Below are 175,939 nucleotides of genomic sequence, written 5' to 3' on the forward strand. Positions count from 1 at the left end.
TGGACCTGTACAACGACAAGTACGCCAAGCCGATTGCCGCGGTCATGAAAGAGCTGGAAGACAAGGGCTATCTGACCCGTGAGCCGATGGATGCCAAGATCAAGTGGACCTGGTTCGAGATCTGGCATCACGAAGGTCGCCGGGCGCGGCACGGTGCGGCCATGATGGGACCTGACTACGCCTGGTGGCATGGCATCTACGAAGTGAGCCAGCACACTTACTTCAAATGGATTCCAGAGCTGAAGGAAGTCGTTCGCAAAAAGGACGGCAACGAAGACTTTGCCAATGCGCTGCTTGACAAGCATTTCAAGCCCATCAGCGGGCATGACTGGTTCTTCAACGGCATGGGCAAGGACGCCATTGAAAAGGTCCGTAAGGGTTATGAAGACCGTTATGGCAAGGGTGCCCTGAAATAAGCTCACTGTTCATCAATTTATCAACGGCTCTTGGACCAAGAGCCGTTTTTTTCGACTTGGATGGATAAAAGCATGATGCGCAAAATTTACCGTTACTTTGTTGGCGTGATGTGCGTGGCACTGCTGGCGTTTGGCAGTTCCGCCTGGGCGCAGGCGTCTGCGCTTGCCCCGCTGTTGAACCAAGGCGACGAACAATGGGCGACGGGAAAAATCGACCTGGCTCAAAAAACTTTCGAGCAAGCCGTCACCCTGCACCCCAGGTCTGTTGCCGCACGCATGAAACTGGGCGGGCTGCAGCTTTCCCGGCAAAACTTCAAAGCCGCCACGGAGACCTACAAGGAGGCGATCAGCCTGGACGCTCACAATGCCAAGGCCTGGTTGGGTCTGGGGTTCTCGTACCTGCATATGGACAGAAATGATTTGTCTCTGGCCGTCTTCAACGAGGCCATTCGTGTGGAGCCGAGCTACAAGGAACGGCTGGCGCCAGTCATGGCCAAGCTGGCTTTGCCTTGAACCGTCCAGAGCAGGGCATTAATGGCGCGCAAGCGCGCCATCTGAACCACCCGGGATAACTGACCGACGCCAATCAGCAGCGGGTGCCACGTGCAGCGCATGGTCCGTGCGCATAATCGGCAAGTGATGAATCGAAACGTCCTTTATGCGCTTGCGGCAGCGGCACTCTTTGGTGCCAGCACGCCCTTTGCCAAGCGCCTCACCGGGGATCTGCCGCCGGTCATGCTGGCAGGACTGCTGTACCTGGGAAGCGGGCTGGGTCTGGCCATGGCTCGCCTCATCCGGGATCGCCGCTTCAAGCCATCCGGACTCTCCCGGGCAGAATGGCCTTGGCTGCTGGGTGCCGTGTTTTTTGGCGGCGTGCTGGGGCCGCTTGCCTTGATGTTCGGCCTGGTTTCGACCCCCGGCGCCAGCGCATCGCTGCTGCTGAACCTTGAGGCTGTACTGACTGCCGTGATTGCCTGGGTGGTGTTCAAGGAAAACGCCGACCGTCGCATTGTGCTGGGCATGGTGGCCATTGTTGCAGGCGGTATTGCGCTGGCATGGCAACCAGGCGCTGATGCGGTGGCAGGTTTTGCCGGGCCTGTCCTTGTTGGTATCGCCTGCCTGTGCTGGGCCATTGACAACAACCTGACGCGCAAGATATCCGCCTCCGACGCCCTTTTTATTGCCAGCGCCAAAGGCCTCATTGCCGGCACCGTCAACACCCTGCTCGCCTTCAGCCTGGGGGTGGCCTTGCCCAACCTGCAGACCCTGCTGTCAACCATGGGAGTGGGGCTGGCCGGTTATGGCATCAGTCTGGTACTTTTTGTGCTGGCACTGCGAGGCCTGGGGACCGCGCGCACGGGCGCCTACTTCTCAACGGCGCCATTCATGGGGGCCGCCGTGGCCTTGTTTGTTTTCTCGGAAACAAGCACACCGGCCTTCTGGGCGGCAGCCTGCCTGATGGGGCTGGGGGTCTGGCTCCATTTGACAGAACAGCACGGGCACGAACATGTCCATGAAGCGATGGCGCATGAGCATCTGCATAGCCACGATGCGCACCATCAGCATAACCATGAATTTGAATGGCGCGGCGCCGGTCAGCACAGCCACCTGCACCAGCACCCGGTGATACGGCACAGTCATCCGCATTACCCCGACATCCACCACCGACACAGCCACTGAAGCGTCGGGTTGACGCATTTGCCGCAAGGTCATCGGCGAACGTGAACAATAGCCCGATTTGGAGGACGAGCAATCTGCTTGTTAACGACATGGACAACCGACATTTTGTTGCCAAGACCCGCTGGCTGAGACCCTTTACGCAATGGGCCACCCGCTTTGCACTGAATTCGCCGCAATGGCTGCCTGCAATGGTCCGTAACGCACCCTTGAAAATCTCATCGCTCGTGCTGCGTTGTTATCACCTGGCATTGCGGTGATTGCATCCTTGGAGTTCAGGCCGACCACCAGGACAGCAGGATGGCCAGCGTCATGGTGTGGTCATAGTGGCCATTGATTGACCAAAGAAACACGCGTCCTGCTGGCGCCGCAGAGCGAGTAATGTGGAGCCGGGGCCAATCTCGATGTCTTCCAACGTGATCAGTGATCCCGCTTCGACATTCCGTACAAGTTGCCGGTTGGCGGCAAGATAAAACGGCACCGGATTGCCGCTGCCAAGCGGTTTGGCCGGATGCAGTTCACCTGCCGTACCATCGATGGTGTGGTGGTGGCCGCCCATGGCCATGACGGTCCCGGCCGACAGCTTCCGCGTCGCACGGGCAACAAGATCCAGTCGGGGGAACGGTGCCTGCGCACCGCTCGAACGGCCGTGAATGGCCGCCTCGAGCACGCTGGTCGCCGCCTCAAGCCCGAGAAGGTGACGCGGCAAATAGACCATCGCTCGCTGACCGTCGCGGGAAACGACATGGCCCTTGGCGGCCAACAGATCCCAGGTCACGCGATCATCGCAGCGGACAATCACGAACACGCCGCCGGCAAAGCTCGCTTCATCTGGTCGGCGCAGGCAGTGGAAAACGTCAAGCACCTGACCGCCAGCCAGAAGCCCGCCCTCTGCCCTCGCTCCCAGGAAGCTCGGCACCTCGGAAACATGCGCAATCGGCGCATGCAAATCGGGGCGATCCGGCATGAATCCTGTGACATTGGCGACGACGAGCAGTTCGCACAAGTCCGGTACGCAGCGCTGCGGCAGCGCAGCGCAGGCTTGCGCCCGCGCTTGAGCAATTTCCATGACCGGGCGCGTACCCAACGCCCAATGCGGTGCAAAACCAGGGACCGAGACCGTCTGGCCATTGCTCGTCATGTTGCCTGCGGCCTGGTCGTGGACAAAGTCGTATTCACTGGATTTGCCGGCAGCAATGATGTCGAAACCCAGCAGTTGGGCCCAAGTGATCAGTCCGATCAGCAGACTCGGCTGGTCCCCGTCGACAGGAGTTACCACCTTGCCGCGCTGCCGGGCGAGGTGTGCGAGATAGGGACCGACGACACTGTCCACCTCCTTCGAGACAAGAACAAGGTGATGACCGGCTTCGATGGCCATGCGGCCGTGCCGCGCGCCCGCCTCGGGGTTTCCTGTCGCTTCGACCACGACATCAATGGCCAAGCCGACCACGGCGGAAAAGTCACCCGCCGCAATGTACTTGCCCTGGTCCCAGGCCCGGCGAGCTTCGTCTGCGTTAAAGCAAAGCGCAACGTCAGCAGCCGGCACACCCAGAGCAGCAAATGCCGCTGCGGCGATATTGGCATCAATATCAACCGCAATGCGGGCACGCATCAACGGTACTCGCATGCCTTGGGCCAGAAAGCTGCGGCCAAAGCCCCCGCTACCTAACACACAGGTTTCGACCGGTCGCTTTGCGCTGGCGTAGTAATCCAGATGGTTCATGTCGTTTCCAGTACCAGGTTAGTGTTCATGGTGAACGCAACAAGCCAGGCCGGCGATCGCAATTTTCATCTTGTACCTGCCTTTCTTGAATACCATTTCGTTCAGGGGGAAACGTGCATTACCTGGTGACCGGCGAGGCCGCAGCGCAAGCAGTTTTCAGACGACGTTCTTGACGCGGTCCCAAGTTCGCGCAAGGTGGTTGACCATCGCGGCCGACAAACGCTGGCCGTCACGCGCCTCAAGCGCACCAATCATGTCTTCGTGGTCGGCCACCGCGGCCGCCCATTGATCGTCGGCCCTGTGGCCCAGATAGCGAATTTGCTTCATGCGCGACTGCAGGATGTCGTGCACCATCGCGAGCGAGTCATTGCCTGAAAGCGAGATCAACGCCGAGTGGATTTGCTGGTTTCGCTTGAAATACTCCAGTCGGTTACGCGCCGAGTAAAACTTCAACATCTCGTCATGGAGTCGTCGAACGTCCTGGATCTGAGCGTCAGAGGCGTTCTGGCAAGTCAATGATCCGGCCATTTCTTCCAGCGTAGCAAGCACGTCAAGCATGTCCCTGACTTCTTTGGCCGTCAGTTTGCGTACTGTCGCGCCACGGTTGGGAATCAACTCAACCAGACCCTCGTTGGCCAGCACCTTCAGCGCTTCCCGCAGTGGCGTGCGCGAGACGCCGAGTTGTTCGCCGACCCGGCCTTCGTGGATACGCACGCCTGAAGGCAGTTGCCCCTCAATGATCATGTCACGCAAACGCGACACCACGACGTTATGCAACGTCGGGCGCTCGATGCGCACCACTTCGGACTCGGGATGTGGGACAAGGTCCGGGTCGCCCATTGTGTTTGATTCAAGGTTCATCGCCGTCAATCCATATCGTTCAAGCAAGACCGGGTATTGAAGCACACGCATCGACAACGCATGTGCGTTGCACGTTCAACCAAACTGTAATCCAAATTCTGCATTCAGAATTCAGAATACTGAATTTAATTGTTGACAAGACTACTTCTTCGGTTGCATCATTAAAAAAAGACAAAGGAGACATAAATGTCGGCCAATCCATTCGCCGCTAACGCAACACGCCCCACCATTGCTCTCGCCATGGGCGATCCCGCAGGGGTGGGCTCGGAGTTAACCGCCAAACTGCTATCCCTCGACGAGGTTCGGGCGGCAGCCAAGATCGTCGTTTTCGGCGACCGGCGAATCCTCGAGGAAGGTGCCAAGATTGCCGGGGTGGCGCTCGATGTCAGCTACGTGGCGCCCGATTCTGAATTTGACGCAACAAGTCGCCCGGTCTTTGTCGACCTGGGGCATCTCTCCCCGTCGGATGTCATGCGCGGTGAAGCCACTGCCGTGGGCGGTGCCTATGCGCTCGAGAACTTCCGTCGTGCGCTCACGATGGCGCACAACGGAAAGGCCGACGCAGTTTGTTTTACGCCGTTCAACAAAAAAGCCATGCGCTATGTTTATCCCGGCTATGACGACGAGATACGGTTTATCTCCGAGGTCATCGGGTTTAGTGGCCACGCGCGCGAATTCAACGTTCTGGAGAATCTGTGGAATGCACGGGTCACCTCCCACATCCCGCTCTCCGAAGTCGCCGCGGCGCTCACCACCGAGGGCATCCTTAGCGAGTTGGCGCTGACCGATCGCACCATGCGCAACGCGGGTTTTGACAATCCGCGCATTGCCATCGCGGCGCTCAATCCGCATGCTGGCGATGGTGGCAATTTCGGCATGGAAGAAATTGATGTGATCGAGCCAGCCGTGCAAGCAGGCATAGAGCGCGGCTTCAATGTCTCGGGGCCGTATCCGGCGGACACCGTCTTCGTGCGCGCCAAGAACGGCGCTTTTGACGCGGTCCTGACCATGTACCACGATCAGGGACAAATCGCGATGAAGCTGATGGGCTTTGATCGCGGCGTGACCTTGATGGGCGGCTTGCCTTTCCCGGTGTGCACACCGGCGCATGGCACCGCCTATGACATCGCAGGGCGCGGTATCGCCAATATCGGCGCCAGCCGCGAGGCAGTTCTCCTGGCTGCGCGCATGGCCTTGAAAAAGCTGGCTGACAGCCGTGTCCATCCATAACCAATTGGTGTTTCAACGAAGTTTTTTTCCACCGAACCTCAACAACACAGAAAGGGTTGCACGACGTCAATGACTGCTTGAAAAATGTTTTTCCACCGAGCTTCAACAATACAGAAAGGGTTACATGATGTTTAATGCCAAGTTGATCACCACGCTGCTGGCAAGCGTCTTGTATGCAACAGCGGCTAGCGCGGCCTGGGTACCGGAAAAACCGGTTGAGTTTGTCGTCGCTTCCGGACCCGGCGGCGGAACCGACATTTTTGCCCGCACGATCCAGTCGATCATCGTCAAGTACAAACTGATGAACGCGCCGATTGTGGTCGTCAACAAAGGCGGTGGTTCCGGCAGCGAGGGCTTTGTTTATGGCTCGGCCAGCCCGGATGATTCGTACAAGCTGACCTTCGGCACCAACAACCAGTACCTGCTGCCACTCGTCGCCAAGATGGGGTATACAGCCGACAGCCTGATCCCGGTCACGGCACTGGCGCTCGACGAATTCCTGATCTGGGTCAACGCCGAATCGCCCTACAAGGACGCCAAGAGCTTCATCGAGGCGGCCAAGAAGCCCGAGGGACTGAAAATGGGTGGCTCACAGTCCAAGGACACCGACCAGACGTTGGCCAGCATGATCAGCGAAGCGACCGGCGCCAAGTTCACCTACATCCCGTTCAAGAGCGGTGGCGAAGCGGCAGTTCAACTGGCGGGCGGTCACATCGACGCCAACCTCAACAACCCAAATGAAAACCTCGGCCAATGGAAAGCCGGCATGGTTCGACCGCTCTGCGTTTTCAGTTCGCAGCGCATGACCGCCGGCCCCAAGGTCACCAAGGACATGGCCTGGTCAGACATTCCACTGTGCAAAGACTCGGGCATACCGATCGCCAACTATCAAATGCCGCGCACCGTCTGGCTGGCAGCCAAAGTGTCGCCCGATGCGGTCGCGTTCTATACGACGATGCTCAAAAAAGTCAGCGAAACGCCTGAGTGGAAAACGTACATCGAGCGCACCTCGCAAAGCGATCGCTTTTTGACCGGCGACGAATTGCGCGCCTACACCAAGCAGGACGCCGAAAAGGCCACCGAGGTCTTCAAGCGCGAGAAGTGGATCGTTCAATAAAGCTGTAACCGGAGGCCCGGAGCTTTTCGGGGCAGGCCATGCCTGCCCCGTTGTCTAATTAATGCGGAGTGTGTCTTATGCGTAACCCGTCCGGGGCCTTGATGACCCGTTTGACGATGGAAATTGCTGTGGCCTGTGCGGCGGCCTTGGCCGGCGCCATTGTCAGCTACGGATCGCTCGAAATCGGAACCGGCTGGGGCGATGCCGGGCCACAACCGGGCTACTTTCCCTTTTACATCGGCCTGTTCATTGTTATCGCCAGTTGCGGCGCACTGATTGAGGCAGTGATTGCACAACGTCACCGCAAGGAAGTTTTCCTGACACGGGAACAAGGCCATCGGATATTGACATTTTTTCTGCCCATGCTCGGTTTCGTCGCGGTGTCGATGGTGCTTGGACTTTATGTCGGTCTTGCCCTCTATCTGTTCGGTGTCATGACGATCCAGGGGGGATACCGAATCGGTAAGGCGCTCACCGTATGTTTGAGCACGATTGTGATTTTTTACGTCGTTTTTGAAAAATGGTTCCAGGTTCCCCTGCTCAAGGGGCCGATTGAAGCCCTGCTGAACATTCACTGACCCTGGCTCGACAAGAAAACTTTCCGCGACAGCGAAATTCTGGAGAAACACTTTGGCGAATTTTGACAACCTGATGGACGGCTTCGTCATCGTTTTCTCCGCCTACCATCTTGGACTCATGGCGGTTGGGGTGCTGCTGGGTATTCTGGTCGGCGTCCTGCCGGGGCTGGGTGCACCGAACGGTGTATCGCTGCTGATACCGCTGACCTTCACCATGGATCCGATATCCGCCATCATCCTGCTCACCAGCATGTACTGGGGCGCACTGTTCGGCGGCTCGACCACATCGATCCTGTTCAACATTCCGGGCGAGCCCTCATCGGTCGCGACGACTTTCGACGGCTACCCGATGGCACAGCAGGGGCATGCCACCAAGGCGCTGACCCTGGCCTTCATATCCGCCGGTATCGGCGCACTCATTGGCGTGACCGTCATTACCATCTTGTCCGGCTGGGTCACCCAATTCGCGCTGAAATTCAGCTCACCGGAGTTTTTTGCTGTCTATTTTCTGACCTTCTGCAGCTTTATCGGCATGGGAGGCGGATCGCCGTTCAAGGCGGTCGTCTCGATGATGCTCGGCTTTGCCTTTGCCACCATCGGCATGGACGGAATGTCCGGCAACATGCGGCTGACATTCGGAATCACCGAACTCATCAAGGGAATCAGCTTCCTGGTCGCCGTGATCGGGCTGTTTGGCCTCGGTGAACTGATGCAGACAATGGAACAAGGCTTGCGCTTCAACGGCATACACGCCCGCATCAAAATCCGCGATGTCTTTCAGGCGATCATCTCGCTGCCGAAATACTGGGTCACGCTGTTGCGCAGCGCACTGGTCGGTTGCTGGATGGGCATCACGCCAGGCGGGCCGACCGCCGCGTCGTTCATGAGCTATGGACTGGCCAAGCGTTTTGCGCGCAACAAGAGCGCCTTCGGCAAGGGCGAACCGGCCGGCGTCATCGCGCCAGAAACGGCAGACCACTCCGCCGGGACCTGTGCCATTTTGCCGATGCTGGCGCTGGGTATTCCCGGATCGGCCACCGCAGCAGTCATGATGGGTGGCTTGATGATCTGGGGTCTGACGCCCGGTCCGATGTTGTTTATCGAACGCCCGGATTTTGTCTGGGGCACCATTGCCAGCATGTATCTGGGCAATGTGATGGCCGTGATCCTGGTGCTCGCCACGGTGCCCCTGTTTGCCGCCATCCTGAGAATTCCGTTTTCGATCATCGGCCCGATGATCGTCGTCGTGTGTTTCATAGGCGCCTACCAGATCAGCGGTGCACGCCTTGATCTCTGGCTGGCGCTGGGTTTCGGCATCGTCGGCTACCTGCTCAAGAAACTCGACTACCCCATCGCACCCATGGTTCTGGCGATGGTGCTCGGTGACAAGACCGAGGATGCCTTCCGCCAGTCGATGATCTTCTCCAAGGGGTCGCTGGGGATCTTCTGGACGAATTCGACGCTGGTCGCGGTGATCATGACACTCGCCCTGCTCTTGCTGATGTGGCCATTCATCGGCAGACTCATCGGCCGTATGCGCAAAACGGTTTGAAATTCCGGAAGTTGATCGCCGACGTCAACACATGTAGGCGTCAGCAAAGTATTGCCGGTACCTGCTGATGCTGCCAATCAACAAGCCAAAGCAAACCAGAATTTTTTTCATCAATGTACTTTCAGCCTGGGCAAGATCACCCGGTCGAAGTCCAGGAAAAATCACACCTGGTCGCAGACCCAAAGGCTTAGACCGCCTTCACCGCCAACACGGGGCATGAAACAGAGAGCAGGATATCTTGTGCCACGCTGCCCATGATGAGTTTACCTACCGCAGAGCGTTTTCTGAGGCCAATGATCAACAAGGAAACGGGCAGTGAGTCAACCATCGCCTCAATTTCGGCGACCGCACTTTGACCTCGGACAAATTGCTTGAATTCGGCATCGAGCCCAGTCGCCGCCAACAATTTCTCGACCCGCTCAACGTCCAGGGTGTCGGCCAGTGCCGCATCGTCCTTGCCGTTGCCTGAACTTGCATTCACAACCATCAGTCGTTCGCCGCGGCTGGTCGCAATTTCAATTCCCTTTTGCAGTGCTGCCTGTCCTTCCGGGCGGGGCGCATAAGCCACAAGTATCGTCATGATCTTCTCACTTCCTGTTAGATGAACACAAAAATGCAGCAGCAGCCAAATTCTTCTCAAAATACCGAATGAAGAGGCGCTGTAGCCAGCGCAACGGATGGTACCCGAACCGACGCCGCTCTGGTCCGTTCGCAAGCGACTCAAAACGTCAATGCCCTGGCCTCACTGGCCGGCCTGAGAAACGGCTGCTTACTGCGGTGCCGCCTTCAGTACCTCGTCCCAATGGTGTTTCGGGATGTGGCCAGCAAAGCGCTCGGTTACCAGGTCCATCACTTCAGCATTGATCTCATGACCAAGAAAAGGGATGACATCTGCGGTCACATCAGCCCTCAGGGCGACCAGTCGCTCGGCTGCCGCCACGCAGTGCGCGTAGTGAATCACGGGGTCTGACTTGCCATGGATGAAGTGCAGTGTTGTTTTCTCTGGCGCGTGGGCAGGTAGCTGGGCATAGCGCCCGGACAGGGCAACCACGCGCGCTGCCAACCCGGCTTGCGCCTGCGCGGCCTCCAGGGCCATGATGGCGCCTTGCGAAAACCCCAGCACGGCGGTGGCACTGGCGGAGACACCGCTGGTTTCCTGCCAATAGCGCAGGTTGTGGATGAAGGCAGGCATCGCGGCAGCCACCCGCTCGGGGCGGTTCTCGTCGGTAATGCCCTGCACCGAGAACCATTGAGCGCCGCCCTGGCTGATGTCGCTTGCATAGGGTGCGTGCACGCTGACGATGAAGGCGTTGGGGAATTGCGCCGCCAGATGCCGCCCCAACGGGACCATGTTCTGCGCGCTTGCACCCACACCATGGTGCAAGACCAGGAGTTGTTGTGCTGTTTGGGTGGGTTGCTGGATGATGATGGCGTCTGACACGGTGGGACCTCGCGAGGTAGAAAAAGTGACACTTTAAGACCAAATAAGGTTCCTGCGGGCGAATAGTTCGCCGCCGATTGCTTTCAATTTGACGGATGACTCCCGCGCGTATTAGCGCTCAGTGCACCTCAACCGGAATGATGGTCCTGTCCACCACCCGACGCAGCACAAAACTGGAGTGCACGCCGGTGACCCCTTCGATACGGGTGATTTTTTTCAGCAGCAAGTCCTGGTAGGCGTCCATGTCGCGCACCATGACCTTGAGTTGGTAGTCGGCAGCCTGACCCGTGATCAACAGACACTCCAGAACCTCTGGAATGTCGCACACCAGGCTCTCGAAGTTTTCGAAGCGCTCGGGCGTGTGCTTGTCCATCGAGATGTGAATCAGCGCCATCAGCGACAGCCCGACCTTTTTGGCATCGACCTGTGCGTGGTAGCCAGAAATCAGGCCACTTTCTTCCAAGACACGCACGCGCCGCAAGCACGGCGACGCCGATAAGCCAATGCGCTCAGCCAAATCCTGGTTGGAAAGACGCCCGTCAAGCTGCAGTTGCTTCAGGATTTCTCTGTCATAACGGTCCAGTGTCAGGGCGGTGTTCATGGCGCGTCGAAAGCTTGTTTTCAGTCAAAAAATAAGAATATTGCGCAAATATACTTTATTTCAGCAGATATCACCTATCAAGGCAACTAATTAGAGAAGAACGCAATCAAATTGTTTGCCGAAAGACATAAGATACCTTCATCGCTCAAACAAAACGAGCGGTTTAGGTTACAGCAACAGCTTCCAGTCTGACCAGCTATCCCCCAGGTCAGATTCCGTGTCAACGGACCTCTTCTACTTCTACCAGGAGTTCAGATTGAGGGGGGTTCTGCCCACAAGGTAGACGGAGCAAAGCACATGGAAGTCCGAAGAAAAAAGGCTTGCGAGGTGATCCCTGGCAAGCCTTTTTTGCGTTTGTGAAGCGTGAACAACGGCAACGTAAGCACAATGCTCTCAAGTGATTTAGAAACAACATAATCACTACGGAAGACACCTGGAATTGATGGTCACCTGGCTCTGGAGACACGAGTCCTGGATCACGCAGTTCGTTAGCCGATTGAACGCGGTGATTTACCTTTGGTGGCTCAGAAAGCCCGGTGTTATGACTCTTTAGACGATTCAGACAATGGCTGTCTAATATGGCTACAAGATGCTGGTTTGCGTCTCAAAGTGACCGTTGTGGCGATACATTTCGGTCTTCTGATAAGAGAAGTCTCATCCCACCTAGAATGACTCCAAGGGAGATAAATTATGTCAATAGCGCCCGTCAAGCGCGAAGTCAAAAAGGTGCCAGTTCATAGGGGTCATCAAACCATTTTGCAGAGCCACTGGCTGGCCAAAAAAGCATTACTGGTATGAGCAAACCTAACTTCAGCGAAGACGACACCAGCGCCAAATTCATCACCCCGGCGTTGTACCAGGCCGGCTGGACTGAACCCGCGATTCGCCGCCAGGTGGCGTTCACGGCGGGTCGCATCATTGTGCGGGGCAAACTGGTCACGCGCGGCAAGGCCAAGCGGGCCGACTATGTGCTGTACATCGGGCACTTTCCCATTGCCTTGATTGAGGCCAAGCACAACTTCAAGGCCGTGGGTGACGGCATGCAGCAGGCGCTGGACTACGCCACCACACTTGACATTCCTTTCGTTTTTTCCAGCAATGGCCACGGCTTTGTGTTGCATGACCGCACTGGCACATCGGTGCAACTGGAAACCACCTTGAAACTGGACGACTTTCCCAGTCCAGCTGCGCTTTGGAACCGTTATCTGGCCTGGAAGGGCCTGACCCCGGCACAGGAACAAGTGGTCAAACAACCGTATTTTGACGATGGCAGCGGCAAAGAGCCACGTTATTACCAGCGCAACGCCGTCAACGCCGCGGTCGAATCCATCGCCAAGGGCCAAAACCGCATCCTGCTGGTGATGGCTACCGGCACTGGCAAGACTTTCACCGCGTTTCAGATCATCTGGCGGCTGTGGAAGGCGGGGCAAAAGAAGCGCATCTTGTATCTTGCCGACCGCAACATCCTCATTGACCAAACCATGGTCAACGACTTTCGCCCTTTTGGCGGTGCCATGGCCAAGCTCAGTGTCAACGCCAAAACCATCGAGCGTGCCGACGGGAGCGATATTGACTTGCCCCTGGCCATGGACCGTGGCCCCGACAATAAACGCCGCATCAACGCCGCTTATGAAATTTACCTGGGGCTGTACCAGGCCATCACCGGCCCCGAAGAGCACCAGAAAATTTTCAAGGAATTCAGTCCTGGTTTCTTCGATTTGATCGTGATTGACGAATGCCACCGTGGTAGCGCTGCCGAAGACTCGGCCTGGCGCGAAATCCTGGAGTATTTCAGCGCCGCCACCCAAATCGGAATGACCGCCACGCCCAAGGAAACCGAGTACGTTTCCAACAGCGAGTATTTTGGCGCCCCGGTGTTCACTTACAGCCTGAAACAAGGCATACGCGATGGCTTTTTGGCCCCCTACAAGGTCATCAAGGTTCATCTGGATGTCGACGTGGAAGGCTACCGCCCCATGCCCGGCGAGGTGGACCAATACGGCCACGAGATTGAAGACCGCCTGTATAACCAGAAAGACTTTGATCACACCCTCATCATTGACAACCGAACCGCCCGCGTCGCCAAGTGGGTCAGTGACTACCTCAAGGCCAGCGGCGACCGGTTCCAGAAGACCATCGTTTTTTGCGTGGACACGCCCCATGCCGCTCGCATGCGCCAGGCCTTCATCAATGAAAACGCCGATCTGGTCAAACAGTTTCCGCGCTATGTGATGCGCATCACGGGCGACGACCCCGAAGGCAAAGAACAGCTCGGCAATTTCATCGACCCCGAGTCCAAAGTGCCGGTCATCGTGACCACGTCGCGCCTGCTTTCCACGGGGGTTGATGCCCAAACCTGCCGCCTGATCGTGCTGGAGCGCGAAGTCGGCAGCATGACCGAGTTCAAGCAAATCGTGGGGCGCGGCACCCGCGTGCATGAGGACACCCACAAGTATTACTTCACCCTGATCGACTTTCGCAAAGCCACCAACCACTTTGCCGACCCCGACTTTGATGGTGAACCGGTGCAGATATATGAACCCGGCGAAGGCGACCCTGTGATGCCGCCCGAGCTACCAGAGGACTTGCCCTGGGGTGCAGAAGACGCGTCACCAGCCACGCCCGCTGAAGACGAAACCGTGGTCGTCGGTTACCCACCACCTGACATCTCGTTGCCGCCAGAAGTTGCAGAACCACGTCCCAAATATTTCATCAAGGGCAAACCGGTCAAGGTGCTGACCGAACGCGTGGAATACCTGGATGAAAACGGCAAACTCGTCACCGAGAGTTTGCGCGACTACAGCCGCAAAGCCATTCGCGCCCACTACGCCAGCCTGGACGCCTTCTTGCGCCGCTGGAAAGGTGAAGAGCGCAAAGAACGGGTCATGGAAGAACTCGCCGAAGAGGGCCTGCCCCTGCAGCCGCTGATGGATGAAGTGGGCAAAGACCTGGATCCGTTTGATCTGATCTGCCACATTGCCTTCGACCAGCCACCCTTGACCCGACGCGAACGGGCCGACCAGGTACGCAAGCGTGACGTGTTCACCCAATACGGCCCGCAAGCCCGCGCTGTTCTGGAAGCGCTGCTGACCAAATACCAGGACGAGGGCGTGGTTGGTGGGCTGGGCAATGTAAAAATTCTCGAAATCCCGCCCTTTAACCAAATGGGCATGCCGTTTCAACTCATCAAACAATTCGGCACCAAAGCCGGGTTTGAGCATGCCGTGCATGAACTGCAAATCGCGCTCTATTCATAAATTAAGTATTCATGTCCGCAAGAAACACCGTTAAATCCATTCAAGACATCATGCGCAAAGACGCCGGTGTTGATGGTGATGCCCAGCGCCTGTCGCAACTGTGCTGGATGTTCTTCCTCAAAATCGTGGATGACCAGGACCAGCAGATGGAGGTCATGCAAGACCACTACACCTCGCCCATACCCGCCGCACTGCAGTGGCGCACCTGGGCCAGCAACCCTGAAGGCATCACCGGTTCGGAGCTGATGGCCTTCATCAACGGCGAGTTGTTCCCGAAGCTCAAAGAGCTGCCAGCCACCGGCAAGTGGGCCAGCCGCGCCCGCGTGGTCAAGGCCGTGTTTGAAGACGCCTACAACTACATGAAAGATGGCCAGCTCATCCGCCAGGTCGTCAACAAGATCAACGAGGTCAACTTCAACGACTTGGCCGAACGCAAACACTTTGGCGACATTTACGAGCAAATGCTCAACGACCTGCAGGCTGCAGGCAACGCCGGCGAGTTTTACACGCCGCGTGCTGTCACCGCCTTCATGGTGGACCGCATCGACCCCAAACCGGGTGAGATCATCATGGACCCGAGCTGTGGCACGGGTGGTTTTTTAACCTGCAGCATCCGCCACATGCGCGACCGCTATGTGAAGACGGTTGAAGATGAAGCCGCATTGCAATCGAGCTTGCGCGCCGTCGAACTCAAGCAACTGCCCCACATGCTGTGTGTGACCAACATGTTGCTGCACGGCGTGGAAGACGCCAGCTTTGTGCGCCACTACAACACCCTGGCCCGGCCCTATGTGAGCTACACCAATGCCGACCGCGTTGACATCATCCTGACCAATCCGCCCTTTGGCGCATCGGTGCAGGACGGCATTGAAAGCAATTTTCCGCAACACTTTCGCACCAAAGAAACAGCAGATTTGTTTCTGGCCCTGATCATTCGTTTGCTCAAGACCAATGGCCGTGCCGCCGTGGTGTTACCCGACGGTTCGCTGTTTGGCGAGGGCGTGAAAACACGGCTGAAAGAGCACCTGATGGCCGAGTGCAACCTGCACACCATCGTGCGACTGCCCAACAGCGTCTTCAAGCCCTACGCCAGCATCGGCACCAACCTGCTGTTCTTTGAGAAAGGCACGCCCACGCAAGACATCTGGTTTTATGAACACCGCGTGCCCGCCACCCAGAAAGCCTATTCCATGACCCGACCCATTCGGCTGGAGCATCTGCAAGGCTGCGTGGACTGGTGGGGTGGCGCAAGCCGTGAGGGTCGTGTAGAAACCGATGTTGCATGGAAGGTCAGCGCTGACGAGGTGAAGGCCCGCGGCTACAACCTCGACTTCAAGAATCCGCACACTGTGGCCGACGACCATGGCGACCCGGCAGAACTGCTGGTGAGTTTGAACGAGGCCGAAGCCAAAGCGGCTGCGCTGCGCGACCAGCTCAAAGCCATCCTGCAAGAGGCCCTGCTGCGATGAACGCCACGCAACTACTGGCCCACTTCGACCGGCTGGCCGAAGCGCCCAATGCAGTGCCACGTCTGCGCCGTTTCATTTTGGATTTGGCGGTGCGGGGGAAGTTGGTGGAACAGGATGCGGGGGATGAGCCGGCGGGGGAATTACTGAAGCGGATTTATGCACATAAGGCCGACTTGGTAAATGAGAGACTACTCAAAGTGCAATCAGCATTTACCGCAGTCCCACTTGCCTTACAGCCCTATCGACTTAAATCAAATTGGATGTGGGCGTTCTTTGGCAGCATTATGATTTCGCGCGACGGCGAACGAATTCCCGTTTCCAAGGAGGAGCGAAACACCCGAGCGAAGACGTATGACTATTACGGCGCGTCGGGGGTGATCGATAAGATTGACGGTTTCCTGTTCGATAAGCCACTGCTGCTGATCGGTGAGGACGGCGCAAATTTGATTAACCGCTCAACGCCCATAGCATTTATCGCACGTGGTCAGTATTGGGTCAATAACCATGCGCATGTGCTCGATGGAATCACGGAGGATTTTCTTAGGTACATCGAGCTATACGTCAATGCCATTGACTTGAAGGCATACGTTACTGGCACAGCGCAGCCGAAAATGAATCAGGCGAAGATGAACAGCATTCCTGTTGCCATCCCGCCGGAGGCCGAACAACACCGCATAGTCGCCAAGGTGGACGAACTCATGGCCCTGTGCGATCAGCTCGAAGCCGCGCAGCAAGAACGCGAACGCCGCCGTGACCGCCTAGCCGCCGCATCCCTGCAGCGCCTGAACCAGCCTGCTGCCGACACCACCCCCGAAGCCCAACGCGAGCACGCCCGCTTCTACCTGCAGCATCTCCCGCGCCTCACCACCCGGCCTGAGCACATAAAGGCAATGCGGCAGACGATTTTGAATCTGGCGGTGCGTGGGGCTCTATCGGACAGTAACGAGTGGTCGTTGTATTCTCAGCCGCTGAAGATAGCAGCGACTCTCCAAAATGGATATGCATTCAAGAGTGAGTGGTTTGCCAAAACTGGAATTCGATTGCTGCGCAACACAAATGTCAGTCACGGCGTTATCCGGTGGGATGAATTGGCATGTCTTCCGATTGAGCAAGCTGAAGAGTTTGAGCGATTCAAGTTGCTTGAAGGTGATGTCGTACTTTCTCTGGACCGCCCGTTCATCGGCACTGGCACGAAAGTAGCGCGTGTGCGGACGAACGATTTACCCTGTTTACTGTTGCAACGAGTTGGACGATTTCAGTTGAATCTCGACTTATTGACTTCGGACTACCTGTTTCTATGGATCGAGTCACCACAGTTCACCGATCAAATTGATCCCGGTAGAAGCAACGGGATCCCGCATATTTCATCTAAGCAAGTAGAGTGTGCTGAGATATTCCTCCCACCCCTCGCCGAACAACACCGCATCGTCGCCAAAGTCGATGAACTCATGGCCCTGTGCGACCAGCTCGAAGCCCAGCTCACCACCACCCAAACCGACAGCCGCCGCTTGCTGGAGGCGGTTTTGGTAGCGGCGCTCGTCCCGGTTTAGTGGTCAAAAATTGAAAAATAATGGCTCCCCATAAAGAATGACTCGCCCATGAACTTAGGCACGACCACGGCAATTGACAGCGCCACCCTTATTCAGCAGATGATCGGGTTGGGTGAAACCCGCCAGCTTGAATTCAAGCGCGTCAGCGGCAAGATGGTCGGAAAGGCGCTGGAAACGGTGTGTGCCTTTGCGAACACCGACGGAGGTACGTTGGTGCTGGGTTTGGCGGACCTGAAGGAGTTCAAGGGAGATGCCCGGATGTTTGGCATTGAAGAAAATCCGGAAGCTGTGGACGAACTACAGCGCAAACTACTGACGGAATTTGTACCAGCCATTGACACGATTCGTCTGCACCGTTTGCCTTGCAAACTGCTTAACGGACCAGCCAAAGGGCAGACCGGTCATCTGCTGTTGGTACAAGTAGGCCGCACCAGTAATGTGCACTCCATCATCAATGGCAGCACTTTCACCCGCTTGGACGCCGGAAATCGGTCCATGAGCGCGGGTGAAAGTACGGACCTGTCATATCGGCGCGGGGTGCGCAGTGCCAGCAGCGAACCCGTTCCCGTGGCGCTTGACAGACTAAAAACCGATGCCTGGCGACGCTTTGCCGAAGCGCGAGGTCCTTTGTCCGGAACCTTCTCAGACCAGCTTTTGCGCATTGGTCTTGCTGAGGAAGTCAATGGTGTGATCCAGCCCCGGCGTGCCGCCGTACTGCTGTTTGCGGATGAACCTGGAAGCTTGTTGGCATCGTTGGATACCCGGAAGAGCCAAGCGAAATATGGCCTACACCAAACCGAATGGCGGCAGTTCTGAGTTGACTTTGTTATCTACGCTCGAAGATAACAACAACTGTTGAGAATAAAAATTCATGAAAAACAATGACTTACAGAGGTCGTTGTTTTCCTTTAGGTAAACAAAATCCGCCGTAAGTAGACAACCCCCGGCAAAGCTTTGCCCTCAAAACGGCAAAACTTTGCTCACGTCTACAAAGAGCATCAAATATCAATATTCCCCGCCTGCAGCGCGTTGGTTTCGATGAACTCGCGGCGCGGCTCGACCTCGTCGCCCATCAGCATGGTGAACACCTTGTCGGCTTCGATGGCGTCGTCGATTTGCACCCGCAGCAAAATGCGCACCTTAGGGTCCATGGTGGTTTCCCAGAGCTGCTCGGGGTTCATTTCACCCAAGCCTTTGTAACGCTGGCGGCTAGTGGAGCCTTCGGCCTGGGCAATCAGCCAGCTCATGGCCTCGCGGAAGTCGCTGACCTTTTGTTCTTTTTGGCGTTCACCTTCGCCCCGTGTGACCCGGGCACCTTCGCTGAGCAATCCTTTGAAGGTTTTAGCGACTTCGCTCAGGGCCGCATAGTCGGCGCCATGGACAAAGTCTTGCGTCAGCACGCTGCTCTTGATGTTGCCATGCAGGCGGCGGCTGATGCGCAAAATGGGCTTGTCGCTGCGCACATCGAATTCGCCCGCCACTTCGGCATCGGGCAACTGCGCCTGCAGGGCGATGGCCGAGGCCTCGGCATCGGCCACCGTGTCAAGGTTCAACTCAACACCATCGGCAATGGCACGCAAGGCGGAGACGTCCAGAAAGTTCGCTAGGCGGGCAATCACGGATTGGGCTTGCTGGTGCTTGCGCGCCAGTTCGGTGAGTGCGTCGCCCGTCAGGGCTGTGCTGTTGTCACCACCGGTGTAGACCGTCGCGTTGATCAACGCCACCCGCAGCAGGAAGTTGTCGAGGTCGGTGGGGCCCTGCAAATACAACTCTTCGCGACCGGCTTTCACCTTGTAAAGCGGCGGCTGGGCGATGTAGATGTGGCCGCGCTCCACCAGTTCAGGCATCTGGCGGTAAAAGAAGGTCAGCAGCAGCGTGCGGATGTGGGCGCCGTCAACGTCAGCGTCGGTCATGATGATGATGCGGTGGTAGCGCAGCTTGGCCACATCAAAGTCGTCGTTGCCGGTGCTGCCGCCAGCCTTGCCGATGCCGGTGCCCAGCGCCGTGATCAGCGTGAGGATTTCGTTGCTGGTGAGCAGTTTTTCGTAGCGCGCTTTTTCCACGTTCAAAATCTTGCCGCGCAGCGGCAGAATCGCCTGGAACTTGCGGTCGCGGCCCTGCTTGGCCGAGCCACCGGCGGAGTCGCCCTCGACAATGTAGATTTCGCACAGTGCCGGGTCTTTCTCCTGGCAGTCGGCCAGTTTGCCGGGCAGGCCCATGCCGTCGAGCACACCCTTGCGGCGCGTCATGTCGCGGGCCTTGCGGGCGGCTTCGCGGGCACGGGCGGCCTCAACAATTTTGCCGACAATGATCTTGGCATCGTTCGGGCGCTCCTGCAGGTAGTCCCATAGCAGCTTCGACACAATGTCTTCCACCGGGCCGCGCACTTCAGATGACACCAGCTTGTCCTTGGTCTGACTGCTGAACTTGGGCTCGGGCACCTTCACGCTCAGAACACAGCACAAGCCCTCACGCATGTCGTCGCCGCTGACTTCCACCTTGGCTTTTTTGGCGATCTCGGTGTCATCAATGTACTTGTTGATGACACGCGTCATGGCCGCGCGCAACCCGGTCAGGTGGGTGCCACCATCGCGCTGCGGAATGTTGTTGGTGAAGCACAGCACCTGCTCGTTGTAACCGCTGTTCCACTGCATCGCCACTTCGACACCGATGTTGGTGTTTTGGTCGCTCTGGCGGTCGCCCATGGCGTGAAAGATGTTGGGATTGAGGACAGTTTTGCCCTTGTTGATGAAGTTCACGAAACCGCGCACGCCGTCTGCGCCAGAAAAGTCGTCTTCCTTGCCGGTACGCTCGTCTTTCAGGCGAATGCGCACGCCGTTGTTCAAAAAGCTCAGTTCGCGCAGGCGCTTGCTGAGAATTTCATAGTGGAAATCATGGTTTTCCTTGAAGATGTCGGTGTCTGGCAAGAAATGCACTTCGGTGCCGCGACGCTCGGTTTCCCCGGTGACCTTCATGGGCGACACTTCGATACCGTTGACACTTTCAAGCAGGCGGTTCTGCACAAAACCCTTGCTGAATTCGAGCACATGGACCTTGCCGTCGCGGCGCACGGTGAGGCGCAGCATTTTGCTCAAGGCGTTGACGCAGCTGACACCCACGCCGTGCAGGCCGCCCGAGACCTTGTAGCTGTTCTGGTTGAACTTGCCGCCGGCGTGCAGTTCGGTCAGGGCAATTTCAGCCGCGCTGCGCTTGGGCTCATGCTTGTCGTCCATCTTGACACCGGTCGGGATGCCCCGGCCGTTGTCGACCACCGACACCGAGTTGTCGGTGTGGATGGTGACCAGAATGTCGTCGCAATGGCCGGCCAGCGACTCGTCGATCGAGTTGTCCACCACCTCGAACACCAGGTGGTGCAGGCCGGTGCCGTCACTGGTGTCGCCGATGTACATACCGGGGCGCTTGCGCACCGCTTCCAGCCCTTCGAGGATCTGGATGGAGCCTTCACCGTAAGCCTCGGAAGCGCCTGCCTGGTGGGCATCAATGGTGGGCTGAAAGTTGGAGCTGTCAGCCGTGCCCTCGCCCGTGTGAATGGCATTTTCAGAATCTTGGGCAGGCGTATTTTCTTCGGTCATGGCGGAATCGGTGGGGTTTGAAAGGGACAGTGCAGCAGGCGCTTAGATGCGCATCGGCATCACCACATACTTGAACGTGGTGTTGTCGGGAATGGTAAACAGCGCGGAGCTGTTGCCGTCCGAGAGTTCCAGCGTCACCATGTCTTGCGACATGTTGCTGAGGGCGTCAATGAGGTAGGTCACGTTGAAGCCGATTTCGATGCTGTCGCCGCCGTAGTCGATGTCGAGCTCGTCAACCGCTTCTTCCTGCTCGGCATTATTGGCCGCCACGCGCAGGGTGCCGGGGTCGATGTTGAGGCGCACGCCCTTGAACTTTTCGCTGGTCAAGATGGCGGTGCGCTGCAGCGTGGCCAGCAGCGCGCTGCGGCCCAGCGTGATGCTGTTTTTGTGGTTGCGCGGAATCACGCGGTTGTAGTCGGGGAACTTGCCCTCGACCAGCTTGGTCACGAATTCCATGCCGTCAAAGCTGAACTTGGCCTGGTTGTTGGCAAATTGCATCTCGATGGCGCCGTCGGCATCCGACAGCAGGCGCTGCAGTTCCAGCACGGTCTTGCGCGGCAAAATGACTTCTTGTTTGGGCACCTCGACGTCAAGGGTGGCACTGGCAAAGGCCAGCCGGTGGCCGTCGGTGGCCACCAGGCTGAGCTGCTTGCCTTCAACCACAAACAAAATACCGTTCAGGTAATAGCGAATGTCGTGCACCGCCATGGCAAACGACACCTGGCTCAGCAAGGCCTTGAGTGTTTTCTGCGGCACGCTGAAAGCCGGACCAAAGTTGGCCGACTCCTGCACCAGCGGAAAGTCTTCGGCGGGCATGGATTGCAGCGTGAACTTGCTTTTGCCACCCTTGAGGATGAGTTTGGCCGCGCTGGATTCGAGCGACACCAGCTGGTCGGCCGGCATGGTGCGCAGGATGTCGATCAATTTGCGGGCGCCCACCGTGGTGGTGAAGTCGCCGGTATCGCCGCCCAGTTCGGCCGCCGTGCGGATCTGGATTTCGAGGTCGCTGGTCGTGAGCTGCAGGGCATCGCCCATTTTGCGAATCAGCACATTGGCCAGAATGGGCAGGGTATGGCGACGCTCCACGATACCTGAGACCGCCTGCAAAACCGACAAAACCTTGTCCTGGGTGGCTTTTAAAACAATCATGTCATCCTCTTGGGTTCAATGGCGAATAGGCTGGACCCTGATGGGCCCAGACCGGCTGCAATAAATTGGCTATTTTCCCACTCATTTGCGTCAACTTTTAATTAGTTCAGCCTTTGAGGGTTTGTTCCAGCACGTGCAATTGCTGGTTGAGTTCAGTGACCTGCTGGCGTTCAGTGCCGATCTTGCGCACCGCATGCAAAACCGTGGTGTGGTCGCGTCCGCCAAACATTTCTCCAATTTCCGGCAGACTTTTTTGCGTCAGCTCCTTGGCCAGGTACATGGCGATCTGGCGCGGCCGGGCAATACTGGCGGGGCGCTTTTTGGAATACATGTCAGCGATCTTGATCTTGTAATAGTCCGCCACCGTTTTCTGGATGTTTTCCACCGAGATTTGACGGTTCTGGATGGACAGCAGGTCGCGCAGCGCCTCGCGCGCCAGCAGGATCGAGATCTCTTTTTGGTTGAAACGCGAATAGGCCAGGATTTTGCGCAAGGCGCCTTCCAGCTCGCGCACGTTGGAGCGCACGTTCTTGGCCACGAAAAAGGCCACTTCTTCGGGCATCACAATGCCCTCGGCCTGCGCCTTGTTGATCAGAATGGCCACCCGCATCTCCAACTCGGGCGGCTCGATGGCCACCGTCAGGCCGGAATCAAAACGCGACACCAGGCGCTCGTGAATGTCGGCCAGACCCTTGGGATAGGTGTCGCTGGTCATGACAATGTGCGATTTTTTGGCCAGCAAAGCCTCAAAGGCGTTAAAAAACTCCTCTTGCGTGCGCTCCTTGTTGGCAAAAAACTGCACGTCGTCAATCAGCAGCAAATCCAGCGAGTGGTAGCGCTCCTTGAACTCGTCAAAAGCCTTGCGCTGGTAGGCTTTCACCACATCGGTGACGAATTGCTCGGCATGGATGTAGAGCACCTTGGCGTTAGGATGGTCGGCCATCAACTGATTGCCTACCGCGTGCATCAAGTGGGTTTTACCCAGACCCACACCGCCGTAAATAAACAGCGGGTTGTACAAATGGCCAGGCATGCCGGCCACATGCATGGCCGCCGCGCGCGCCATGCGGTTGGCGCTGCCTTCGACCAGCGTGTCGAACGTCAGCGCTGTGTTGAGACGGCTCTTCAGCGGTTCGGCGGGGCGAAATTGATCGGCCTCGGCGAGCGTATCGACCGCCGCCGCAGCGCTCGCCACTTTCACGTCCGGCTTGCGCACCACGGCTTCCCGTACCGCCAACGCCAGTTCGATCTGGACGGGTTGCCCCGTCTGGCGCTCCATGATCAGCGCAAGACGATGGCTGTATTGCGCCCGGATCCAGTCCATCTTGAAGCGGTTGGCAACAAAAATTGTGACCCGGCTCAAGTCTTCCGAAACCTGGGCCGACAAGGGCTTGATCCAGGTCTGGAACTGTTGCTCCGGGAGTTCTTGTGCCAGTTGATCGATACAGGCCTGCCAGAAATCTGCGCCGCTTGGCTCTGCAACGGCTTGGCGTGTGGGGTGTTGTCCCTCTGTCATTGTGCGATTGGTTTCTGTGGATATTTATTATTTCTGACGCTGCCGATTCTAATTTATCAAACAGTTATCCACACTACGGGTCTTCCCGTGATTTACCATCGTTTGAAAAGTTTGCGATAATCCGCGGTTCCCCTGAACTGTTCGGGTGAAATTAACGTTGATGCCGCTGGGCATATTCAATCAAATTGAGGCAGCTTGCCTCTGAGCTTCTTAGGATTTCCGAAAATGAAACGCACTTACCAACCCTCCAAGATTCGTCGCGCCCGTACCCACGGCTTTTTGGTGCGCATGAAAACCCGTGGCGGTCGTGCCGTGATCAATGCACGCCGTGCCAAAGGCCGCAAGCGTCTGGCCGTTTAATTTCAAGCCGGGCGCAGCCTGCCTACAACTGCGGCAACGCTTGACTCACCTTGCAACGACTCAAAAGTCGGCGCCAATTTCAAGCCGTGCTGGCGGGGTCTACCCTGGCGCGAACGCCGCATTTTGCTTTGCACACCGTGGCGCTGAATGCTGATCAAGTGGACTTGAGCGTCAAGCCATTGTTTAACGTGCCCGCAGTATGGTTCGGCGCCATGGTGCCCAAACGCTGGGCCAAGCGTGCCGTGACACGCAACGCCCTGAAACGCCAGATCTTCGCCGTGAGCGAGCTTTACCATGCGCAATTACCGACAGCCGCCTATGTGGTTCGGCTGCGCAGTGGCTTCGACCGGGTGCAGTTCACGAGCGCGAGCTCTGACGCCTTGAAGCTGGCCGCGCGCAATGAGCTGCACCAGTTGCTGGACCGCGCCACGCAGGGCCGGACCAGTGCACAGGCACTCGCATGATGGCCAAGCTGTTGATGCTCTTGATCAGGGGCTATCGGCTCTTTCTGAGCCCATGGCTGGGTTCGTCGTGCCGTTTTGAGCCCACTTGCTCGGTTTATGCGCTGCAGGCCCTGCAACGCTTTGGCGCAGCCAAAGGTAGCTACCTCATGCTGCATCGCATCGGGCGCTGTCATCCCTGGTGTGATGGCGGCCTTGATCCGGTCCCTGCCCAGAACCCGTCCCGTCTGTTTACCCGGTTGATTCCCTCTTCCACTCAAAAGAAATCCTCATGAACGATATCCGCCGCACCATTTTGTGGGTGATTTTTGGTTTTTCCCTGGTCATGTTGTGGGATCAGTGGCAGGTTCACAACGGCCGCAAAGCCACCTTCTTCCCCGGTCCCACGCCTGCCGTCGTACAGCCCCAGGGGCCAACGGGCGCCGCCAGCGTCCCGGGTAGCGTGCCAAACAGTGTCCCAGTCGCCAGCAGCAACGTCGCCGGTGCGGACCAGATTGCCGGGGCAGTGCCGGCGGTAGCAGCCCCCGCAACGACGGCGGCCGCGGCGCGCGAGCTGGTGGTGGTGGAAACCGATGTCTACAAACTCACTTTTGACACTGAGGGCGGCTCACTGGTCAAGGCCGAGCTGCTCAAGTACGCGGACATGGCGGACAAAACCCGCACGTTCGTGCTGCTCGACGACAGCAAGGACCGCATTTATCTGGCGCAATCCGGCTTGATTGCCGGCGCAGGCGGCCCGGTGTTGCCGACGCACAAGTCGGTGATGACCCTGGCCCCGGGTGAGCGCTCACTCAAGGACGGCAGCCAGACCCTGGAGTTGCGTTTTGAATCAGCCGAAATTGGCGGTGTCAAGCTGGTCAAAACCTACACCCTGACCCGTGGCAGCTACGCCGTGACGGTCAAGCACGAGGTGATCAATGCCGGTGCCACCGCCGTGGCACCCCAGCTCTATTTGCAATTGGTGCGCGATGGCAACAAGCCACCGGGCGAGTCGTCCTTCTACTCCACCTTTACCGGCCCGGCTATTTACACCGACGCCAAGAAGTACCAGAAAGTCGAGTTTTCCGACATTGAGAAAAACAAGGTCGACATCGAGAAATCTGCTGAAAACGGTTACGTGGCCATGGTGCAGCATTACTTTGCCAGCGCCTGGCTGCTGGGTGACGGCATCAAGCGCGAGCTGTTCATGCGCAAGGTCGACAACAATCTGTATTCCGTGGGCATGATTGCACCGCTCGAGTCGATTGCCCCCGGCGCCCGCAAGACAATCGAGGCCCGGTTTTTCGCCGGCCCGCAAGAAGAAAAGGTGCTGGAAGCCATGACGCCCGGCCTGGAGCTGGTCAAGGACTATGGCTGGCTGACCATGCTGTCCAAGCCGCTGTACTGGTTGCTCGACAAGCTGCACAGCTTGATCGGCAATTGGGGTTGGTCCATCATGGCACTGGTCTTGTTGCTGAAAATTGCGTTCTACTGGCTCAACGCCAAGGCCTACGCCAGCATGGCCAAGATGAAGGCGGTCAACCCGCGCATCATGGAGATGCGTGAACGCCTGAAAGACAATCCGCAGCAGATGCAACAGGAAATGATGCGCATCTACCGTGAGGAAAAGGTCAACCCGATGGGTGGCTGCTTCCCGATCATGATCCAGATCCCGGTGTTCATTGCGCTGTACTGGGTGCTGCTGGCCAGCGTCGAGATGCGCAACGCACCCTGGCTGGGCTGGATTCACGACCTTTCAAGCCCGGACCCGTTTTACATCCTGCCGATTGTCATGACGCTCACCACGGTGCTGCAAACGTCACTCAATCCGGCACCGCCAGACCCCATGCAGGCCAAGATGATGTGGTTCATGCCGCTGGCTTTCAGCGTGATGTTCTTCTTCTTCCCGGCCGGCCTGGTGCTGTACTGGATCACCAACAACGTGCTGTCGATTGCCCAGCAGTGGGTCATCAACACCCGCATGGGCGTGCCGCCGAAGTTTCACCTGCCCAAGTTTTAACCGCAACGTGTGAAGCATTGTGGGACAGACCAAAGCGACACGCAGTGAGCGTGCTCTGCCCCCAACTGGTTGGGATGACCTGTGAGCCTGCCACGCCACCATGACCCGATCGTGGCCATTGCCACGGCACCGGGTCGAGGCGCTGTGGGCATCGTGCGGGTCAGCGGTCGGGGCCTGCAGGATCTGGTGCTGGCGCTGTGCGGACGCCCCCTCAAACCGCGCGACGCCAGCTACACCGCTTTTCTGGACGCCGACGGCAGCGCGATTGATCACGGTCTGGCACTGTATTTCCCGGGGCCACATTCATTCACCGGTGAGGACGTGCTCGAACTTCAGGCGCACGGCGGGCCCGTGGTGCTGCAATTGCTGCTGGCGCGTTGCCTGCAGACTGCGGCCGAGGTCGGCCCCAACGGATCAGCCCGCCTGGCGCACCTGCGCGTGGCGCTACCGGGCGAATTTTCCGAGCGGGCTTTTCTCAACGACAAAATCGATCTCGCACAAGCCGAGGCCATAGCCGACCTGATCGATGCCAGCACCGAGGCGGCCGCACGCAGCGCCAGCCGCGCGCTGGCCGGAGCCTTTTCGCAAGAGATTCACCAACTGCGTGATGCCCTCATCCATTTGCGCATGCTGGTCGAGGCCACACTCGACTTCCCCGAAGAAGACATCGACTTTTTGCGCCAGGCGGATGCACAGGGACAACTTGACCGGCTTGAACAAGGTTTGGTCATGGTGATGGCCCGTGCGCAACAGGGCGCGCTGCTGCGTGAAGGCATCAAGGTGGTGATCGCGGGCCAGCCCAACGCCGGCAAGTCGTCGCTGCTCAATGCCCTGGCCGGGGCTGAACTGGCCATCGTCACCGCCATCCCGGGTACCACCCGCGACAAGGTGCAGCAGACCATCCAGATTGAAGGTGTGCCGGTGCATGTGATTGACACCGCCGGACTGCGCGAGAGCGACGACGAGGTTGAAAAAATTGGCATCGAACACGCCTGGGCAGCCATTGCGCAAGCCGATGCGGTGCTGTTTTTGCACGATCTGACACGCATCGGCCAGGCCGCCTACCGCGCTGATGATGCCGCGATTGCGCACACCATTGCCAACAAGGTACCCCGGCAGGTGCCGGTGATCGAGGTCTGGAACAAGCGCGACGCCGCCGCTGCAGCCGACTTGCCGGAGGGTTTGCACCTGTCAGCCAAAACCGGCCTGGGGCTCGACGCGCTGCGCCAGAAGCTGCTCCAGGTGGCAGGCTGGCAATCGGGTTCCGAGGGTGTTTTCATGGCCCGCGAACGCCATGTCCAAGCCTTGCACCTGACCCAAGGCCATTTGCAGGTGGCACAAGGGCACCTCGCCAGCCAGGCGCAGGCGCTCGACTTGCTGGCTGAGGAATTGCGGCTGGCGCAAAACGCCCTCGGTGAGATCACCGGTGAGTTCACCTCCGACGATTTGCTCGGCGTGATTTTTTCAAGTTTCTGTATCGGCAAATAAACTGGCCGGGGGGCGCAGCGGCGCGTCCAGCAGGGCGCTGGCACGCCGGCCACGTTCGCCCAGGAAAAATTCCTTGATGAACGGGTGCGGCTGCGCCATCACCTCGGCCGCATTGCCGCTGACAATGATATGCCGGTCCGCCACCACGGCGATGCGGGTGGACAGCTCCAGCAGCGTGTCGAGATCGTGCGTGACCATGACCACGGTCAGGCCCAGCTCCTGATGCAGCGACTGCAACAATGCACAAAACTCGTCGGCACTGCCCGGGTCCAGGCCGGCCGTGGGCTCGTCGAGCAGCAACAGCGGCGGGTCCATGATCAGGGCGCGGGCCAACGCCGCCCGTTTGACCATACCGCCCGACAGATCAGCGGGCATTTTGTGCGCGGCTGACGGGTCGAGTCCGACCATGCGCAGCTTGACCATGGCGGCCTCCAGAATCAGGTCGTGGGGCAGCGTTTTGAGTTCGCGCAGGGCAAAGGCAATGTTGTCGAGCACGCTGAAAGCCGAGAACAGGGCACCGTGCTGGAACAGCATGCCGACCCGGCTGGCCGCACCCTCCCGCCCCATGCTGGACGCGGCCTCGCCCAGCACCGTCACGCGGCCACGCGCGGGCTTCTCCAGCCCCAGCATCTGGCGCAACAGCACGGTTTTGCCACTGCCCGAGCCGCCAACAATCGACACCAGCTCGCCGGCCTCGATGCGCAGATTCAGATCCTGATGGATCACCACGTCGCGACCGGCCTCGTGAAACACCGACCACAGCTTGTCAATCTCGACCACGGGCAGCTTCATAGGCCGATATTCTTGAAAACCACGGCAAACACCGCATCCACCAGCAGCACCACCGTGATGGCGGTGACCACCGAGGCGGTGGTGCCCTGCCCCAGGCTCTCTGTATTGGGCTTGACGCGCAGGCCGTAGTGGCAGCCGATCAGTGCAATCAACAAGCCGAACACCACCGACTTGCCCAGCGCCAGCCACAGGTTGCTGATGGCGACGGCAAGCGGCAGGGTGGCAAAAAAATATGCAGGTGTGACCCCCAGCACCACGTCAGCGGCCAGCATGCCACCCAGCAGGGCGGCCAGTGTGGTCCAGACGCTGATGAGAGGCATCGCCACGGCCATGGCGATGGCACGCGGCAGCACCAGCCGGTAGCCGCGGGCAATGCCCATGACGCGCATGGCGTCAAGCTCTTCGGTGACGCGCATCACGCCAATCTGCGCGGTGATGGCCGAACCCGAACGCCCGGCAATCAGGATGGCCGCCAGCATGGGACCCAGCTCACGGATGATCGACAGGCCCAGAATATTGACAATAAAGGTGTCGGCACCAAACAGGCGCAGCTGGCGCGACATCAGGTAGGCCAGCACCACCCCGATGGTAAAACCCACCAGTGCGGTCACCGGCAGAGCCCTGGCGCCAATCCGGAACAAATGACCCGAGACATCGCGCCATGGCCCGCGTTGTGGCGCGCGCAACAACGTCACGGCATCAAGCAGCAACTGGCCCGTCAGTGCCAACAAGCCCACCAGATGATCCCACAACTGCCAAAGTTGCTCGCCCAGACGCAAAAAAAGCTGCCAGAGCGTGCGCCGTGCCGGTTGGACCGCTGGTGCCGTGAAACGCACGACCCGTTCCAGCATGGCGCGCTGCCCAGGTTGCCACTGCAGCTGCGCCGGCCACTGATGGCCCCAGGTGTTCCACAGCAGTTGGGCCCCGGTGTGGTCAAGCCGGCTGATGGCGCGCAAATCCCATTGCAAAGCCTGCGGCGTTGCCAGGTCAGCCAAAGCCTGGCTGATGCCACGCCAGTTGGCGGCCAGACGTGCCGCACTCCAACTGCCGCCCAGCACGACATGTGGCGCGCCGTCCGGAACGGTTTGCAGGGTCAGCGTGGGAACAGCGTCAGGCATGGTTTAGAGCGGTGGGTACGGCATGTTAACGGCAACGCGAGGGGCCATGCGTTTTTCGGCGCGGCGCGCACCATGCGGCAAAATGCCGGCACCGAGAAGACGCGCACCATGCAGGGCGCAAGAACAATTTGAAAGACCATCGTCATGAGCACCACGTTTGACTACATCATCATCGGCGCCGGCACCGCCGGCTGCCTGCTGGCCAACCGTTTGTCGCAGGATGCGTCCAAACGCGTGCTGTTGATCGAGGCGGGCCGCGCTGACAATTACCACTGGATTCACATTCCGGTGGGGTACCTCTATTGCATCGGCAACCCGCGCACTGACTGGCTGTACCAGACCGAGCCCGATGCCGGCCTGAACGGGCGCAGGCTGCGCTACCCGCGCGGCAAGGTGCTGGGTGGTTGCAGCAGCATCAACGGCATGATTTACATGCGCGGCCAGGCGCGCGACTACGACCAGTGGGCGCAGCTGACCGGTGACCCGAGCTGGGGCTGGCACAACAGCCTGCCCGACTTCATGGCCCATGAAAGCCATTACCGGCTCGATGGCGTGTCCCCCAGCCACATCCCGGACGAACTGCAGCAGTTCAACCAGTTTCACGGCGCGGGGGGCGAATGGCGGGTAGAAAAACAGCGCCTGCGCTGGGACGTGCTCGACGCCTTTGCCCAGGCCGCACAGCAGGCCGGCATTCCGGCAACCGACGACTTCAACCAGGGCGACAACGAAGGCGTGGGCTACTTCGAGGTCAACCAACGCAGCGGCTGGCGCTGGAACACCGCCAAGGCCTTTTTGCGACCCACCTGTGCCAATCGCCCCAATTTCACGCTCTGGACCTCGGCCCAGGTGGTCAAACTCGCCATCGAGGCGCAAGCCAATGGCCAGTTGCGCTGCACCGGTGTCGAGGTGCAGACACCCAGCGGCAGAGTCAGCGCCCAGGCTTCAGGTGAAGTGATTCTGAGCGCCGGCAGCATTGGTTCGCCGCAGATCTTGCAGCTCTCCGGCATTGGCCCGGCAGCGCTGTTGCAGCAACACGGCCTCCCCGTGCTGCATGACGCGCCAGGCATCGGTGCCAACTTGCAGGACCATCTGCAAATTCGCTCGGTCTACAAGGTGCAGGACGTCAAAACCCTCAACATGCAAGCCAGTTCACTGTGGGGCAAGGCGATGATCGGGCTCGAATATGCGTTCAAGCGCAGCGGCCCGATGAGCATGGCGCCGAGCCAGCTGGGCGCTTTCACCCGCAGCGACCCCAGCCAACCCTACCCCAATGTCGAATACCATGTGCAGCCGCTGAGCCTGGAGGCCTTTGGCGAACCGCTGCACAGCTTCCCGGCATTTACCGCCAGTGTCTGCAACCTCAACCCCAGCAGCCGCGGCAGTGTGCAGATCAACTCGCCTGACTTCACGGCAACCCCCGCCATTGCACCCAATTACCTCAGCACCGAAGCCGATCGCAAAGTGGCGGCCGATTCGCTGCGCCTGACGCGCGCCATCGTGGCGCAACCGGCGCTGGCCAAGTACCAGCCGCAGGAGTTCAAACCCGGCGTGCAATACCAGAGCGACGACGATCTGGCACGCCTGGCCGGCGACATCGCCACCACCATCTTCCATCCCGTGGGCACCACCAAAATGGGCCGTGCGGAAGACCCGCTGGCCGTGCTCGACGCGCACCTGCGGGTGCGCGGGCCGGGTGGCGTCATTGCGGGTTTGCGCGTGGTCGATGCCGGCGCCATGCCGCTGATTACCAGCGGCAACACCAATTCGCCCACCTTGATGATGGCCGAAAAAGCAGCACGCTGGATTGCCGCTGGCGCCTGAGCAGGCCCGGCCCTGTGCGTCCCGCACCAAAATGACCCGGCCTAGGGTAACTCCTGATGGCAATGCACCGGCTTAGCGCATATAGTTAGCACCATCGCTGGGTCAGACATGTGCTGACCCAAGTGAAAGGCCCCAGGAGATCATGCCCGCAAGGGTCAAAAAGCAAACAGAAACAAGGCACCGGCAACCCCGGTGCCTTTTTCAATTGGATCGACAATGCAGTCATGGAATTGCTCATTGTCTCTGTTGCCTCCCTGTTTGCCGGTTTTGTCGACTCCATCGTGGGCGGCGGCGGGTTGATTTTGATCCCCGCCCTGTTCGCCACCTTTCCCAACACGCATCCGGCCACGCTGTTCGGCACCAACAAAGGGGCCTCGGTGTGCGGCACGGCCATGGCCAGCTGGCAATACAGCCAGCAAGTCCGGATGCGCTGGGCCGCGCTGCTGCCAGCGGCGGGCGCGGGGCTGCTGGCCTCTTTTGCCGGGGCCTGGCTGGTCACCGTGATCTCGCCAGATTTCTTGCGCAAGCTGCTGCCCTTTGTCCTGCTTCTGGTCTTGCTCTATACCCTGGCCAAAAAAGAACTTGGCCGCACCCACGCACCGAGCTATTCCGGCTTGCAGGAACAACTCATCGCCGCCGGCATTGGTGCCGTGATCGGCTTTTACGATGGTTTTTTCGGACCCGGCACCGGCAGTTTTCTGGTGTTCCTGTTTGTGCGCCTGCTGGGCTATGACTTTTTAAGCGCCTCGGCAGCGGCCAAGCTGGTCAATACCGCCACCAACCTGTCGGCGCTGGCACTGTTCATCGTCAAGGGTCACATCTGGTGGCACTTCGTGCTGGCCATGGCGCTGGCCAATGTGGCCGGCAGCCTGCTGGGCACGCGGCTGGCGCTCAAGCATGGCACAGGCTTTGTACGCATCGTGTTTTTGCTGGTGGTCAGCGCCTTGATCCTCAAGACCAGTTATGACGCATTCATGCGCTGAAGCTGCGCTTGTTTGCCCTCAGCGCAGGGGCGCCGAGGCGGCTGCAGGCGCCGGCACGGCAGCTTCCGTGCCGCGCGGCCAAGGCACCTCGGTGGCCAGTCGCGGTTGACCGACCGGCGCAGCCGCCTGTCCTTTGCGCACCAGGTCAAGGTCTTGCTCATTGGGATACTGGCCCAGCAACCAGTAGTCAAAAGCGCGCCGTGCCATCGGGGCGGCGGAAACCGAACCGAAACCGGCGTTTTCCACAATCACGGCAATCGCGATTTTGGGGTCTTCGGCCGGTGCAAAGGCAATATAGAGCGAGTGGTCGCGCTGGCGTTCTTCCATGCGGGCGGCATTGTATTTTTCGTTTTTACCAAGCGATACCGCTTGCGCGGTTCCGGTTTTGCCGCCGCTTGAGTAGCTGGCACCGGCAAATACGCGGCGTGAGGTTCCCTCTTGCGTCACTCCCACCATGGCGCGGCGAATGGTGTCGAGATGTTCGGGTTTGTAGCCCAGATTTTCAGCCGGCGGTGGGGCAATCGGCACACTGGCCTGGGTGCTGGCGTCCTGGGTCGCCAGCACCAGTTGCGGTGGGTGCTTGATGCCATTGTTGGCCAGTATCGCTGTGGCCTGCGCCAGCTGCAGCATGGTGAAACTGTTGTAGCCCTGGCCAATGCCCAGCGAAATGGTTTCGCCGGCGTACCATCTTTGCTGCTCCGGGCGTTTGAAGTAGTTGCGCTTCCAGTCCGTACTGGGTAGCACACCGCGCACCTCGCCGTAGATGTCGATGCCGGTGAGCTGGCCAAAGCCCAGCGGTTTCATGAAGTCGTGCATGGTATCGACACCCAGCTCGTTGGCCAGCGAGTAAAAGTAGACATTGCTTGACTCGACAATGGCACGGTGCATGTCCATGATGCCGCCGCGCTCGTTTTCAGGGCTGCCAAACCGGTGGCCGCCAAACATGAAAAAACCGGGGTCGTTGATCTGCATGCTGGCCGAGCGCTTGCCGGTGCTCAAGGCCGCCAGCGCCATGAAAGGCTTGTAGGTGGAGCCCGGCGGGTAGGTGCCGCGCAGCGCCCGGTTCAGCAAGGGTTTGTCGATCGACTCGTTGAGCCCCTGCCAGCTATCCTGGTCAATGCCTTCAACAAACAGGTTGGGGTCGAAGGTGGGCTTGCTGACAAATGCCAGCACCTCGCCGGATTTGGGATCCAGCGCCACCAGCGCACCCCGGCGCTCGCCAAACATGTCTTCAACGAGTTTTTGCAGCTTGATGTCAATCGACAGCTTGATGGTGTGGCCCGGGGTCGAGGACTGGCTGGACAAGCGCCGGGTGGCGCGGCCACCGGCCGAGGTTTCCATGGCATCAATGCCGGTGATGCCGTGCAGTTGCGCCTCAAAGCTCTGTTCGACGCCGAGCTTGCCGATGTACTCGGTACCGCGGTAATTGGCAGCCCCTTCCGATTCGTCGAGCTTTTCTTTTTCCGAGGTGTTGATGCGCCCGATGTAGCCAATCACATGGCTGGCCAGCTCGCCATACGGATAGCTGCGAAACAACCGCGCCTTGATGTCGACACCGGGAAAACGGTAGCGTTGCACGGCAAAACGGGCCACTTCCTGGTCGGTGAGGCGGCTGCGCAACGGGATCGATTCAAAACTCTTGCCCTCCTCGCGCAGCTTCTTGAAGCGGCGCCGGTCACGCGGCGTGATCTCGACGATTTGCGCCAGATCATCGATGGTTTGCGTCAGATCAGGCACTTTGGCGGGCGTTATTTCCAGTGTATAGGCCGAATAATTGGTGGCCAGCACGATACCGTTGCGGTCCAGAATCAGGCCCCGGTTAGGCACGATGGGCAAAATAGCCGTTCGGTTGTTTTCGGCCTGGGCGCGTAAATCGTCGTGACGCAGCACCTGCAAATAAAAAAGCCGGGCGGCCAGAAGCCCAAAACAGAGCAGCACCACGATACTGGCCACCAGCACCCGCAGGCGAAAGCGGGCGAGCTCAAGTTGAACGTTGCGAATGATCTTCATGCGCGCTTTAACAGGATGACTTCACCAGGGCGTTCACAAGGGCCTGTTGGCATCCGGGTCGGGAGCGCGCTTTTGCGGCAACAGCAACAACACACTGACGACCGGCCACAACAAGGCCTCCAGGACGGGTGCCAGCAGCATCGACCAACCAGGAAAGTCGTCCCCCGCGATCAGGCGGACCAACAGCGTCAGGACATGGGCGACCACAAACAGGGGCAACACCTGGGCCGCTTGCGACGGCACGCTGAACCAGAGCAGGCGGCGATGCAGGGCAATGGCCAGAAAACTCAGGACAGCGTAAGCCAGGGCGTGTTGCCCGAGCAGCGCGCTTTGGTGCACATCCATGGCCAGGCCCAGCGCAAAAGCCGCCGTCATGCCAACCCGCAGCGGCTGGTGGATGGTCCAGAACACCAGCGCCAGCGCCAGCAGGTCGGGGAGCCAGGCCGCGCGTCCAAGCAGGCCCATATTGAGCAGCATGTTGCAGCCCAGGGCGACCAACAGGCTGCTCCAGATGAAGAGCGAACTCGCTGGCAACAGCAATTGCTGGCCACGCGGCATGATCATGGCGGGCTTCCCTTGCTGGTGCGTCCGGTCTCGGCTGGCACTGCCGGTCGGTCCGGCATCCGCTCAACCAGGGGCTGCAGCACCAGCACATGCAGACTGCCGTCAAGGCGGGCAATGGGCTGTGCCGTGATGCGGGCAAAAACCGAGTCGGCGCGGCGTTCGATTTTCAGCACGCGACCCACCTGCAGACCGGGCGGGTAGATGCCATCGACACCGCTGGTGGTCAGCAGGTCACCGGCGGCCATGTCCACATTGGCATCCATGTAGCGCAACTCCAGCGTACCGCTGCTGTAGGTGGTATTGCCGAAAGCCAGTCCACGGGCACCGGTGCGCACGTTGAGCACCGGTATCGCCTGATTCGGGTCGGTGATCAGGGTGACTTCACTCACCATCGGATACACCCGGGTCACCTGGCCCAGAATGCCGGTTTCGTCCAGCACCGGCGCGCCGGCTGCCACCGCCTGCAGAGAGCCCTTGTCGATGATGACTTTGCGGGTATAGGGATCGGCGGCGTCATACAGGACCTGGGCAGCGAGGGCGGGCGTATTGATGCGTTCACGCATCGCCAGCAATTCCCGCAAACGGATGTTTTCGAGCGTGAGTTGTTCCACCTGCTGGGCCCGTTGGGACTGCAGGCCAAGCTGGTATTGCGCCGCCGCCTCCCTGGTCTGGGACTGGGTGAGGGATTCAAAATAGCGGCTGCCACCCTGGCCCCAGACGATCGGGCGCAGCGCCAGCCACTGCACCGGGTATAGCGCCGTGGCGATCACGCTGCGCAGCGGCTGGATCACATGAAAACGCAAATCGGCCACCATCAGCAACAACGCCAGCGCGCTGAAAAAAACAAGCTTGGACAGAGCGGACGGGCCCTGCCTGAAAAATGGCGGAGGTGTGCCGTCCAGCGTACCGAGTGGCATCGCTGTGTGGCCCGTTTATTCGCTGGTAAAAATGGAGCCCAGGCGTTCCATTTGTTCCAGAGCAATGCCGCACCCGCGCACCACGCAGGTCAGCGGGTCTTCGGCCACCAGCACCGGCAGGCCGGTTTCTTCGGCCAGCAGGCGGTCCAGGTCGCGCAGCAGGGCGCCGCCGCCGGTCAGCATCATGCCGCGATCGGCAATGTCGGCACCCAATTCGGGCGGGGTTTGTTCCAGCGCATTCTTGACCGCCGAGACGATGTTGTTGATCGGGTCGGTCAGGGCCTCCAGAATTTCGTTGCTGGAAATGGTGAAACTGCGCGGCACGCCTTCGGAAAGGTTGCGGCCACGCACTTCCATCTCGCGCACTTCGCTGCCCGGAAAGGCCGAACCGATGTTCTTCTTGATGGCTTCCGCAGTGGGTTCACCAATCAGCATGCCGTAGTTGCGGCGGATGTAGTTGATGATGGCGTCGTCAAAACGGTCGCCACCGACACGCACACTGCCCTTGTAGACCATGCCGCCCAACGAAATGACCCCGACCTCGGTGGTGCCGCCGCCAATGTCGACCACCATCGAGCCACTGGCTTCTGACACGGGCAGACCGGCACCAATGGCGGCAGCCATGGGTTCCTCGATCAGGTAAACATCGCTGGCACCGGCACCGAGCGCACTTTCACGGATGGCGCGGCGCTCGACCTGGGTGGAGCCACAAGGCACACAGATGATGATGCGCGGGCTGGGACGAAAGACGGAGCGCGGGTGCACCATCTTGATGAACTGCTTGAGCATCTGCTCGGTCACCGTGAAGTCGGCAATCACGCCATCTTTCATGGGTCGAATGGCTTCGATGTTGCCAGGCACCTTACCCAGCATGGCCTTGGCTTCCTTGCCGACGGCCTGGATCGTTTTTTTGCCTTGCGGTCCGCCTTCGTGGCGAATGGCAACGACCGACGGTTCGTCAAGCACAATGCCCTTGTCGCGCACGTAAATCAGGGTATTGGCAGTGCCAAGATCAATGGCGAGGTCCGTCGAGAAATACTGACGAAATGTTCCAAACATGGATAAGTCCTTTGGGGCACATGGGCGCTTCGGCTCACATGTCGCCGGGTAACGGGTTCAAAATGGGTGTTTTTGGCTAAAGGCCGCGCTGGGGCGCATGGCTGCTCAAGGGATGGATAATAACCTATTGCCTGTGCAAACCCCTGCAAAATGCCTTGTGATCGCTTCCATTTACACCCTGTTTCGATTGAATACCCATGTCACTTTCTACTGCTGATATTGACCGTCTGGCCCATTTGGCCCGCCTGGGCCTGGGCCCGGACGAGCGCACCCGTTTGCGCCCGCAACTCAATGATTTTTTTGGCATTGTGGAAAAAATGCGCGCCGTCGACACGAGCGACATCGTTCCGCTGGCGCATCCGGTCGAGATCATGGGCGATGTCGCGCTGCGCCTGCGCGACGACATCGCCAGCGAGCCCAACCAGCGCGAAGCCAACCAGCGCAATGCGCCAGCACTTGAAAACGGCCTGTTTCTGGTGCCCCGGGTGATTGAATAAACCGCAAAGAATACCTCCCCATGACGCAAATGAACTCTGATCTGCATGATCTGACGGTGGCCCAACTGGCCACGCAATTACGCGAGCGCAAGGTCTCGGCTGTTGAAACTGCCCAGCATTTTCTGACCCGTGCCGCAACACACACCGAACTCGGTGCCTTTCTGGATGTGCAGCCCGAAATCACGCTGGCCCAGGCCCGTGCCGCCGATCAGCGCCTGGCCACCGGCAACGCCGGGCCGCTGACCGGTGTGCCACTGGCGCACAAGGACATCTTTGTCACGCGTGATTTCGCCACCACGGCGGGCTCCAGAATGCTCAAGGGCTACCAGTCGCCGTTTGACGCCACGGTGGTGGCCAGGCTCGGTGCCGGCGTACCAGGCGGCGCCCTAGGCGCGGGGATGGTGACCCTGGGCAAACTCAACTGCGATGAATTCGCCATGGGCTCGGCCAATGAAAACTCGGCTTACGGTCCGGTCAAAAACCCCTGGGACCTGACCTGCACCCCTGGCGGTTCGTCGGGTGGCAGCGCCGCCGCCGTGGCCGCGCGCCTGACGCCGGCCGCCACCGGCACCGATACCGGTGGCTCGATCCGCCAACCGGCGGCGTTCTGTGGTGTCACCGGCATCAAACCCACCTACGGCCGCGCCTCGCGTTATGGCATGGTGGCCTTTGCCTCAAGCCTGGACCAGGCCGGCCCCATGGCGCGCAGCGCCGAAGACTGCGCCCTGCTGCTCAGCGCCATGTGCGGCCCCGACCCCGACCGCGACTCGACTTCGCTCGACGTGCCCTCTGAGGATTTCAGCCGCAACTTGAGCGCCGACCTGGCCGGTCTGCGCATCGGCATCCCGGCTGAGTTTTTTGGCGAGGGTCTGGCCCCCGATGTGCGCGCTGCAGTCGATGCAGCCCTGAAGGAAATGGAACGGCTTGGCGCCAGACTGGTACCCATTTCGCTGCCGCGCACCGAGCTGTCGATTCCGGTGTACTACATCATTGCGCCGGCCGAAGCGTCAAGCAATCTGAGCCGTTTTGACGGCGTCAAGTTCGGCTTTCGGGCCGCCCGGTACACCGATCTCAACGACATGTACCTGCAAACCCGCGACCAGGGTTTTGGCGACGAAGTCAAGCGCCGCATCATGATCGGCACCTATGTGCTCAGCCATGGCTATTACGACGCCTACTACCTGCAAGCACAAAAGATCCGACGCATGATTGCCGACGATTTCCAGCAAGCGTTCCAGTTGTGTGACGTGATTGCCGGCCCGGTCGCGCCCACCGTGGCCTGGAAGCTCGGCGGTCACAGCGACCCTTTGAGTGACTACCTGGCCGACATCTTTACCCTGCCCGCGTCCTTGGCGGGCTTGCCCGGCATGAGCCTGCCGGTCGGCTTGGGCGCCGGCCAGATGCCGGTCGGCATGCAACTGATTGGCACTTACCTGACCGAGTCGCGCCTGCTGAACGTAGCCCACCGCTTCCAGCAAGCCACCGACTGGCATACGGCCAAGCCACAAGGAATTTGAACATGAACACCGCAGTACAAGACAAGAAACCAGCCACTGCTTCCCTGCTGGTCATGGGTTACGAGGTCGTGATCGGCTTCGAAACCCACGCCCAGCTTTCCACCCGCTCCAAGATTTTCAGCCGCGCGCCCACGGCGTTTGGCGCCGAAGCCAATACGCAGGCCTGCGCCGTGGACCTGGCCCTGCCCGGCACCCTGCCGGTGATGAACAAGGGCGCCGTGGAACGCGCCATCGAATTCGGCCTGGCGGTGGGCTCGCACATTGCCGAGCGCAGTGTTTTTGCCCGTAAAAATTATTTCTACCCCGACCTGCCCAAGGGCTACCAGATCAGCCAGTTCGAGATCCCGGTGGTGCAGGGCGGTGCGGTCGAGTTCTACCTCGGTGATGAGAAAAAATCAGTGCGGCTGGTGCGCGCCCACCTGGAGGAAGACGCAGGCAAGTCGCTGCACGAAGACTTCATCGGCCAGACCGGCATCGACCTCAACCGTGCCGGCACGCCGCTGCTGGAAATCGTCACCGAACCCGACATGCGCTCCAGCCTGGAAGCCGTGGCCTACGCCCGCGAACTGCACAAAATTGTGACCTGGATCGGCATTTGCGACGGCAACATGCAGGAAGGCTCATTCCGCTGCGACGCCAATGTGTCGGTGCGCAAACCCGGCCAGCCGCTGGGCACGCGCCGTGAGATCAAGAACCTGAACAGCTTCAAGTTCATGCAACAGGCCATCGACTACGAGATCCGCTGGCAAATCGAAGAACTCGAAGACGGCCGCGCCATTCAGCAGGCCACCGTGCTGTTCAACCCCGACACCGGCGAAACCCGCGCCATGCGCACCAAGGAAGACGCCGCCGATTACCGCTATTTTCCCGACCCCGATCTGCCGCCGCTGGTGATTGCCCCCGAATGGGTGGAACGCGTTCGCGCCGGGATGACCGAGCTGCCGCGTGTGATGGCGCAGCGTTTTGTCACTAACTACGGCCTGCCGGACTACGACGCGACCGCCTTGACGCAAAGCCGCGAGGTGGCTGCGTACTTTGAAGCCGCCACCCAGGCTTGTGGCCAGCCCAAACTGGTGGGCAACTGGATCATGGGCGAGGTTTCGCGCCGGCTCAATCTGGCTGAGGCCGACATCAGCGCCTGCCCGGTCACGCCAAAGCAACTGGCGCAACTGGTCAGTCGCATCCAGGACGGCACTATTTCCAACAACGCCGCACGCCAGGTGTTCGATGCGTTGTGGTCAAACCCTGAGGGCGCGGTTGATGCCATCATCGAGGCCAAGGGCCTGAAACAGATGAACGACACCGGGGCGCTGGAAAAAATCGTTGACACCGTGCTGGCAGCCAACCCGAAGAATGTGGCCGAGTTCCGTGCCGGTAACACCAAGGCGCTCAACGCGCTGGTAGGTCAGATCATGAAAGGCAGCCAGGGCAAGGCCAATCCGCAACAGGTCAACGCCTTGTTGTTGCGAAAACTGGCTTGATGAGCCAAGCCTGGCTTCAGCGCGGCATACTCGCAACGGCCGGCACCGGGTTGGCCTGCCATAGGGGCTCCAAGCGCTGCCGTTCTTCGTCAAAACGTGTATTCACCGCCTGGATTTCCTTGTCCTTCTCGGTCAGAAAACGCTCCTGCTCGGCCAGAGTCTCCGTCACAGCTGCGAGCTGCCGTTGCAACTTGGCCGGCGCCTTGCCTGGATTCCTGGCATAAAACGCCATCTCATCGGTCAGTTTGGTGCGTTCCACCAGCAAATCTTTCTGGCGCGCGGCTGCCACCTGTTTGACAAGCATGACTTGAGCCACGGCATCTTCCCTGGCTTTTTGATGCGCCGTCAGATTGGGGTAGCGAATCAATAACGCCCGATCCATTCTTTTTTCTTCTTCTTTGAGGGCGCGTTCCTTTTGCTCAGCCCTGAGCCTGGCTTCAGACTGGCTTTGCTCGAAAGGTGTCAACACCGGACCAATTCGGGCCTTGACGGTGCCGCTCGGGTTGAGAATGGTCTGCTCGCGGTCATTGCATTCGACAATCGGGCGGTCTGAGGTGAGCTTGCGCCCGCTGGCATCCGTGCAGGTGTAAATCTGGGGCGTGGGCCCGGGCCCGGTCTGGGCGCCTGACGTAGCGGTGAGCACTGCCACGACCAACCCAACTGCGGCTGGACGAAACCAGACGCTGGATGGCCGCGGGGTCATGTGGCCACCTCACGCACACCATAACGTTCACGATAGGCCTGTACCCGCTGGTGGGCATCGGCCAGACCTGGCACCCGGTGTTGTTCCAGGTAATGCATGAGGTCGTCCAGCCGGGCAATGGCACACACTTGCAAGCCCAGTTGCTGTCGCACATATTGCACGGCACTGTGGTTGACATCGAGACCGTTCTCAGTGGCCTTTTCCTGCCGGTCCAGAGCGATCACAACGGCATGGGGTTGAGCCCCGGCCGCCTGGATCAGGGCAATGGATTCGCGCACGGCCGTACCCGCCGACATCACGTCGTCAACAATCAAAACCCGGCCCTGCAACGGGGCACCGACCAGACTGCCGCCTTCGCCATGGTCTTTGGCTTCTTTGCGGTTGTAGGCAAACGGCACGTTGCGGCCCAGCCGCGCCAATTCCACCGTGAGCGCGGCGCCCAGTGGAATGCCCTTGTAGGCCGGGCCAAAAATCATGTCAAATTCAAGTCCGCTGGCGAGCAGACGCTGCGCATAGAATTGCGCCAACCGGCCCAGCTTGGCACCGTCGTCAAACAGGCCGGCATTGAAAAAATAGGGGCTCAGTCGCCCGGCTTTGGTTTTGAATTCACCGAAGCGAAGCACCCCACAATCCACCGCAAACTGGACAAATTCCAGCGCCAGCGCATCCTGGCCTGGCGTCTGTATGGTTTGAGGTTCATAACGCTCTGACATGAAAAAGTCCTTGTTCAAATTAACCAGCCTGAACCTCAACGGCATCCGCTCGGCCTGCAGCAAAGGCCTGCCGGCCTGGATCGCTCGACATGCGCCTGATTGTATTTGTGTACAAGAAATCAAGGCCCAGCACAACGATGTGCAGGGCCGTTTTGAGCAACTGGCCGAACTGCCCGGTTATTTTCATTTTGCCGCAAAAAAAGGCTATTCCGGGGTAGGAATATACAGTCGCCAGCAACCCAGTGAGGTATTGACGGGTTTTGGCGAGCCCGAGTTTGACGCCGAAGGCCGTTATGTGGAATTGCGCTTTGACAGCGCGGCCATCAAACGCTCCATCATCAGCTGTTATTTCCCCAGCGGCTCGTCGGGCGAAGAGCGGCAACAGGCCAAGTTCAGGTTTCTGGCGGCCATCTACCCGCATTTGCAACGCCTGAAAACCGAACGCGAATTTGTACTGTGCGGCGATGTCAACATTGCCCACCAGGAAATTGACCTGAAAAACTGGAAAAGCAATCAGAAAAACTCCGGTTTTCTGCCCGAGGAACGGGCCTGGATGAGCAAGCTGCTCGGCGCGGGCGGCCTGGTGGACGTGTACCGCCAGTTGCACCCCGACACCACCGACGAAGCCTACACCTGGTGGAGCAACCGGGGCCAGGCCTATGCCAAGAACGTCGGCTGGCGGCTGGACTACCACCTGGCGACACCGGGACTTGCTGGCGGCGCACAGTCTGCGGCCATTTACAAAACCGAGAAGTTCTCCGACCACGCACCCATCACGGTTGAATACGACTGGCAGGTTTGAAGCCATGGCTCTGACGCTGGCGGCGCTTACGGGCTGGCTGCTCGCAGCCTGACGGCTTGCGCTTATTATTCCGCCATGACCGTTGCTCCCTCTCCCCCTGCCGTAAAGCCCTCCTGGGTGAACACCTTGCGGGTCTATCTGGAACCGCCAAGCCTGCGCATGCTCATTCTGGGTTTTTCCGCCGGCCTGCCTTTGCTGCTGGTGCTGGGCACCCTGAGCTTTTGGCTGCGTGAGGCCGGCATTGACCGCACCACCATTGGTTACCTGAGCTGGGTCGGGCTGGCCTATGCCTTCAAGTGGCTGTGGGCGCCGCTGGTGGACCGGCTGCCGATCCCGCTGCTGACGCGCTGGCTGGGCCGGCGGCGCAGCTGGTTGCTGCTGTCGCAACTGGCCATCGTCTGGGGGCTGATAGCCATGTCCTTCAATGACCCGCAGGTGGCTCTGACACCGGTGGTGTGGGGCGCGCTGGCGGTGGCATTTGGATCGGCCACGCAGGACATTGCGCTCGATGCCTTTCGCATCGAGTCAGCCGACATCAACCGACAGGCCGCGCTGGCGGCGTCCTACCAGACCGGCTACCGGCTGGCCATGATCTGGGCCGGCGCCGGCGTGTTGTGGATCGCGGCGGGCGCCCAAATCGCCGGACTGACCGGCTATCAGCACGGCGCCTGGCACACCGCTTACCTGGTCATGGCGGCCAGCATGACGCTGGGCATTGTCACCGTGCTGCTGTCGCCCGAGCCGCTGCGTCGCCCCATGCCCGCCGCCAAAAACGCGATGGACTGGCTGCGCGGCGCATTGGTAGAGCCATTTGTCGACTTTTTGGGCCGCTACCAGTGGCAGGCGGCGCTCATTCTGGCGCTGATTGCCGTCTACCGCATCAGTGATGTGGTGATGGGCATCATGGCCAACCCGTTTTATGTCGACATGGGCTACACCAAGGCTGAAGTCGCCACCGTCACCAAGATTTACGGCGTCATCATGACGTTGGCCGGCGCTTTTATTGGCGGCGCCATGGCCATGCGCCTGGGTGTGATGCGGGTGCTGATGCTGGGCGCGGTGCTCAGTGCCGCCAGCAACCTGCTGTTTGCCGCCCTGAGCACGCGCGGCCACGACCTGACCGGGCTCATTTTTGTGATCTCGGCTGACAACCTGGCCGGCGGCATTGCCTCGGCCGCCTTCATTGCCTATCTGTCGAGCCTGACCAACGTCAACTATTCGGCCACCCAGTACGCGCTGTTCAGCTCCATGATGCTGCTGTTGCCCAAATTTATCGCCGGCTATTCAGGCCTGTATGTCGATCATTTTGGCTATGGACACTTTTTCATTGCAACCGCCATGCTGGGTCTGCCGGTGTTGCTGCTGGTGTGGCTGGCAGCCCGTGTGAAACCTGCCTGATTTACCCAACTTTACGCCACCTTCAAACCCTGGATGCGGCTAAACATTAGACTTAAGTCAATGAACCAACACCTGCTGATGATCGAAGACGATGCGCGCCTGGCCAATATGGTGCGCGAGTATCTGGGCCAATCCGGCTTCCAGGTCGCGCATGCCGGTGACGGCCAGATGGGTCTGAGCAGCCTGCAAGCCCAGCCTGCCGATCTGGTTATTCTGGACCTGATGCTGCCCGACATGGATGGCCTGGAAGTGTGCCGGCGCATCCGGGCGCTGCCCGGCACCCTGGCCCAGACGCCCATTTTGATGCTCACCGCCAAGGGCGACCCGATGGACCGCATCGTTGGACTGGAAATGGGCGCGGACGACTACCTGCCCAAACCCTTCGAACCCAGGGAACTGCTGGCACGCATCCGCGCCGTGCTGCGCCGCCATGGTGACGCCCCTGTGCCGAACACCGACCACGTCATGCGCTTTGGCAGCCTGGAAATCGACCGTGATGCGCGCGTAGTCAGCGTGGCCGGCCAGGCCTGTGAGCTGACCTCGTACCAGTTTGACCTGCTGGTAGCGCTGGGTGAACGCGCCGGTCGCGTATTGACGCGCGACCAGATCATGGAAGCGGTGCGCGGGCGTGAACTCGAAGCCTTTGACCGCTCCATCGACGTGCACATGGGGCGCATCCGCGCCGCCATCGAGGTCGATGCCAAAGACCCCAAACGCATCCTGACCGTGCGCGGCGTCGGTTATGTTTTTGCCAGGCAACAAGATTGAAACCTTGCGGGACAGACCGCAGTTACACAAAGTGAATAAGCTCTGTCCCCAACTGATCGTCGGATGTTGGCTGTCCACCTTGCGGGACAGACCGCAGTGACACGAAGTGAACAAGCTCTGTCCTTAACTGACCATGCTCAACAAACTCTACCTTCGCATCTGGCTGGCTGTGGTGCTGGCCGTGGCGGTGCTCATCCTGCTGGTAGGCTGGGCCTGGCGGCTGGCGGCCGAACCTCCCCTGCGTGATGTCGAGGTGCGCAACCAAGCCGGCCAGGTCATTGGCAAAGGGCGTTCACGCGCGCTTTCTGGCGAAGACAACTTTGGTCCTCAACGCCAGGATCTGCAAGGCTTCGGCATGTTGCACCGCTTTGAACTCATGCCCATGCCACCCCCGGCAGACCTGTCTGAGCCAGATGGACCGACAGACCCAAACCGGCCCAGAACCCATCCCGGCAAAATCAACCCGGCCCGTGGCGGACCGGAGTTTTTAGTGCGCATGCACGACGGGCAGACCATGCGCATGCACCTGTTGCGCGCGCCACCTTCGTTCTGGAGCCGCCCGCCTTTTGGTTTTGCCTGGATGCTGGTGTGGGTCGGCCTGGCCGTGGCCTTGGCCACCTACCCGATTGTGCGCACCCTCACACGCCGGCTGGAGCGCCTGCAAGACGGTGTGCAGCAATGGGGCGAAGGTGATTTATCGACCCGCGTACCAGAAAACGGCGAAGACGAAGTGGCTTTTCTGGCCAGGCGCTTCAACCAGGCCGCCGAGCGCGTGGAAATGCTGGTCCACTCCCACGAGGCGCTGCTGGCCTCGCAGAAATCACTGCTGGCCAATGCCTCGCACGAATTGCGCTCGCCGTTGACACGCATTCGCATGGGGCTGGAACTGATGGGCGCAGGCACGTCACCGGCGTTCAAGGCCGAAGTTTCCCGCAACATCAACGAACTGGACCAATTGATCGAAGAGATTCTTCTGGCCAGCCGCCTCGATGCCCGCGAGGCGGACCTGGGCACCATCGAGTCGGTGGACCTGATCGGCCTGGCCGCCGAGGAATGCGCCCGTGTCGATGCCGAGCTTGATCTGCCGCCAGAATTGCAAACGGGCGCGGCCACCGCTGAGCTGGCGGTTCCAGGCATCAGCAAACTGCTGCGTCGCGCCGTACGCAACCTGCTGGAAAACGCACGCCGTTATGGTGCCGGCGAGATCCACCTGGGCCTGAGCCAGACGGACAGCCATGTGGTGATCCGGGTTTCGGACCATGGCCCCGGCGTTCCTGCGGCATTGCGGGAGCGGATTTTTGAGCCCTTTTATCGCCTGCCTGGCGCCACCGAACGCGATGGCGGCGTGGGCCTGGGCCTGGCCCTGGTCAAAGCCATTGCCCAGCGCCATGGTGGCCGGGTCGTGTGCGAGGACCGGCCCGGTGGCGGCGCAACCTTTGTGCTTGAGCTGCCCAAAAGATAGACGTCGCCGCCGACATCGGGAAGGCATCAAAAATCGGCCTCGCTCCCCCCCAATTGGGGGATTCCTGGGTCACCCCATGTCCGCTATAGTTGACCCAACTGCTGTCACAGTCATGAAGCACAGACCTTAGTCAGCATCCTTGATTGTCTTGGGTGCAGCCTCTGGATTCGTGAAGTTTCCAACGACGTTCCTCCCACAGAGGAACTTTTACAAGCCACCTTCGGGTGGCTTTTTTTTGGCAAGACACCTTCGCCCGGGGCAAAACCACTACAGCAAGGCGCTGACCCGGGTCGGCAGAATGTCGTTGAGGCAGCGCGTGTGACCCAGCGGGCAGACCCGCTCAAAACACGGTGCACAGTCCAGTGGCGGCTGGTAGGCGGCGTCGGTCTTGAGCCATAACACCGTGGCCAGAGCATTCAGCGGAGGCGTATGCAGCGGACTGCTGGAGCCAAAAATAGCCACCTGCCTGACACCAAAACCAGCCGCGACATGCATCAGGCCGGAGTCATTGCTCACGATGCTTTTGCATGCCGCAATCACTGCCAGCGCTTGCGCCAGCGTGGTCTTTCCTGCCAGATTGAGGCAGTGCCCCGGACGCCGGACATTGACCGGATCGGCAATGCTGGCACACAGCCCGGCCTCCTTGCCCGAGCCCAACAGCACGACAGGTGCATCGAGTTGTTCTGCCAGCGCGGCAAAGTGGGTAGCCGGCCAGCGTTTGGCTTCGCCGAACTCGGCACCCGGCGCAAACACGTGATAACCCATCTGCGTCAGGCTCAAGGCGTGCAAGGCGGTATCGACGTCCAGCTTTGACAGATGCAACTGCGGCCGGTCGGCCGCCACATCCGCTGCCCCGCTCAAGGCTGAATAAAACGCCACCATCGGCGGGCGCTGTCCCTTGGGCGGATTGCTCAGGCGCTGCGTCAACAATCCGAAGCGCGCCTCGCCCAGATAACCGATCCGCGTGGGAATGCCCGCCATCCAAGGCAGCAGTGCACTTTTGAGTGAGTTGGGGCAGATGGTGGCACAGTCGAACCGGCCTTTGATCTGCCGGGCCAGATGCCAGCGTTCGCGCCATTGCAGGCCACCGTGGGCAAACGGAAATTCAATGACTTCCGCCACCTGCGGCATGGCCCGGTACACCGGTGCCACCCAGGGCAGCGCCCCCACGGTAAGCTGTTCACCGCGCGCGTGCAAACGCCGCAACAGCGGCTCGGTCATCACCGCGTCGCCGATCCATTGCGGTGCAATGATGAGTGAGCGGCTCAATTCAGGTGAAGACGGAAATGAATTGAAATCCGACCCCAATTAATGGCCGTGGAAATGCTCGCCTTCCTTGAGCTTGTACACCGTGCCGCAATAGGGGCACTTGGCCTGGCCGGTGTGGGCCACATCCAGATACACCTTGGGGTGGCTGTTCCACAGCGTCATGTCAGCCAAGGGACTGGGGCAATAAACACCGCCTTGGTGATTGAGGTCTTTGGCCAGCAGTTCTACAGTTGCAGTTGTCATGGGGGTCTTTCTCATCAATTGGGGACAGCGCTGGTGCACTTGATGTCACTGCGTGCTGCCCCGCAAGGTAAACATCCAATATCCGACGAAGTGTTGGGGACAGAGCAAATTTGCTTCACAAATCTTGGTCTGTCCCGCAAAGTTTCAGACTTTCGTCAGCCAGTGGGCGTATTTGGGGTTGCGGCCGTTGACGATGTCAAAGAACGCGCTCTGGATCTTCTCGGTGATCGGGCCGCGTGAGCCGACGTAGCCGGGCTTGCCCAACTCAATGCGGTCAAGTTCGCGAATCGGCGTGATCTCGGCTGCGGTGCCGCTGAAGAAAGCCTCATCGCAGATGTAGATCTCGTCGCGGGTGATGCGTTTTTGCACCACTTCCAGCCCGAGGTCCTGGCAGATGTGCAGCACCGTGTTGCGGGTGATGCCATTGAGGGCACCGGCCGACAGGTCGGGGGTGTAGACCACGCCGTCTTTCACGACGAAGACATTTTCGCCCGAACCTTCGCTGACAAAGCCATTGGCATCGAGCAGCATGGCTTCGTCATAGCCATCGTCCAGCGCCTCGGTGTTGGCCAGGATGGAGTTGGTGTAGTTGCTCACCGCCTTGGCCTGCGTCATGGTGATGTTGACGTGATGGCGGGTGTAACTGGAAATCTTGACGCGGATGCCGCGTGTCATGCCTTCGTCCCCCAGGTAGGCCCCCCAGGCCCAGGCCGCCACCATCAGGTGGATGTGGTTGCCCTTGGGACTGACGCCGAGCTTGCGGCTGCCGATCCAGCTCAGGGGACGCAGGTAGCAGGATTCGAGCTGGTTGGCACGCACCACATCGACTTGCGCCTGCATGATTTGTTCTTTGCTGAACGGAATCGCCATGCGCAGAATTTTGGCGCTGTTGAGAAGACGCTGGGTGTGCTCTTCGAGCCGGAAAATGGCCGTACCATCCCCCGTTTTGTAAGCACGCACCCCTTCAAAGACACCACAACCATAGTGCAGGGTGTGGGTCAGGACGTGAATCTTGGCGTCACGCCATTCCACCATCTGGCCATCCATCCAGATTTTTCCATCACGGTCAGACAGGTCGGGCGGTAAGGGGCTCATCGGTTATTCCTTCAAATTAAGGGGGGCAATGCTACAAATTGTAGATTTTACGGGCACCGACAAGGTGCTTTTGTGAGAATTTAGGGCTTTGCGACTTGTCACGAGGTGCTCAAGGATCGCCCAAAATGGGGTCCCGGCTGTGCAAAACCGTCAAGTCGCAGTATTCTTGCGCCTGTGGCCGGCCACTGCGCCCGCCTGCACCATGTTCTATTTCAGGAGAATTTCATGACCCACACCTTGACAACCCGTTCTGCCTCTTGCTGGCTGGCCGTCGGCCTGCTGCTGGGCGCTTCCAGCCTTGGCGCGCAGCAGCAGCCCTCTGCTGCCAGCACGGCCAAGGCGCGTTATGAGGCCGACAAAAAATTATGCGCTGATGAAGCTTCGTCCGAAGCACGGCTGCAATGCCGCCGTGATGCCCAGGCGGTGTACGAAAAAGCACTGGCAGCCAGCAAACCCGCCCCCAAGTCATCGCAACCGGCCGTTTGCAACGAATGCGGCAAGGTGACAGGCGTCAAGGTCGTCGAAAAAGCCGGTGACAGCGGTCCGGTCGGCATGATTGCCGGCGGGGTGGCGGGTGCCGTGCTGGGACGCCAGGTGGGGGGCGGCACCGGCAGAGACCTGGCCACCATTGCCGGCGCGGCAGGCGGTGCCTACGCCGGCAAGAAGATCGAAGAGAAAATGAACGCCCATAAAGTCTGGACTGTCGGCGTGCGCTACAACAATGGCACAACGGCCGAGTTCGATTACGCGCAGGACCCCGGCTTCAAGGTCGGCGATGCGGTGCGCAAATCGGGGAATGTGCTGGAGCGCAACTGATCTTCTGCGCGAGTGGTCTGAACTCCATCTAGTCAGTTGGGGTCAGAGCACGTCACTGCGTGAGTGGTCTGACCCGCAAGATTTCAGATTGGTTGGGGTCAGAGCACGTCGCTGCGCGAGTGGTCTGACCCACAAGCTTATAAGCTTCTCACCACCTCCATGGCCTGTTCGACGCGCTCCACAGCGTGAATCGTCAGGCCTTCAAAGTCTTTGGTCTTGAGGTTTTTGGGCAGGTTGGCCTTCGGCACCACGGCCACGCTGAAGCCCAGTTTGGCTGCTTCCTTGAGGCGCTCCTGGCCACGCGGCGCAGGCCGCACTTCACCGGCCAGGCCCACTTCGCCAAAGGCAAAAAAACCTTTCGGCAGCGGCTTGCCGCGCAGACTGGAGGTGATGGCCAGCAGCACCGCCAGATCGGCAGCCGGCTCACTGATGCGCACACCACCGACCGCGTTGACAAACACGTCCTGGTCCATGCAAGCGACCCCGGCATGGCGGTGCAGCACCGCCAGCAACATGGCCAGGCGGTCCTTGTCCAGGCCCACGCTCAGGCGTCTGGGGCTTGGACCGCCGCTGTCGACCAAGGCCTGGATTTCGACCAGCATCGGGCGCGTGCCTTCAAGCGTGACCATGACACAGCTGCCCGGCACCGGCTCGGCGTGCTGGCTCAGAAAAATGGCGCTCGGGTTGCTGACTCCCTTGAGACCTTTTTCGGTCATGGCAAAGACGCCGATTTCATTCACCGCGCCAAAGCGGTTCTTGATGGCGCGCACCAGCCTGAAGCTGCTGTGGGTATCGCCCTCAAAGTAGAGCACGGTGTCGACCATGTGCTCCAGCACGCGCGGCCCCGCGAGTGCCCCTTCCTTGGTCACGTGGCCCACCAGCACCATACACACGCCACTGGCTTTGGCCGCACGCGTCAGGTGGGCCGCACATTCACGCACCTGCGCCACCGAACCGGGCGCCGAGGTAAGTTGGTCGGAATAGACCGTCTGGATGGAATCGATGACGGCAATGTCGGGCTGCGCGGACGCCAGCGTGGCGAGGATTTTCTCCAGGCCGATTTCGGCCAGCACCTTGACCTGTGAGCCATCCAGCCCCAGACGACGCGCACGCAAGGCCACCTGCGCGCCACTTTCTTCGCCGGTGACATAGAGGGTGCTCTGGCCGCTGCGCTGCAGCGCATCCAGCGCCTGCAACAGCAGGGTCGACTTGCCAATGCCAGGGTCGCCACCGATCAGCACCACACCGCCCTCGACCATGCCGCCACCCAGCACCCGGTCCAGCTCCTCGTGACCGGTGGGCGTGCGCGCCATGTCGACCGCGTCAATGTCGCCCAGAACCGCCATTTCGGCCGTCTTGGCCAGGGAAGCAAAGCGGTTTTTAACCGGAGAAGCGCTCTCGGGGGCCGATTCGATCAGGGTGTTCCAAGCGTTACAGCTCGGGCACTTGCCCTGCCATTTGGGGCTGGTGCCGCCGCAGTCGGAACAGACGTAGTGGGTTTTTTCTTTGGCCATGGGAGAATAATACTGTATAAATTCACAGATTCACAACACATCCTGTGCGGTGCCTCGGCGTGACATATCGCATGGCACCGCAGGGAAGCTTGTGATAACTTTTTTCATTGACACCAGCGCGTCATCCGGCAGCTGGCAACAATGAAAATGACCGCTTGTATGGCAATACCCGCTCAGGTCCTCACGGCCCCGCACGATGCAACCGGGCTCAGCTCCGCGCAGGCGGCTGAACGGCTCAAGCGCGTCGGACCCAATCGGCTGATACCTGCACTGCAACGGGCCATGGCCCTGCAATTCCTGCTGCATTTCAAAAACCCGTTGGTGCTGACACTGCTGGTGGCCAGTGGCATTTCCGCGCTCACGGGGGATGCCAGTGGCGCCCTGATCATCGGGTTCATCGTGCTGATGAGTGTCACGCTTGACTTTGTGCAGTCCTACCGTGCCGGTCAGGCAGCCGACCGCCTAGCGCTACAGGTCGCAGTAACCGCCACCGTGCTGCGTGATGGCATGCCGGGTGAACTGCCAGTGGCCAGGCTGGTGCCAGGCGATGTGGTGCTGCTGTCAGCCGGCAACCTGGTGCCAGCCGATGCCAGGGTGCTGCAGGCCAGGGACTTTTTCGTCAATCAGGCGCAATTGACCGGTGAGCCTTATCCGGTAGAAAAACGTCCGCTTGCCGGAGCCTCGGCCCAAGCCCCGCAGAACGAGGGCGTGACGGATCACCTTGATGCCGACACCTCGGCGCAAGATCTGGTGTTCATGGGCAGTTCGGTGGTCAGCGGTTCAGCGCGGGTGCTGCTGGAGCGCACCGGCAGCAACACCGCTCTGGGGCAAATTGCGCTCAGCCTGTCGCGCCCGGCACCGTCCACCGCATTCGAGTTGGGCACCCGGCGTTTTGGCATGCTGATCATGCGGCTGACGCTGCTGCTGGTACTGTTTACCCTGCTGGTCAATGTGGCACTGCAGCGTCCGCTGCTGGAGTCGTTTTTGTTTGCTGTGGCACTGGCCGTGGGTCTGACCCCGGAACTGCTGCCGATGGTGGTCTCGGTCACACTCACACGTGGCGCGCTGCGCATGGCCTCGCTGAACGTGATCGTCAAACGCCCGTCGGCCATTCAGGACCTCGGCGCCATGGACGTGTTGTGTACCGACAAGACCGGCACGCTGACCGAAGCCCGGATCCGGCTGGAGCGGCATGTCGATGCCTCCGGGGCTGACAACCCGCAAGTGCTGGCATTGGCCTACCTCAACAGCTATTTTGAGAGTGGCCTGAAAAGCCCGCTCGACGACGCGATCCTCGCCCATGCGGACATGGACGTATCAGACTGGGTAAAAATTGACGAGGTACCTTTTGATTTTGAGCGCCGGCGCGTCTCGGTGCTGGTCGAGTGCGCTGCCTGCCGGCGGCTGGTCGTCAAGGGTGCACCCGAAGATGTGTTGCGTTTGTGCACGCATTACCAAGACCCGGCCGGTCAAACCGTGGCACTCAATGCGGCAGCACAAACGCGCATCAATGCCCTATTTGACAGCCTAAGCGAAGACGGCTTTCGCGTGCTGGGCATTGCTTGGCACGACGTCGCGCTAGACCACCCGCACGCCGTGGTGTCGGACGAAAGCGCCCTGATTTTTGCCGGCTTTGCGGCCTTTCTCGATCCACCCAAAACCAGTGCCGGGCAGGCGATTCACGCCATGGCGGCCAGTGGTGTGGCCGTCAAGATCGTCACGGGCGACAACGAACGCGTCACACGTCATGTCTGCACGCAGCTTGGCGTGCCGGTTCAAGGTGTGTTGACCGGCTCCGAGTTGACAGCGCTCAACGACGATGCCCTGCGGGCCCGGGTGGCCAGTGTCAACCTGTTCTGCCGCGTCAATCCGGCACAAAAAAACCGCGTCATCCTGGCCCTCAAGAACCGCGGCCATGTGGTGGGCTATCTGGGTGACGGCATCAATGACGCACCGTCATTGCATACCGCCGACGTGGGCATCTCAGTTGATGGTGCAGTGGACGTGGCCAAGCAGGCGGCGGCCATGATTTTGCTGGAACATGACCTGATGGTGCTGCATGCGGGTGTGCTCGAAGGCCGGCGCACCTTCGGCAACGTGATGAAGTACATCATGATGGCCACCAGTTCCAATTTTGGCAATATGTTCAGCATGGCGGCAGCCACCCTGTTTTTACCTTTCCTGCCCATGTTGCCCTTGCAGATTCTGCTCAACAACCTACTCTATGACGTGTCGGAGGTCACGTTGCCGCTGGACCATGTGGACGCAGAAGACCTGGCGCAACCCAGACATTGGGACATGGGCTTCATTCGCAACTTCATGCTGAGCATCGGGCCCATCAGCTCGCTGTTCGATTTCCTGACCTTTTTTCTGCTCATCAGGCTGTTCGATGCACAGGCATCGATGTTTCGCACCGGTTGGTTTGTGGAGTCGATGGCCACCCAGGTACTGGTTATTTTTGTGATTCGGACCCGGCGCAACCCCTTGCGCAGCCAGCCTGACCGCTGGTTGGCCCTGACCTCGCTGGCGGTGGTGGCCACGGCCATGGCGCTGCCATTCACGATCTTGGCGCCCTATCTCGGTTTTACGCCACTGCCGCTGGCGTATTTTGGACTGCTGGCTGCACTTGTGGCATCCTACCTGCTGGTGGTTGAAGGGGGAAAACAATGGTTTTACCGGCATCAGACAAAGGCCTGAGCGCGGCGCAGGCCGCACAGGCTTTGCGCGACAATGGTCCCAACGAGTTGCCCGACGCGCACAAGCGGGGCCCGCTGGACATCATGCGCGACATGCTCACGGACCCGATGTTTGCGCTGTTGCTGGCCGCCGGCGTGCTGTACCTGGTGTTGGGGGATCTGCAGGAAGGCCTGGTGTTATTCGGCCTGGTGCTGGTGGTGCTGGCCTTGACGCTGTACCAGGAAGGCAAAACCGAGCGCGCCATCGATTCCCTGCGTGATCTCACCAGCCCGCGTGCCCTGGTCCTGCGCGACGGTGCCGCGCTGCGCATTGCCGGGCGCGAGGTGGTCTGTGGTGATGTGCTGATGCTCGCCGAAGGGGACCGCGTGCCTGCCGACGCGGTGCTGATCCAGGGCACCGGGGTTCAGGTCGATGAATCCCTGCTCACCGGCGAACCTGTGCCGGTCGACAAGGTGGCGGCCACGCCAGATCCAAACGCCACGATGGCCGTGCCCGCAAGTGCCTTGTTTTCAGGCACCCTGCTGGTGCGCGGACAGGGGATGGCGCGCGTCACCGCCACCGGCCGACACAGCGAGATTGGCCGGATTGGCCAGGCGCTGGGCGGCTTGACCAGCGAAACTTCACCACTGAAACAACAGATGGCGCGCCTGGTCAAGGTACTGGCAGGGGTCGCCTTGGGTGCGAGCCTGTTTTTGTTAGTCGCCTATGGACTGATGCGCGGCGACTGGCTGGCCGCTCTGCTGGCCGCGATTGCGCTGGCCATGGCCTTGCTGCCACAGGAATTCACGGTGGTGCTGACCATCATTCCCGCACTGGGCGCGTGGCGCCTGTCCCGGCAAAACGTGCTGACCCGGCGCATTGCAGCCATTGAAACCCTGGGCGCCACCAGCGTGCTGTGCGCCGATAAGACCGGCACTTTGACAGAGAACCGCATGACGGTCGCCGAGCTCTATGTACCGCAGCCTGTCACGGGCGGGACCAAGCGAAAATTTTCCGAGCAGGCGGCCAACCTGGCGATTGACTACGGCACCACAAACGAGCTGCACGAGTGCTTCCACACCCTGGTGGAATACTCCATTCTGGCCAGCGTGACCGACCCTTTTGACCCCATGGAAAAGGCCTTCCACCGGCTGGGGCAACACTTCCTTCAGGACACCGAGCACCTGCACCGCGACTGGACCTTGATGCAAACCTATGGCCTGACACCCGAGCTGCGTGCCATGTCGCATGTCTGGCGGGCCACCCATGGCGCGGATCATGTGGTAGCCGCCAAGGGGGCACCGGAAGCTATCGTGGACCTGTGTCATCTGGATGGCGCAACGCAAGAAAGCATTGCCCGCGCGGCCGAAGCCATGGCGGTCAGGGGACTGCGCGTGCTGGGGGTGGCGCGTGCCCGCTTTCAGGGTCAGGACTGGCCGACCATCGAACACGACTTCGACTTCGAATTCATCGGCCTGCTCGGGCTGGCCGATCCGCTGCGCGCCGAAATCCCGCAAGCCGTCACAGAGGCCCACAACGCCGGCATACGGGTGGTGATGATCACCGGCGACTACCCTGCCACAGCGCTGGCCATTGCCGCACAAGCCGGACTCCGGCACGGGCCCCAGGGACTCCTCACCGGCGACGAACTGACGCATTTGACCGACGCCGAACTGCAACGTCGCATTGCCAGCGTGCACATTTGCGCGCGCATCGCCCCGACGCAAAAACTGCGCATTGTGCAGGCGCTGAAGGCGGCTGGCGAAGTGGTGGCCATGACCGGCGACGGCGTCAACGACGCGCCAGCCCTGAAAGCCGCGCATGTCGGTGTCGCCATGGGCGGACGCGGCACCGACGTGGCGCGCGAAGCGGCTTCCATCGTGCTGCTCGACGACAACTTCGCCTCGATCGTGGGCGCGGTGCGCCTGGGTCGGCGCATTTTTGACAACCTGCGCAAGTCCATGTCCTACATCCTGGCGGTGCATGTGCCGATCGCCGGCATGGCGCTGCTGCCAGTGCTGCTGGGCTGGCCCACCGTGCTGTTCCCCTTGCACATTGCCTTTCTGGAACTGGTGATTGACCCGGCCTGCTCCATGGTGTTCGAGAACGAGCCCGCCGAGTCGGACGTGATGCAACGCCCGCCGCGCGATGTGCAACAAGCCCTGTTTGGCGGCATGGCGCTGGGGCTGGCCCTGCTGCAAGGCCTGGGCGCACTGGCTGTGGTGCTGGTCGCCACCGTCTGGGGCGCATCGCAGTTGTCTGAAGGCGGCGGGCGCGCCCTGGCCTTTGCCGTGCTGGTGTTCACCAACCTGGCGCTGATTTTTTCCAACCGCAGCCGCGCCGGTGCTGTTTGGGCCAGCCTGCGGGTACCCAACCGCACGCTGTGGCTGGTGGTGGCGGCCGCCTTGAGCCTGTTGGGGCTGGTGCTCTATGTGCCATGGCTGGCGCGCCTGTTTTTGTTTGAACTGCTGCCCCTGACCTGGCTGGCAGGCGCAGCGGCTTTGGGGCTGGCCAGCGTGCTGTGGTTTGAGCTGCTCAAGGGGATCAAGCACCGAATGGCAAAGCCCTAATCAGCCACCTGCACCGGCACCCGTTGTGCCAGCGCGCACATCAGCTCATAGCCCAGCGTACCGGCCGCCTGCGCGACTTCGTCGATGCCCAGCACGACACCGTTGGCGGCGCGCCCCCACAGGGTCACGTCACTGCCCATGCCGGCTTCGGGCACCGGCGTCAGATCGACGGTGATCATGTCCATGCTGACACGCCCGACCAAGCGGCTGCGCACCCCCGCCACCAGCACCGGCGTACCGGTGGGGCAAACCCGCGGGTAGCCGTCGGCATAACCACAGGCCACCACACCCAGGCGCATCGGCGCTTCTGCGACAAAGCTTGAGCCATAACCGACGCTGGCGCCCTGGGGAATGTCCTGCACCCCGATGATTTTTGCCGACAGGGTCATGGCCGGTTGCAGGCCCCATTCGGCCGCCAGGTGCTCAGGGTGATCAGGCGAACTGCCATACAGGCTGATGCCGGGGCGAATCCAGTCCGAGGCCAGCACCGCATCGGCATGGCGCAGGCTGGCCGCACTGTTGCTCAACGAGCGTTCGCCAGGCAGGTCACGCGTGACCTCGGCAAAACAGGCCATTTGCGCGGCAATGCCCTGGCCGCCGTCGGCATCGCTGAAGTGCGTCATGAGCGAGATCTCGTCGACCTGCGGCAAGGCGTTCAGCCGCGCCCAGGCGCTGCGGTAACTCGCCGGGGTAAAGCCCAGGCGGTTCATACCCGAGTTCATTTTCAAAAACACCCGGTGACCGACATGGGTCTTGCAGGCCGCCAGCATGTCAATTTGCTCACTGCAATGCACCGTGTGCCATAAGTCAAGGCGCGAGCACAGCTCGAGGTCGCGCGCCTCGAACACGCCTTCCAGCAACAAAATGGGGCCGCGCCAGCCCAGGTCACGCACCCGTTGGGCTTCGGCCAGGTCCAGCAAGGCAAAGCCATCGGCGCTGCGCAGACCATCAAACACGCGCTCAATGCCGTGGCCATAGGCATTGGCCTTGACCACCGCCCAGACTTTGGCGTCGGGCGCTGCCTGGCGGTTACGCGCCAGGTTGTGCTGCAACGCAGCGGTATGGATGGTGGCGAGGATCGGGCGGGGCATAAAAGCTCTGAGGAAATTGCGTTGGGGCGATTTTGACATTGCATCGGCGTGCTATAACCCGGTACCGTTTGGAGACATGTCACCCCTTTCAAAGCGCCGCCCCTGGACACTTGCAAAAAATTTCGATGAAACGCGGCTTCTTTACCATCATGTCGGCGCAGTTTTTCAGCTCGCTGGCCGACAACGCCTTGTTTGTAGCCGCCGTGCAATTGCTGCGCACCAGCCACGCCCCGGAATGGCAACAAGCCGCACTGGTGCCGATGTTTGCGCTGTTTTACGTGGTGTTGGCGCCTTTTGTGGGCGCATTTGCCGACTCCATGCCCAAGGGCCGCGTCATGCTGATCAGCAACTTCATCAAGGTCGGGGGCTGTCTTTTCATGTTGTTTGGCACCCATCCGCTGCTGGCCTATGCCATCGTCGGCCTGGGCGCTGCGGCTTATTCACCGGCCAAGTACGGCATCCTGACCGAACTCTTGCCGGCCTCGCAACTGGTCAAGGCCAACGGCTGGATCGAGGGGCTGACGATTGGCTCGATCATTTTGGGCGTGCTGCTGGGTGGCCAACTGGTCGGGCGTCATATATCGCAACACCTGCTGGCCATCGACATCCCCGGCATCAACACCGGCATCAACAACCCGGCCGAAGCCGCCATTGCGGTGTTGATCTTTGTCTATTTGCTGGCCGCCTGGTTCAACACCCATATTCCGCTCACCGGCGTGCTGATGCGCCCCATGCCCAAGCGGCTGCTGACCCTGCTGCCCGACTTCTGGACTTGCAACGCCCGTTTGTGGCGCGACAAGCTGGGGCAAATCTCGCTGGCCGCCACCACCCTGATCTGGGGTGTGGCGGGCAATTTGCGCTTTATTGTGCTGGCCTGGGCTGCCGCCGCCCTGGGTTACTCGGTGACGCAGGCGTCGGCCTTGCAGGGGGTCGTGGCGATTGGCATGGCGGCCGGGGCGGTCGTGGCCTCCATGCGCATGCGTCTCGAAGACGGCCCGCGCGTGATCACCCTGGGCATTGTCATGGGCCTGCTGATCATCGGCCTGATCTTCATCACCAATGTCTGGGTGGCGGCACCGTTTTTGATCCTGCTGGGCGCCCTGGGCGGCTTTTTGGTGGTGCCCATGAATGCCCTGCTGCAACACCGCGGCCACAACCTGATGGGCGCCGGGCGCTCCATTGCCGTGCAGAACTTCAATGAACAGGCCTGCATTCTGGTGCTTGGCGCGCTCTACAGCCTGTCCACCGGACTGGGTTTGCCGACCTTTGCGGCCATCACCGGCTTTGGTCTGGTGATTGCCGGCTTCATGTGGCTGATCCGCCGCTGGCATGCGCGCAACCTGGCGCTGCACCATGAGGAAGTTGACCGCTTGCTGGCCATTGCCCGCGATGACAAGGCCCACGGCTGATGGAGGGGAATCATGACGACGGTCTATGACTTTGAAGCGCTGTCGATCAACGGCAAGCTGGTGGCCCTGAAAAAATTCAAAGGCAAGGCCATGTTGATTGTCAACACCGCCAGTGCCTGTGGTTTTACGCCCCAGTTTGCCGGCCTGGAAAAGCTCCATGAAAGCTATGGCGCGCAAGGCCTGGTGGTGCTGGGCTTTCCGTGCAACCAGTTTGGTTCCCAGGACGCAGGCAGCAACAGCGAAATTGCCGAGTTTTGCCAGCTCAACTATGGCGTCACGTTTCCGATGATGGCCAGGATCGAGGTCAACGGTGCTGGCGCCCACCCACTCTACCAGTGGCTGGCAGCCGAGGCCCCGGGCCTGCTGGGCAGCAAATCGATCAAGTGGAACTTCACCAAATTTCTGGTCGGCAAGGACGGCCGGGTGCGCCAACGCTACGCGACCACGGACAAGCCAGAAAGCCTGGTCAAAGACATTGAAGCCGCGCTGGCAGCCTGAAATAGAGACCTAGCGTGCCACGGCGCGCAACCGCTGCGCCGCTTCGCGCAGCCCTGCGGCGGTGGCGTCCCAGCCCAGACAGGCGTCGGTGATCGAGACACCGTAGCGCAGGTTTCTGGGGTCGCCCAGCTTCTGGTTACCCTCGAACAGATTGGATTCCAGCATCACACCCTTGATCGATCGGCAGCCGTCCACGATCTGCCCCACCACATCTTTCAGCACCAGGCTTTGCAGCGCGTGGTTTTTGCGCGAGTTGCCGTGGCTGCAGTCGACCACGATATTCACCGGCAATTTGGCGCGGGCGAGCTCGGCCTCGGCTTGTGCGATGGCCACCGAGTCGTAGTTGGGTACGCTGCCGCCACGCAGGATCAGATGGCCATGGGCATTGCCGCGGGTCTGCGTCAAGGCCACCTGGCCTTCGCCGTTGATCCCCAGGAAAGTGTGCGGCTGGGCGGCCGACAGCATGGCGTTGATCGCCACGTCGAGGTTGCCGTCGGTGCCATTCTTGAAGCCCACCGGGCTCGACAAGCCGCTGGCCATTTCTCGGTGGGTCTGGCTCTCGGTGGTGCGCGCGCCAATCGCGCTCCAGGCAATCAGGTCACCCAGGTACTGCGGCGTGATCGGGTCGAGCGCTTCGGTGCCACAGGGCAAGCCCATGTCGTTGAGGTCCACCAGCAACTGGCGCGCCAGGTGCAGCCCCTCTTCGATGTGGAACGAGTCGTCCATGCGTGGGTCGTTGATCAGCCCCTTCCAACCCACCGTGGTGCGCGGCTTTTCAAAATAGACCCGCATCACGATGAGCAACTGGTCTCTCAGCTCCTCCGCCAGCGCCTTGAGACGTTGTGCGTAGTCCCGGGCGGCGACCAGGTCGTGAATCGAGCACGGGCCGACCACCACCAGCAAACGCGGGTCGCGCCCCTGCAAAATGTTGGCCACGGCGCTACGGGCCGCAGCCACGGTCTGGGTGGCACGTTCACTGGCGGGCACCGCATCATGCAGTACGCTGGGTGGCAGCAGGGTTTGCTGCGACAGCACGTTCAGGTTTTCAAAGGCGTTTGGGAAGGTCATGGTTGTATCGATCAAAACAGGCTGTCAGGCTTATTTTATGAGCGTGACCTGCGCCTCGTTTCAGAACCCAAGGCGCACGCCTTGCGCCAGTGGCGCACACGGCCATCGCCACCGGCACGTCAGCCCGGCCCACCGGACTCAGCTTGCCAAGCCAGCCAACATCTAGCCAATCGACTCGACCTGGCGTGACTGTTCGTAAGCGCTGCCAAAGCGGTTGGCCAACAAATCCGGCAACACCACCTGCTCCTGACGGATGAAACCCGACATCGGCAACTTGCCTTCGCGGAACAGGTCCACCGCCGCGCAGATGCCGGCGGCCGTGGTGATCTGGATCGCACTCATGGGGTGCTCTTCCGAGCGGTCGGCAAAAATCTTGCGGGCAAACACTTCCTGCACAAACTGGCCGTCGCGCTCACCGCTGACCGTCACAAACACCAGCACCACATCCTGCATGGTGAGCGGGATCGAGCGCCTGAAGATGGCCTTGAGCGTGGCCTGATCGTGCTGCATACCCAGTTCCTGCAGCAGCATTTTCATCAGGTCACGGTGACCGGGGTAACGCACGGTCTTGTAATCCAGCGTTTGCACCCGGCCCTTGAGGGTGTCGCAAAGGGTGCCCAGGCCGCCCGAGGTGTTGAAGGCTTCGTACTCGGTGCCATCCAATGAGAAATGTTCCATGCCTTCGAGCGGCAGCGCCTCGATCAGCTCCCCGTTGTGAATGGCTTCGCAGGGATGACAGTACTCGTTGATGAGACCGTCGACACTCCAGGTCAGGTTGTATTTGAGTGCGTTGGTCGGGAACGCAGGCAGCGCACCAACGCGCATCTTGACCTCGCGCAGGCTGCTGAATTTTTGACTCAAGTGGTGCGCCACGATGCCGATAAAGCCCGGCGCCAGACCGCACTGCGGCATGAAAGCCGTTTTCGCCCCGGACGCCAGTGCCATGATGCCGCGCGTCGCGGCCACGTCCTCGGTCAAGTCAAAGTAATGGCAGCCCGCCGCCTTGGCCTGAGTGGCCACGGTCAGCGCCAAGTGGTAAGGCAAGGCGTTGATGACCGCATCGAAACCCTGCAAACACTGCAACAACTCAGCCGCACTGGAGGTATCCACCAGTTCGGTCTCCAGTTCGAGGTGGCTCAGGCTTTTCAGCGCCACCACGCTGCAATCCACCACCTTGAGCTGGTAGTCGCCTGTGCCTGAGAGCAGCCTGGCAATCACCTGGCCAATGTGGCCGGCACCCATTAAAACGACACGCATCCTGTGCTCCTTGAAACCATTGTGAATGCCTTCAGTTTAAAGACAAGTATTGTCAGATGGATGGATGAATATGACGAAAAATTCCCAGAAAATGTCACTATGACGTTTAAATGCTCCTATTGACCAGACCGAACCCGCCATGCCCACACCTGTCACCCCCACCCCACCGGCCTTGCGTGATGCACTGGACCGTGAACTGATCGCCTTGCTGCAAGCCAACGCACGCGAATCAGCCGCCAATCTGGCGCGCAAACTGGGCACCGCACGCACCACCGTGCTGGCCCGCCTGAACCGGCTGGAACGTGAGGGCGTCATTGCCGGCTACACCGTACGGTTGGCGCAAGACGTGCTGAACCAGGGGCTGCAGGCGTTTGTCGGCCTGACGGTGCAAGCCAAAGCCGGGCGCGAAGTCGAAACCCGGTTGGCGCGCATGCCCGAGGTACGCCAGCTTTGCGCGGTCAGTGGCGAATTCGATTACGTGTTGCTGCTGCGCGCCGAGTCTGCCGTGCGACTCAACACCCTGCTCGACGACATGCGCAACCTGGAAGGCGTGGTGAAAACCACCACCTCCGTGGCCTTGGCCTGGAAGATCGAACGCACCTGAGCCAGGGCGCCGCCGGTGCGGCCATGATTTGTTGCCCGCACCGCCAGAAAGGCGAAAGCCAGCCCCGCCATAATGAGACAAGTTCCCATAACCCAAACATGCCTGTCAGTCGACCTTTTCCCCATGTTGTTGTGATCGGCGCCGGCATCGTGGGCGCGGCCACTGCCTTTTATCTCAGCCGCGCCGGTGCCCAGGTCACCGTGCTGGACGCGCAAACGCCGTCAGCGGGTGCCACCGGCGCCTCGGATGGCGCCGTGTCGGTGGCCAGCAAGCGTCCCGGCGTGATGATGCAGCTGGCGCGCCAGGCGCGCGACCTCTATGCCCAGCTCGTGCGCGAAGAAGTTCTGACCGACTTGTTCCATACCCGCCCTACCTACCTGTTTGCCCGCTCCGAGCTCGAAGTGGCGGTGATTGCGGCGCAGCAGCGCGACCTCGACAGCCAGGACGAGCCCACGTTGTGGCTCGACCGCGCCATGCTGATGCGCCGCGTGCCAGGTTTGGGCGCCAGCGTGCTGGCCGGGCTCAAGGTGCCCAAGGACGGCCACGCCATTGGCTACCAGGTGACGCACCGCCTGCTGTCCTGCGCCAACGTGGTGCCGCTGCGCCACACCCCGGTGCTTGATCTGGTGTTGTCCAACGGCCGGGTGATCGGGGTCGAAACCGCCACCGGTCGCCTCCTGGCTGACGTGGTGGTGCTGGCTGCCGGCATCGACTCGATGGCTTTTTTGGGGCTGGATAAGGTGATGATTCCGCGCAAGGGACAGCTGGTCGTGACCGACCGCGCCGCCTTTGGCTACGCGGTGCTGCCCGGGCCGCTGATGTCAGCCAGTTACCTGGCCTCCAAACACACGCCCACCGTCCTGCAAAGTTCGGTGAGCTTGGTGATTGACCCGCTGCGCACCGGCCAGTTCCTGTTGGGCAGCAGCCGCGAGACCGGCATACTGGATCGCCAGACCGACGTCCGCACGGTGGCCACCATTTTGCGTGAGGCCATCGACGTTTACCCACCGCTGGCGCGCCAACGCGTGATTCGCACCTTTGCCGGCATTCGCGCTACCACCGAAGACGGCCTGCCCATCGTCGGTCGGCACCCCGAACTGGACGGCCTGATCCTGGCCACCGCCATGCAGGGCGACGGCATCTGCCTGGGGCCGCTGGTGGGGGCTGCGGTGGCACGCTGGGCGCTGGAGCAGGACAGTGCGCAGGATTTTGCTGCCCTGTCGCCCGCACGTTTTCCGAAGGCTTAGCGTTTGCGGGTCAGACCACCTGCGCCGCGACGTGCTCGGACCCCAACCAACTTGAAACCTTGCGGGTCAGACCACTCGCACAGCGACGTGCTCTGACCCCAACGCTTTAAGACTTGTCGTGAAAGCGCGCCAGAAAAGCCTGGGTGGCGGCCTGCTGCGGGTGGTCAATCACGTCTTTGGCCGGGCCGCTTTCCACCACCACGCCGTCGCGCATGAAGACCAGCACGTCGGCCACTTCACGGGCAAAAGCGATCTCATGGGTGACGATCACCATGGTCATACCGTCTTTAGCCAGCGACTGGATCACCGCCAGCACCTCGCCCACCAGCTCGGGGTCGAGCGCGGAGGTGGCCTCGTCGAACAGCATCACCTGCGGCTGCATGGCCAGCGCGCGGGCAATCGCCACGCGCTGTTTCTGACCGCCCGAGAGCTGTTGCGGATGCGCGTCGGCCTTGTCCGCCAGACCCACCTTGTCCAGCAGTTGCAGCGCCTGCTCGCGGGCTTGTGCCTTGGGCATGTGCAACACCGTGACCATGCCTTCCATCACGTTCTGCAACGCGGTCATGTGCGGAAACAGGTTGAAATGCTGGAACACCATGCCGGTGTTGGCGCGAAAACGCGACAGCACGCGGTCACTCGGCAACCGCGTGCTGTCGCCCTGGTAGGTAAATTCGTGCGTGCCAACCCGGATGCGGCCGGCGTCAGGCAGGGTCAGCAGGTTGATGCAGCGCAACAGGGTGGATTTGCCAGAACCTGACGGCCCCACCAGGGCCACCACCTGGCCCTGCTCCACGCGCATCGAGACGTCCCGCAGCACCACGTTGTCGCCAAACTGCTTGCGCAATCCCTGTATTTCAATCATGACTTGGTTTCCAAAAATCAGGTATCGGCGCGCCGCTCCAGGCGCTTGATCAGGCTGGTGGCAGGCACCAGCACGGCTAGGTACATCAGCGCAATCAGCGTGTAGGTTTCCAGCGGACGGTAGGTTTCATGCACCACCGCCTGGGCCTGGTAGACCAGGTCCGGCAAGGCGACGATCGACACCAGCGAGGTGTTTTTGAGCTGCATGATCGACTGGTTCAGCAGCGGCGGCGTCATGCGCCGCAGGGCTTGCGGCAACACCACCCGTCGCATGGTCTGAAAACGCGTCATGCCCAGGGCACGCGCGGCCTCGGTCTGGCCGACGTCGATCGAAATGATGCCGCCGCGGATGATCTCCGAGTAAAACGCACCGCCGTAGAGCGACAGCGCCAGCACGGCCGCCATCGCGGGGGACATCTCGATGCCCAGTAACACCGGCAGGGCGTAGTAAAACCAGATGATCTGCACAAGCACCGGTGTCGACCGGAACAGTTCCACATAAGCCTTCATGGGCCAGCGCATCACCGCCCAGCGAGACAACTGTCCCAGGCCGGCGATCAAGCCAAACAGCAGCCCCAGGCCAATGCACATCACGGTATAACCCAGGGTATAGAGCAGGCCGGTGGCAAACAGGCTGCGGTATTCCCACAAAAATTCAAAATTCCACTGGTACACAGGGTCTCCCGTCAATCAAACAATCGGCACTGCGAATGCGGCGCCCTGTGGGAGCGGCGCCCTCGCCGCGAATGCCCCCAGGACATCCTTCGGCCCGAGGGCGGGCCTCCCACAAAGACAGGCCCCCACTGGATCGCCACGGTCTGCGGCCTCGCGTTTCACGCTGGCAAACACGCCTCAGAACTTGACGATCACCGGGATATCTTCGGGCTTGATGCCCATCAGTTTGTCCAGATTCGACAGCACGATCGGGTTCATCTTGTCGGACGCGCGCAGTTCGGTGATCCACTTGTCCACGTAGGTTTGCCAGGTTTTGTCTGCCTCCTTGCGCAAGCCGGCGTTGGTGGTGGTGCCCTTGAGCGGCTCCGGCACGATCAGATGACCCACGTTGGGGTTCTTCTTGAGGATGCCGGCCGACACCGTGACCACCAGCGGCTGCACGTCGGCACGGCCGGTCTGCACCGCCATGGTGGCGTCGTTGGATTTCTCGAAACGCAGGATTTTGGCCTTGTCGTACATGGCCGTGACCAGATTGTCGTAAGACGAACCGACGTCGACCGCAATCGTGACTTCGGGCTTGTTCAGCTCGTCCCAGGTCTTGGCCTCGAAGCCCTTTTTGGCAATCAGCGTGAAGGCGTTCTGGTACAGCGGCACGGTGAAGTCGATCACCTCGCGGCGTTGCGGTGTCGGGTTCAGGCCAAAAAAGATGTCGAGCTTGTTGGTCTGCAGATCGAGCACCGAATTGCCCCAGGTGGTCTCGGTCACCACCAATTTGACGTTGAGCTTGGCCGCCAGGTCTTTGGCCAGGTCGACCATGATGCCGCTCCACTCGCCGGTGGCCAGGTTTTTCTGGTAATTTGGCGGGGCACCGGCCACCGCGCCGACGCGCAGGGTTTTGCTGCTGTTGATGCGGTCCCAGGTGGTTTGCTCGGGACTGGGTGCCTGGGCCAGCGCAGCGCCGGCAAGGCAGCTGGCAGCCAGAGCGGCCACACCCATGGTGAAATGGCGTCGTTGCTTCAAGGTCATCGTCTTCTCCTGGTTATGGCAAAGCTTGCCGGGTGAAAAATAGGAAGGCTTCGTTGATCGACTAGGTCTCGGTATAGGCCGCCAGTGCAGCCACTGACACCGGCCGCAGCGGCCAGCGCGGCACGCTGCCGTGCAGCGCACCGAGTTCAAACGGTACGCCTGTCTCGGCAGCAAATTCCTGGATCGCACGGGCACAAAAGCGGCCCTGGCAAGTTCCCATGGCAAAACGTCCCACTACGCGCATTTCATGCGGCGAAGCTGCGCCCTGAAGTGCGGCAAAGCTGGTGGCGCGCAAGCCTTCACAGCGGCAAACCACCGTTTCCGGCGTCAAAGTTGGTGCGGGTGTGTGGTACAGCGTACGCAATGCCGCCTGCGTGCGCCGGGCTGCCTGCAACTGGCCGTCAAAACTCACCATGCCACAGAGATGCCCCAAGGCCTGCGCAACCCGCTGGGCGGCCTGGCGGCCATCGTAGATGGCTGCATCAGCGCCCAGCACTTCGCGGCAATCCCCCGCCCACACCACCGGCAAACCGGACTGGCTTGGACTGGGCAAACCGGTCTGATTGGCATCCAGGCCATCGTGCAAGGCCAGATGGGCCACCTCATGGACCCGATCCCGGCCATGGTGATCAACCACGGCCACACGCAGACCATGGGGCAGAGCTTCAATGGCGGTAACCGCGCAACCGGTGCGATAAGGCACGCCAGACTGCAACAGTTGCTGGACATAACCGAGGGCTTCCGCCAGCTGCGGCCAACTGCGCAAGCCGTTGAATGCCGCGCCAGGCTGCGCCAGTGCGGCGCGAAAAGGCTGGCCCCGCTCCAGCACAGCCAGCGGCGGATTGCCCGCAGCCGCCAATTGCGCAGCCAGGGCCAGCGGCAAGGGCCCGCTGCCCGCCACCAGGATCAGGCCCCGGGGAACTTCACCGGTTTCCTTGAGTTGCACCTGCATGCCGCCTGCCGTGGTCACGCCCGGCAACTCCCAGCCGGGCACCGGCAACACCCGCTCAACACCACCGACCGCCATCACCACCGCCTTGGGACGCACACTGCGCACGTGACCCGCAACACGGTCATCGAACAAATAGCGGCCATCCCTCTCAACGCCCAAAAAGACAGACTGGAATTGCAGGGTAAGTCGGTCGCCCACCTGCGGCAGCTGGTCCAGCAAGCCCTGCCAGCGGCGTTGGTGGTGCGGGTTGCGCTTGACCGGGCTGGCACCCGCGCCAGCGTAGGCGCGATGGATGGCGCCGCCGAGCCGGTCACGCTGCTCGGCCAGCAGCACCGACAAGCCCATGCCGGCCAGTTCCACCGCAGCGGCGACCCCCGCCGGGCCGCCACCGACCACGAGCACGTCAGGCTGCCACACGATGCACCTCACGGGCCGGCAGCGCAGCCAGGGTGAGCTGTACCCCGGCGCGGGCCGGCGTCAGACAGGCCTCTACCGGCGCTGCGCCATTGACCGACACCAGACAGGCCTGGCAGGCCCCGATGCCGCAAAAATAGCGGCCGCGCAACGCCCCCATGGCCGGACCCAGGTCAGCCACACCGGCGCGCTGTAACGCGGCAGCAAAGCTTTCCCCCGGTCGGAACACCACCGGGTAACCCAGCCAGAAAAAGGTCTCGTCCATCATGATTGAGGTTATTACATTTGAACAAATTGAGTAACGTATTAAACCCGAAATCAATCCGCTCCAGAGCAGTAAAAGCCGGCGAACTGACTAAACTGCGCAAAGCATTCCCAGCTCGCACAACAACGCGCTTCACACCCAGGAACCCGACACACCATGAACACCAACATCTCCCTGATCGGCGCCCCCACCGACATTGGCGCCGGCAGCCGCGGCGCCAGCATGGGGCCGGAAGCCCTGCGCGTGGCCCACATTGCCACGGTGCTGGCGGGCCACGGCCTGCAGGTGCTTGACCGGGGCAACCTGAGCGGCCCGAGCAACCCGTGGTTGCCGCCGGTGGACGGCTACCGCCACCTGGCCGAGGTGGCCGCCTGGAACCAGTCCGTGCATGACGCGGTCTATGCCGAACTCCAGCAACACCGCCTGCCCATCTTGCTCGGTGGCGACCATTGCCTGGGTTTGGGTTCGATCAGCGCGGTGGCGCGCCACTGCCGCGACACTGGCAAGAAATTGCGCGTGCTGTGGCTCGATGCCCATGCCGACTTCAACACCAGCGCGCTCACCCCCAGCGGCAATATCCACGGCATGCCGGTCGCCTGCTTGTGTGGTCACGGCCCTGAGGTGCTGACCCGGATCGGCGGCCAGGTGCCGGCCATCAACCCCAAATGGGTGCGCCAGATCGGCATTCGCAGCGTCGATGAAGGCGAAAAGCGCCTGGTGCACGAGGCCGGACTGGAGGTGTTTGACATGCGTTTCATCGACGAAATGGGCATGCGCGCGGCCATGGAGCTGGCCCTCGCCCTGGTCGATGCCAACACCCACCTCCATGTGAGTTTTGACGTCGACTTTCTCGACCCCGACATTGCGCCCGGCGTGGCCACCACGGTGCGCGGCGGCCCCACTTACCGCGAGGCGCAACTGTGCATGGAAATGATTGCCGACACCGGCCGCCTGGCCTCGCTCGACGTGATGGAGCTGAACCCGGCGTTTGACGTGCGCAACCGCACCGCCGAAGTGGCGGTCGACCTGATCGAATCACTCTTTGGCAAGAGCACACTGATGCGCAAGGCGACTCATTGAGCGAGCAAGGCGCCGAACAGGTTTTTCGGGTCGGCCATTTCAGGAATCAGGGCGATGGTCTCACCCAGCCCCAACGCGGTCGCCGTCTCCAGCATGTAACGCAGGGCCGAGTAGTCTTCCAGCGCAAACCCGACCGAATCGAACACCGTGACCTCCTCGGCATGTAGGCGCCCCGGGTGCTGACCGGCCAGCACTTGCCACAACTCGGTCACGGCAAAATCGTGCGGCATTTGCTGGATGTCACCCTCGGTACGGGTTTGCGGCGTAAATTCCACAAACACGCTGCCCCGCTGCAGGATATCGGCGTGTAACTCGGTCTTGCCCGGGCAGTCGCCGCCGACGCCATTGATGTGCATGCCCGGCTGAACCATGTCCGGCGTCAGGATGGTGGCGTTGGTCTTGTCAGCGGTCAGGGTGGAGACGATATCGGCGCCCTGGACGGCCTCGGCGGTGCTGGCACATACGGTGATGTTCAAGCCCGAGTGATTCAGGTTGGCCACCAGCTTGGCGGTGGCCGCCGGGTCGACGTCAAACAGGCGCAGCGACTCAATGCCCATCAGGTGCTGAAAGGCCAGCGCCTGGAATTCGCTTTGGGCACCGTTGCCGATCAAGGCCAGCACACGGCTGTCCGGGCGTGCCAGGGCCTGTGCCGCCAATGCCGAGGTGGCGGCGGTACGCAAAGCCGTGGTCAGTGTCAATTCGCTGAGCAGCAGCGGGATGCCGGTGGCCACGTCGGCCAGCACACCAAAAGCCATCACCGTAGAGAGTCCGATGCGGGTGTTTTTGGGGTGGCCATTGACATACTTGAAACTGTAAAGCCGATCGTCGGCAATCGGCATCAGTTCGATCACGCCGTCTTCTGAATGGTTGGCGACACGGGCCGATTTGTCGAAATCAGGCCAGCGCAAGAAATCGGCACGAATGTTCTCTGCGATGCCTGCAATACAGGCCTTCACGCCTTGGCGGCAGATCAGCCGGACCATTTCGGGGGCACTCAGGTAAAGGGTGGCAACGTTTGGCCTGGTGGCGCTGGAAAAAGTGGTGTTTGCAGTCATAAAAATTGGCTCAGTCAGAGGCTTTGCTCGGCGAAACAAGTGTGCTGCAGTCTGGCGATAAATCAAATCGTCAAAAATGTGCTGTTTTGCTCCAAAATTAGCGTTTTGCCAAATTCAATTATCTTTTTGACACCATGGATGAAATTGACCAACGCCTGATCGGCCTGCTGCGGCAGAACGCACGCATGAACGTGGCCGACCTGGCCTACAAGCTCAAGGTGTCGCGCGGCACCGTGACCAACCGCATCCGCAAACTCGAAGACAGTCAGGTCATTCTGGGCTTTACCGTGAAATTGCGGCCCGAATCGGAGCCCGACCGGATCCGTGCCTGGATGGAGGTGCTGGTCGAAGGCAATCAGACCCGGCTGGTGATTGCCAGTTTGCTGGGCGAGCCCGGCGTGGCAGCCCTGCACGACACCAATGGCCGCTGGGACCTGCTGGCCGAACTTGAGGCCACCTCGATGGCCGAGCTATCGCAGACTCTGGAGCGCATCCGCCTGATCAAGGGCATCCGCAGCACCGAAACCAACATCCACCTGGCGACCTACCGCTAACACCCACCGGCAGTTGCAGGGCCGTACTGGCGCACGTTGCCAACAGTCAAAAAAAAACGGTTTGAAGCCCGCAACCTGCATAATTCATGTCTGACTTACATTTGCTTACATAGCAGACCATCGATCCCTATTGAACATTTACTTTCATACAACCATGTTGCCACCCTGGATGACCCGGCTCAAACACTGGCGCCTGATCGTTCAGTGGGGATTGCCGTTGGCAGCGCTCTTGTTGACCACCTGGGTCCAGGCTGCCAACCCGCCAGCACGCACGGTGCGGGTCGGCGTCTATGAAAACGCCCCCAAATTGCTGCTGGGCCAAGGGGGTAAGCCCAGCGGTATTCTGGGCGACGTGTTGATGGCCATGGCGGCACAGGAGCAATGGAACGTGGTCGCTGTGCCCTGCGAATGGCAGGCCTGTCTGGATGCGCTGGTCAGAGCAGAGATCGACCTGATGCCCGATGTGGCCTACACCGACCAGCGGGCACAGCTTTTTGATTTTCATCAGGTGCCGGCCCTGTTGAGCTGGTCACAGCTTTACAAGCTCAGGGGCACACCTATCCAGACTGTCACCGATTTGCACAACAAACGCATCGCGGTCGTCGCCGGCTCGATCCAGGCCTCGTCATTGAAAAACATGCTCGACAGTTTTGCGGTGACTGCCACGCTGGTTCAGGTAAGTTCATTCGAGCAAGGGTTTGAGCAGGTGCAACAGCGCAATGTCGATGCCGTCGCTGCTAACCGTTTTTTTGGCGATATGCAGGCGCACCGCTTTGACGTCGAATCGACCGCCGTGGTGTTTCAGCCGGCGCAACTGTATTTCGCCACAACCAAGGACAAAAATGGGGCACTGCTGGCGGCCATTGACCGTCATTTAAAGGCATGGCAGGCGCAGCCCGATTCACCCTATGCGGCCGCTTTGCAGCGCTGGATGCAAGCCGCCCCCTCATTTGAGATACCGGCTTACCTATGGTGGGCGCTGTCAGGCTTATTTGCCGCCTTGTTGCTGGCACTCGCCCTGAACGCCTGGCTGCGCCAGCAGGTGGTGCAAAAAACCGCCCGTATCCGTGCCGATGAAGAACAGCTCAACACCATTCTCAACGGTGTCGATGCCTTCATCTACATCAAGGACCGGGAACTGCGTTACCAGTATGCCAACAGCCGGGTCGCGCAGCTGTTTGGCTGCAGCGCCGAACAGGTGATCGGGCAAACGGACAGTGCATTTTTCGATGAGATCACGGTGGCCAAGTTGCGTGCCCATGACTTGCGCGTGATTGAACATGGTGAGCGCGTCGAAGAGGAAGAAATCAACCGCAGCCTCGATGGCCAGGTGACGCAGAGCTATTTGTCAGTCAAGCTGCCCTTGCGCGACGCCAAGGGCCACATTTATGCCCTATGCGGCATCTCCACCGACATGACCCGGCGCAAGCAGGCCGAAGAAGCCATCCATCAGCTGGCGTTTTACGACGCCCTGACCGGTCTGCCCAACCGGCGTTTGTTGCAGGACCGGGTGCAGCAATTGCTGAGCTCGCTCGCACGCGTCCCCCAAAGCGCCGCCCTGATGTTCATGGACGTGGACAACTTCAAGGACATCAACGACACCCTTGGCCATGACGCCGGCGACGAGCTGCTGTATCAGATCGCCGAGCGCATGCGCGAATGCGTCAGGACCCAGGACACCCTGGCGCGCCAAGGTGGCGATGAGTTTGTGGTGATGCTGGTCAACCTCAGCACCCAGCCGGGCGAGGCGGCGCGGCAAGCGCAGCAGGTGGCCCAAAAACTGCTGAACCGGCTCAGCCAACCCTACCAATTGCGCGCGCACAACTGCCAAACCAGCGTCAGCATCGGGGTCACCCTGATTGAGGGACCCAACGACACGCGTGAAGAGCTGTTCAAACAGGCCGACATGGCCATGTACCAGGCCAAAGCCGCCGGACGCAACACCCTGCGCTTTTTCAACCCCGAGATGCAGGCCCAGGTGGTGGCCCGCACCACGCTTGAGGCCGACCTGCGCTGGGCGCTGGCACATGATGAATTTGTCTTGCATTACCAGCCACAGCTGGATGACCAGGGGCAAACGCTTGGCTTTGAGGCGTTGCTGCGCTGGCAACACCCAATGCGCGGCGTGATTTTGCCCGCTGAATTTATCGCAGTGGCGGAATCTTCCGGCCTGATCGTGGCGCTGGGGGCCTGGGTGCTGCGCAGCGCCTGTCTTCAGTTGCAGGCGTTTTCACAGCAGGCGTCACAGCGCCATTGGACCATTGCGGTCAATGTCGGCGCGGCACAATTCCGGCAGCCCGATTTTGTCACCCGGGTAGAAACGACCCTGCAGCAAACCGGCGCCAATGCAGCGCAGCTGGAACTGGAACTGACAGAGAGCCAACTGGTCGACGATGGGCACGACGTGATGGCCAAAATGGATGCGCTGCGCGCTGTTGGCGTGCGCTTGTCACTGGACGACTTTGGCAGCGGCTACTCGTCGCTGGCCATGCTCAAGCGGCTGCCGCTTGACCAGCTCAAAATTGACCAGGCGTTCGTCCGCGACATGCTCGACGACCCGCAAAACGCCAGCATCATTCGCGCCATCGTCACACTCGGTGAAAGCCTGGGGCTGGCGGTGATCGCCAAGGGCGTGGAGCGCGAGGTGCAGCGCGATGCCTTGCTGGCGCTGGGCTGCCGCCATTTCCAGGGTTATCTGTTTGGCCAGCCGACACCCATTCCGACGGCTGGCGCCTAGGCCACTGACGCGCTCAGGCCGGGGGGTGTCGCGCGCCAAAAATGGCCGAACCGACCCGTACCAGGGTACTTCCCGAGGCGATGGCAGCCTCCATATCGGCACTCATGCCCATCGACAGGGTATCCAGGTTGAGCCCTTTCGCCTTCAAGTCGTCCAACAGGACGCTGGCGCTTTTGAAGACCCGGCACGCCGCCGCAAAATCTGGCGCAGGTTCCGGAATACACATCAAACCGCGCAAACGCAAGCGCGGCAGGCCGGCCATGGCCTGGGCCAGCGCCAATGTGTCTTCAGGCGCCACTCCCGACTTGGTGGGGCCACCATCGACATTGACCTGGATGCACACTTGCAAAGGCGGCAAACCTGCAGGCCGTTGTTCGCTCAAGCGCTGGGCAATTTTGAGACGATCCACCGTGTGCACCCAGTCAAAGTGCGCGGCCACCTGCCGGGTCTTGTTGCTCTGGACCGGACCGATGCAGTGCCACACCAACGGCAGGTGCCGCAGAACGATGATTTTTTCCACCGCTTCCTGGATGTAGTTCTCACCAAACGCGGTCTGACCGGCCTCGAAGGCAGCCTGCACCGCATCGGCGCCAAAAGTTTTGGAAACTGCCAGCAGCGTCACGGCTTCGGGAGGGCGGCCAGCCGCCTGGCAGGCGGCGCGGATGCGCGCACGCACAGCGCTGAGTTGTGTTGAAATCTTGGTCATAATTGCCAAGCGTAACAAACAAAAGGGCCCCTGTGGACATTACCCAATTGCTGGCTTTCAGCGTCAAGAACAAAGCGTCAGATTTGCATTTGTCTGCTGGCTTGCCTCCCATGATCCGGGTCCACGGTGATGTGCGGCGCATCAACGTCGAGCCGCTGGAGCACAAGCAGGTGCATGCCATGGTGTATGACATCATGAACGACGCACAACGCAAACGTTATGAAGAATTTCTGGAAATCGACTTCTCGTTTGAAATCGAAGGCCTGGCGCGTTTCCGGGTCAACGCCTTCAACCAGAACCGGGGGGCCGGCGCGGTGTTCCGGACCATTCCGAGCAAAATCCTGACGCTGGAACAGCTCAATTGCCCGAAGATTTTTGCCGATCTGGCACTCAAGCCGCGCGGCATGGTACTGGTGACCGGCCCCACCGGCTCCGGCAAGTCCACCACGCTGGCGGCCATGGTGAATTACCTCAATGAAAACGAATTCGGTCACATCCTGACCGTGGAAGACCCGATTGAATTCGTCCACGAATCCAAAAAATGCCTGATCAACCAGCGCGAGGTGGGCCCCCACACGCAAAGCTTTGCCGCCGCCCTGAAGTCGGCCCTGCGCGAAGACCCGGATGCGATTCTGGTGGGCGAAATGCGCGACCTGGAAACCATCCGCCTGGCCATGACCGCCGCCGAGACCGGGCACCTGGTGTTTGGCACCCTGCACACCTCCAGCGCGGCCAAGACCATTGACCGGATCATTGACGTGTTTCCGGCGGCTGAAAAGGAAATGATCCGCGCCATGCTCAGCGAATCGCTGCAAGCCGTGATCTCGCAAACGCTGTGCAAGACCAAGGACGGCCAGGGCCGGGTGGCGGCGCATGAAATCATGCTGGGCACCAGCGCCATCCGCAACCTGATCCGCGAGGCCAAGGTGGCCCAGATGTACTCATCGATCCAGACCGGCAACAACGTCGGCATGCAGACCCTCGACCAGAACCTGACCGACCTGGTGCGGCGCAACATCATCAGTCCGGCCGAAGCCCGCACCAAGGCAAAAATTCCCGAAAACTTCCCAGGGTGACCTTATGGAACGCGATCAAGCCACTTCTTTCATTACCGACCTGCTCAAGTTGATGACCAGTCGCGGCGGCAGCGACCTGTTCATCACCGCCGATTTCCCGCCCGCCATCAAGGTCGACGGCAAGGTCACCAAGGTCTCGCCCCAGCCGCTCAACGAAGGCCACACGCTGGCGCTGGCGCGCTCCATCATGAACGACAAACAGGTGGCCGAGTTCGAGCGCACCAAGGAGTGCAACTTTGCCATTGCACCACCGGGCCTGGGCCGTTTTCGGGTCAACGCCTTCATGCAGCAGAGCAAGGTGGGCCTGGTGCTGCGCACCATCCCCATGACCCTGCCCAGTATTGACAGCCTCGGTCTGCCACCCATCCTGAAAGATGTGGTCAATACCAAGCGCGGGCTGTGCATCCTGGTCGGTGCCACCGGCTCGGGCAAATCGACCACGCTGGCGGCCATGGTGGACTGGCGCAACCAGTCCACCTATGGTCACATCATCACCATCGAGGACCCCATCGAGTTTGTCCATCCACACAAAAATTGCGTGGTCACGCAGCGCGAGGTCGGCATTGACACCGACAGCTGGGAAGCGGCGCTGAAAAACACCTTGCGCCAGGCCCCCGATGTGATTTTGATGGGTGAAATCCGCGACCGCGAGACCATGGAGCATGCCGTGGCCTTTGCCGAAACCGGCCACCTGTGCCTGGCCACGTTGCACGCCAACAGCGCCAACCAGGCGCTCGACCGGATCATCAACTTCTTCCCCGAAGAGCGCCGCGCCCAACTGCTGATGGACTTGTCGCTCAACCTCAAGGCACTGGTATCGCAACGCCTGTTGCCCAAGCAGGACAGCAAGGGGCGTCTGGCTGTGGTCGAGATCCTGCTCAATTCCCCCCTGATTTCCGACCTGATCTTCAAGGGCGAAGTCGCCGAGATCAAGGAAATCATGAAGAAAAGTCGCAACATCGGCATGCAAACCTTTGACCAAGCGCTGTTTGATGCCTACGAGTCCAACCAGATCACCTATGAAGACGCGCTGCGCAACGCCGACTCGATGAACGATTTGCGGCTGCAAATCAAACTCAACAGCCAGCGCGGCAAAACGCAGGACCTGAGCGCCGGCACCGAAAATTTCAGCATTGTTTGAACACAACACCAGGCCATCCAGCATGAACACAAGAAGTTACGACACCACCCCTAGTCGCCGCGTTGCCTTTCTGGGCCTGGGCGTGATGGGTTACCCCATGGCCGGCCACCTGGCACGCGCCGGCCACCAGGTCACCGTGTACAACCGCACTGCGGCCAAGGCCATAGATTGGTGCGCCGAGTATGCCGCTGCCACCGCCCAGGCGGGGCATTTGAAACATGCGCCCACACCGCGCCAGGCGGTGCAGGATGCCGACCTGGTGTTCTGCTGTGTCGGCAACGATGACGACTTGCGCAGCGTGGTACTGGGTGCCGATGGCGCCTTTGCCGGCATGAAAGCGGGGGCCGTGCTGGTGGACCACACCACCGCGTCAGCCAATGTCGCGCGCGAACTCCATGCCGTGGCCCAAGCCAGGGGGCTGCATTTTGTCGACGCACCCGTCTCGGGCGGTCAGGCCGGCGCCCAGAACGGCGCCCTCACGGTCATGTGCGGTGGTGAGCAGGCCGCGTTCGAGGCGGCGCAACCGGTGGCCATGGCCTTTTCCAGGGCGATGACCTACCTCGGCGCCAGCGGGGCCGGGCAACTGGCCAAGATGGTCAACCAGATTTGCATTGCCGGCCTGGTGCAGGGCCTGGCCGAAGCCATTGCCTTTGGCGAGAAAGCCGGGCTCGACATGAACCAGGTGCTTGAGGTGATTGGCAAGGGCGCGGCCCAAAGCTGGCAAATGGACAACCGCGGCAAAACCATGGTGGCCGGCCAGTTCGACTTTGGCTTTGCCGTGGACTGGATGCGCAAGGACCTCGGACTGGTGCTCGACGAGGCCAAACACAACGGAGCCCGCCTGCCGGTGACTGCGCTGGTGGACCAGTTTTACGCCGACGTGCAGCAGATGGGCGGCCGGCGCTGGGACACCTCCAGCCTGATCAAGCGCTTGCGCTGAAACCGCCTTATTTCTTGGTTTCGGCCGGCGCCGGTTGTGGCAACTGGTTGCGCAGTTCGTCTTCGCTGATGATCTCGAACACGCGCACCACCTTTTGCACACCGGTCGTGCTGCGGGCAATGTCAGTGGCACGATCAGCCTCGCGTTGCGTGACGCGGCCCATCAGGTAGGTGGTGCCACGCTCGGTGACCACCTTGTAGGCATTCGAAAACAGGTCTTTGGCGTCCAGCAGGGCCGCTTTGACGCGGCCGGTGACCAGCGTGTCGGACGTACGCTGCGTCAGGGTCGTATGGCCCAGCACCGCCAGTTCATTGACCACCGCTTGCACGTTCTCCACGCGCGTCACGATCTGCTCCACCAGTTGTTTGTCTTGCGCGCTCGGAACCTCGCCAGTCAGCAGGACACGGCGGTTATAGCTGCTGATGTTGACATGCCCGCGACTGCCCAGATTGTCACGAATGCGGCTGGCAGCACGCAGTTCAATGGTCTCGTCTTCAAGCTGGGCGCCCGAAGTGCGCCGATCCGTAGCGACCAGCGAGCCCATGACGGCGCCGCCCATCATGACGGGAGCGCAGGCACTCAAGGTGGCTCCCAGAGCGGCACCAACGAGGCACATGGAGAGTAGTTTCTGACTGATGAATTTCATGGGGACTTCCTAATCGCCAAGTAACAGGGTGTCGACCGCATCGCACAGACAATGCAGGGTCAGCAGGTGAACCTCCTGGATGCGCGCGGTACGCTCGTGGGGCACACAGATATGCACATCGGTATCGCGCAGCGCCTGCACCATTTTGCCGCCGCCGCGACCGCTCAAACCAATGACCACCATGTCGCGCTGGTGCGCCGCCTCGATGGCGGCCAGCACATTGGCCGAGTTGCCGCTGGTGGTGATGGCCAGCAGCACGTCGCCCGGTTGACCCAGGGCCCGCACCTGACGCGAAAAAACATGGGTGAAGTCATAGTCGTTGGCAATCGCCGTCAGGATCGAGCTGTCGGTGGTCAGCGCGATGGCCGCCAGCTCAGGGCGTTCACGCTCGAAGCGGCCGACAAATTCGGCTGAAAAATGCTGGGCGTCGGCGGCCGAGCCGCCATTGCCGCAACTCAGCACCTTGCCGCCACTGGTGACACAGGCCATGAGCGCCTGCACGGCATCGGCAATGGCTTGGCTGAGCAGCGGGGCAGCCTGGTATTTCAGGTCGGCGCTGTCAATGAAATGTTGTTGGATACGTTGTTGCAGCATGGCCGCAATGATACTCGCGCAAGACCGATATGCGGTTCCTCACGGCCCTGGCCAGGCCCAGCTTTGCAAAGTCTTACATTCCGCCTGCATCAAAGGCACCCGCCAGCCACTCAACCCCGTCCGCCTGCACCGCTACCACATCGAAGCGGCAAGGCGGCAAAGTGCGCAGGCGCATCAGGTAGTGCCGTGCGGCAAACACAATGCGCTTTTGCTTGACCCAGCTGACGCTGGCGGCAGCACCACCATGGCTGGCTGATGCCCGGCGCCGCACTTCGACAAAGACACAGGTGCCATCGGGCGCACGCATGATCAGGTCGATTTCGCCACCACCGCGCCCCGGGGTTCGATAATTGCGCTCCAGCAGGCGCAAACCGGCGTGCTGCAAATGTGCCAGCGCCAGGTTTTCAGCCTGATCGCCCAGTTGTTTGGTAGTGGACGGTTGCAACCGCGCCGGTACCGTCCCCGATTTGACCAGAGGAATACCCATTGACTTCAAGCTCCTTGACACCTGTGAGCGCCAGCTTCGCCCAGGCCCTGCTGGCTGCGCAACAAGCCTGTGGCCAGCAAAACTACCCGCGCGGCGCCTTGTATGTGGTGGCCACGCCGATTGGCAACCTGGCCGATATTAGCCTGCGTGCCTTGCATGTGCTGCAACTGGCCGATCTGATTGCCTGCGAAGACACGCGCCACACCCAGGCGCTGTTACGCGCCTATGGCATCGACAAGCCGCCGGCACAGATGCTGGCACTGCACCAGCACAACGAGGCGCAGGCAGCACAAACGGTGCTGGAGCGGCTGCGCCAGGGCCTGCGCGTGGCCTACGTGAGCGATGCCGGCACGCCTGCCATCAGCGACCCCGGCGCCCGTCTGGTTGCCGACGCGCGCCAGGCCGGGCTGCCGGTGCTGCCGCTGCCCGGTGCCAGCAGTATCACCACGGTGCTGAGCGTGGCCGGTCTGACGCTGGACGCCCGGCACCCCGATGGTTTTGTCTTTGCGGGTTTTTTGCCCAGCAAAAGCGGCGAACGCAACACCGCGGTGCAGGCCCTGGCGGGTGAGGTGCGGGCCGTGGTGCTGCTTGAAGCCCCGCACCGGATCGAAGCCCTGGCTACGGCCCTGGCGATGTTGGGCACGCGGGCGGTCACGGTGGGGCGCGAGCTGACCAAACAGTTCGAAGAAATTGCGACGCTGGCAGCGCAGGATTTCCCGGCCTGGCTGGCGCAGGACGGCAACCGCCTGCGCGGTGAATTCGCGCTGGTACTGCACCCGGCCCCGGCCAGCCTGGCCACTGGTCCGGACACCCGTGTGCTGCAATTGCTGCTGGCCGAACTGCCCCTGAAAACCGCCGTCAAGCTGGCCGCCGACATCACCGGCGAGCCGCGCAATGCGCTGTATGAACTGGCCCTGGGCTTGAAGGACAAAGCCGCCTGAGCTGAGCACCTTGTCCTGGCCGTTGACTTTGCCGTTGCCAGTGGCGTCGGCCCGACTACCGCGCTTTAAAAAATCGGCACGGGACGCTTGTCTATACTGATCCCATGGACAACGTCGGCGACAAAAAGACCCTGCGACCAAGCTGGCTGATCGGCTTGATCTTCCTCTTTTGTTTCAATCCATCGCAGGCCTTGGGAAAGGAGGTGGCGATCGGTGTCTTTGCCTACCAGGGTGAGCACGCCTCCACGTCCGATTGGCATCCGCTCATCAGCTACCTGAACCAGGCGCTGCCAGAACACCGTTTTCGCCTGGAAAACCATGACGCCGCCAGCTTGCACCAGGCCATCGCCGGGGAGCGCATCGATCTGGTGATCACCAACCCGGGGTACTACATCGCCATGGAGGCCGCATTTGGCCTCAGCCGCATCGCCACGCTGGAGTCTTCGGGCATGTCAGCCGCCAAAGCGCTGGGTTCGGCGGTCCTGGTCCGGAGTGACCGAACGGATTTGCAGGAACTCTCCGATCTGGCTGGGCAACGTCTTGCTGCCGTTGCACCGGACGCCTTTGGCGGCTACCTGCTGGCAGCACAGGAAATGCTGCGCAACGGGGTTGATCCGGAGACGGACCTGAAGGAAATTCGATTCATGGGTTTGCCGATGGACCAGATCGTCGAAGCAGTGCAACAGGGCAAAGTGGATGCCGGCATCGTGCGCGCCTGTGTGCCAGAGCAAATGGTGCGCGAAAAACGGCTCTCGTCGGCGGACTTCCGGGTGTTGTCGCAGCGCCAGGAAGACCCGTTTCCGTGCGCGCTGTCGACCCCCCTTTATCCGAACTGGCCACTGGCCGTCACCCGCCAGACCGACCCTGTGCTGGCCAAACAGGTCGCCCACGCCCTGCTGTCCATGCCACAAACAGCCGACGGCATGGGCTGGACCGTTCCGGCGGACTACCAGCCAATACACGACTTGTACCGGGCGCTGCGTGTCGGCCCGTACGCCTACCTGCGGGAAATCACGCCTGAAGGGCTGGCGCGACGTTTCTGGCCCTGGCTGCTGGCTGCCTTGCTGGCGCTGGTGGCCTGGATCATCCACACCGTGCGGGTCGAGCACCAGGTGCTGCGCCGGACGGCGCAATTGCGTGATTCCCTCAGTGCCAGGGAGCAGGCAGAGACCCGCATGCGTGACAGCCAGGAGCAGATGGAGCACCTGTCCAGATTGTCGGTGCTGGGCGAGTTGTCGGGTAACCTGGCGCATGAACTGAACCAGCCTTTGACGACCATCGGCACCTATGCCCGCACCGTGCTGCGCCGCCAGGACAGCGGCCGCCTGACATCGGAGGCTATCAGCGAAGCCTGCACCCAGATCGTCAATGAAGCCGAGCGGGCCGGCGGCATCGTGCAGCGCATCCGCCATTTCGCCCGAAAACGCAGCGCCGTACGCGAGCCGGTTGACCTCGTGCTCCTTGCCCAGGAGGCACGGCACCTGGTCGTCGGCATGCTGGCGCACCCGCCCGAGATCCACATCGACAACCAACTGCCTGCCAGTTGCCGGGTGCTGGCGGACGGTCCGCAAATCCAGCAGGTTCTGCTGAACCTGCTCAAGAATGCCGTGGATGCCGGCCGCAACCTGGGGCCTGATCGGCAAGGCATTCGGGTCATGGTTGAAGCCGTGGACAACTGGGTTCAGCTTCACGTCGTTGACCAGGGCTGCGGCCTCGAACCGCCGCAATTGGCGCACCTGTTCGAGCCGTTTTTCACCACCAAACCGGATGGCCTGGGCCTTGGGCTACCGATCTGCAAAACCATCATCGAAGCCCATGGCGGCCGGCTATGGGCCCAGCCCAATGCCGCTGGCCCGGGCATGTGTTTTTCCTTCTCGCTCCCCTGCCATGACCTACCCACCTGAAGATTGTCTCGTCCACGTCGTTGACGATGATGCGGGCCTGCGCCGCTCCCTTCGCTTCCTGCTCGATTCGGTGGGCTGGAACGTCAAGCTCTACGCCTCGGCGGAAGAATTCCTCGACCTTGCCGCCCCGCCAACCCAGCCATCTTGCCTGCTGCTCGACATCCGCATGCCGGCCATGAGTGGCCTGGAACTGCAACAGGTGCTGCGCGAACGCGGGGTGCATTTGCCGATTCTGTTCATGACCGGCCACGCCGATGTGTCGATGGCCGTCCAGGCCTTGAAATCCGGCGCCAGCGATTTCATCGAGAAGCCGTTCAAGGACCAGATGCTGCTCGATACCGTGGCCACCGCCATCCGGCACAGTGCCGAGGCGCTGGAGGAAACGCAGCGGCGCAATGCCGCCCTGGCGGTGCTGGCCACGCTGTCACCCCGGGAAAGAGAAGCTGCCAGCCTGATCGCGCGCGGTCAACCCAACAAACTGATTGCAGCCAGCCTGGGCATCAGCGAAAAGACTGTGCACATCCACCGCCAGCACATCATGGAAAAGGCCGCCATCTCATCCGCCGCCGAACTGGCCCGCCTGATGCTGCGGGCCGATCCAGCGGCACTGGATTAACGCTGCGTCGCTCAGGCCCGGCGCAGGGTCGCCGGCAAGCCGTTACGCACCGCGGCACCGGAGACGGAATCAACCCAAGGCGATTTGTCAGGGCGAGTCGGGTCGATCAAACCAATCTCATTCAAGTTGACCCCAGCAGCCAGACGGCGGTCCTGCGGCTGGCGCACCTCGCCCAGGCGATGCGCCCGTGCACCCAGCTCGCGATGTCCGAAACCATGCTCGAAGGCCGCCACCCCCGGCGTGATGCCGGCGTGCACCATGACCCGGGCCTTGAGGCTGCCCGCCGGCGTCGTGATCACGGTCAGATCACCCATCTTCACATGCAGGCGACGGGCATCGTCCGGATGGATCAGCACCGGGTTTTCCGGATGCAGGCCAAGCAGGCGGGTCGCCCCGATCGAGTACGGGTTTTGCAGCGCCGACTTGTAGCTGACCAGTTGCATGGGCCACTTGTCGGCCGGATAGAGCTTGCGCACCGGTGTGCCATCGGCAAACGAGGGCTCGACCCAGCTCGCGCAACCGCTGAAACGTTTGCCCGTCAGGCTGTTCTTCGAGGCACCCACGTTCTCGTTCCACAGATGGGACATGGCTTTCATCGGATTTCGCATCCATTCCGGATTTTCTTCGTCATAGGCGTCCTTGCCCGGCTGGTAGCGGCCACCCCGACTGAACAGGAAGGCCACCTTGGCCACCTCTTCAGGTTTCAGCGTCTTTTCCAGCAACGGGCGAATGCGTTCGACACCACTGAGGCGGATATCTTCCTCGGTGGCATCGGCCACCGGCTCCTTGCCCAGCCAGGCAACATTGGCGCCGCCACGCAGATACCAATCTTCAGGTGTATTCAGGGCATAGGTGTTGCCGTCCGGATCGCTGAGGGCCCCCGCGCCAAAGCCGGGCAGTTGCATGGCCTTGGCCAGCGCGATGAAGAAAGTTTCCATGCCAATGGCGCGCCCCTCGGGGGTCTTCGCCGCCTTGGGCTCAATGACCGGCCAGCGGGCGCCCATCGCCTTGGTCGGCACGCCGTTCCAGGCGGCGACCCAGCCCCAGCTCTCGTACATCAGCGAATCCGGAATGATGTAGTCGGCATAGGCGTTGCTTTCGTTGATGAAAGGATCGACCGAGATGATCAGTGGCAGCTTCTTCGGGTCCGCCAGGTCCTTGGCAATCTTGTTGCGCAGGCCGGTGACGCCGTAAAGCGGATTGGATGACCAGAGCACCAGCGCCTTCAAGGCATAAGGGTAGCCGCTGATCCCGCCCGGCAGGATTTCGGTGGTGAGTCCGGGCGCATTGGGAAACCATGGCGCCGTTGCCGGATAGGGTTTGTTGTCGGCTTTCCTGGCGGCAAATTCGGCGGTTTTTTCATAAGGTACATTGCGCCCCAGCGGCGTGCCGGATGGCTTGACCATGCCGGCAAAGGAGGCAAGGTTATAGCGAGGCCCCTCGCCACTGTCCTTGAAGCCGCCGCCGTTGGCGACAAAACCGCCCTTCCAGTTGATGTTGCCCAGCAGCGCGTTGATGCTCATCAGCGCATAGGCGTTGTAGAAACCGCTGCCACTCATCATGCCCCCGTGGGCGATCACCGAAGCGCGCTTGCCGTGCGAGGCCAGCTCCTGGGCCAGCGCCGCCAGGGTATCGGCCGGGATGCCGCAAGCCTGGGCATAGGCGCCAAGCTCCAGCCGCATGGCTTCTTCACGCAGCAATTGCAGCGACGACTTGACCCTAATCTCCTGACCACCAAGCGTCAACACGGTGTCGACGAACAAGGCGGCTGGGCCCTTGGCCTGGTCACTCAGCACCGGCTTGCCGGTATCGTCAAGACAAACGAAAGCATCGCCTTCTTTGTAGCGCTGTTCTTCAGGCATTTCGACGCCAAGGTCGGAGGCGCGCAGGAAGCGCCGCTCACGCGGATGTTTCGGTTCCACGACGACCAGATGGGTCGCGTTGGAGAACGAGGGCTCGCCATTTTCCCTGGCCAGTTCGGCATTCGGAAAACCCAGAAAACGGCTGTCGATACGCTCGTTCTCGAACAGCCAGCGGATGATGGCCATGGCCATCGCACCGTCGGTTCCAGGACGGATCGGCAACCAGCGGCCGCGGTCACCGCTGGCGCGGTTGTCGGCATGCGTCAGCACCGGATCGACCACCACGTAGGACAGTTTGCCCTCAGTGCGTGCTTTGGCGACCAAAGTACCCTGGCGCTTGAACGGGTTGCCGGCCTGTCCCGGTGCCGTGCCGACAAAGAGCACAAACTCGGCGTTGGAGAAATCCGGCTTGCAGTGCGGCATGGCCTTCATGTCGCCGAACAGAGCGCCCGAACCCGAACGGTAGGAGCCGCCACAATAAGAGCCATGGCCAACGAAGTTGATGGTGCCGTAGGCCTGCTGAAAAAAGCGGCGGGCGAAGCTCTCACGGCCATCGTTGACGCTGGACAGTACCGCCACCTGGTTGACCCGGGGCCCAAGCGCCGGTTGGGCACTGTCGATGGGCGTTTGCAGATCACGCAGCGCAGCCAGTCCATCCACATGGCCTTCGCCAAACAGATCACCGCCTTCCACCACTTCCTTGAGCAGTTGGTCAAAGGCAATCGGTTCCCATTGACCGCTGTTGCGCGCCCCCACACGTTTTAAAGGTGTCAACACACGGTACGGCGAGTCGATCTGCTGGGCCACGGCATTGCCACGCCCACAGGCGGTGGAGCGCCCCTCCAGCCCCTTGCCCTTGTGGGCAGAAATGGCAATGAAACTCTCGCGCACGCTGGCTTTCATCGGCAGGTGCGGGTCGGTTGACAAGGGGCTGTAAGGGTTGCCCGCCACCCGCAAGACCTTGCCTGAGGTACGATCGATGCGCACGCGCACGCCGCACATCGTGGTGCACCCCAGACAGGTTGTGTAGCTGACTTGCTGGTTGGGGTTGAGCTCCAGCTGCCCCTGACGATCCACACGGAACTCGGGTGCCGGGGCTTCCCCCGCCGTCTTGTGCCTGGGAGCATCCTTGCCGAGGAGTTTGCCGACAACACGGCCAGCCGTTTCGGAATAGCCGACGGCAAAGGCGGCCAGACCGCCGAGTGCCAGAACCTGGCGACGCTTGCTGATTTTCATGATCGAACTCCTCAGACTTCCGCCGGCTCATCCCAAGGGACAAGACTGGTCAGAACAATGTAAATGGTGAGACACAGACCGACCATGCCGACGATGCCAAGCAGGCCATCGGGCGTCAGGGTCAGGACATAGCGCGAGGTCGTGGCGCCCATCTTGGGCAGGCTCTGGCTGACCATCAAAACGATCCAGCGCACCAGCCAGGCACCCTGCAGGGCAAACAGCGCAGGCAAGAGCAGCGTATGACGCCGGGCGCTGGCAAGCCACAGCGTCAGCACGGTGCTGCCGATCAGCCAGGCGCCCGTGACCCACCAACTGAACGCGCCCTGCATGGCGGCCAGCGCTTCGGCCGCGGCGCTCGACAGGCCGGAGGCGCCAAGCAGCCCCCAGACGGCCAGCAACAGCAGGCTCGCCCACTGGCTGTACGCCAGCCAGCGATTGAGCAAAGGCGCAGCCGCCCGGTTGCCGCTCATGACTTCGAACAGGCCGGTCATGCCCAGGCCGCCACTCAAGGCCGAGACAAGCAGGAGCAGCGGCAGCACCGGACTGTGCCAAAGTGCGCGGGCCTGCACCACCATCACTTCCATGCCGGTATAGAGCAGGATCAGCGCGGCGCCGATGCTGCCGACGAGTGCCGCCATTCTGATGGCGCCGGGGTTGTCATGGCCACCGTAGGCCAGCCTACGGTACAGTCCGGCAAATTTTTCGCCGCTTTGCCCCATTGCCGCCAGTTGCGGCCGCAGACAGAGCCAGGCATAGAGGCACAGACCGAACATATAAACGGGGATGAAGAATGCGCCCCAGGCCATCCACGAGCCAGAATTCGGGTGCAGGTAGAAATTGAGGAAACGGCCTGGCTGGTGCAGGTCGGCCAGCAAGGCCACCGGTCCCGTCAAACCGCACACCAGTGCCACCAGCAAGGCTCGCCGGGAAACGCCACGCCAATCAGGACGGCGCCAGACCAGACCCGGCAAGGACAAAAAGAAAGCCGTCGTGGAAATCCCGATCAGGAAAAAATAGCTTACCGCCCAGGGCAGCCAGGCCGGTTCCCGCGCAAAACCCAACACTTCAACTGTCGTGTTCATGTTCATCCTCCTTGTTGTTCGGGGCGCCACATCATGTCGGCGGCAGAAGCGCCATCGACACGGCCGTCGAGGTGTTCCTCAAGGCCGATGTAGAACACCCGGGGTGACGTCTTGGCTTCCGGTTTCAGCACCTTGACCTTGCCGTCTGCCGCTTTCAGCCGCTTGCTGATGTCGCTGTCCGGATCATTGATGTCGCCAAAAATGCGTGCCCCGCCAACACAGGTTTCAACGCAGGCAGGCAGCAGCCCGGCTTCCAGCCGGTGGCTGCAGAAAGTGCATTTGTCAGCCTTGCCGGTGTGGTGGTTGATGAAGCGCGCGTCGTACGGGCAGGCCTGGACGCAGTAAGCACAGCCGACGCAACGGTCCCCGTCCACCAGCACGATGCCGTCCTCGCGCTTGAAGGTGGCACCGACCGGGCAGACGGGAATGCAGGGCGGCTGTTCGCAGTGGTTGCACAGACGCGGCAGCACGGCAAGGCCGGTTTTGCCGTCCTGGCCAGTGACCGCGTAGGTTGCCACCACCGTGCGGAATTGGCCCTCGGGGGAAGCGTTTTCCATGGAACAGGCCATGGTGCAGGCCTGACAGGCAATGCACCGCCGGGTATCGACCAGCATCGACCAATGCGGACCCCTTGTTTCTGCGGCCATGGCCGGAAGAGCCAGGCCCGCGGTGACGGCCGGCAACGCCGCGAAGAAGGTGCGCCGGGAAGGATGAGGATGAGCGCTCATGCAAAGCTCCGTTTTTTGATGACGGAGCAAGATTAAGCGTTGCGCTCAAAATTGAAAATGAGAAGAAATATACATGGCCGTAGGTAAAAATCCCTAGGCGCTTTTTATGGCGCCAGGTCTTCGCAACTATTTGTCCTGACTGTGTGCGTACAGCGGCAGCACCTTGGGCAGATTGGCCTCAATGTCGGCAATGCGGGTGTTGCCGGAGGGGTGGGGCGAGAGCCATTGTGGCGGTGCGCCTTTGCTGGCTCGCCGTCATCACCGGCGAGCCGCGCAATGCGCTGTATGAACTGGCCCTGGGCTTGAAGGACAAAACTAGCTGAGCTGCCGATAAGTCAGATTGCGAGGATTTTCATCGCCTTGCCGAGCATATCGACCGAATCTTGGTGTTTACCAGCCTTGTGCAGGGTTTCACCTTCGGCGCGCAACTTCTTCACCTCTGACAATTGTTCTGAAGTGAGTTTGGGACTCGTGGCCAGCGCTGCGTCGATCTTCTTCATGTCAGCGGGGCAATGAAAGGCCAGCGCCGAGGTGCTGATGATCAGGGTGCCAAGCAGTATAAAAATTTTGCGCATGGTGCTTTTCCTCTAACAGAGTGCGAAGCCGCACGGGATCGCCATTTAATCGCCAAGACATCGAAAAGTCAATAAAACTGGCGCGGCTATTTGTTCTGACTGCGCGCATACAGCGGCAGCACCTTGGGCAGATTGGCCTGGATGTCGGCAATGCGGGAGTTGCCAGACGGGTGGGTCGAGAGCCATTGCGGCGGCGCGCCCCGGCTGGCAACGGCCATTTTCTGCCACAGCGTGACACCGGCGCGCGGATCAAAACCGGCGCGCGCGGCGAGTTCCATGCCGACCAGGTCGGCATCGGATTCGTCGCTGCGGCTGAACTGCAGCGTGAGCAGCTGCGCGCCATAACTGGTCACGGTCTGACCCAACTGCCCCAAACCCAGCACATTGCTGAGCAAGTTGGCGCCGATGCTGGTGGCCGCACTTTTGCCCATGCGCGCTCTGGCGTGTTCGCGCAGCGCGTGGGCGATCTCGTGGCCCATGACGGTGGCGACTTCGTCGTCGGTCAATTGCAACTGGTCCAGAATACCGCTGTAAAACGCGATCTTGCCGCCCGGCATGCAAAACGCATTGACCTGCCGGCTGCCGATCAGGTTGACCTCCCAGCGCCAGTTCTTGGCGCGCGGGTTCCAGCCCAGCGCATGGGGAATGATGCGTTGCGCAATGGCGCGCAAACGCCTGACCTGGGGATGGTTCTTGCCGCCCAGTGCGTTTTGGGCGGCAGCCTGCTGCAGCATCTCGGCATACTGCTGGACGGCAGATTGCTCAACCGTTTCGGCCGGCACCAGCCGGCTGAACAACGAGTTGCCGCCCACCTCCACGCCCTCCCTGTCGCTGCCCTGTGCCAGCGCCAGGCCAGGCGACAGCAGCAGCAAGGCCATGCCCTGAAGGAGCGGCCGGCGCTGGCAGTACAGGCAGGTGTGGTGGTTCGTCATGTCAACCAGAATCCGCTATTTGATACAAACCGAACGCACCATTTTCAGGTCGGTCAACCCCATCAAGACTTTTTCCATACCGTCCATCTTCAGGGTACGCATGCCGCCTTCAACGGCGGCAGAAAAAATTTCAGCGACCCGCGCACGTTCCTGGATCAGCTTCTTGATGCCGTCGTCGGCAATCAGCAATTCATGCAGGCCGACCCGGCCCTTGTAGCCGGTTTGATGGCATTTGTCGCAGCCCACATGGCGGTACAGTTTGAGTTCGCCGCCGTCGCTGAATTCGGTCTTCCAGCGTTCGAGGAGCTGTGCCAACTGTGCATCGTAATTGTCTCTCCATGAAGCAGAACGCCTCAATTCTTCGGCGTATTCCATGGCAAATAGATGCAACTCCTCTGCATCCGGCACATAGGATTCCTTGCAGGCACACAATTTCTTGGCCAGGCGTTGCGCCAGGATGCCCAGCAGTGCATCGGCAAAATTGAACGGGTCCATGCCCATATCGAGCAAGCGGGTGATGGACTCGGGGGCCGAGTTGGTGTGCAGCGTGGAAAACACCAGGTGACCCGTGAGCGATGCTTCAACACCCATGGCCACGGTTTCGTGGTCGCGCGACTCACCGACCATGATGATGTCTGGATCGGCCCGCAGAAAAGCGCGCATCACCAGTGCAAAGTCAATGCCGGCTTTTCTGTTGATCTGAACTTGGCGCAGGCCTTTCTGGGTAATTTCGACCGGATCTTCGGCGGTCCATATCTTGGTATCCGGCTTGTTGAGGTGCTTCAGGATTGAGTGCAGCGTGGTGGTCTTGCCCGAACCGGTGGGGCCGCACACATAAAACAGACCATAGGGTTTCTCCACGGTTCTGATCACCCGCTCCATGTTGTGCGGCGTCAGTCCCAGCTTATCAAGCGGAATGGGTTCACCTGCGGCCAGAATCCGCATCACCACGTCTTCCACCCCACCGGCCGAGGGGATCGTGGCCACACGCAACTCGATGTCTACCGGGCCGTACTTCTTGAATTTGATCTTGCCGTCCTGGGGCTTGCGGCGCTCCGAGATATCAAGATCACACATGATTTTCAGACGCGTCACCATGGCCTGGCGAAAATGGGCCGGCACTTCGATGTAGGGCTGCAATGAACCGTCAATGCGAAAGCGGACCCCCGTTTTCATTTTGCCGGGCATGGGCTCGACGTGGATGTCGGACGCCCCCTGATGGTAGGCATCCAGGATGATCTTGTTGACAAACTTGACCAGCTCATTGTCAGCGGCGGCGGACTCCAGCGATTCGTCATTGCTGCCGTCGTCCATGGGTGAGTTGTCCATGTCAGCGAGCATGTCGCTGATGCTGCCGCTTTCAGCCTCGATGCCAAAGATCTGACCCAGGGTCTGCATGAACTCATAGTGCGTGGTGACGCGGTAGGCAAACTTGCTGAGACGCGGATAAACCTGCGCCACGATGCGTGAGCTGCGCACAGCTTCAGGATCAAGACACATGATGACCAGACCGTCAGGCGACTCTTCCAGCGGAATCCAGCCCTGCTCGGTGATGAATTCGCGCTTGAGTTTGCCGTGCAGGTTCTCCGAACGAACGCGGCCCTCACTGAAAGGCTCGTAGGGCACGCCAAAGAACTTGGCCAGCGACGGACCGATCTGGACCGTGCGCACCTGGTAGCTGTTGAGCAGCAGGTGCTCGACGGTTTGCCCCTGTTCGCGCGCCTGCTTCAGGCAGCCCTGCAATTCTTCTGCTGTCATCACGCCGCTGGCGACCAGGTCGTCGTACTTGGTGACCATGCGGCGAACGCTTTCTTCCTGTTTGCGAATGCGCTGCCGGATGGCGGTAGCCAGGGTTTTGCTGAGCCGGCTGATGCCTTCAACATCCAGATCACCGAACATCTGGTCATTTTTGTTATTGATGATTTGCAGTACGCCATGCAGCGTCTTGCCATCCAGAATCGGTGCCACCAGCATTTGACGCGTGCGGTAGCCAGTGCGCTTGTCCACCGCTTTCAAGAAGGTCAGGTCAGGATGCACCAGCTTCAGGGCTGCGTCATCATAGACGTCCGGCAAATTGACCAGCTTTTGACTGAAGGCGACATAACCCGCCACACTTTGCGGACTGATGGGAAGCTTCAGGTCCTGGTTGCTGTTGAGTCCGGTTTTGACCTTGGAAATAATGGCATTACGTTCCTCATTGACCACATACAGCGTCAGCCGATCAGCATTGAACAGCTCGCAAATATCCGCACTCGACTCCAACATGATTTGCTCAATGTTGTCGGTTTCATGGATACGCGCAGTCACTTGTTGCAATTGCTTGTAAAAAAGCGCGTCAAGAGCCATGTTGCCAAGATCCAGGCTGGGCTGTTCGTAGAGGGTTTTCATTTTTCCTTGTGTCACGGGCCTTGTGGATTTGGCTGACTTTACCGAACTGGCATTTTTAGCCGATTTAGCAACTCCCAGCTTTTGAAAAATTGTCGCCAACCAGCGGAACATCGTACGGCTCAGGACCACACGAATTGCATCACCGTCCCGCTCAAGGCAATTTGATCACCCTGGTGCAACATGACCGGCTCCTGACCCACCGCCACGCCATTCAACAAGGGCACCCGTGCACCCTCGACATGGTGTACAAAATAATGTGCTTCGCGTCGCGTGATGGCGGCTACTGCCACGCCGGGCTTACCAAAGGTTGTCACTGTTTTTGTGAGCGGCAGTTCGCGTCCGGCGGACGGACCTGAGACGACCTTGATAAGACCCTGGAGGCGCACGGGCGGCTCTGCCATATCCTGGAAAGCTTGTGGCCAAGTGGCATCGTACGGGGGTGCATCCTGGCTGTCCTGCACCTCGTCATCATTGCCGGACTCCAATGAAAAAATGATTTTTAATTGACCAATGGCAATGCTGTCATTTTCCTGCAGCACCTGCTTTTTAACCGCGCGACCGTTGACATAAGTGCCATTGGTGCTGTCAAGGTCTTCAATCGTGACCTGCTGATCTTGTTGAATCAAGCAGGCGTGCCGACCACTGACCGCCTGGTTTTCAAGGACAACATCGTTGTAGGGACGCCTGCCCAGGGTCGTGCGTTTTTTGGTCAGGCTGACTTCCTTGATGAGTTCACCGTCAAGTCTGATGGTGATTTTTGGCACGAAAACCTCCTCAAAATGTTTTTAATTATCCACCAAACCAATGCGGCAGCCATCCTTAGCTGGCGGTCGCATTATGAGCCTGAATCAACATCACCGTCACATTGTCGCGTCCGCCTTTGGCATTGGCCAGATAGATCAACGCAGACGCACGGGTGGCAATATCCGTGGCTTGACCCATCAGGTTGGCAATACTGTCATCGTCCACCATGTCACTCAAGCCATCGGAGCACATCAGATAAAGGTCATCGGCCTCGACCGGGTAAATCCTGACTTCGAGGGGCACCCTGGCTTCAACGCCCAGAGCCCGGGTCAGCAAGTTGCGACCCGGGGCGCGGGCGGCAAGGGCGCGGGTGATCAAGCCGGCATCCACCTGCTCCTGCAGCATCGAATGGTCTTTGGTCATTTGCGCCAAAGCACCGCCGCGCAAACGATAACAACGTGAGTCACCCACATGGGTCAAGAACAGCCGGTCGCCCTTGAAAACGCCCGCCACCACAGTGGTTCCCATGCCTTTGTAGGCGGGGTTGGTGGTGGCCGCTTGCCGGATCTCCTGATTGGCTCGCTCGACACTGACGACCAGCAAGCGGCAGAGGTCGTCCGGGTGATGCGACCGCTCGCTGTTTGACAACCAGTGCGTCAACGTTGCGGCAATCGAGGTGGTCGCCATGCTGCTGGCAACTTCGCCCGCGTTGTACCCCCCCATGCCATCGGCCAACACCGCCACACCACAACTTTCGTCAAATACAAAGTTGTCTTCGTTGTTTTGACGAATCAGGCCCTGGTCAGTTCTCGCGCAATAGGCGTAGTTCAATTGTGAGGTCATCAGATCAAGCTTCCTCTTCCATCAGGACCACGGCTGCGCTGCAAAAGTGTGGACCCAACCGCACCAGTCAACCCCAGATACAACAAAGCCGGATTTTCCATCAGGAAATCCGGCTCGGGGCTTGGACTCGGTCAAAAACCTTGTTTTGCAGCCTTGAAACTTACAGCATGGCTTTAAGCAGTTTGGCCATCTCGGACGGGTTGCGCGTGACCTTGAAGCCACACTCCTCCATCACGGCGAGCTTGGCTTCCGCGGTGTCGGCACCGCCGGAGATCAAAGCACCGGCGTGGCCCATGCGTTTGCCGGCAGGAGCCGTCACGCCCGCGATGAAGCCCACAATGGGTTTCTTCATGTTGAGCTTGCACCAGCGTGCGGCTTCAGCTTCGTCCGGACCACCGATTTCGCCGATCATGATGACCGCATCGGTGTCAGGGTCGTCGTTGAAAGCCTGCATCACGTCGATGTGCTTCAAACCGTTGATGGGGTCGCCACCAATACCGACGGCGCTGGACTGGCCCAGACCAATTTCGGTCAACTGTGCCACCGCTTCATAGGTCAGCGTGCCGGAGCGGCTGACCACGCCGATACGACCCTTGCGGTGGATGTGACCGGGCATGATGCCGATCTTGATCTCGTCAGGCGTGATCAGACCGGGGCAGTTGGGGCCCAGCAACAGGGTCTTCTTGCCGCCAGCGGCTTCCTTGGCTTTCATGCGGTTGCGCACTTCGAGCATGTCGCGCACCGGAATGCCTTCGGTGATGCAGATCGCCAGGTCCAGGTCAGCTTCAACGGCTTCCCAGATGGCGGCCGCAGCGCCCGACGGTGGCACATAAATCACGCTGACCGTAGCGCCCGTTTCCGAAGCCGCTTCCTTGACTGAAGCATAGATCGGGATATTGAAGATCGACTCGCCGGCCTTCTTGGGGTTGACACCCGCGACAAAGCAGTTTTTGCCATTGGCGTATTCCTGGCACTTTTCCGTGTGGAACTGGCCAGTTTTGCCGGTGATACCCTGGGTAATGACCTTGGTGTCTTTGTTGATGTAGATCGACATGATGTTTCCTAATCAGTTGGGGTCAGAGCACGCTGCTTCGCAAGTGGTCTGACCCGCAAATTTATTTAGCGACTGCTTTAACTGCTGCTTGTGCAGCTTCTGCCATGGTGTCCACGGAAATGATCGGCAGGCCGCTGTCCTGCAGCATTTTCTTGCCCAGCTCTTCGTTGGTTCCCTTCATGCGCACGACCAGCGGCACATTCAGGTTGGTCGCCCTGCAGGCGGTAATCACGCCGGTGGCAATGGTGTCGCACTTCATGATGCCGCCAAAGATGTTGACCAGAATGGCCTCGACCTTGGGGTTCTTCAGCATGATCTTGAAGGCTTCGGTGACCTTCTCGGGGGTGGCACCGCCGCCCACGTCGAGGAAGTTGGCGGGTTCGGCGCCAAACAGCTTGATGGTGTCCATGGTCGCCATGGCCAGGCCTGCGCCATTGACCAGACAGCCGATGTTGCCGTCCAGGCTGATGTAGGCCAGGTCGAATTTGCTGGCCTCGACTTCGGCCGGATCTTCTTCGTCCAGATCGCGGTAAGCGACGATTTCGGGGTGACGGTACAGGGCGTTGGAGTCAAAGTTGAACTTGGCATCCAGCGCAATCACATTGCCCTTGCCGTCGCGGTTCAGCGGGTTGATTTCGACCAGGGACGCGTCGGTGTCCATGTAGCACTTGTAGAGCTTCTGGAAGATGTCCACGGCTTGTGCCGTAGAGTCAGCAGGCATGCCAATGGCGTCTGCAATCTTCTTGGCTTGCGCCTCGCCCAGACCCGTCAGCGGATCGATGAATTCGGTGATGATTTTTTCGGGGGTGGAATGCGCCACTTCCTCGATGTCCATGCCGCCTTCGCTGGAGGCAATGAAGGCCACCTTTTGCGTGGCGCGGTCGGTCACCACGGACACGTAATATTCCTTCTGGATATCGGCACCGTCTTCGATGTAGAGGCGACGCACCTTCTGGCCTTCGGGGCCGGTCTGGTGGGTCTTGAGTTGCATGCCCAGGATTTCCCCGGCCAGGCGCTTGACGTCATCAATGGTTTTGGCCACCTTGACGCCGCCACCCTTGCCACGGCCACCGGCATGAATCTGCGCCTTGACAACCCACACCGGGCCGCCGAGTTTTTGAGCGGCTTCCACCGCCTCTTGAACGGTGAACGCCGCAATGCCGCGGGGCACTGGCACACCAAATTGACGCAAGATTTCCTTGCCTTGGTACTCGTGAATTTTCATGAGCTCTCTCTCAGAAATGAATGGTTGATAGCCGTCTGACTTGCCAACAAGACAATATCAGGGACACCGTGCGAAGCAACACCGGACTGTATCATGCTGCATTGCGGCAATCTGTTACCAGCCTTACGCGCGTATTATTTTTCAGGAGTTGACTTCACCATGCACAAAATCTTCATTGACGGCGAAGCAGGCACCACCGGTTTGCAAATTCGCGAACGCCTGCAAACCCTGCCAGGGGTCGAGCTCCTCAGCATCGCGCCCGAGCACCGCAAGGATGCTGCTGCCAAGCGCGAACTGATGGCGCAGGCCGATCTGGTGGTGCTGTGCCTGCACGACGATGCGGCGATTGAGTCGGTGGCCATGGTCGACGCAATGGCAGCCAGCACGGGTCATCCTGGCCCCAAAATCATTGACGCCTCCACCGCGCACCGCACGGCCCCGGGCTGGGTCTATGGCTTTGCCGAATTGATGCCGGGACAGCGGGAGGCCATCCAGGGCGCGCGCCGCGTGGCCAATCCGGGCTGCTACGCCACCGGTGCCATTGCGCTGCTTCGGCCCCTCATCGATGCCGGCTTGATTCCAGTCGATTTCCCGCTGTGTCTGCCCTCGGTCAGTGGTTATTCGGGCGGGGGTCGGCCTATGATCGAAGCCTACGAACAGGGCACGGCACCGGCTTTTGAACTTTACGCACTGGGTTTGAAGCACAAACACATCCCGGAAATCATGGCCTGCACCGGCTTGACACGCCGCCCCTTGTTTGTACCCTCGGTCGGCAACTTCAAACAGGGCATGCTGGTGCAGCTGCCGCTGCATCTGGACCTGCTGCCAAACCAGCCCAGCGCTGACGATTTACAGCAAGCCCTGGTGCAACATTATGCGAACAGCGAATGGGTCAAGGTGATGCCTGCCACCCCGGACAACAAGCTCGATGCATTGGCGCTGGCTGGCACCAACCAGATGGAGCTGCGGGTATTTGCCAACCGTGACGCGGCGGATGGCTTCCGGCATGCGGTACTGGTGGCACGGCTGGACAACCTGGGCAAAGGCGCCAGTGGTGCGGCAGTACAGAACCTGCAATTGATGCTGGGTCTGTAAAACGCCCGACGCCTGCCCCCTTCACGGCACCCGGGCCGCCGTGCCGCGCGATATCAGAATCAGCCGGCGCTGCCGTGGCGCAGCAAAAATGCCTCGATGGCACGCGCCAGGGCCTCGGGTTGGTCATGCTGGATGTTGTGGCCGGCGTCGCCAATGGTGATGCTTTCGTGCCGGGCAAAGGCACCCATGCGCAGTTCTAACTGCGCCGGGTCATGCGCAAAGCGCTTGTTGACATAGCCATGCTCAGCCACCACCAGTTGCACCGGAGCGCTGATGCGACGCCAACTGCTCAGGGTGTCTTCCAGGTGGTAGCGCTGTGGCGACGGGATTTTGTGCCAGGGGTCACAGGCCATGGCGACCTGGCCATCGGGCTGGGTGAAGCTCACGGTCTGGGCCAGAAATGCAGCGCGTGCTTCAGTCAGGCGCGGGTTGGATACCGTGAGCCGGCGCGCCAGAGCGGCGTGGTTGGGGTAAGCGCGCATGGCGTGGGTTTTACCCGATTCGGTGAGCCACTGGCTCAGCTGGGTGCAGGCGTCGGTATCCGTGGGCACGGGCAGACCCAAAAAATCAATCATGCACAGCTGTGCCACTCGCTGCGGACGCAGGCCGGCAAAGATGCCGGCAATATTGGCCCCCATGCTGTGCCCCACCAGACGCACTGGCGCCGAACTGTAGTGGTCCAGAATCAGCGCCAGGTCAGCGTAATAGTCGGGGAACCAGTACGGGCGCGACAACCACTCGGATTGCCCATAGCCGCGCCAGTCGGGCGCCACCACATGCCAGCGTGACTGCAGCGCATCCACCACAAACTGGAAGGTGGGCGACGAGTCCATCCAGCCGTGCAAAAAAAACACCATCGGTGCCTGGGGATCGCCCCAGTGCCGTATGGCGTAACGCAAGCCGCGTATCGACAAAAATTCAACACTCGAACTTTGATGAGACATCAGACTGGTTTCCTGTCAAGAATCATGCCGCCATCCTGGCTTGGGCACGCCCGGGCGGGCGGCGCAGGAGGGCCTTTACTTTACATGGGCTCAATCATCGTCGCCCCCCGACACCAGCCGGTGAATGGTGTCACCGCCAAATCCACGGCTGGCCAGAAAGCGCATTTGCCGGGCCCGTTCGGTGGCGTCTTCGGGCGGGTGGCCAAATTTCTTGCCCCACACCTCGCGCGCGCGCTCGAGTTCGCTCGCACGCAAGCGGGTGACCGCAGCGGCGACGGCATCAGGCGAAAGACCTTTGGCCTGTAGCTCCATCTTGATGCGTGAGGCACCGAGTTTGGCGGCACGCCGATGGACAACCGATTCGACCACCCGCTGCTCGCTGATAAAGCCCTTGGCCTGCAAATCATCCAGCGCCAGCGCCAGACTGCCCGGCGCGTCTTCAAAACGCTGCAGCTTGCGCTCCAGCTCGGCGCGTGAATGCTCACGACCGCTGAGCAGGCGCAAAGCGCGGCCTTTCAGGGAGGGCTGATCAAGGGCCATGGGTCGCTGAATTCAGTTCAACACCGCTGCGCTGGCTGACTGGCACGTCAAGCCGCTTTTTTGCCTGCTGCCTTGACCTCTGCCAGCGATGCTTCGGCACCGGCCAGCAGTGGAATGCCCAGGGAAGCGCGCACCTTGTTTTCAATTTCTTGCGACAGGGCCGGGTTTTCTTTCAGAAATTCCCGCGCATTGTCACGGCCCTGGCCAATTTTTTCACCGTTGTAGGCGTACCAGGCGCCGGACTTGTCGAGAATATTGGCAGTGACGCCCATGTCGATGATCTCGCCTTCGCGGCTGATGCCCTGGCCGAAAAGAATGTCAAATTCAGCCGTCTTGAACGGCGGCGACACCTTGTTCTTGACCACCTTGACCTTGGTTTCGTTGCCGATGGCGTCGTCGCCCTTCTTGATGGTGCCGGTGCGCCGGATGTCAAGCCGCACCGAAGCGTAGAACTTGAGCGCATTGCCGCCGGTGGTCGTCTCAGGCGAACCAAACATGACACCGATCTTCATGCGGATCTGGTTGATGAAGATCACCATGCAGTTGGTTTTCTTGATGTGGGCGGTGAGCTTGCGCAAGGCCTGGCTCATCAGGCGGGCTTGCAAGCCGGGCAGGCTGTCGCCCATTTCGCCTTCCAGCTCGGCCTTGGGCGTCAAAGCCGCCACCGAATCCACCACGATCAGATCCACTGCGCCCGAACGCACCAGACTATCGACAATTTCGAGCGCCTGCTCACCGGTGTCGGGCTGGCTGATCAGCAGGTCCTGCAGGTTGACGCCGAGGTTTTGCGCGTACTGGATGTCCAGCGCGTGCTCGGCATCGACAAAAGCGCACTGGCCGCCGGTTTTCTGCATCTCGGCAATCACCTGCAGCGTCAAGGTGGTTTTGCCGCTGGATTCCGGACCGTAAATTTCCACCACCCGGCCGCGTGGCAGGCCGCCAACGCCAAGCGCGATGTCCAGCCCCAGCGAGCCGGTGGAGACCACCTGGATGTCTTCGATGACCTCGCCCTCGCCCAAACGCATGATGGTGCCCTTGCCAAATTGCTTTTCAATTTGAGCCAGCGCCACTTGCAGGGCTTTGGCTTTTTCGGGATTGATGGGGGGGGCGGCTCTGACGGGTGCGTCCATGGTTTCTCTCCTGGGGGTTGAGGTCAATTGCCAACAGCTTGGCATGGGCTGCATCTTCTGTTTTTAACAACAGGCTGGATACTTGAACAGTAGTTTATTTCGATTATTAAACTCCGTAAACTTATTTTTTAGTCAATTTGGTTTACCATTTTCACCATGACAGAACTTGCCACCACGCCTTGGCGCCAGACCCACATGGGTTATTGGCTAGCCCAGGCATCGGGGCGTTTTGACGCCCGCGTGCTGACATTGATGGCGGCCAATGACAGTATGCCGCTGGCCCTGGCCAACCTGGCGGCGCGCGGCCACCTGACCGCCTCCCATGTCCACATCACCCGGCACCTGGCCTTGGCGGGTTCGCGCCTGACCGAACTGGCCACACGCGCCGGGGTCAGCAAGCAGGCCATGGGCAAGCTGGTGGACCAGTGCGAAGCCTGGGGCCTGGTGCAGCGCCAGTGCGACTTGCGCGACGCACGCGCCTGTCTGGTGGTATTCACCCCCACTGGCCTGAGCTGGTTACAGGCTTTCAAAGAGGCCGTCACGCAAGCGCAAAACGAACTGCAGGATGCCGTGGGCCAGGAAGTCGCCACCGTCATGGCGCTCGGGCTGGAAGCCTATGCCGCCTAGAATGCTTGAAAAAAGACAACACGCAGCATAAAGATTTCATCAGACTGACCCAAAAGAGGAGCCCTTGATGCGCATTTTGATAGCCGAAGACGACCAGGTTCTGGCTGATGGCCTGTTGCGCACCTTGCGCAGTTCGGGCGCCGCTGTCGACCATGTGGCGAGCGGCAGCGAAGCCGATGCCGCGCTGATGACCAACACCGAGTTCGACCTGTTGATTCTCGATCTTGGCCTGCCCAGGATGCACGGCCTGGAGGTGCTCAAACGTCTGCGGGCCCGCGGCTCAACCTTGCCGGTGCTGATCCTGACGGCTGCTGACAGTGTCGACGAGCGCGTCAAGGGACTTGATTACGGTGCCGACGACTACATGGCCAAGCCCTTCAGTCTGCAGGAACTCGAAGCCCGGGTGCGTGCCCTGAGCCGACGCGGCATGGGCGCGGCCAGCAGCACCATCAAGCACGGGCCGCTGATTTACGACCAGGGCGGTCGCGTGGCCAGCATCGATGGCGTCATGGTAGAGCTGTCGGCGCGCGAACTCGGCCTGCTGGAAGTCCTGCTGCAGCGCGCCGGCCGTCTGGTCAGCAAGGACCAACTGGTGGAGCGCCTGTGCGAATGGGGCGAAGAGGTGAGCAACAACGCCATTGAGGTCTACATCCACCGCCTGCGCAAGAAGATCGAAAAGGGTCCGATCCGCATTGCCACGGTGCGTGGCCTGGGCTATTGCCTGGAAAAGATCCCGGGCTAGAGCGTTTGTCGTGATGGTCAATCCACGCGAGCAGCGCTCGCTGTTTGGTGAAATCCTGGACTGGATGCTCACGCCGCTGCTGTTGCTGTGGCCGCTGAGCCTGGTCATGACCTGGCTGGTGGCCCAGAACATCGCTGGCAAGCCCTTTGACCGTGCCCTTGAATACAACGTCCGCGCCATGGCGCAGCTCATCACCACACAACATAACCGCGCCCAGTTTGTGCTGCCCCGTCCCGCACGTGAACTGCTGCGGGCCGATGACTCCGAAACGGTGTACTACCAGGTGCTGGGCCCACACAATGAATTCCTCAGTGGCGAACGCGACTTGCCGGCACCCCCGCCCATCGAGCCCCTGGTGCTTGACGAGGTTCGTATTCGTGATGACGTGATTAAGGGCTTTGATGTCAAGGTGGCGTATTTATGGGTGAGCTTGCCCATTCCCGACAGCAAACCCGCCCTGGTGCAGGTGGCCGAAACCCTGGAGAAGCGCTCGGTGCTGGCCACCGAGATCGTCAAGGGCGTGATGCTGCCGCAGTTTGTCATCCTGCCCCTGGCCGTGTTGCTGGTGTGGCTGGCGCTGGTGCAATCCATCAAGCCCCTGCACCAGCTCGAAGAACGTATCCGCGCCCGCAAACCCGACGACCTGAGCCCGATCGACGCGCAAATCGTGCCCATGGAAGTGGCGCCGCTGGTGGAGTCTGTCAACGACTTGCTGCTGCGCCTGACCGACTCCATTGCCACCCAGAAACGTTTTCTGGCCGATGCGGCGCACCAGCTCAAAACCCCGCTGGCCGGACTGCGCATGCAAGCCGAGATCGCCCAGCGCGAAGGCGCCAGCGCCGAAGACCTGAAACATTATTTGCGACAGATTGGCCGCGCCAGCATTCGCGCCACCCACAGTGTCAACCAGTTGCTGTCACTGGCTCGCGCCGAAAGCAATGGCTCGGTGATGCCAAGGGTGGTGTGTGATCTGGCCGAGCTCACCATGTCGGTGGTGCGCGACTGCGTGCCACGCGCCCTGGAAAAACACATTGACCTGGGTTACGAAGGCACCCAACCCGGCACGCCCAGCTGCACTGTGCTGGGCAACCCGACCCTGCTCAAGGAAATGGTACGCAACTTGGTTGACAACGCCATCAACTACACCCCCTCAACGCTGCAAAAGCCGGGGGTGATCACGGCACGGGTGCTCACCGACCCCTTTGGCCACACCCTGGTGCTGCAGGTGGAAGATTCCGGCCCCGGCGTGCCAGAAGCCGAGCGCGACCTGATCTTTCAGCCCTTTTACCGTGCCCTGGGGACCGAGGTCGATGGCTCCGGACTGGGTCTGCCCATCGTTCTTGAAATCGCCCAACAACACCAGGCCAGCGTCAGCCTGGAAGAAACCCACCCCGGCCAGACGCCGCCTGGCGCCCGTTTTGCGGTGCGTTTTAGCGCCCTGGGTGCCAGCCCAGCCTAGCGCTCTGTCTCAGGCTCGGGGCAGGATTCAAGTGCACCAGAAGGCAAGACGGCGCTGAGTTCGGACAACCGGGCTTGCTGCGCTGGATTCAAGGCCGGCAAACGCAGGCGCAAGCCTTGTCCATCGGACTGTTCCATCAGCAACCAGCTTTCTGGTGACCAGGAAGTTTGCAGAAGACGGCGCACCGCCTCGGCTTGCGCCGCGTCCATGGGTCCGCTTTGCAGACACACGGTGTCGTCAGACGGCTCTCGCAAAGACTCCCGTTTGACCTCGTCCGGGCTCAGCAGCGTGATCGCTTCCGGGCGAATTTGCTGCGTCAGGCGCTGCGGCTCACGTTGTGGTGCAGGCCCAAAACCATAGGGCAGCAACCAGCCCTGCGCCCACGACCAGTACAAGGCATTGAGCAACAGCAACAGCCAGACCAGCGTGCGCACCATCAGGCCTGCACCTCACACATGGCCATAACCAGGGGCCGGCTGGACGCGCACGCTGACCTCGGCGCTGGTGATGCGCTGCACGCCTTGGGCGCTGACGACCCGCAGCGCGCCGCTGGCATCCACGCCTTGCGCTACACCCTGCAAACCATCACTGAGCGTGACCGGCAACTGCGCCAGCGCGTCACGCATGTTGAAGGCCTTCTGGAACGGTGCAAAACCGTGCGTCTCAAAGCGCTGCACGGTCTGCACCAATGGGGCCGCCACAAGCGACAAGGCCTGCGCCGCATCCACTCCCGGCAACAACTCCAGCAAACCGGCCGGGGCAATGGACAGGCCGGTCGCATCAGGCACGAGCAGGTTGAGGCCAATGCCAATCACCACATAACGACTGGCGCCGGCTTCCCCCCGGTTGACGGTCTCAAGCAAAATACCGGCTAGCTTGCGATCATGCCACCACAGGTCGTTGGGCCACTTCAGGCGAATGTCAGGATGCAGGCTTTGCGCCACGCTCAAGCCCACCGCCAGCGACAGCCCCGACCAGTCGGCCGGCGCCAGATTCAGGCCCAGTGAAAAAGTCAGCGCCTGACCGCGCTGGCCTGCCGTCTGCGCGCCACTGTGCCACTGCCGCCCCATGCGGCCACGCCCGGCGGTTTGTTGCTCGGCCACCAGCAGCACGGGCTCCAGGCGGCCGGCGCGGGCGCGGCGCATCAGCTCGGAATTGGTCGAGTCCACTGCCGGCAAGACCTCCACGGTAAAGCCCGGCAGCGCAGGCGCCACGGCTTGCCAGATGGCCTCGGCAGGCCAGCGCACAGGGAGGGCGGGTGTGACGGCCATGGTTCAGCGCCGCTTGGGCGCCAGCAGGGTGCCCCGGCAGCTTGCTGCGCCGCACCAGCATGGGTACTCGGCCTTGAGCTTTTTGGTGTAGCGCTCGTCAATGATCAGGCCATAGTCGTAATTGAGCTCTTCGCCGGCAGCAATGTCGCGCAGCGCCTTGATGAAAATGCGGCCGTCCTGCTCGTCGGCTTCGCAATTGGGGTCACAGGAGTGGTTGATCCAGCGCGACGAGTTGCCACCATACAGCGCGTCAATGACACGGGTTTCGTCAATGTGAAAATAAAACGTGTGGTTGGGGTTCTGCGGGTCATGCGGGTGCCGCGCCTGGGCTTCTTCCCAGGTGATGATCTCGCCCACGTATTCGATCAAGGCGTCACCGGCAGCAATGTCCTGCAGCGCATAGACGCCCTTGCCGTGGACGGCAGAACGACGAACCTGGATGCGGCGTGAAATTGAAGGCGATTTGATTGACACGTTAAAAAATTTGGTATCGTGGACTCGTATGGGTGCGCGTGTGCGTACCTGCCTGCGCGTGCCCGCCCGTGCGAGCGCGAGAAAATGGATTGTAGTCAGATGAAAACATTGATCATTGCTGAAAAACCTTCGGTCGCCCAAGACATCGTGCGCGCCCTGACGCCGGTGTCGGGCAAGTTTGAAAAACACGACGAGCATTTTGAAAACGACACCCATGTGGTCACCAGCGCGGTCGGCCACCTGGTGGAAATCCAGGCACCCGAAGCCTTTGACGTGAAACGCGGCAAGTGGAGCTTTGCCCATCTGCCGGTGATTCCGCCGCACTTCGACCTCAAACCCGTCGACAAAACCAAGACACGGCTCAACGCCGTGGTCAAGCAGGCCAAGCGCAAGGATGTGGGCCAGCTCGTCAATGCCTGCGACGCCGGGCGCGAGGGTGAGCTGATTTTCAGGCTGATCGAACAGTACGCTGGCGGCAGCAAGCCGCTGGGCAAACCCGTCCAGCGGCTGTGGCTGCAAAGCATGACACCGCAGGCCATCCGCGACGGCTTCGGCGCGTTGCGCTCCAACGCCCAGATGCAGCCGCTGGCCGATGCTGCGCGCTGCCGCAGCGAGGCTGACTGGCTGGTCGGCATCAACGGCACGCGGGCCCTCACCGCCTTCAACTCACGCGACGGCGGTTTCTTTTTGACCACCGTGGGCCGGGTGCAAACGCCCACCTTGAGCGTGGTGGTGGAGCGCGAGGAAAAAATTCGCAAATTCATCAGCCGCGACTACTGGGAAATTCACGCCACATTTGCCGCGCAGGCCGGTGACTACCCGGCCAAATGGTTTGACCCGACGTGGAAACGCGCGGCGGCCAATGCGGCCGCGGGGAACGACGAGGTGGACGCCGAACTCAAGGCCGACCGGGTCTGGAGCCAGCGCGAAGCCCAGGCCATTGCCGAGGCGGTGCGCGGCCAGCAAACCACGGTCACCGAGGAAAGCAAACCAACGACGCAGGTGTCGCCGCTGCTGTTTGATCTGACCAGCCTGCAACGCGAGGCCAACGGCAAATTCGGTTTCAGCGCCAAAACCACGCTGTCGATTGCACAAAGCCTGTACGAACGCCACAAGGCCCTGACCTATCCGCGGACCGACTCGCGCGCGCTGCCCGAAGACTATGTGCCGGTGGTCAAGCAAACCTTCGAGATGCTCGCCGACAGCGGCCTGAAGCACCTGGCGCCGCACGCGCTCACCGCCCTCAACAACCACTACATCCGCCCCAGCAAACGCATTTTTGACAATGCCAAGGTCAGCGACCACTTTGCCATCATCCCGACGCTGCAGGCGCCGCACGGTCTGAGTGAGGCCGAGCAAAAAATTTACGACCTGGTGGTGCGCCGTTTCATGGCGGTGTTTTTCCCGGCCGCCGAATACCAGATCACCACCCGCATTTCAACCGCTGTCGGTCACAGCTTCAAGACCGAAGGCAAGGTGCTCGTCAAGCCGGGCTGGCTGGCGATCTACGGCAAGGAAGCCGCGGAAGAAAGCAAGGACGGCGACGACAAGAACGCGGGCAACCTGGTGCCGGTGGCGCCAGGCGAGCGGGTCAAGGCCGAAGCGGTCGACCCCAAGGCCCTGAAAACCCGACCCCCGGCGCGCTACACCGAGGCCACTTTGCTGGGGGCCATGGAGGGCGCCGGCAAAACCGTGGAAGACGACGAGCTGCGCGAAGCCATGCAGGAAAAAGGCCTGGGCACGCCCGCCACCCGCTCCAGCATCATCGAAGGCCTGATCTCCGAAGCCTACATGCTGCGCGAAGGCCGCGAGCTGATTCCCACCGCCAAGGCCTTCCAGTTGATGACGCTGCTGCGCGGCCTCGACGTGCAGGAACTCACCAAAGCCGAACTCACCGGCGAGTGGGAATTCAAGCTGGCGCAAATGGAGCACGGCAAGCTCAAGCGCGAAACCTTCATGAATGAGATTGCCGCCATGACCGAGCGCATGGTCAGGAAAGCCAAGGAATACGACCGCGACACGGTGCCGGGCGACTACGCCACGCTGCACACGCCCTGCCCCAACTGCGGCGGCGTCGTGAAAGAAAACTACCGCCGCTACGCCTGCACCGGCGCCGACGGCAAAAGCGACGGCTGCGGCTTCTCCTTTGGCAAAACGCCCGCAGGCCGGACCTTCGAGCTGGCTGAAGTCGAGCAATTCCTGCGCGACCGCAAGATCGGCCCCCTGAGCGGTTTCCGCTCCAAGGCGGGCTGGCCATTCACCGCCGAAATGGTCATCAAGTTCGACGAGGAAAGCAAGAACTACAAGCTGGAATTCGACTTTGGCGACGACAAGAACGGCGAGGAATCCGGTGAACTGATCGACTTCTCGGCGCAAACCAGTCTCGGCGCCTGCCCGAAATGCGGCGCGGGCGTGTTTGAGCATGGCAAAAACTACGTCTGCGAAAAATCGGTGCCGACACACGCACAAGCCACACCGAGCTGCGACTTCAAGACCGGCCAAATCATCCTGCAGCAGCCGATCGAGCGCGCGCAGATGGTCAAGCTGCTGGCCACCGGCAAGACCGATTTGCTCGACAAGTTTGTGTCGATGCGCACCCGGCGCGCCTTCAAGGCCATGCTGACCTGGGACGCGGCAGCGGGCAAGGTGAATTTCGAGTTTGCCCCCAGCAAGTTTCCGCCGCGCAAAACTGCGGCAAGCCCGCTGACCAGGGCAGCGGTGGCGGCCAAAGCGGGCACTGCCGCAAAAAGTCCAACTGCCAAAAAAACAGCGAAAGCACCGGCCAAAAAAGTGGCCAAGGCGGCCACTGCCAAAGCACCGCGCAAAGCACCGGCCGCAGGGAGCGCGGGCTCCACGCCCAGCGCGGCCCTGGCTGCCGTCATTGGTGCCGAGCCCGTGGCGCGCGCCCAGGTCATCAAAAAGTTGTGGGACTACATCAAGGCCAACCAGCTGCAGGATGCCACCAACAAACGCGCCATCAACGCCGACGACAAACTGCTGGCCGTCTTTGGCAAGCCGCAGGTGACCATGTTTGAACTGGCAGGGATTGTGGGCAAGCATTTGGGCTGAGGTGACTTCCAAGTCTCTCCCTTATCTTGCCGTATGCAAACTGCGGTGATGCGCTCCGCGCGGTAACCCGTAGGGGCGGCCACCTCATACTGGGGTACCAGAAATCGGTGGCCGCCCCTACGGGTTACCGCGCGATAAAGTGATATGCGGAAGTTTTGAAGGCAAATGCAGTTACCAGACTCAGGCTACTGCACAGACGCCAGCGCAGTGGCTGGCTTTGGCGGCTGACGATTTCTGGTACTCCAGTATGAGGAAGCTGTCAAAGCCAGCCACTGCGCGGGTATAGCTAACAAGTGGTTTGTGTAGCCTTATGAAAAAATGGCCCGGACCTACCGCGCCTTACCAGCGGGCTACTGATCCAGCCAGTGGCAAATGGCTTGCCACTGGGCCAGGTCCCGCGCAACGCGCTCAGGCGGCAAGTCGAACACAGTCAAGCCGCGCGCCGCCAACTGGACGTAGTTTTGCGTGTCGCGCACATAGCCCAGCACGGGCAGGCCGGTGGCTTCCACAAAGGCGTGCAACTGCTCGGCGGCGCGGGTACGCTCGTCCACCCGCATGCCGACAATGCCAATCTCGATTTTGGCGGCGCGGGCGCTGTCGGCCAGTTCATTCAAAAAGTCCTGCGTGGCAAAAATGTCAAACACGCTGGGCTGCAAGGGAACCACCACTTTGTGGGCGCGCTTGAGAAGCTCCTTGAGCCGCTTGCCGTGCAGACCGGCGGGGGTGTCCAGCACCACATGGGTCGTCCCCTTGGGTGGTTTGGCTATCTGGTCGTTGCCCAGCTCCCAACTGCTTATGGCCCGCGCGTTGTCCGGGCGCAAGGACAACCAGAGCTTGCTCGACTGCTGACGGTCGGCATCGCCCAGCATCACACGGTGGTTCTGGCTGGCAAAGTAGCCGGCAATTTGGGTGGACAGCGTGGACTTTCCCACACCTCCCTTGGGGTTGGCGACGACGACAACTGGCATGGGTGAAACCTCCTGCAACATGACTTGCTGATGTTAGCGGCATCAGCGACCCAAGGGAAAACCCATTGACCGCCGCGCGCGATTGACATCAAAATGTCACTTGCCTGACATACCATGCCCCGCTCAGGCCGGTGTGCCTGATTCGTTTTCAACGACCCCATTGAACCACTTCAAGGATGTACCATGAAATTGCGTTATTCATTGCTCGCTGCCGGCGTTGTCGCCCTCGGTGTCGCTGGCTCTGCCATGGCCCAGGGAAAAACCCTGCGCCTGCTGACCTGGGCTGATTACGCGCCTGCCGATGTGGTGGCGCAGTTCGAGAAAGAAAGCGGCTACAAGGTCGAACTCACCCTGTCCAACAACGAAGAGATGATCTCCAAGCTGCGCGCCACGGGTGGTGCCGGCTTTGATCTGGCCCAGCCCTCGCAAGACCGCATCACCGGCCCACAACAGGAATTTGGCATTTACAAGCCGATGGACCTGGGCAAGCTCAAGGCCGAACTGTTCATCCCCTCGATGCTCGAAGCCACCAAGAAAAACACCACGCTTGCCGGCAAGGTCTACGGCCTGCCGCACATCTGGGGCACCGATGGCCTGGTGGTCAACACCAGCCTCACCAAGATGGCCGACTACCCGGATCTGTGCCGTGCCGACGTCAAGGGCAAGACCGCCGTGCGCCTGAAGCGCCCGACGCTGCTGGCCTTTGCCTTCGCCTCGGGCAAAGACCCGTTTGCGCTGTACGGCAACCCCAAAGCCTACGCGACACTGATGGATGAAGTGGGCAAAACCATGATGGCCTGCAAGCCCAACCTGAAGTTCTTCTGGGACAACAAAGACCAGTTGCTCAACGGCATGCGCACCGGCGAAGTTGTCGGCGCCATGATGTGGGACACGGGTGGCTGGAAACTGAATGGAGAAAAGGCCGAGATCCAGTTCATCGCGCCCAAATCCGGCGCGCTGGGCTGGATCGACACCTTTGCCATCCCGGCCAAGGGCAAGAATGACGCTGCCGCCTACGCCTGGATCAACTTCAACATGCGCCCCGAAATTGCCGCCAGGGTCGCCAGTGCTGCCGGCAACTTCACCGCCTCCAAAGGCGCCGATCAGTTGATGGATGCCAAGCTGAAAACCCAGTTTGCCGCCAGCTTCCCTGAAGCCGCGCTGAAAAACATCAAGTGGTACCCGGCTGTGCCGGCCGGCATTGAAGACATCGAAGGCCGCGTGCTGGACCGCATCAAGGCGGCCAACTGATTTTGACGGCCCAACCTGACCTGCAGGCCACCCGCGTGGCCAAGCACTACGGTGCTTTCCGGGCGGTGGACGAACTCTCGTTCTCGGTCGAGCGGGGCAGTTTTTTTTCCATCCTCGGCCCCTCGGGCTGCGGCAAGACCACGCTGCTGCGCATGATTGCGGGCTTCCTGGAACCAGACGGCGGCGAGATCCGGATCGGCGGCCAGACCATGAACCAGGTGCCACCCAACAAGCGCCCGGTCAACATGGTGTTCCAGCACCTGGCGTTGTTTCCGATGATGAATGTGGGCGACAACGTCGGCTACGGGCTGGCGCGCCGCGGCGTCGCCAAAGACGAAATCAGGCGCCGTGTCGGCGAGATGCTGGAGCGCGTCAGCCTGGCCGGTGCCCAGGACAAGCGCGTCGACCAGCTCTCGGGCGGACAAAAACAGCGCGTGGCAATTGCCCGCAGCCTGGTGCTGGAGCCGACCCTGCTGCTGCTCGACGAGCCACTGGGCGCGCTGGATTTGAAACTGCGCGAGCACATGAAGATCGAGCTGAAAGCCTTGCAGGCGGCTTTTGGCACCACCTTTGTCTACATCACGCACGACCAGTCCGAAGCGCTGGTGCTGTCTGACCATGTGGCGGTGATGAACCACGGCCGCTTCGAGCAGGTCGGCACGCCGCAGCAGCTCTATTACGAGCCGCAAACGCCGTTTGTGGCGGGCTTTGTCGGTGCCAACAACCGCATCGCCGGGGTCGCCACGGAAGTCAACGGCAATGCGGTCAGCGTGACCAGTCCTGAGGGTCTGGTGATCCCGGCACGCGCCATCGGCAAGCTGGCCCGGGGCGCTGCGGTCGAAGCCTTTGTGCGTCCCGAAGTGGCACGTCTGGCGCGCAACGCCGACGTGTTGAAAAAGGCCGGTTTGCCGAGTTTTAGCGCCCGCGTGGACAGCCTGCTGTTTGACGGCGCCAACTCGGCGGTGCTGCTGCGCGAGGCGCAGTCCAACACCGAATTCCGCATCGCCTTGCCGCAAACCGGTGAGTTCGCCGACCTGACGGTGGGCGAGGCCGTGGCCTTCGGCTTCGACGCGCAACGGGCGGTGTGTTTTGCCAGTTGAGCCATGAAAACCCAGGCCCGCCTGATGCTGCTGTTGCTGCTGGCACCCGCGCTGCTGTGGCTGATGGGGCTGATCGTGCTGCCGCATGTGGAGTTGGGCATCCTGTCTCTGCGCGAGCGCGTGGCGCCACGGGTGTACGAACCCAGCCTGGCGCAATTCGCCACTTTTGTCGAAGAACCGCTGTACTGGCACACCTTTGTGCGCACTGCGCTGATGTCGATCGTGGCCACCGCCATCACGCTGCTGATGGCCTTTCCGGTGGCGTGGACGATTGCCAAGATCGCCCGGGGTCGCAACCAATCCATGCTGTTTGTCATGTGCCTGATCCCGTTCTGGGTCAGTGAAACCGTGCGTACGCTGGGCTGGATGATCCTGCTGCGCGAGTCCGGCGTGCTGCCCGCCCTGCTGGTCAGCCTGGGTGTCACGCCGGCGCCCGTGGAAATGCTCTACCACGACGCCACCATCCTGGTCGGGCTGGTCTACACCTCGATGCTGTTCATGGTGATCCCGCTGATCAGCGCCCTGGAGAGCCTGGACGACTCACTGATCGAAGCCGCCTACGACCTCGGCGGCAACGGCTGGTCGATCCTGCGGCAAATCGTCATTCCGCACGCCGCGCCGGGCATCGTGGCCGGCTGCATCGTGGTGTTCATGCTCACCCTGGGCAACTACCTGACACCAACGCTGCTGGGCGGCAAAAACTCGCAGTGGTTCACCGAGCAGATCTACACCCAGTTCATCACCCGCTTCAACTGGGAGCAGGGCGCAGCATTCGGCTTTTTGCTGCTGGGCTTGAGCACCGCCATCGTTTGGCTGGGTCTGAAATTAAGTGGGCAAAAATTTGACGAAGTGATGCAAAAAACATGATCGCATCCCTGCCCCGCCCGCTGTGGCTGCGTGCCAGCACCGTCGTCTATGGCGTGCTGTTCTTTGCCTTTTTGTTTCTGCCGCTGGTCGTGGTGGCGGTGTTTGCCTTCAACGACGCACCCTACCCGGCACCTCCCTGGCGCGGCTTCACGCTGGACTGGTTTTTTGGCCACGACGGCGCCGGCCGCACTGGCCTGTTTGCTGACAGCGCCATGCTGGGCAGCCTGTGGACCAGCGTGGTGGTGGCGAGTTGGGTCACGCTGCTGTCGGTGGTGGTCGGTACCGCCAACGCATTTTTGATTGAGCGCACGCAATTTCGCGGCAAACAGGCGCTGAACCTGCTGATGCTTGCGCCGCTGGTGATTCCGGGGGTCATTCTGGGCATCTCGATCCTGGCGTTTGCCAGCCGCATGGCCAACCTGGCCGACGACCTGTGGGGGCTGGAGCTGGAGTTCTTGCGCCCAGGCCTGCCACTGGTGGTGCTGGGCCAGTTTTCCTACATCGTGTCGATTGCCACGCTCACCATCACCGCGCGCCTCAAGCGCTTTGACGTCACGCTGGAAGAAGCCGCCTACAACCTGGGTGCATCACGCGCAGCGGTACTCTGGACCATCACCCTGCCGTACCTGAGACCGGCATTGATCGGCTCGGCGGCCATCTCGTTCCTGATGAGTTTCGAGAACTTCAACACCACGCTGATGCTGGTCGGCTCCGATGCGCCGCTCACCGTGATGATGTACGGCCGCATGCGCGAAGGCGCCACGCCGGTGCTCAATGCCGTGAGCCTGCTGCTGATGGTGGCCTCGGCGGTGCTGGCGCTCACCATGATGCGGGGGTCGAAGGTGAACGTGGCTGACAAGCGATAACTGCGTTTCCGTCAGTACACTCCAAAATCATGCCCACCAGCCACACCATCGGCCAACAGCGTTATCAGTTTGCGGACCTGCGCACGCTGCTGGCCAAGGCCAGCCCGCTGCGCTCGGGCGACCAGTTGGCCGGTGTGGCGGCGCTGGATGCCAGGGAGCGCATCGCGGCGCAAATGGCGCTGGCCGACCTGCCCCTGCGCAGCTTTCTCCATGAAGCTGTGGTGCCGTATGAAAACGACGACGTCACGCGGCTGATTCTGGACAGCCATGACGCAAGCGCCTTCGCGCCGGTGAGCCACCTGACCGTGGGTGAGCTGCGCAACTGGCTGCTATCAAGCCACGCCAGCAGCGCCAGCTTGTCCGCCCTGGCGCCTGGTCTGACGCCCGAGATGGTGGCCGCCGTGAGCAAGCTGTGCCGCCTGCAAGACCTGGTGCTGGTCGCCAGCAAGTGCGAAGTTGTCACCCGTTTGCGCAACACCCTGGGCCTCAAAAACCACTTGGCCACGCGGCTGCAACCCAACCACCCGACCGACGACCTGCAAGGCATTGCCGCCAGCCTGCTCGACGGCCTGTTACTGGGCAGTGGCGACGCCGTGATCGGCATCAACCCGGCCAGCGACAACCTGCCCCAGGTGGTGCGGCTGCTGCACATGCTGGACGATGTGATCGGCCACTATGGCATTCCGACCCAGTCGTGTGTGCTCACGCATGTGACCAACACGCTGCAGGCGATCGAGCGCGGCGCGCCGGTGGACTTGGTGTTCCAGTCGATTGGCGGCACCGAGGCCACCAACAGCAGCTTTGGGATCACGCTGGCGCTGTTGCAGCAAGCGCGTGAGGCCGCCCTGTCCCTGCAGCGCGGCGCATTGTTTAGCGATGGCCAGCGCGGTGCGCATGTGATGTATTTCGAGACCGGCCAGGGCAGTGCACTGAGCGCCAATGCCCACCACGGCTGCGACCAACAAACGCTTGAGGCGCGCGCCTACGCGGTGGCGCGGCATTTCAAGCCGCTGCTGGTCAACACCGTGGTCGGCTTCATCGGCCCCGAGTACTTGTTCAACGGCAAGCAGATTGCGCGTGCCGGCCTGGAAGACCACTTTTGCGGCAAGCTGCTCGGCCTGCCGATGGGCTGCGACGTGTGTTACACCAACCACGCCGAAGCCGATGGCGACGACATGGACAGCCTGATGCTGATGCTGGGCGCAGCCGGTTGCAACTTCATCATGGGCGTGCCCGGTTCGGACGACATCATGCTCAACTACCAAAGCACCTCGTTCCATGACGCGCTCGTTTTACGCCAACTGCTGGGCTTGCGCGCCGCCCCGGAATTCGAGGCCTGGCAGCAAGCCATGGGCATCACCACCGCGGGCAACGCGTCTGCGCCGGCGCTGGCCGACCGGCTGCCAGCCGCCTTTGCGCCCGCGCTGCAACAACTCGGAGGCGTCTGACGTGGTAGCGCAGCACAACACGCCCGCGCGCGCAGGACCGCCAACGCAACCCGCGCTGGTCACGCCCACGCCCTGGGAGGCGCTGAAAAACTTCACCGATGCCCGCATCGCCCTGGGGCGCGCCGGGCGCAGCCTGCCGACCGCCGCACACCTGGCGTTCCAGCTGGCGCACGCCGAGGCGCGTGACGCGGTGCAGCTGCCCTTGGACGCGCACGGGATGCAAGCCGACCTGCAAGGCCTGGGCCGGCCCACCATGCGACTGCACAGCCAGGCCACCAGCCGCGCCATGTACCTGCAGCGGCCAGACCTGGGGCGCCGGCTTGATGCGGCCTCGCTGCAGGCATTGGCCGAGTGGCAGACACGGCAGGGCGCGGCGCCGGGCTTCGACGTCGCCTTTGTGGTGGTGGATGGCCTGTCGTCACTGGCGATCCACCAGAACGCGGTGGCCCTGGTGGCGCTGATGCTGCAGCGCCTGCAGTTGGATACCCAGCCTTGGAACGTGGCGCCGCTGACCGTGGTGGAACAGGGCCGGGTCGCCATCGGCGACGAAGTGGGGACCGCCTTGCGCGCCAACACCGTGGTGGTGCTGATCGGCGAGCGCCCGGGTTTGAGCTCGCCCGACAGCATGGGCCTCTACATCACCTGGGCGCCCCAAGCCGGCACCAGCGATGCGGCGCGCAATTGCATCTCGAACATCCGCCTGGCTGGCTTGTCCATCGATGCTGCCGCGCGCACGCTGCACCAGTTGCTCATCCAGGCGCGCCAGCAGCAACTGACGGGGGTGGGCCTGAAGGACGACGTAGATCACGCCTTGATTGATCCGCAAAAGGCCCCGCCCCATCAAGCGCTGATTTCTTTCTGGCATGGCCAATCGCCCAACCCACGGTAAAGTGCAGCCATGCCAGCCTTCACCCTCACCGACAGCCAGCAGCAGGCGCTGCTGCAAGCCGCACGCCAGGCCCGGAACAAGGCCTACGCGCCGTATTCCAACTACCCCGTGGGCGCCGCCGTGCTCGACGAGCAGGGCCGCATCCACGCCGGTTGCAATGTCGAAAACGCCGCCTACCCCGAGGGCCTGTGTGCCGAAGCCGCCGCCTTGAGCGCGATGGTGCTGGCGGGCGGGCGGCAGGCGCGCGCTGTGCTGGTGGTGGGCAGCGGTGACGATGGCAACTGGATCACCCCTTGCGGCGGCTGCCGTCAAAAACTCCGTGAATTTGGCACGCCCGATTTGCTCATCCTGAGCGCCACCGAGTTGGCGCTGGGCCCGCGCCATACCCTGGCGCAATTGCTGCCCGAAAGCTTTGGCCCAGGCCACATCAAGGCCTGATCAAACGCAGGCCAGTACACACCATGAACGCCATCGACACCGTCCGCCAGCGCGCGCCCGGTCTGCAGCCACGCATCGCCGTGGTGCTGGGCTCGGGCTGGGGCGGGCTGACTGCGCACCTCACTGACGCCATCCAGATTCCCTACAGCGAGTTGGCCGGTTTCCCGCAACCCGGTGTGGCCGGCCACGGCGGCAGTTTGTGGCTCGGACACCTGGGCGCGCAACCGGTGGCGGTGCTGAGCGGACGCCAGCATGGCTATGAAACCGGTGCGGTCGACGGCATGGCCGAGCCCTTGCGCGTGCTCAAAAGTCTGGGCTGCCACACGCTGGTGCAAACCAACGCGGCCGGCAGTTTGCGCCCGGAGATGCCGCCGCAAAGCCTGATGCTGCTGAGCGACCACCTGAATCTGCCGCAGCGCTCGCCACTGGTCGGCCTGGCGGGCTCGGAGCGCTTTGTCAACATGGTCGACGCCTATGACCCGGCGCTGCGCGCCCACGCCCGGGACGTGGCCCAGGCACAAGGTGCCACGCTGTTTGAAGGGGTTTATGCCTGGTTTTTCGGCCCGCAATTCGAAACCCCGGCCGAGATCCGCATGGCCCGGCTGCTCGGCGCCGATGCCGTGGGCATGAGCACCGTGCCCGAAACCATCCTGGCGCGTCATCTGGGCCTGCGCGTGCTGGCGCTGTCCTTCATCACCAACCTGGGCGCGGGGCTGTCGGCCGAACATCTGAGCCATGCCCACACCCTGCAGCAAGCGCAGGCCGGTAGTGCAAGTGCCAGTCGTTTGCTGGCAGACATCATTGCCAAGATGGGCTCCCTGCCATGATGCCGCCTGACCACCCTCGCGACGGGCCGGACCAGCCACGGCACAACGCCCGCCTGGCGCTGGCCTGCCTGGACCTCACCAGCCTGAACGCGGCCGACACCGAAGCCGACATTGCCGCCCTGTGCCGGCGGGCGCAAAGCCCGTTTGGCCCGGTGGCTGCCGTGTGCGTCTGGCCGCGCCTGGCGGCTTTTGCACGCAGCCACTTGCCGACCGCCATCGGCGTAGCGGCGGTAGCCAATTTCCCGTATGGCGACGCCGACATCAATGCCGCCGTGCGCGACACGGCGCAGATCGTGCAAGCCGGTGCGCAAGAAATCGATGTGGTGCTGCCCTACCGCAGCCTGATGGCCGGTGAGGACCGCGCCGCCAGTCAACTGTTGTTGGCTGTGCGCCGGGCCTGCCCCGGCCTGCTGCTCAAAGTGATTCTGGAAACCGGCGAACTCAAAACGCCCGCGCTGATGGAGCGCGCCTGCCAACTCAGTCTGGACAGCGGCGCCGATTTTCTGAAAACCAGCACCGGCAAAACCCCGGTCAGCGCCACCCTGGAGGCGGCGCGCATCATGCTCGGTGCCGTTGCCGCCAGCCCGGCCGCGCGCCAGCGTGTGGGCTTCAAGGCCGCCGGGGGCATTCGCACCGTGGCCGAGGCCGCCGCGTACCTGGCCCTGACGCAAGAACTGCTGGGCGCACACGCCCTGACCCCGCAGCGTTTTCGCATTGGCGCCAGCAGCCTGTTGAACGACATCGAGGCGCTGCTGTCCGGCACGGCCGAACCCACGCCAGCGCCGCGCAATGCTTACTGAAAAACACACCATGCTGGCCCAGGAAATCATCCGCATCAAACGCGACGGCCAGACGCTGGAGCGCGCCCACATCGACGCTTTTGTGCGTGGCCTGGTGGATGGCTCCTGGAGCGAAGGCCAGGCTGCCGCGCTGGCCATGGCCATGTTCCTCAAGGGCATGAGCCGCACGGAAACCGTCGACCTGACCCGGGCCATGACGCACTCCGGGCTGGTGATGGACTGGCGCACCGCCCACCTGAACGGCCCGCTGCTGGACAAGCATTCCACCGGCGGCGTCGGTGACAAGGTCAGCCTGATGCTGGCCCCCATCGTGGCAGCCTGTGGCGGTGTGGTGCCCATGATCTCGGGGCGTGGTCTGGGCCACACCGGCGGCACGCTCGACAAGCTGGCCAGCATTCCGGGCTACAACGCGGCGCCCGACGTGGCCGCGCTGCACCGCGCCCTGAAAAGTGCCGGCTGCGCCATCATTGGCCAGACCGCCGAGCTGGCGCCAGCCGACCGCCGGCTGTACGCCATTCGCGACGTTACGGCCACGGTCGAATCCGTACCCTTGATCACCGCCAGCATCCTGTCGAAAAAGCTCGCCGCCGGATTGCAGGGGCTGGTCATGGACGTGAAAGTGGGCAACGGCGCTTTTGCCGACAGTTCTGCCATGGCCACCACCCTGGCCGAATCCTTGGTGCAGGTGGCCAACGGCGCCGACCTGCCCACGCGCGCCTGGCTCACCGACATGAACCAGGTGCTGGGCAGCGCTTGTGGCAACGCGCTGGAGGTGCGGGAAGCCGTCGACTTCTTGACCGGCCACTGGCGTGAGCCCCGTTTGCTCGATGTGACCCGCGCCCTGTCCGCCGAACTGCTCGTCATGGGCGGCCTGGCGGCGGACGACGCACAGGCGCGGCAACAGGTGGATGACGCCTTGCACAATGGCCGCGCACTGGAACAGTTCGCACGCATGGTCAGCGCGCTGGGCGGCCCGGTGGACTTTTGCCAGCGCCCCGGCCACTACCTGCCCACGGCGCCGGTTCAACTGCCGGTGCTGGCACCGTGCAGTGGTTTTGTCGCGGCCATGGCCACGCGCGACATCGGCCTTGCCGTGGTGGAACTCGGTGGCGGCCGGCGCCAGGCCAGCGACACGATTGATGCGCGGGTGGGCTTCAGCCAGTTTGCCCAGCTGGGCCAGGCGGTGCAGGCGGGCGAGTTGCTAACGGTTGTGCATGCAGCCGATCAGCGGACTGCGGAAAACGCCAGCCGCGCACTCCTGACCCATCTGCAAATCGCCCCGCAGCCGCCTATTGGCTCGCCCGTGTTGATCCGGCGGCTGCTGGCTTGAGACCAAGCATGCCGGGTCACCAGCCAGGTTTCGGCGGACAATTCGACCTGTCCCCTCTCTGGAGCTGCCTGTGAAAACCCGTCTCAAAAAGTTTGTCTCGTTTCTGCTGACTTCGGTCTTGTTAGCCCTGTCTGCCAGCGCCTTGGCAGCGGGCAATATCAAGATTGCCATTGATGCCGAATTCGGCATTCCCAACGCCACTTCGGCGCAGGCAGTGCGTGCCGGTGCGCAGCTGGCCGTCAACGAAATCAATGCCGCCGGTGGCTTGCTCGGGCGCCAACTCGAAGTCATCGAACGCGACAACCGGGCGGTGCCTGCGCGCTCCCTGAACAACCTGCGCGAATTGGCAGCCGACCCCGACGTGGTGGCGGTCATGTGTGGCCGCTACAGCCCGGTGGTGGTCGAGATGCTGCCCGAAATCCACCGCCTCAAGCTGCTGATGCTCGACCCCTGGGCCGCCGCCGACAGCATCACCGACAACGATTTTTCGCCCAACTATGTGTTTCGCCTGTCGCTCAGGGACTCCTGGGCCTTGCAGGTCATGATGCGCCATGCCCTCAAACAGGGCTACAGAAAGGTAGGCATCTTGCTGCCCAACACCGAATGGGGGCGCAGCAGCCTCAAGGCCGCTGAAGAGACCGCAAGCAAGGACACGCGCCAAGACATCGTCGCAGCCAAGTGGTACAACTGGGGTGATGCCAGCATGATCGAGCATTACCAAGCGCTGCGCAACGCGGAGGCTCAGGCGGTCATCTTCGTCGCCAATGACAAGGAGGCGGTGATTCTGGTCAGGGAAATGGCCAAGCTGCCGCCAGACCAGCGCTTGCCGCTGGTAGCGCATTGGGGTCTCACCGGCGGACAGTTTTTCGAGCAGGCGGGCGCAGCCATGAAGTCGGTCGACTTGTCGGTGGTGCAGACGTATTCTTTTATTGGCAAGACCGATGCCAAGACCAAGAGCGTGCTGGCGGGTTTGAAGTCCATCACCGGCAGCGACGACCCGCGCAAGGTGGTCTCTCCGGTTGGCGTGGCGCATGCCTATGACCTGGTGCATTTGCTCGCCATGGCGATCAAAAAAGCCAAGACCACGGAACGCACGGCGGTGCGCCAGGCGCTGGAAAACCTGGGGCCGTACAAGGGCCTGGTACGCCCGCTCGACAAACCTTTCACGGCCAAACGGCATGACGCGCTCAGCATCAATGAAGTCTTCATGGCGCGTTTTGCGACCGATGGCGCCATTGAGCCGATGCTGAAAACAAAACCCTGAGGCCAGCTTGCTGAACTTGCAGGAATCCCTCAACAGGCTCAGGCGCTGGCGCGCCTCCAGCCTGGCCAATACCTTCGCGCTGCAGGCGGCGTTCATTGCCATTGCCAGCATTGCGCTGGTGGCCCTGATGTCACTGGCCGTCATCTACTGGGTCGAAGCCAGCACCCAGCATGAACGGCTTCAGGAAAAATCTGGCCGCGTCGTCGAACGTCTGGAAGCATCGATCAAGGTCGTCGAGAGCTCTGTCACCGCACTGGCGAACAATCCGATGTTCATGACCGCGCTGCTCGATTCCAAAGGTCGTGATTCCTACGTGGTGCCGTTTCTGGAAAACTACAATTTCCCGATTGCGGCGTCCAGCGGGCTGGCGTTGTGCGACATCAACGGTACACGGCTGGCTGGAACCCGCTCACCGCTGTCCAATTGCCACCCGGACTCCGCCCTTTTCAAGCAGGTCATGGTCGACGGCAAGACGCTGCGTGAATTGGCCTTGCTGCCAAACGGCCATCTGGGCTGGACGGTTTACCACGGCGTCGTTTTTGGCTACACCGGCACGGTGGAAGGGGTGGTGGTGACGCAGCTTGATTTGAATGACATCCTGCAGTCCGTGCCCAAAGATCTTGATCTGAGCGACGTTGCGCTACAGCGTACCGGCAGCACGGAAGTGCTGGTGGGTGTTCAGGCGGCGCAGGACGCGCCGGCTAACCTGCAGCAGGCCAGCGCTGCGCTCTTCAAGGATCGGCCCGAGGCGCTGCCTTACCCGCTGGAAGTGGTGGTGCGGGACCGCTTTCAGCCTTTTGATAACAAGCTGCTGCCGCTCGGACTGGGCTATGGCCTGGCCGGCCTGTTGATGGTGCTGCTGGTCATTGTCTGGGCCCGACGCGTGTCGCGCGTTCTGATTGCGCCGCTGACCGAATTGACCAACACGGCCCACCAGGTGGCCGAGACCGGCGACCTGGGCATTGCCGTGCCAAAAACCAGCGCCGGAGAAGTGGCACAGCTGGCCATGGCCTTTGAGGTCATGGTCAACGCGGTCCGGATTTCTGAGTCGTCCCTTGAAGAAAAAGTGGCCCTGCGAACGGCACAGCTGGAGCAGTCACAGGCCACAAACCGTGACCGCACCGAACAGTTGAATGCCATTTTTGATCTGAGCCCGGACGGATTTGTGTCTTTCGATGCCGAGCGCAAAGTGACGTTTGCCAACCTGGCTTTCCTGCGCATGACGGGCACCGAGGCCAGCGACATCATCGGCCAGGACGAAGCCCAATTTTCCGGGCTGCTGGCCAGCAAATGCTTGCCCGAGTCCGTTTTTCCGGGCGTTGCTGCGCTGCGTTTGGAACGCAAAAACATGCGCGACGACGGTACGCCGGCGCAACAGGTCAGGATTCGGCACTGCCTGATTGAGCTGGCAGGCCCGGGGCAGCGCGTGCTGGAGGTCGGCATCAGGCTGTCGCAGGCCGAAAATGTGTCGCAAATTCTGTACCTGCGCGATGTCACGCACGAGACCGAAGTGGACCGCATGAAAAGCGAGTTCCTGACCACGGCAGCCCATGAGTTACGCACGCCGATGGCAAGCATTTACGGTTACTGCGAGCTCTTGCTGATGCGCGATTTCGACGCGGACGAGCGCAAGGACATGCTGTCCACCATCTTCCGTCAGTCCGAGCTGATGGCCTCCATCATCAACGAACTGCTGGACCTGGCGCGCATCGAGGCGCGCCGCGGCAAGGACTTCGTGTTGGAACGGCTGTCCCTGGACGAGTTGGTGAACGAGGCGGTAGCGGGCTACAAATTGCCGGCGGCGCGCGAAGCACCGCAAATTCGGGCATCCAATGAAACGCTGCTGGTACGGGTTGACCGCAAAAAGATACAACAGGCGCTTCTTAACGTGCTCGCCAATGCCTACAAGTACTCACCGCGCGGCGGCTCAATCTGCCTGAGCTTTCTTCAGGAAGTGCATCACAGCGTAGGCCGCTTCGGCATCGAGGTGCGTGACCACGGCATCGGCATGCGCCCGGAAGAAGTGGCGCGCGTCTTCGAGCGCTTTTATCGTGCCGACAGCACCGGCAAGATCCCGGGCACCGGACTGGGCATGAGCATCGTCCGGGAGATCGTCGAAATCCATGGCGGCGAAGTGACTGTGGAAAGCAAATTGGGCGAGGGCACCACGGTCACGCTCTGGCTACCCGCCGCCTGAGATGCCCGCCGACGCGTCAATCCGGCGCCTGCTGCTCGCCGTCGATGTACAACCAGCGTCCGTCCTCAAAGACAAAGCGGCTGAGCTCGTGCATGCGCCCACCACGCCCGTTGTCGCGGTAACGCGCGACAAACTCCACCACCCCTGCGTCGCCCGAGGCCTGGGCGTGGCGCACCTCCAGCCCGAGCCATTTGAGCGGCGGCAGTTCCAGCTCGCCGGGTGATGTGGACGGGTGCCAGGTGGCCAGCAGGTAGTCGATCAGGCCCAGCCCGTAGGCGCTGTAACGCGAGCGCATCAGCGCCTCGGGAGTCGGGGCGTGCAGGCCCTGCGCCCAACCCGCATGCCAGCGGCCACAACAATCGCCATAGGGCAAGCCGCTGTCACAGGGGCAGGCGGCGTGGACGGCAAGAACGTTCTTTTTCATGGCGGCAATGGTAACGGGGCGGGTTCTTGCTGCGTTGACTGGGGGAATCGTAAACTTGTTGCCAACCATGACGATTCCTTTGCGTAAGCCCATTCACCCAGCGGTTTAGTTTGATGCACGCTTTCTGGAAAACCATTCGCCTGCTGCCTAGCTGGGCACCCGGCTTGTCCACCTTGCTGAACTACCAGTCCGCCTGGTTGCTCCGTGATCTGGTGGCGGGCCTGGCGCTCACCGCCATCCTGGTGCCGGTGGGCATGGGTTATGCCGAAGCCTCGGGTCTGCCCGCCATCCATGGCTTGTACGCCACCCTCATTCCCCTGATCGTGTACGCCATTTTTGGCCCCAGCCGCATTCTGGTGCTGGGCCCCGATTCAACGCTGACGGCGGTGATAGCGGCGCTGATCCTGCCGCTGGCCGCTGGCAGTGTCGAGCGCGCCGTGCTGCTGGCGGGCATGCTGGCCATTTTGTCAGGGGTCTGCTCCATGCTGATCGGGCTGGCCCGCCTGGGCCTGCTGGCCGACCTGCTGTCCAAACCCATCCGGATTGGCTTTTTGAACGCCATCGCCCTGACCGTGCTGGTCGGGCAATTGCCAAAAATACTGGGTATTCCAGCCACGTCGGGCGGCTTGTTTGACCAGTTGGTCCATCTGCTGCAAAACCTGGTCAGCGGGCAGAGCAATCTGGTGGCGCTGTTGACCGGTTGCACCAGTCTGGCCCTGATTCTGCTGCTGGCGCGTAGTCGGCCACGCTGGCCCGGCCTGTTGCTGGTGGTGCTGCTGGCCACGGGCGTTTCGGCTTGGTTCGACCTGGCAGACACGGCCCATTTGTCCGTGCTGGGTCGGCTGCCGCAAGGCCTGCCGCACTGGCGGTTTCCCCTGGTGTCCTGGCACGACGTGCTGCAATTGCTGCCCGGCGCCATCATGATTTCCCTGCTGTCGTTCACCGATACCAGTGTGTTGTCGCGCGCGCTGGCGCAACGTGGTGGCTACCGCGTCAGTCAGAGCCAGGAGATGGTGGCGCTGGGCCTGGCCAATATCGCCACCGGACTGGCTCAGGGTTTCGCCATCAGCAGCAGCGCCTCGCGCACCCCGGTGGCTGAAGCCGCCGGGGCCAAAACCCAGGTGACCGGTCTGGTGGGTGCGCTGGCTATTGCCCTGCTGCTGGTCTGGGGCACCGGATGGCTGCAGAGTCTGCCCAACGCCGTGCTGGGCGCCGTGGTGATTGCTGCCTGCCTGTCATTTGCCGATGTGGCGGGCATGCGGCAGATGTACCGGCAGCGCAAAGTGGAATTTGCCCTGTCGCTGACCAGCTTTGTCGGCGTCGCTCTGATCGGCGTGATCGAAGGTATTTTCATCACCCTGGCAATGACCATGCTGGTGTTACTGTGGAACGCTTGGCACCCTTACTTTGCGGTGCTGGCGCGCGTGGACCGCACCAAGGGTTACCACGACATCACCCGGCACCCCGAGGGCCGGCGCGTGCCCGGCCTGGTCCTGTTCCGCTGGGATGCACAACTCTTTTTTGCCAACGGCGAAATTTTTCAGGAACAGGTGCAGCGCGCCATTGCGACTGCACCCACCCCGACGCGGCGCCTGGTAGTGGTGGCCGATGCCATTACCGACATCGACATCACGGCCGCCGACATGCTGGCCAGCCTGTACCTCGACCTGAAACAGCAGGGCATCGAGCTGTGGTTTGCCGGACTCAAGGGCCAGGTGAAAGACCGGCTGAAAAATTACGGCACGCTGGACCTGATCGGCCACGACATTTTTGCTCCCACCGTGGGCAATGCGGTCAACCTTTACCGGACCCACCATGCCGTGGACTGGAAGGATTGGGATGAGGTGTGAGTTCGCGGTGGCGGTGCTGCCGGGTGGCCAGCGTGCGGCCGGCCTTGTCGGGGGACGCTGTGCGCCTGGGCAACAGGCCGTGCAGCGCCTTGGGGTTGGCGCGTGCGCCGCTCGCCAGGTAGTCTGCCAGCAGGGCCTGGCGCACCAAGGCTGGCGACAGGCTGATGCTGAGGTAGTCAAACAAGGCATCCACCAGCGCCTCGGGCGTCAGCCGGTGCGTGCTGCCCTGGCGCTGCCACAGCCAGCTTGAGAACGCCATGAAACGCCAGAACGGCGACACCACAGCGCTGCCATCAACCGGTGAGGGGTGCAGCAGCAGTGAAAGCGTCTGCGCGAAACGGCCGGAATTGGCCAGCAGTTCCCAATAGCGCGCCAAGCGACCAAAGCGCTGCAACGTGGCGGCGTCAACCACCCCGGTGTGCTGCACGGTGTAGGGCGGCTCCGGCGCGTAAACCATGCCATGTGCCGCGCTGTGGCGGGCAATCGGCGCGCCGCACAGACGTTTCAACATGCCAAGCTGGATTTCGTGCGGTCCAATCGCCAGCAGCCGGTCAAAGCCGTCGGCAAAACTTTGCAGGGTTTCCCCGGGCAGGCCAAAAATCAGGTCGACATGCAGGTGTGCATGGGTGTGGGCCAGCAGCCAGCGCAGGTTGGACTCGGTGGCGTCGTTGTCCTGACGCCGCGAGATGGTTTGCTGCACCGCCACGTTGAAGCTTTGTACGCCGACTTCCAACTGCAGCACGCCCGGCGGAAACTGCGCCAGCATGGCCCGCAGGCGCTCGGGCAGGTGGTCGGGGATGACCTCGAAGTGCAAGAACAGTTGCACGCTTGCCGGGGCATTGGACGGTGGCAGCCGATCCAAAAAAAATTGCAGGATACGCACCGAATGCTCAATCTTCAGATTGAAGGTGCGATCGACAAACTTGAAGGTGCGCGCGCCGCGCTGGTGCAAAACATCCAGCGCCGCCAGCACCCGGTCCAGCTCAAAAGCCCAGGCGGTCTTGTCGAGCGCGCTCAGGCAAAACTCGCACTTGAACGGGCAACCGCGCGAAGCCTCCACGTACAGCAGGCGGTGCGCCAGATCGGCATCGCTGTATTCGCCGTAGGGCAAGTTCAGCTCGGCCAGCGGCGGCTGCTCGCCGGGAATGATTTTCATGAGCGGCTGCGGACCATGCAGCAGCGCGCGGCAGAGTTTGGCAAAACTCACGTCGCCCCAGCCGGTGATCACATGGTCGGCCAATGAGGTGATGGTTTGTTGCCCGGTCTCATGGCTCACCTCCGGCCCGCCCAGCACCAGCTTGAGGTCGGGCCGCGCGGCCTTGAGCAGACGGATCAGCTCGGTGGTTTGCGTCACGTTCCAGATGTACACGCCAAAACCCACTATCTGCGGTGTCGCTTCTGCCGCCGGCCCCAGCGTGGCCAGCAGGTCCGCCACCACATCCTGCGCGGGCCGGGAAATCGTGTACTCGCGCAGCACGGTCAACGCGCGCAAGCCCGCGCCGCCATGCCGGTCAAGATTGGCCAGCAGGTAACGCAAGCCCAGCGAGGCGTGGATGTAGCGTGCGTTGAGCGTGACCAGCACGATGCGCGGACAAGCAGTTGGGTTCATGCCGGCAATGGTAGCAAGTGACCGGAATGGACACCAACGCCATCACCTGGCCCCATTGCGCGAAAATGCACAGCTCAACCATTCACCTCACCACACACCCATGAAAATCGAAAAAGACACCGTTGTCACCCTGCGCTACAAAGTGGCCGACGCCCAGGGCAAGCTGCTTGAAGAAGCGAAAGAACCGATGGCCTACCTGCACGGCGGCTACGGCAATACCCTGGCCAAAATCGAGGCCGCGCTGGACGGCCAGACCGTGGGCTACCAGACCAATCTGCTGCTGCAACCCGAAGACGCCTTCGGCCTGCGCGACGAGAGCCTGGCGCAAACCATGCCGCGCCGCGACTTTCCGCCGGGCGTGAAGGTGGGCGGCCAATTGCAGGGCCGCACCGCCGATGGCCGCGACCAGGTGTTCCATGTGGTCAAGATCAAGGGCGACACGGTGCTACTCGACGGCAATCACCCCTGGGCTGGCAAAGTGCTGCGCTTCAGCATCAAAGTGACCGACGTGCGCAAAGCTGCGCCCGAAGAACTGGCCCACGGCCATGTGCATGGAGCGCACGGGCATCAGCATTAACGGCTGACGACAATGACCTGCTGGGCCGCAACTGGCGCAAGAATTTGGCCGGGGCTTTGAGTCGTGCAACCTGCGCGGCAGGGTGAGGTTTGTCGAGAGCTTTCCCGATGCGGCAATTGTGTCAACACTGTCGACACAATTGAGCTGGAGCCACATGGTCGCCATCGTGGCACTCAAAACCCCGCAAGTCCGCCAGTTTTACGCAAGCCAAGCCGCGCAAGACGGCTGGAGCGTGCGCACGCTGGCGCATCAGATCGAGCGCATCGCGGGAAGCTCCCTTCACCGCTCAGGCACCCATCACCGTTCGGGCTGAGCCTGTCGAAGCCTCGGGCACCAGCCCCGCCCAAGTCTTCAAAGACCCGTATTTTCTTGACTTTTTGGGCCTACGCCAAGGCTACGACGAGGCTGACCTGGAGGCCGCCCCCGACAAGGCCCATTTCATCAGGCTGGTATCGCAAGAGTTCGCTGCCTTGCAGCCTGGGAACGTCTAATCTAAATTAATCGCCAAAACAGGCGATCCCTTACCATCACCTATTCCCATTTCGCCCTTACCGGGCCCCCACGGAGAATTTATGTTCAGTCATATGATGCTTGGTACCAATGACCTTGAGGTCTCGAAGAAGTTTTACGACGCGGTGCTCGGCACGCTGGGTATTGGCCCAGGGGTTGCCAACAAGAACCGTTATTTCTACCACAGCCCCACCGGCTCGTTTGCCATCACCACGCCGGTCAATGGCAAGCCGGCAACGCACGGCAATGGCAGCACCATCGGGTTTAACGCGACGTCCGCAGAGCAAGTGGATGCATTCCACGCCGCCGGCGTTGCCAACGGCGGCACCACTTGTGAAGACCCACCGGGGTTTCGCGAAGGCGGGGCGGTCAAGCTCTACTTGGCGTATGTGCGTGACCCCGACGGCAACAAGCTTTGCGCATTGCACCGGCCAGCTAAATAGACCAGAGCACGCCATCGCTGAACCCATGACCCACGCCGTCTTCCGCTTGCGTAGCGCCCGCCTGGCGCGTGCCGTGAAACCTTTTCGCACCCGGGGTGGCCCCAGCGAGCGCTGCCCGGGTTGCCGGGTGATGCACAGCCATTGCCTGTGCACCTTGCGCCCCAATGTGCCCACGCGCGCCGGCATGTGCCTGCTGATGGCCGACATCGAGCCGCTCAAGCCCAGCAACACCGGTTGGCTGATTGCCGATGTGGTGACCGACACCTTTGCGTTTGGCTGGGCCCGCACTTCGGTGGACCCCGACTTGCTGACCCTGCTGGCTGACCCGCAGTGGCAGCCCTATGTGGTGTTCCCGGGCGAGTTTGTCGCGCCCGAACGAATGGTCACCGCGCTGCTGCCGGCCGTGGCCACCGAGGGGCATCCGGCCAAACGCCCGCTGTTTGTGCTGCTGGACGCCACCTGGAGTGAGGCCGGCAAGATGTTTCGCAAAAGCCCCTATCTGAACCACTTGCCGGTGCTCAGCCTCCACCCGGAGCAGATCTCCAACTACCGCCTGCGCCGCTCCACCCGCGCCGACCACTTTTGCACTTCCGAGGTGGGCGCCCTGTGCCTGGCCCTGGCGGGTGAGCCGCATGCGGCTGAGGTGCTGGACGCTTACCTGGAGGTGTTTACCCACCACTACCTGCAGGCCAAAAACCAGCAGCCGGTCGGTTGGGAAGATGCGGCGCACCTGCGGCTGCGGGATTTGTCATTTGGCGCCACGCCCTCGCTGTGAATGGCATCAATTGCAATGAAATGCGTTCAGAACAGCCTTCGTCGCGAGGGCGCAACTCCTACAAAGTCAAAACAGCCATACCGCTCACCGGGTGACAATCGCTACCCAACACAAAGAGCTGCCACATGACCCAAGACCGGAACCCACCCAACGAATTGAATGCGCCGGCGCTGTGCGATGCCTGCGCCGGCATCCAGCGCAACTGGCGCCGCGCGCCCGGCCATGCCGAACTGATGCAGGGTGTCAACCGCAAGGAGCCGCGCCGCCACGGGGCGGTCACCGTCACCCGCTACGTGTGTGAGCGTTGTGCTGCGGTCTGGGACTATGAGAACGACAAAAACAACACCCATGCGGGTTGGTCCTTGCTGGGTCACCTCGACCCCGACGCCTGATCTTATTTTGCCCCGGCCTGCGTCAGCAGGCTGACCATGGCTGAGTAGCCCCGCGCCTTGGCCAGCGTCAGCGGCGTGTTGCCCTCGCGGTCGGTCAAGCGGGTGCTGGCACCGGCGGCCAGCAGCGCGCGCACCACTTCCTGATGCCGCGGCCCGCCATTGCCAAGCACGATGGCCTCGATCAGCGCCGTCCAGTGCAGGTTGTTGACATGGTCCAGCGGGGCACCGGCGGCAATCAGTTGCCTAATCACGCCATCGTGACCCAGATGGGCCGCCGCGATCAGCGCGGTGCCGTCGTAGCGGCTGGTGGTGAGCCGGGCACTCGCGCCCAGGCCGAGCAACACACGCAACGTGTCTTCGTCGTCCGCCACCGAGGCGATGGTGACGGCGTCATAACGGTCGTTTTCCAGCAACTCAAGATCGGCACCGACCTGGGCCAAAGCGCGAATCAGCTCGCGCTGACGGGCGTGGGTGGCAATGTGCACCGCGGTGCGGCCGTACGGGTCACGCGCATTCACATTGGCGCCTGCGGCCAGCAGTTTTTTGGCTTTGGCCAGGTCGCCCTGATGCGCTGCGGCAAACAAGCCGATGTAGCGAGCCACCTCAGCGGCGCCGGGCGCCACCTGGGCCTGTGCGGTTGAAGTCAGGCAGGCCATGACCATGAAGGCCGCCATGGGCCATGCCCGCCAATGAGACTTGTTTGCCATGGTGTGTCCTCGGGTTGGGCAGGTACCGTTTACTTGAGCATGTCCTGCACGCTGGCGATGCCCGCCATAGCGCATTTTTCGTCCAGATGACCGCCCGGCGCACCGCCCACGCCGACCGCGCCGATCACTTCGTCACCGACCTTGACCGGCACGCCGCCGCCCAACAGCAGGTAGCCGGGGATCATGGCGACATGGGTGGATGCGGGGTTCTTTTGCACGCCTTCCCACATCGCCAGCGTGGTGTTTTTGCCCGAAGCGGAAGTAAATGCCTTGGCCTGGCTGGCGGCCAGCGTGTGCGGGCCGGCGTTGTCGGCACGGTAAACGGCGCGCACGCCACCGGCGCGATCGACCACGGTGGCGGTCACGTTGAACTTGTCAGCACTGCAGGCCGCCACGGTGGCTGCAGCAATCTTGGTAGCCAGTTCAAGTGACATGTTTTTTTCGACGCGAACGCTCTGGGCGCTGGCGCCCAGGGTGGCAAGAGACAGGACGAGGGCGGTGGCGCAATGAATGGAACGCATGGTTTTTCTCCAGAAAATGTGGGTGCTGAAGCAACTGTTCAAACCCTGGCGTAAATGTAGGCAAAGCGGGGCGCGCCGGCGATTCGTGCGGCTACGCGTCGGGCTCCGTAGAACTACGGAGGGGCCGGTGCATCAGCGATCGGCTTCGGCGGCCAGTGTGGCGTAATGGCGTATCAGGTGCGCCAGGGACTCGACCTGCAGCTTGGCAAACAGGTTGGCGCGATGGCTTTCCACCGTGCGCGGCGACAGGCCCAGGGCACGGCCGATTTCCTTATTGGTCAGGCCTTCGACGATCAGCCCCAGCACCTCGCGCTCGCGCTCGGACAACTGCGCGTAGTGCGCACGCGCATGCCGGTCGGCCTGGTGCCGCTCGCGGGAGCGGACATGCAGACGCACGGCGTTTTGCAGCGCTTCGAGCAACAGCTCGTCGTCCACCGGCTTTTCCAAAAACTCGGTGGCGCCCGACTTGAAGGCGCGCCGGCACAACTCCACCGTGCCGTGCCCGGTCAGCATGATGACCGGTTGGTCGACGCCCTGTTCCACCAATTGATCCAGCACGGTCAGGCCGCTGATGCCGGGCATGCGCACGTCAAGCACGATGGCGCCAATGCCCTGGCGATCAAAGCTGCGCATGAATTCCTGCGGATCGGCCCAAGTCTGCACGCGCAAGCCCACGGTGCCGATCAACAGCGCCAGACCGGCGCGCACGGCGTCGTCGTCGTCAATCAAGTGGATCAAGGGTGACAGCGGTGCGCTCATGGGCGGCTCGCCAGCGGCAATGTCAGGACAAAGATGGCACCGCGCGGCATATTGGCCTGCGCGCTCAGCTGCCCGCCCATGCCGCTGGCCAGGGTTTCGCACAGGCTCAGGCCCAGACCCAGGCCGCCTTCGCGGGTAGTAAAAAACGGCTCGAACACATGGGGCAAGGTGTCTGGCGCCATGCCCGGCCCGGTGTCAAGCACGCGCAGCACACCCATGCCTTTGGCCGCGCCAATGTGGACGGCCAACCGGCGCTCGCTGGCGGGCACCGCGTCCAGCGCCTGCAAGGCATTGGTGATCAGGTTGTGCACAATTTGCTCCAGCGCCACGCGCTCGGCCAGCACCAAGACGGGCTGGTCGATGTGTACGGCCGTGACCACGCCACGCCGCCGGCACTCGGGTTCCAGCAGATCAAGCGCCGAGCGCACCGCCTGCGCCAGGCCCACCGTCTGGCCCGGCGCGGTGGGCACGGGCTGCTCCACGGTGCGGCGCAAGCGGCCCAGCACCTCGGCGGCACGGCGCGCCTGCGCCACCGCCTGGTCCATGGCCTGCAGCGCAGTAGGCAGCTCGCCGGGGTCATCCTGCAGCAGGCGCTTGGCGGCCTGGGTGTTGGCCAGAATTGCCGTCAGCGGCTGGTTCAGCTCATGGGCCATGCCGGCGGCCAATTCGCCCAGGGTATTGAGGCGGGCCACCTGGCCCACGCGCAGCAAGGCTTCGGCACGGCGGCGCGCGCTGCGCTGGCGCTGCCAGGCCGACCACCCCGCCAGAGCGGCTGCCACCGCGAAGGTCCACAGCGCCATGGCCAGCCAGGGCAGTTCCAGCCAGCCGACCTGGCGGATGGCGACCACCTCAAAGGGCTGGCTCACGCTGTCCAGATGCTTGTGAAACGCAAAACGCCAGCCGCCTGTTTTGATGCGACCCGCTTGCACCACAAAGGCCTGGCCCGCGTGTTCCAGGGTGACGCGCACCGGGCTGGTCTGCACCGGCATCGACCAGTCGTTCCAGGGAATGGTGCCGTGGATGTCGATCAGCAGCGCATAACTGGCGGGTTGTGCCGCCAGCACCAGTTGGTAGCGACCACGGGCCAACGTGAAATCGGCATTGGCCAGCACGGCGACGCGGCCAGTGCGTGACGTCTTCTCGGCGGCGTCCAGACCGGTACCAAGCCACGCGGCGCCAGCGTCGCGCCGCTGCACACTCAAAATTTGCGGGTAGACCGACGGCAAACGCTGCTCCGCAGAATCGTTACTGCCAAGCGATGCAGCGGGTTGCAGCAGGGCCAGGGTGGCCAGCACCGCCTCGTGCTGCACCACGCGCTGGCTCAGCAGCCGGTGGCTGATACGGGCATCGGTCTCGAACGCCTCACGCAACTGCGCCAGCTCGGTGCGAGCCAGCAGCACACAGCCGATCGCCGAGATGGCGAACCAGACCATGAACCGCGGTGCATACACTTTGAAAAGCTGAGGCATGGGCAATTTTTGCATAGCGGACTGACCTTGGCTCACTGCCTTCGCCAGGAGGGCGTCGTTCGGCCCGCGCTGCCCTTGCGAAACTCGTCGGGCGTCGCGCCGGCCAAGCGCTTGAACATGGTGATGAACGCCGAGGCGCTGCCATAACCCAGGTCCAGTGCAATGGTTTCCACCGTTTGCCCGCTCTCCAGCAGCGCCATGGCCCTGACCACGCGCAGCCGCTGGCGCCACTGCGCCAGACTCAGACCCAGGTCGCGCTGGCAGCGGCGCATCAGGGTGCGCTCGGTGGTGTTGACCTGCGCCGCGAGTTCGGCCACCGAGCGGTTGTCACCAGGGTTGGCCTGCAGCAGGCGCAGCACGGCACCCAGGGCCGGGTCTTCGGAGGTGGGCAGGTAACTGCCGGCACGTGGCGCGGCAATGAGCTGGTCCAGCAGCACGCGCAGCAGACGGGCTTCGGCGGGCGTATCTGTCAGGTGGGCAGGCTGTGCGCGCAAGTGGTCCAGCAGCGCCCGCACCAGTGGACTGACGGTGAGTGCGCAGGTCTCCGCGGGCAGCGCAGCGCTCAGGGCGGCGGAAATGTAGAGCGAGGCATGGTGGGCCGCCTGCCGGTTCAGTCCCACATGCGCCTGGTCCGGCGGCAACCAGACACCATACTGCGGCGGGGCCAGGTAGTGCTGGTCGGCCACCTTGACCTCCATGACGCCGCTGAACGAGTAGACAAACTCCCCCCAGGCGTGCTGGTGCAGCGGGTAAATGCCTTCAGCGGGCTCGTAAGCACTGCGGAACATGATGGGGGCCGGCAGGTCGGGGCTGGCCAGGGGAATGTCGAGCTTGGGACGGAGGATGCGCATGTTTTGTCGGTTACGGCCTATGTCTTGTCTGTTTTTCACTATATCAATAAAAGTCGTCAACCCAATAATGCAGCCTCCGCGCCAACTTCCATGCCGTACCGATGAACACCCGCCAAGCCCTCGACAGTCATGCCATCACCCTCATGGTGGTGTTGTGCGCCACCTGGGGTCTGCAGCAGGTGGTGCTGAAGGCCACCGCAGCCGATATTGCACCCGTCATGCAAATTGCGCTGCGCTCGGGCGTGGCTGCCGCTCTGGTGGGGCTGCTCATGTGGTGGCGCAAGGAGCCCATGCGCCTGGGCGACGGCACGCTGCGCCCTGGTGTGGTGGTGGGGCTGCTTTTTGGATTGGAGTTTTTGCTGGTGGCTGAAGGACTGCGCCACAGCAGCGCCTCCCACATCCTGGTGTTTTTGTACACCGCACCCATCTTTGCCGCGCTCGGCCTGCACTGGAAACTGCCCGCAGAGCGACTGGGTGCGGTGCAGTGGCTGGGCATTGTGTTGGCTTTTGGCGGCATCGCCTATGCCTTTCTGGGACGCAGCACGATGGCCGGTGCATTGCCTGACAACGCGCTGTGGGGTGACTTTCTGGGCCTGCTGGGCGGCGTGGCCTGGGCGGCCACCACCGTGGTGGTGCGCTGCTCCAGCTTGTCCAGGGCGCCGGCGACGCAGACCCTGCTGTACCAGTTGATCGGCGCCTTTGTGTTGCTGCTGGCGGGCGCCTTCCTGACCGGCCAGGCGCGCATCAACCTCACGCCACACATCTGGGCCAGCCTGGCGTTTCACTCGGTGGTGGTGTCGTTTGCCAGCTATCTGGCCTGGTTCTGGCTATTGCGCCATTACCTGGCGTCACCGCTGGGTGTGTTCTCATTCCTCACGCCCCTGTTTGGCATTGTCTTTGGCGCCTGGCTGCTGTCGGAACCGATCGAGGCGAGCTTTTTGCTGGGCGCCATTCCGGTGCTGATCGGGATTGTGCTGGTGAGCGGCGGCGGCTGGCTGTTGCGGTATCAAGGCTTCAATCAAAAATATCGCTGAGCCACGATTTTTTACGGCTGTATTGGTAGCGCCGCCCGTCGCGATCGTCGGAGTCTTCAAAATCAGGCTGGTGCCGACCTCGCGACACCGGCGCAAGGACGGGTGCGGTGGGTGCCATGGCAATGGCCGCCCGATCCAGCAGTTTGTCAAGTTCACCCCGGTCAAGCCAAACGCCGCGGCAGGCCGGGCAATAGTCAATTTCAACACCCTGGCGATCAGTCATCACCAGGGTTGCGTCGGGGCATACAGGGCATTTCATGTTTTCTCCAATGGGTGAAGCAAGGCCCAACGATAGGGTACAAATCTATTCTTAAAAAGCAGATAATTTCTTATCCATAGTCCCTGAAAACCTAATCATGAGTACGCCCTTCAATTACAAGCATCTGTATTATTTTTGGGTGGTCGCCAAAGAAGGCGGCATCTCGCGGGCCGCAGAAAAACTGGACATGGCCGTCCAAACCGTGAGCGCACAGGTGCGAGAACTGGAGCGATCCCTGGGTTACGCGCTGCTCAAACCTGCCGGGCGCGGGCTGGTGCTGACCGACGCAGGACAAGCCGCCATGCAGCAGGCCGACCAGATTTTTCAACTGGGTGAGAACTTGCCTGCGCGGGTGCGCGATGCCGCCAGCACGCCGACCATTCGCCTGGCCATAGGCATTTGTGACGGACTACCCAAACTCGTGGTGCGGCGGCTGTTGCAGCCTGTCATTGCTGAGCCGAACTTGCGCTTGCTGTGCCATGAGGGCGAGTTTGACGATTTGCTGGGTGACCTGGCCTTGCACCGGCTGGACGTCGTGCTGTCAGACCGCCCTGCGCCACTCAACCCCAACATCAAACTCTACAGCCACGCCATGGGGTCGTCCACGATTGCCTGGTACGGCACAGCGACGATGACCCGCGCTGCAAGCCAAAACTTTCCGGCAAGCCTGGCCGACGTGCCCATGCTGCTGCCCACGGCGCACACCGCCGTGCGCGCCCGCCTGGACCACTGGTTTGAGCAACGCGCGATTCGGCCACGCGTCGTCGGCGAGTTTGCCGACAGCGCCTTGCTTAAGACCTTTGGCGCCAGCGGCATGGGCGTGTTCCCGGCGGCCGAGTGGGCGCATGAAGACCTGTTAGCCCATTACGCGGTGCAGCGTTTGGGCTCTTGTGAGGGGGTTACCGAGCACTTTTTTGCCATTGGCACCGAAAAAAAAGTACAGCACCCGCTGGTGCAGCGCTTGTTGCAACCGGCGCTTTAGTCAGCGGGCGGGTCAGGTCTTCGCTTCGGGCTTGGCCGTGCGCACGCTCAGCAGCATGGTCAGAGCCAGGATGCCCACCACCACAGCCAGAGAGAACAGCACCGGAATTTTGTAGACGTCAATCAAACACATCTTGGTGCCAATGAACACCAGAATCACCGCCAGTCCGTAGTTGAGCAAGTGGAACTTGTTGGCCACCGCCGCCAGCAAAAAGTACATGGCGCGCAAGCCCAGAATGGCAAACACATTGCTGGTCAACACGATGAAGGGGTCGCTGGTGATGGCAAAAATGGCGGGGATGGAATCCACCGCAAAGATCACGTCGGTAAGCGCAATCAGGCAGATCACCATGAACAACGGTGTGGCGATTTTTTTGCCGTTTTCCATCGTCCAGAAGTTTTCACCGTCGTAGTTTTTGCTCACTGGCAGCACGCGGCGCAGCAACTTCAAAGCCGGGTTGTCGTTCAGGTCAGGTTCCTTGCCTGCGGCCCACCACATTTTCACCCCGGTCAGGATCAGGAAGGCACCGAACACATACAAGATCCAGTGAAATTCGGCCAGCAGCCACCCACCCACCAGGATCATGACCGTGCGCAACACAATCGCGCCGATGATGCCAATCATCAGCACCCGCTTCTGATAGTGCGTGGGCACGGCAAAGTAAGTGAAAATCATCAGGAAAACGAAGATGTTGTCCACCGCCAATGACTTTTCAATCAGATATCCGGTCAGGAATTCCAGCGACTTGGTGTTGGCCATCTCACTTGACCCGGTGCTGTCTTTCACTGCCCACCAAAACAGGCCGTTGAACAGAAAGCTGAGCGCAATCCAGACCACGGACCAGTTCAGCGCCTCTTTGACACCAATGTCATGTGAGCCCTGTTTTTTGAGCACGACGAAGTCGATGAACAGCGACACCAGCACGATAGCGCCGAAGGTGGCCCAGAGCCACAGGGGTGCAATAGTTTGCATAGAAACCTCACAAGTTGGAAATCAGCAGACCTCCACGGTTGCTGTTCTTGTACGACGGACCAAAGCGCCAGCGCCCAAGTGTTGCCAAAGTTTAGCGAGGAATACCCATGCTTAATCTGAAAAAACATTCATTAAGGTTCGTAAAAACAGGAACATTAAAATCAATTTTTCTGTTTTCCAAAGCTCGCGGAGCCAGCGGCATCAAGCCATCACAATATGGGTGTATCGGACATCACCCGACTGGATCAGCTGTGACAATGCGGGTGAATGAACCAAGGAGTCACCATGCCTGACCTTACCCACTTCACCATCACCCGCAAATGGCCCGCCCAACACCCGGATCGGCTGCAGCTTTACTCGCTGCCCACACCCAATGGCGTCAAGGTGTCGATCATGCTGGAAGAGCTGGGCCTGCCGTATGAGGCGCACCTGGTCAACTTTGAGACCAGTGACCAGTTGTCGCCCGAATTCATCGCCACCTTTCCGAACAACAAGATCCCCGCCATCCTCGACCCCAACGGTCCCGGCGGCCAGCCACTGGCGCTGTTCGAGTCCGGCGCCATTCTGCTGTACCTGGCTGAAAAAACCGGCCAATTTATCCCGGCCGATGCGGCGGCCAGGTATGAGACGATCCAATGGCTGATGTTCCAGATGGGCGGTATTGGCCCGATGTTTGGGCAAGTGGGATTCTTTACAATTTTTGCCGGCAGGGACTTCGAGGACAAACGCCCACGCGACCGCTATGTGGCCGAGTCCAGACGCCTGTTGGGCGTACTCAACCAGCGCCTGGAAACCCGCGCCTGGGTCATGGGTGACGCCTACACCATTGCCGACATCGCCATCTTCCCCTGGGTACGCAATTTGATCGAGCGCTACCACGCGGGCGACCTGGTGGGCATGCAGGACTTTGCCCATGTGACGCGGGCGCTGGCAGCCTTTGTGACGCGGCCTGCCGTGCAGCGCGGGTTGACGGTGCCGCAGCGCAGCTGAGTCGATCCGGGCGCTGGGTCGGTCGAAATTTATGGGGTTAGTTGATGCTTGTCAGGATGGTGTCCAGCTGTGGACCTACCATGTCTGGCAGCGGGCCCAACCGCTGTTTCCCCCACCTCATTCCACCGGCCAGACTTATGTCATTTCAAACCTTGTACCAAAGCAAACGCGTCACCCCCGAAGAAGCCCTGGACCAGTTGCGCAACGGCGACTTCATCGTCGTGCCCACCGGCGTGGGCGAGCCACCGACGCTGCTGACCGCACTCTCGGAACAGCGCCGACGCTTCAATGATGTCAAGGTGGCGCAGATCCTGGCGGTGCGCAAATTTGCTTACTTCGACCCCGAGACTGCGCACCATGTGCGCCACATGGCCTTCTTCTTTGGTGGTGCCTCGCGCACCGGCGGGAAAGACGGGTCGGTTGATTTCATTCCCTGCAGTTTTTCCGACATCCCGGTCATGATCCAGCGGGGCCAGATCCCGGCTGACGTTGTTTTTTCCATGGCCTCGCCCATGGATGAAAAAGGTTTTTTCTCGCTCAGCCTGGGGCCGGACTACACCATGGCGGCTGTGGCCAGGGCACGTGCCATCGTGCTGGAAGTCAACCCCAACGTGCCGTTTGCTTACGGCAATTGCCTTGTGCACGTTTCACAGGTGAGTGCCCTGGTGGAAACAGATGAACCGGTTCAGGAAGTCGGCCTGCCAAAAATTGGCCCGGTGCAGCAAGCCATTGGCAAATATGTGGCCGACATGATCGATGACGGCTCGACCCTGCAGATTGGTTATGGCGGCATTCCCGACGCGGTGGTGATGCAGCTGGCCAGCAAGCACGACCTGGGCATCCACACCGAGATGATCGGCGACGGCATTCTGACCCTGATCGAGAGCGGCGCCGTGACCAACCGCAAAAAGAACTACCTGCCCGGGAAAATGGTGGCCACGTTCGCGCTGGGCTCAAAAAAGCTGTACCAGTTCATGGAACGCAACCCGGCGCTGGAAATGCATCCCGCCGACTTCACCAACGACCCCTACCTGGCCGCGCAAAACGACAAGCTGGTGTCGATCAATGCCACTTTGCAGATCGATTTGCTGGGCCAGTGCGGCTCGGAAAGCCTGGGCCCCTTGCCCTACTCGGGCAGCGGTGGCCAGGTGGACTTTGTGCGCGCCGCCAACCGCTCGCAGGGCGGCAAGTCATTCATCGTGCTGCCAGCAACCGCCAAGGACGACACTTTGACACGCATCGTGCCCACCCTGACACCGGGCACCCATGTCACCACCAGTAAAAACGACGTCAATTACGTGGTGACCGAATTCGGCGTGGCCCAATTGCGCGGCAAATCAGCCAAACAGCGCGCCCAGGAAATGATCGCCATTGCGCACCCGGATTTCCGTGCCGAGCTCACCGAGGGCGCGCGCCGGCTGAACCTGCTGTGACGGTGCGTGCGGGGATGACGGGCGCTTTATACTCAAAGCGAGTCCTACCCCGTACCTATGAACGTCACACCCCAGTCCATGCATTTTGCCGCCGCCTTGCCTTTGCAAAGCGGCGCTTCCATTCGGGAATACGACCTCAGCTTTGAGACCTACGGCACGCTCAACGCCGACAAATCCAACGCGGTGCTGATCTGCCACGCCCTGAACGCCTCGCACCATGTGGCCGGCACCTACGCGGGGCAGGACAAATCTGAAGGCTGGTGGCACAACATGATCGGGCCGGGCAAGCCGCTCGATACCGAGCATTTTTTTGTCATCGGCGTCAACAACCTGGGCTCGTGTTTTGGCTCGACCGGCCCGATGCACACCCACCCCGACACCGGTCGCATTTATGGCGCCGACTTTCCGGTGGTCACGGTCGAGGACTGGGTCAACGCCCAGGCCCGGCTGCTCGACGCGCTGGGCATCCAGACGCTGGCCGCCGTGATGGGTGGCAGCCTGGGCGGCATGCAGGCGCTGAGCTGGGCGCTGCAGTACCCGGACCGGGTTCGTCACGCGGTGGTGATTGCCAGCGCGCCCAACCTGACGGCAGAAAACATTGCCTTCAACGAAGTGGCCCGGCGCGCCATTCAGACCGACCCCGATTTTCATGGCGGCCATTTTTATGCGCATGGCACGGTGCCCAAACGCGGCCTGCGCATTGCCCGCATGATTGGCCACATCACCTACCTCAGCGACGACGTGATGAACGAGAAGTTTGGCCGCCAACTCATCGCCAGCAGCCAAAGCGAGCAGGACCGCAACTTTTTCTACAGCACACTGGAAGCCGAGTTCCAGATCGAAAGCTATCTGCGTTACCAGGGCGACAAGTTTGCCGAATACTTTGACGCCAACACCTACCTGCTGATCACCCGCGCGCTCGACTACTTTGACCCGGCGCGCCAGTTTGAGGGCAACTTGAGCCAGGCGCTGGCGCGCGCCACCTCCAAATTCCTGCTGGTGAGCTTCACCACCGACTGGCGCTTTGCCCCCAAACGCAGCCGCGAAATCGTCAAGGCGCTGCTCGACAACAAGCGCGACGTCAGTTACGCCGAAATCAACGCGCCGCACGGGCATGATGCCTTTTTGCTCGACGATGCCCGCTACATGGGCGTCATCCGTTCTTATTTCAGCAACGTGGTCAAACCAGCCGGGGAGGCCGCATGAGCGCCAGTGCCAAGGTCAACACCACCCAGCTGGCCATTGCCGAGCTGGTGCCACCAGGCTCGCGCGTGCTCGACCTGGGCTGCGGCAACGGGGCCATGCTGGCGCACCTGACCCAGGCGCGCGGCTGCAGCGGCTACGGCATCGAGATCGACGACGCCAACGTGCAAGCCTGTGTCAAGCGCGGCGTCAACGTGATCCAGCTCAATCTGGACGAAGGCTTGTCCACCTTTGCCGACGCCAGCTTTGATGTGGTGCTGCAAATCGACACCCTGCAACACCTGCGCAACGCCGAAGTGATGTTGCTCGAGACCGTGCGCGTGGGGCGCCTGGGCATCGTGGCCTTCCCCAATTTTGCCCACTGGCCCAATCGCCTGAGCGTGCTCACCGGACGCATGCCGGTAACCAAGCGCCTGCCTTACCAGTGGTTTGACACCCCCAATATCCGCGTCGGCACCCACGCCGACCTGGGTGTGCTGGCCAGCCGCAACCGGCTGCTGGTGCAGGACAGCTTTGGCCTGCAGGACGGCAAGGTGGTGCGCCTGCTGCCGAACTTGCTGGCCGGCACCTCGGTGTACACGCTGTCGCGTTAAATCAGCAAGGCCGCCAGCGCCGCCAGAGCGGCGGTTTCCGAACGCAGTACACGCGGCCCCAGCGTCACCGGGGCAAAATCCAGGGCCAGCGCCGCGTCTTCTTCGGCCGTGCTCAAGCCGCCTTCGGGGCCGGACAAAAAAGTGATGCCTGTTGCCGTGGCATGGGTCGCTTCGCGCAACCCCAATGACTCGGGTCGCAAGGACAGCAACAAACGCTGTGGCTGCGCAGGGTTCAGCGGGGTTTGTGCCTTGAGCCACTGCGCCAGCGGCAGCACCGCATGCACGCGCGGCACCCGGTTGCCGCCGCACTGCTCGCAGGCCGCCACCGCCACACTTTGCCAATGCGCCTGTTTCTTGTCGGCACGCTCGCCGGACAGACGCAACACGCTGCGCTCGGTCATCAGCGGCTGGATGCTGGCCACGCCCAGCTCAGCGGCTTTTTCCACCAGCCAGTCCATGCGCTCGTTGGCCGGCATGCCCACTGCCAGATGCACCTGCAGCGCGGCTTCGCGCTCCACCGCGGTGTGCGCAGCCACCTGCACCTGCACATGGCTGCGCCCCATCTGGGTGACGGTGGCTGCATATTCGCCACCGCTGATGCCAGGCACATCCGGCCCGCCATTGAACAGCGTGATGGCATCACCGGGCTGCAGACGCAGCACCTGCACATGGCGTGCCGCGCTGGCGGGCAGGTCCAGCAGGTCGCCGCTGGCTAAGGGAGTGGGGCAGTAAAAGCGCGGCATGAGGGACTGGATAATAGCGCCTTCACTCACACCATCCAGACCCAAGACCATGCTGGCAGAGATCAACCACATCGCGCTCGTTGGCGACCTGCTGCAGCAGATGTGCGTCTATCTGGTGGTGGCCTACCTGCTCACCAAAACGCCCCTGTTCTCCCCCTTGATGCAGGTCACCGTGCGCCTGCCCGACCGGCTGGTGTGCTACGTGGTTTTTTCTGGCTTCTGCATCATGGGTACCTACCTCGGATTCCAGGTTGACGACGCCATTGCCAACACCCGGGCCATTGGTGCCGTGCTGGGCGGCATGCTGGGCGGCCCGCTGGTGGGGCTGGCCGTAGGCCTGACCGGTGGCCTGCATCGCTACTCGCTGGGGGGCTTTTCGGCAACGGCCTGTGCCGTCTCCACGGTGACCGAAGGACTCATTGGCGGCTTTCTGCATTTCTATTTGTTGCGCCGTCACAAGGCCCACCTGGTGCTCAATCCGGCGATTGCCTTTGGCACCACGCTGGTTGCCGAGTTGTGCCAGATGAGCATCATTTTGCTGCTGGCCAAACCGGCTGAACAAGCCGCCCATCTGGTGGCCCAGATTACCTTGCCCATGGTGCTCACCAATTCGTTTGGCGCAGCCCTGTTCATGCGCCTGATTCTGGATCGCAAGGAAACCCTGGAAAAGTACTCGATTGCCTTTTCTGCCAAAGCGCTGCGCATTGCCGAGCGCTCCGTCGGCGTCCTGGTGCAGGGCTTCAACGAACACAATTGCGCGCGCATGGCCGGCATTATTCGCGAAGAAACCGGGGTTGGCGCCGTGGCCATCACCAATACCGAGAAGGTATTGGGTTTTGTCGGCGTGGGCGCGGACCACCACCTGCCCGGCATGCCGATCTCTTCGGCGCACACCTTGCAGGCCATCCGCCACAACGAAGTGGTTTATGCCGATGGCGCGGCCGTGCCCTATTGTTGCTCGGTGACCAGGGACTGCAAGCTCGGGTCATGCCTGGTGATTCCGCTGCGGGGTACCGAGAACCGGGTGATTGGCACCATCAAACTGTACGAGCCCAAAACCAAATTTTTCTCATCGCTCAACCGCACACTGGGCGAAGGCATTGCCCGGCTGCTGTCCAACCAGTTGCTGTCGGGCCGCATCGAGGAGCAAAAGCAGTTGCTCGCGCAGGCCGAAATCAAGCTGCTGCAAGCCCAAATCAACCCACATTTTCTGTTCAATGCGCTCAATACCCTGGCCGCCGTGATCCGGCGTGATCCAGAGTCGGCGCGGCGGCTGGTGCAATACCTGTCGACTTTTTTTCGCAAGAGTCTCAAGCGCACCGGCAACGATGCCACGCTCAAGGATGAAATCGAACATGTGGATGCCTACCTGCGCATCGAGCTGGCCCGCTTTGCCGACCGGCTCAACGTGCGCTTTGATGTGCCCGACGATCTGCTGGGGCTGCGGCTGCCAGCCTTCTCGCTGCAGCCGATTGTGGAAAACGCGATCAAGCACGGCATCTCCCAGATGCTGGAGCCCGGTACCCTTGTCATCAGCGCCCGGCGTGCCGGGGCGGTATTGACCGTGGTGGTCGAAGACAGCGCCGGCTTGTATCAGACCAAGCCCGGCAGCGACGGCCTGGGCATGAACCTGGTGGACCGGCGCATCAAGCTGCGTTGCGGCCCGGACTTTGGTCTTGATGTCACCTGCCAAGCCGATGACTGGACCCGGGTGGCCATCCGCCTGCCGATTGAAGACGAACGCGTGCCATGCTGACCGCTTTGATCATTGACGATGAAGCACCCTCACGCGACGAACTGAAGGCGCTGCTGACCGCCCACCCCGACATAGAAGTGCTGGGTGAATGCAGCAACGCACTGGAAGGCATTGCGGCCATTCACCGCTTGCGCCCCGACGTGGTGTTTCTGGACATCCAGATGCCGCGCGTGAGTGGCCTGGAAATGGTGGGCATGATCGAGGTCGCCGCCTTGCCACACATCGTGTTCGTGACCGCGTTTGATGAACACGCGCTGAAAGCTTTTGAAGAGCATGCCGCCGACTACCTGCTCAAACCGATCGACCCGCAACGTCTTGCCAAAACCCTGGATTGGCTGCGTGCAGGCGCCCGGCCATCGCAGCCGGCACATGCGCCCTTGATTCCGGCGCTGCGGCATATTCCCTGCATGGGACTGAACCGCATCTTTTTGCTGGCGCTCGACGAGGTTGAATTTGTTCACACCGACCTCACCGGCGTGCATGTGGTGGCCGACAAGCGTCAGGGCATCACCGAACTGACCCTGAAAATACTGCAGGAACGCACGCCGCTGATGCGCTGCCACAGGCAATATCTGGTCAACATCAACCACGTTGCCGAGATCACATTGATGGACAACGGGAGCGCGGAAATCATCACCCGCAGCGACCGGCGCCTGCCAGTGAGCCGGCGTTACCTGCGCGAACTGAAAGACCAGTTGCTCATCGGCTGAGGTTTTGGCACACCGCTGGGCCGCGCGCACGCGCCACTCAATCCTGCTGGCAACCACTGGCCAGATAGCGCACAAAAAAGCCGCCAATGCCGCTACATTTCCGGCCCACTGACCGGAGAAGCTGACGCCTTGCGCGGCACAGCGCCACCTGGATCAGCAAGTTCTGACATTTTCAGGGCATCAACCAACACCAGGAGAAGACATGCATCTTGTTTCCAAGCACGCCCTGTGGGCGCTTTTAACGGTGATCGGGGTATTTTCCCTGGGCACCGTGGCGCTGTCGCGGGGTGAGACCATCAATTCGTTGTGGATCATCACCGCGGCGATATCCATTTACCTGGTCGCCTACCGTTACTACAGTCTGTACATCGCCGACAAGGTCATGCAGATCGACCCCAGCCGCGCCACCCCGGCGGTGCGCCACAACGACGGGCTGGATTTTGTGCCGACCAACAAATATGTCCTGTTTGGCCACCACTTCGCGGCCATTGCAGGCGCCGGCCCACTGGTGGGCCCGGTGCTGGCGGCGCAAATGGGTTACCTGCCCGGCACGCTGTGGATCATCGTTGGCGTGGTGCTGGCCGGTGCGGTGCAGGACTTCATGGTGCTGTTTGTCTCGACCCGACGCGACGGGCGCTCACTGGGCGACCTGGTCAAGTCCGAACTGGGCCTGGTGCCCGGCATGATTGCCCTGATCGGCACGTTTGTCATCATGGTGATCATCCTGGCCGTGCTGGCCTTGATCGTGGTCAAGGCGCTGGCTGCCAGCCCATGGGGTACCTTTACCGTGGCTGCCACCATTGTGATTGCCTTGTTCATGGGGGTTTACAGCCGTTATCTGCGCCCCGGGCGCATCGGCGAAGTCTCCGTCATTGGCCTGGTGTTGTTGATTGCCTCGATCGTGGCAGGCGGCCAGGTGGCCGAAAGCGCGGTACTGGGCCCAATGTTCACCTTTGATGCCAAACAATTGACCTGGATGCTGATCATCTATGGCTTCATCGCCTCGGTGCTGCCGGTCTGGCTGTTGCTGGCGCCGCGTGACTACTTGTCCACCTTCCTGAAGATCGGCACCATTGCCGGTCTGGCATTGGCCATGGTATTTGTGGCGCCCAACCTGCGCATGCCTGCCGTGACCCAGTTCATCGATGGCACCGGCCCGGCCTGGTCTGGCAGCCTGTTCCCGTTCATCTTCATCACCATTGCCTGCGGTGCCGTGTCCGGCTTCCACGCCCTGATTTCGTCGGGCACCACGCCCAAGCTGCTCGACAGCGAAGGCAATGCCCGCATGATCGGCTACGGCGGCATGCTGATGGAATCGTTCGTGGCCATCATGGCCATGGTGACCGCCTCGGTGATCGATCCGGGCGTGTATTTCGCCATGAACAGCCCGGCGGCCATCATCGGCAGCAATGTCGACAGCGCCGCCCAGGTCATTTCGCAATGGGGTTTCATCATCACGCCCGACGTGCTGTTGCAGACCGCCAAGGACGTCGGTGAAAACACCATCCTGTCACGCGCGGGCGGTGCACCGACGCTGGCAGTGGGCATGGCCCAGATCTTTTCGCAGATCATGGGCGGCCAGGCCATGATGGCCTTCTGGTACCACTTTGCCATCCTGTTCGAGGCATTGTTCATCCTGACCGCCTGCGATGCCGGCACCCGCGCAGGCCGCTTCATGCTGCAGGACCTGCTGGGCAGCTTCATCCCAGCCCTCAAGAAGACCGACTCCTGGATTGCCAGCCTGACTGCCACTGCCCTGTGTGTGGCCGCCTGGGGTTACATTTTGTACCAGGGCGTGGTCGATCCGCTGGGCGGCATCAACAGCCTGTGGCCGCTATTTGGCATTTCCAATCAGATGCTGGCCGGTGTCGCACTGATGCTGTGCACGGTGGTGCTGTTCAAGATGAAGCGCCAGAAATTTGCCTGGGTGACGATTCTGCCGGCCTCCTGGCTGCTGATCTGCACGCTGGTCGCCGGCTGGGAAAAGGTATTTGACGCCAACCCCAAGATCGGCTTTCTCGCGCTGGCCAACAAGTTCCAGGCAGCGATCGACCAGGGCACGGTGCTGGCACCAGCCAAGAGCATGGCCCAGATGCAACAGATCGTGTACAACAACCAACTCGATGCTGCGTTGGCGCTGTTTTTCATGTTTGTGGTGGTCAGCATGCTGTACTACACCGTCATCGCCTGCGTAAAGGCCTTGCGCACCGACAGGCAAACCAGTTGCGAGACACCGTACCAGGCGATCCCGGTCAATGGCTAGCCTGTTTTTCAACGACCTGTCCACGGTAGGCAAGTACCTGGGGCAGGCCGCCCGGCAGATGGTGGGCGTACCCGATTACGCCACCTACGTCAGACACCGGCGCATCACCCATCCGGGCGAGCCGATCATGACCGAGCTGGAGTTTTTCAGGAACCGCCAGGAAGCCCGCTACGGCTCCGGCCGCTCGGGTGGCTGTTGCTGAGGCGGCCTGGTAGTTTCAAGTCGTAGCGCAGAGACTAGACCGTCTCGGCGCTGCCCGCCAAATCGCCTGCGATCAGTCTGAACTGCTCCAGCGCCGCTTCCAGGTCATCCACAATTTCTTGCGCAATCACGTCGGGCGGTGGCAACGGCTTTTTATTGCCGCCCAAAGCCAAAAACGGCGGGCTCCTCAATGCCTTCTATTTTTTCCACCAGACGCAGCAACGGTTTGAGCTCGCGGTAGCGGGCACAGGTGGTGCGGATGTAAGTGATGAAGCGCGGCGTGTCGGCCAGGTACTGGGGCTTGCCGTCGCGCAGCGTGAGACGGGCAAAAATGCCGGCCACCTTGAGGTGACGCTGCAGGCCCATCCACTCCACGCTGCGGTAAAACTCGCCAAAGTCGTCGCCCACGGGCAAACCGGCCTTGCGCGCTTTTTCCCAGTAGCGGATAGTCACGTCCAGGCAAAAGTCTTCATCCCAACTCAGGAACGCGTCACGCATCAGGCTGGCAATGTCGTAGGTGATGGGGCCATAGACCGCATCCTGAAAGTCGAGCACGCCCAGGGCGTCGGGCCCGGACACCATCAGGTTGCGCGGCATGAAGTCGCGGTGCACAAAAACGCTGGGCCAACTCAGGTTCTGGCTGATGATTTGGTCGAAACTCTTGTCCAGCGTCTGGCGCATGGCGTCGTCCAGCACGACGCCCTTGTGCCGGCTGATGTACCAGTCGGGAAACAGCGCCAGCTCGCGACGTAAAAGCGCTTCGTCGTAAGGTGGCAGCACATCGGGTTGGGAGCTGAGTTGCCAGGTAATGAGCGCGTCCACTGCCTGCAGGTAGCGCGGCAGGTTGGCGCCGGGGTCGTCGCGGTTGATCACCTGCATCATGGTCTGCGCGCCCAGGTCGGTCAGCAGCATGAAGCCCAGCGGCTCGTCCCAGGCCAGCACCTGCGGTGCGTGCACACCGGCGGCCTGCATCAGCGCCGCCACCTTGACAAAAGGCGCGCTGTTTTCTTTGTCGGGGGGGGCATCCATGATGATGCAGCTGCCATCCGGGGCATCAATGCGGAAATAACGCCGGAAACTGGCATCGGCCGAGGCCAGCCGCAGACTCTCCATCTGCAAGCCGTGCTGGGCGGCGGTGGCGCTCAGCCAGCAGGAAAACTGCTCCGCGCGGGTGGGATCGTTCCAGACAATGGCTGGCTGTGTGGGGACTTGGGGGGTAGTGGCGTGGCTCATGGATAATCCATTCTACAAATCTGTCCAGCCATCTACCGCGCCTACTTCATGCCCGTTACCGTTTTCGAACCCTGCGCGTTTTCCAAATGCGTCGCCTGATGCGCGACACGCCTGCCTTTCGGCTGCGTGGCCGCGCGCGCCCGCTGCGCCTGAGCGTGTTGGCCACGCTGCTGCAGTCAGCTCTGGTGAGTGCGCAGCAGGCCGCTGATGCGCCTTTGCTTCTGCAAACCAGCCCCTTGTTGCAAGAGCAGATTGCACCCGGGGTGCGCGGCAGTTTGCCGAGCTTTGTTTCGGGCCAGCACATCACGGGGCGACCGGACCTGGAGACGGTGGTCGAAGGCGAGGCCATGCTGCGCCGCGGCGACATGGTGATCAAGGCAGACCAGCTGGAGTACGACCAGCCCACCGATTTGGCCAAGGCCCGGGGGCATGTGCTGATCAACCGCGCGGGCAACGTCTATGAAGGCCCCTTGCTGGAGTTGCGGGTGGATGCCTTTGAAGGTTTTTTCAACGAACCCAGCTACCATTTTTTAAGCAACCAGGCCCATGGCCAGGCGGACCGGGTGGATTTTCTGGACGAGCAGCGGGCGGTGATCCACAACGCCACCTTTACCACCTGCCGCCGCTTGCCGGGCCCCAGCTGGATGCCGGACTGGATTCTGAAGGCCAGCACCATTACCCTGGACAACGACGAAGACGTGGGCACCGCCACCGGGGCCTTGCTCAGCTTCAAGGGGATGCCGCTGCTGCCGGTGCCCTACATCAGCTTTCCGCTGAGCGAGCAGCGCAAGTCGGGCATGTTGCCACCCACGATAGGGCTGGACAACGTCAATGGATCCGAGGTTTCAGTGCCCTACTACTGGAACATCGCGCCCAACCGCGACGCCACCATCACCCCCACCCTGATGAGCAAGCGCGGCGTCAATATCGGCACCGAATTCCGTTATCTGGAGCCAAGTTACAAGGGCGAAGTGCAGCTTGACTGGATGCCTTCCGACCAATTGCGTGACGCCAACCGCTGGGGCCTGAACCTGAACCACCAGGCCCACATCGACAGTGCCTGGACCAACAACGGCGCCGCCTTGAACCTGAGTCTGAACCGGGTCAGCGATGACAACTATTGGCGTGATTTCAGCCTCGCCAACAACTCCCTGACGCAACGCCTGCTGGCCAATGATGCCACCTTGTCCTGGAGTCAGGGCGCCTGGTCCAACAGTGTGCGCACGCTCAAGTGGCAAACCCTGCAGGATGTCACGGCACCGATCATCCCGCCCTACGACCGGCTGCCGCAGCTCAGTACCAGCTACGCCAGTCACCAGGTGACGGGTTTCAACTATGCATTCAACGCCGACTACACCCGTTTCCAATCCGACGCCACGCGCACCGGACAGGCCAACGGCCAGCGCAGCTTTGCCTTGTTGCAGGCCAGCTACCCGATGACCGCCCCGGCCGGATTTTTAACGCCCAAAGTGCAATTGCACGCCAGCCAGTACCAGTTTGAAACACCCCTGAGCAATGGCGAGACATCCGCCAGCCGTGTGCTGCCCACCTTCAGCCTCGACAGTGGCCTGGTGTTTGAGCGCGACACCCAATTGTTTGGCCGCAACCTGCGCCAGACCCTGGAGCCTCGGGCGTTTTATGTCTACACGCCCTACCGTGATCAGAGCCTGTTGCCCAATTACGATTCGGGCGCCAACGACTTTAACCTGGCCACCATCTACACGGAAAACGCCTACGTCGGCAATGACCGCATCTCTGACAGCAATTTGCTGACGCTCGGCGTGACCACCCGCTTTCTGGATCCTGCCACCGGTGCTGAAACAGCCCGCCTGGGGGTGGCGCAGCGCTTGCGCTTCTCGGACCAGAATGTGACCTTGCCCGGCGAGTTACCCGCAGACGGCCGTGTCAGCGACCTGCTGCTGGGCGGTTCCATCAACTGGGACCCACGCTGGAGCGTTGACAGCACGATCCAGTTCAACCCATCCACCGACCAGTCGGTACGCGCCACGCTGGGCGCACGTTACAACCCCGGTCCCTACCGCACCCTCACGGCGGCCTATCGTTACCAGCGCGATTCAAGTGAGCAAGTTGATTTTGGCTGGCAATGGCCACTGAACGATCTCTGGGGTGACAAGGGCCAGAGTCTGACTGCGGGTCAGGGTCAGGGCCAAGGCCGCTGGTATAGCGTGGGGCGCATGAACTACAGCATGAACGAGCGCAAGCTGGTCAACGCGCTGTTGGGTTTTGAGTACGATGCGGATTGCTGGCTGGGTCGCATTGTGCTGGAGCGCCTGCAAACCAGTAACCAGACCGCCACCCAGCGCATCATGTTCCAGCTGGAGTTTGTCGGATTCACCCGGCTCGGTGTGAATCCGATCAAGTCACTCAAGGACAATATCCCCGGCTACCAGATGCTGCGTGAACCCGGCAGCCAGCCCAGCCGTTTCAGCAATTACGATTGAACCATCATGACTGTCCGCCTTAAACTTTTATCTGCTGCTGTGGCCGCCTGTTTGCTTGGTGCACAGGCGCAGGCCCAGGGTTTGCGCCTGGCGCCCGCAACTGGCGCCAGCAGTCCGGCCAACAGCGCCACCACCTCTGACTTTATCGTGGCAGTCGTTAACTCCGAGCCGCTCACCAATACCGAGGTTCAGCGCGAAGTTCTGCGCGTACAGCAACAGTTTGCGTTACAACGCCGTCCTGCGCCCAATCTTCAACGGCTGAACGCCGAGTTGGTGGAGCAGTTGATCAACCAAAAAGTACTGCTTCAGTACGCGCGCGACACCGGCCTCAAGGTCGAAGACTTGGCCATTGACCAGTCCGAACAATCGATCGCCGCCCAAAATCAGCTGACGGTTGCCGAGCTGCGTCAGCGGGTGACAGCCGATGGTTTGACGGTGGCCCAGTTCCGGGCCCAACTGCGCGATCAAATTTTGCTGCAGCGCTTGCGCGAGCGAGATCTGACGCCACGGGTGCGGGTGTCCGAATCCGAGATCGATGCCTATCTGCAGGCGCAAAAAAACACGCAGGACCCGAGCCAAATGGAAATCAATCTGGCGCAAGTTCTGATTGCCGTTCCTGAGACGGCCAGTGCCGAGCAGGTGCAAGTCTTGCAGGCGCAGGCGAGCAAAGTGCTGGCGCGAGCACGCGCCGGCGAGGACTTTGCCAGCCTGGTGCGTGACTTCTCTGCCCCCTCGGCGCAGCCCAACGGGGGTCAGCTGGGTTTGCGCAGCGCTGACCGTTACCCGACCTCATTCGTTGAAGCCACGAAACTGTTGGCGCCCGGCGAGGTGGCCGACCTGGTTCGCTCACCGGCTGGTTTTCATATTTTGAAAGTGGTGGCAAAAACCAGTGCGGGTTTGCCCGCCATGACAATGACGCAAAGTCGTGCCCGCCATATTTTGCTGCGACCCTCGGCAGAGCTCAACGAAACCCAGGCCCGTGCCCGCCTGCTCGATTTCAAAAAACAGCTGCAAGCAGGACAGGCGGATTTTGCGACGCTGGCACGTGAATATTCACAGGACGGCAGTGCAGCGCAAGGCGGCGACCTGGGCTGGGCCAGCCCTGGCATGTTTGTGCCCGAATTTGAAAACGCCTTGAACCAATTGGCGCCGGGCGAAATCAGCGCACCCCTGCTGTCACGTTTCGGCATGCACCTGATTCAATTGCAGGAGCGACGTCAAGCCAAACTGAGCGAAGCCGAACAACGCAGGGCGGTCAGTGCACTGCTGCGTGAGAAAAAATTCGAAGAAGCGGCACAAACCTGGACCCAGGAGTTGCGTGGCCGGGCCTATGTTGAGCTGCGCCAGCCGCCACAGTGACGCTGACCAGATGAAGCACGGCAAACACATTCCGCGCAAACGTTTTGGCCAGCATTTCCTGGCTGACGGCGGCATCATCGAGGCCATTGTGCAAGCGATTGACCCGCAGCCGGGTCAGGCCATGGTTGAAATTGGCCCGGGACTGGCGGCACTCACCCAGCCGCTGGTCGAGCGCTTGGGCGCCTTGACCGTCATCGAACTGGACCGCGATCTGGCACAACGTCTGCGCAGCCACGGCCAGTTGCAGGTTATTGAGTCCGATGTGCTGAAAGTGGATTTTGCCCAGTTGGCCCAGGCGCAGGCAGCACCTCGACTACGCGTGGTAGGCAACCTGCCCTACAACATCTCCACACCCATCCTGTTTCATTTGTTGCAGTATGTGGACGTCATCGAAGACCAGCACTTCATGCTGCAAAAAGAAGTCATTGATCGCATGGTGGCCCAACCTTCAACGGCTGCCTATGGACGCTTGAGCGTGATGTTGCAGTGGCGTTACGCCATGGAAAACGTGCTGTTTGTGCCGCCCGAAAGTTTTGATCCGCCGCCACGCGTGGACAGCGCCGTGGTGCGCATGGTGCCTCGGACCGATGCGGTCGCGCTGAACGAGCAGGCGTTAAGTGAACTGGTGCAAGTGGCCTTTAGCCAGCGGCGCAAATTGCTGCGCCACACGCTGGGCGCGTGGTTGCAGAGGAAAGATTTTGCCGGGGAATTTGATGTGCAGCGGCGTGCCGAAGAGGTACCGGTGGACGAGTACCTGCGACTGGCGCTGGCGCTGGCCAGCGCGCAGGCATCAGATCATCAGGCGGTCGTCCAGTAACCCGCGTTGAACGGGCTGCTCATGCGCAGCGCTTGCGGCGAAATATCGAGCAGCTTGTCGGTGGGCATTCTTTCGCCGTTTTCAGCGAGCAGTTCAATGCCCGATGTCGGTGGGTTGCTGGAAAACTGGGCGTGTTCACCCTTGCTGGCGTGCGCAGCACGGGCCACCGAAAAAGAATAGAAGCAGCGGAAAGGGATCTTGCGGTCACCCCAGTAGTCGGCGGTGTCACGGAAAATGTCGAGCAACTGTTCACGCGCTTCCTTGTCAAACTTGGCGTGCGCCGGGATGTGCTCCAGCACCACAATAAAGCCGGGTTGCGGGCCCGACTTGTGTACCGGATCGGTCATGCTGTCGTAGAGGGAGTCAAAGTTTTTACCGACAGCCACCGTCAACATGAATTGCTGGCCAATCAGGTCAAGCACGTCCTGTTTACTCTGGGCGTTGGCAATGTTGGCGTACAAAAAGTGCTGACCCATGGCCTGCGCCGCTTCCTGCAGGTCCTGCACCCGGAAAGCCCGGATCGACTGCACGATGTTGGGGCGAACACCCTTCAAAATCGTCTCGGAGACGGTCTTGAGTTGAGACTCGGCAATGGTTTGGCTAGGTGACATTTTCAATTCTCTTTTCACAATTTATAAACTGACAATTCAAGTTCAGGGCGCAATCCGTCGAAAACTGGCGTAGTGATCTGCCGTGAAATAACAAACCTCTGGCATTTCGACTTGACCGCCACACACAATCCGTTTGACACCCCGATGTGTCAGACCAGGTGTCGGGACGGTATATTCGCGGTAAAAACCACGTTTCTGGGCGGGCAGCAAACGCTCCCGGTTACCAAAAACAGAACCATCCTTTTCACTGACAAACGGACCTCCCTGATGGATGCGTCTGTAAATTTCGGCGCCAGGACTCGGCAACTCAGCCAGGCTGATCGTGCTTTGCAAACCCACTGGCGGGGGCGCTTTGGCCTGCAACCCACCAACAAGCAAGGCCGCGGCAAGCGTTAAGCCAGTCAGCACCAACTTAAAACGGTTCAACGACGACATTGCCTCAATTTCCAATAAAAAATTCGGGTAAACCCGAACATTTGAGGCTCTAGTGTCGCTGATTTGACAAAAAATTGCAAGCCATTGCCCATTTCATGGGCAATTCAGGTCAGGGAAATAAGGGCCAGGCGCTGGCTGGCCTGGCCTTTTTGAGCAAGCCAGTCGCCAGAGTTGCTAGCGGATGGCGTTGGCGTCGGCGACCGTCAGGGCGGTCATGTTGACAATGCGGCGCACCGTGGTGCTGGCCGTCAGGATATGCACCGGCTTGGCCGCGCCCAGCAGCACCGGGCCCACCGCGATGTTGCCACCCGCCGCCGTTTTGAGCAGGTTGTAGGCGATGTTGGCGGCATCAATATTGGGCAGCACCAGCAAATTGGCATCACCGTGCAAGGTGCTGTTGGGCATCAGGTTGGCACGCGCTGCGCCATCCAGCGCAACATCACCATGCATTTCACCATCCACATCAAGCCATGGCGCCTGCGCGCGCAACAGCGCCAGCGTGTCGCGCATTTTGACGGCGCTGGGCTGGTTACTGCTGCCAAAGCTCGAATGCGACAGCAACGCGGCTTTGGGTGGAATACCAAAGCGCAACATTTCTTCGGCAGCCAGCAAGGTGATTTCTGCCAGCTGCTCGGCGGTGGGATCGTAGTTGACATGGGTGTCGACCAAAAACACCTGCCGACCCGGCAACATCAGGCCATTCATGCAGGCGTAGGTGTTGACGCCCGGGCGCCGACCCACCACCTGATCAAGGTATTGCAAGTGCACAGAGGTGGTGCCCCAGGTGCCGCAAATCAAGCCATCGACATAGCCCTTGTGCAGCAGCATGCTGCCAATCAGCGTCAGGCGCCGGCGCATTTCAATCTTGGCCATTTGCACCGTGTTGCCTTTGCGCTCGGTCATGCGGTGGTAGGTTTGCCAGAAATCACGGTAGCGGTCGTCAAGCTCGACGTTGACCACGTCGTAATCGACCCCTTCCTTGAGCCGCAGGCCGAACTTCTCGATGCGCTCGGCAATCACTTTGGGGCGGCCAATCAGGGTCGGCATGGCCAGGCCTTCGTCAACCACAATTTGCGCGGCGCGCAGCACGCGCTCTTCTTCGCCCTCGGCAAATGCCACGCGTTTTTTGAGCGATTTTTTGGCCGCGGTAAAGATCGGCTTCATCACCGTGCCCGAGGCATAGACAAAGCTTTGCAGTTTTTCCCGGTAGGCGTCCATGTCGGTGATGGGGCGCAGCGCCACGCCACTGTCAAAAGCAGCCTGCGCCACCGCGGGCGCCACCTTCATCATCAGGCGCGGGTCAAACGGCTTGGGAATCAGGTACTCGCGGCCAAAGGCCAGTGGCTCGCCAGCGTAAGCAGCGGCCACCACTTCGCTCTGCTCGGCCTGGGCCAGTTCGGCGATGGCATGCACAGCCGCCATTTCCATCTCGACCGTGATGGTCGAAGCACCGGCATCCAGCGCACCGCGAAAGATGTACGGAAAACACAGGATGTTGTTGATCTGGTTCGGGTAGTCCGAGCGCCCGGTGCCAATGATGGCATCGTCACGGACGGTCTTGACCTCCTCGGGCGTGATCTCGGGCGTGGGGTTGGCCAGCGCAAAAATGATCGGATTGGCGGCCATGCGCTTGACCATTTCGGCCTTGAGCACCCCCCCCGCCGACAGGCCCAAAAACACGTCGGCGTTGTCGATCACTTCGCCCAGCTTGCGGGCATCCGTCTTTTGCGCATAAATGGCTTTGTCCGGGTCCATCAACTCGACCCGGCCTTCGTACACCACACCAGCGAGGTCGGTGACCCAGACGTTTTCGCGTGGAATGCCCAGCTTGACCAGCAAGCCGACGCAGGCCAGCGCCGCAGCCCCGGCGCCCGAAGTGACCAGTTTCACGTCTTTAGGCTCTTTGCCAGCCACTTTCAGGCCGTTCAGAATGGCCGCACCCACCGTGATGGCCGTGCCGTGCTGGTCGTCATGAAAGACCGGAATCTTCATGCGCTCGCGCAATTTGCGCTCGACATAAAAGCAGTCGGGCGCCTTGATGTCTTCGAGGTTGATGCCGCCAAAGGTCGGCTCCAGCGAGGCAATGATGTCCACCAGCTTGTCGAGGTCCTGCTTCTCGTCAATCTCGATGTCAAAGACATCAATCCCGGCGAATTTCTTGAACAGCACGGCCTTGCCCTCCATCACCGGCTTGCCCGCCAGCGGCCCGATATCACCCAGGCCTAGCACCGCCGTGCCGTTGGTCACCACGCCCACCAGATTGCCACGACTGGTGTACTTGTAGACATTGTTGGGGTCCTTGACGATTTCCTCGCAGGGCGTGGCCACGCCAGGTGAATAGGCCAGCGCCAGGTCGTGCTGATTGACCAATTGCTTGGTCGCTGCAATGGCAATCTTGCCCGGGATCGGATACTGGTGGTACTCCAGGGCGGCACGGCGCAATTCGGCGCGTTTGTCTTCGGGAGTCGCGGGGGCGGCTTGCGTCATGGGGTCTCCTGCTTATCTGAACCGTCTCATCAGAGCCGGCACGTGTGTTTGCTCAAGGGAGAAATTGTATGCCTTGACGTTGCCGCACCCGCTACAGCGTTGCGCCCCAGGCAGGCGCAGCAGTTTTTACTTTTTGGCAGGCACAGAGGCCAGCTTCAGACCACCCGCTTGACCAGCTCAGCGCGACGACTGGTGTGCGAGCCGCTCAGGGCAAACCCTTTCACCGCCTGGGTCTCATCGGTGAATAACCAGACGCCGGGTCCGCTTTGCGCCCACTGCCCCACCGTACCAGGTTCGGCCGGCGCCACCACCACCGGCAGCGCCGGGGTTTTGATGGCCACCGGCATCAACGGAAACTGCACCTGGGTCGGCCGGCCCGCCAGCGTGGCTGCCAGCGCCTTGGCCGCGTGCATGATGGGCATGACATAAGGCATCGTCCGGCCACCTGCGTATTGGACGGCATCCCCCAGTGCATACACGTTGGCAGCGCTGGTTTGCAAGCTGGTATTGACCACCATGCCACGCTCGCACTGCAGCCCGGAAGCTCGCGCCAGCTCCAGGTCGGCACGCAGGCCAATCGCACTGAGTACCACGTCTGCCTGCAAAGTCTGGCCGTTGGCCAATTGCACGGTCAGGGCACCACTGCGCTCGGCCAGATGATTGACAGCTTGTACCGTAGTACCAAAATGCCAGGCCACGCCCTGGCTGGCCAGTGCCTCGCGCAGTTGCTCGCCCAGGCCAGCAGGCAGCAATGCGCCAATCGGGTTGCTGGAGGGATCAACCACCGATACGGCAAAACCTGAACTGATCAGATCGTTGGCAAATTCGCAGCCGATCAACCCGGCACCCATGATGACGACGTGCTTTTGGGCCGTTGCTGCTTGATCCGTTTCCGCGCCACGGGTCAGGCGCGCGTGAAAGACCGAGAAATCCTGCAGTGAGTTGATTGACAACACCGCGCTGGCGGCATCACCGGCCATGGGGAGGCGGATCGGCTGCGCACCCGTGGCCAGCACCAGCTTGGCATAAGTGAAATCACCGGCGCTGGTGCGGACGGTTTGACTGGCGGTATCGATGGCGGTGACGCGGGTATGCGCCAGCAGCGTGACCTGCTGGCTGTGCGCCATGCTGGCCGCGGGCGTGGTCACCAATTGCGCCGGCCCACGTTTTTGTGCGAAGGCGTTGGACAGCGACGGTTTGGCATAAAAGTCGCCGCTGTCGGCCGTGATCAGCAACACTGGCGTGGTTTTGTCCAGTTTGCGCAATTCGCGCGCCGCAGTCCAGCCAGCCAGCCCGGCGCCAATGATGATGATGGGGTTTTCCATGGTGTTCTTTGAAGTGTTGGGGACAGAGCTGAAGATCTGTCCCCAAGATATTAGATTTCAACTGCTTCGAAGTCGGCCTTGGCAACGCCACAGTCCGGGCAGGCCCAGCTCTCGGGCACGTCAGCCCACGGGGTGCCAGGGGCAATGCCGTCTTCGGGACGACCAGCCGCTTCGTCATAGATGAAGCCGCAAACGATGCAAAGATAAGTTTTCATGGTGTTGTTCCTGTTTGAATTGAGGGGTAAAGGACAGTACGGCGTTAGACAGCAACTTTGGCCAGCTGGGCCTTGTAGTGGTTGGCGTGGCGTTCTTCCACCTTGGCCAGGGCCGCAAAACGTTTTTGCGCCTTCTCAAGCGTGGCCTTGAACTGCGCCGCATGCACTTTGCTTTCTTCAATTTGCTCGTCCATTTCGGCGATGGCGGCCGTCTGGCCCTCGGCTTCGGCCGTGGCACGGAAACCCGGGTACATCTCGGTGTACTCGTAGGTCTCGCCGTCAATGGCAATCTGCAGCGCCTTGGCCGGTGTCATGCTGGCTTTGGGGTAGAGCAGGTCAAGATGGCCAAAGGCGTGCATCACCTCCTGGTCGGCGGTTTCTTCAAAGGCGCGGGCAGTGTCTTCGTCGCCCATTTCGCGGGCCAGTTTGGCAAAGTAACGGTACTTGATGTGGGCCATGGATTCGCCGGCAAAGGCAGCTTCCAGGTTGGCAAGGGTCTTGATTTCGGGGCGGATGTTTGCAGTCATGGTGAGCTCCTGAGGTTTAAAACAATTTACTGATAGAAGATATCGATCAGCACGGGGATAATGTTAGCCTGAAACTATTTATTAAGCCAATTGGAATTTGCTAATGGATTGATAGGAACTATCAGAAAAAGCGTGGTGCCGTTGATGACGGTCCAATGGTCCGACAATCACGTTTTGATCCCAAAGCCATGACAAGCCCTATGTTTCCAGCCCCTGATCCCCTGTTTCCGCCGATTGAGCCCTACCTCAGCGGCAATTTGCCCGTGGACGACCTGCATACCCTGTACTGGGAAGAATGTGGCAACCCGCAAGGTGTGCCGGTGCTGTTTTTGCACGGCGGACCGGGCGCGGGCTTGTCGCCCGCACACCGCCAGTTTTTTGATCCGGCTTTCTACCGCATCGTGTTGTTTGACCAGCGCGGCGCTGGCCGGTCCACGCCGCTGGGTGAAGTCCGACAAAACACCACGCCACTGCTGATTGACGACATTGAGCGTCTGCGGGTTCTGATGGGCATTGACCAGTGGCTGGTGTTTGGCGGCTCCTGGGGTTCGACGCTGGCGCTGGCCTATGGCCAGGCTCACCCTGAACGCTGCAACGGCTTCATCTTGCGCGGCATTTTCTTGTGCACCCCGCCCGAGATTGACTGGTTTTTAAACGGCATCAAATGGTTTTTTCCGAAAGAACACGCCCAGTTTGTGGCAGGCATCCCGGACGCTGAGCGAGGCGATTTGCTGCAGGCCTTTGGGCGTCGCCTGTTCGGTGCTGACCCGGCAGAAAACCTGCGGGCGGCGCGCGCCTGGGGCCGCTTTGAGGGCAGTTGCCTGCATTTGCTGCCGCACCCGGAGGTGGCCGACCAGTTTGGCTCGGACGCCGTTGCACTCGGCGTGGGGCGGCTGGAAGCGCATTATTTTTTGCACAATGCTTTTTTAAGCGACGACCAGCTCATCCGCAATATCGGACGCATCACGCACCTGCCAGCCGCCATCATCCAGGGGCGTTACGACGTGGTGTGTCCGGCGCTGTCTGCCTGGCGCCTGCACGAGGCCTGGCCACAGGCGAATTTTCAGATGATTGAAGGCGCCGGCCATGCCGCTTTTGAGCCCGGCATCGTGGCTGCCCTGGTCGCCGCTACTGAAAAATACAAGCGCAACGGCACGCTGTAGTCACAGACGCCGTGCGGTGCGTCAATCGCGACCAGGGCCGTGGCCTTTTTTGTATTTTTCATGCCCACGGTTCCCATTGTCGCGACGGCCTTCGCGGCGGTCCTCCCGGCGCATGTCGCGGCGATCAGGCGCACCGTAATAACGCGGTGCATAAACATCCCGGTACCAGCCATCCTGCACAAAGTAAACGGGTTGTCCGCAAGCGTTGTAGCGGTAGCAATGTTTGTCCCATTTTTTCTCGTGGCCGGGTGGCACACGCAGGTAAATGGGCTGGCGCATCATGTTGATCGGTCGTTGCTCAATGATGACCGGTTGCGGGTAAATCAGCAACGGACCGGGCACGCGCCCGATATCGATGCGCCCGTAAAAACCGGGCTCGGAAATATTGACGGACACACCCACATCGGCAGCGGATGCCGTTGTGTGAAACAGGACAGCAACCAAGGTCCAACCCAGGAATTTTTTTGAATTGTTCATCAGTTCATTCTAGGAAAAGACGCACTTGCAGCTGGTAAGCGGATGTAAACGCCTGCGGGCTTGAGTGGGTGCTGTCAACGGACCCAATTTACACCTGCGGCAACAAAAAGCGCCTCTCCCAGGGACTGATTTCGCTCTGAAAACTCGCCAGTTCAAGGGCCTTGACTGCGCAATAGCCGGTTACAAATTTTTCCCCGAAAAACGCCTGAGCTACCCTGCTGTGCTGCATTTTTTGCAAAGCCTCCTCCATGCTGCGCGGTAGGCTGTGGGCCGAGTCATAACCGTTGCCGGCCAGGGGCTCGGTGGCAGCCAGCTGCTCCTGCAAACCCTGGAGTCCGGCCGCCAGCGATGCTGCCATGGCCAGATACGGGTTGGCATCGGCGCCGGCCACGCGGTTTTCAATCCGGCGCGCCGCCGGGCCACTGGCCGGAACGCGCAAGCCGGTGGTGCGATTGTCATGACCCCATTGCAGGTTCACCGGGGCCTGGCTGCCAGACACGTAACGCCGGTAGGAATTGACGTTGGGCGCCAGCATCAGCATCAGCTCGGGCAAATAGGCTTGCAAACCGGCAATGAAATGCGCCAGACGCGGGCTCGCGCTGCCGTCCGCCAAGCTGAACACGTTGTCACTCTTGGCGTCAAGCACGCTGATGTGCAAATGCATGGAACTGCCGGCGCTGGCAGCCAGGGGTTTGGCCATGAAGACAGCGTTGAGCCCGTGTTTCAGCGCAATCTCACGCGCGGCATACTTGAACAGAAAAGCCTGGTCCGCCACCGCCACCGCATCGCCGTGCAGCAGGTTGATCTCATATTGCGTGGCACCCACCTCATGAATCCAGGTGTCGGTGGCAATGCCCAACGTGCGGCAAGCATCGCGAAACTCGTTCCAGAACGGGGCCAGCTCGTTGAGCATGTTGAGGCTGAACGCGCTTTGGCCAACCTCGGCGCGCCCACCGCGGGCGACGGGCGCCTGCAAGGGCTGCGTCGGGTCGGCGTTGGGCGCGGTCAGATAAAACTCGATCTCGGGCGCCACCACCGGCCGCAGGCCCAGGGCAGCGTACTGCGCCAGCACGTTTTTCAGCGCGCTGCGCGGAGCGAACTGGCACAAGCTGCCGTCAAGTTCCAGGCAGTCGTGAATGGCCACAGCGCGCGGCACGCTGGACCAGGGCGCAAGCGCCACTGTGGCGTAGTCGGGCAACAGCCGCACGTCGGGATCCGAGTCGGGAAACACCGGGTTGTAGGAATAATCCCCCGTCACCGCCTGCATCGGAATGGCCTGGCAGATGCGCAATTCACCACCTTCCAGAAAACTCTCGGCGGGCATCAGCTTGCCGCGCGGGTAGCCTGAAATATCGGGAAAAATGCACTCCACGTCGCGCACGCCGTGCTGGCTGAAAAGAGCGTCAATGTCATCACCTGGCCGGGCTGGCGTGGCAGGGACAGCCGAAGGGAAAGCATTGGACTGGGGCATGGGGCCTGAGTGCAAAGTGAAGGTACACCCAGTTTAAGCCCACAGCGGAAATGGCGGGTCCGGCTTGCTGAGGCGATTTAGCGATTGGCGCGCCGCTTTAACCAGCGCATCAGGCCACCCACGAGCGGCAGCTTTTCGTACAGTTCCTCGGCCGCGTCCCAGTAGTCGCGGTGCAGGGTGATGCGACCAGCCTCGTCGAGCACCAGGTGCGAGCCGCCCAGAATGCACTGCGGCTGTCCCACTGAAAAGCGCTTGAAGGCAAAGTGGAATTCCCAGGTCAGAAAGCACTGCCGGCCATCGACGATGCGCCCGGTGATGACAAAGCGCGGCTGCACCAGGCTGACCTCCATGTGGCGAAAAATGGCGGCAATGGCAGGCCAGCCGCGCACGTCGTTGAACGGGTCCTTGAAACGGGCGTTGGGGGCATAGAGACTTTCCAGCGTGTCGATGTGCCTGGGGTCGAGCGTCTCGAAGGCGTGCACGATGGTGTCGACAGATGGTTTCATGGTGGCCTCAACTGGACTTCAGGCGCCGGGTCAGGGCGAAATAGACGGGGTAGGGCAGGCAGCGCAGCATTTTCATCCAGAAGGTGAAACGCTTGGGAAAATGGATCTCGAACCGGCCGCGCGCCCAGCCATTCAATATGGCCTGGGCCGCCTGCGCGGGGCTGATGAGCGCCGGCATCCGGAACGCATTTTGTGCCGTCAGCGGTGTCTCGACAAAGCCCGGGTTGATCAGCGACACCCCGACGCCGTGACGGTGCAGGTCGAGGTAGAGTGTCTCGGCCAGGTTGATCAACGCGGCCTTGGTCGGCCCATAGGCCAGGCTGTTGGGCAGGCCCCGGTAACCCGCCACACTGGCCATCAGGCTGATATGGCCACGCCGGCCGACCGGCTGCGCCAGCAGCCCGGGCAGCACGGCGTCAAGCACATGCACGGCACCGAGGTAATTCACCTGGTTGTGGCGCAGCCAGTCGGGCAGGTTCGGCCGGTCGGCGGTCATGGCACGGTAGTGACCGGCGCAGTACACCACGGCGTCGAGCGGGCCTTGCGCCAACAGCACCCCGGCAGTGCGCCTGACCGCCGGTGCATCGGTCACGTCCAGCACGGCCGCCTGTGCGCCGGGGTGCTGGCTGACAAATTTTTCCAGCGCCGCTGCGTCGCGGGCCGACACAATCACTTGTGCGCCCTGCGCATGCAGGGCCTGGGCGGTGGCGCGCCCAATGCCGCTGGAGGCACCCACCAGCCAGACCCGGCGGCCCGCCCAGTGGGTCATGCGCGCGTTGAATGCCATGGTCAGCGCTTCACAAACGACAGGGTAACCTCGCCCAAACCGACACCCCACTTGCGCATGGCGGCCTTGTTGAGCATGACTTTGTCATTCATCAGGTACATCCAGTCGTCAAACTGCACCTCGATGACGCGGCCATCGACCGGCAGCGCCAGCGTGTAGGTCCAGTGAAAGGCGTTGCCGCTTTGCTGGCCCTCGGCCGTGCCCACCACGTCATCGGCCTGACCGGTGTAGCGGCCGTCTGCGAGGCGCTGCAGGCGCCAGACCCGGCGCTGCGTGCTGCCGTCCGAATAGCTGAAAGCCTCATCGAGTACCCCTTGGTCGCCCTGCCAGCTGCACACCATGACGACGGTGAAACGCCTCACCACCTGGCCGGAGCGGTCGGTAAAAATACCGTAGGCGTCCAGCGTGCCGTTGAAGTAATCGCGCAACTCCAGCACCGGTTTTTGCGTGGCGTAGTCGGTGATTTTGGGCGTGCTGCAGCCGCTCAGGGCCAGCGCCGAAGAAAGCCCAGCGGCAAGCATCAATAAACGTCGTTTCATGGCGAGGGCGTCCGGGCCGCGGGTTGGCGATAAAAAAGGTGGAGCAGCAACGCGGCTCCGGTTTTGAGCCCGCAGGGCAACAGGCAGTAAGCCACGGTGAGCACCTGCAGGGCGTGGGCGTCACGCGCACCGGGGGCGTAGCCGAGCCAGCCCAGCAAGGGCAGCGCCAGGCCGGCCGCCAGCGCCAGATTGAGCTTGGTGGCAAAGTTCCACCAGCCAAAATAAGCGCCATCAGCGCGACCGCGGTCCCCCGCCTCGTGGATCAGGCCCGCTAGCATGGCGCCGGGCAGCGCCAGATCACTGCCCAATGCGGCGCCCGACAGGGCACACACGATCAAAAACAGCGCGCCATCGCCAGCACCGAGTTGGCTGGCCCACAAGAACACCAGCACCGACAGGCACATGCCCAGCAACCAGCTGCGCGCCAGCCCGAATCGGGCCACCGTGCGCAGCCAGAGCGGCATCGACAGGGCGGCACAGACAAAATAAAGACCCAATGCCGCTGACTGCAGCGCCTCGGAACCAAGGAGACGGTCCTGCACAAAAAACAGCACCAGTGTGGCTGGGATGGCACTGGCAATGCCGTTGAGCATGAACACCGCGAGCAAGCGCCGGAAAGCCGGCCGCTGCCAGGGATGCCAGAGACTGGGCGCTGCGGCGACCGGCCCGGCGGCGCGGCACGCTGGCCGGGGCGCGCACGACCAGGCCCACCAGCCCAGGCCCAGCGTCAGCCACAGCAGCAACAGCATCACCGGCACACCCAGCATATTCCCCACCACGGCGGCCAGCACCACACCCACCAGCCCCAGCCCTTCGCGCCAGGCCACCACGCGGCTGCGTTGCAATGCATCCCCACCCAGCATCGCGCCCCAGGACTGGTGCGCCACCGCCAGGGCGCTGTAGGCCAGGTAGGTCAGCACCAGCCAGCCACCGGCCCACCACAGCAAGGCATCAGGGGTGCGCACGGTGGGCAAAAAAATGGCGGAGAAACCCAGCCCGAGCAGCACCGCCGCCGCCGCGCCAAACGCCAGCACGGCAGCGATGGAGCGTGCAAACAAGTGGTCGCAAACCCGACCCAACCAGGGGTCCAGCACGGCGTCGAGCAAGCGCGCAGCCAGCAGCACCGCACCCAGGGCAGCCAGGGACACGCCCCATTGACGCGCGTACAGATTGGGCATCAACACATACAGCGGCAAAGCGCAAAACGCCAGTGGCAAGCCCAGCAGGCCATAACGCCAGCCGTCTCGCCTACCGAAACTGGCGTTATCGATTGTCATGGCGTGGTGACCGCACCAGCCGCAGGTGTCAGCTGCTGCAACAGCGCCAGCCGCAAGCCGGGTTCCGAGGTCTGCGGCGACAACCAGATGGCAAAAAAGCGGCGAGCAAATTCCGCGTCAGCGATCTCGCCCACAGGCTGGCCGTTGAAAACAAAACCTGCCCCGACGCCCGGCTGGTGGATGCCGGTCAGGCGCTCACCGGCCTTGACATCGGGGAACAGTGCGCGCATCTGGTCGCTCCAGCGCCGGGCCTGGTCAGCGCGGAGGGGTGCCTGGCGTGCCATCTCGGCGAGCGAGCGCTTGGCAATGTCGGCACCTGCAAAACCGCGCAGGTAGACCAGCTCCAGCGCAAAGCCATGGTCCGCATAGGCCGCTGCGGTAAATCCCGGCGCCACCCACAGAGAGGCCTGGTACACGTCAAGGCCCCAAAAAGTCAGCTTGGCCTGACCTGCCAGCGCCGCGGTGGGCAGCGCCACGCGCAACTCGGCGGGCGGGCTATTGGCCCATACCTGCACACTCAGCAGCCCTGCGACACCGGTCAACAGAGCCTGCCTGGCGAGGGGCTTCATGGGGCGGGCTTGACCAGGGTGTATTGCACCAGGTCGATGTTGCCCGCCTCAAAGGCCGCTTCGCAATAGGCCAGGTAGAACGCCCAGATGCGCATGAAGCGGGTATCGAAGCCCAACTGGGCGACTTCGGCCTGGCGCGCCAAGAAGGCATCGCGCCAACGGCGCAGGGTTTCGGCATAGTCCAGGCCAAAGGCAAATTCGTCTTCGACCACCAGGCCTGCGGCCTGCGCCTGCTGGCGAAACTCGCGCGGACACGGCAGGCAACCACCCGGAAAGATGTACTGCTGGATGAAGTCGGTGCCCTTGATGTAACGCTCAAACAGGGGGTCGCTGATCACGATGCTCTGCACACAGGCACGGCCACCGGGTTTGAGCAGGCGGCTCACGGTCTGGAAATACTGCGGCCAATAGGCTTGGCCCACCGCCTCGACCATTTCAATCGAGCAAATGGCATCAAAAGCTGCGTCTGAAATGTCGCGGTAGTCCTGCAGGCGCAAGTCGGCGCTGGCACCCGCACCCGTGCTGACGCCCAAGTTCTGCAGTCGCTGCTGCGCGAAAGCCAGTTGCTCGGTGCTCAGGGTCACACCCACCACGGCGGCCTTGAATTCGGTGCTGGCCTGCTCGGCCAGCGCGCCCCAGCCACAACCGATTTCCAACACCCGGTCGCCCGGCTTGACCCGGGCCATTTGCAAGGCGCGGCGCACCTTGGCAGTCTGGGCCTGCGCCATGGGCTGTGAAAAATCGCCGTCAAACCAGGCCGACGAGTAGTTCATGGTCTCGTCAAGCCAGAGCCGGTAAAAGTCATTGCCCAGGTCGTAGTGGGCGTGGATATTTTTGCGGCTATTGGCACGGCTGTTGTGCTGCAACAGGTGCTTGATGCGGTACAGCAGGCGCCCGCCCCAGGTGCCGTAAATGACCGACTCCATGGCTTGGCGGTTGACTGCAAACAGCTTGAGCAAGGCGGTCAGGTCAGGCGTACTCCAGTCGCCCGCAATGAAACTTTCGGCAAAACCGATGTCACCCGATTTCAGCGCCGCCGCGAACACTTTCCAGTTATGCAACTGAAGGGTCGCACAGGGATGCTGCGGGCTGGGCAGCGCATGCTGATGCGGGTGTTCGCCGTAGCGCCGGTGCGAGCCGTCGGGCAGCACCAGCGTGAGGGCGCCGTGGCGCAGTTGCTCAAGCAGGCGCAAGGCGGCGCGCGCCGAAGCCGGGGCGTGCTGCGGGATGGCATAACGGGGGGCAACAGAAGTGGCGGTGTTCATGGTCAGGTCTGAGCAGTGGAATGGAACAGGAAGTGGCTGGACTTAGCGGGTAATGAAGGTTTGCGGTGGCGCAGGCTTGCGAAAGAACGGGACCTTGCGCAACCACAATTGCAGCGCCTGCCAGTGGATGCGAACCATCACGCCCAGCGTCATGGCGGGGTAGCGCCACAGGGCACGGCGCAAAGCCAGTGGGGTGATGGGCTCCAGGGCGCCGCTGATGCTGGTTTTGAGCAGCACTGTGGCCCCCGGGTCACTGGCCTCGGCATCAAAATAATCAATGCGGGCCACGGTACGCTGCGGGCCAGGGCCAAAGGTGCGCATCAGACGAAAGCGGTAATGCCCCTGCACCTCGCAGAACGGCGACACATGAAACACCTTGCTGGCGCGCTGCTCGACACCGTACTGCGGGTGGTCGAGCAGGTAGCAATGGCGTTCGCCAAAGGTGTTGTTGACCTCAACCACCACCGCGCGCAAGCTGCCGCCCTGGTCGTCGGCACGATGGCAGTACCAGAAGCTCACGGGCTTGAAGGTATAGCCCAGCACACGGGGGTAGGTATGCAGCCAGGCTTCGCCGGTGGCGTCAAAAATGCCCGCGTTGTGCAGCAGTTCGTCAAGCCAAGCGACAGCACCGCCTTGCGCTGGTGCGCGGCCATCACCATGGTCGGTTTCAAAAAAGCTCAGCGGACCGGGGCGGTTGATGGCCCAGACGCCTGCCGCTGGCGCTGCTGTCTGGCTCAGGCTGCGCAGGGGCAGCATGAGGAAATAACTGGGGTAGACAAAGGCATTGGCCACCGGCCGCTGGCGCGCATGGCGCACCTCGCCAAAACCGATCAGCGCTTGCGCTGTCATGCCAGCGCTTCCTGGCTTGCCACGTCAGCCAACAGTTTTTTTGCCGCTGCCAAGCCCGCCTTGAGGCCGTCTTCGTGGAAGCCATAACCCATCCAGGCGCCAGCGTAATAGCGATGCTGCTGGCCTTGCAACAGGTGCATCCGGCCTTGCGCGGCCACCGCAGCCTGGTCGAACACCGGGTGCGCATAGTCGTACTCTCCCAAGATGTTCGCGGGGTCGATGGCACGCGCCGGGTTCAGCGACACCAGCACCGGCTGCTGCCAGGGCAGGGGCTGCAAACGGTTGATGAGGTAATGCAGGCAAACCCTGGCGTTCTCATTGACCGTGGCGGGTGCGCGCTCGTAATTCCAAGCCGCCCAGGCCGCCTGACGCTTGGGCAGCACCGACACATCGGTGTGCAACACGGCGCGGTTGGGCTGGGTGCGCATGGCGCCCAGCGTGTCGTGCTCTAGCGATGTCGGCGCGGCCAGCATCTCCAGGGCCTGGTTGGCGTGCGTGGCAATGATGAGCTTGTCAAAATACGCTTGCCCGGCATCGGTGCTGATGCGCACACCAGTCTGCTGGGTGGGCGTGGCGCTCACCGATTCAATACAGCGCACGGGGCTGTTCAGGTGCTTGTTCTGAATGCCGGCGGTGATTTTTTCGACGTACTGCCGCGCGCCGCCCTGCACCGTCCACCACTGCGGCCGGTTGGTGATTTGCAGCAAACCATGGTTATGGCAAAAACGCACCATCGTGGCCACCGGAAACTGCAGCATCTGGGCTGTGGGGCAGCTCCAGATGCAGGCCATCATGGGCAAAAAGTACCAGTCGCAAAAGGCGCTGTCAAAACGGTGTTCACGCAGGAAATCACCCAGCGGTTGCGTCAGCTCAGCCTCGGTACCACTGTGGGCCATGCGGGTGGTGAGCGCGTTGAAGCGCAACAAGTCGCGCAGCATGCCCCAAAAGCGGCCATTGACCAGGTTGCTACGCTGGGCAAACACCGTGTTGAGGTTGCAGCCGCTCCACTCCAGCGCCCGCACGTGGATGGGGTCAAAAGCCTGCACCGAAAACGACATGTCCGACTTCGCGGTGACCACACAGAGTTCGGCAAACAGCTTCAGCAAGTTGGGGTAGGTGCGCTCGTTGAGCACCAGAAACCCCGTGTCCACGCCGTGGGTCACCAGGCCCTGGCGTGTGGGCAGCGTCACGTCCACCGTGTGGGTGTGACCGCCAAAGTAGGACCCGGCCTCGAACAGGCTGACCTCGGCACGACCGGACAAGGCATGGGCCGCTGCCAGACCAGAAATTCCAGAGCCCACGATGGCAACTTTCAACGACACATTTATTCCTTTAGACTGCAAATGCTATTTAAATACTGATTGGTCACAATTTAACTTGATAGTATTATTGCCGCAGGACATTTCACTTTTCCCAAACCAAAAGCAACATTTCTTATATGGTTACTCGCAACGGCACCCGGGTCTCTTTCAAGGCGCAAATGCTGCAGGCGCGCGAAGAAGCCATCATCCAGACGGTCAACCATTTGCTGGCCAGCAAGGGTTTTGAGGCCATGACCGTCGATGAGGTAGCGGCCGACGTGGGCATTGCCAAAGCCAGCCTGTACAAGCACTTTCCCAGCAAGGAAGACCTGGCCGCCGCCGCCATGGTGAGTGTGATGCACCGGGCCCAGGCGTTTCTGGACAGCCTGCCGCCAGAGGCTGCCCCCATGGACAACTTGCGCGCCGCGGTGGCTTGGACCATGGGACTCAAACTGGTCGGCGAAATGCCGTCGCTGCCGAGCCAGAATTCCAGCCTGCGCGCGGCGCTGATGAGCAACAGCGCCTACATGGATGGCCTGATCGAGGTCAGTGACAAGCTGGGTGGCTGGATCGAGGCGGCGCAGGCGCAAGACAGCCTCAACCCCAAACTGCCCGCCATCGCCGTGCTCTACACCCTGTACGCCCGCGCCTGCGACCCGGTGCTGGAGTTCCTGAAAATGAGCGGCTTGCACACCGACGAAGAAATCGTCAGCCTGGTCATGATCACCTGTTTCGAGGGGCTGAGCGCGCGGCCGACATGAAACAAATGGTAACTCTCCGAGCGTTGCGCTTTATCAATCGTACGATGCCTGCTGGCCTCTACCATCAATTAACCAATCGGTATTGGTCATCGCCATTCTGAGCCATACAGCAGCATCGCCCAGTCACAACAAACAAGGAATACACCATGGGATTCTTCAGCAAGATACTTGAAAAATTGGGCATCGGCAGCGCCAGCGCCGCAAGCACCACAGCCCCCCCTGCCGCACCGCCAACCATCACAGCGAGTCCGAGCTCTGACACCGTTCCGGCCGCGCCGCCGGCACCCAATCCGATCGCCATGGTCGATGTCGTGGCACAAATGGAGCAGCGTGCTGCGGCAAACCCGCAAAAGCTGAACTGGCGAACCTCCATCGTCGATCTGTTGAAACTGCTCGATCTCGACAGCAGCCTGGCGGCGCGCAAGGAGCTGGCCACCGAGCTGGGTTGTCCGGCGGACTTGATGGGGGATTCGGCGCAGATGAACATGTGGCTGCACAAAAACGTCCTGGCGCACATCGCCGCCAACGGCGGCAATATTCCGCAGGCCTTGCTGGACTAAGCCGGCGGCGCAGGCACCAACCCAGGAGAAAACATATGCAGTTAACCGACATCCTCGCCCAAATGGGCGGCCTCCAGTCGATGTCCCGGGAGCTGGGCATCAGTGAGAGCCAGGCGTCAAGTGGCGCCGCGGCACTCATTCCGGCGATTCTCGGTGGCCTCAAGAACCAGGCCCAGTCGCAGCCCGCGGGCATTGAAGGGCTGGGTGGCCTGCTCGGGCAACTCGGCGGCGGCGGTCTGCTCGACCAGGTACTGGCACCGGAGCCGACCGACGTGAGCCAGGGCAACGAGGTACTGGGGCAGATTTTCGGATCCAAGGACGTGAGCCGCGCGGTGGCGCAAAACGCGGCGTCGCAGTCGGGGCTTGACCCGTCCCTGCTCAAGAAGATGTTGCCGCTGCTGGCCATGCTGGTTGCCGGATTCATGGCGAAACAGGGGGGTGACAACACGGCAGCGCCAAGCGCAGACACGGGCGACGGCTTGGGGGCGGGGCTGGGCGGCATGCTGGGAGGACTGTTCGGTGGCCAGCCCGGCGGCGCTGGCAGCGGATCGGGGCTGGCCTCGATGCTCGACATGAACGGTGATGGCAACCCGCTGGACGACATTCTGCACATGGCAGGCAAGGCGATGCGTTAAACACAGCATTTCGATTGGAACAACCCATGGACACCGGAAAAATTACCAGCTGGATGGATCAGGCGCAACCCATTCTGGTGGCCTTCGGCCTCAAGGCCTTGGGTGCCATTGCGGTTTTTGTCGTGGGTCGCTGGTTGATCGGCCTGGCAACCAGGCTCATCGGCGCTGCCATGACGCGGCAACAACTCGACTCCACGGTGCAACGCTACCTGGTCAGCTTCATCACGGTGGCGCTGAACATCATCTTGGTCGTCGCCATCCTGGGCTACTTTGGTGTGGAGACGACCTCCTTCGCCGCGTTGGTGGCCGGTGCCGGTGTGGCCATTGGCGCGGCCTGGAGCGGTTTGCTGGGCAACTTTGCGGCAGGGATTTTTTTGCTGGTGCTGCGACCCTACCAGGTGGGTGAGTACGTGATGATTGGCGGCATCGAGGGCACCGTGATGGAGCTGGGCTTGTTCGGCACCACACTGACCACGCCTGACAATGTCAAGACCATCGTCGGCAACGGCAAGATCATGGGCAACGATATCAAGAATTACTCGGCCAATCCTTATCGGCGCGTCGAACTGGTCGCGCAGCTGGCTGGCAGTGCCGATGCGCACCAGGCCATTGCCCTGTTGAAGGAGGCCGTTTCAAAAGTGGAAAACACCCATAAGACCCCAGCCGTTGATGTCGAGATTCTTGAATTCAACGAGTTCGGGCCAAAGCTGGCGGTGCGGCCATACTGCCACACCAAAGACTACTGGCAGGTCTATTTCGACACCAACAAAACAATTGCCGACACACTGGGCGCGGCGGGCTTCCCGGTCGCCACCCGGCCCGTCAGGATTTATCCCGTCTGACACTCACCCTGTTTCAAACCCGCCCCAATTCGGGTTGAATTGGGGTGAAACCACATTTTTTGCACAAGCATGGGTTGTTAACTTCCATTTGGGCATGTTCTTTGCTTTATGTTGGTGCGTTTTTGATTTTTCGATCTTTGACGCACCAATTCAAATCAATTTTCCCCAAGAGGTTCTCATGGAAGCACTCAAACAGGGCGCAGACACCCTGTTCATTCTTCTCGGCGCTGTCATGGTGCTGGCCATGCACGCAGGTTTTGCCTTTCTGGAACTGGGCACGGTACGGCGCAAGAACCAGGTCAATGCTCTGGTGAAGATACTGGTGGACTTCTCGGTGTCCACCATCGTCTATTTTGCGGTCGGTTACGGGGTGGCCTACGGTGCCCACTTTTTTGTCGGGGCCGAGCAGTTGGCCGCCAAGAACGGCTATGAGCTGGTCAAGTTTTTCTTTTTGCTCACCTTTGCCGCCGCCATCCCCGCCATCATTTCGGGCGGTATTGCCGAGCGAGCCAAGTTCTGGCCACAGCTGATTGCCACGGCCGTCATCGTTGGCCTGATTTACCCGTTTTTCGAGGGCGTGGTGTGGAGCCAGCATTTTGGCGTGCAGGCCTGGATCAAGGCGGTCACCGGGGCCGAGTTTCACGATTTCGCCGGCAGTGTGGTGGTGCATGCGGTGGGCGGCTGGATCGCATTGCCTGCCGTGCTGCTGCTGGGCGCGCGCGCTAACCGCTACCGCAAGGACGGCGGCATGTCAGCCCACCCGCCCAGCAGCATTCCATTTTTGGCACTGGGGGCCTGGGTGCTGACGGTCGGCTGGTTCGGCTTTAACGTGATGAGCGCACAAACACTGGACAAGATTTCCGGCCTGGTGGCGGTCAACTCACTGATGGCCATGGCGGGCGGCACGCTGGCGGCCCTGGCGCTGGGCAAGAACGACCCCGGCTTTGTCCACAACGGCCCGCTGGCGGGCCTGGTGGCGGTGTGCGCCGGCTCGGACCTGATGCACCCGCTGGGCGCGCTGGTGGTCGGCGCTGTGGCGGGCGCCATTTTTGTGGTCATGTTCACGTTGACGCAAAACAAATGGAAGATTGACGACGTACTGGGTGTCTGGCCATTGCACGGCCTGTGCGGCACCTGGGGTGGCCTGGCCGCCGGTATTTTTGGTGCCAAGGCCATGGGAGGTCTGGGTGGCGTGACGCTGGCTGCCCAACTGATCGGCACGCTCATGGGTGTAGCCTGGGCTGCTGGCGGCGGCCTGCTGGTGTACGGCCTGCTCAAGATGACCATGGGCATCCGCCTGAGCCAGGAAGAAGAATACGACGGTGCCGACCTGTCGATCCACAAGATCAGCGCGACGCCCGAGCGCGAGGCGAACTGGTAAGGACATGTATTCTGGACAAATAAAGTCGTAAACAGGTCATTAAAGTCGTAAACATGGGCCTAGCATCCATGCGGGTTCGCGGCCCGTTGGATTAAAACTACGTATTTTTTATAGTCGTAAACAGCCCATCCATTTGACTGGCCCCGACCCAGAGCGGTCGCAGAACTCTCCGAAGTAATCGCCTGCAAACCGAAGTACACCAACGCCTACGACCTCTGCTCCAGTGACCGCTGATGGGATGTCCAACTTTCATAGTGGTCGTCGGTCATCGAACAGGTGCCGACATTGGGGGTGTTTGCCTGATTCCGGTCATTGGGCGAACCGAAGTCTCAATACCGGTCACACAGGTTTGAAAAATGGAATGTGGCCTTGGTCGACTCCTGAGCAGCGGTGGCAGTCGGTCACCTCGAAATCGGGAGAACCCGGTTTGGGCCAGTTCCCGACGCTCGTCGGTGACAGCTAACCGGTGGGCAGATTTTCAACTTTCTTCGTCGATGCATGACTCTGATTGGCAGCTAGTTGCCGGTCACGCTCTTCCTTGATACCGGACATTACGCCCATGCCAACGGATAAAAATTTCGCCCAGTACACGTAAGCCCCTTCGGTTCGTAGGCTATAGTGGAAATAGCGAAGCCGCTAACGCACATGGTCCACAGGGCGGGTTGATTGCAACAAGGGAGTACCGGGTTTCATGAAAGATTTATATCTGTACGCTTGTACTGCATACGGTCTGCCAGCCCAATGTTCAAGGGGGTTTGGGGCTTTTTTCCAACAAGATGTATCGGTGCATCCCGGATGGATCAACCGGGTTTTGCCGTCTACATTACGTTAGAAGGCTCGAGAAGCCATGACAAACCTGACGCCGCACCTGCAACTCCCCCGCTGCCCCCATTGCAGCGTGGACACCCCTTCGCTTGTCCAACAATGGCGAGGACAAACAAAAGACCAAGCAGGTATGAATCTGCGGAGTTGGGTTGTGTACTGCTGCACACGGTGCGGCGGATTGGTCACAGCTTGGTCGCCAAATTTCGACGGACCAGTGCAGGATCACTTTCCAAGCACTGCGGCTATCCCGAGCGATCTTCCCGCGCGAGCACAAACATTTTTGGAGCAAGCGGTGTCCAGCATTCACGCTCCTGCCGGAGCTGTGATGCTTACTGCGAGTGCTGTGGATGCGATGCTTAAGGCAAAGGGCTACACCCAGGGCTCCCTGTACGCTCGCATCGACAAGACAGCGGAAGATCACGTAATCACGTCAGACATGGCGCACTGGGCGCATGCCGTACGTTTGGATGCAAATGACCAGCGCCACGCAGATGAGGCGGCATCGTTGCCCGACGAAGGTGACGCAAAGCGATGTATCGACTTCGCGTCCGCGCTCGGCCAGTTTCTTTTTAGCTTGCCAGCTTGTGTTCATCGCGGTCTTACTCCGCCGTCTAGTCAATGAAGGCTAACAGGTCGTTCGACTCGGACGGCCTATTGGCCGCCGGTCAACTCCGACGCTAGGCATGTAGCACCAATGCGGATATTCATTGCCCCAATCCTGTTAAGCCTCGTATTGGCATCCATTTTTGGATTCGTTCTTGGCCAAGCCTGGAACCTTGGATGGCAGCTTCCGGTGGGAGTAACCGTCAGCATTTTCATTGCCGTACTCACGTTCACCACAACTATTCATCACTACTACGCGGTGAGGCGCCACAACGAACTTCAGGTTCAGCCGCATCTAATCTTAGACAGTAAATTTGATAGCACATCCAAGGACAACTTTCATACCTATAGTCTGTCCGTAAAAAACGTCGGGCTGGGCCCCGCCATCATCGACACCTATTCATTGACGATTGAAGGCAAAGCAATCTCCGACGCCGATACCGTCTTTACAGAATTTTTGCGATTCGTGAATCGAGTGATTCCGACACGAGGTAAGGCTGAAGTGCAAGCGATGTATCTTTCCAATGGTGAAGCCATTGACAAGGGTACTGAGAAGATTCTCTTTGTGGCTAGATGGCCTACCGAGGGCCGCAGCTTTATGCAGGGGCGAGAAATTGCGAAACAACTGGCGGACGAAATCAGATTTCAGATCAAATATCGCTGTCACTATGAAAGGCAGTTCTCGGTCAACCGAACGCCAACTGATGCCTAACCCATCCATCAACACGGACGCTGCGCGATGAAGCCGCGTAGCCTCCGTTATGTCAGACGTTAATCGCACCCTGTCACAGCCAATCAAACGGCTGCTGTCTGGGCTACGTCAGCTTTCGCAGCAGAGTTGAAATTAAAGTCCGGCAATTGAGTGACCGCTATACGGTAGGCAACTCCCAGTCTCGTACGTCGCCTTTGGGTCGGGACCTGCCCGGCATGTTGGAAACTCGAATGACAGCAACGGGTCGTGAAGAGCCCTTGGCCCGGATTTTGGGCATTTCAGACCTGACGGACGGGTCAAGACCCAAACCGGGTGCTCCCGATTTCGAGGTGATCGACTGCCACCGCTGCCTTCGAGTCGGATGGCGGACCACCAAAGCGTTGTTGGAGCGAACGACCGCTTTTCAATTTCTTTGGCGCCGGCGAATGACCGCTTGGCCTACCTGCAGCTGACCGCTTTGGACACGCTGGAGGTACCCACTGTTGATTCCAGCGTCAATCTGAGCCAGTTTGCAGTCGAATTTTGAGCCACACGGTTTAAAGGTATTTTTGGCTACTCGATTGTGGATAAGTCTACATTTGATGCGTCTCCTTTCTGTATTTTTGCCCTGCTGGCTTTGCGTGCTGGTCTGATCTGTGCACTTGAATTCTTGAACCTCCAGCTGTCATTGCCGGTCTCCACGATATGGCAGTGATGGGTCAGTCGGTCCAATAGCGCGGTGGTCATCTTGGCGTCGCCAAACACGCTGGCCCATTCCGAGAAGCTCAGGTTGGTGGTGATCACCACACTGGTTCGCTCGTAGAGTTTGGACAGTAGGTGGAATAGCAAGGCACCACCGGACTGCGTGAATGGCAGATAGCCCATTTCATCCAGGATCACCATGTCCACGTACATCAGGCGGTAAGCTAGTTGCCCTGACTTACCCTGCGCCTTCTCTTGCTCCAGGGCGTTGACCAACTCGACCGTGGAGAAGAAGCGCACCCGTTTGCCATGGCTGCGGATTGCATTGACTCCGAGGCTGGTGGCCAGGTGCGTCTTGCCAGTTCCCGGCCCTCCGATGAGCACCACGTTGTGAGCCGACTCCAGGAACTTCATCTGGTGCAGATCAAGCACAAGGGCTTCATCTACATTGGCCTGGGTGAAGTCGAACCCTGCCAGATCGCGGTGTGACTGGAACCTTGCCACCCGCATTTGGTAGGCCATCGAACGCACCTCACGCTGTGCCGATTCTGCCTTGAGCAACTGGTGCAGAACCGTTTCATGGTCCAGCGTCTTCAGCCGTGCTGTGCCCAACACCTCCGGCCACGCACTGGCCATACCGTGCAAACTCAAGCCCTTCAGGGCGGCAACGATGTCATTGGACATGGCTGACCTCCTGGATTCGCAAGCTGTCGTAACGCATGACGTTGGCTAAGGGCTGTGTCTGCAGGGTCAGTGGCGTATCGATCTGCAGCGAGGCCATCGGGCGCGCGGCATCTTTGAGACGGGCCAATGTGTTCAGAACGTGTTCGGCGCTTGCCCGCCCTGCCTCCAGCGCAATCTCAATGGCCGCCAGGACGGTGTCCAAACCATGCAGTGGAATGGCGCTCAGAACCTGTGCCATTACACGGTCCCCACCTGCGTTCTTGAGCAATTGCCGCTGCAACTCCTGCAGCGGCTCGGGCATGGTTTTAAAGGGAGCGCCATTGCGCAGGGCTCCAGGCTTGCGCTCTATCAGGCTGATGTAGTGGCGCCAGTCATAAAAGGTCTGGTCACGCTCGAAGCTACGCACCAGGTCGACCACCTCACCGTGACTGTCCACAATGCGCAGGATCTCGGGATAGGCCCGCAAGCTAACCACGGTGTTCACCCATTCACAAGGCACGCTGTAGCGGTTGCGCTGGAAGTGAATCAGCGCCGTGGAAGTGACCCGCGTGGGCAACTCAACATAGCCATCGAATGCCCTGGGCAAGGCCATCAGGCGGCTGCGCTCATCCTGCATGACATCGGCCACTGTGAGCTCCGGCCAGTCCGGGTGGCTGAGTTCAGCCCAACTGTCCTGGCAGGCCTGCAGCAACCAGGCATTGAGCTCAGCAAGACTGGCCCAGCGCTTCTCTGCCGCTTCCCGCCAGATGTGCCGGCGCCGGTCCTGCACGTTCTTCTCCACTCGGCCCTTCTCCCAGCCCGCTGCGCGGTTGCAGAACTCGGCCTCAAACAGGTAATGCCCAGTCATCGATTCAAACCGGGCATTGACGCTGCGCTCCTTGCCTTTGCCCACCTTGTCCACGGCCGTTCGCATGTTGTCGTAGATGCCGCGTTTGGGCACGCCACCGAACACTTCAAAGGCCTTGGTGTGTGCATCAAACAGCATCTCGTGGGACTGGGTAAAGTACGCCACCAGTACGAACGCCCGGCTGGCTGCCAACTTGGTGTGTGCCACTTCCAGGCGTTTGCGCAAGCCTCCAATCACCACGTATTCGCAGCTCCAGTCAAACTGGAAGGCCTCGCCGAGCTCAAAGCTCAGGGGCACGAACCCGGCATGGCGTGGGGCGTTGGCTTGCTCTTGCCGCCAGAGGCTGCAAAAGCCGTAGACCAGATTCTTGCTGCCAGTAAAGCCCATGGCCCGGATGGCTTCAAAGTACGCCCGCACACTGCGGCGCTCACGTTTGCCTCGGTAACTGTCGGTCTTGAGCCAGCTTGCCAACTGATCACGATACGGGTCCAGCAGGCTTGGCGCTGGCGCCCGCTGCGGGTAACGTGGCTCTACCATCTGTGGCTCATTGAGCCACTTGGCCGCCGTGTTTCTGGATATGCGCAGCCGTCTGGCCGCTTCGCGCACAGATACGTTCTCACGTAACACCATGCGCCTGAGTTTGCTGAGGGTTCCCACGTCTATCACTCCTAATCACCCCTGCTCAAAAATGAAGCAAGAATTGTGGATAACGTGGCTCAGTTTTCGACTGGAATTCCTACTTTTTTGGCCCAACCTTCATTTGGAATCAACA

The 175,939-nt window shown here is 61.1% G+C and carries 162 protein-coding genes and 2 pseudogenes (1 of these 164 cut by a window edge); 85 read left to right on the forward strand and 79 right to left on the reverse strand.

The genetic code is table 11. The annotated features are described in order from the left end of the window. The 3 genes from NDJ10_RS04390 to NDJ10_RS04400 form a co-directional block, all read left to right on the forward strand. A protein-coding gene (locus tag NDJ10_RS04390) for a multiheme c-type cytochrome (RefSeq protein WP_296159950.1) crosses the window boundary here: on the forward strand, positions 1–416 show its 3' end. It extends 1,042 nt beyond the left edge of the window; 416 of the gene's 1,458 nt are visible here — the last part of the coding sequence; its start codon lies beyond the left edge, outside the window; the stop codon is at positions 414–416. Positions 417–488: 72 nt separating this feature from the next. Further along, the gene (locus NDJ10_RS04395; RefSeq protein WP_296159951.1) at positions 489–929 is read left to right on the forward strand and encodes a tetratricopeptide repeat protein; all 441 of its coding nucleotides are present in this window, start codon (positions 489–491) and stop codon (positions 927–929) included. Positions 930–1,055: 126 nt separating this feature from the next. Continuing rightward, positions 1,056–2,096 (forward strand): EamA family transporter, encoded by a 1,041-nt coding sequence (locus NDJ10_RS04400; protein WP_296159952.1) that lies wholly within the window; start codon positions 1,056–1,058, stop codon positions 2,094–2,096. A gap of 307 nt (positions 2,097–2,403) precedes the next feature. On the opposite strand, the gene NDJ10_RS04405 is transcribed toward NDJ10_RS04400, so the two are convergent. Further along, positions 2,404–3,816: a homoserine dehydrogenase gene (locus NDJ10_RS04405; RefSeq protein ID WP_296159953.1), complete on the reverse strand. Its 1,413-nt coding sequence runs from the start codon at positions 3,814–3,816 to the stop codon at positions 2,404–2,406. A 156-nt stretch (positions 3,817–3,972) separates the two neighbouring features. Then, entirely contained in the window at positions 3,973–4,677 is a 705-nt protein-coding gene (locus NDJ10_RS04410; RefSeq protein WP_296159954.1) for a GntR family transcriptional regulator, read from the reverse strand. A 186-nt stretch (positions 4,678–4,863) separates the two neighbouring features. On the opposite strand from NDJ10_RS04410, the gene NDJ10_RS04415 reads away from it, so the two are divergent. From NDJ10_RS04415 to NDJ10_RS04430, 4 genes are all read left to right on the forward strand, one after another. Next, a complete protein-coding gene (locus tag NDJ10_RS04415) occupies positions 4,864–5,907 on the forward strand; it encodes a 4-hydroxythreonine-4-phosphate dehydrogenase PdxA (RefSeq protein WP_296159956.1) in 1,044 nt (347 codons plus the stop codon). A gap of 127 nt (positions 5,908–6,034) precedes the next feature. Continuing rightward, the gene (locus tag NDJ10_RS04420; protein ID WP_296159957.1) at positions 6,035–7,024 is read left to right on the forward strand and encodes a tripartite tricarboxylate transporter substrate binding protein; all 990 of its coding nucleotides are present in this window, start codon (positions 6,035–6,037) and stop codon (positions 7,022–7,024) included. 101 nt (positions 7,025–7,125) lie between these two features. Beyond that, complete coding sequence (locus NDJ10_RS04425; protein WP_296160117.1) at positions 7,126–7,602, forward strand: tripartite tricarboxylate transporter TctB family protein; 477 nt, start codon at positions 7,126–7,128, stop codon at positions 7,600–7,602. A 73-nt stretch (positions 7,603–7,675) separates the two neighbouring features. Then, positions 7,676–9,154: a tripartite tricarboxylate transporter permease gene (locus NDJ10_RS04430; RefSeq protein WP_296160119.1), complete on the forward strand. Its 1,479-nt coding sequence runs from the start codon at positions 7,676–7,678 to the stop codon at positions 9,152–9,154. Positions 9,155–9,341: 187 nt separating this feature from the next. On the opposite strand, the gene NDJ10_RS04435 is transcribed toward NDJ10_RS04430, so the two are convergent. From NDJ10_RS04435 to NDJ10_RS04445, 3 genes are all read right to left on the reverse strand, one after another. Beyond that, positions 9,342–9,869 carry a universal stress protein gene (locus NDJ10_RS04435; protein WP_296159958.1) on the reverse strand — a complete coding sequence of 176 codons (528 nt, stop codon included), beginning with the start codon at positions 9,867–9,869 and terminating at the stop codon, positions 9,342–9,344. 54 nt (positions 9,870–9,923) lie between these two features. After that, positions 9,924–10,595 (reverse strand): esterase, encoded by a 672-nt coding sequence (gene ypfH / locus NDJ10_RS04440; protein ID WP_296159959.1) that lies wholly within the window; start codon positions 10,593–10,595, stop codon positions 9,924–9,926. 118 nt (positions 10,596–10,713) lie between these two features. Next, positions 10,714–11,196, reverse strand: a complete 483-nt coding sequence (locus NDJ10_RS04445) for an Lrp/AsnC family transcriptional regulator (RefSeq protein WP_296159960.1) — start codon at positions 11,194–11,196, stop codon at positions 10,714–10,716. 794 nt (positions 11,197–11,990) lie between these two features. On the opposite strand from NDJ10_RS04445, the gene hsdR reads away from it, so the two are divergent. Genes hsdR through NDJ10_RS04465 form a run of 4 tightly spaced genes read left to right on the forward strand, consistent with a single transcriptional unit; the run spans position 11,991 to position 18,288 of the window. Beyond that, on the forward strand, positions 11,991–14,453 hold the full coding sequence (gene hsdR / locus NDJ10_RS04450; protein WP_296159961.1) for an EcoAI/FtnUII family type I restriction enzme subunit R: 2,463 nt from the start codon (positions 11,991–11,993) through the stop codon (positions 14,451–14,453). Between the two features lie 11 nt (positions 14,454–14,464). Next, complete coding sequence (locus NDJ10_RS04455; protein ID WP_296159962.1) at positions 14,465–15,922, forward strand: class I SAM-dependent DNA methyltransferase; 1,458 nt, start codon at positions 14,465–14,467, stop codon at positions 15,920–15,922. Beyond that, entirely contained in the window at positions 15,919–17,472 is a 1,554-nt protein-coding gene (locus NDJ10_RS04460; RefSeq protein ID WP_296159963.1) for a restriction endonuclease subunit S, read from the forward strand. The genes NDJ10_RS04455 and NDJ10_RS04460 overlap by 4 nt, the downstream gene beginning before the upstream one ends. Positions 17,473–17,520: 48 nt before the next feature. Continuing rightward, positions 17,521–18,288 (forward strand): ATP-binding protein, encoded by a 768-nt coding sequence (locus tag NDJ10_RS04465; RefSeq protein WP_296159965.1) that lies wholly within the window; start codon positions 17,521–17,523, stop codon positions 18,286–18,288. A 182-nt stretch (positions 18,289–18,470) separates the two neighbouring features. On the opposite strand, the gene gyrB is transcribed toward NDJ10_RS04465, so the two are convergent. From gyrB to dnaA, 3 genes are all read right to left on the reverse strand, one after another. Next, the gene (gene gyrB, locus NDJ10_RS04470) at positions 18,471–21,065 is read right to left on the reverse strand and encodes a DNA topoisomerase (ATP-hydrolyzing) subunit B (RefSeq protein ID WP_296159966.1); all 2,595 of its coding nucleotides are present in this window, start codon (positions 21,063–21,065) and stop codon (positions 18,471–18,473) included. Positions 21,066–21,107: 42 nt separating this feature from the next. After that, a complete protein-coding gene (dnaN, locus tag NDJ10_RS04475; protein ID WP_296159967.1) occupies positions 21,108–22,214 on the reverse strand; it encodes a DNA polymerase III subunit beta in 1,107 nt (368 codons plus the stop codon). A gap of 106 nt (positions 22,215–22,320) precedes the next feature. After that, positions 22,321–23,730, reverse strand: a complete 1,410-nt coding sequence (gene dnaA, locus NDJ10_RS04480; protein WP_296159968.1) for a chromosomal replication initiator protein DnaA — start codon at positions 23,728–23,730, stop codon at positions 22,321–22,323. Between the two features lie 225 nt (positions 23,731–23,955). Between dnaA and rpmH the strand changes: the two genes are divergently transcribed. The 5 genes from rpmH (at position 23,956) to mnmE (ending at position 28,038) form a co-directional block, all read left to right on the forward strand. Next, positions 23,956–24,090 carry a 50S ribosomal protein L34 gene (gene rpmH / locus NDJ10_RS04485; protein ID WP_006299042.1) on the forward strand — a complete coding sequence of 45 codons (135 nt, stop codon included), beginning with the start codon at positions 23,956–23,958 and terminating at the stop codon, positions 24,088–24,090. 50 nt (positions 24,091–24,140) lie between these two features. After that, the gene (locus NDJ10_RS04490; protein ID WP_296159969.1) at positions 24,141–24,554 is read left to right on the forward strand and encodes a ribonuclease P protein component; all 414 of its coding nucleotides are present in this window, start codon (positions 24,141–24,143) and stop codon (positions 24,552–24,554) included. Further along, positions 24,551–24,826 (forward strand): membrane protein insertion efficiency factor YidD, encoded by a 276-nt coding sequence (gene yidD / locus NDJ10_RS04495; RefSeq protein ID WP_296159970.1) that lies wholly within the window; start codon positions 24,551–24,553, stop codon positions 24,824–24,826. The genes NDJ10_RS04490 and yidD overlap by 4 nt, the downstream gene beginning before the upstream one ends. Beyond that, complete coding sequence (gene yidC / locus NDJ10_RS04500) at positions 24,823–26,550, forward strand: membrane protein insertase YidC (protein ID WP_296159971.1); 1,728 nt, start codon at positions 24,823–24,825, stop codon at positions 26,548–26,550. Before yidD ends, yidC begins: the two co-directional genes overlap by 4 nt. 81 nt (positions 26,551–26,631) lie before the next feature. Beyond that, positions 26,632–28,038 carry a tRNA uridine-5-carboxymethylaminomethyl(34) synthesis GTPase MnmE gene (gene mnmE / locus NDJ10_RS04505; RefSeq protein WP_296159972.1) on the forward strand — a complete coding sequence of 469 codons (1,407 nt, stop codon included), beginning with the start codon at positions 26,632–26,634 and terminating at the stop codon, positions 28,036–28,038. Here the strand turns inward: mnmE and NDJ10_RS04510 are convergent. Together NDJ10_RS04510 and NDJ10_RS04515 are read right to left on the reverse strand one after the other, a co-directional pair. Then, entirely contained in the window at positions 28,015–28,830 is an 816-nt protein-coding gene (locus NDJ10_RS04510; protein ID WP_296159973.1) for an ATP-binding cassette domain-containing protein, read from the reverse strand. The two genes, mnmE and NDJ10_RS04510, sit on opposite strands and share 24 nt — an antisense overlap. Beyond that, positions 28,827–29,948: an ABC transporter permease gene (locus tag NDJ10_RS04515; RefSeq protein WP_296159974.1), complete on the reverse strand. Its 1,122-nt coding sequence runs from the start codon at positions 29,946–29,948 to the stop codon at positions 28,827–28,829. The genes NDJ10_RS04510 and NDJ10_RS04515 overlap by 4 nt, the downstream gene beginning before the upstream one ends. Positions 29,949–30,092: 144 nt before the next feature. Here NDJ10_RS04515 and NDJ10_RS04520 point away from each other — a divergent pair, with 144 nt between their 5' ends. Both NDJ10_RS04520 and NDJ10_RS04525 read left to right on the forward strand, forming a co-directional pair. Continuing rightward, positions 30,093–31,769 (forward strand): GMC family oxidoreductase N-terminal domain-containing protein, encoded by a 1,677-nt coding sequence (locus NDJ10_RS04520; protein ID WP_296159975.1) that lies wholly within the window; start codon positions 30,093–30,095, stop codon positions 31,767–31,769. A gap of 224 nt (positions 31,770–31,993) precedes the next feature. Further along, positions 31,994–32,752 carry a TSUP family transporter gene (locus tag NDJ10_RS04525; protein ID WP_296159976.1) on the forward strand — a complete coding sequence of 253 codons (759 nt, stop codon included), beginning with the start codon at positions 31,994–31,996 and terminating at the stop codon, positions 32,750–32,752. An 18-nt stretch (positions 32,753–32,770) separates the two neighbouring features. Here NDJ10_RS04525 and mrdA read toward each other — a convergent pair whose 3' ends face one another. Genes mrdA through NDJ10_RS04545 form a run of 4 tightly spaced genes read right to left on the reverse strand, consistent with a single transcriptional unit; the run spans position 32,771 to position 37,302 of the window. Beyond that, positions 32,771–34,762, reverse strand: coding sequence for a penicillin-binding protein 2 (gene mrdA, locus NDJ10_RS04530; RefSeq protein WP_296159977.1), 1,992 nt, complete (start codon positions 34,760–34,762; stop codon positions 32,771–32,773). Between the two features lie 33 nt (positions 34,763–34,795). Continuing rightward, positions 34,796–35,326, reverse strand: coding sequence for a rod shape-determining protein MreD (mreD, locus tag NDJ10_RS04535; RefSeq protein WP_296159978.1), 531 nt, complete (start codon positions 35,324–35,326; stop codon positions 34,796–34,798). Continuing rightward, positions 35,323–36,243 (reverse strand): rod shape-determining protein MreC, encoded by a 921-nt coding sequence (mreC, locus tag NDJ10_RS04540; RefSeq protein ID WP_296159979.1) that lies wholly within the window; start codon positions 36,241–36,243, stop codon positions 35,323–35,325. Before mreC ends, mreD begins: the two co-directional genes overlap by 4 nt. Positions 36,244–36,258: 15 nt before the next feature. Then, the gene (locus tag NDJ10_RS04545; RefSeq protein ID WP_296159980.1) at positions 36,259–37,302 is read right to left on the reverse strand and encodes a rod shape-determining protein; all 1,044 of its coding nucleotides are present in this window, start codon (positions 37,300–37,302) and stop codon (positions 36,259–36,261) included. Positions 37,303–37,499: 197 nt separating this feature from the next. Here NDJ10_RS04545 and gatC point away from each other — a divergent pair, with 197 nt between their 5' ends. From gatC to gatB, 3 genes are read left to right on the forward strand one after another with little or no spacing between them, the layout of a single operon-like run. After that, the gene (gatC, locus tag NDJ10_RS04550; protein WP_296159981.1) at positions 37,500–37,799 is read left to right on the forward strand and encodes an Asp-tRNA(Asn)/Glu-tRNA(Gln) amidotransferase subunit GatC; all 300 of its coding nucleotides are present in this window, start codon (positions 37,500–37,502) and stop codon (positions 37,797–37,799) included. 20 nt (positions 37,800–37,819) lie between these two features. After that, a complete protein-coding gene (gene gatA / locus NDJ10_RS04555; RefSeq protein ID WP_296159982.1) occupies positions 37,820–39,316 on the forward strand; it encodes an Asp-tRNA(Asn)/Glu-tRNA(Gln) amidotransferase subunit GatA in 1,497 nt (498 codons plus the stop codon). 2 nt (positions 39,317–39,318) lie between these two features. Further along, entirely contained in the window at positions 39,319–40,797 is a 1,479-nt protein-coding gene (gene gatB, locus NDJ10_RS04560) for an Asp-tRNA(Asn)/Glu-tRNA(Gln) amidotransferase subunit GatB (protein ID WP_296159983.1), read from the forward strand. Between the two features lie 16 nt (positions 40,798–40,813). Here the strand turns inward: gatB and NDJ10_RS04565 are convergent, their stop codons facing one another. After that, positions 40,814–41,500: a DUF4124 domain-containing protein gene (locus tag NDJ10_RS04565; RefSeq protein WP_296159984.1), complete on the reverse strand. Its 687-nt coding sequence runs from the start codon at positions 41,498–41,500 to the stop codon at positions 40,814–40,816. Then, positions 41,497–42,213, reverse strand: coding sequence for an orotate phosphoribosyltransferase (pyrE, locus tag NDJ10_RS04570; RefSeq protein ID WP_296159985.1), 717 nt, complete (start codon positions 42,211–42,213; stop codon positions 41,497–41,499). Before pyrE ends, NDJ10_RS04565 begins: the two co-directional genes overlap by 4 nt. A 10-nt stretch (positions 42,214–42,223) precedes the next feature. Here pyrE and NDJ10_RS04575 point away from each other — a divergent pair, with 10 nt between their 5' ends. The 4 genes from NDJ10_RS04575 to NDJ10_RS04590 all read left to right on the forward strand — a co-directional run bounded on the left by NDJ10_RS04575 (position 42,224) and on the right by NDJ10_RS04590 (position 46,643). Next, positions 42,224–43,015: an exodeoxyribonuclease III gene (locus NDJ10_RS04575; protein ID WP_296159986.1), complete on the forward strand. Its 792-nt coding sequence runs from the start codon at positions 42,224–42,226 to the stop codon at positions 43,013–43,015. A gap of 75 nt (positions 43,016–43,090) precedes the next feature. Further along, positions 43,091–44,413, forward strand: coding sequence for an AmpG family muropeptide MFS transporter (locus NDJ10_RS04580; protein WP_296159987.1), 1,323 nt, complete (start codon positions 43,091–43,093; stop codon positions 44,411–44,413). A gap of 60 nt (positions 44,414–44,473) precedes the next feature. Then, on the forward strand, positions 44,474–45,181 hold the full coding sequence (locus tag NDJ10_RS04585; RefSeq protein WP_296159988.1) for a response regulator transcription factor: 708 nt from the start codon (positions 44,474–44,476) through the stop codon (positions 45,179–45,181). A gap of 133 nt (positions 45,182–45,314) precedes the next feature. Beyond that, the gene (locus tag NDJ10_RS04590) at positions 45,315–46,643 is read left to right on the forward strand and encodes an ATP-binding protein (RefSeq protein WP_296159989.1); all 1,329 of its coding nucleotides are present in this window, start codon (positions 45,315–45,317) and stop codon (positions 46,641–46,643) included. Between the two features lie 267 nt (positions 46,644–46,910). On the opposite strand, the gene waaF is transcribed toward NDJ10_RS04590, so the two are convergent. The 3 genes from waaF to NDJ10_RS04605 all read right to left on the reverse strand — a co-directional run bounded on the left by waaF (position 46,911) and on the right by NDJ10_RS04605 (position 49,250). Further along, complete coding sequence (waaF, locus tag NDJ10_RS04595; RefSeq protein WP_296159990.1) at positions 46,911–47,912, reverse strand: lipopolysaccharide heptosyltransferase II; 1,002 nt, start codon at positions 47,910–47,912, stop codon at positions 46,911–46,913. Positions 47,913–47,951: 39 nt separating this feature from the next. Further along, positions 47,952–48,155: a zinc-finger domain-containing protein gene (locus tag NDJ10_RS04600; protein ID WP_296159991.1), complete on the reverse strand. Its 204-nt coding sequence runs from the start codon at positions 48,153–48,155 to the stop codon at positions 47,952–47,954. Between the two features lie 144 nt (positions 48,156–48,299). Beyond that, on the reverse strand, positions 48,300–49,250 hold the full coding sequence (locus NDJ10_RS04605; RefSeq protein ID WP_296159992.1) for a branched-chain amino acid transaminase: 951 nt from the start codon (positions 49,248–49,250) through the stop codon (positions 48,300–48,302). Positions 49,251–49,475: 225 nt separating this feature from the next. Between NDJ10_RS04605 and NDJ10_RS04610 the strand changes: the two genes are divergently transcribed. After that, positions 49,476–50,066 (forward strand): glycine zipper 2TM domain-containing protein, encoded by a 591-nt coding sequence (locus tag NDJ10_RS04610; protein WP_296159993.1) that lies wholly within the window; start codon positions 49,476–49,478, stop codon positions 50,064–50,066. Positions 50,067–50,203: 137 nt separating this feature from the next. Here the strand turns inward: NDJ10_RS04610 and radA are convergent, their stop codons facing one another. Continuing rightward, on the reverse strand, positions 50,204–51,580 hold the full coding sequence (radA, locus tag NDJ10_RS04615) for a DNA repair protein RadA (RefSeq protein WP_296159994.1): 1,377 nt from the start codon (positions 51,578–51,580) through the stop codon (positions 50,204–50,206). Between the two features lie 159 nt (positions 51,581–51,739). Here radA and mgtA point away from each other — a divergent pair, with 159 nt between their 5' ends. Both mgtA and NDJ10_RS04625 read left to right on the forward strand, forming a co-directional pair. Continuing rightward, positions 51,740–54,277, forward strand: a complete 2,538-nt coding sequence (gene mgtA, locus NDJ10_RS04620) for a magnesium-translocating P-type ATPase (protein ID WP_296159995.1) — start codon at positions 51,740–51,742, stop codon at positions 54,275–54,277. Continuing rightward, positions 54,247–56,826: a cation-translocating P-type ATPase gene (locus NDJ10_RS04625; protein WP_296159996.1), complete on the forward strand. Its 2,580-nt coding sequence runs from the start codon at positions 54,247–54,249 to the stop codon at positions 56,824–56,826. The genes mgtA and NDJ10_RS04625 overlap by 31 nt, the downstream gene beginning before the upstream one ends. On the opposite strand, the gene alr is transcribed toward NDJ10_RS04625, so the two are convergent. Continuing rightward, a complete protein-coding gene (alr, locus tag NDJ10_RS04630) occupies positions 56,823–57,917 on the reverse strand; it encodes an alanine racemase (RefSeq protein ID WP_296159998.1) in 1,095 nt (364 codons plus the stop codon). The two genes, NDJ10_RS04625 and alr, sit on opposite strands and share 4 nt — an antisense overlap. A gap of 125 nt (positions 57,918–58,042) precedes the next feature. Between alr and lplT the strand changes: the two genes are divergently transcribed. Both lplT and NDJ10_RS04640 read left to right on the forward strand, forming a co-directional pair. Next, positions 58,043–59,326, forward strand: a complete 1,284-nt coding sequence (lplT, locus tag NDJ10_RS04635; protein ID WP_296160120.1) for a lysophospholipid transporter LplT — start codon at positions 58,043–58,045, stop codon at positions 59,324–59,326. A gap of 12 nt (positions 59,327–59,338) precedes the next feature. Beyond that, entirely contained in the window at positions 59,339–59,824 is a 486-nt protein-coding gene (locus NDJ10_RS04640) for a glutathione peroxidase (protein WP_296159999.1), read from the forward strand. A gap of 9 nt (positions 59,825–59,833) precedes the next feature. On the opposite strand, the gene NDJ10_RS04645 is transcribed toward NDJ10_RS04640, so the two are convergent. Together NDJ10_RS04645 and NDJ10_RS04650 are read right to left on the reverse strand one after the other, a co-directional pair. Further along, positions 59,834–60,892, reverse strand: coding sequence for a 3-deoxy-7-phosphoheptulonate synthase (locus tag NDJ10_RS04645; protein ID WP_296160000.1), 1,059 nt, complete (start codon positions 60,890–60,892; stop codon positions 59,834–59,836). 162 nt (positions 60,893–61,054) lie between these two features. Continuing rightward, complete coding sequence (locus tag NDJ10_RS04650) at positions 61,055–62,149, reverse strand: saccharopine dehydrogenase C-terminal domain-containing protein (RefSeq protein ID WP_296160001.1); 1,095 nt, start codon at positions 62,147–62,149, stop codon at positions 61,055–61,057. 139 nt (positions 62,150–62,288) lie between these two features. Between NDJ10_RS04650 and NDJ10_RS04655 the strand changes: the two genes are divergently transcribed. Both NDJ10_RS04655 and NDJ10_RS04660 read left to right on the forward strand, forming a co-directional pair. Beyond that, entirely contained in the window at positions 62,289–62,753 is a 465-nt protein-coding gene (locus NDJ10_RS04655; protein ID WP_296160002.1) for an Lrp/AsnC family transcriptional regulator, read from the forward strand. A 98-nt stretch (positions 62,754–62,851) separates the two neighbouring features. Continuing rightward, complete coding sequence (locus tag NDJ10_RS04660; protein WP_296160003.1) at positions 62,852–64,000, forward strand: FAD-binding oxidoreductase; 1,149 nt, start codon at positions 62,852–62,854, stop codon at positions 63,998–64,000. A 106-nt stretch (positions 64,001–64,106) separates the two neighbouring features. Here NDJ10_RS04660 and NDJ10_RS04665 read toward each other — a convergent pair whose 3' ends face one another. The 5 genes from NDJ10_RS04665 to NDJ10_RS04685 all read right to left on the reverse strand — a co-directional run bounded on the left by NDJ10_RS04665 (position 64,107) and on the right by NDJ10_RS04685 (position 68,196). Continuing rightward, positions 64,107–64,862, reverse strand: a complete 756-nt coding sequence (locus tag NDJ10_RS04665; RefSeq protein WP_296160004.1) for an amino acid ABC transporter ATP-binding protein — start codon at positions 64,860–64,862, stop codon at positions 64,107–64,109. Positions 64,863–64,879: 17 nt separating this feature from the next. Beyond that, positions 64,880–65,536, reverse strand: a complete 657-nt coding sequence (locus tag NDJ10_RS04670) for an amino acid ABC transporter permease (RefSeq protein WP_296160005.1) — start codon at positions 65,534–65,536, stop codon at positions 64,880–64,882. A gap of 177 nt (positions 65,537–65,713) precedes the next feature. Beyond that, positions 65,714–66,562, reverse strand: coding sequence for a transporter substrate-binding domain-containing protein (locus tag NDJ10_RS04675; RefSeq protein WP_296160006.1), 849 nt, complete (start codon positions 66,560–66,562; stop codon positions 65,714–65,716). A gap of 61 nt (positions 66,563–66,623) precedes the next feature. Continuing rightward, on the reverse strand, positions 66,624–67,931 hold the full coding sequence (locus NDJ10_RS04680; RefSeq protein WP_296160007.1) for an FAD-dependent oxidoreductase: 1,308 nt from the start codon (positions 67,929–67,931) through the stop codon (positions 66,624–66,626). Next, positions 67,918–68,196, reverse strand: coding sequence for a 2Fe-2S iron-sulfur cluster-binding protein (locus tag NDJ10_RS04685; protein WP_296160008.1), 279 nt, complete (start codon positions 68,194–68,196; stop codon positions 67,918–67,920). The genes NDJ10_RS04680 and NDJ10_RS04685 overlap by 14 nt, the downstream gene beginning before the upstream one ends. Positions 68,197–68,349: 153 nt before the next feature. Between NDJ10_RS04685 and rocF the strand changes: the two genes are divergently transcribed. Beyond that, a complete protein-coding gene (gene rocF / locus NDJ10_RS04690) occupies positions 68,350–69,273 on the forward strand; it encodes an arginase (protein ID WP_296160009.1) in 924 nt (307 codons plus the stop codon). Here rocF and NDJ10_RS04695 read toward each other — a convergent pair. Further along, complete coding sequence (locus NDJ10_RS04695; RefSeq protein WP_296160010.1) at positions 69,267–70,328, reverse strand: ornithine cyclodeaminase; 1,062 nt, start codon at positions 70,326–70,328, stop codon at positions 69,267–69,269. The two genes, rocF and NDJ10_RS04695, sit on opposite strands and share 7 nt — an antisense overlap. A 134-nt stretch (positions 70,329–70,462) precedes the next feature. Between NDJ10_RS04695 and NDJ10_RS04700 the strand changes: the two genes are divergently transcribed. Both NDJ10_RS04700 and NDJ10_RS04705 read left to right on the forward strand, forming a co-directional pair. Then, on the forward strand, positions 70,463–70,882 hold the full coding sequence (locus tag NDJ10_RS04700; protein WP_296160011.1) for an Lrp/AsnC family transcriptional regulator: 420 nt from the start codon (positions 70,463–70,465) through the stop codon (positions 70,880–70,882). 154 nt (positions 70,883–71,036) lie between these two features. Further along, a complete protein-coding gene (locus NDJ10_RS04705) occupies positions 71,037–73,619 on the forward strand; it encodes an EAL domain-containing protein (RefSeq protein WP_296160012.1) in 2,583 nt (860 codons plus the stop codon). 13 nt (positions 73,620–73,632) lie between these two features. Here NDJ10_RS04705 and NDJ10_RS04710 read toward each other — a convergent pair whose 3' ends face one another. After that, positions 73,633–74,325: a YggS family pyridoxal phosphate-dependent enzyme gene (locus NDJ10_RS04710; RefSeq protein WP_296160013.1), complete on the reverse strand. Its 693-nt coding sequence runs from the start codon at positions 74,323–74,325 to the stop codon at positions 73,633–73,635. A gap of 32 nt (positions 74,326–74,357) precedes the next feature. Between NDJ10_RS04710 and NDJ10_RS04715 the strand changes: the two genes are divergently transcribed. From NDJ10_RS04715 to NDJ10_RS04725, 3 genes are read left to right on the forward strand one after another with little or no spacing between them, the layout of a single operon-like run. Then, on the forward strand, positions 74,358–75,401 hold the full coding sequence (locus NDJ10_RS04715) for a type IV pilus twitching motility protein PilT (RefSeq protein ID WP_296160015.1): 1,044 nt from the start codon (positions 74,358–74,360) through the stop codon (positions 75,399–75,401). Positions 75,402–75,405: 4 nt separating this feature from the next. Continuing rightward, the gene (locus NDJ10_RS04720; protein WP_296160016.1) at positions 75,406–76,542 is read left to right on the forward strand and encodes a PilT/PilU family type 4a pilus ATPase; all 1,137 of its coding nucleotides are present in this window, start codon (positions 75,406–75,408) and stop codon (positions 76,540–76,542) included. 22 nt (positions 76,543–76,564) lie between these two features. Next, positions 76,565–77,482 (forward strand): NAD(P)-dependent oxidoreductase, encoded by a 918-nt coding sequence (locus tag NDJ10_RS04725; protein WP_296160017.1) that lies wholly within the window; start codon positions 76,565–76,567, stop codon positions 77,480–77,482. Positions 77,483–77,489: 7 nt separating this feature from the next. Here the strand turns inward: NDJ10_RS04725 and NDJ10_RS04730 are convergent, their stop codons facing one another. The 3 genes from NDJ10_RS04730 to NDJ10_RS04740 form a co-directional block, all read right to left on the reverse strand. Further along, positions 77,490–78,128 (reverse strand): BON domain-containing protein, encoded by a 639-nt coding sequence (locus NDJ10_RS04730; RefSeq protein WP_296160018.1) that lies wholly within the window; start codon positions 78,126–78,128, stop codon positions 77,490–77,492. A 9-nt stretch (positions 78,129–78,137) separates the two neighbouring features. Beyond that, positions 78,138–78,722, reverse strand: a complete 585-nt coding sequence (locus NDJ10_RS04735) for a phosphoheptose isomerase (protein ID WP_296160019.1) — start codon at positions 78,720–78,722, stop codon at positions 78,138–78,140. Between the two features lie 73 nt (positions 78,723–78,795). Continuing rightward, the gene (locus NDJ10_RS04740; protein WP_296160020.1) at positions 78,796–79,209 is read right to left on the reverse strand and encodes a YraN family protein; all 414 of its coding nucleotides are present in this window, start codon (positions 79,207–79,209) and stop codon (positions 78,796–78,798) included. Between NDJ10_RS04740 and rsmI the strand changes: the two genes are divergently transcribed. From rsmI to NDJ10_RS04755, 3 genes are all read left to right on the forward strand, one after another. Continuing rightward, a complete protein-coding gene (rsmI, locus tag NDJ10_RS04745) occupies positions 79,209–80,150 on the forward strand; it encodes a 16S rRNA (cytidine(1402)-2'-O)-methyltransferase (RefSeq protein ID WP_296160022.1) in 942 nt (313 codons plus the stop codon). The two genes, NDJ10_RS04740 and rsmI, sit on opposite strands and share 1 nt — an antisense overlap. Positions 80,151–80,254: 104 nt before the next feature. Then, positions 80,255–82,054: a sensor histidine kinase gene (locus tag NDJ10_RS04750; protein ID WP_296160023.1), complete on the forward strand. Its 1,800-nt coding sequence runs from the start codon at positions 80,255–80,257 to the stop codon at positions 82,052–82,054. Further along, positions 82,038–82,670, forward strand: coding sequence for a response regulator (locus NDJ10_RS04755; RefSeq protein WP_296160024.1), 633 nt, complete (start codon positions 82,038–82,040; stop codon positions 82,668–82,670). Before NDJ10_RS04750 ends, NDJ10_RS04755 begins: the two co-directional genes overlap by 17 nt. 11 nt (positions 82,671–82,681) lie before the next feature. On the opposite strand, the gene NDJ10_RS04760 is transcribed toward NDJ10_RS04755, so the two are convergent. The 10 genes from NDJ10_RS04760 to sucC all read right to left on the reverse strand — a co-directional run bounded on the left by NDJ10_RS04760 (position 82,682) and on the right by sucC (position 95,339). Continuing rightward, positions 82,682–85,768 carry a molybdopterin dinucleotide binding domain-containing protein gene (locus NDJ10_RS04760; protein ID WP_296160025.1) on the reverse strand — a complete coding sequence of 1,029 codons (3,087 nt, stop codon included), beginning with the start codon at positions 85,766–85,768 and terminating at the stop codon, positions 82,682–82,684. 11 nt (positions 85,769–85,779) lie between these two features. Beyond that, entirely contained in the window at positions 85,780–86,850 is a 1,071-nt protein-coding gene (gene nrfD, locus NDJ10_RS04765) for an NrfD/PsrC family molybdoenzyme membrane anchor subunit (protein ID WP_296160026.1), read from the reverse strand. A gap of 2 nt (positions 86,851–86,852) precedes the next feature. Next, positions 86,853–87,578: a sulfate reduction electron transfer complex DsrMKJOP subunit DsrO gene (gene dsrO / locus NDJ10_RS04770; protein ID WP_296160027.1), complete on the reverse strand. Its 726-nt coding sequence runs from the start codon at positions 87,576–87,578 to the stop codon at positions 86,853–86,855. A 335-nt stretch (positions 87,579–87,913) separates the two neighbouring features. Then, complete coding sequence (locus tag NDJ10_RS04775) at positions 87,914–88,153, reverse strand: hypothetical protein (protein WP_296160028.1); 240 nt, start codon at positions 88,151–88,153, stop codon at positions 87,914–87,916. An 86-nt stretch (positions 88,154–88,239) separates the two neighbouring features. Then, a complete protein-coding gene (locus NDJ10_RS04780) occupies positions 88,240–89,031 on the reverse strand; it encodes a M48 family metallopeptidase (protein WP_296160121.1) in 792 nt (263 codons plus the stop codon). A 69-nt stretch (positions 89,032–89,100) separates the two neighbouring features. Next, entirely contained in the window at positions 89,101–91,473 is a 2,373-nt protein-coding gene (locus NDJ10_RS04785; protein WP_296160029.1) for an ATPase, T2SS/T4P/T4SS family, read from the reverse strand. Between the two features lie 119 nt (positions 91,474–91,592). After that, positions 91,593–92,237 (reverse strand): FHA domain-containing protein, encoded by a 645-nt coding sequence (locus NDJ10_RS04790; RefSeq protein ID WP_296160031.1) that lies wholly within the window; start codon positions 92,235–92,237, stop codon positions 91,593–91,595. A gap of 55 nt (positions 92,238–92,292) precedes the next feature. Continuing rightward, positions 92,293–93,060: a Stp1/IreP family PP2C-type Ser/Thr phosphatase gene (locus NDJ10_RS04795; RefSeq protein WP_296160032.1), complete on the reverse strand. Its 768-nt coding sequence runs from the start codon at positions 93,058–93,060 to the stop codon at positions 92,293–92,295. 160 nt (positions 93,061–93,220) lie between these two features. Further along, positions 93,221–94,114, reverse strand: a complete 894-nt coding sequence (gene sucD, locus NDJ10_RS04800; RefSeq protein ID WP_296160033.1) for a succinate--CoA ligase subunit alpha — start codon at positions 94,112–94,114, stop codon at positions 93,221–93,223. Between the two features lie 61 nt (positions 94,115–94,175). Then, positions 94,176–95,339, reverse strand: coding sequence for an ADP-forming succinate--CoA ligase subunit beta (gene sucC, locus NDJ10_RS04805; protein ID WP_296160034.1), 1,164 nt, complete (start codon positions 95,337–95,339; stop codon positions 94,176–94,178). 159 nt (positions 95,340–95,498) lie between these two features. Here sucC and argC point away from each other — a divergent pair, with 159 nt between their 5' ends. After that, positions 95,499–96,434, forward strand: a complete 936-nt coding sequence (gene argC, locus NDJ10_RS04810; RefSeq protein ID WP_296160035.1) for an N-acetyl-gamma-glutamyl-phosphate reductase — start codon at positions 95,499–95,501, stop codon at positions 96,432–96,434. Between the two features lie 59 nt (positions 96,435–96,493). Here argC and NDJ10_RS04815 read toward each other — a convergent pair whose 3' ends face one another. From NDJ10_RS04815 to recA, 3 genes are all read right to left on the reverse strand, one after another. Then, positions 96,494–97,378: an alpha/beta hydrolase gene (locus NDJ10_RS04815; RefSeq protein WP_296160036.1), complete on the reverse strand. Its 885-nt coding sequence runs from the start codon at positions 97,376–97,378 to the stop codon at positions 96,494–96,496. A gap of 90 nt (positions 97,379–97,468) precedes the next feature. Further along, positions 97,469–97,918, reverse strand: coding sequence for a recombination regulator RecX (gene recX / locus NDJ10_RS04820; RefSeq protein WP_296160037.1), 450 nt, complete (start codon positions 97,916–97,918; stop codon positions 97,469–97,471). Positions 97,919–97,965: 47 nt separating this feature from the next. Next, positions 97,966–99,048 carry a recombinase RecA gene (gene recA / locus NDJ10_RS04825; protein WP_296160038.1) on the reverse strand — a complete coding sequence of 361 codons (1,083 nt, stop codon included), beginning with the start codon at positions 99,046–99,048 and terminating at the stop codon, positions 97,966–97,968. Between the two features lie 156 nt (positions 99,049–99,204). Here recA and NDJ10_RS04830 point away from each other — a divergent pair, with 156 nt between their 5' ends. The 3 genes from NDJ10_RS04830 to NDJ10_RS04840 all read left to right on the forward strand — a co-directional run bounded on the left by NDJ10_RS04830 (position 99,205) and on the right by NDJ10_RS04840 (position 101,876). Further along, complete coding sequence (locus NDJ10_RS04830) at positions 99,205–99,675, forward strand: MarR family transcriptional regulator (RefSeq protein ID WP_296160039.1); 471 nt, start codon at positions 99,205–99,207, stop codon at positions 99,673–99,675. 67 nt (positions 99,676–99,742) lie between these two features. Then, positions 99,743–100,417 (forward strand): response regulator transcription factor, encoded by a 675-nt coding sequence (locus NDJ10_RS04835; RefSeq protein WP_296160040.1) that lies wholly within the window; start codon positions 99,743–99,745, stop codon positions 100,415–100,417. Positions 100,418–100,427: 10 nt separating this feature from the next. After that, positions 100,428–101,876, forward strand: coding sequence for a sensor histidine kinase (locus tag NDJ10_RS04840; RefSeq protein ID WP_296160041.1), 1,449 nt, complete (start codon positions 100,428–100,430; stop codon positions 101,874–101,876). On the opposite strand, the gene NDJ10_RS04845 is transcribed toward NDJ10_RS04840, so the two are convergent. The 3 genes and pseudogenes from NDJ10_RS04845 to NDJ10_RS04855 form a co-directional block, all read right to left on the reverse strand. Then, positions 101,873–102,313 carry a hypothetical protein gene (locus NDJ10_RS04845; protein WP_296160042.1) on the reverse strand — a complete coding sequence of 147 codons (441 nt, stop codon included), beginning with the start codon at positions 102,311–102,313 and terminating at the stop codon, positions 101,873–101,875. The two genes, NDJ10_RS04840 and NDJ10_RS04845, sit on opposite strands and share 4 nt — an antisense overlap. Positions 102,314–102,325: 12 nt before the next feature. Beyond that, positions 102,326–103,147 (reverse strand): biotin--[acetyl-CoA-carboxylase] ligase, encoded by an 822-nt coding sequence (locus NDJ10_RS04850; RefSeq protein WP_296160043.1) that lies wholly within the window; start codon positions 103,145–103,147, stop codon positions 102,326–102,328. A 9-nt stretch (positions 103,148–103,156) separates the two neighbouring features. After that, positions 103,157–103,651: pseudogene (locus NDJ10_RS04855) on the reverse strand (SET domain-containing protein-lysine N-methyltransferase); the annotation flags it as partial. 69 nt (positions 103,652–103,720) lie between these two features. Here NDJ10_RS04855 and NDJ10_RS04860 point away from each other — a divergent pair. After that, positions 103,721–106,690 carry a DNA topoisomerase III gene (locus NDJ10_RS04860; RefSeq protein WP_296160045.1) on the forward strand — a complete coding sequence of 990 codons (2,970 nt, stop codon included), beginning with the start codon at positions 103,721–103,723 and terminating at the stop codon, positions 106,688–106,690. Between the two features lie 350 nt (positions 106,691–107,040). Here the strand turns inward: NDJ10_RS04860 and NDJ10_RS04865 are convergent, their stop codons facing one another. Then, positions 107,041–107,658: a ParA family protein gene (locus NDJ10_RS04865; RefSeq protein WP_296160046.1), complete on the reverse strand. Its 618-nt coding sequence runs from the start codon at positions 107,656–107,658 to the stop codon at positions 107,041–107,043. 183 nt (positions 107,659–107,841) lie between these two features. Here NDJ10_RS04865 and NDJ10_RS04870 point away from each other — a divergent pair, with 183 nt between their 5' ends. The 12 genes from NDJ10_RS04870 to NDJ10_RS04925 all read left to right on the forward strand — a co-directional run bounded on the left by NDJ10_RS04870 (position 107,842) and on the right by NDJ10_RS04925 (position 120,935). Continuing rightward, positions 107,842–108,909, forward strand: a complete 1,068-nt coding sequence (locus NDJ10_RS04870) for an extracellular solute-binding protein (RefSeq protein WP_296160047.1) — start codon at positions 107,842–107,844, stop codon at positions 108,907–108,909. A 2-nt stretch (positions 108,910–108,911) separates the two neighbouring features. Further along, positions 108,912–110,009, forward strand: coding sequence for an ABC transporter ATP-binding protein (locus tag NDJ10_RS04875; RefSeq protein WP_296160048.1), 1,098 nt, complete (start codon positions 108,912–108,914; stop codon positions 110,007–110,009). A 3-nt stretch (positions 110,010–110,012) separates the two neighbouring features. Beyond that, the gene (locus tag NDJ10_RS04880) at positions 110,013–110,876 is read left to right on the forward strand and encodes an ABC transporter permease (RefSeq protein ID WP_296160050.1); all 864 of its coding nucleotides are present in this window, start codon (positions 110,013–110,015) and stop codon (positions 110,874–110,876) included. After that, the gene (locus NDJ10_RS04885) at positions 110,873–111,742 is read left to right on the forward strand and encodes an ABC transporter permease (protein WP_296160051.1); all 870 of its coding nucleotides are present in this window, start codon (positions 110,873–110,875) and stop codon (positions 111,740–111,742) included. Before NDJ10_RS04880 ends, NDJ10_RS04885 begins: the two co-directional genes overlap by 4 nt. Positions 111,743–111,768: 26 nt before the next feature. After that, entirely contained in the window at positions 111,769–113,190 is a 1,422-nt protein-coding gene (locus NDJ10_RS04890; protein ID WP_296160122.1) for an ethanolamine ammonia-lyase subunit EutB, read from the forward strand. A gap of 1 nt (position 113,191) precedes the next feature. Next, positions 113,192–114,079: an ethanolamine ammonia-lyase subunit EutC gene (eutC, locus tag NDJ10_RS04895; RefSeq protein ID WP_296160052.1), complete on the forward strand. Its 888-nt coding sequence runs from the start codon at positions 113,192–113,194 to the stop codon at positions 114,077–114,079. A 9-nt stretch (positions 114,080–114,088) separates the two neighbouring features. After that, positions 114,089–114,517 (forward strand): cytidine deaminase, encoded by a 429-nt coding sequence (locus NDJ10_RS04900; protein WP_296160053.1) that lies wholly within the window; start codon positions 114,089–114,091, stop codon positions 114,515–114,517. A 23-nt stretch (positions 114,518–114,540) separates the two neighbouring features. Beyond that, positions 114,541–115,344, forward strand: coding sequence for a purine-nucleoside phosphorylase (locus NDJ10_RS04905; RefSeq protein ID WP_296160054.1), 804 nt, complete (start codon positions 114,541–114,543; stop codon positions 115,342–115,344). Beyond that, complete coding sequence (gene deoC / locus NDJ10_RS04910) at positions 115,341–116,144, forward strand: deoxyribose-phosphate aldolase (RefSeq protein WP_296160055.1); 804 nt, start codon at positions 115,341–115,343, stop codon at positions 116,142–116,144. The genes NDJ10_RS04905 and deoC overlap by 4 nt, the downstream gene beginning before the upstream one ends. Continuing rightward, entirely contained in the window at positions 116,134–117,474 is a 1,341-nt protein-coding gene (deoA, locus tag NDJ10_RS04915; protein WP_296160056.1) for a thymidine phosphorylase, read from the forward strand. The genes deoC and deoA overlap by 11 nt, the downstream gene beginning before the upstream one ends. Positions 117,475–117,544: 70 nt before the next feature. Further along, the gene (locus NDJ10_RS04920; protein WP_296160057.1) at positions 117,545–118,738 is read left to right on the forward strand and encodes an ABC transporter substrate-binding protein; all 1,194 of its coding nucleotides are present in this window, start codon (positions 117,545–117,547) and stop codon (positions 118,736–118,738) included. A 7-nt stretch (positions 118,739–118,745) separates the two neighbouring features. After that, positions 118,746–120,935 (forward strand): ATP-binding protein, encoded by a 2,190-nt coding sequence (locus tag NDJ10_RS04925; protein WP_296160058.1) that lies wholly within the window; start codon positions 118,746–118,748, stop codon positions 120,933–120,935. A gap of 16 nt (positions 120,936–120,951) precedes the next feature. Here NDJ10_RS04925 and NDJ10_RS04930 read toward each other — a convergent pair whose 3' ends face one another. Then, on the reverse strand, positions 120,952–121,359 hold the full coding sequence (locus NDJ10_RS04930) for a YchJ family protein (RefSeq protein ID WP_296160059.1): 408 nt from the start codon (positions 121,357–121,359) through the stop codon (positions 120,952–120,954). A 113-nt stretch (positions 121,360–121,472) separates the two neighbouring features. On the opposite strand from NDJ10_RS04930, the gene NDJ10_RS04935 reads away from it, so the two are divergent. Then, on the forward strand, positions 121,473–123,209 hold the full coding sequence (locus NDJ10_RS04935) for a SulP family inorganic anion transporter (protein ID WP_296160060.1): 1,737 nt from the start codon (positions 121,473–121,475) through the stop codon (positions 123,207–123,209). Here the strand turns inward: NDJ10_RS04935 and NDJ10_RS04940 are convergent. Then, positions 123,154–124,818 carry a DUF4080 domain-containing protein gene (locus NDJ10_RS04940; protein WP_296160061.1) on the reverse strand — a complete coding sequence of 555 codons (1,665 nt, stop codon included), beginning with the start codon at positions 124,816–124,818 and terminating at the stop codon, positions 123,154–123,156. The genes NDJ10_RS04935 and NDJ10_RS04940 overlap by 56 nt on opposite strands. 100 nt (positions 124,819–124,918) lie before the next feature. On the opposite strand from NDJ10_RS04940, the gene NDJ10_RS04945 reads away from it, so the two are divergent. The 5 genes from NDJ10_RS04945 to NDJ10_RS04965 all read left to right on the forward strand — a co-directional run bounded on the left by NDJ10_RS04945 (position 124,919) and on the right by NDJ10_RS04965 (position 127,515). Beyond that, the gene (locus NDJ10_RS04945; RefSeq protein ID WP_296160062.1) at positions 124,919–125,395 is read left to right on the forward strand and encodes a peptidylprolyl isomerase; all 477 of its coding nucleotides are present in this window, start codon (positions 124,919–124,921) and stop codon (positions 125,393–125,395) included. A gap of 82 nt (positions 125,396–125,477) precedes the next feature. Next, complete coding sequence (locus tag NDJ10_RS04950; RefSeq protein ID WP_296160063.1) at positions 125,478–125,708, forward strand: DUF1016 N-terminal domain-containing protein; 231 nt, start codon at positions 125,478–125,480, stop codon at positions 125,706–125,708. 259 nt (positions 125,709–125,967) lie between these two features. Then, entirely contained in the window at positions 125,968–126,348 is a 381-nt protein-coding gene (locus NDJ10_RS04955) for a VOC family protein (protein WP_296160064.1), read from the forward strand. Between the two features lie 25 nt (positions 126,349–126,373). Further along, entirely contained in the window at positions 126,374–127,123 is a 750-nt protein-coding gene (locus NDJ10_RS04960; protein ID WP_296160065.1) for a tRNA-uridine aminocarboxypropyltransferase, read from the forward strand. Positions 127,124–127,248: 125 nt separating this feature from the next. After that, a complete protein-coding gene (locus NDJ10_RS04965; protein WP_296160066.1) occupies positions 127,249–127,515 on the forward strand; it encodes a hypothetical protein in 267 nt (88 codons plus the stop codon). A gap of 2 nt (positions 127,516–127,517) precedes the next feature. On the opposite strand, the gene NDJ10_RS04970 is transcribed toward NDJ10_RS04965, so the two are convergent. The 5 genes from NDJ10_RS04970 to NDJ10_RS04990 form a co-directional block, all read right to left on the reverse strand. Further along, positions 127,518–128,189, reverse strand: coding sequence for an ankyrin repeat domain-containing protein (locus tag NDJ10_RS04970; RefSeq protein ID WP_296160123.1), 672 nt, complete (start codon positions 128,187–128,189; stop codon positions 127,518–127,520). Positions 128,190–128,251: 62 nt separating this feature from the next. After that, on the reverse strand, positions 128,252–128,743 hold the full coding sequence (locus tag NDJ10_RS04975) for a heme-binding protein (RefSeq protein ID WP_296160068.1): 492 nt from the start codon (positions 128,741–128,743) through the stop codon (positions 128,252–128,254). A 132-nt stretch (positions 128,744–128,875) separates the two neighbouring features. After that, complete coding sequence (locus NDJ10_RS04980) at positions 128,876–129,502, reverse strand: response regulator (protein WP_296160069.1); 627 nt, start codon at positions 129,500–129,502, stop codon at positions 128,876–128,878. Next, a complete protein-coding gene (locus NDJ10_RS04985) occupies positions 129,499–130,971 on the reverse strand; it encodes an ATP-binding protein (RefSeq protein ID WP_296160070.1) in 1,473 nt (490 codons plus the stop codon). The genes NDJ10_RS04980 and NDJ10_RS04985 overlap by 4 nt, the downstream gene beginning before the upstream one ends. 32 nt (positions 130,972–131,003) lie before the next feature. Then, positions 131,004–131,822, reverse strand: coding sequence for a helix-turn-helix transcriptional regulator (locus tag NDJ10_RS04990; RefSeq protein ID WP_296160071.1), 819 nt, complete (start codon positions 131,820–131,822; stop codon positions 131,004–131,006). Positions 131,823–131,923: 101 nt separating this feature from the next. Between NDJ10_RS04990 and NDJ10_RS04995 the strand changes: the two genes are divergently transcribed. Next, positions 131,924–132,856, forward strand: coding sequence for a DMT family transporter (locus NDJ10_RS04995; RefSeq protein ID WP_296160072.1), 933 nt, complete (start codon positions 131,924–131,926; stop codon positions 132,854–132,856). On the opposite strand, the gene NDJ10_RS05000 is transcribed toward NDJ10_RS04995, so the two are convergent. Beyond that, complete coding sequence (locus tag NDJ10_RS05000) at positions 132,837–133,115, reverse strand: zf-TFIIB domain-containing protein (protein WP_296160073.1); 279 nt, start codon at positions 133,113–133,115, stop codon at positions 132,837–132,839. The two genes, NDJ10_RS04995 and NDJ10_RS05000, sit on opposite strands and share 20 nt — an antisense overlap. 97 nt (positions 133,116–133,212) lie before the next feature. On the opposite strand from NDJ10_RS05000, the gene NDJ10_RS05005 reads away from it, so the two are divergent. Beyond that, complete coding sequence (locus tag NDJ10_RS05005) at positions 133,213–134,097, forward strand: LysR family transcriptional regulator (RefSeq protein WP_296160074.1); 885 nt, start codon at positions 133,213–133,215, stop codon at positions 134,095–134,097. A 12-nt stretch (positions 134,098–134,109) separates the two neighbouring features. On the opposite strand, the gene NDJ10_RS05010 is transcribed toward NDJ10_RS05005, so the two are convergent. After that, on the reverse strand, positions 134,110–135,069 hold the full coding sequence (locus NDJ10_RS05010) for a TerC family protein (RefSeq protein WP_296160075.1): 960 nt from the start codon (positions 135,067–135,069) through the stop codon (positions 134,110–134,112). 285 nt (positions 135,070–135,354) lie between these two features. On the opposite strand from NDJ10_RS05010, the gene NDJ10_RS05015 reads away from it, so the two are divergent. The 4 genes from NDJ10_RS05015 (at position 135,355) to metW (ending at position 139,288) form a co-directional block, all read left to right on the forward strand. After that, positions 135,355–136,059 carry a glutathione S-transferase N-terminal domain-containing protein gene (locus tag NDJ10_RS05015; RefSeq protein WP_296160077.1) on the forward strand — a complete coding sequence of 235 codons (705 nt, stop codon included), beginning with the start codon at positions 135,355–135,357 and terminating at the stop codon, positions 136,057–136,059. Between the two features lie 137 nt (positions 136,060–136,196). Further along, positions 136,197–137,492 (forward strand): acetyl-CoA hydrolase/transferase C-terminal domain-containing protein, encoded by a 1,296-nt coding sequence (locus NDJ10_RS05020; RefSeq protein WP_296160078.1) that lies wholly within the window; start codon positions 136,197–136,199, stop codon positions 137,490–137,492. 57 nt (positions 137,493–137,549) lie between these two features. Beyond that, a complete protein-coding gene (locus NDJ10_RS05025; protein WP_296160079.1) occupies positions 137,550–138,698 on the forward strand; it encodes a homoserine O-acetyltransferase in 1,149 nt (382 codons plus the stop codon). Further along, entirely contained in the window at positions 138,695–139,288 is a 594-nt protein-coding gene (gene metW / locus NDJ10_RS05030) for a methionine biosynthesis protein MetW (RefSeq protein WP_296160080.1), read from the forward strand. The genes NDJ10_RS05025 and metW overlap by 4 nt, the downstream gene beginning before the upstream one ends. On the opposite strand, the gene NDJ10_RS05035 is transcribed toward metW, so the two are convergent. Next, positions 139,285–140,031 (reverse strand): 16S rRNA (uracil(1498)-N(3))-methyltransferase, encoded by a 747-nt coding sequence (locus NDJ10_RS05035; protein WP_296160124.1) that lies wholly within the window; start codon positions 140,029–140,031, stop codon positions 139,285–139,287. The genes metW and NDJ10_RS05035 overlap by 4 nt on opposite strands. Positions 140,032–140,080: 49 nt before the next feature. On the opposite strand from NDJ10_RS05035, the gene NDJ10_RS05040 reads away from it, so the two are divergent. From NDJ10_RS05040 to NDJ10_RS05055, 4 genes are all read left to right on the forward strand, one after another. After that, the gene (locus NDJ10_RS05040) at positions 140,081–141,787 is read left to right on the forward strand and encodes a sensor histidine kinase (protein ID WP_296160081.1); all 1,707 of its coding nucleotides are present in this window, start codon (positions 140,081–140,083) and stop codon (positions 141,785–141,787) included. Next, positions 141,781–142,497 carry a two-component system response regulator BtsR gene (btsR, locus tag NDJ10_RS05045; protein ID WP_296160082.1) on the forward strand — a complete coding sequence of 239 codons (717 nt, stop codon included), beginning with the start codon at positions 141,781–141,783 and terminating at the stop codon, positions 142,495–142,497. The genes NDJ10_RS05040 and btsR overlap by 7 nt, the downstream gene beginning before the upstream one ends. Before the next feature lie 202 nt (positions 142,498–142,699). Then, entirely contained in the window at positions 142,700–144,760 is a 2,061-nt protein-coding gene (locus NDJ10_RS05050; RefSeq protein WP_296160084.1) for a carbon starvation CstA family protein, read from the forward strand. Beyond that, positions 144,753–144,962, forward strand: coding sequence for a YbdD/YjiX family protein (locus NDJ10_RS05055; RefSeq protein WP_296160085.1), 210 nt, complete (start codon positions 144,753–144,755; stop codon positions 144,960–144,962). The genes NDJ10_RS05050 and NDJ10_RS05055 overlap by 8 nt, the downstream gene beginning before the upstream one ends. A gap of 152 nt (positions 144,963–145,114) precedes the next feature. On the opposite strand, the gene NDJ10_RS05060 is transcribed toward NDJ10_RS05055, so the two are convergent. Then, complete coding sequence (locus tag NDJ10_RS05060) at positions 145,115–146,194, reverse strand: phosphotransferase (RefSeq protein ID WP_296160086.1); 1,080 nt, start codon at positions 146,192–146,194, stop codon at positions 145,115–145,117. 86 nt (positions 146,195–146,280) lie between these two features. Between NDJ10_RS05060 and NDJ10_RS05065 the strand changes: the two genes are divergently transcribed. Genes NDJ10_RS05065 through rsmA form a run of 3 tightly spaced genes read left to right on the forward strand, consistent with a single transcriptional unit; the run spans position 146,281 to position 150,832 of the window. Further along, complete coding sequence (locus NDJ10_RS05065) at positions 146,281–148,656, forward strand: LPS-assembly protein LptD (protein ID WP_296160087.1); 2,376 nt, start codon at positions 146,281–146,283, stop codon at positions 148,654–148,656. A gap of 6 nt (positions 148,657–148,662) precedes the next feature. Further along, a complete protein-coding gene (locus NDJ10_RS05070; RefSeq protein ID WP_296160088.1) occupies positions 148,663–150,015 on the forward strand; it encodes a peptidylprolyl isomerase in 1,353 nt (450 codons plus the stop codon). Between the two features lie 10 nt (positions 150,016–150,025). Next, a complete protein-coding gene (gene rsmA, locus NDJ10_RS05075) occupies positions 150,026–150,832 on the forward strand; it encodes a 16S rRNA (adenine(1518)-N(6)/adenine(1519)-N(6))-dimethyltransferase RsmA (protein WP_296160125.1) in 807 nt (268 codons plus the stop codon). 170 nt (positions 150,833–151,002) lie between these two features. Here the strand turns inward: rsmA and NDJ10_RS05080 are convergent. The 6 genes and pseudogenes from NDJ10_RS05080 to NDJ10_RS05105 all read right to left on the reverse strand — a co-directional run. Beyond that, positions 151,003–151,443, reverse strand: a pseudogene (locus NDJ10_RS05080) (barstar family protein); the annotation flags it as partial. A gap of 42 nt (positions 151,444–151,485) precedes the next feature. After that, on the reverse strand, positions 151,486–151,878 hold the full coding sequence (locus tag NDJ10_RS05085; RefSeq protein WP_296160127.1) for a ribonuclease domain-containing protein: 393 nt from the start codon (positions 151,876–151,878) through the stop codon (positions 151,486–151,488). A gap of 174 nt (positions 151,879–152,052) precedes the next feature. Next, positions 152,053–154,365, reverse strand: coding sequence for an NADP-dependent malic enzyme (locus NDJ10_RS05090; protein ID WP_296160090.1), 2,313 nt, complete (start codon positions 154,363–154,365; stop codon positions 152,053–152,055). A 155-nt stretch (positions 154,366–154,520) separates the two neighbouring features. Then, positions 154,521–155,690 (reverse strand): FAD-dependent oxidoreductase, encoded by a 1,170-nt coding sequence (locus tag NDJ10_RS05095; protein WP_296160092.1) that lies wholly within the window; start codon positions 155,688–155,690, stop codon positions 154,521–154,523. Between the two features lie 50 nt (positions 155,691–155,740). After that, positions 155,741–155,905 (reverse strand): rubredoxin, encoded by a 165-nt coding sequence (locus NDJ10_RS05100; protein ID WP_296160093.1) that lies wholly within the window; start codon positions 155,903–155,905, stop codon positions 155,741–155,743. A gap of 44 nt (positions 155,906–155,949) precedes the next feature. Further along, positions 155,950–156,432, reverse strand: coding sequence for a rubrerythrin family protein (locus NDJ10_RS05105; RefSeq protein ID WP_296160094.1), 483 nt, complete (start codon positions 156,430–156,432; stop codon positions 155,950–155,952). Between the two features lie 188 nt (positions 156,433–156,620). Here NDJ10_RS05105 and pip point away from each other — a divergent pair, with 188 nt between their 5' ends. Next, positions 156,621–157,595 carry a prolyl aminopeptidase gene (gene pip, locus NDJ10_RS05110; protein ID WP_296160095.1) on the forward strand — a complete coding sequence of 325 codons (975 nt, stop codon included), beginning with the start codon at positions 156,621–156,623 and terminating at the stop codon, positions 157,593–157,595. 21 nt (positions 157,596–157,616) lie between these two features. Here pip and NDJ10_RS05115 read toward each other — a convergent pair whose 3' ends face one another. The 10 genes from NDJ10_RS05115 to NDJ10_RS05160 form a co-directional block, all read right to left on the reverse strand. Further along, the gene (locus NDJ10_RS05115; protein ID WP_296160096.1) at positions 157,617–158,072 is read right to left on the reverse strand and encodes a hypothetical protein; all 456 of its coding nucleotides are present in this window, start codon (positions 158,070–158,072) and stop codon (positions 157,617–157,619) included. A gap of 88 nt (positions 158,073–158,160) precedes the next feature. Then, on the reverse strand, positions 158,161–159,543 hold the full coding sequence (locus NDJ10_RS05120) for a glutamine synthetase family protein (RefSeq protein ID WP_296160097.1): 1,383 nt from the start codon (positions 159,541–159,543) through the stop codon (positions 158,161–158,163). Positions 159,544–159,620: 77 nt separating this feature from the next. Next, complete coding sequence (locus tag NDJ10_RS05125; protein ID WP_296160098.1) at positions 159,621–160,049, reverse strand: nuclear transport factor 2 family protein; 429 nt, start codon at positions 160,047–160,049, stop codon at positions 159,621–159,623. A gap of 7 nt (positions 160,050–160,056) precedes the next feature. Beyond that, positions 160,057–160,836: an SDR family NAD(P)-dependent oxidoreductase gene (locus tag NDJ10_RS05130; protein ID WP_296160099.1), complete on the reverse strand. Its 780-nt coding sequence runs from the start codon at positions 160,834–160,836 to the stop codon at positions 160,057–160,059. A 2-nt stretch (positions 160,837–160,838) separates the two neighbouring features. Further along, a complete protein-coding gene (locus tag NDJ10_RS05135; RefSeq protein WP_296160100.1) occupies positions 160,839–161,375 on the reverse strand; it encodes a DUF3833 family protein in 537 nt (178 codons plus the stop codon). Further along, a complete protein-coding gene (locus tag NDJ10_RS05140) occupies positions 161,372–162,652 on the reverse strand; it encodes an MFS transporter (RefSeq protein ID WP_296160101.1) in 1,281 nt (426 codons plus the stop codon). Before NDJ10_RS05140 ends, NDJ10_RS05135 begins: the two co-directional genes overlap by 4 nt. Beyond that, on the reverse strand, positions 162,649–163,221 hold the full coding sequence (locus tag NDJ10_RS05145; RefSeq protein ID WP_296160102.1) for a chalcone isomerase family protein: 573 nt from the start codon (positions 163,219–163,221) through the stop codon (positions 162,649–162,651). The genes NDJ10_RS05140 and NDJ10_RS05145 overlap by 4 nt, the downstream gene beginning before the upstream one ends. Then, positions 163,218–164,486 carry a cyclopropane-fatty-acyl-phospholipid synthase family protein gene (locus tag NDJ10_RS05150; RefSeq protein ID WP_296160103.1) on the reverse strand — a complete coding sequence of 423 codons (1,269 nt, stop codon included), beginning with the start codon at positions 164,484–164,486 and terminating at the stop codon, positions 163,218–163,220. Before NDJ10_RS05150 ends, NDJ10_RS05145 begins: the two co-directional genes overlap by 4 nt. 42 nt (positions 164,487–164,528) lie before the next feature. Then, positions 164,529–165,335, reverse strand: coding sequence for a DUF1365 domain-containing protein (locus NDJ10_RS05155; protein ID WP_296160104.1), 807 nt, complete (start codon positions 165,333–165,335; stop codon positions 164,529–164,531). Then, entirely contained in the window at positions 165,332–166,651 is a 1,320-nt protein-coding gene (locus NDJ10_RS05160; RefSeq protein WP_296160128.1) for an NAD(P)-binding protein, read from the reverse strand. Before NDJ10_RS05160 ends, NDJ10_RS05155 begins: the two co-directional genes overlap by 4 nt. A gap of 122 nt (positions 166,652–166,773) precedes the next feature. On the opposite strand from NDJ10_RS05160, the gene NDJ10_RS05165 reads away from it, so the two are divergent. The 7 genes from NDJ10_RS05165 to NDJ10_RS05195 all read left to right on the forward strand — a co-directional run bounded on the left by NDJ10_RS05165 (position 166,774) and on the right by NDJ10_RS05195 (position 172,955). Next, entirely contained in the window at positions 166,774–167,397 is a 624-nt protein-coding gene (locus NDJ10_RS05165) for a TetR/AcrR family transcriptional regulator (protein WP_296160105.1), read from the forward strand. 146 nt (positions 167,398–167,543) lie between these two features. Next, on the forward strand, positions 167,544–167,957 hold the full coding sequence (locus tag NDJ10_RS05170) for a DUF3597 domain-containing protein (RefSeq protein WP_296160106.1): 414 nt from the start codon (positions 167,544–167,546) through the stop codon (positions 167,955–167,957). Between the two features lie 35 nt (positions 167,958–167,992). Beyond that, positions 167,993–168,592 carry a DUF937 domain-containing protein gene (locus tag NDJ10_RS05175; protein ID WP_296160107.1) on the forward strand — a complete coding sequence of 200 codons (600 nt, stop codon included), beginning with the start codon at positions 167,993–167,995 and terminating at the stop codon, positions 168,590–168,592. Between the two features lie 26 nt (positions 168,593–168,618). Beyond that, entirely contained in the window at positions 168,619–169,434 is an 816-nt protein-coding gene (locus NDJ10_RS05180; protein WP_296160108.1) for a mechanosensitive ion channel domain-containing protein, read from the forward strand. 178 nt (positions 169,435–169,612) lie between these two features. After that, positions 169,613–170,815, forward strand: a complete 1,203-nt coding sequence (locus NDJ10_RS05185; protein WP_296160109.1) for an ammonium transporter — start codon at positions 169,613–169,615, stop codon at positions 170,813–170,815. Between the two features lie 1,117 nt (positions 170,816–171,932). Further along, positions 171,933–172,262, forward strand: a complete 330-nt coding sequence (locus NDJ10_RS05190; protein WP_296160111.1) for a DUF4145 domain-containing protein — start codon at positions 171,933–171,935, stop codon at positions 172,260–172,262. A gap of 111 nt (positions 172,263–172,373) precedes the next feature. Then, positions 172,374–172,955, forward strand: a complete 582-nt coding sequence (locus NDJ10_RS05195) for a hypothetical protein (RefSeq protein ID WP_296160112.1) — start codon at positions 172,374–172,376, stop codon at positions 172,953–172,955. Positions 172,956–173,507: 552 nt separating this feature from the next. Here the strand turns inward: NDJ10_RS05195 and istB are convergent. Beyond that, complete coding sequence (gene istB, locus NDJ10_RS05200; RefSeq protein WP_296160113.1) at positions 173,508–174,320, reverse strand: IS21-like element helper ATPase IstB; 813 nt, start codon at positions 174,318–174,320, stop codon at positions 173,508–173,510. Then, positions 174,310–175,824 (reverse strand): IS21 family transposase, encoded by a 1,515-nt coding sequence (gene istA / locus NDJ10_RS05205; protein WP_296160114.1) that lies wholly within the window; start codon positions 175,822–175,824, stop codon positions 174,310–174,312. The genes istB and istA overlap by 11 nt, the downstream gene beginning before the upstream one ends. Between the last annotated feature and the right edge of the window lie 115 nt (positions 175,825–175,939).

Origin of the sequence: Rhodoferax sp. (assembly GCF_023700745.1) — a bacterium.
Classification (GTDB): domain Bacteria; phylum Pseudomonadota; class Gammaproteobacteria; order Burkholderiales; family Burkholderiaceae_C; genus Rhodoferax.

Bases quoted from the DNA above. Each gene is read 5' to 3' on its own strand.
- NDJ10_RS04395 (WP_296159951.1), top strand. From the start codon at position 489: ATGATGCGCAAAATTTACCGTTACTTTGTTGGCGTGATGTGCGTGGCA.
- NDJ10_RS04400 (WP_296159952.1), top strand. From the start codon at position 1,056: ATGAATCGAAACGTCCTTTATGCGCTTGCGGCAGCGGCACTCTTTGGT.
- NDJ10_RS04405 (WP_296159953.1), bottom strand. From the start codon at position 3,816: ATGAACCATCTGGATTACTACGCCAGCGCAAAGCGACCGGTCGAAACC.
- NDJ10_RS04410 (WP_296159954.1), bottom strand. From the start codon at position 4,677: ATGAACCTTGAATCAAACACAATGGGCGACCCGGACCTTGTCCCACAT.
- NDJ10_RS04415 (WP_296159956.1), top strand. From the start codon at position 4,864: ATGTCGGCCAATCCATTCGCCGCTAACGCAACACGCCCCACCATTGCT.
- NDJ10_RS04420 (WP_296159957.1), top strand. From the start codon at position 6,035: ATGTTTAATGCCAAGTTGATCACCACGCTGCTGGCAAGCGTCTTGTAT.
- NDJ10_RS04425 (WP_296160117.1), top strand. From the start codon at position 7,126: ATGACCCGTTTGACGATGGAAATTGCTGTGGCCTGTGCGGCGGCCTTG.
- NDJ10_RS04430 (WP_296160119.1), top strand. From the start codon at position 7,676: ATGGACGGCTTCGTCATCGTTTTCTCCGCCTACCATCTTGGACTCATG.
- NDJ10_RS04445 (WP_296159960.1), bottom strand. From the start codon at position 11,196: ATGAACACCGCCCTGACACTGGACCGTTATGACAGAGAAATCCTGAAG.
- hsdR (WP_296159961.1), top strand. From the start codon at position 11,991: ATGAGCAAACCTAACTTCAGCGAAGACGACACCAGCGCCAAATTCATC.
- NDJ10_RS04455 (WP_296159962.1), top strand. From the start codon at position 14,465: ATGTCCGCAAGAAACACCGTTAAATCCATTCAAGACATCATGCGCAAA.
- NDJ10_RS04460 (WP_296159963.1), top strand. From the start codon at position 15,919: ATGAACGCCACGCAACTACTGGCCCACTTCGACCGGCTGGCCGAAGCG.
- NDJ10_RS04465 (WP_296159965.1), top strand. From the start codon at position 17,521: ATGAACTTAGGCACGACCACGGCAATTGACAGCGCCACCCTTATTCAG.
- gyrB (WP_296159966.1), bottom strand. From the start codon at position 21,065: ATGACCGAAGAAAATACGCCTGCCCAAGATTCTGAAAATGCCATTCAC.
- dnaN (WP_296159967.1), bottom strand. From the start codon at position 22,214: ATGATTGTTTTAAAAGCCACCCAGGACAAGGTTTTGTCGGTTTTGCAG.
- dnaA (WP_296159968.1), bottom strand. From the start codon at position 23,730: ATGACAGAGGGACAACACCCCACACGCCAAGCCGTTGCAGAGCCAAGC.
- rpmH (WP_006299042.1), top strand. From the start codon at position 23,956: ATGAAACGCACTTACCAACCCTCCAAGATTCGTCGCGCCCGTACCCAC.
- yidD (WP_296159970.1), top strand. From the start codon at position 24,551: ATGATGGCCAAGCTGTTGATGCTCTTGATCAGGGGCTATCGGCTCTTT.
- yidC (WP_296159971.1), top strand. From the start codon at position 24,823: ATGAACGATATCCGCCGCACCATTTTGTGGGTGATTTTTGGTTTTTCC.
- NDJ10_RS04510 (WP_296159973.1), bottom strand. From the start codon at position 28,830: ATGAAGCTGCCCGTGGTCGAGATTGACAAGCTGTGGTCGGTGTTTCAC.
- NDJ10_RS04515 (WP_296159974.1), bottom strand. From the start codon at position 29,948: ATGCCTGACGCTGTTCCCACGCTGACCCTGCAAACCGTTCCGGACGGC.
- NDJ10_RS04520 (WP_296159975.1), top strand. From the start codon at position 30,093: ATGAGCACCACGTTTGACTACATCATCATCGGCGCCGGCACCGCCGGC.
- NDJ10_RS04525 (WP_296159976.1), top strand. From the start codon at position 31,994: ATGGAATTGCTCATTGTCTCTGTTGCCTCCCTGTTTGCCGGTTTTGTC.
- mrdA (WP_296159977.1), bottom strand. From the start codon at position 34,762: ATGAAGATCATTCGCAACGTTCAACTTGAGCTCGCCCGCTTTCGCCTG.
- mreD (WP_296159978.1), bottom strand. From the start codon at position 35,326: ATGATCATGCCGCGTGGCCAGCAATTGCTGTTGCCAGCGAGTTCGCTC.
- mreC (WP_296159979.1), bottom strand. From the start codon at position 36,243: ATGCCACTCGGTACGCTGGACGGCACACCTCCGCCATTTTTCAGGCAG.
- NDJ10_RS04545 (WP_296159980.1), bottom strand. From the start codon at position 37,302: ATGTTTGGAACATTTCGTCAGTATTTCTCGACGGACCTCGCCATTGAT.
- gatC (WP_296159981.1), top strand. From the start codon at position 37,500: ATGTCACTTTCTACTGCTGATATTGACCGTCTGGCCCATTTGGCCCGC.
- gatA (WP_296159982.1), top strand. From the start codon at position 37,820: ATGACGCAAATGAACTCTGATCTGCATGATCTGACGGTGGCCCAACTG.
- gatB (WP_296159983.1), top strand. From the start codon at position 39,319: ATGAACACCGCAGTACAAGACAAGAAACCAGCCACTGCTTCCCTGCTG.
- NDJ10_RS04565 (WP_296159984.1), bottom strand. From the start codon at position 41,500: ATGACCCCGCGGCCATCCAGCGTCTGGTTTCGTCCAGCCGCAGTTGGG.
- pyrE (WP_296159985.1), bottom strand. From the start codon at position 42,213: ATGTCAGAGCGTTATGAACCTCAAACCATACAGACGCCAGGCCAGGAT.
- NDJ10_RS04580 (WP_296159987.1), top strand. From the start codon at position 43,091: ATGACCGTTGCTCCCTCTCCCCCTGCCGTAAAGCCCTCCTGGGTGAAC.
- NDJ10_RS04585 (WP_296159988.1), top strand. From the start codon at position 44,474: ATGAACCAACACCTGCTGATGATCGAAGACGATGCGCGCCTGGCCAAT.
- NDJ10_RS04590 (WP_296159989.1), top strand. From the start codon at position 45,315: ATGCTCAACAAACTCTACCTTCGCATCTGGCTGGCTGTGGTGCTGGCC.
- NDJ10_RS04600 (WP_296159991.1), bottom strand. From the start codon at position 48,155: ATGACAACTGCAACTGTAGAACTGCTGGCCAAAGACCTCAATCACCAA.
- NDJ10_RS04605 (WP_296159992.1), bottom strand. From the start codon at position 49,250: ATGAGCCCCTTACCGCCCGACCTGTCTGACCGTGATGGAAAAATCTGG.
- NDJ10_RS04610 (WP_296159993.1), top strand. From the start codon at position 49,476: ATGACCCACACCTTGACAACCCGTTCTGCCTCTTGCTGGCTGGCCGTC.
- radA (WP_296159994.1), bottom strand. From the start codon at position 51,580: ATGGCCAAAGAAAAAACCCACTACGTCTGTTCCGACTGCGGCGGCACC.
- mgtA (WP_296159995.1), top strand. From the start codon at position 51,740: ATGGCAATACCCGCTCAGGTCCTCACGGCCCCGCACGATGCAACCGGG.
- NDJ10_RS04625 (WP_296159996.1), top strand. From the start codon at position 54,247: ATGGTTTTACCGGCATCAGACAAAGGCCTGAGCGCGGCGCAGGCCGCA.
- alr (WP_296159998.1), bottom strand. From the start codon at position 57,917: ATGCCCCGCCCGATCCTCGCCACCATCCATACCGCTGCGTTGCAGCAC.
- lplT (WP_296160120.1), top strand. From the start codon at position 58,043: ATGAAACGCGGCTTCTTTACCATCATGTCGGCGCAGTTTTTCAGCTCG.
- NDJ10_RS04640 (WP_296159999.1), top strand. From the start codon at position 59,339: ATGACGACGGTCTATGACTTTGAAGCGCTGTCGATCAACGGCAAGCTG.
- NDJ10_RS04645 (WP_296160000.1), bottom strand. From the start codon at position 60,892: ATGACCTTCCCAAACGCCTTTGAAAACCTGAACGTGCTGTCGCAGCAA.
- NDJ10_RS04650 (WP_296160001.1), bottom strand. From the start codon at position 62,149: ATGCGTGTCGTTTTAATGGGTGCCGGCCACATTGGCCAGGTGATTGCC.
- NDJ10_RS04655 (WP_296160002.1), top strand. From the start codon at position 62,289: ATGCCCACACCTGTCACCCCCACCCCACCGGCCTTGCGTGATGCACTG.
- NDJ10_RS04660 (WP_296160003.1), top strand. From the start codon at position 62,852: ATGCCTGTCAGTCGACCTTTTCCCCATGTTGTTGTGATCGGCGCCGGC.
- NDJ10_RS04665 (WP_296160004.1), bottom strand. From the start codon at position 64,862: ATGATTGAAATACAGGGATTGCGCAAGCAGTTTGGCGACAACGTGGTG.
- NDJ10_RS04675 (WP_296160006.1), bottom strand. From the start codon at position 66,562: ATGACCTTGAAGCAACGACGCCATTTCACCATGGGTGTGGCCGCTCTG.
- NDJ10_RS04685 (WP_296160008.1), bottom strand. From the start codon at position 68,196: ATGATGGACGAGACCTTTTTCTGGCTGGGTTACCCGGTGGTGTTCCGA.
- rocF (WP_296160009.1), top strand. From the start codon at position 68,350: ATGAACACCAACATCTCCCTGATCGGCGCCCCCACCGACATTGGCGCC.
- NDJ10_RS04695 (WP_296160010.1), bottom strand. From the start codon at position 70,328: ATGACTGCAAACACCACTTTTTCCAGCGCCACCAGGCCAAACGTTGCC.
- NDJ10_RS04700 (WP_296160011.1), top strand. From the start codon at position 70,463: ATGGATGAAATTGACCAACGCCTGATCGGCCTGCTGCGGCAGAACGCA.
- NDJ10_RS04705 (WP_296160012.1), top strand. From the start codon at position 71,037: ATGTTGCCACCCTGGATGACCCGGCTCAAACACTGGCGCCTGATCGTT.
- NDJ10_RS04710 (WP_296160013.1), bottom strand. From the start codon at position 74,325: ATGACCAAGATTTCAACACAACTCAGCGCTGTGCGTGCGCGCATCCGC.
- NDJ10_RS04720 (WP_296160016.1), top strand. From the start codon at position 75,406: ATGGAACGCGATCAAGCCACTTCTTTCATTACCGACCTGCTCAAGTTG.
- NDJ10_RS04725 (WP_296160017.1), top strand. From the start codon at position 76,565: ATGAACACAAGAAGTTACGACACCACCCCTAGTCGCCGCGTTGCCTTT.
- NDJ10_RS04730 (WP_296160018.1), bottom strand. From the start codon at position 78,128: ATGAAATTCATCAGTCAGAAACTACTCTCCATGTGCCTCGTTGGTGCC.
- NDJ10_RS04735 (WP_296160019.1), bottom strand. From the start codon at position 78,722: ATGCTGCAACAACGTATCCAACAACATTTCATTGACAGCGCCGACCTG.
- NDJ10_RS04740 (WP_296160020.1), bottom strand. From the start codon at position 79,209: ATGGGTATTCCTCTGGTCAAATCGGGGACGGTACCGGCGCGGTTGCAA.
- NDJ10_RS04750 (WP_296160023.1), top strand. From the start codon at position 80,255: ATGGACAACGTCGGCGACAAAAAGACCCTGCGACCAAGCTGGCTGATC.
- NDJ10_RS04755 (WP_296160024.1), top strand. From the start codon at position 82,038: ATGACCTACCCACCTGAAGATTGTCTCGTCCACGTCGTTGACGATGAT.
- NDJ10_RS04760 (WP_296160025.1), bottom strand. From the start codon at position 85,768: ATGAAAATCAGCAAGCGTCGCCAGGTTCTGGCACTCGGCGGTCTGGCC.
- nrfD (WP_296160026.1), bottom strand. From the start codon at position 86,850: ATGAACACGACAGTTGAAGTGTTGGGTTTTGCGCGGGAACCGGCCTGG.
- dsrO (WP_296160027.1), bottom strand. From the start codon at position 87,578: ATGAGCGCTCATCCTCATCCTTCCCGGCGCACCTTCTTCGCGGCGTTG.
- NDJ10_RS04775 (WP_296160028.1), bottom strand. From the start codon at position 88,153: ATGCGCAAAATTTTTATACTGCTTGGCACCCTGATCATCAGCACCTCG.
- NDJ10_RS04780 (WP_296160121.1), bottom strand. From the start codon at position 89,031: ATGGCCTTGCTGCTGCTGTCGCCTGGCCTGGCGCTGGCACAGGGCAGC.
- NDJ10_RS04785 (WP_296160029.1), bottom strand. From the start codon at position 91,473: ATGAAAACCCTCTACGAACAGCCCAGCCTGGATCTTGGCAACATGGCT.
- NDJ10_RS04795 (WP_296160032.1), bottom strand. From the start codon at position 93,060: ATGACCTCACAATTGAACTACGCCTATTGCGCGAGAACTGACCAGGGC.
- sucD (WP_296160033.1), bottom strand. From the start codon at position 94,114: ATGTCGATCTACATCAACAAAGACACCAAGGTCATTACCCAGGGTATC.
- sucC (WP_296160034.1), bottom strand. From the start codon at position 95,339: ATGAAAATTCACGAGTACCAAGGCAAGGAAATCTTGCGTCAATTTGGT.
- argC (WP_296160035.1), top strand. From the start codon at position 95,499: ATGCACAAAATCTTCATTGACGGCGAAGCAGGCACCACCGGTTTGCAA.
- NDJ10_RS04815 (WP_296160036.1), bottom strand. From the start codon at position 97,378: ATGTCTCATCAAAGTTCGAGTGTTGAATTTTTGTCGATACGCGGCTTG.
- recX (WP_296160037.1), bottom strand. From the start codon at position 97,918: ATGGCCCTTGATCAGCCCTCCCTGAAAGGCCGCGCTTTGCGCCTGCTC.
- recA (WP_296160038.1), bottom strand. From the start codon at position 99,048: ATGGACGCACCCGTCAGAGCCGCCCCCCCCATCAATCCCGAAAAAGCC.
- NDJ10_RS04830 (WP_296160039.1), top strand. From the start codon at position 99,205: ATGACAGAACTTGCCACCACGCCTTGGCGCCAGACCCACATGGGTTAT.
- NDJ10_RS04835 (WP_296160040.1), top strand. From the start codon at position 99,743: ATGCGCATTTTGATAGCCGAAGACGACCAGGTTCTGGCTGATGGCCTG.
- NDJ10_RS04845 (WP_296160042.1), bottom strand. From the start codon at position 102,313: ATGGTGCGCACGCTGGTCTGGCTGTTGCTGTTGCTCAATGCCTTGTAC.
- NDJ10_RS04850 (WP_296160043.1), bottom strand. From the start codon at position 103,147: ATGGCCGTCACACCCGCCCTCCCTGTGCGCTGGCCTGCCGAGGCCATC.
- NDJ10_RS04860 (WP_296160045.1), top strand. From the start codon at position 103,721: ATGAAAACATTGATCATTGCTGAAAAACCTTCGGTCGCCCAAGACATC.
- NDJ10_RS04865 (WP_296160046.1), bottom strand. From the start codon at position 107,658: ATGCCAGTTGTCGTCGTCGCCAACCCCAAGGGAGGTGTGGGAAAGTCC.
- NDJ10_RS04870 (WP_296160047.1), top strand. From the start codon at position 107,842: ATGAAATTGCGTTATTCATTGCTCGCTGCCGGCGTTGTCGCCCTCGGT.
- NDJ10_RS04880 (WP_296160050.1), top strand. From the start codon at position 110,013: ATGAAAACCCAGGCCCGCCTGATGCTGCTGTTGCTGCTGGCACCCGCG.
- NDJ10_RS04885 (WP_296160051.1), top strand. From the start codon at position 110,873: ATGATCGCATCCCTGCCCCGCCCGCTGTGGCTGCGTGCCAGCACCGTC.
- NDJ10_RS04900 (WP_296160053.1), top strand. From the start codon at position 114,089: ATGCCAGCCTTCACCCTCACCGACAGCCAGCAGCAGGCGCTGCTGCAA.
- NDJ10_RS04905 (WP_296160054.1), top strand. From the start codon at position 114,541: ATGAACGCCATCGACACCGTCCGCCAGCGCGCGCCCGGTCTGCAGCCA.
- deoC (WP_296160055.1), top strand. From the start codon at position 115,341: ATGATGCCGCCTGACCACCCTCGCGACGGGCCGGACCAGCCACGGCAC.
- deoA (WP_296160056.1), top strand. From the start codon at position 116,134: ATGCTTACTGAAAAACACACCATGCTGGCCCAGGAAATCATCCGCATC.
- NDJ10_RS04930 (WP_296160059.1), bottom strand. From the start codon at position 121,359: ATGAAAAAGAACGTTCTTGCCGTCCACGCCGCCTGCCCCTGTGACAGC.
- NDJ10_RS04935 (WP_296160060.1), top strand. From the start codon at position 121,473: ATGCACGCTTTCTGGAAAACCATTCGCCTGCTGCCTAGCTGGGCACCC.
- NDJ10_RS04940 (WP_296160061.1), bottom strand. From the start codon at position 124,818: ATGAACCCAACTGCTTGTCCGCGCATCGTGCTGGTCACGCTCAACGCA.
- NDJ10_RS04945 (WP_296160062.1), top strand. From the start codon at position 124,919: ATGAAAATCGAAAAAGACACCGTTGTCACCCTGCGCTACAAAGTGGCC.
- NDJ10_RS04955 (WP_296160064.1), top strand. From the start codon at position 125,968: ATGTTCAGTCATATGATGCTTGGTACCAATGACCTTGAGGTCTCGAAG.
- NDJ10_RS04960 (WP_296160065.1), top strand. From the start codon at position 126,374: ATGACCCACGCCGTCTTCCGCTTGCGTAGCGCCCGCCTGGCGCGTGCC.
- NDJ10_RS04965 (WP_296160066.1), top strand. From the start codon at position 127,249: ATGACCCAAGACCGGAACCCACCCAACGAATTGAATGCGCCGGCGCTG.
- NDJ10_RS04970 (WP_296160123.1), bottom strand. From the start codon at position 128,189: ATGGCGGCCTTCATGGTCATGGCCTGCCTGACTTCAACCGCACAGGCC.
- NDJ10_RS04975 (WP_296160068.1), bottom strand. From the start codon at position 128,743: ATGCGTTCCATTCATTGCGCCACCGCCCTCGTCCTGTCTCTTGCCACC.
- NDJ10_RS04980 (WP_296160069.1), bottom strand. From the start codon at position 129,502: ATGAGCGCACCGCTGTCACCCTTGATCCACTTGATTGACGACGACGAC.
- NDJ10_RS04985 (WP_296160070.1), bottom strand. From the start codon at position 130,971: ATGCCTCAGCTTTTCAAAGTGTATGCACCGCGGTTCATGGTCTGGTTC.
- NDJ10_RS04990 (WP_296160071.1), bottom strand. From the start codon at position 131,822: ATGCGCATCCTCCGTCCCAAGCTCGACATTCCCCTGGCCAGCCCCGAC.
- NDJ10_RS04995 (WP_296160072.1), top strand. From the start codon at position 131,924: ATGAACACCCGCCAAGCCCTCGACAGTCATGCCATCACCCTCATGGTG.
- NDJ10_RS05000 (WP_296160073.1), bottom strand. From the start codon at position 133,115: ATGAAATGCCCTGTATGCCCCGACGCAACCCTGGTGATGACTGATCGC.
- NDJ10_RS05005 (WP_296160074.1), top strand. From the start codon at position 133,213: ATGAGTACGCCCTTCAATTACAAGCATCTGTATTATTTTTGGGTGGTC.
- NDJ10_RS05010 (WP_296160075.1), bottom strand. From the start codon at position 135,069: ATGCAAACTATTGCACCCCTGTGGCTCTGGGCCACCTTCGGCGCTATC.
- NDJ10_RS05015 (WP_296160077.1), top strand. From the start codon at position 135,355: ATGCCTGACCTTACCCACTTCACCATCACCCGCAAATGGCCCGCCCAA.
- NDJ10_RS05020 (WP_296160078.1), top strand. From the start codon at position 136,197: ATGTCATTTCAAACCTTGTACCAAAGCAAACGCGTCACCCCCGAAGAA.
- NDJ10_RS05025 (WP_296160079.1), top strand. From the start codon at position 137,550: ATGAACGTCACACCCCAGTCCATGCATTTTGCCGCCGCCTTGCCTTTG.
- metW (WP_296160080.1), top strand. From the start codon at position 138,695: ATGAGCGCCAGTGCCAAGGTCAACACCACCCAGCTGGCCATTGCCGAG.
- NDJ10_RS05035 (WP_296160124.1), bottom strand. From the start codon at position 140,031: ATGCCGCGCTTTTACTGCCCCACTCCCTTAGCCAGCGGCGACCTGCTG.
- NDJ10_RS05040 (WP_296160081.1), top strand. From the start codon at position 140,081: ATGCTGGCAGAGATCAACCACATCGCGCTCGTTGGCGACCTGCTGCAG.
- btsR (WP_296160082.1), top strand. From the start codon at position 141,781: ATGCTGACCGCTTTGATCATTGACGATGAAGCACCCTCACGCGACGAA.
- NDJ10_RS05050 (WP_296160084.1), top strand. From the start codon at position 142,700: ATGCATCTTGTTTCCAAGCACGCCCTGTGGGCGCTTTTAACGGTGATC.
- NDJ10_RS05055 (WP_296160085.1), top strand. From the start codon at position 144,753: ATGGCTAGCCTGTTTTTCAACGACCTGTCCACGGTAGGCAAGTACCTG.
- NDJ10_RS05060 (WP_296160086.1), bottom strand. From the start codon at position 146,194: ATGAGCCACGCCACTACCCCCCAAGTCCCCACACAGCCAGCCATTGTC.
- NDJ10_RS05065 (WP_296160087.1), top strand. From the start codon at position 146,281: ATGCGTCGCCTGATGCGCGACACGCCTGCCTTTCGGCTGCGTGGCCGC.
- NDJ10_RS05070 (WP_296160088.1), top strand. From the start codon at position 148,663: ATGACTGTCCGCCTTAAACTTTTATCTGCTGCTGTGGCCGCCTGTTTG.
- rsmA (WP_296160125.1), top strand. From the start codon at position 150,026: ATGAAGCACGGCAAACACATTCCGCGCAAACGTTTTGGCCAGCATTTC.
- NDJ10_RS05085 (WP_296160127.1), bottom strand. From the start codon at position 151,878: ATGTCGTCGTTGAACCGTTTTAAGTTGGTGCTGACTGGCTTAACGCTT.
- NDJ10_RS05090 (WP_296160090.1), bottom strand. From the start codon at position 154,365: ATGACGCAAGCCGCCCCCGCGACTCCCGAAGACAAACGCGCCGAATTG.
- NDJ10_RS05095 (WP_296160092.1), bottom strand. From the start codon at position 155,690: ATGGAAAACCCCATCATCATCATTGGCGCCGGGCTGGCTGGCTGGACT.
- NDJ10_RS05100 (WP_296160093.1), bottom strand. From the start codon at position 155,905: ATGAAAACTTATCTTTGCATCGTTTGCGGCTTCATCTATGACGAAGCG.
- NDJ10_RS05105 (WP_296160094.1), bottom strand. From the start codon at position 156,432: ATGACTGCAAACATCCGCCCCGAAATCAAGACCCTTGCCAACCTGGAA.
- pip (WP_296160095.1), top strand. From the start codon at position 156,621: ATGACAAGCCCTATGTTTCCAGCCCCTGATCCCCTGTTTCCGCCGATT.
- NDJ10_RS05115 (WP_296160096.1), bottom strand. From the start codon at position 158,072: ATGAACAATTCAAAAAAATTCCTGGGTTGGACCTTGGTTGCTGTCCTG.
- NDJ10_RS05120 (WP_296160097.1), bottom strand. From the start codon at position 159,543: ATGCCCCAGTCCAATGCTTTCCCTTCGGCTGTCCCTGCCACGCCAGCC.
- NDJ10_RS05125 (WP_296160098.1), bottom strand. From the start codon at position 160,049: ATGAAACCATCTGTCGACACCATCGTGCACGCCTTCGAGACGCTCGAC.
- NDJ10_RS05130 (WP_296160099.1), bottom strand. From the start codon at position 160,836: ATGGCATTCAACGCGCGCATGACCCACTGGGCGGGCCGCCGGGTCTGG.
- NDJ10_RS05135 (WP_296160100.1), bottom strand. From the start codon at position 161,375: ATGAAACGACGTTTATTGATGCTTGCCGCTGGGCTTTCTTCGGCGCTG.
- NDJ10_RS05140 (WP_296160101.1), bottom strand. From the start codon at position 162,652: ATGACAATCGATAACGCCAGTTTCGGTAGGCGAGACGGCTGGCGTTAT.
- NDJ10_RS05145 (WP_296160102.1), bottom strand. From the start codon at position 163,221: ATGAAGCCCCTCGCCAGGCAGGCTCTGTTGACCGGTGTCGCAGGGCTG.
- NDJ10_RS05150 (WP_296160103.1), bottom strand. From the start codon at position 164,486: ATGAACACCGCCACTTCTGTTGCCCCCCGTTATGCCATCCCGCAGCAC.
- NDJ10_RS05155 (WP_296160104.1), bottom strand. From the start codon at position 165,335: ATGACAGCGCAAGCGCTGATCGGTTTTGGCGAGGTGCGCCATGCGCGC.
- NDJ10_RS05165 (WP_296160105.1), top strand. From the start codon at position 166,774: ATGGTTACTCGCAACGGCACCCGGGTCTCTTTCAAGGCGCAAATGCTG.
- NDJ10_RS05170 (WP_296160106.1), top strand. From the start codon at position 167,544: ATGGGATTCTTCAGCAAGATACTTGAAAAATTGGGCATCGGCAGCGCC.
- NDJ10_RS05175 (WP_296160107.1), top strand. From the start codon at position 167,993: ATGCAGTTAACCGACATCCTCGCCCAAATGGGCGGCCTCCAGTCGATG.
- NDJ10_RS05180 (WP_296160108.1), top strand. From the start codon at position 168,619: ATGGACACCGGAAAAATTACCAGCTGGATGGATCAGGCGCAACCCATT.
- NDJ10_RS05185 (WP_296160109.1), top strand. From the start codon at position 169,613: ATGGAAGCACTCAAACAGGGCGCAGACACCCTGTTCATTCTTCTCGGC.
- istB (WP_296160113.1), bottom strand. From the start codon at position 174,320: ATGTCCAATGACATCGTTGCCGCCCTGAAGGGCTTGAGTTTGCACGGT.